This window comes from Qiania dongpingensis (genome assembly GCF_014337195.1).
GTDB classification, from domain to species: domain Bacteria; phylum Bacillota; class Clostridia; order Lachnospirales; family Lachnospiraceae; genus Lientehia; species Lientehia dongpingensis.
Genome location: NZ_CP060634.1, coordinates 1,557,134 through 1,787,819, shown reverse-complemented (window position 1 = coordinate 1,787,819; position 230,686 = coordinate 1,557,134). Strand labels below are relative to the sequence as shown.

Annotated in this window: 193 protein-coding genes, 2 tRNA genes, 2 pseudogenes, 3 riboswitches and 1 other annotated feature (2 of these 201 cut by a window edge); of the genes and pseudogenes, 144 read left to right on the top strand and 53 right to left on the bottom strand. The window is 49.6% G+C overall.

From position 1 onward, the window contains the following. The 6 genes from H9Q78_RS08290 to H9Q78_RS08265 all read left to right on the top strand — a co-directional run. On the top strand, positions 1-316 hold the 3' portion of the coding sequence (locus H9Q78_RS08290) for a YidC/Oxa1 family membrane protein insertase (RefSeq protein WP_249300907.1). The gene continues 908 nt to the left of window position 1, outside the view; only the last 316 of its 1,224 coding nucleotides appear in the window; its start codon lies off the left edge, out of view; its stop codon occupies positions 314-316. 14 nt (positions 317-330) lie between these two features. Beyond that, positions 331-1,041, top strand: a complete 711-nt coding sequence (gene jag, locus H9Q78_RS08285) for an RNA-binding cell elongation regulator Jag/EloR (RefSeq protein WP_249300905.1) — start codon at positions 331-333, stop codon at positions 1,039-1,041. Between the two features lie 89 nt (positions 1,042-1,130). Next, the gene (gene mnmE, locus H9Q78_RS08280) at positions 1,131-2,510 is read left to right on the top strand and encodes a tRNA uridine-5-carboxymethylaminomethyl(34) synthesis GTPase MnmE (RefSeq protein ID WP_249300903.1); all 1,380 of its coding nucleotides are present in this window, start codon (positions 1,131-1,133) and stop codon (positions 2,508-2,510) included. A gap of 58 nt (positions 2,511-2,568) precedes the next feature. After that, positions 2,569-4,470, top strand: a complete 1,902-nt coding sequence (gene mnmG, locus H9Q78_RS08275) for a tRNA uridine-5-carboxymethylaminomethyl(34) synthesis enzyme MnmG (RefSeq protein ID WP_249300902.1) — start codon at positions 2,569-2,571, stop codon at positions 4,468-4,470. Positions 4,471-4,485: 15 nt separating this feature from the next. Further along, a complete protein-coding gene (rsmG, locus tag H9Q78_RS08270) occupies positions 4,486-5,232 on the top strand; it encodes a 16S rRNA (guanine(527)-N(7))-methyltransferase RsmG (RefSeq protein ID WP_249300900.1) in 747 nt (248 codons plus the stop codon). 31 nt (positions 5,233-5,263) lie between these two features. Next, positions 5,264-5,455, top strand: a complete 192-nt coding sequence (locus H9Q78_RS08265) for a hypothetical protein (RefSeq protein WP_249300898.1) — start codon at positions 5,264-5,266, stop codon at positions 5,453-5,455. Positions 5,456-5,618: 163 nt separating this feature from the next. Here H9Q78_RS08265 and H9Q78_RS08260 read toward each other — a convergent pair whose 3' ends face one another. Beyond that, positions 5,619-6,578, bottom strand: coding sequence for an alpha/beta fold hydrolase (locus H9Q78_RS08260; protein WP_249300896.1), 960 nt, complete (start codon positions 6,576-6,578; stop codon positions 5,619-5,621). 411 nt (positions 6,579-6,989) lie between these two features. On the opposite strand from H9Q78_RS08260, the gene H9Q78_RS08255 reads away from it, so the two are divergent. The 3 genes from H9Q78_RS08255 (at position 6,990) to H9Q78_RS08245 (ending at position 9,407) form a co-directional block, all read left to right on the top strand. Continuing rightward, on the top strand, positions 6,990-7,763 hold the full coding sequence (locus tag H9Q78_RS08255) for a ParA family protein (RefSeq protein ID WP_249300894.1): 774 nt from the start codon (positions 6,990-6,992) through the stop codon (positions 7,761-7,763). Positions 7,764-7,888: 125 nt separating this feature from the next. Further along, positions 7,889-8,836, top strand: a complete 948-nt coding sequence (locus tag H9Q78_RS08250) for a ParB/RepB/Spo0J family partition protein (protein WP_249300892.1) — start codon at positions 7,889-7,891, stop codon at positions 8,834-8,836. Between the two features lie 55 nt (positions 8,837-8,891). Next, on the top strand, positions 8,892-9,407 hold the full coding sequence (locus H9Q78_RS08245; protein ID WP_249300890.1) for a DUF4446 family protein: 516 nt from the start codon (positions 8,892-8,894) through the stop codon (positions 9,405-9,407). Between the two features lie 112 nt (positions 9,408-9,519). Here H9Q78_RS08245 and H9Q78_RS08240 read toward each other — a convergent pair whose 3' ends face one another. Further along, positions 9,520-9,819: a hypothetical protein gene (locus H9Q78_RS08240; protein ID WP_249300888.1), complete on the bottom strand. Its 300-nt coding sequence runs from the start codon at positions 9,817-9,819 to the stop codon at positions 9,520-9,522. Positions 9,820-10,425: 606 nt separating this feature from the next. Between H9Q78_RS08240 and adhE the strand changes: the two are divergent. Then, positions 10,426-12,834 (top strand): annotated as a pseudogene (gene adhE, locus H9Q78_RS08235) (bifunctional acetaldehyde-CoA/alcohol dehydrogenase); the annotation flags it as partial. A gap of 181 nt (positions 12,835-13,015) precedes the next feature. Here the strand turns inward: adhE and H9Q78_RS08230 are convergent. Beyond that, positions 13,016-13,204, bottom strand: coding sequence for a hypothetical protein (locus H9Q78_RS08230; protein ID WP_249300885.1), 189 nt, complete (start codon positions 13,202-13,204; stop codon positions 13,016-13,018). A gap of 175 nt (positions 13,205-13,379) precedes the next feature. On the opposite strand from H9Q78_RS08230, the gene H9Q78_RS08225 reads away from it, so the two are divergent. From H9Q78_RS08225 to H9Q78_RS08190, 8 genes are all read left to right on the top strand, one after another. Beyond that, on the top strand, positions 13,380-14,753 hold the full coding sequence (locus tag H9Q78_RS08225) for a TrkH family potassium uptake protein (RefSeq protein ID WP_330595109.1): 1,374 nt from the start codon (positions 13,380-13,382) through the stop codon (positions 14,751-14,753). A 19-nt stretch (positions 14,754-14,772) separates the two neighbouring features. Next, positions 14,773-15,417 carry a potassium channel family protein gene (locus tag H9Q78_RS08220; protein WP_249300883.1) on the top strand — a complete coding sequence of 215 codons (645 nt, stop codon included), beginning with the start codon at positions 14,773-14,775 and terminating at the stop codon, positions 15,415-15,417. Between the two features lie 180 nt (positions 15,418-15,597). Beyond that, complete coding sequence (gene kdpA / locus H9Q78_RS08215; protein ID WP_330595108.1) at positions 15,598-17,409, top strand: potassium-transporting ATPase subunit KdpA; 1,812 nt, start codon at positions 15,598-15,600, stop codon at positions 17,407-17,409. Positions 17,410-17,453: 44 nt separating this feature from the next. Next, complete coding sequence (kdpB, locus tag H9Q78_RS08210) at positions 17,454-19,523, top strand: potassium-transporting ATPase subunit KdpB (protein ID WP_249300881.1); 2,070 nt, start codon at positions 17,454-17,456, stop codon at positions 19,521-19,523. Positions 19,524-19,541: 18 nt separating this feature from the next. Further along, complete coding sequence (kdpC, locus tag H9Q78_RS08205) at positions 19,542-20,147, top strand: K(+)-transporting ATPase subunit C (RefSeq protein ID WP_249300879.1); 606 nt, start codon at positions 19,542-19,544, stop codon at positions 20,145-20,147. A gap of 12 nt (positions 20,148-20,159) precedes the next feature. After that, positions 20,160-21,041, top strand: a complete 882-nt coding sequence (locus H9Q78_RS08200; RefSeq protein WP_249300875.1) for a hypothetical protein — start codon at positions 20,160-20,162, stop codon at positions 21,039-21,041. Between the two features lie 99 nt (positions 21,042-21,140). Beyond that, complete coding sequence (locus H9Q78_RS08195; RefSeq protein ID WP_249300873.1) at positions 21,141-23,852, top strand: sensor histidine kinase; 2,712 nt, start codon at positions 21,141-21,143, stop codon at positions 23,850-23,852. Next, the gene (locus H9Q78_RS08190) at positions 23,845-24,546 is read left to right on the top strand and encodes a response regulator (RefSeq protein WP_249300871.1); all 702 of its coding nucleotides are present in this window, start codon (positions 23,845-23,847) and stop codon (positions 24,544-24,546) included. The genes H9Q78_RS08195 and H9Q78_RS08190 overlap by 8 nt, the downstream gene beginning before the upstream one ends. Positions 24,547-24,652: 106 nt before the next feature. Here H9Q78_RS08190 and gdhA read toward each other — a convergent pair whose 3' ends face one another. Next, on the bottom strand, positions 24,653-25,987 hold the full coding sequence (gene gdhA, locus H9Q78_RS08185) for an NADP-specific glutamate dehydrogenase (protein WP_249300869.1): 1,335 nt from the start codon (positions 25,985-25,987) through the stop codon (positions 24,653-24,655). Between the two features lie 136 nt (positions 25,988-26,123). Next, positions 26,124-27,122 carry an asparaginase gene (locus tag H9Q78_RS08180; RefSeq protein ID WP_249300867.1) on the bottom strand — a complete coding sequence of 333 codons (999 nt, stop codon included), beginning with the start codon at positions 27,120-27,122 and terminating at the stop codon, positions 26,124-26,126. Positions 27,123-27,575: 453 nt separating this feature from the next. On the opposite strand from H9Q78_RS08180, the gene serS reads away from it, so the two are divergent. From serS to H9Q78_RS08140, 8 genes are all read left to right on the top strand, one after another. Then, on the top strand, positions 27,576-28,868 hold the full coding sequence (serS, locus tag H9Q78_RS08175) for a serine--tRNA ligase (protein WP_249300865.1): 1,293 nt from the start codon (positions 27,576-27,578) through the stop codon (positions 28,866-28,868). A 45-nt stretch (positions 28,869-28,913) separates the two neighbouring features. After that, positions 28,914-29,795, top strand: coding sequence for a DUF3881 family protein (locus H9Q78_RS08170; RefSeq protein ID WP_249300863.1), 882 nt, complete (start codon positions 28,914-28,916; stop codon positions 29,793-29,795). Positions 29,796-29,830: 35 nt separating this feature from the next. Continuing rightward, a tRNA-Arg gene (locus H9Q78_RS08165) sits at positions 29,831-29,907 on the top strand. A gap of 95 nt (positions 29,908-30,002) precedes the next feature. Further along, entirely contained in the window at positions 30,003-30,740 is a 738-nt protein-coding gene (locus H9Q78_RS08160; protein ID WP_249300860.1) for a LytR/AlgR family response regulator transcription factor, read from the top strand. 14 nt (positions 30,741-30,754) lie between these two features. After that, on the top strand, positions 30,755-32,044 hold the full coding sequence (locus tag H9Q78_RS08155; RefSeq protein ID WP_249300858.1) for a sensor histidine kinase: 1,290 nt from the start codon (positions 30,755-30,757) through the stop codon (positions 32,042-32,044). Between the two features lie 154 nt (positions 32,045-32,198). Beyond that, the gene (locus H9Q78_RS08150; protein ID WP_249300856.1) at positions 32,199-36,809 is read left to right on the top strand and encodes an MSCRAMM family protein; all 4,611 of its coding nucleotides are present in this window, start codon (positions 32,199-32,201) and stop codon (positions 36,807-36,809) included. 183 nt (positions 36,810-36,992) lie between these two features. Beyond that, entirely contained in the window at positions 36,993-37,205 is a 213-nt protein-coding gene (locus H9Q78_RS08145) for a helix-turn-helix transcriptional regulator (RefSeq protein WP_249300854.1), read from the top strand. Continuing rightward, positions 37,195-37,635 carry a hypothetical protein gene (locus H9Q78_RS08140; protein ID WP_249300852.1) on the top strand — a complete coding sequence of 147 codons (441 nt, stop codon included), beginning with the start codon at positions 37,195-37,197 and terminating at the stop codon, positions 37,633-37,635. The genes H9Q78_RS08145 and H9Q78_RS08140 overlap by 11 nt, the downstream gene beginning before the upstream one ends. Positions 37,636-37,660: 25 nt before the next feature. Here H9Q78_RS08140 and H9Q78_RS08135 read toward each other — a convergent pair whose 3' ends face one another. The 4 genes from H9Q78_RS08135 to H9Q78_RS08120 all read right to left on the bottom strand — a co-directional run bounded on the left by H9Q78_RS08135 (position 37,661) and on the right by H9Q78_RS08120 (position 40,888). After that, positions 37,661-38,212 carry a glutathione peroxidase gene (locus H9Q78_RS08135; RefSeq protein WP_249300850.1) on the bottom strand — a complete coding sequence of 184 codons (552 nt, stop codon included), beginning with the start codon at positions 38,210-38,212 and terminating at the stop codon, positions 37,661-37,663. A 159-nt stretch (positions 38,213-38,371) separates the two neighbouring features. Then, positions 38,372-38,632, bottom strand: coding sequence for a hypothetical protein (locus tag H9Q78_RS08130; protein ID WP_249300848.1), 261 nt, complete (start codon positions 38,630-38,632; stop codon positions 38,372-38,374). A 187-nt stretch (positions 38,633-38,819) separates the two neighbouring features. Continuing rightward, positions 38,820-39,413: a recombinase family protein gene (locus H9Q78_RS08125; RefSeq protein ID WP_249300846.1), complete on the bottom strand. Its 594-nt coding sequence runs from the start codon at positions 39,411-39,413 to the stop codon at positions 38,820-38,822. Between the two features lie 335 nt (positions 39,414-39,748). Then, complete coding sequence (locus tag H9Q78_RS08120) at positions 39,749-40,888, bottom strand: GGDEF domain-containing protein (RefSeq protein WP_249300844.1); 1,140 nt, start codon at positions 40,886-40,888, stop codon at positions 39,749-39,751. Between the two features lie 218 nt (positions 40,889-41,106). Here H9Q78_RS08120 and H9Q78_RS08115 point away from each other — a divergent pair, with 218 nt between their 5' ends. Further along, the gene (locus H9Q78_RS08115; protein ID WP_249304787.1) at positions 41,107-41,463 is read left to right on the top strand and encodes a metal-sensing transcriptional repressor; all 357 of its coding nucleotides are present in this window, start codon (positions 41,107-41,109) and stop codon (positions 41,461-41,463) included. Between the two features lie 364 nt (positions 41,464-41,827). Next, positions 41,828-42,868: a 3'-5' exonuclease gene (locus tag H9Q78_RS08110; RefSeq protein WP_249300842.1), complete on the top strand. Its 1,041-nt coding sequence runs from the start codon at positions 41,828-41,830 to the stop codon at positions 42,866-42,868. A 45-nt stretch (positions 42,869-42,913) separates the two neighbouring features. Here H9Q78_RS08110 and H9Q78_RS08105 read toward each other — a convergent pair whose 3' ends face one another. After that, the gene (locus H9Q78_RS08105) at positions 42,914-44,356 is read right to left on the bottom strand and encodes a D-alanyl-D-alanine carboxypeptidase family protein (protein ID WP_249300840.1); all 1,443 of its coding nucleotides are present in this window, start codon (positions 44,354-44,356) and stop codon (positions 42,914-42,916) included. A 156-nt stretch (positions 44,357-44,512) separates the two neighbouring features. Here H9Q78_RS08105 and trmB point away from each other — a divergent pair, with 156 nt between their 5' ends. The 7 genes from trmB (at position 44,513) to bioB (ending at position 52,787) form a co-directional block, all read left to right on the top strand. Continuing rightward, positions 44,513-45,241 carry a tRNA (guanosine(46)-N7)-methyltransferase TrmB gene (gene trmB, locus H9Q78_RS08100; protein ID WP_249300837.1) on the top strand — a complete coding sequence of 243 codons (729 nt, stop codon included), beginning with the start codon at positions 44,513-44,515 and terminating at the stop codon, positions 45,239-45,241. An 81-nt stretch (positions 45,242-45,322) separates the two neighbouring features. Then, a complete protein-coding gene (locus tag H9Q78_RS14490) occupies positions 45,323-45,457 on the top strand; it encodes a hypothetical protein (protein ID WP_269141943.1) in 135 nt (44 codons plus the stop codon). 31 nt (positions 45,458-45,488) lie between these two features. Beyond that, positions 45,489-45,803: a thioredoxin gene (gene trxA, locus H9Q78_RS08095; protein ID WP_249300835.1), complete on the top strand. Its 315-nt coding sequence runs from the start codon at positions 45,489-45,491 to the stop codon at positions 45,801-45,803. Between the two features lie 122 nt (positions 45,804-45,925). Beyond that, positions 45,926-45,998 (top strand) — tRNA-Lys (locus tag H9Q78_RS08090). Between the two features lie 186 nt (positions 45,999-46,184). Continuing rightward, entirely contained in the window at positions 46,185-47,405 is a 1,221-nt protein-coding gene (locus H9Q78_RS08085) for a dicarboxylate/amino acid:cation symporter (protein ID WP_249300833.1), read from the top strand. 144 nt (positions 47,406-47,549) lie between these two features. Continuing rightward, positions 47,550-51,596 (top strand): lectin like domain-containing protein, encoded by a 4,047-nt coding sequence (locus tag H9Q78_RS08080; RefSeq protein ID WP_249300831.1) that lies wholly within the window; start codon positions 47,550-47,552, stop codon positions 51,594-51,596. 222 nt (positions 51,597-51,818) lie between these two features. Further along, on the top strand, positions 51,819-52,787 hold the full coding sequence (bioB, locus tag H9Q78_RS08075; protein ID WP_249300829.1) for a biotin synthase BioB: 969 nt from the start codon (positions 51,819-51,821) through the stop codon (positions 52,785-52,787). Between the two features lie 4 nt (positions 52,788-52,791). Here bioB and H9Q78_RS08070 read toward each other — a convergent pair. Beyond that, positions 52,792-53,865: pseudogene (locus H9Q78_RS08070) on the bottom strand (PTS transporter subunit EIIC). Positions 53,866-54,360: 495 nt separating this feature from the next. Beyond that, positions 54,361-54,660: a hypothetical protein gene (locus tag H9Q78_RS08065; protein WP_249300827.1), complete on the bottom strand. Its 300-nt coding sequence runs from the start codon at positions 54,658-54,660 to the stop codon at positions 54,361-54,363. A 645-nt stretch (positions 54,661-55,305) separates the two neighbouring features. Here H9Q78_RS08065 and H9Q78_RS08060 point away from each other — a divergent pair. From H9Q78_RS08060 to H9Q78_RS08005, 12 genes are all read left to right on the top strand, one after another. Beyond that, positions 55,306-57,006, top strand: a complete 1,701-nt coding sequence (locus H9Q78_RS08060; protein ID WP_249300825.1) for a hypothetical protein — start codon at positions 55,306-55,308, stop codon at positions 57,004-57,006. A 288-nt stretch (positions 57,007-57,294) separates the two neighbouring features. After that, complete coding sequence (locus tag H9Q78_RS08055; RefSeq protein WP_249300822.1) at positions 57,295-59,178, top strand: recombinase family protein; 1,884 nt, start codon at positions 57,295-57,297, stop codon at positions 59,176-59,178. An 84-nt stretch (positions 59,179-59,262) separates the two neighbouring features. Further along, positions 59,263-59,856, top strand: coding sequence for a helix-turn-helix domain-containing protein (locus H9Q78_RS08050; protein ID WP_249300820.1), 594 nt, complete (start codon positions 59,263-59,265; stop codon positions 59,854-59,856). Further along, on the top strand, positions 59,849-60,505 hold the full coding sequence (locus H9Q78_RS08045; RefSeq protein ID WP_249300819.1) for a CatA-like O-acetyltransferase: 657 nt from the start codon (positions 59,849-59,851) through the stop codon (positions 60,503-60,505). Before H9Q78_RS08050 ends, H9Q78_RS08045 begins: the two co-directional genes overlap by 8 nt. Positions 60,506-61,038: 533 nt before the next feature. Next, positions 61,039-61,434 (top strand): RNA polymerase sigma factor, encoded by a 396-nt coding sequence (locus H9Q78_RS08040; RefSeq protein ID WP_249300818.1) that lies wholly within the window; start codon positions 61,039-61,041, stop codon positions 61,432-61,434. A gap of 118 nt (positions 61,435-61,552) precedes the next feature. After that, the gene (locus H9Q78_RS08035) at positions 61,553-62,020 is read left to right on the top strand and encodes a sigma factor-like helix-turn-helix DNA-binding protein (RefSeq protein ID WP_249300817.1); all 468 of its coding nucleotides are present in this window, start codon (positions 61,553-61,555) and stop codon (positions 62,018-62,020) included. Then, on the top strand, positions 62,017-62,289 hold the full coding sequence (locus tag H9Q78_RS08030) for a DUF3847 domain-containing protein (RefSeq protein WP_249300816.1): 273 nt from the start codon (positions 62,017-62,019) through the stop codon (positions 62,287-62,289). The genes H9Q78_RS08035 and H9Q78_RS08030 overlap by 4 nt, the downstream gene beginning before the upstream one ends. A 155-nt stretch (positions 62,290-62,444) precedes the next feature. Continuing rightward, the gene (gene mobQ / locus H9Q78_RS08025; RefSeq protein WP_283245044.1) at positions 62,445-63,917 is read left to right on the top strand and encodes a MobQ family relaxase; all 1,473 of its coding nucleotides are present in this window, start codon (positions 62,445-62,447) and stop codon (positions 63,915-63,917) included. Between the two features lie 186 nt (positions 63,918-64,103). Beyond that, on the top strand, positions 64,104-64,289 hold the full coding sequence (locus H9Q78_RS08020; RefSeq protein WP_249300814.1) for a hypothetical protein: 186 nt from the start codon (positions 64,104-64,106) through the stop codon (positions 64,287-64,289). After that, positions 64,282-65,025 (top strand): phage replisome organizer N-terminal domain-containing protein, encoded by a 744-nt coding sequence (locus H9Q78_RS08015; RefSeq protein ID WP_249300812.1) that lies wholly within the window; start codon positions 64,282-64,284, stop codon positions 65,023-65,025. Before H9Q78_RS08020 ends, H9Q78_RS08015 begins: the two co-directional genes overlap by 8 nt. Further along, positions 65,022-65,858 (top strand): ATP-binding protein, encoded by an 837-nt coding sequence (locus H9Q78_RS08010; protein WP_249300810.1) that lies wholly within the window; start codon positions 65,022-65,024, stop codon positions 65,856-65,858. The genes H9Q78_RS08015 and H9Q78_RS08010 overlap by 4 nt, the downstream gene beginning before the upstream one ends. Positions 65,859-65,916: 58 nt before the next feature. Continuing rightward, the gene (locus tag H9Q78_RS08005; RefSeq protein WP_249300809.1) at positions 65,917-66,117 is read left to right on the top strand and encodes a transposon-encoded TnpW family protein; all 201 of its coding nucleotides are present in this window, start codon (positions 65,917-65,919) and stop codon (positions 66,115-66,117) included. A 260-nt stretch (positions 66,118-66,377) separates the two neighbouring features. On the opposite strand, the gene H9Q78_RS08000 is transcribed toward H9Q78_RS08005, so the two are convergent. From H9Q78_RS08000 to H9Q78_RS07955, 10 genes are all read right to left on the bottom strand, one after another. Continuing rightward, complete coding sequence (locus tag H9Q78_RS08000) at positions 66,378-66,545, bottom strand: hypothetical protein (RefSeq protein WP_249300807.1); 168 nt, start codon at positions 66,543-66,545, stop codon at positions 66,378-66,380. 485 nt (positions 66,546-67,030) lie between these two features. Continuing rightward, the gene (locus H9Q78_RS07995) at positions 67,031-67,675 is read right to left on the bottom strand and encodes a V-type ATP synthase subunit D (RefSeq protein ID WP_249300805.1); all 645 of its coding nucleotides are present in this window, start codon (positions 67,673-67,675) and stop codon (positions 67,031-67,033) included. 4 nt (positions 67,676-67,679) lie between these two features. Continuing rightward, the gene (locus H9Q78_RS07990; RefSeq protein ID WP_249300803.1) at positions 67,680-69,068 is read right to left on the bottom strand and encodes a V-type ATP synthase subunit B; all 1,389 of its coding nucleotides are present in this window, start codon (positions 69,066-69,068) and stop codon (positions 67,680-67,682) included. Positions 69,069-69,081: 13 nt separating this feature from the next. Continuing rightward, on the bottom strand, positions 69,082-70,848 hold the full coding sequence (locus H9Q78_RS07985; RefSeq protein WP_249300801.1) for a V-type ATP synthase subunit A: 1,767 nt from the start codon (positions 70,846-70,848) through the stop codon (positions 69,082-69,084). Then, positions 70,841-71,428, bottom strand: coding sequence for a V-type ATP synthase subunit E (locus tag H9Q78_RS07980; protein ID WP_249300799.1), 588 nt, complete (start codon positions 71,426-71,428; stop codon positions 70,841-70,843). Before H9Q78_RS07980 ends, H9Q78_RS07985 begins: the two co-directional genes overlap by 8 nt. A gap of 15 nt (positions 71,429-71,443) precedes the next feature. Next, on the bottom strand, positions 71,444-71,752 hold the full coding sequence (locus tag H9Q78_RS07975) for a V-type ATP synthase subunit F (protein WP_147597569.1): 309 nt from the start codon (positions 71,750-71,752) through the stop codon (positions 71,444-71,446). Beyond that, complete coding sequence (locus tag H9Q78_RS07970; protein WP_249300797.1) at positions 71,752-72,198, bottom strand: ATP synthase subunit C; 447 nt, start codon at positions 72,196-72,198, stop codon at positions 71,752-71,754. Before H9Q78_RS07970 ends, H9Q78_RS07975 begins: the two co-directional genes overlap by 1 nt. A gap of 14 nt (positions 72,199-72,212) precedes the next feature. Beyond that, the gene (locus H9Q78_RS07965) at positions 72,213-74,159 is read right to left on the bottom strand and encodes a V-type ATP synthase subunit I (protein ID WP_249300796.1); all 1,947 of its coding nucleotides are present in this window, start codon (positions 74,157-74,159) and stop codon (positions 72,213-72,215) included. 16 nt (positions 74,160-74,175) lie between these two features. Further along, on the bottom strand, positions 74,176-75,222 hold the full coding sequence (locus H9Q78_RS07960; RefSeq protein ID WP_249300794.1) for a V0D/AC39 family V-type ATPase subunit: 1,047 nt from the start codon (positions 75,220-75,222) through the stop codon (positions 74,176-74,178). Positions 75,223-75,228: 6 nt separating this feature from the next. After that, a complete protein-coding gene (locus H9Q78_RS07955; RefSeq protein ID WP_249300792.1) occupies positions 75,229-75,540 on the bottom strand; it encodes a hypothetical protein in 312 nt (103 codons plus the stop codon). A gap of 226 nt (positions 75,541-75,766) precedes the next feature. Between H9Q78_RS07955 and H9Q78_RS07950 the strand changes: the two genes are divergently transcribed. The 5 genes from H9Q78_RS07950 (at position 75,767) to H9Q78_RS07930 (ending at position 83,771) form a co-directional block, all read left to right on the top strand. Beyond that, entirely contained in the window at positions 75,767-76,456 is a 690-nt protein-coding gene (locus H9Q78_RS07950; protein WP_249304783.1) for an HAD family hydrolase, read from the top strand. 138 nt (positions 76,457-76,594) lie between these two features. Next, a complete protein-coding gene (locus tag H9Q78_RS07945; protein ID WP_249300790.1) occupies positions 76,595-77,296 on the top strand; it encodes a response regulator transcription factor in 702 nt (233 codons plus the stop codon). Positions 77,297-77,325: 29 nt separating this feature from the next. Beyond that, positions 77,326-80,235, top strand: coding sequence for a sensor histidine kinase (locus tag H9Q78_RS07940; protein ID WP_249300788.1), 2,910 nt, complete (start codon positions 77,326-77,328; stop codon positions 80,233-80,235). 75 nt (positions 80,236-80,310) lie between these two features. Next, positions 80,311-82,602 (top strand): hydratase, encoded by a 2,292-nt coding sequence (locus H9Q78_RS07935; protein WP_249300786.1) that lies wholly within the window; start codon positions 80,311-80,313, stop codon positions 82,600-82,602. A 113-nt stretch (positions 82,603-82,715) separates the two neighbouring features. Then, positions 82,716-83,771: an NAD(P)-dependent alcohol dehydrogenase gene (locus H9Q78_RS07930; RefSeq protein WP_249300784.1), complete on the top strand. Its 1,056-nt coding sequence runs from the start codon at positions 82,716-82,718 to the stop codon at positions 83,769-83,771. Positions 83,772-83,797: 26 nt separating this feature from the next. On the opposite strand, the gene H9Q78_RS07925 is transcribed toward H9Q78_RS07930, so the two are convergent. After that, a complete protein-coding gene (locus H9Q78_RS07925) occupies positions 83,798-84,340 on the bottom strand; it encodes a methylated-DNA--[protein]-cysteine S-methyltransferase (RefSeq protein WP_249300782.1) in 543 nt (180 codons plus the stop codon). Positions 84,341-84,546: 206 nt separating this feature from the next. Here H9Q78_RS07925 and H9Q78_RS07920 point away from each other — a divergent pair, with 206 nt between their 5' ends. The 5 genes from H9Q78_RS07920 to H9Q78_RS07900 all read left to right on the top strand — a co-directional run bounded on the left by H9Q78_RS07920 (position 84,547) and on the right by H9Q78_RS07900 (position 91,987). Continuing rightward, positions 84,547-85,479, top strand: coding sequence for an AAA family ATPase (locus H9Q78_RS07920; RefSeq protein ID WP_249300780.1), 933 nt, complete (start codon positions 84,547-84,549; stop codon positions 85,477-85,479). A gap of 14 nt (positions 85,480-85,493) precedes the next feature. After that, on the top strand, positions 85,494-86,741 hold the full coding sequence (locus H9Q78_RS07915; protein WP_249300778.1) for a DUF58 domain-containing protein: 1,248 nt from the start codon (positions 85,494-85,496) through the stop codon (positions 86,739-86,741). Positions 86,742-86,759: 18 nt separating this feature from the next. Then, entirely contained in the window at positions 86,760-89,234 is a 2,475-nt protein-coding gene (locus tag H9Q78_RS07910; RefSeq protein WP_249300776.1) for a transglutaminase family protein, read from the top strand. Between the two features lie 90 nt (positions 89,235-89,324). After that, a complete protein-coding gene (locus H9Q78_RS07905; RefSeq protein WP_249300775.1) occupies positions 89,325-91,406 on the top strand; it encodes a carbohydrate-binding domain-containing protein in 2,082 nt (693 codons plus the stop codon). A gap of 20 nt (positions 91,407-91,426) precedes the next feature. Continuing rightward, the gene (locus tag H9Q78_RS07900) at positions 91,427-91,987 is read left to right on the top strand and encodes a M48 family metallopeptidase (protein WP_249300773.1); all 561 of its coding nucleotides are present in this window, start codon (positions 91,427-91,429) and stop codon (positions 91,985-91,987) included. A gap of 64 nt (positions 91,988-92,051) precedes the next feature. Here the strand turns inward: H9Q78_RS07900 and H9Q78_RS07895 are convergent, their stop codons facing one another. Then, positions 92,052-93,887, bottom strand: a complete 1,836-nt coding sequence (locus H9Q78_RS07895; RefSeq protein WP_249300770.1) for a DUF885 domain-containing protein — start codon at positions 93,885-93,887, stop codon at positions 92,052-92,054. 179 nt (positions 93,888-94,066) lie between these two features. Between H9Q78_RS07895 and metG the strand changes: the two genes are divergently transcribed. Beyond that, complete coding sequence (gene metG, locus H9Q78_RS07890) at positions 94,067-96,022, top strand: methionine--tRNA ligase (RefSeq protein WP_249300768.1); 1,956 nt, start codon at positions 94,067-94,069, stop codon at positions 96,020-96,022. Positions 96,023-96,068: 46 nt separating this feature from the next. On the opposite strand, the gene H9Q78_RS07885 is transcribed toward metG, so the two are convergent. After that, positions 96,069-96,368 (bottom strand): hypothetical protein, encoded by a 300-nt coding sequence (locus tag H9Q78_RS07885; protein WP_249300766.1) that lies wholly within the window; start codon positions 96,366-96,368, stop codon positions 96,069-96,071. A 428-nt stretch (positions 96,369-96,796) separates the two neighbouring features. Here H9Q78_RS07885 and H9Q78_RS07880 point away from each other — a divergent pair, with 428 nt between their 5' ends. The 17 genes from H9Q78_RS07880 (at position 96,797) to nagB (ending at position 118,170) form a co-directional block, all read left to right on the top strand. Continuing rightward, complete coding sequence (locus H9Q78_RS07880) at positions 96,797-97,411, top strand: DUF4867 family protein (protein ID WP_249300765.1); 615 nt, start codon at positions 96,797-96,799, stop codon at positions 97,409-97,411. A 29-nt stretch (positions 97,412-97,440) separates the two neighbouring features. Further along, positions 97,441-98,214 (top strand): TatD family hydrolase, encoded by a 774-nt coding sequence (locus H9Q78_RS07875; protein WP_249300762.1) that lies wholly within the window; start codon positions 97,441-97,443, stop codon positions 98,212-98,214. A 16-nt stretch (positions 98,215-98,230) separates the two neighbouring features. Next, positions 98,231-99,109 (top strand): 16S rRNA (adenine(1518)-N(6)/adenine(1519)-N(6))-dimethyltransferase RsmA, encoded by an 879-nt coding sequence (gene rsmA / locus H9Q78_RS07870; protein WP_249300760.1) that lies wholly within the window; start codon positions 98,231-98,233, stop codon positions 99,107-99,109. 118 nt (positions 99,110-99,227) lie between these two features. After that, positions 99,228-100,604, top strand: a complete 1,377-nt coding sequence (locus H9Q78_RS07865) for a hypothetical protein (protein WP_249300758.1) — start codon at positions 99,228-99,230, stop codon at positions 100,602-100,604. A 111-nt stretch (positions 100,605-100,715) separates the two neighbouring features. After that, positions 100,716-101,315, top strand: a complete 600-nt coding sequence (yyaC, locus tag H9Q78_RS07860) for a spore protease YyaC (protein WP_231063208.1) — start codon at positions 100,716-100,718, stop codon at positions 101,313-101,315. After that, complete coding sequence (locus H9Q78_RS07855; RefSeq protein ID WP_249300755.1) at positions 101,281-102,567, top strand: LysM peptidoglycan-binding domain-containing protein; 1,287 nt, start codon at positions 101,281-101,283, stop codon at positions 102,565-102,567. Before yyaC ends, H9Q78_RS07855 begins: the two co-directional genes overlap by 35 nt. A 103-nt stretch (positions 102,568-102,670) precedes the next feature. Continuing rightward, a complete protein-coding gene (locus H9Q78_RS07850; protein WP_249300753.1) occupies positions 102,671-103,897 on the top strand; it encodes a DUF5711 family protein in 1,227 nt (408 codons plus the stop codon). Positions 103,898-103,937: 40 nt separating this feature from the next. Beyond that, positions 103,938-104,855, top strand: a complete 918-nt coding sequence (locus H9Q78_RS07845) for a nucleotidyltransferase family protein (protein WP_249300751.1) — start codon at positions 103,938-103,940, stop codon at positions 104,853-104,855. A gap of 145 nt (positions 104,856-105,000) precedes the next feature. After that, positions 105,001-106,500, top strand: coding sequence for a sensor histidine kinase (locus tag H9Q78_RS07840; RefSeq protein WP_249300749.1), 1,500 nt, complete (start codon positions 105,001-105,003; stop codon positions 106,498-106,500). Next, positions 106,493-107,182, top strand: coding sequence for a response regulator transcription factor (locus tag H9Q78_RS07835; RefSeq protein WP_147597595.1), 690 nt, complete (start codon positions 106,493-106,495; stop codon positions 107,180-107,182). Before H9Q78_RS07840 ends, H9Q78_RS07835 begins: the two co-directional genes overlap by 8 nt. An 84-nt stretch (positions 107,183-107,266) precedes the next feature. Further along, positions 107,267-108,334 carry an AI-2E family transporter gene (locus tag H9Q78_RS07830; protein ID WP_249300747.1) on the top strand — a complete coding sequence of 356 codons (1,068 nt, stop codon included), beginning with the start codon at positions 107,267-107,269 and terminating at the stop codon, positions 108,332-108,334. Between the two features lie 137 nt (positions 108,335-108,471). After that, positions 108,472-110,214: a zinc-ribbon domain-containing protein gene (locus tag H9Q78_RS07825; RefSeq protein ID WP_249300745.1), complete on the top strand. Its 1,743-nt coding sequence runs from the start codon at positions 108,472-108,474 to the stop codon at positions 110,212-110,214. Positions 110,215-110,264: 50 nt separating this feature from the next. Then, positions 110,265-110,463, top strand: a binding site (T-box leader). A 69-nt stretch (positions 110,464-110,532) separates the two neighbouring features. After that, entirely contained in the window at positions 110,533-111,972 is a 1,440-nt protein-coding gene (gene proS, locus H9Q78_RS07820; RefSeq protein WP_249300743.1) for a proline--tRNA ligase, read from the top strand. Between the two features lie 373 nt (positions 111,973-112,345). Continuing rightward, a riboswitch (ZMP/ZTP riboswitch) is annotated at positions 112,346-112,429 on the top strand. Between the two features lie 101 nt (positions 112,430-112,530). Further along, complete coding sequence (locus H9Q78_RS07815; RefSeq protein WP_249300740.1) at positions 112,531-114,204, top strand: formate--tetrahydrofolate ligase; 1,674 nt, start codon at positions 112,531-112,533, stop codon at positions 114,202-114,204. 247 nt (positions 114,205-114,451) lie between these two features. After that, positions 114,452-115,816, top strand: a complete 1,365-nt coding sequence (locus H9Q78_RS07810; protein WP_249300737.1) for a CCA tRNA nucleotidyltransferase — start codon at positions 114,452-114,454, stop codon at positions 115,814-115,816. A gap of 130 nt (positions 115,817-115,946) precedes the next feature. Then, on the top strand, positions 115,947-117,377 hold the full coding sequence (glnA, locus tag H9Q78_RS07805; protein ID WP_249300735.1) for a type I glutamate--ammonia ligase: 1,431 nt from the start codon (positions 115,947-115,949) through the stop codon (positions 117,375-117,377). A gap of 55 nt (positions 117,378-117,432) precedes the next feature. Continuing rightward, complete coding sequence (gene nagB / locus H9Q78_RS07800; protein ID WP_249304781.1) at positions 117,433-118,170, top strand: glucosamine-6-phosphate deaminase; 738 nt, start codon at positions 117,433-117,435, stop codon at positions 118,168-118,170. A 69-nt stretch (positions 118,171-118,239) separates the two neighbouring features. On the opposite strand, the gene H9Q78_RS07795 is transcribed toward nagB, so the two are convergent. Continuing rightward, positions 118,240-119,193, bottom strand: coding sequence for a Gfo/Idh/MocA family protein (locus tag H9Q78_RS07795; protein WP_249300733.1), 954 nt, complete (start codon positions 119,191-119,193; stop codon positions 118,240-118,242). Between the two features lie 432 nt (positions 119,194-119,625). Between H9Q78_RS07795 and H9Q78_RS07790 the strand changes: the two genes are divergently transcribed. The 6 genes from H9Q78_RS07790 (at position 119,626) to H9Q78_RS07765 (ending at position 125,954) form a co-directional block, all read left to right on the top strand. Further along, positions 119,626-120,588, top strand: a complete 963-nt coding sequence (locus H9Q78_RS07790) for a carbohydrate kinase family protein (protein ID WP_249300731.1) — start codon at positions 119,626-119,628, stop codon at positions 120,586-120,588. 20 nt (positions 120,589-120,608) lie between these two features. Next, positions 120,609-121,457, top strand: coding sequence for a class II fructose-bisphosphate aldolase (locus H9Q78_RS07785; protein ID WP_249300729.1), 849 nt, complete (start codon positions 120,609-120,611; stop codon positions 121,455-121,457). A 33-nt stretch (positions 121,458-121,490) separates the two neighbouring features. Then, positions 121,491-122,273 (top strand): GntR family transcriptional regulator, encoded by a 783-nt coding sequence (locus H9Q78_RS07780; protein WP_249300727.1) that lies wholly within the window; start codon positions 121,491-121,493, stop codon positions 122,271-122,273. A 47-nt stretch (positions 122,274-122,320) separates the two neighbouring features. Continuing rightward, positions 122,321-123,829: a sugar ABC transporter ATP-binding protein gene (locus H9Q78_RS07775; protein ID WP_249300725.1), complete on the top strand. Its 1,509-nt coding sequence runs from the start codon at positions 122,321-122,323 to the stop codon at positions 123,827-123,829. 13 nt (positions 123,830-123,842) lie between these two features. After that, positions 123,843-124,817, top strand: coding sequence for an ABC transporter permease (locus H9Q78_RS07770; protein WP_249300723.1), 975 nt, complete (start codon positions 123,843-123,845; stop codon positions 124,815-124,817). A gap of 75 nt (positions 124,818-124,892) precedes the next feature. Beyond that, a complete protein-coding gene (locus H9Q78_RS07765; RefSeq protein ID WP_249300721.1) occupies positions 124,893-125,954 on the top strand; it encodes a substrate-binding domain-containing protein in 1,062 nt (353 codons plus the stop codon). 49 nt (positions 125,955-126,003) lie between these two features. On the opposite strand, the gene H9Q78_RS07760 is transcribed toward H9Q78_RS07765, so the two are convergent. Further along, entirely contained in the window at positions 126,004-126,765 is a 762-nt protein-coding gene (locus tag H9Q78_RS07760) for a GntR family transcriptional regulator (protein ID WP_249300719.1), read from the bottom strand. A 206-nt stretch (positions 126,766-126,971) separates the two neighbouring features. Between H9Q78_RS07760 and H9Q78_RS07755 the strand changes: the two genes are divergently transcribed. The 6 genes from H9Q78_RS07755 to H9Q78_RS07730 all read left to right on the top strand — a co-directional run bounded on the left by H9Q78_RS07755 (position 126,972) and on the right by H9Q78_RS07730 (position 133,826). Beyond that, a complete protein-coding gene (locus H9Q78_RS07755; protein WP_249300717.1) occupies positions 126,972-127,865 on the top strand; it encodes an aldo/keto reductase in 894 nt (297 codons plus the stop codon). A gap of 160 nt (positions 127,866-128,025) precedes the next feature. Continuing rightward, positions 128,026-129,183, top strand: a complete 1,158-nt coding sequence (locus H9Q78_RS07750) for a protein kinase family protein (protein ID WP_249300715.1) — start codon at positions 128,026-128,028, stop codon at positions 129,181-129,183. 129 nt (positions 129,184-129,312) lie between these two features. Further along, a complete protein-coding gene (locus tag H9Q78_RS07745; protein ID WP_249300713.1) occupies positions 129,313-131,046 on the top strand; it encodes a phospho-sugar mutase in 1,734 nt (577 codons plus the stop codon). Between the two features lie 140 nt (positions 131,047-131,186). Then, on the top strand, positions 131,187-131,621 hold the full coding sequence (locus H9Q78_RS07740; protein ID WP_249300711.1) for a protease complex subunit PrcB family protein: 435 nt from the start codon (positions 131,187-131,189) through the stop codon (positions 131,619-131,621). 9 nt (positions 131,622-131,630) lie between these two features. After that, positions 131,631-133,193: a DUF3794 and LysM peptidoglycan-binding domain-containing protein gene (locus H9Q78_RS07735; protein WP_249300710.1), complete on the top strand. Its 1,563-nt coding sequence runs from the start codon at positions 131,631-131,633 to the stop codon at positions 133,191-133,193. A gap of 372 nt (positions 133,194-133,565) precedes the next feature. Then, complete coding sequence (locus H9Q78_RS07730) at positions 133,566-133,826, top strand: GIY-YIG nuclease family protein (protein ID WP_147596338.1); 261 nt, start codon at positions 133,566-133,568, stop codon at positions 133,824-133,826. Here H9Q78_RS07730 and trhA read toward each other — a convergent pair. From trhA to H9Q78_RS07680, 10 genes are all read right to left on the bottom strand, one after another. Further along, on the bottom strand, positions 133,823-134,494 hold the full coding sequence (trhA, locus tag H9Q78_RS07725; protein WP_249300708.1) for a PAQR family membrane homeostasis protein TrhA: 672 nt from the start codon (positions 134,492-134,494) through the stop codon (positions 133,823-133,825). The two genes, H9Q78_RS07730 and trhA, sit on opposite strands and share 4 nt — an antisense overlap. A 100-nt stretch (positions 134,495-134,594) precedes the next feature. Then, the gene (locus H9Q78_RS07720) at positions 134,595-135,422 is read right to left on the bottom strand and encodes a Cof-type HAD-IIB family hydrolase (protein ID WP_249300706.1); all 828 of its coding nucleotides are present in this window, start codon (positions 135,420-135,422) and stop codon (positions 134,595-134,597) included. 96 nt (positions 135,423-135,518) lie between these two features. Further along, positions 135,519-136,175: a GyrI-like domain-containing protein gene (locus tag H9Q78_RS07715; RefSeq protein ID WP_249300704.1), complete on the bottom strand. Its 657-nt coding sequence runs from the start codon at positions 136,173-136,175 to the stop codon at positions 135,519-135,521. 106 nt (positions 136,176-136,281) lie between these two features. Beyond that, on the bottom strand, positions 136,282-136,494 hold the full coding sequence (locus H9Q78_RS07710; protein ID WP_249300702.1) for a hypothetical protein: 213 nt from the start codon (positions 136,492-136,494) through the stop codon (positions 136,282-136,284). A 478-nt stretch (positions 136,495-136,972) separates the two neighbouring features. Further along, positions 136,973-137,893 (bottom strand): helix-turn-helix transcriptional regulator, encoded by a 921-nt coding sequence (locus H9Q78_RS07705; RefSeq protein ID WP_249300700.1) that lies wholly within the window; start codon positions 137,891-137,893, stop codon positions 136,973-136,975. Positions 137,894-137,977: 84 nt separating this feature from the next. Further along, on the bottom strand, positions 137,978-138,496 hold the full coding sequence (locus tag H9Q78_RS07700) for a GNAT family N-acetyltransferase (RefSeq protein ID WP_249300698.1): 519 nt from the start codon (positions 138,494-138,496) through the stop codon (positions 137,978-137,980). A 119-nt stretch (positions 138,497-138,615) separates the two neighbouring features. Continuing rightward, positions 138,616-139,152, bottom strand: a complete 537-nt coding sequence (rbr, locus tag H9Q78_RS07695; protein WP_249300696.1) for a rubrerythrin — start codon at positions 139,150-139,152, stop codon at positions 138,616-138,618. 157 nt (positions 139,153-139,309) lie between these two features. Next, the gene (locus H9Q78_RS07690) at positions 139,310-139,714 is read right to left on the bottom strand and encodes an RbsD/FucU domain-containing protein (protein ID WP_231062205.1); all 405 of its coding nucleotides are present in this window, start codon (positions 139,712-139,714) and stop codon (positions 139,310-139,312) included. A 29-nt stretch (positions 139,715-139,743) separates the two neighbouring features. Further along, the gene (locus H9Q78_RS07685) at positions 139,744-140,355 is read right to left on the bottom strand and encodes an SIS domain-containing protein (protein ID WP_249300694.1); all 612 of its coding nucleotides are present in this window, start codon (positions 140,353-140,355) and stop codon (positions 139,744-139,746) included. A 29-nt stretch (positions 140,356-140,384) separates the two neighbouring features. After that, the gene (locus H9Q78_RS07680; protein WP_249300692.1) at positions 140,385-141,377 is read right to left on the bottom strand and encodes a ribokinase; all 993 of its coding nucleotides are present in this window, start codon (positions 141,375-141,377) and stop codon (positions 140,385-140,387) included. 118 nt (positions 141,378-141,495) lie between these two features. Here H9Q78_RS07680 and H9Q78_RS07675 point away from each other — a divergent pair, with 118 nt between their 5' ends. From H9Q78_RS07675 to H9Q78_RS07650, 6 genes are all read left to right on the top strand, one after another. Beyond that, entirely contained in the window at positions 141,496-142,521 is a 1,026-nt protein-coding gene (locus H9Q78_RS07675; protein WP_249300690.1) for a LacI family DNA-binding transcriptional regulator, read from the top strand. A 175-nt stretch (positions 142,522-142,696) separates the two neighbouring features. Beyond that, complete coding sequence (locus H9Q78_RS07670; protein WP_249300688.1) at positions 142,697-143,047, top strand: PadR family transcriptional regulator; 351 nt, start codon at positions 142,697-142,699, stop codon at positions 143,045-143,047. Beyond that, positions 143,028-144,125, top strand: a complete 1,098-nt coding sequence (locus H9Q78_RS07665) for a DUF2812 domain-containing protein (protein ID WP_249300686.1) — start codon at positions 143,028-143,030, stop codon at positions 144,123-144,125. The genes H9Q78_RS07670 and H9Q78_RS07665 overlap by 20 nt, the downstream gene beginning before the upstream one ends. A 50-nt stretch (positions 144,126-144,175) precedes the next feature. Then, on the top strand, positions 144,176-145,093 hold the full coding sequence (locus H9Q78_RS07660; RefSeq protein WP_249300684.1) for an ABC transporter ATP-binding protein: 918 nt from the start codon (positions 144,176-144,178) through the stop codon (positions 145,091-145,093). Continuing rightward, positions 145,090-146,382, top strand: a complete 1,293-nt coding sequence (locus tag H9Q78_RS07655) for an ABC transporter permease (protein WP_249300681.1) — start codon at positions 145,090-145,092, stop codon at positions 146,380-146,382. The genes H9Q78_RS07660 and H9Q78_RS07655 overlap by 4 nt, the downstream gene beginning before the upstream one ends. Before the next feature lie 16 nt (positions 146,383-146,398). Continuing rightward, complete coding sequence (locus H9Q78_RS07650) at positions 146,399-148,210, top strand: glycerophosphodiester phosphodiesterase (RefSeq protein WP_249300679.1); 1,812 nt, start codon at positions 146,399-146,401, stop codon at positions 148,208-148,210. 69 nt (positions 148,211-148,279) lie between these two features. Here H9Q78_RS07650 and H9Q78_RS07645 read toward each other — a convergent pair whose 3' ends face one another. Beyond that, complete coding sequence (locus H9Q78_RS07645) at positions 148,280-148,480, bottom strand: cold-shock protein (RefSeq protein WP_147596323.1); 201 nt, start codon at positions 148,478-148,480, stop codon at positions 148,280-148,282. A 321-nt stretch (positions 148,481-148,801) separates the two neighbouring features. Here H9Q78_RS07645 and tig point away from each other — a divergent pair, with 321 nt between their 5' ends. Further along, positions 148,802-150,004 carry a trigger factor gene (gene tig, locus H9Q78_RS07640; protein WP_249300677.1) on the top strand — a complete coding sequence of 401 codons (1,203 nt, stop codon included), beginning with the start codon at positions 148,802-148,804 and terminating at the stop codon, positions 150,002-150,004. A gap of 87 nt (positions 150,005-150,091) precedes the next feature. On the opposite strand, the gene H9Q78_RS07635 is transcribed toward tig, so the two are convergent. Further along, entirely contained in the window at positions 150,092-152,053 is a 1,962-nt protein-coding gene (locus tag H9Q78_RS07635) for an LTA synthase family protein (protein WP_249300675.1), read from the bottom strand. 341 nt (positions 152,054-152,394) lie between these two features. Continuing rightward, entirely contained in the window at positions 152,395-153,282 is an 888-nt protein-coding gene (locus H9Q78_RS14655) for a sporulation initiation factor Spo0A C-terminal domain-containing protein (RefSeq protein ID WP_249300673.1), read from the bottom strand. A 270-nt stretch (positions 153,283-153,552) separates the two neighbouring features. On the opposite strand from H9Q78_RS14655, the gene H9Q78_RS07625 reads away from it, so the two are divergent. The 4 genes from H9Q78_RS07625 to H9Q78_RS07610 all read left to right on the top strand — a co-directional run bounded on the left by H9Q78_RS07625 (position 153,553) and on the right by H9Q78_RS07610 (position 157,815). After that, positions 153,553-154,614 (top strand): LCP family protein, encoded by a 1,062-nt coding sequence (locus H9Q78_RS07625; RefSeq protein WP_249300671.1) that lies wholly within the window; start codon positions 153,553-153,555, stop codon positions 154,612-154,614. 261 nt (positions 154,615-154,875) lie between these two features. Continuing rightward, positions 154,876-155,781 (top strand): DUF2156 domain-containing protein, encoded by a 906-nt coding sequence (locus H9Q78_RS07620; protein WP_249300669.1) that lies wholly within the window; start codon positions 154,876-154,878, stop codon positions 155,779-155,781. A gap of 3 nt (positions 155,782-155,784) precedes the next feature. Further along, on the top strand, positions 155,785-157,020 hold the full coding sequence (locus H9Q78_RS07615) for a GNAT family N-acetyltransferase (protein WP_249300667.1): 1,236 nt from the start codon (positions 155,785-155,787) through the stop codon (positions 157,018-157,020). Positions 157,021-157,095: 75 nt separating this feature from the next. Then, on the top strand, positions 157,096-157,815 hold the full coding sequence (locus H9Q78_RS07610) for an NAD-dependent protein deacylase (protein ID WP_330595104.1): 720 nt from the start codon (positions 157,096-157,098) through the stop codon (positions 157,813-157,815). A 109-nt stretch (positions 157,816-157,924) separates the two neighbouring features. Here the strand turns inward: H9Q78_RS07610 and H9Q78_RS07605 are convergent, their stop codons facing one another. Continuing rightward, entirely contained in the window at positions 157,925-158,137 is a 213-nt protein-coding gene (locus H9Q78_RS07605; protein WP_249300663.1) for a hypothetical protein, read from the bottom strand. Between the two features lie 555 nt (positions 158,138-158,692). On the opposite strand from H9Q78_RS07605, the gene H9Q78_RS07600 reads away from it, so the two are divergent. From H9Q78_RS07600 to H9Q78_RS07510, 19 genes are all read left to right on the top strand, one after another. Further along, on the top strand, positions 158,693-158,884 hold the full coding sequence (locus H9Q78_RS07600) for a DUF951 domain-containing protein (protein ID WP_249300661.1): 192 nt from the start codon (positions 158,693-158,695) through the stop codon (positions 158,882-158,884). A gap of 125 nt (positions 158,885-159,009) precedes the next feature. Continuing rightward, positions 159,010-159,297 (top strand): 30S ribosomal protein S6, encoded by a 288-nt coding sequence (gene rpsF / locus H9Q78_RS07595; RefSeq protein WP_249300659.1) that lies wholly within the window; start codon positions 159,010-159,012, stop codon positions 159,295-159,297. A 21-nt stretch (positions 159,298-159,318) separates the two neighbouring features. Beyond that, positions 159,319-159,777 carry a single-stranded DNA-binding protein gene (locus tag H9Q78_RS07590; protein WP_249300657.1) on the top strand — a complete coding sequence of 153 codons (459 nt, stop codon included), beginning with the start codon at positions 159,319-159,321 and terminating at the stop codon, positions 159,775-159,777. Between the two features lie 29 nt (positions 159,778-159,806). Continuing rightward, entirely contained in the window at positions 159,807-160,070 is a 264-nt protein-coding gene (gene rpsR, locus H9Q78_RS07585; protein ID WP_147596295.1) for a 30S ribosomal protein S18, read from the top strand. A gap of 154 nt (positions 160,071-160,224) precedes the next feature. Further along, on the top strand, positions 160,225-161,040 hold the full coding sequence (locus H9Q78_RS07580; RefSeq protein WP_249300655.1) for a YwmB family TATA-box binding protein: 816 nt from the start codon (positions 160,225-160,227) through the stop codon (positions 161,038-161,040). A 95-nt stretch (positions 161,041-161,135) separates the two neighbouring features. Next, a complete protein-coding gene (locus H9Q78_RS07575; RefSeq protein ID WP_249300653.1) occupies positions 161,136-161,603 on the top strand; it encodes a hypothetical protein in 468 nt (155 codons plus the stop codon). Between the two features lie 191 nt (positions 161,604-161,794). Beyond that, positions 161,795-164,335: a cysteine peptidase family C39 domain-containing protein gene (locus tag H9Q78_RS07570; RefSeq protein ID WP_249300652.1), complete on the top strand. Its 2,541-nt coding sequence runs from the start codon at positions 161,795-161,797 to the stop codon at positions 164,333-164,335. A 177-nt stretch (positions 164,336-164,512) separates the two neighbouring features. After that, positions 164,513-165,802 carry a UDP-N-acetylglucosamine 1-carboxyvinyltransferase gene (locus H9Q78_RS07565; protein WP_330595103.1) on the top strand — a complete coding sequence of 430 codons (1,290 nt, stop codon included), beginning with the start codon at positions 164,513-164,515 and terminating at the stop codon, positions 165,800-165,802. Between the two features lie 122 nt (positions 165,803-165,924). Continuing rightward, a riboswitch (SAM riboswitch) is annotated at positions 165,925-166,028 on the top strand. 278 nt (positions 166,029-166,306) lie between these two features. After that, positions 166,307-167,500: a methionine adenosyltransferase gene (metK, locus tag H9Q78_RS07560; protein WP_249300650.1), complete on the top strand. Its 1,194-nt coding sequence runs from the start codon at positions 166,307-166,309 to the stop codon at positions 167,498-167,500. A 219-nt stretch (positions 167,501-167,719) separates the two neighbouring features. Further along, positions 167,720-168,685, top strand: a complete 966-nt coding sequence (locus tag H9Q78_RS07555) for an ROK family glucokinase (RefSeq protein WP_249300649.1) — start codon at positions 167,720-167,722, stop codon at positions 168,683-168,685. Continuing rightward, complete coding sequence (locus H9Q78_RS07550) at positions 168,682-170,424, top strand: ABC transporter ATP-binding protein (RefSeq protein ID WP_249300646.1); 1,743 nt, start codon at positions 168,682-168,684, stop codon at positions 170,422-170,424. The genes H9Q78_RS07555 and H9Q78_RS07550 overlap by 4 nt, the downstream gene beginning before the upstream one ends. 45 nt (positions 170,425-170,469) lie before the next feature. Further along, positions 170,470-170,664: riboswitch (cobalamin riboswitch) on the top strand. A gap of 367 nt (positions 170,665-171,031) precedes the next feature. After that, positions 171,032-176,122 (top strand): hypothetical protein, encoded by a 5,091-nt coding sequence (locus H9Q78_RS07545; RefSeq protein WP_249300644.1) that lies wholly within the window; start codon positions 171,032-171,034, stop codon positions 176,120-176,122. Then, a complete protein-coding gene (locus H9Q78_RS07540; RefSeq protein ID WP_249300642.1) occupies positions 176,122-177,375 on the top strand; it encodes an ABC transporter substrate-binding protein in 1,254 nt (417 codons plus the stop codon). The genes H9Q78_RS07545 and H9Q78_RS07540 overlap by 1 nt, the downstream gene beginning before the upstream one ends. Positions 177,376-177,406: 31 nt before the next feature. After that, positions 177,407-178,429 carry a FecCD family ABC transporter permease gene (locus tag H9Q78_RS07535; protein ID WP_249300640.1) on the top strand — a complete coding sequence of 341 codons (1,023 nt, stop codon included), beginning with the start codon at positions 177,407-177,409 and terminating at the stop codon, positions 178,427-178,429. Next, the gene (locus H9Q78_RS07530; protein ID WP_249300638.1) at positions 178,429-179,547 is read left to right on the top strand and encodes an ABC transporter ATP-binding protein; all 1,119 of its coding nucleotides are present in this window, start codon (positions 178,429-178,431) and stop codon (positions 179,545-179,547) included. The genes H9Q78_RS07535 and H9Q78_RS07530 overlap by 1 nt, the downstream gene beginning before the upstream one ends. Before the next feature lie 89 nt (positions 179,548-179,636). Further along, a complete protein-coding gene (locus H9Q78_RS07525; RefSeq protein ID WP_249300636.1) occupies positions 179,637-180,014 on the top strand; it encodes a hypothetical protein in 378 nt (125 codons plus the stop codon). Between the two features lie 267 nt (positions 180,015-180,281). Further along, positions 180,282-181,934: a putative manganese-dependent inorganic diphosphatase gene (locus H9Q78_RS07520; protein WP_249300634.1), complete on the top strand. Its 1,653-nt coding sequence runs from the start codon at positions 180,282-180,284 to the stop codon at positions 181,932-181,934. Positions 181,935-181,962: 28 nt separating this feature from the next. Next, a complete protein-coding gene (locus H9Q78_RS07515; RefSeq protein ID WP_249300633.1) occupies positions 181,963-182,475 on the top strand; it encodes a shikimate kinase in 513 nt (170 codons plus the stop codon). A 150-nt stretch (positions 182,476-182,625) separates the two neighbouring features. After that, positions 182,626-183,132 (top strand): QueT transporter family protein, encoded by a 507-nt coding sequence (locus H9Q78_RS07510; protein WP_249300631.1) that lies wholly within the window; start codon positions 182,626-182,628, stop codon positions 183,130-183,132. 252 nt (positions 183,133-183,384) lie between these two features. On the opposite strand, the gene H9Q78_RS07505 is transcribed toward H9Q78_RS07510, so the two are convergent. Then, positions 183,385-183,588, bottom strand: coding sequence for a hypothetical protein (locus H9Q78_RS07505; protein ID WP_249300629.1), 204 nt, complete (start codon positions 183,586-183,588; stop codon positions 183,385-183,387). Between the two features lie 462 nt (positions 183,589-184,050). Between H9Q78_RS07505 and murC the strand changes: the two genes are divergently transcribed. The 4 genes from murC (at position 184,051) to H9Q78_RS07485 (ending at position 189,067) form a co-directional block, all read left to right on the top strand. Further along, positions 184,051-185,433, top strand: a complete 1,383-nt coding sequence (gene murC, locus H9Q78_RS07500; RefSeq protein WP_249304777.1) for a UDP-N-acetylmuramate--L-alanine ligase — start codon at positions 184,051-184,053, stop codon at positions 185,431-185,433. 265 nt (positions 185,434-185,698) lie between these two features. Next, the gene (locus H9Q78_RS07495) at positions 185,699-186,757 is read left to right on the top strand and encodes a DnaD domain protein (RefSeq protein WP_249300627.1); all 1,059 of its coding nucleotides are present in this window, start codon (positions 185,699-185,701) and stop codon (positions 186,755-186,757) included. A 50-nt stretch (positions 186,758-186,807) separates the two neighbouring features. Continuing rightward, complete coding sequence (locus tag H9Q78_RS07490; RefSeq protein ID WP_249300625.1) at positions 186,808-187,806, top strand: ATP-binding protein; 999 nt, start codon at positions 186,808-186,810, stop codon at positions 187,804-187,806. 94 nt (positions 187,807-187,900) lie between these two features. Continuing rightward, positions 187,901-189,067, top strand: a complete 1,167-nt coding sequence (locus tag H9Q78_RS07485; RefSeq protein WP_249300623.1) for a ribose-phosphate pyrophosphokinase — start codon at positions 187,901-187,903, stop codon at positions 189,065-189,067. 62 nt (positions 189,068-189,129) lie between these two features. Here H9Q78_RS07485 and H9Q78_RS07480 read toward each other — a convergent pair whose 3' ends face one another. Further along, positions 189,130-191,010 (bottom strand): ATP-binding protein, encoded by a 1,881-nt coding sequence (locus tag H9Q78_RS07480; protein WP_249300621.1) that lies wholly within the window; start codon positions 191,008-191,010, stop codon positions 189,130-189,132. After that, positions 191,010-192,107: a metallophosphoesterase family protein gene (locus H9Q78_RS07475; RefSeq protein ID WP_249300619.1), complete on the bottom strand. Its 1,098-nt coding sequence runs from the start codon at positions 192,105-192,107 to the stop codon at positions 191,010-191,012. Before H9Q78_RS07475 ends, H9Q78_RS07480 begins: the two co-directional genes overlap by 1 nt. A 203-nt stretch (positions 192,108-192,310) precedes the next feature. On the opposite strand from H9Q78_RS07475, the gene H9Q78_RS07470 reads away from it, so the two are divergent. The 8 genes from H9Q78_RS07470 (at position 192,311) to H9Q78_RS07435 (ending at position 203,375) form a co-directional block, all read left to right on the top strand. Next, positions 192,311-193,585, top strand: a complete 1,275-nt coding sequence (locus tag H9Q78_RS07470; RefSeq protein WP_249300617.1) for a glucose-1-phosphate adenylyltransferase — start codon at positions 192,311-192,313, stop codon at positions 193,583-193,585. After that, positions 193,582-194,703, top strand: coding sequence for a glucose-1-phosphate adenylyltransferase subunit GlgD (glgD, locus tag H9Q78_RS07465; protein ID WP_249300615.1), 1,122 nt, complete (start codon positions 193,582-193,584; stop codon positions 194,701-194,703). Before H9Q78_RS07470 ends, glgD begins: the two co-directional genes overlap by 4 nt. A gap of 38 nt (positions 194,704-194,741) precedes the next feature. Next, positions 194,742-195,017, top strand: a complete 276-nt coding sequence (gene spoVG, locus H9Q78_RS07460) for a septation regulator SpoVG (protein WP_147596269.1) — start codon at positions 194,742-194,744, stop codon at positions 195,015-195,017. 184 nt (positions 195,018-195,201) lie between these two features. Further along, on the top strand, positions 195,202-196,560 hold the full coding sequence (gene trkA, locus H9Q78_RS07455; protein WP_249300614.1) for a Trk system potassium transporter TrkA: 1,359 nt from the start codon (positions 195,202-195,204) through the stop codon (positions 196,558-196,560). Positions 196,561-196,579: 19 nt separating this feature from the next. Further along, positions 196,580-198,034 (top strand): TrkH family potassium uptake protein, encoded by a 1,455-nt coding sequence (locus H9Q78_RS07450; RefSeq protein ID WP_249300613.1) that lies wholly within the window; start codon positions 196,580-196,582, stop codon positions 198,032-198,034. Between the two features lie 36 nt (positions 198,035-198,070). Beyond that, entirely contained in the window at positions 198,071-198,640 is a 570-nt protein-coding gene (gene pth, locus H9Q78_RS07445; protein WP_249300611.1) for an aminoacyl-tRNA hydrolase, read from the top strand. 39 nt (positions 198,641-198,679) lie between these two features. Continuing rightward, positions 198,680-202,198, top strand: coding sequence for a transcription-repair coupling factor (gene mfd, locus H9Q78_RS07440; protein WP_249300609.1), 3,519 nt, complete (start codon positions 198,680-198,682; stop codon positions 202,196-202,198). Between the two features lie 76 nt (positions 202,199-202,274). Further along, entirely contained in the window at positions 202,275-203,375 is a 1,101-nt protein-coding gene (locus H9Q78_RS07435) for a SurA N-terminal domain-containing protein (RefSeq protein WP_249300608.1), read from the top strand. 277 nt (positions 203,376-203,652) lie between these two features. On the opposite strand, the gene H9Q78_RS07430 is transcribed toward H9Q78_RS07435, so the two are convergent. Continuing rightward, positions 203,653-203,853: a hypothetical protein gene (locus H9Q78_RS07430; RefSeq protein ID WP_249300606.1), complete on the bottom strand. Its 201-nt coding sequence runs from the start codon at positions 203,851-203,853 to the stop codon at positions 203,653-203,655. Positions 203,854-204,390: 537 nt separating this feature from the next. Here H9Q78_RS07430 and H9Q78_RS07425 point away from each other — a divergent pair. From H9Q78_RS07425 to H9Q78_RS07390, 9 genes are all read left to right on the top strand, one after another. Next, the gene (locus H9Q78_RS07425) at positions 204,391-208,035 is read left to right on the top strand and encodes a PAS domain-containing protein (RefSeq protein ID WP_249300605.1); all 3,645 of its coding nucleotides are present in this window, start codon (positions 204,391-204,393) and stop codon (positions 208,033-208,035) included. A 113-nt stretch (positions 208,036-208,148) separates the two neighbouring features. Continuing rightward, on the top strand, positions 208,149-208,697 hold the full coding sequence (gene spoVT, locus H9Q78_RS07420; RefSeq protein ID WP_283245043.1) for a stage V sporulation protein T: 549 nt from the start codon (positions 208,149-208,151) through the stop codon (positions 208,695-208,697). Between the two features lie 77 nt (positions 208,698-208,774). Next, positions 208,775-209,185, top strand: coding sequence for a MazG family protein (locus tag H9Q78_RS07415; RefSeq protein WP_249300601.1), 411 nt, complete (start codon positions 208,775-208,777; stop codon positions 209,183-209,185). A 100-nt stretch (positions 209,186-209,285) separates the two neighbouring features. Then, the gene (locus H9Q78_RS07410; RefSeq protein WP_147596260.1) at positions 209,286-209,561 is read left to right on the top strand and encodes an HU family DNA-binding protein; all 276 of its coding nucleotides are present in this window, start codon (positions 209,286-209,288) and stop codon (positions 209,559-209,561) included. Between the two features lie 231 nt (positions 209,562-209,792). Next, entirely contained in the window at positions 209,793-210,032 is a 240-nt protein-coding gene (locus H9Q78_RS07405) for an RNA-binding S4 domain-containing protein (protein ID WP_147596259.1), read from the top strand. 61 nt (positions 210,033-210,093) lie between these two features. Then, on the top strand, positions 210,094-210,381 hold the full coding sequence (gene yabP, locus H9Q78_RS07400) for a sporulation protein YabP (RefSeq protein ID WP_147596258.1): 288 nt from the start codon (positions 210,094-210,096) through the stop codon (positions 210,379-210,381). Positions 210,382-210,384: 3 nt separating this feature from the next. After that, entirely contained in the window at positions 210,385-210,993 is a 609-nt protein-coding gene (yabQ, locus tag H9Q78_RS14625; RefSeq protein WP_408635147.1) for a spore cortex biosynthesis protein YabQ, read from the top strand. After that, positions 210,890-211,204: a septum formation initiator family protein gene (locus H9Q78_RS07395; protein WP_408635146.1), complete on the top strand. Its 315-nt coding sequence runs from the start codon at positions 210,890-210,892 to the stop codon at positions 211,202-211,204. The genes yabQ and H9Q78_RS07395 overlap by 104 nt, the downstream gene beginning before the upstream one ends. Before the next feature lie 128 nt (positions 211,205-211,332). Then, positions 211,333-212,997, top strand: coding sequence for a SpoIIE family protein phosphatase (locus H9Q78_RS07390; RefSeq protein ID WP_249300598.1), 1,665 nt, complete (start codon positions 211,333-211,335; stop codon positions 212,995-212,997). Between the two features lie 25 nt (positions 212,998-213,022). Here H9Q78_RS07390 and H9Q78_RS07385 read toward each other — a convergent pair whose 3' ends face one another. Further along, positions 213,023-213,322, bottom strand: a complete 300-nt coding sequence (locus tag H9Q78_RS07385) for a hypothetical protein (protein ID WP_249300596.1) — start codon at positions 213,320-213,322, stop codon at positions 213,023-213,025. A gap of 326 nt (positions 213,323-213,648) precedes the next feature. On the opposite strand from H9Q78_RS07385, the gene tilS reads away from it, so the two are divergent. From tilS to H9Q78_RS07365, 4 genes are all read left to right on the top strand, one after another. Next, complete coding sequence (gene tilS / locus H9Q78_RS07380; protein ID WP_249300593.1) at positions 213,649-215,130, top strand: tRNA lysidine(34) synthetase TilS; 1,482 nt, start codon at positions 213,649-213,651, stop codon at positions 215,128-215,130. Positions 215,131-215,157: 27 nt separating this feature from the next. After that, entirely contained in the window at positions 215,158-215,682 is a 525-nt protein-coding gene (hpt, locus tag H9Q78_RS07375) for a hypoxanthine phosphoribosyltransferase (RefSeq protein WP_249300591.1), read from the top strand. A gap of 15 nt (positions 215,683-215,697) precedes the next feature. Beyond that, positions 215,698-217,509 (top strand): ATP-dependent zinc metalloprotease FtsH, encoded by a 1,812-nt coding sequence (ftsH, locus tag H9Q78_RS07370; protein WP_249300589.1) that lies wholly within the window; start codon positions 215,698-215,700, stop codon positions 217,507-217,509. A gap of 429 nt (positions 217,510-217,938) precedes the next feature. Next, positions 217,939-220,002 (top strand): glycoside hydrolase family 13 protein, encoded by a 2,064-nt coding sequence (locus H9Q78_RS07365; RefSeq protein ID WP_249300588.1) that lies wholly within the window; start codon positions 217,939-217,941, stop codon positions 220,000-220,002. A 26-nt stretch (positions 220,003-220,028) separates the two neighbouring features. Here the strand turns inward: H9Q78_RS07365 and H9Q78_RS07360 are convergent, their stop codons facing one another. The 7 genes from H9Q78_RS07360 to H9Q78_RS07330 form a co-directional block, all read right to left on the bottom strand. After that, entirely contained in the window at positions 220,029-220,535 is a 507-nt protein-coding gene (locus H9Q78_RS07360) for a transcription repressor NadR (RefSeq protein WP_249300586.1), read from the bottom strand. 98 nt (positions 220,536-220,633) lie between these two features. After that, positions 220,634-222,673, bottom strand: a complete 2,040-nt coding sequence (locus H9Q78_RS07355) for a thioredoxin domain-containing protein (protein ID WP_249300585.1) — start codon at positions 222,671-222,673, stop codon at positions 220,634-220,636. Continuing rightward, positions 222,670-223,581 (bottom strand): hypothetical protein, encoded by a 912-nt coding sequence (locus H9Q78_RS07350; RefSeq protein WP_249300583.1) that lies wholly within the window; start codon positions 223,579-223,581, stop codon positions 222,670-222,672. The genes H9Q78_RS07355 and H9Q78_RS07350 overlap by 4 nt, the downstream gene beginning before the upstream one ends. Further along, entirely contained in the window at positions 223,574-225,013 is a 1,440-nt protein-coding gene (locus H9Q78_RS07345; protein WP_249300581.1) for an FAD-dependent oxidoreductase, read from the bottom strand. Before H9Q78_RS07345 ends, H9Q78_RS07350 begins: the two co-directional genes overlap by 8 nt. A 59-nt stretch (positions 225,014-225,072) precedes the next feature. Further along, positions 225,073-225,876 carry a class I SAM-dependent methyltransferase gene (locus H9Q78_RS07340; protein ID WP_249300578.1) on the bottom strand — a complete coding sequence of 268 codons (804 nt, stop codon included), beginning with the start codon at positions 225,874-225,876 and terminating at the stop codon, positions 225,073-225,075. Between the two features lie 77 nt (positions 225,877-225,953). Next, the gene (locus H9Q78_RS07335) at positions 225,954-226,682 is read right to left on the bottom strand and encodes a lysophospholipid acyltransferase family protein (RefSeq protein WP_249300577.1); all 729 of its coding nucleotides are present in this window, start codon (positions 226,680-226,682) and stop codon (positions 225,954-225,956) included. 21 nt (positions 226,683-226,703) lie between these two features. Beyond that, positions 226,704-228,176: a nicotinate phosphoribosyltransferase gene (locus tag H9Q78_RS07330; RefSeq protein ID WP_249300575.1), complete on the bottom strand. Its 1,473-nt coding sequence runs from the start codon at positions 228,174-228,176 to the stop codon at positions 226,704-226,706. A 275-nt stretch (positions 228,177-228,451) separates the two neighbouring features. Here H9Q78_RS07330 and leuB point away from each other — a divergent pair, with 275 nt between their 5' ends. Then, positions 228,452-229,540 carry a 3-isopropylmalate dehydrogenase gene (gene leuB / locus H9Q78_RS07325; RefSeq protein WP_249300574.1) on the top strand — a complete coding sequence of 363 codons (1,089 nt, stop codon included), beginning with the start codon at positions 228,452-228,454 and terminating at the stop codon, positions 229,538-229,540. Between the two features lie 43 nt (positions 229,541-229,583). After that, on the top strand, positions 229,584-230,686 hold the 5' portion of the coding sequence (gene ilvD / locus H9Q78_RS07320) for a dihydroxy-acid dehydratase (protein ID WP_249304776.1). 565 nt of this gene lie beyond the right edge of the window; only the first 1,103 of its 1,668 coding nucleotides appear in the window; its start codon is at positions 229,584-229,586; the stop codon falls past the right edge of the window.

Genomic DNA, 230,686 nt, shown 5'->3' with positions numbered 1-230,686 from the left:
TATGGTGATGCAGCTTGGTATCAATCAGTATATGAAAAAGATCAATGTTGACGACATGATAAAAGCCAATATTGAAAAGAAAAATAAAAAGCGCCAGAAGAAGGGGCTTCCTCCTATAAACGCCAACGCGACCATAAAGAGCGCCAATAAGGCTTCTGAAGTTGCAGCGAAGAAAAAGGAAATGGAAGAAGAACGCGCAAAGAAAGCCGCTGTAAATTCTACGGACTATTATAAGAATAAAAGTGAGAATCTCGGAACAATCGCTTCCAGGGCCCGTATGGTACAGAATTACAATGAGAAGAAGGGGAAGAAATAAAGGAGGTTGCTGCCATGAGCGAGTATATCGAAATATCAGCCAAAACAGTGGATGATGCGGTCACGAAAGCTTTGATTCAGTTGGAAACGACCAGTGATAAGCTGGAATATGTCGTAGTTGAAAAAGGCAGTACAGGAATCCTGGGAATCTTTAACAGCAAACCTGCTATCATAAAGGCGAGGAAGGTTTTAACCATATCTGATGTCGCTGAAGAATTTCTGCACAAGATATTTGCATCTATGAATATGGAAGTGAATATCACATCATCCATGGATGAGGAAGAAAAGTGCCTGAATATCGATCTGAGCGGAGAGGATATGGGGGTACTCATAGGAAAAAGAGGACAGACTCTGGATTCTCTTCAATATCTGGTAAGTCTGATCATCAATAAGAACAGTGATGAATATCTTCGGGTAAAGCTGGATACAGAAAATTACCGGGAAAGAAGAAAGGCCACATTAGAAAGCCTGGCTAAAAATATAGCAGCCAAGGTAAAAAGAACAAAGAGATCTGTATCTTTGGAGCCAATGAATCCTTATGAAAGAAGGATTATTCATTCCGTCCTTCAGAATGATAAATATGTGATAACAAGAAGTGATGGAGAAGAACCTTATCGTCATGTTATCGTTTCATTAAAGAGGGATAGCCGGAAGGATCGTTATGAAAAATACGACCGACAAGACAGAGGCCGCCAGGATAGAGAATATCAGGAGAGACATGTGTAAAAACCGGAAATAGATAAAGAGGGGTTGCCGCAATTATTTGTGTCAGCTCCTTTTTTGAAAGAAAGTTTAAAACAGAGGAATCATAGTAAATGAACGCAGCAAATACTATAGCAGCCATTGCCACGGCCATGAGCAGTTCCGGTATAGGAATTGTGCGGATCAGCGGAGATGAAGCACTGGAGATCCTGTCCAGGGTATTTTATCCCGCGAGAAAAGATTATAATGTAATGGAATTGAAAAGCCACACTGTGATATATGGGCATATTTATGATGGCGATACTTTGATAGACGAAGTGCTTGTGCTGTATATGAAGAGGCCTCACAGTTATACAGCGGAAGATACAGTAGAAATTGACTGCCACGGCGGTGTTCTTGTGGTCAAAAAAGTATTGGAGGCTGTACTTAAAAATGGTGCAAGGCCGGCGGAAGCCGGAGAATTTACCAAAAGAGCTTTTTTAAATGGAAGGATAGATCTGTCTCAGGCAGAGGCAGTCATGGAATTGATTGATTCTAAAAATGAATATGCGATGAAAAGTTCTCTTAAACAGCTGAAGGGTTCTTTATCAGAAAAGATAATTTCTTTAAGAGAAAGGATTTTATATGAGATCGCGTTTATTGAATCGGCGCTGGACGATCCGGAGAATATTTCGTTGGAGGGGTATGGGGAACGTCTGAAAGAAGCTGTAGATGCAATGAAAAAGGAAGTGGACGATCTAATTCAGTCAGCCGACAATGGAAGAATGGTATCAGAAGGAATTAAAACTGTCATACTGGGAAAGCCAAATGCCGGTAAATCTTCTGTACTGAATCTTCTGATAGGAGAAGACAGAGCGATTGTGACAGAAATAGCGGGAACAACCAGGGATACTCTTGAGGAACATATGATGTTAAACGGCATCAGCTTGAATATCATGGATACGGCCGGTATACGCAGTACAGATGATATAGTGGAAAAAATCGGTGTAAAACGTGCTATGGATCATGCAGAGGATGCGGATCTTATTTTATACGTGGTAGATTCTTCCGAGAGCCTGACAGAGGATGATGAACGGATAATTCAGATCATTCAGAACAAACATGCAATCGTATTGTTGAATAAGTCAGATTTGAATCCAATTCTTTTGAAGGAGGAAATGGAAAGAAAAACGGGAAAACAGGTGATTTTATTTTCTGCGAAAAAAGAAGAGGGACTCGATGAACTTTCTGAAGCGATAACAGATCTCTTTTTTTCAGGAAATCTGGATTTTAATGATGAGATTTATATTACCAGCGCCAGACAAAAGAATGCTCTTTTGAAAGCGTCTGAAAGCTTCAGTCAGGTGAATGAAAGTTTAGAAAATCATATGCCGGAGGATTTTTATTCGATAGATTTAATGGACGCATATGAGGCGTTGGGTATGATCATCGGTGAAGCAGTGGAAGACGATCTGGTCAATGAGATATTCAGTAGATTTTGTATGGGAAAATAGAAATAGAGATAAGAGAAGAATGACAGGATAAAGTTGGCATAGAGGTTTGGAGGCAGTCATGTCAGAAAAGAATAACGTGCTGAGAGAAAAATATGATGTGATAGTAATAGGGGCAGGACATGCAGGATGTGAAGCGGCATTGGCCGCCGCTAGGCTTGGGCAGGAAACAATTATGTTCACCGTAAGTGTGGACAGCATTGCCCTCATGCCCTGTAATCCCAATATAGGAGGAAGTTCAAAAGGCCATTTGGTCAGGGAACTGGATGCCTTAGGAGGGGAGATGGGAGTAAATATCGATAAGACCTTCATCCAGTCTAAAATGCTGAACAGATCAAAGGGGCCGGCTGTCCATTCTCTGCGGGCGCAGGCAGATAAGCAGGAATATACCAGGCAGATGAGAAGGACGCTGGAGAATACGGATCATTTGACAATACGTCAGGCAGAAGTCTCAGAGCTGATCGTGGAAAATAGAGTCCTTAAAGGAGTAAAGACGGTTTCTGGGGCAGAATATTATGGAAAAGCGGCGGTACTGGCGACAGGCGTTTATCTTCGGGCGCGTTGTATCTATGGAAATGTGAGTAATCCGACGGGACCGAATGGCCTTCAGGCAGCGACGCATTTGACGGATTCTCTTATAAAAAATGGAATTAAGATGTATCGTTTTAAGACGGGGACTCCTGCCAGAGTGGATAAGAGAAGCATTGATTTTTCAAAAATGGAAGAACAGCTTGGAGATGAAAAAATAATTCCATTTTCTTTTATGACAGATCCGGAATCCATACAAAGGGATCAGGTTTCCTGCTGGCTTACCTATACAAATGAGGAGACTCATAAAATCATACGTGATAATCTGGACCGATCTCCTCTTTTCTCTGGATTTATAGAAGGAACTGGTCCGCGCTATTGTCCGTCCATAGAAGATAAGGTAGTAAAATTCGCGGATAAAAACAGGCATCAGGTCTTCATAGAGCCTGAGGGTGAATATACAAATGAAATGTATTTAGGAGGAATGTCCAGTTCTCTGCCGGAGGATGTCCAGTATGCCATGTACAGGACTGTGCCTGGACTGGAAAAGGTAAAGATTGTCAGGAATGCCTATGCCATTGAATATGACTGCATTGATGCAAGACAATTATATCCCACATTGGAATTTCGGGAAATAGAGGGACTTTACAGCGGCGGCCAGTTTAACGGCAGTTCCGGTTATGAAGAAGCGGCGGCCCAGGGACTGATGGCCGGCATAAATGCGGCGAGAAAGGTCAAAGGACTGGAAGGCATTGTTTTGGATCGGTCACAGGCATATATAGGCGTCTTGATTGATGATCTGGTAACAAAAGAAAGTCATGAGCCGTATCGTATGATGACGTCGAGAGCAGAATACCGCTTGCTGCTTCGTCAGGATAATGCGGATTTGAGGCTGACAGAGATAGGTCATGAAATTGGATTGATTGGGAAAGAACGGTATCAGTCTGTACTCAAGAAAAAAGAGGAAATAGAAAAAGAAATATTTCGTTTGGAGCATACGACTGTAGGGGGGACGGAAAAAGTCCAGGCTTTTTTAGAAAGGCAAAACAGTACTTTACTGAAAAATGGAATTACAATGGCTGAGCTGATCAAGCGGCCTGAGCTTTCTTATGAGATCCTTGAAGAGATTGACCCCGGACGTCCGGTATTATCCGACGCGGTAAAAGAACAGGTGGATATTAACCTTAAATATGAAGGATATATCAAACGTCAAAAAAGCCAGGTCAGACAGTTTAAAAAACTGGAAGGTAAAAAACTGCCTTCCTTTATGAATTATTATGATATAAAGGGGCTTAGGAAGGAAGCGATGCAGAAGCTGGATCAATTAAAACCTGTCAACATAGGACAGGCGTCCCGCATATCAGGTGTATCGCCGGCGGATATTTCCGTATTGCTCGTATATTTGGAACAAATGAGAGGAATCAGGCGTTCTTAAGCCAGAAGGGATGTCATGATGAGTAAAGAGAAATTCATAAAAGAACGGTTTGATCAGGAAGGAATAAGTCTTACAGATGATCAGGTTTCACAGTTTGCTGTGTATTATGAGCTTTTAACAGAGACAAATAAAGTGATGAATTTGACAGCCATAACTCAGTTTGAAGAGGTAGTAGAGAAACATTTTTTAGACAGTGTGATGATTATTAAACAACATGATTTTTCATCAATTAAGAGTCTTATTGATGTGGGTACAGGCGCAGGATTTCCAGGCATGCCGATCAAGATACTTTATCCACAGATTTCCGTCACGCTTCTGGATTCTTTGAACAAAAGAATGGCTTTTTTACAAAAAGTTGTGGATAACTTAAACCTTGACCACATAGATCTGGTACACGGGAGGGCGGAAGATTTTGGGAGAGATCCGCTGTTCCGGGAAAAGTACGATTTATGTGTCTCCAGAGCAGTCGCTAATTTATCCACCTTATCGGAATACTGTACCCCATTTGTAAAAGTGGGTGGATTTTTTGTATCTTATAAATCTGGTAATATAGAAGAAGAATTGGAAAATGCAAAACCTGGTATTAAACGCTTAGGATGCAAAACAAAAAAGGTTGAGATATTTACGTTAAATTCTACTGAGGCCATGAAAAAAGTGGATGACGGATATAAAAGGAGCTTTATCTTCATAGAACGAATGGAGAAATTGGACAAAAGATATCCGAGGAAAGCGGGTATACCGGCTAAAATGCCATTGTCCTAACAGGCCGTAAAGTACAAAGGAGGCTGTACATATGAATAAGATGAAAACAGAGACATGGTTTAAAGTGGTAGTTGGAGTGATGATTCTTGCGGTTTGCCTGGTCTTGATCAATATGATTTTTTCTATTATCTCTGGTCTGATTATTCGAATTGCCGGAGTTGTTATGATGGTGGGAATCGTTGTGATTGTTTATCAAACAGTACGAAGGGCATTGAAGAGATAAAAGAACGTAGACTATAAAACAATAAAACGGCTGACATTCAGAAAACCAAAAGAAAATCGCTGTGATATGTCCTATTTATAGAACATATCATGGCGATCTTTTTATATAAAAATAGATTACAGTAAATAAAAGTAAAATGAATGAGACGTTTATACAGTACTAATTATTGTACATCAAGATAATCACATATTATGGAAGCAGTTGCTTCAGGACGTTCCATTTGAGGAAGATGTGCAGTCTCGTTTATAATCTCATATTCAATGGCCGGATTTATCAAACAGTAGTCTTCTATTGTTTCCTGAATCTGCTTTTCCCGTTCTCCGCCTATTATAAAAATACTGTTATTTATATTCTTTAATGAGTGATTTATGCTGAGACATGTATAATTACTTTTGATACTGGCATATAAAGCTTTTGCGGAAGAATCTCCCAAATGAGCCGATTCGTGATAGATGGAGATTGTCTCGGGTTCGATATCGTAGGAATTTGAATAATTGACCGTAAGAAATTTATCCGTTATGCTCTTTCTGCTGTTGGCAATATTATAAATTAGAGTCCCAATAATAGGCAGATCTATTAAAAATTTGTATCCCTTGCCATATTTGTTAGGGGTCTGGCCGCATCTTAAAACAGTATCAGGATTTATTAAAACAATTTTATCAAATAATTCTGAGTTATTATTGCAGGTCGTGACAACAAAGGAGCAGGAAGAACCGGTGGCAATCACATCTGCCCGATGTCCTATCACAGACTTTATAAAATCAGTAAGCAATTGGACATATAAAAAATTCGTATAAGTTAGATTTGGTTTATGGGAACGGCCGCAACCCAGCAGGTCAACGACATATACAGTATGAGATTTAGAAAGATATCTTATTACCTTATTCCATTCATAACCGGAAGAAGCAGTTTTTAGATCATGTATTAAAAGCAGCGGTTTTCCATGACCAACTTTAGTATAAAAAATATCACCAAATCGCCAAGAAAAAATATCTTTTTTTTCTTTTTCTAGTAAATTTTTCGCGGTGGATTTCATAAAAATAAATTTATTAATGGCAGTGATAATTCCAGCTGTCGCAGCTCCCAGAAGAACACCTTTTGCAAACTTACTTTTTTTACTCATATTAAGAATTCCTTTTCTCAAAATAAAGGGGAAATACCATTGTACGATCAGACTATGCATATCATATAAATAGAAAAAGCTTATCATCATTATAATACAATTTAAAAATATATACAAGAAAAGAATATCTTAAGTTAGTGGAACTGAAAGTATTAATAATAACTAGATGTTATTATAATAAAAATAAATCAGGACAAATGTTTCACGTGAAACATATTTACGTCAATATTTTTATATTAGCGAAGTAAGTATTTTTAATATATAGCAAAAGACAGGCAAGGATTTCATGTTTAAGATAAAACTTCTATTTATGTTTCACGTGAAACAAAATTATGAAATTATTAAGAATTAACAGTGGTAATGAATTCTAGATAATGCTATAATAAGTTTTGTATAGAAAGGACAGCGTAAATGGGAAGAATTATAGCGATTGCAAATCAAAAGGGCGGCGTGGGAAAAACCACAACGGCAATTAATCTTTCTGCATGCTTGGCTGAAGCCGGAAAGAAAATATTAACTATAGACTTGGATCCTCAGGGAAATACGACAAGTGGTTTAGGGGTAAATAAAAATGAGAAGAAGCATACGACTTATGAGCTTCTCATTGGTCAGTCCACCGTGGAAGAGTGTCTGCTGCAGGAAGTACTCCCTCTATTGGATGTATTGCCCTCTAATGTTAATTTATCTGGTGCAGAGATCGAATTAATTGGCATAAGTAAAAAAGAATTTGTTTTGAAGAGAGAAATCGACAAGATTCGAGATAATTATGATTTTATCATTATAGACTGTCCTCCTTCTCTAAATATGTTGACGGTAAATGCTATGACAACCGCTGATACTGTGCTTGTCCCTATTCAATGTGAATATTATGCTTTGGAAGGACTTTCACAGCTGATACATACGATAAATCTGGTCAAACAGCGGCTGAATCCTTCTCTTGAGCTGGAGGGTGTTGTTTTTACCATGTATGACGCGAGGACGAATTTATCCCTGCAGGTTGTGGAAAACGTAAAAAACAGTCTTAAGAACACCGTCTACAAAACAATCATCCCGCGTAATGTGCGTCTTGCAGAAGCGCCAAGTCATGGAATGCCGATTACGTTGTATGATACAAGATCTGCAGGAGCAGAAAGCTATCGTTTATTGGCAGAAGAAGTGATACAAAAAAATGAAATGGAAGAATGAAAGATAAGAATATATCTTATATAAGAGACGAGATATTATCAGATAACTTTCTAATAAAATAGAGAAAATAAAAGATAAGTAAATATTTGTATTATTGAAAATTTATCCTAGAAAGGAACAATGATATGGCACGAGCAAAAAGAAGCGGTCTCGGAAAGGGTCTGGATTCTTTGATTCCAATGGGAATGGAGCTGGAGGATATCCAGCGCCCGGCTCAGAAGAAAAATGTGCAGATGAGCGCAGGAAGCGAATCAGCCGCTCCTTCTGATTCCGAAAATGAAAGACCGCAGACTTTTTTAAAGATCAGTCAGATAGAGCCCAACCGTGAACAGCCAAGAAAGCAGTTTGATGAAGAATCACTTGCAGAGTTGGCAGAGTCCATAAAGCAATACGGTGTTCTTCAGCCTCTTCTTGTACAGAAAAGAGAGGACTATTATGAAATAATAGCAGGGGAACGGCGCTGGCGGGCTGCCAAGCTGGCTAAGGTGAAAGAAGTGCCGGTAATCATAAAAGAGTATACCCCCCAGGAAATCATGGAGATTTCACTGATCGAGAATATACAGAGAGAAGATTTGAACCCCATAGAGGAAGCGTCAGCGTACCAAAGGCTGATAGATGAATTTCATTTAAAACATGAAGAGATTGCCGTTCGGGTTTCCAAAAGCAGGACGGCGATAACCAATTCCATGCGTTTGTTGAAGCTGGATAAGAGGGTGCAGCTCATGTTAGTTGAAGGAGAAATATCCGGCGGTCATGCGAGAACGCTACTTTCGTTGGAAGACAAAGAGATACAGTATAAAGTAGCGGAGAGGATCATCGAACACAAGCTGAGTGTGAGAGAGACCGAAAAATTGGTAAAATCCCTTTTGAACCCGAAAAATCCAAAAAAAACGGAGGAAGCAGATTCCGGACAGGATTTTATTTACAAAAATATTGAGAGTAAAATAAGGGAAATTCTGGGAACGAAGGTAAACATCAATAGAAAAGACGCAAATAGAGGAAGAATAGAGATAGAGTATTATTCCATGGAAGAGCTGGAACGACTTATGGATTTGTTTGGAAGTATGAAATAATCAAAATCCATCAGGATTAAAAATATGGATGCGGCAGAAGCAGGAGGAAAGACGGATGGAAAACAGCATATTGAATGATTTGGGGTTTGACCCGATTTTTATAATCATCGGATTGGTGGTCCTAGTTGCAGTTCTGGCGGTTTTGGTGGTAATACAAATTGTAAAGACATCAAAGCTGGCTAAAAAATATGACAGATTCATGCGGGGACGGGACGCAGAGTCTCTGGAGGAAATATTTGCCCAGGCTTTTGATGATCTCCGTATGCTGCAGGCTGAAGACAGAGCAAATAAGGATGCTTTAAAGGTGATCAATAAGGTATTGGTCAAATCATTTCATAAGACTGGACTGGTAAAATATGATGCTTTTCCCGGAATGGGAGGAAAATCCAGCTTTGCGCTGGCTCTCATGTCCCAAAATAAAAGCGGATATATACTGAACGCTGTGCACAGCAGAGATTCATGCTATGTGTATGTGAAGGAGATCATAAAAGGTGAGACGGACGCGCCTCTTGGAAGAGAAGAAGAAAAAGCGGTCAGGATTGCATTGGGACTGGAAAGGCCGGAAAACTGACCGGGAAAGAAAATCGGCTGAAATATTAAAAAACAGAAAAAAGAAAAATAAGAAGAGGAACGCGGGGACGCGTTCCTCTTTGAATGATACAAAATACTTTTTGGAATCATTTTTAATTACTTCCGATTAAGCTCCAGTTAGTCACCGGCAGAAGTTTCGGACCGTCACGATTTCGGTTCGCTGGCGATGCAGGGACCGTTTTATCCCCGCTCCGGCAGTACCGCTCACATGTCGGCAGGAAATCTCTATGATTTCCTGTCTCCTGTTCGCTCAGAAACGGAATCGGTATTTCCGTTTCTGCCTCCCTCCGCCTGGGGAACACCGGCCGCTGCCCTGCGGCGCTCACCTTTAGGCCGGCCCGAAATCTTTCTACCGGCGCTCTGCCTGCCACACCACGTTGGATGAATTTCATTTCTTAGATTCCAGAAAAAGATTGAACATCCATACGCCCGCGCGCCTTATGGCAGCGGGCCGCGCGGACCGCCCAAATGACTTTCAAAACAAATGAGCGCTTATTTCAGTGCGGGAGGAAGAGCAAGAGGAAGGATTCGATTCCATCGTAAGGCGAGCGCCGCAGAGCCATTAGCAGGATCTTCCCGGCCGCAGGGAGGCAAAAATCGCATATCATGCGGATTTTTGTTGGAATCTGACATGGAAAAATATCGATTTATCCATGTCAGTTGGAAAGGACCGACTGGAGGCCGCAAAGATCCTGGTTACGGCTGCCAGCGAGCCGCCTGGATGGAAGCGGATTTCCTCTTGCCTTGTAAACCAGATTAAGAAAGCTAGTTTGAAAGGTATTTAAAGGTATACCCTTTTGTACAATATACATAAAAATTCCATATAAAATGTTCTAATTTTGTATAGCGAAAGAGAATAAAAATATCTGTATATGAATTGACAAAACATTAACAAGAAGATATAATAATAGCAGATTGTTAAGAACTTATCAAAAATAAAGGATAATGAGGAACAGAAAACGGAACTCTCAAAAGGATTATCAGGAGGTAGAAAGGGAATGGCAAAGACAGAGAAAGTAAAGCAGGACGCAGTGATCGACAATGTGGAGAAGCTTCTTGCGAAAATGGAAGAGATGAGGGAAGCTCAGAAGAAGTTTGCTGCGTTCACCCAGGAGCAGGTGGACAAAATCTTTTACGAAGCCGCGATGGCAGCAAACCATCAGAGACTTCCTCTCGCGAAGATGGCGGTGGAAGAGACCGGCATGGGCGTGGTAGAGGATAAGGTAATAAAGAACCATTATGCGGCGGAGTATATTTACAACAAATATAAAAATGAAAAGACCTGCGGCGTCATTGAAGAAGATGCGGCATTCGGATATAAGAGGATTGCAGAGCCGATCGGACTTATCGCAGCGGTAATTCCGACCACGAATCCCACCTCCACGGCTATCTTCAAGACGTTGATCGCGTTGAAGACAAGAAACGCCATTATCATTTCTCCTCATCCCCGTGCAAAGGCATGTACCATTGCCGCGGCAAAGGTGGTCCTGGAAGCGGCAGTCAAGGCCGGAGCGCCGGAAGGTATAATCTCCTGGGTTGATGTTCCCTCACTGGAGCTGACCAACGAGGTCATGAAGGGGGCGGATATCATATTGGCGACGGGAGGCCCCGGTATGGTGAAAGCGGCATATTCCTCCGGAAAGCCTGCTCTGGGTGTCGGTCCCGGCAACACACCAGCCATCATAGACGATACGGCGGATATCCGGATGGCGGTGAACTCTGTGATTCATTCCAAGACCTTTGACAACGGTATGATCTGTGCTTCAGAGCAGTCCGTGATCGTTCTGGAGAAAATTTACAGGGAGGTAAAGGCAGAATTTAAAAAGAGAAAATGTTATTTCCTGAATAAAGAGGAACTGGATAAGCTGCGCGGAATCATCCTTACGGAGGCCGGGACAGTGAATGCCAAGATCGTAGGGCAGCCGGCGCCGGTGATCGCACAGCTCGCCGGGATTGAAGTGCCCGCAGATTCCAAGATTCTAATCGGAGAAGTGGAGTCCGTTGATATCACCGAACCCTTCGCCCATGAGAAGCTGTCGCCTGTGCTGGCAATGTATAAGGCATCTAGCTTTGACGACGCCGTGGCTAAGGCGGAAAGGCTGGTGGCGGACGGCGGCTATGGCCATACGTCGGTCCTCTATGTAAATACGGCTACAGAAGACGGAAAGGAAAAGATAGCGAAGCATCAGGCGGCCATGAAGACCTGCCGTATCCTGATCAATACTCCTTCATCCCAGGGAGGTATCGGCGATCTTTACAACTTCAGGCTGACGCCTTCCCTGACTCTGGGATGCGGTTCCTGGGGAGGCAATTCCGTATCGGAAAACGTAGGAGTAAAGCACTTGATCAACATTAAGACCGTTGCCGAGAGGAGAGAGAATATGCTTTGGCTGAGGACACCGGAAAAGATATATTTCAAGAAGGGCTGCATGCCGGTCGCATTGGATGAACTCGGTACTGTCATGAATAAGAAGCGCGCATTTATTGTAACCGATACGTTCCTTTATAAAAACGGTTATACGAAGCCGATTACCGATAAGCTGGATGAAATGGGTATTGTGTACACATGCTTCTATGATGTGGAGCCTGATCCTAAGTTAAAGTGTGCGAAAGCCGGCGCCGAGATGATGAGGAGCTTCGAGCCGGATACCATTATTGCTCTGGGCGGCGGTTCTGCCATGGATGCGGCCAAGATCATGTGGGTAATGTATGAACATCCAGAAGTGGATTTCATGGATATGGCCATGGATTTTATGGATATCCGAAAGAGAGTATATACCTTCCCGAAAATGGGAGAGAAAGCATATTTCGTGGCGATTCCCACATCGGCCGGCACCGGCTCCGAGGTGACGCCGTTTGCGATCATTACTGATGAAAAAACGGGGAAGAAATGGCCGCTGGCAGATTATGAGCTGCTTCCCAACATGTCCATAGTGGATGCGGATAATATGATGAATATGCCAAAGGGATTGACCAGTTCTTCTGGTATTGATGTCATGACCCACGCGCTGGAGGCTTATGTATCGGTGATGGCTTCTGACTACACCGACGGTCTGGCCTTAAAGGCTATAAAAAATGTATTTGATTATCTGCCCCGTGCGTATGAACTTGGCGCCGCGGATGTGGAAGCCAGAGAAAAGATGGCGGATGCGTCCTGTATGGCAGGTTTGGCCTTTGCCAATGCCTTCCTTGGCGTGAACCATTCACTGGCCCATAAGCTGGGAGCGTTCCATCATATCCCTCACGGCATAGCCAACGCCCTGGTGCTGACGTATGTGATTCGCTTCAATGCGGAGGAGGCGCCTGTTAAGATGGGTACATTCCCTCAGTATAAGTATCCGCACGCATTTGACAGATACGTGGAGGCGGCCAGGTTTGCGGGAATCACAGGGAAAGACGATCATGAGTGAATTGAAAGAGATTTATCTGGACGCATATTATGGAAGATAAAAAAGTTCCCTTTCACAATGTGGCTTTTGCTGCAAGATAAATTGAAAAAGAAAGGAACCGGCAGTCAGCGGAGACGCAAGACTGCCGGTTCCTTTTTCCATGGTTTATATCAATGTTTCCAAAGTTTCTTAATGAATATCAGGATATTTTTTTTTCGTGGAGCTTTGTCTGTTTTTTTTTGATATCCTCATAATCCGGTTCACTTAAATCCAGCTCTTCTTTAAACGGAGAACAATTTTTCCTGATGAATTTATCAGCTCCGCCGGTGGCGAGGTATCCGACGACAAATACGAACAAAAACATTAAAATAACCGCAATAACTTGCATAGAGCCACCCCCTTGTTTATTTGAAAATATCATATTTAACATAAAGGTGGTATTATGGCTTGAAAAATCATGTAAAGATTATATTAAGATTTATCGGCCTTAATACAATCTTAATACTGCCGGAATTTATTTAATTCTTTCTTAAGCGTACTGCTTGTAGAATAGGCGGTAGACGATGGAAAGGGGCTTTACGATGGAAAAGGTGTGGAAGCGGGTTCACCGCGCTTCGCCGATGAAAATAATCATAGCGGGGTACTTTTTTATTATACTTCTGGGAGCCGGCCTTCTTTGCCTGCCAATTTCCATAAAGGCAGGAGAAAGTCTCACCTCCTTCTCCGACGCGTTATTTACTGCCACTTCGGCCACCTGTGTGACCGGGCTGGTGAGATTTGATACATATACCCACTGGTCTTTTTTCGGGCAGCTTGTCATTCTCCTTTTGATACAGGTAGGAGGAATCGGCTTTATGACCTTTGCCATATACGCCGTTTCTATGACAAAGAAAAAGATAGGACTTACTACCAGAGTTATCATGCAGAATGCCATATCTGCGCCGCAGGTCGGCGGAATCGTGCGGATGACCCGTTTTATCCTGTTTGGGACCTTTTTGATAGAAGGAACGGGCGCCGTACTTCTGAGCCTGTATTTCTGCCCGCGGCTGGGATTTTTCGAAGGCATATGGTATGGGATTTTTCACAGCATATCCGCTTTCTGCAATGCCGGATTTGACCTGATGGGCAGAAGAGAGCCGTTTTCTTCTTTGACGACGATTGGCGGAAACTGGTATGTAAACGGGATCATAATGCTCCTTATCATCATCGGCGGACTTGGTTTCTTTGTATGGAGGGATTTGGCGACCAACCATTTTTCTCTGAAGAAGCTCCGGCTTCACAGCAAGCTTGTGCTCGTGGTCACAGCCGGATTGATCTTTTTTGGAGCTTTGCTGCTGTTCATCTTTGAACAGGGCAATGCAGATTTTGTCCAGATGCCATTTTCCCAAAAGGGTCTTTCTGCCTTATTCCAATCCGTAACGGCGAGAACGGCAGGATTCAACAGCATGGATTTGGCTAAAATGACGCAGTCCAGCCAGTTTCTGCTCATCTGCCTGATGCTGATCGGAGGGTCCACCGGATCCACGGCGGGCGGTGTCAAGACTACTACTCTGGCGGTATTTATGATAAGTATTGTATCTACCATGCGTCAGAAGAAAAACATGGAAGTATTCGGAAGACGTCTGGATGATGGAGTTATCCGTTTGGCGACCTGCATTTTCAGCATGTATCTGATTCTTTCTCTGACGGTGGCAATGGCTGTGTCTTCGATAGAAGGAATGCCGCTTTTGACCGCTTTGTTTGAGAGCGCTTCTGCCGTGGGTACGGTAGGGCTGACATTGGGAGTGACAACTGGACTTGGCATGGTATCCAAATGCCTGATTATGTTCTTGATGTTTGTAGGCAGAGTGGGGTCCGTCACGATCCTCGTGGCGCTGGCGTCGGAGAAAAACCGCACGGTATCAAAGCTGCCTCTGGAAAAAATACAGGTTGGATAGATAAATAGGGGGAATTTTTATGAAAACAGTATTGGTCATCGGCTTGGGAAGGTTTGGCCGCCATATGGCACAGAAGCTTTTGGAGGAAGGAAATGATGTGCTGGCTGTGGAAAAAGATGAGGACAGGGCTGACAAGGCGGCGAGCATTCTGCGGGATATCCAGATAGGGGACGCGACGGATGAGCAGTTTATCTCATCCATAGGCATCAATCATTTCGATATGTGTGTGGTTGCAGTCGGGGATAACTTTCAGAGCGCCCTGGAGATCACAGTCCTTTTAAAGGATATGGGGGCGAAATTCATTTTGGCCCGCGCCAGCCGGGACGTACACAGAAAACTTCTTTTAAGGAACGGCGCAGATCATGTGGTATACGCGGAACGGGAAATGGCAGAACGTTTGGCCATTAAATACGGGGCAAAAAATATCTTTGATTACATAGAACTTACGGAAGAAATCGGGATATTTGAGATAGCCGTCCCGGTATCCTGGTATGGGAAAACCATCATAGAGAAATCGGTGCGTACCCGTTATCATATCAGTATCTTGGCGACAAAGAAGAAGGGAAAGATATACCCTCTGCCGCCTTCAGACCATCGTTTTTCCGGGGATGAAACCTTAATGGTGATGGGTTCTGAAAATGATCTGAGAGCTCTTATGAGATAGGGCAGAATAAATATATAGAAAATTAGAACTAGAAAGCATAAAGATTCCTTAATGGGATTTTTGTGCTTTCTTTATTTTTTTATAAAAGGTCCTAATCCTATTTTTATTTTGTCTGCGGTATGCTGTTTGCTGTAAAGCCGGATTTGCATAAGCAGACAGACATTAGGAGAGGTGAAAAAGATGATGCAGTTAATGTTGCAGTATGGATTTTATCTGATCGTTCTGGTAGCGCTGGCCATTCCCCTTGGCGGCTATATCGGAAAAATCATGAATGGAGAACACGTTTGGCTGTCTCGCATTCTGTCCCCCTGCGAGAGGGCGGTATACCGCGTAATGCGTGTTAAAGCAGATGAGGAGATGAACTGGAAGAAATATGCCGTATGTGCCTTTCTTTTCAGCGGAATCGGATTCCTGTTCGTGTTTCTGATCCAGATGCTCCAAGGCGTGCTGCCGGGAAATCCCCAGGGGATCCCCGGAATGTCCTGGCATCTGTCTTTCAATACGGCCGTCAGCTTTGTGACCAATACCAACTGGCAGGCCTACAGCGGTGAAGCACAGGCCAGTTACCTGATACAGGCATTGGGGCTGGCTGTACAGAACTTTGTATCGGCGGCGACTGGGATTGCCGTATTATTTGCCCTGATCCGTGGGTTCATAAGGGTAAAAACGAATGGGCTGGGAAGCTTCTGGGTGGATATGACGAGAACGGTCTTATATATCCTGATTCCTCTCAACCTGGTGATCTCCATATTTCTGGTGAGCCAGGGCGTGGTTCAAAATCTGAAGCCAGCCGAAACAGTCGAGCTTCTGGAGCCGGCAGCCGTGGATGCGGAGGGCAATGTTCTGGAAAACGCGGAAATAGATTTGAAGAACGGTGTGGTCACCGTGGATGGAACGGCAGTTCCGGACGCGGATATCATTACAAAGCAGATTGTCCCGCTGGGGCCGGCTGCCAGCCAGATCGCCATTAAGCAGACTGGGACGAACGGCGGCGGTTACTATGGCGTGAATTCAGCCCATCCGCTGGAAAATCCCACCTGGCTGTCCAATCTGGTCGAAATGATATCTCTTTTGCTGATACCGGCGGCCCTATGCTTTACCTTTGGCAGAAATGTGAAGAGTAAAAAACAGGGAAAAGCTATATTCGCGGCGATGTTCATCATGCTTGTCATCGCGCTTGCCTGCGTGGCGGCCAGTGAACAGTCGGCCACGCCGGGGCTGGCTCAGGAAGAGGCCGTGGACATCTCCATGGACAATCAGGCCGGGGGAAATATGGAAGGAAAAGAATCCAGGTTCGGCATCGCAGCGTCTTCTACCTGGGCGGCATATACGACTGCGGCATCCAACGGTTCCGTAAACTCCATGCATGACAGCTATACTCCGCTTGGCGGCATGGTGCCGATGATTTTAATGCAGCTTGGCGAAGTCATATTCGGAGGCGTCGGATGCGGACTGTATACCATGCTCGCCTTTGCGATACTTACTGTGTTCATAGCCGGCCTGATGGTGGGAAGGACTCCGGAGTATCTGTGCAAAAAAATAGAGCCGTATGAAATGAAATGGGCGGTGGTGGCCTGCCTGGCTACGCCGGTCGCGATCCTGATCGGGAGCGGCATCGCGGTCCTTGTGCCCAGCGTATCCGAATCCCTAAATAACAGCGGCGCTCATGGCTTTTCCGAGGTTTTATATGCGTTTACCTCTGCCGGGGGCAACAATGGATCTGCTTTTGCGGGGCTTAATGCCAATACGGTATTCTTAAATGTGAGCCTTGCTCTCTGCATGCTGGCGGCCAGATTTGCACCCATGGCAGCGATGCTTGCTGTTGCGGGAAGCCTGGCGAAAAAGAAGAAGATTGCCGTGACGGCGGGGACTTTGTCCACCAGTAATGGAATGTTTGTATTTCTGCTGATCTTTATCGTGCTGCTGGTAGGAGCGCTTAGCTTCTTCCCGGCACTGGCGCTTGGGCCGCTTGCGGAATTCTTCGCTTCATAAGCATGATGCCCTTGGTTTTTATGGCATAAGGAGGTATATAAGGAATGTCTGGAAAAAAGAAAAGCGCTCTGGCCGATAAGAAAATGGCGGCCCGGGCCATAAAGGATTCATTTATAAAATTGAAGCCCAGGACGCAGGTGAAAAACCCGGTCATGTTTTTGGTCTATCTGTCGGCCATATTGACTACGATCCTCTGGATCGTCTCACTGCTTGGGATAAAAGACGCCCCGTCGGGGTTCACCCTGGCCATCGCGGTCATCCTGTGGTTTACGGTATTGTTCGCCAACTTTGCCGAAGCAATTGCGGAAGGGCGGGGAAAAGCTCAGGCAGACGCCCTGCGGGCGGCAAAGAAGGATGTAGAGGCACATATGATTTCGTCTGCTGACAAAAAAGAAGAGGTGAGCAAAGTCTCCTCCGCATCCCTTAAAAAAGGAGATCTTGTCATTGTAAAAGCAGGAGAGCAAATCCCAGCCGACGGAGAAGTCATAGAAGGAGCGGCTTCCGTGGATGAGAGCGCGATCACAGGAGAATCCGCGCCCGTCATCCGGGAAAGCGGCGGCGACAGGAGCGCGGTGACCGGCGGCACAACAGTCCTTTCCGACTGGCTGGTGATTCAGGTTACCAGTGAAGCGGGAGAAAGTTTTCTGGATAAAATGATCGCCATGGTGGAAGGCGCGTCCAGGAAGAAAACGCCGAATGAGATCGCTCTTCAGATTTTCCTGATCGCGCTTACGGTTATATTTGTCCTGGTGACGGTTTCTCTTTACACCTATTCCATTTTTTCTGCCGATCAGGCAGGAATTCCGAATCCCACTTCTGTCACGACGCTGGCCGCGCTTTTAGTCTGCCTTGCGCCTACTACGATCGGAGCGCTGCTTTCCGCCATTGGGATTGCGGGCATGAGCCGTCTGAATCAGGCAAATGTGCTGGCCATGAGCGGCCGTGCCATTGAGGCCGCCGGTGATGTGGATATTTTGATGCTGGATAAGACCGGGACGATCACATTGGGAAACAGGCAGGCATCTGAATTGATTCCTGTGGACGGAACACTTCCGGAGGAGCTGGCCGACGCGGCCCAGCTCTCCTCCCTGGCTGATGAGACGCCGGAGGGAAGAAGCGTTGTGGTCCTGGCAAAGGAACAATTCGGAATCCGGGGCAGAAGCCTGGAAGATAAAAATATGGAATTCATTCCGTTCAGTGCGAAGACCAGGATGAGCGGTGTGAATTATGACGGAAATGAGATCAGGAAAGGCGCCGCTGATACGGTGAAGCAGTATGTGCTGGACAATGGAGGGAGCTATAGCTGGGAATGTGATGAAGCGGTAAAGAAAATATCCAAGCAGGGCGGCACGCCTCTTGTTGTGGCAAAGAATCACAAAATTCTGGGAGTTATCCACCTGAAAGATATCATTAAGCAGGGGGTTAAGGAAAAGTTTGCGGATCTCAGAAAAATGGGCATCAAAACCATTATGATCACCGGGGACAATCCGCTGACGGCGGCTGCCATAGCTGCGGAAGCCGGCGTCGACGATTTTCTGGCAGAAGCGACGCCGGAGGGAAAGCTCCAGATGATAAGAGATTTTCAGGCAAAAGGACATCTGGTGGCTATGACGGGTGACGGGACGAACGACGCTCCGGCCCTGGCTCAGGCGGACGTGGCGGTGGCGATGAATTCCGGAACCCAGGCGGCAAAGGAAGCAGGCAATATGGTGGATCTGGATTCCTCACCCACAAAGCTGATTGAGATCGTCCGGATAGGAAAGCAGCTTCTGATGACCAGAGGAAGCCTGACCACCTTCAGTATCGCGAATGATGTGGCAAAATATTTTGCCATCATACCGGCTCTCTTTATGGGACTTTACCCAGGTCTTTCTGCGCTGAATATAATGGGTCTTCACAGCCCGTACAGCGCGGTCTTGTCCGCGATAATCTATAACGCTCTGATAATCATTGCGCTGATACCTCTGGCCTTAAAGGGCGTGAAGTATCGGGAGGTTTCCGCGGGGAAGCTTCTGTCACGGAACCTGGTTGTGTACGGTATTGGAGGCGTCATAGCACCGTTTATCTTCATTAAACTGATTGATATGCTGCTGGCAGCGGCAGCGCTGGTTTAAGAAAGGCAGGTAATTGAGATGAAAGCAATAAAAACGATTTTGCCCAGGGCGGCCCTTTTGTTTCTGCTTTTTACGGTCATATGCGGAATTTTGTATCCCGGCGCCGTGACCGCGGTGGCTCAGACGGTATTTCCGGATAAGGCAAACGGGAGTATCATTGAGGTAAATGGTAAAAAGTATGGAAGCGCGCTTCTTGGGCAGCAGTATACAGACGTGACTCACATGTGGGGAAGGATCATGAATCTGAATACGAATACTTACAAAGATAAAGACGGGAATGCCGTGATGTACGCCTCTCCTTCCAATCTGAGCCCGGTCAGCGAAGAATATAAGGAACTGTTGGCGCAGAGAGTGGAAAAGATTCGGTCTGCCCATCCGGAAAAAGGAGATACGCCGATACCGGTAGATCTGGTAACCTGCTCAGGGAGCGGGCTGGACCCGGATATCTCCGCGGCGGCCGCGGAATATCAGGCAGAACGCCTGGCGAGGGAGAATGGCAGATCTGTGGAGGAAATCGAAGATATCATAGAAAAATGTACAACGCATAAGATTTTTGGGATTTTTGGAGAAGAGACGGTCAACGTATTGAAGGTGAATCTGATGCTGGACGGTATTTTGGAATAGGGAGGTCTGCAGATGTATAAAATGAAGACTGCGCGAAGGGAAGAGTTCAGGATAAGAGAGAAGATATCCGGCAACTGCGGAGAGGCGGGACTGATCTCTCTGGTCTATGGAATCAGCAATGAGCTGTCTTTGAATCCGGATATTTTCGAAAGAGAAGACGGAAGTATTTGGATTTATTATGAACATTCGGAATTTCCGTGCAGTCTTCTCCTTGACGAATATGGCGCGCTTATGGCGGCGCTCCATGAGGAATACCCCATCGTTATATGCGGAAACGCTGATGGAAAAGAAGCCGCCCAGCTGCAGGTGGTGAAAGAAGAATCAGAAGGAATCTGGTATTTTGAGAAGAGCAATTTATCAGGAGAGGATTTTGATGAACTGGAGAGTATCTGTATTGTAGTCAGCACGGAAAGAGGAGGAATAAGAAAGGAGCTGGCGGAGCTGCTCCGCGGCGTCCGCTGGGAATATGAGGCGCTGGCTGTGAGACGGAGCTGGTATATGGAAAAAGCGCTGTCAGGTCTGGAAGAAATGTGCCCGGGCGCTTACTTCCGGTATCTGCCTCTTACGGAAGACGCAGAAGAAACCGTCTGGATGGAATCGCTCACCGTAACACAGATGGCGGAACTCTGGAGCCTTCTCTTAGAGAACGGAGTCGGGGCGGCGGAATTTGAATATGCCCTGGAGGCCCTGGAACATAAAAACCTGAATTCGGTCTACTCCTGGGAGCTGTCCCTCCGAATGGCTCTTAATGACTGCGGGGTCACGGTACAGTACGAGGACCATGGATTTCGGATGGAACGGGCGGACGGGAGGAGGATGGTGTATGATTACGGGACCGGTACGGCGGCTGAGAAGATGCTTCTGAAGATCCTGTTTCCCGTTTCTCTTACGTGAGGCTCTTAATATAATCTTTATGGGAAATGGGGATTATCTCATAGGATTCTTATAAAATTTGTGTTAAGATGATAAAAAAGTACAGAGGTGAGAGCAGGTATGGAGCGGGCAAAGCCGGACGAGATATTAAGGCAGATGGAAAAAGAAGAGCAGAAGGAAAGCAGAGGACATCTGAAGATATTTTTCGGATACGCTGCAGGAGTGGGAAAGACTTATGCGATGCTGAAAGCCGCCCATGCCGCGAAAAGAAGAGGGATAGACGTGGTGGCCGGCTATATCGAGCCTCATACCAGGCCCCGCACGATGCAGCTTTTAAACGGCTTGGAGACAATCCCTCCGCTGGTCTTGTCTTATAAAGGGATTTCCGTAAAGGAATTTGACCTGGATGCCGCGATCGCCCGGCATCCGAAACTGATCCTGGTGGATGAGCTGGCGCATACAAACGCCCAGGGGAGCAGGCATGCGAAGCGGTACCAGGATATCGATGAGCTTCTCAATGCCGGGATAGATGTCTACACCACCGTGAATGTCCAGCATATAGAGAGTCTCAACGATATTGTGGCCTCCATAACCGGGATCATGGTGCAGGAGAGGATCCCAGATAAAATATTTGATGACGCCAGCCAGGTCGAGCTGGTGGATATCGAGCCGGAGGATCTGATCAACCGGCTGAAGGAAGGAGAGGTCTATCAGCCGACACAGGCAAAAAAGGCGCTGCACCATTTTTTCACGATTGAAAATCTGACGGCGCTCAGGGAAATCGCCCTTCGCCGGAGCGCCGACCGGGTGAATAAGCTCTCAGAACTGGCGAAGCAGTCGGGCGGAGGGGATTATTATACCGATGAACATATCCTGGTATGTCTCTCCGCGTCTCCTTCCAACACGAAGATTATCCGTACGGCTGCGAGGATGGCCAGGGCATTCAGGGGAAGCCTGACAGCGATTTTCGTGGAAACTCCCAGATTTCGGGGCGCATCCCCGGAGGATAAGAAAAGGCTCCGGGAGCATATCCACCTGGCAGAACAGCTGGGGGGAAAGGTAGAGACTGTATACGGAGAAGATGTGGCCCTCCAGATCGCGGAATACGCAAAGCTGTCCGGCGCATCCAAGATCGTGCTGGGACGGAGCAATACACAGAAGAGATTTCTGATATCCAGGCAGTCCTTCACGGAGAGGCTGACGGAACTCGCGCCAAATCTGGATATCTATATCATCCCCGATAAGGCGATGCCCAGCTACCGGAAGCTGGCGGTGAAAAAAACAAGGAACCATTTTTCCTTGGCGGATGTTACAAAGACGATCATCATACTTGTGCTGTCTTCCCTGGTGGGTATGGTCTTCCATCAGATAGGCTTTAATGATTCCAATATCATTATGGTTTATATTTTGGGAGTGCTGTTTGCGGCTATCGTGACCACCGGGCGCATATACAGTATCGTCCTGTCTCTGGTCAGCGTGCTGGTATTCAACTTCCTGTTCACTACGCCTAAATTCACCTTTCAGGCTTATGGCCCGGAATATCCCGTGACCTTTCTGGTGATGTTCCTCACGGCTTTTGTGACCAGTTCCCTGACGACGAAGATAAAGAGACAGGCGGTCCAGTCCGCAGGTATGGCCTACCGGACACAGATCCTTCTGGACACGAACCAGCTGCTTCAGCAGCAGAAGAATACGGACGGCATCATAGAGGTGACGGCCAGCCAGCTGACAAAGCTGCTCCATCGGGATATCGTCTTTTATCCGTCTGAAGAGGGCGATCTAAAGCAGCCGGTCTGGTATCTAAAGGATTCCGGCGTCTCCGGACAGGGGGCAGAAGATACGTCCAAAAAAGAATATCTTCTGGAGAATGAGCAGGCGGTCGCGGCGTGGGTGTTTAAAAACAACAAACGGGCGGGCGCCGGCACCGATACGCTGGGAAATGCCCGGTATATGTATCTTGCAGTCCGAAGCGCCAATGATGTGTACGGTGTGGTGGGCATCGATATGTATGGAGATCCGCTCAGCTCCTTTGAAAACAGCCTTCTGCTCTCTATATTGGGGGAGTGTGCCCTGGCCCTTGAGAAGGACTTATATGGGAGAAAACGGGAAGAAGCGGCGGCTCAGGCCAAAAATGAGCAGCTGCGCGCCAATCTCCTCCGTTCCATTTCCCACGATCTGCGGACGCCGCTGACCAGCATATCCGGAAATGCCGGCGTCCTGCTGGGAAACGGCGGCAGACTGGATGAAAGTAAGAAAAACCAGCTGTATACGGATATTTATGATGATTCCATGTGGCTGATCAATCTGGTGGAGAACCTGCTGTCCGTGACCAGGATTGAAGACGGCACCATGCATCTTAACCTGGAGACAGAGCTTTTGGAGGAGGTCATCACAGAGGCCAGGCGCCATGTCAACAGAAAGAGTGTGGAGCATGAGATCGAAGTAGTACAGAAGGACGAATTCATTCTGGCGAAAATGGATGCACGCCTGATCGTGCAGGTGATAATCAATCTCATCGACAATGCCATTAAATATACGCCGCCCGGTTCGAGGATCGTCATCACGGTGGCAAAGGCCGGAAGGATGGCAGTAGTGGAGGTGGCGGACAACGGTCCGGGAATTGCCGATGATTTGAAGGATAAGATATTTGAAATGTTCTATACGGCCAATAATGGGATCGCGGACAGCAGAAGGAGTCTGGGGCTTGGCCTGGCTCTGTGCAAATCCATTATAACGGCTCACGGAGGAACGATAACAGTGAGGGACAATGAGCCCCGCGGCACCATATTCCAGTTTACCCTGCCATCAGAGGAGGCAATGTTGCATGAATAAGCCATTGATACTAATTGTAGAAGACGATACGGCGGTAAAGAATCTGATATCCACTACGCTGGAAATGCAGAATTATAAATTTCATACGGCGGAGACGGGGCAGCAGGCTGTGATGGCGGCGGCATCCCAGAATCCGGATGTGATGCTCCTGGATCTTGGGCTCCCGGACATGGATGGAGTGGAGATCATCAAAAAGGTGAGAAGCTGGTCCAATATGCCGATCATAGTCATCAGCGCCCGGAGCGAGGACAGGGATAAGATCGATGCGCTGGATGCAGGGGCAGATGATTATCTGACAAAGCCGTTTTCTGTAGAGGAGCTTCTGGCCAGACTTCGGGTAACGCTCCGCCGCCTGAGCTATATGCAGTCCTCAAAGGCCGCCGACGAGGTGGTATTTGTCAACGGGGATCTGAGGATTGACTATTCCGCCGGATGCGCGTACATGGAGGAGAAGGAGCTGCACCTGACGCCCATTGAATATAAACTCCTGTGCCTGCTCGCAAAAAATGTGGGCAAGGTCCTGACCCATACGTATATAACCAGAGAGGTATGGGGAAGCGCCTGGGAGAATGACGTGGCGTCCCTGAGAGTGTTTATGGCCACACTGCGTAAGAAGATCGAGACAGATCCGGCCCAGCCGAAATATATCCAGACCCATGTTGGCGTGGGCTACCGGATGCTGAGAATAGAATAGTACAGAGAAATAAAACGGGCAGCCATATGGCCGCCTGTTTTATATAATAGGGGGTGTAATACAATACCCGGTTATGGGTATTATAAGCAAAATAGAAGAGGTACTGTTATACAATGCCCTGCGAATGCATGGCGTCGGCGATCTTCTTAAAAGCGGCGATGTTGGCGCCGATCACATAATTATCCTCGTAGCCGTAATCCTTTGCCGCGCCGCTGATCTGAGCATATATATTTACCATGATCTCTTTCAGCCTGGAATCTGTCTTTTCAAAGGACCAGTAAAGACGCTCGCTGTTCTGGGTCATCTCCAGGGCGGAAGTGGTGACGCCTCCCGCGTTGGATGCTTTGCCGGGCAGGAAAAACATTTCGCTTTCCATCACGTAATCGGTGGCTTCCTGGGTGACAGGCATATTAGCGCCTTCACAGATGGCAAAACAGCCGTTTTCCTTCAGAGCTTTGGCGTCTGAGAGGGTCAGCTCATTCTGCGTCGCGCAGGGAAGAGCGATATCACATGGAATGTTCCAGATTCCTCTGCCTTCCGTATACTTTGCAGAAGGGACCTCATCCACGTATTCTTTGATCCGTCCTCTGCGCTTTTCCTTGATATCCTTAACGATATCAATGCGGATGCCTTTGGGATCATAGACAAAGCCGCTGGAATCGCTCAGTGCGACCACCTTCGCCCCGAAGTGCTGAGCGCGCTCAGTCGCGTAAATGGCCACATTGCCGGAGCCGGATACTATGACGGTCTTCCCGCTCATGGTCATTTCATGATTCCGCAGCATCTCCTCGGTAATATACACGAGACCATAGCCTGTGGACTCTTTCCGGACCAGAGAACCGCCGAAGGTCAGTCCCTTTCCTGTGAGCACACCTTCATAACGCCCTGTAAGACGTTTGTACTGTCCGTACAAGTAGCCGACTTCTCTGCCTCCCACGCCGATATCTCCGGCGGGGACGTCCGTATTGGCTCCGATATGGCGGTAAAGCTCATTCATGAAGCTCTGGCAGAACGCCATTACCTCACGGTCAGATTTGCCCTTGGGGTCAAAGTCGGCCCCGCCTTTGCCGCCGCCGATGGGAAGATCGGTGAGTGCGTTTTTAAAGATTTGTTCAAAGCCCAGGAATTTTACAATGCCCTGGTTTACGGAAGGATGGAAACGAAGTCCACCTTTGTAAGGTCCGATGGCGCTGGAGAACTGGACACGATAGCCGCGGTTCACCTGTACCTGTCCCTTGTCGTCAACCCAGGGGACGCGGAATGACACAACACGCTCCGGCTCGATGAGACGCTCCAGAATAGCGTCTCTCCGGTACATTGCCTCGTTCTCATCGATTACCGGGCGAAGAGAATCGAGTACCTCGCGTACCGCCTGGTGGAATTCCGGTTCACCAGGGTTCTTGTCGATTGCACGGGAAATCATTTCATCTACATATGACATATTTTTCCTCCAGGACATAAACTAGAACGAAAAAGGAGTCAAAACAGACAAGCGTATGCTTGCTGTTATGACTCCTTTGTCCTTTTTTAATATAACACTCTGAGCTGTTTAAGTCAATTGGAACGGCGCCGGCGGATCAATTTTCAGCAAATTCGCCAAAAAAATCCTGGCTGAAGAGTTCTTTTATTTTATTTAAGTCAGCAGTCTGCCCTAATATCCACATCAGCTTGGCAAATGCGGCTTCGGTGGTCATGGTGCCGGCGGAGAGCACGCCTGCTTTGGAGGCCTCCACGCCCACGTCATATACAGTCAGATCACAGCCGTCATGGATGCATTGGGTGGTGACTGCCACTGGGATTTCCTTTTTGATCAGGGCTTTAATGGGTGGAAGCAGATTTCTGCGTGAGTTCGGTATCCCTCCCAAGCCGAAGGCTTCCAGCACCACGGCCCGGTATCCCAGCTGCGGTATGGCTTCCAGCAGTTCCGGCTTCATGCCGGGGACCAGCTTAAGGAGCAGGACATTGGGGTTGAAGTTATCGTTAAGTGTCAGGGATTTCCTGGAAAGGGGAGCCGGTTCCCTGTTTAAGATCACTTTGCCGTCTTTGACGGATCCCTCCGGCTCGCGGTTTATACTTTCAAAAGCGTGAAGCCCAAGGGAACTGGTCTTCCGGGCATGGCAGCCGTGGATGATGATGCCGTCAAAGACGAGGTACACTCCGGCAAGCCGTCCGTCCGCGGCTGCGTGGAACGCATCGAGGATATTGCGCTTTCCGTCTGTGTTCGGCTCTTCGATGGGTATTTGGGAGCCGGTAAGAATTACCGGTTTGTTGAGATTTTGCAGCATGAAGGACAGCGCGGCGGCAGTGTATGCCATGGTATCGGTACCGTGGGTAATGACTACGCCGTCAAAGATGGAAAGGCCTGCAAAGACGGCCTGTGCGATGGAAGCCCACTCTTCCGGCTGGATGTTGGTGCTGTCCAGACTCAGAAGTTCTTTATAGTGAATCTCACAAAGACCGTTCAGTTCCGGAATCAGACGTACCATGGACGCGCCGTCCATCTGAGGAGAGAGACCGTTTTCCGTCGGGGAAGAGGCGATGGTGCCGCCTGTGGAGAGGAGTAAGATCTTCTTCATGAAAACCCTTCTTTCTATTTATATTGAAAAAAGTATAACATAAATCAGCCGGCTTTGACAGGGGCGCATATTTATTTCATGGATTGTTCATAAGAAATTTATAATAGAGGTTAAATTCTTGCTGACAGGCGGTGAATACAAAAAGAAACCCTTGAAAAAAAAAAACTCCTGGTATATAATAAGGAGCAATGATGAAATATGAATAGAAAAACGCGGTGATGAGAGCTAAGGTATGTGATGTCCTTTCAGAGAGCTGGTGGTTGGTGCGAACCGGCAGGACTGCAGGCCTGTCCACTTTCGGAGCGGTTGGCGATGAGTCAAAAGGCCGGTGGCCTTTATACCACCAATAAGAGGCTGGCCGCGGAAGGCCGGCAAAATGGGTGGCAACGCGGAAACCTTTCGTCCCTGACATGGGATGAGAGGTTATTTTTTTATAAAAAAGGAGGAATTATCATGATAGACATTAAATTTTTGAGAGAGAATCCGGAAGCAGTAAAGGAAAACATCAAGAAGAAATTCCAGGACAGGAAGCTGCCGCTGGTGGACGAAGTGATCGCTTTAGATAAGGAAAACAGAGAAATCAAGCAGGAGGTTGAGAGCCTCCGCGCCAGCCGGAACCGTCTTTCCAAGGAGATCGGCGCGCTGATGAAGCAGGGAAAGAAGGAAGAAGCAGAAAAGATCAAGGCTCAGGTAAATGCCAACGCCGCCCGGGTTGAGGAGCTGTCGGCGAGGGAACGTGAAGTGGAGGAGGCCATTCAGAAGAATATGATGACCATCCCCAATATCATTGACCCGTCCGTGCCCATCGGAAAAGATGATACGGAAAATGTGGAAGTGACCAAGTACGGGGAACCGGTCGTGCCAGATTTTGAGATCCCTTACCATACAAAGATTATGGAAAGCTTTGGAGGGATCGATCTGGAAAGCGCGGGACGGGTGGCCGGAAACGGTTTTTATTATCTGATGGGCGATATCGCAAGGCTCCATTCTTCCATTTTGGCTTACGCGAGGGACTTCATGATTAACAGGGGATTTACGTACTGCATACCGCCGTTCATGATCAGGAGCAATGTGGTGACCGGCGTGATGAGCTTTGATGAAATGGATGCGATGATGTATAAGATCGAGGGAGAAGATCTGTATCTGATCGGCACCAGCGAACATTCCATGATCGGAAAGTTCATCGATACGGTATCTCCGGAAGAGAAGCTCCCCTATACACTGACCAGCTATTCTCCTTGCTTCCGCAAGGAAAAGGGCGCTCATGGAATCGAAGAAAGAGGCGTGTACCGTATCCATCAGTTTGAAAAACAGGAAATGATCGTTGTATGCAGGCCGGAGGAAAGCCCCATGTGGTTCGAGAAGCTGTGGCAGAATACGGTGGACCTGTTCCGTTCCATGGATATTCCTGTCCGCACCCTGGAATGCTGTTCCGGCGATCTGGCGGATCTGAAGGTGAAGTCCTACGATGTGGAGGCATGGTCTCCCAGGCAGCAGAAATATTTCGAAGTGGGAAGCTGCTCCAACTTAGGTGATGCACAGGCCCGCCGTCTCAAAATCCGTGTGAACGGAAAAGACGGGAAATATTTTGCCCACACATTGAATAATACAGTAGTAGCGCCGCCTCGTATGCTGATAGCATTTTTGGAGAATAATCTGAATGCGGACGGCACCGTGGACATTCCCGCGGTGATTCAGCCGTACATGGGCGGACAGACGAAGCTGGTGCCGAAGGAAGAAGGATGATAATGTCTTCTCTGGGAGCGTCAGTGCCAATAAAAAGGAGATATCATGCATAAATATCTGCGGGCGATAGGGTTCAGTGAGTATACGAAAAAGCAGGATATTGAAGAGCTTCTGGAGCAGACGGTCCAGTGCCCCGGGGAGACTCAGCTGGTTCAGCTGGATGACGGAGGGACAAGGGAACAGATCTATGCGGAGGTGGGAAACGGTATAGGCATCTCCGTCTGCGGGGAAATGAATGACCGGGATATATTGGAAAGGGAATACTATTTTCCCTATCTGCGGAGCACCTGCATCACCACACAGGCGCCCTGCCAGGTGCAGCGCCATGCGGAAAAGGAATCCTATGCCGGGATCTGTGAGGAATACCGGCTTGGTGTATCTTTGATCTTTTATCTCCAGAATGGAATGGAATATGTGAAGAGGCGTCAGGATAAGTTCCACAGCTCTCAGATATCGTCGGTCATGCTGTCGGCGCTTTCCATCTATGGAAGGATCCTGCTGCCGGTCCAGAAGACCGAAAAGCAGAAGGAAAAGATCAAGGTGGCGTCCGAGAACAGGAGCAGTCTTTTAGAAGCGGCGAGGAAAGGCGATTCGGAGGCCATGGATTCCCTGGCTTTGGAGGATATCGATCTTTATGCCGCTATCTCCGGCCGGGTCCGCAACGAGGATGTCTATTCCATAGTGGACTCCTGTTTTATGCCTTTCGGCGTGGAATGTGACCAATATTCGATCCTGGGAGAAATTTTAGAGGTGGAAATCGTCACAAATAGGTGGACAAATGAGGAAATTTATGTTTTAATGGTAGAGTGCAACGACATTATGTTCCAGGTGGGCATCAATAAGCAGGATTTGCTTGGCGAGCCGGTGGTGGGACGTAGGTTTAAGGGGCCTGTATGGCTTCAGGGTCAGGTGAATTTCCTGGATTGAGCCGCGTGTCACTGGTTGCACCGTTTTATTGCTAAGTCTCCGTAGCTCAGCAGGATAGAGCGACCGCCTCCTAAGCGGTAGGCCGGAGGTTCAAATCCTCTCGGGGACGCCAGAAATCCCGCCGAAAACTTTGAGAAAACAAAGTTTTCGGCGTTTTTTAATGAACGATGACCGGATGGGATCGTCGAATAATCGGAGTGATAAAATATGCTGAAGGTTGTGATCTGCGATGACAACATAAAGGATTTGATGAGCACAGAAAAAATGCTGATCAGGTTTCAAGAGTTTTATCAGCAAGAGCAGTGGGAATGGGAAAAGTTTACAGATTCCAATATGCTTTATAACAAGGTTGGGTCGGGAGATTTGGCCGATATCTATATTTTGGATATGCTCATGCCGGTTAAAAACGGCATTGAGATAGGCCGGAGGATTCGGGATATGGGCAGGGACCGGGTGATCATCTATACTACAACGTCGGATGACTTTGCTCTGGACGCATATGGGGTGCAGGCGGCAAGGTATCTGCTGAAGCCAATAAAAGAAGAAAATTTTTATGAGGCTATGGAATATGCGTTTGCGGCAGTGGATACAAAGGATGAACCGTTGTTTCCGCTGAAAACGCAGGAGGGAATCCTCTCTTTGCCCCATTCTAAAATAGTGTATGTGGAAAATAAGGACAGAACGCTCCATATACACCTGGCGGACGGCAGAGTCATGAAAAGCCTTTTCATCAGAACGAGCTTTGGAGATGAGATTGGGAACCTCTCGGAGAATCCTTCTTTTCTGCAAGTCCATAAATCTTTTGTTGTCAATCTGAGATATGCAGAAAAGCTGAAGCAGACCGGTTTGGAGATGAGGAATGAAGATACCGTGCCTGTGAGCAAAAAAAGATACGCGGCAGTGAAGAGAAAGTATCTGTCCTATATGGCTGACAGATATCGATAGAGGAGGAGTGCCGAATGAAGGCATATAGTTTGATTTCCTATATTATAAGTTATGGTTTTTTAATGGCGTATTTTCTTTTGTTCATTGGGCTGAAATATACGGAAAAAAAATCTCTGGCCATATGTGCTGTATCCGCCTCCGTCTCCTGTGCTATGGAATTTTTACTCCTATATGTGTTTTCCGGCAGCTCTTTTTTCTATGTAACAGTAACTTTGATCCAGATTTTTATCACGCAGTTTACCGCAGTATTTATTTCAAAGACGAGAGACAGCAAAGCGGTCTTTACCGGTTTGAGCGGATCCAATTACGTGATGGCGGGCGGAATCGTCGGGGCGATAGTAGAAATCTATACGGGAAGCGGAATTTTGGCCATATTTGCCAGTGGAATGGCGCATTTCCTGCTGCTTTTGATACTCGTCATCAAAATAAGAAAGATATATCTAAGCTTTTTCGAAAAAAGAGATATGGGGAAGTGGTGGGGCCTGTGCCTGATCCCTTCTCTTTTTTACAGCTGCTTTTGCTTTCTTGCTATATTCCCGAATTCTCTTCATGATAACCGTCAGAATATACTGGGGGTCATATTGCTTCTGATCACCATGTTCGTCTCTTATATCGTGATATTCCGCTACGTGGAGAATGAAACGAAAAGAAGTGAACTGTACTGGGAAAATGAGCTGTTTGAATCTTATATCCATGGACTGGAGTCCCAGTATAAGGCGGTGGAAAAAGCTGAGTACAATTTAAGGATTTTGCGCCATGACATGCGCCACTACATGGGAATCATCAATTCTCTGCTGGAACAGAAGGAATATGATGAGGTTAAGAAGATCATTAGGAATGTGTCAGAAGTGATCTCGGATAATAAGATCGGGAAGTACTGCGAAAATATGAAAGTGAACAGTATTGTTTCTAACCTGATGGAAAAAGCGGACGGGCTTGGCGCGTCTGTAAATATAAAAATGACGGTGCCGGAAAAGGTGCCGGTGGACGATTTGGAGCTGGCGTCGGTGATCGCGAATCTGCTGGAGAACGCGCTGGACTCTGTGGAAGAGCTGAATAAAGAAGAAAGGTCTGTTAGTCTGCTCGTATGGTGTGCGGACAGCCGCCTGATCATAGAAGCAGAGAACCGATGCAGTAAGGAAGTACAGATGAATCCAATCACAAAGCTTCCTGTGAGCCGGAAGGGGAAAGGACATGGGATAGGGCTGCAGAGCGTGTCGGCATTTGCGAATAAGCTCGACGCTGATTTTGACTGCTGCTGTGAGAGCGGGACGTTTACAGTCAGGCTGCTTGCGAATTTTTGACCGTTTTTTGCGAAGAACTGGCAGAAAACAGCGGATAATAATCTCCTGATAGATTTTATAATAGTACTTGAAATCTCAAAAGAAAAATCAGGGGAGTGAAGGACGATTGAAAAAATTTAAAAGAACGCATAAACTTATTTTAAGAGTAGTATCCTTGATACTATTCTTTATTTTAATGTACCCGGATATGGGAGCCTTGTCTGTCAAAGCAGAGACGCCGGGAACCGGGAGCGACAAATCAGCGCTTCTCAGTGAGCCGGCCGCCACGGTTTCACAGGATGGAAAGGAAATAAAAAACAGAGGAGAAATCGACCATAAAAAGGATATTAATATCTACATATCCTTTTCATTTCCAGTAGTCGGTGATCTTGAAATAAACCGGGACGAAACAGATACGTATATAAGCGGAGGAGACTTTGCGGTAATAGCGCTTCCGGAAGCGCTTGAGCTGGTGGAGCTTAAAGATGTCCCTTTGAGCTTTGGCGGTACGGTCGTGGGAAATCTCACAAAGGATGATACGACAGACAGTCCAAGGGCAAAGATCGTGTTTACAGAAGCCGTCAATGAGGAGAGCATTAACGGAGCCATGGCCGGCTTCAGCATGACGATGAGACTGGACGCTGTTAATGACGGCGACGATGAGATCGTGAAGGATATTGGCATCTATGATAAGACATTTACGGTCAGGATACCTCCTAGAGCGACCGTCATTACCGGAGAAAAATCAGGAGAGGCTGATGTATCAAATCAGGAAATTTCCTGGACGATCAAAGTGAATGCAGATAAAGAAGGCGGAGCTTCCGATACAGACGGAGATCTGGCCGGATATACGTTTATGGACGATTTGACCGGTGTAGGAGAATATGTGGCGGGATCTTTTCGGATAGGGGAAAAGGAAGACGGCGCCGATGCGGTGGAAAAGACGCCTGTTTATGGCGCCGATGGAGTGCTTTCTTACACGTTTGCGTCGGGCGAGCCAGAGGGGACATCTTATCAGGGAACGAGATATCTGTTTTTTAAGACTTTGATACCCGATGAAAAATACTATGCGAGCGGGCAGCAAAAAATAAAAAATACGGCAGAGATCAAGGATAAAAAGGATTCTGTATCAGCAGTTCTTGAGACGAACGTCCCTTTCACTGTGGAATGGATCAGCAAAGAAGGCGCAGTAGTCGGCGAGGGGATCGGCCCGGACGGAGCATATGATCCTTCGGAGCGCCACATAGAGTGGAAGATCTATATAAACGGAAAACTGAATCATGCGGTACTAGAGGATGATCTTCCGAAGGGGCTGGAATATGTGAGTGCTTCAGCCGCTGAGTATAATGCCGGGGAGCAGGGATATGGGCAGTCTGTCCAGATGGGGACGGATAAAGTGACTGTGACGGGGAATCCTGCCGAAGGGCAGAAGATATCCTGCTCAATGGGCGATATTTCCGGCAAGAAGATGGTGACGATACTCACGAAGGTGACAGACAGCGAGATCACAGGAAAAAAGAAGATCACTTTCGGCAATACGGCTCAAATACGCGGGACAGGCACGGACGGGATAAAAAGCAATCCTGCCAATGTGACAGTGGGAGTGGGTACGATAGAAAAATCGGCACAGAATTACGACCAGAAATCGCATTGTATGGATTGGAAGGTTGTGATAGATACGAAGAAGCAGATGCTGGGAGGTGGACTGCGTGTTCTGGATCTGCTGGTCTATGGGGACAAGGCGCTGGATTTTGGCGCCATAGACGGAATCCAGCGCGGATTCGGAGAGCAGGGCAGCCTGTCCTATGTTTCCGGAGATGAGATAAAAAAACTTACCCCTCAGTATAATCAGCGCATCCAGACGGATTCCTTTGCTTCATCCTCCGATCTGGCAGCCAGGGTATACACTTTGAGGATAGGAGGCGAGGCCGTTGCGGACCTAATGGTGGTGACAAGCGGAAACGGCGGAGAGATCGGCATTTCAGAAGCTTCGGAGTATACTTATTCTACGGTGGTATGCAATCCAAATTACTATGCGGGTAACGGAGAGTACCGGATTGATAATACTGCCTCGTTATTTTCCTATAACGCCGAAATAAACAACAGTACGGCGTCTAAGACCATAAACAGCAATATGCTGGGGAAGGATACACTTGACCGAGAAAGCGCATCTGTGATCAGCGCAGCGGATATGGAAGCCGGAAGTGCGGAGGCGGTCGCTGCGGTAAACAGCCCGGCATCCGGGAAAAAAAGCTGCTTTGACTATGTGGATAAGTCAGTCATCTACCGGCTCTATGTGAATGCAGATGAGCTTAAGGACGTCACAAATGACATCACAGCCATTGACGGGAAAGCTGTTGGAAATTATAAGCTGCAGGATACCCTGCCGCAGGGATGGGAATTTAAGAAAATAAAGGGAGAGGATTATTTCCTGGTCTATGAAGGCACCGGAAACGGCGGAAAGGTGAACGCGTCTTCCCTGGTATCTGACGGACAGGAACTCCAGTCTGTCCTGGATGTCACAGGGCCGGTTCAGTCGTCGGATGATAGCAGCGGCGAAATTATGACATTTGAATTCAAAAGCCTGAAGAAGGCCTATGTCATCCTGGTGAAGGCAGGGCCGAACGAGGAAACGGCAAAGGGGTATTTTTCTAAGAACGGGGATACTGCGGCGGTCAATCAGGTTAAGTTAGTAGATAATGAGAACATTACAGCCCCGACGGAAGCTTCGGCAGACGTAAAAATAAAGAGTTCGGCGATTTCCAAATCCATCAAGGAGGAATTTGAAGCAGATGAATATTTGAAATGGAGAATCGAGTATACACCATATGATCTGACTTATCAAAACGTCTATATCAAGGATGAACTGCCGCTTGGCCTGGACCTTAGGATTGACTCAAAAGGGAATCTGCTCATTGAGGAAGGCGGAAATATCAACATCAGGATTGCCGAAATGAGCCTTAGGAGCGACGGAACATATGAGGAAGGAAATGACATCCCTCTGCCTGACGCGGATGTTCTGACATACGACAATAACAGCCGGGCACTTACGTTTTTGCCTCCGGATGCAGGAAAGGCCTACTGCCTGGAATATGTTACGGATATAACCGGAGAAGGCGGGATGAATGTAAACAATACGGTCTTGCTGTATCTGAACGATATAACCGCCGAAAGTACCGGCCAGAAATACCCCATCAGCGATGTAGCTTACGGCGCGCTTTTCAGGAGGGCCGGTTGGTTTAAAATCAACAAGACAGACGGCGATACGGGAGATTTCATTAAGGGGGCAAAATTTACGCTGTATTCCCCTGAGGGGACGGTGATTCGGGAAGCCGTGACAAATGAAAAAGGAGTCCTGTATCTGAAAGCCCTTCCCGACGGCGATTATATACTTCGGGAGACAGGGACGCCCGCAGGATATGCTTCATCGGCTAAGGAGTATGCAGTCCATGTGGAGAAGGATGGAACGGGCGTGCCGCATACGAGTATTGACGGTGAGGACACAGAAGACATAAGTATACAAAATTTTAAAGAGGGGACAGTGGGGAGTCTGCTTATCACGAAAGCAGTAGCCGGCTCTGGAGGAGATGAAACTGCGGAGTTTGATTTTACGATAACGTTTAAAGACCAAAATGATGTGGAAATGACGGAATCTTTTTCTTATGTCATATCAGACGGAGACGGAAATACGCTGAAGAAGGGCAGTGTGACCGGCGGCGGTACTATCAGCCTCTCCCACAGGCAGAGCATAAAAATTTTTGATATTCCCAAGGAAACAAAATATGAAGTTACGGAAAGAGATTATACGGCAGAGGGCTATATTACTGCCATTACAGGAGATGCAGCCGGAACCATCATTGCAGATACTACAAAAACCGCATTATTTACAAATGTAAAGAACGTTGGAGGATTGACCATTAGCAAGGCTGTGACAGGAAACGGTGGAGACAAGGAAAAGGAATTTGAATTTACCGTACGTTTCGACGGACCGGGAAAAGAGAAAATGTATTCATATACCGGAGAGGGGACGGCAGATGGAATGGTCAAGAGCGGAGACACGGTCAAACTTAAGCACGGCGATTCCATAATGATTAAAGATATACCGGAAGGTACCGGATATGAGGTGCAGGAAACGGATTATTCCAGAGAGGGATATGTAACGGCACGGACGGGTGACACAGGTGTCATAAAGGATGGCATTACATCGCGAGCAGACTTTATCAACACAAGAAATACAGGTACTTTGGGGATATCTAAGACAGTGGAGGGTTCCGCTGGGGATAAAAGCAGACAGTTTGAGTTTACAGTTACATGGGATGGCCCGGATAAAGAGATCTCATTCAGTTACAGGGGTTACGGCGTGGATGGCGGAGTGATCAAGAGCGGTGATACCATAAAGCTTGCCCATAACCAGTCTATCGTGATAGAAGGGCTGACAGAAGGCACCGCATATCTGGTCAAAGAACGGGATTACAGCGAGGAAGGATACACCGCTGCAGCTTCGGGAGATGAGGGGAAAATTTCATCTAACACGGCAGTGGTGGCGCATTTCGTTAATACAAAACAAGAGACTGAAGAAGATCAAACGGCAGAAGGGAGCAAACCGGATAATACAGACAAAGGGCAGTCTCTAAAAAAACCGGCCTCTGTGCCGGAAAAGGGCGAAGGAAAAAATGCAGTGAATACAGGCGATATGACGCCGCTGCTGCCGTCGGCAGGCATCGTGATCGCCGCCGCAGGACTGCTGCTTATCATGGTATTCAGAAAAAAATGGAATAAGGGCTGAAAAAGCTTCCGTTATGGCCGGCTGGTGTGGAAACCAGCCGGCTGTTCTATGTTGTCATGTTTATCAAATTTAATGTCGTATATAATTGACATAAAGGAAAATATATAGTACTATACATTTAGCTGCATTTCGTTTTGCAATTGAGGGATTTTTATATGTTTCTAGATGACTGGAGGTATGGATGTGGCAAGAAATATTGCGATAAAGGTTGCCAGGGCTGAGAAGGATATGACTCAGACTGCGCTGGCCGCGGCGGTCGGCATTTCACGCCAGACGATGAATGCCATCGAGCAGGGAGAATATAATCCGACCATAAGGCTTTGCCGCGCAATCTGTAAAGTGCTAGGAAAAACGTTGGATGAATTGTTTGGGGAGGATGACCGGCATGAACAATAATTATGATGAAAAACAGCAGATGGATCGTGGAAAAGGTTTTCAATATGGTTTTATAGCTGCCATAGCCGTAGACGCGCTCATTTATTTGGCAGTGGGCGCCATGGGAATGAAAATAGATGGTTTTGCGTCTTTTCTGATTCAGGTCTGGACTCCTCTGACCGTGTGCATGCTGACCTTTATCGTTAAAGACGCCATGAACGGCATACGGGAACAGACGGGCAGGATATTAGCTGTTGGTTACGGATCCTGCGGATTTTTTATGCTGTGTCTGGTGGCGGCACATGTCATCGCCGGAAAAGAGACCTTTATCAGTAACGGAGTCATAACAGAAGAAGCAGGTCATTTATATATTGCAGTCTGCATGATCGCCGCCAGCGTCACATACTGGATTAGACAGAAGATGAACCAGAAGAAATATGACGGAGAATGAGAAGTCACAGGAATCTTAGGGAAGCTTAGCTTTTGAGCAGGGATTCTATTTCTTCTTTTATTACATGAATAGGCGCGGTAGGCTCGAATCGTGACCGGATTTCGCCGTCCCTTCCAATTAGAAACTTTGTGAAGTTCCATTTGATATCGCCGGTTTTCTTGTAATCAGGCGCCTCTTTCTCCAGTATTTCTTCCAAACGCCCGGAAAGCGGATGACTGTGGTCAAATCCCTTGAAATCTGTATGAGAAGTCAGATATCGGTAGAGACCGGAGGCATTTGGACCGTTCACATCGATTTTTGCCATGACCGGAAAGGTGACTCCATAGGTAAGGCTGCAGAAGGACTGTATACTGTCATCAGATCCGGGCTCCTGACCGTGGAACTGGTTGCAGGGAAATGCCAATATCTGGAGCCCCTGGTCTTTATAGGACTGGTATAGCCTCTCCAGTTCTTCGTATTGCGGAGTGAACCCGCATTTGCTGGCTGTATTCACAACGAGCAGAATCTGCCCCTCATAGCGGGAAAGAGGGACAGATTTTCCGCCAGCCGTCTTTACTGAAAAATCATAAATGTTCATGGTATCATCCTTTCCTAACAAAGAGAATAAACAAGATTTGTTTTAGTATTAGAAAAAACGGAGGAATTATGCGAAGGGCATGAGATTAAAAAAAGAAAAGAGCCTTTCTGCGGCCCTTTTAAGCGAGTTATGAAGATGGAAAATAAACGGCATGGTACTTTACAGGCTGCATGCCTCCAGCCTTTGAATCAGTAAATGCCGAATCTCCTCCGGGGAGGACAGGGGACAATCTTTTCCCGTCAGATAAATAAACGCGTCCCGCCAAACCTCGGCACTATATGTGTTTGATTCATAAGATTCCAATAAATGGATCAGCTTTTGCGTCTGAGTATAGATCATTTTGTTCAGATCCGATATGTACATGCAGTTCATGTTTGCTGCCAGTGATTCCAAAAGGCCTAATTTATTTTCTTTTTCCATCTGCAGTCAACCCCTATAATTTATAAAGTATTTCTAAGTACACCACAAAACACTTGTGATTCTATGAGAAAAAAGGTATAATTTATATTGATTTCCACCATATAATGACAAAAAATAGTAGTCTTTATAAGTGTACTTTCACGTATACAAAGGTGTAATTTTACAAACTTTTATAACATATTGCAAGTCAGAGTTTCAAAACCTTGATATATTTAAAAAAACTGCTTCTGCTGATGTGCAGATGCGCCAGAGCTTCCGCTTCTGTCAGCTCTTTCCGTTTCCATTTTCGGACAGTCTGAGTGAAGTCGTCCGGCAGCGACAGGGGGAGCTTTCCGAACCGGACACCACGGGCTTTCGCGGCACGGATTCCTTCCATCTGTCGTTGATGGATGTTCTCACGTTCCGAATGGGCGCAGAAACTGAGCACCTGAAGTACCAGGTCCGCGATAAAAGTGCCCAGGATATCTTTGCTCCGAGTAGTATCCAGCAGCGGCATATCGATGATTTTGATGTCGGTTCCCTTTTCCTTGGTTATCAGATGCCATTGTTCGATGATCTCATCATAATTGCGCCCAAGACGGTCTATGGATTTAATGATCAGCAGATCGTCTTTTTTTATGCGCCTTAGAAGTTTTTTGTAAGCCGGACGGTTGAAATCCTTGCCGCTTTGTTTATCAATGTAAAGATTTCGCTTTGGAATTTGATATTTGGATAAGGCGATCAGCTGCCGGTCCGTATGCTGATCCTTGGTGGACACACGTACATAGCCATATGTATTCATGCAGAATTCTCCTGTATCTGAAATTACCGAACAGAAGGCCACAGAAAAACGGCGCTGGAAGCCTGCACGCCGCTTTCGGACATTTTTTCCATTTTATCATAAAATTTTGCCTAAACTAGTTGGAAAATAATGGTAATTCCTGGAAACGGGTTAATACGGATAAGAAAATCTGTGTTGTTTTGCCATGAAGATGGTATAATGATGGGATCAAGAAAAGGTCTTGCCCGGATGGGCCGTGAAAGGAGTAACCGTATGGGTGAATTATCGAAGCTTCCCAATAAAAAACCAGCTTCAGGAAGACATGAAGCTGGAATTGAGAGACTTTTATCGAGGGATCAATGATTAGATACGGAGACGTCTTCATAGATACAGATGGAATTCTTTTGCTTTTTGGCCTGATATAAGGCTGTATCCGCGTTTTTGATTAACTGGGTGGCGGATGTCCCCGGTATGCAGTGGGTGAGACCGAAACTGACAGACAGCGGCGGAATTTCCGTAACGTTTTTTGCAGAAGCCAGACGGTCCTGAATTTTGGAGCAGACATCGAGGGCGGTTTCCATGGTGTGATTTTTGAACAAAAGGCTGAATTCATCTCCGCCGTACCGGTAGGAGGTCACATCGGGAGAACATTGGTCCAGCATGGTTCCGAGAAACTTAAGACATTTGTCTCCCACAACGTGACCCATGGTATCATTGACAGTTTTGAAGTCATCCAGGTCTGCCATTGCAAAAATATAGGCGCTGCCTGAAATATCACTGACCGCGGTGCAGAGCGAATTCTGAAGCGCAGTACGGTTGTACAGGCCGGTCATATGATCACGGAGAAGCTTTTGCTGCAGTTCAAACCGTTCCAGCTCCTTGTTGATGCTGACGGTGTTCTTTTCCTTCAGAAACCGGATGATGATCAGGGAGACAAGGTAGAAGCACAGCAGCACGTACAGAGAAAGAACAAAGTTGGCCAGCAAGAGCTCGTCATGAAAAATGGTTATTTTGTCAGGATCCCATGAAATAAAGCATTCGGAAATTATTTCTGCAGCCAGAGAAAAAGCTGCGGTGACAGAGGTCAGCCGGTAGCTGGCATAAATCAAGGTCAATAAAATAGGAATAGCGAAGATTAGATAAAGGGATGTAAAAATATTATGTATGGAAAATACGATAAAGCAGTTCACGACAAAGGTAAGTGACAGTATGTATTGTCTGGAAGAGACGGACAGCCGGCGCAGGCGGAGGGCCGTAAGTCCAGAGATGATGCAGAGGACGTTCAGCGTCACAGGAATCAGAATATATTTCAGCACATAAACAGAGGCGCTGGCACTGATTTGTTCCATGGAACTTAAAATAAAGAACATGACGATCTCCATGATAACGGAAAAGGACGCCAGCCCTACAATGATCTTGAAATGCAGATGAAGCCATTTTTCATTAATCTTCCGGTATTCTTCTCGTATGGCTTGAATGTTACTGTCAGCGGACATGCCGGAACTCTCCTTTATATGAAAAACTTTTGTATCTTATAGTATACTACAACAAAGCGGAATAAGCAAAGAAAAAAAGTCAGAGAAAAGATTGCTTCCGTCATGGCGAAAAGTATTCAGGAACCCGGCGGGGGGCTTGTGACAGCTTTCAATCTATGATAGAATAAATCGTAATGCTGGAAGATAAACGGAGATAGGAGGGAAGTGCGGTGGAGGAGATGCATACGCATACCCATATTCATATAGGGGAAGACGGACAAGTCATTGAGCATACTCATGGAGAGGGAGAGTGCGGCCATCCTAATCATGGGCACACCCATACAAACACAAAGGCGGTACTTAATCGCCTGAGCCGTGCCATCGGCCATCTGGAATCCATAAAACGGATGGTGGAGGAAGGAAGAGACTGCAGCGAGGTGCTGATACAGCTGTCTGCAGTTAAATCAGCTATCAATAATACCGGAAAAGTGATCTTGCAGGATCATATCGAGCATTGTATTGTGGATGCGGTAGAATCAGGGGACCACGAAGCCCTGGAAGAGCTCAGCAAAGCCATTGACCGTTTTGTGAAATAAGGACGGAAGAACGTTCAAAAAGCCCGGATGGGTGCCTTGTGACAGGCATCCATCCGATTTTTTTCGGAAAATGGACGGCAAAAGAATCTTTTCAGCCTGGAGGATCTTGTAATACTGTTCTTCAGGCCATTTGGAGTATCGATGTACATGATTCTGCCTGCCATGTTTCGCTGAAAGTGTCTGGTGAGATGAGGAAAGGCGGAGCCTGTCGTAAATCTTATGGACAGTGAAGTCAGGAGCCATGGGGAAAATATAAAAATTGCGTAAGCTCATGGGATATGATAGAATGGGAGGAGTGATGTGCCGGCCGAGACAGGAGGCCGGGAAATTTAAGAGATAAGGCATGGAAAGGCGGTGAAACGGTTTGCATTATATTGTTCTCGACCTGGAATGGAATCAGAGTCCAAGGGGAAAAGCGGGAAAACGGACAGGGATGCCCTTTGAGATCATTGAAATAGGAGCGGTGAAACTGGACGGGGAGATGCGTACCGTAGAGGTGTTTAACGAAGTGATCAAGCCGGCCGTGTACCGCCAGCTTCACTATAAAACAAAGGAAATCCTCCATATGGACATACAGGAATTGGAAAAGGCCAGAAAATTCCAGGATGTCATCGGAGATTTTTTTAAATGGTGCGGAGATGACTATATTATGTGCACCTGGGGTTCCATGGATCTGACGGAGCTTCAGAGGAATCTTGCGTTTTTTAAGGTGGAAAATCCGATGGGGAAGCCGCTTCTTTATTACGATGTGCAGAAGCTGTTCAGCCTTCTGTACGAAGACGGAAAAAGCCGCCGTTCCTTGAAGGATGCGGTAGAGTATCTGGAGATTGAAGAGGATATTCCCTTTCATCGCGCTTTTGATGATACGCTGTATACGGTCAAGATCATGCAGAGAATGGATCTGGATGCCGTGCGGAAGTATGTATCTGTGGATTATTTCAGACTTCCGGATAAAAAGGAAGAGGAGATCTATATCGTATTTGGCCGATATGCAAAATATGTTTCCAGGGTATTTGCGACCAGGGAAAAGGCGATGGCCGATAAGGGGGCTGTTTCCACAAAATGTTATCGCTGCGGCAAAGCTCTGAGGAAACGGATTCGCTGGTTCCCGGTCAACGCAAAGACGTATCTTTGCCTGGCATATTGCCCGGAGCACGGTTATATGAAGGGAAAGCTCAGGCTTAAGAAAGCAGAAGCCGGAGGGGTCTTTGTGGTAAAAACGCTGAAGCTGATCTCAGAATCAGACGCCGAGGCCGTTCAGATGAAAAAGCTGGAGATGTCAAAGAAGAGGAAAGAGAGCAAAGCGAGCAGTCCCGCCTCAGACTCTCCTGAGCCTCAATTTTTGAAAGCTTCCTCACCTTTGCGCGCTGATGCACAGCTGCAGAGCAGCCTTCCTCTAAAATAAAAACAAGCCGTGTGGTCTGCACGGCTTGTTGTATTTCCAGAATCTTTAACGGCGGTTCAGATTCTTATTTCTGCTGCGAAGGACATTCTGCCGCCTCCGGTGCCCCCGCATGGAAGCTTTTCTGGAGTTACGGACCTTGATCACACTCCGTTTCATCGCTCTCTGTCTCCGTATGAACAGGACCAGGAAATAGATTACGGCTCCGCATAGGATCACGGCCAGCAGAATCCAGACATTGATGAACAGCGTACTGTTTTGGGAGGGCTTTTCTTTGGCAGAAGAAGAGCTCTGGGCCGTTTCGTGTTCTTTAAAATCAAAATGCTTATCGGCGCTGTCGATGAGCAGAAGTGAGCCGGATCCGAGGCGGACGCCCTGATAAGAATAGGTGATATCTGCCAGTACATTGGAGGCAGAGGCGGTGCTGAGAGTCAGACTGCTCTCCACGTCGTTCAGGCTCATATTATTGGGCAGGATGATCCAGCTGTCGCTGCTCAGTTCTAAGGATGCGGAGGAGGTGTCGAAAACTCCTTGGGATGAAGAGAGAAAATCGCTGCTGCTGCCGGAGGTCTCTTTAGCTTCAGCCATATTGTATGCTGTAAAGTTATTAAAGCCAAAATCAAACATGGCTATCGTATCATCGTAATGGGTCCAATTGGTCTTCATGGAGACGGCAATCAGCTCCATATCTCCGCGGACAGCATAGGTGACGAGAGTATTGCCGGCCTCCGGGGTATAACCGGTTTTTCCGGCTACGGTCCCTTCATAGGCATATTCGGAATCACAGAGCATTTTATGCTTCTGTACCAGATACCGGGATTCGGGCTGTTTGTTTGTCGGCTCAATCGTGTATTTGGCGGCCGCACAGATTCGGATAAAGGTATCGTTGTGCACAAGAGCCTTCATAATGAGCGCCATATCATGACAGGTGGTATAATGATTTTCGTTGTGAAGCCCATGGGCATTTACAAAATGCGTGTTGGTGCAGCCCAGCTGAGCAGCTCGGTTGTTCATCATTTCTGCGAAGGCGTCCATACCTCCGGCCACATGCTCGGCCAGGCCGTTGGCCACTTCATTGGCAGATTGGAGCAGGAGCGCGTACATGCACTGTTCTACAGTCAGCTGTTCTCCTTCCGTGACGGCGATGTTGCTGGAGTCGGCTTCAATGCTGAAAACGGCTTCTCTGGAAAAGGTGACGACATCGGACAGAGAGGCGTTTTCCAGGGTCAAAAGTGCGGTCATGAGTTTTGTGATGCTGGCGGGATAAAGCGCTTCATCTGCATTTTTGGCAAAGAGCACCGTTCCGGTGCGGGCATCAATCAGAATGCCTGCTTCCCCCAGAAGCTCCGGACCCTGAGGCCAGGTAGAAATGGTGCTGGGACCGGCTTCCTGTTGGGAAGCATCTGCTGCCAGACTTGTCCATTCCATATTAGAAAAGCATAGGAAGAAAGCAGCAAAAATCAGGCATAGTGCCCGGTACAATTTTTTCATTTATAGACGACTCCTTATAAAAATGTTAATATATAATTAATAATTATAGAATAAAATAGAGCCGGTGGCAAGAGAATCCCGTGATATTCCGGGAATTATCCCCCAAAGTGGGGAAAGATATTGAAAAATCGTTGTGAAATGTGAGGGAAATGGCATATGAGGCTGAGAAATGTGAAGGGCGCAAGAGACGTGCTGACAGAAAATCCGTATGTGGTGAATGATCCGGAGCGAAATAAGGGAAGCTGGGGAGCCGTCTTCGGGAATCAGAATCCAATCTATATAGAAATCGGCATGGGGAAGGGCAGGTTTCTTTTGAAGCAGGCGGAGCTTCATCCCGAAATTAATTTTGTCGGCATAGAGATGTATGCCAGTGTACTGGTGCGGGCGGTTCAAAAAGCGGTAGGGAGCAGCCTGGAGGACGGAGTGTCAGCGGTATCACGCGGAGGACTGACTGAGGAGACACAGAACGCCGGAATGGGCTCCGCGGAAAAAATCGCAAATCTTCGATTTCTAAACGTGCAGGCAGAGTATCTGGAAAACATATTTTCCCCTGAAGAAGTATCCCATATCTATCTTAATTTCTCGGACCCGTGGCCAAAGGCGCGTCACGCGAAACGAAGGCTGACTTCTCCTGCGTTCTTGTCCAGATATGAAAAGATATTAAAAGAAAACGGATGTGTGGAATTTAAAACTGACAACCGGGAATTGTTCGAATTCTCTTTGGAATCGGTGGAGGAATCCGGCTGGAGGCTCTTGATAAACACCTTTGATCTACATAAAGATGCAAAATTGTCCGCTGGAAATGTGATGACAGAATATGAACAGAAGTTCTCTGAAAAGGGACATCCTATTTGCAAGCTGGTTGCACAACGGAAGAGTTCGTGATAAAATAAAGGTGAATCGGCTGCATAGGCCATGCAGTTAGGTCATATAATAGTAGGAAAAGAACAGTAGGAGGAAAACGCCTTGAAACGGAGGCTGAGTTTCCAGGAAAAGCTGTCCAGGGCATTCTGTGATAAACAGGATCTGAACAGAAAGGCGCTTAAGATTAAGAGGTCCCTTGGGGAAATCAATGAACTTCTGGGGAAGATGTCAAAGTAAAGCGCCTGTACAGTATACAGGAGGGAAAAATATGGCAAAAATATTTCAGCAGGACAATTTTGAAGAAGAGGTATTGAAATCTGATATTCCCGTATTAGTGGATTTTTATGCGGAGTGGTGCGGACCTTGCAAAATGCTTGGCCCGGTGATCGAGGATCTGGCAGTGGAGTATGAAGGAAAGGTAAAGATTGGCAAGGTCAATGTGGATCTGGCAGAAGAACTGGCCATGCGTTATCAGGTACAGTCTGTGCCCACCTTGATTCTTTTTAAGAATGGACAGGTTGTCAAGAGGCTGTCAGGCGCCCTTCCAAAAGCCCGGCTGATTTCAGAGTTTTCCTTGGCGTAACAGTATTGGAAAACAATGAAAAAAATCGAAATAATTTGAAAAAAGTACTTGCATTTATAAAAACATTGAGATATAATAATGTCCGTGCCCCTGAGACAAGCTCACGGGGCACGGATTGGTAAGCGCTTCTAGCTCAGTTGGTAGAGCACCTGACTCTTAATCAGGGTGTCCAGGGTTCGAGCCCCTGGAGGCGCACTCAAAGCACTGTTTTCGATGACGAAAGAGCACCGGGGACGGTGTTTTTTTTGTTTAAAACTTTCAGGGTTGTTTTTCATGGAGACATTCTGTATAATGGGGATGCTGTGCCGTGGACTTTCGTACGTCATGGAAGGACACGCAGCAGATCGGTGCAGAAAGAAATAGAGAAATGGAGAAAACATTATGAAAAAACGCAAGCTGGGACTTTTGGTAAAGCTCCTGCTGGGTATTCTTACGGGTACTCTGCTGGGCTCGCTCGGGCATCTCCTGAACATCCAGGATTCCATGGCATTTGAAGGTTTCGTCAGTTTGTATGTGACCTTTACGTCATTATTCAGTACCTTCTTAAGCTTTATCATCCCTCTGCTGATCGTATCGTTTGTGGCCGCGGGCCTGGCAGACCTTGGGAAAAAAGCCAATAAGCTGTTTGGCGTCACCTTGCTTTTAGCTTATGCATCCACTGTCATCGCGGGGTTCGCTTCTTTTTTGGCGGGCAAAGCTCTCCTTCCTTCTCTTATAAGAGAAATCACCGGAGTAGAAGCAGCTTCAAAGACCTTTGAAGCATTATTTACCATAGAAGCCGAACCGGTATTTGGCGTTATGACCGCGCTGATCCTCGCTTTTCTCCTGGGACTGGGTATGGCGAACAGTAAAGGAACGACACTATTGAAGGTCATAAAAGACCTTCAGGAGATTATAAGCAAGACCTTAAATAAAGTGATCATACCATTGATTCCCGTATATGTAGCCGGCCTGTTCTGCAAGATTGCCGCAGAAGGAAAGCTGATCCAGACGATACAGATGTTCGTAAAGCTGTTTATTATGATCCTGGTATTCCAGTGGCTGTATATCGGGCTTCAGTTTCTGATATCCTCTCTGGTCTGTAAAGAAAATAAATTTAAAAATCTGAAAAATGCGGCGCCGGCTTATTTTACGGCGCTGGGAACTCAGTCCTCTGCTTCAACAATTCCTGTGAATCTGGAGAGCGCCAAGAAAAATGGCGTGGCCGGCGACATTGCAGATTTTGTCATTCCTCTTTGCGCGACGATTCATCTGGCAGGAGATACGATTTGCCTGGTCCTCGGCGCCATGGGCATTATGATCGCCAATGGAATGAATCCTACCCTTGGCATGTTCACTCCCTTTATATTGATGCTGGGAATCACTATGGTGGCGGCGCCCGGAGTCCCCGGAGGCGGAGTGATGGCGGCTCTCGGCCTTATCACCTCTATGCTCGGTTTTACGGAGCCCATGTCTCAGCTGATCATATCCCTGCATTTTTCCCAGGACAGCTTCGGGACCGCCTGTAATATTACGGGAGATCAGGCTATCGCTTTCATAGTGGACAAGGTGGACAGGAGAAGCAATTCGCAGATACCGGAAAACAGAGCGCAGATAAGATAGCGGTATCAGTCATTTTCCGGCTGCTTTATCTAAAAATGATTTTGGCTTACGAAAAGGGGAAATTTGCATATTACCCGCAATTCCGATATAATGATTGAAAAGGAACAGCATTTTGGAAGCGGTAGGGGATTAAAGGAGAGAGCTATGAAAAGGAAAGAGTTGATGAAACGGATCGCCGCTCTTGGGATGGCGGCCGCCCTCGTTGTATCGGGACCTGTTATGAGCGTATCAGCGGCGCCGGGAGAGAGTTCCGGGGGAAAAGCCCTTGTAGGTCCGGCAGAGCTGCTGGATGTGGATCAAGGCAATGCTTCCGGAGGAATCACTCCTACCGTTTTTCATGGATCTTATAGAAGTGTGGGAAGCAGGCAGATACGCGGGAGAAGTGCCCTGCCTGTTTCATATAATCTGAGCGAGCTAGGCAAAGCCACGACTGTTAAGGACCAGAATCCTTGGGGGTCCTGCTGGGCCTTTGGGGCTCTGTCTTCATTGGAGAGCGGTCAGCTTAATGGGAGTTCAGGCAGTTCGGAAGCGTTATCCCCTGACTATTCCGAGCGCCAGCTTGCATGGTTTGCCTATGAAACTCAGACCATGGACAGTATTAAGGTCAGCGCGGCGGATTCTGATCAGGAGGGAGAGGGAATTGCCTATTCAGAGTCAGGACGCCTGGACAGAGGCGGCAACATGCCTCAGGCAGTTTCTCTTTTAGCAACCTGGCAGGGAGCGGCGAGAGAAGAAGATATTCCATACCAGAATGAAGAGGGAAATATCAGTGACACGGGCACATGGAAGGTGGCGGCAGACAAAAGAAACCTCTCTGCCATACATCTTCAAAACGCGGATTTTCTGGGAAGTCCCGCGGCCTTTGATAAATATGATAATAGCGGACTTCCGGCAGCCGATGCTGTTTACACCTACAACTCAGCCGCTGCAGCAGATATAAAGACGGCCCTGATGAATTCCGGAGCGGTGGCCATTGCCTATTACGCGGACCAGTCAACTCCTGGCGGTGATCAGAACGGAGAGTATTTCAATTATACGAATTATTGTCAGTATGTTGATGTACTGAACTCCTCTACGCTCCAAAACCATAGCGTCAGCATTGTGGGATGGGACGACAACTATGCAAGTACGAACTTTAAAGCGGACAGACAGCCGGAAGGAAACGGCGCCTGGCTTGTGAAGAACAGTTGGGGCAGCGGCTGGGGACTTAACGGATATTTCTGGCTTTCTTACTACGACAGGACCATTGATCAGGTCACAAGTTATCATGGAGAGGGAACGGATAATTACGACAATAATTATCAATATGATTATCTGGGCCTTGCGAGTGCTATGCAGTTCCAGCCCCGTGACGAGGAGATGGGAATCGCCAATGTATTTACCGCTAAGGGCAGCGAGGAGATCCAGGCGGTGTCTGCGGTCACGCTGGTGCCGGGCTCTGTGGTTTCCGTAAAGATTTATAAGGTCCCGGCAGGTATGGACGGACCAGTGCCCTCCGGCGCTGAACTGATAGCGGAAAAGACGGAAACGATTGCATACAGCGGGTATCATACCATAAAGCTGGACGCTCCGGCCTCTATTGGAACAGGTGAAAAGTTTTCTGTGGTAGAAATGATTAAGGGCAGTGACGGAAAATGGTACACTCCTGTGGAAATAGGCGCGGATTCACTGAATCAGACGGCTGTGTGCAATGAGGGAGAGAGCTTTTTTGTTTCTGGCAGCGACTTTATGGATATAACAGAACAGTCACAGACTGGAATAACCTTCGGGAACGCCATGATCAAGGCATTTACCAATGATGCGGCGCCTGAATCAGCGGCGCCGGATCTTTTGACCTTTGATTATGAGGCCTTTGACAATACGGATCTGAGTATAAAAGCGGATACGATTACGGTAAGTGGAACGGGAATGATTGTAGATCTTCCGGCGGGGACTTCTTATATTAAGATTACCAATCCTGCGCTTTCTGACGGAGCGGACGTGACGGCACAGATGTCAGCGAAGGTAAATGGCATTGAATATACGCTGGGCGGCCGGATCGTGCGAGCAGACCTTGTTAAGAACAGCGGTGAAACCTCGGTGGTCATGACCACCAAGTCCGCTCCGGCCGGAACCAACACAAAAGAATACGAATTCAGCTTTACTGTTGATCCGCTGGAGCTGACGGCTGACAGTGACCGGGTCACAGTAACGGACGAGAATAGTTATCTGCCGGCCAACGCGGCCCTGGGAGCAATCAGAATCGGCTCCGGCGCCGTATATGATGCGGTCAGGACAGCCCTGGGACCTGTTGGAGGAGCAGACGCCTTTTATGTGTATGAGCTGCAGCTGACGCCGGGACTCAAAGCCGGGGAGACCGTGGACCTTGGAATTTTGGTGGATGATGGATATCCACGTTCTGACAAGACGGTACTGTATTATTTTGATGAAAGCACCGGCACCCTTTCCGAGACGGCGAATGACGGCATGGGTACAGGAGTCCTTCGTGCAGATGTCGGCAGGATGGGGTATTACGTGGTGTCTCAGGTGAAAGAGAAACCGCCGGTGCCGGAACTGGAGGCCGTCACCTACAGCCCCGTGAAGACGTTAGCTGATGTGGCGCTGCCCAATGTGGGCGGAGGGACCTGGAGCTGGGACGATAACGGAATCGTTCCAAATGTGAAGACAGGGGCTTATAAAGCGACCTTTACACCGGAAGCCGGAAGTCCATATTATACATATAAAGCGGATATCTCCCTGACTGTAAACAAAGCGGACCCGGTACAAAGCGGCGGAGGCAGTGGTTCTCAGATTATTTATGGCCAGACGTTGGGGGATTCCCTTATTAATGAAACATTCGAATTAGACGGTATGGAGATAGACGGGACGATCGACTGGAGGCAGGGCAGCCTCCGTCCTGAAGTGAAAGACGGCAATGTGACAGAATATGATATTATATTTACACCTGGACCGGCGGAAATTGAAAATTATAATACCGCGGAGGGCAGTCTGAAGGTAGCGTCAGTTTTGAAAAAGCAAGTGTCTGTGAATATTAAGGATACGGCTAAGGTTTATGGTGATAAAAATCCGGCGTTTTCGCTGGAGATACCAGATGGAGCCTTGGTGGGCGACGACACCGCGGCCGATCTTGCAGTAGCGTTTCATTGCCCGGCAGACAGGTTTACCGCGGCCGGAAGCAGCGTAGCTGTTACCGGGACATCCAGCTCCGCAAATTATAATGTCAGTGTAATCAGTGGATTGCTGTCCGTTAAGAAACGGGCAGTTGATATCAAAGCAAAGAACGTAACAATAAAATATGGAGAAGAGCTTCCGCCGTCATACGAAATTGAAGTATATAACCTCCCGGAAGGAGTGGAGCAGAGCGCGCTGGGCGTAACCGCGGAAGTTGGACCGCTTGATATGTCAAACGGCAATCTGGCCGGGACCTATACCTTAAGGGTAAAGACGGCGGTCATTGCAGATGGGAATTATGAGAAGGGCAGATTGCTCAACGGAAGACTCACTATTGAGGAAGGAACTGTAAAGAAAGTGGAGAACAGCTCCGCTATACCGGATTCCGCTGCCATGAATTTTGAAGCATCCGGCAATCTCAAGGGTACGGAAATTATAAAGATTATGGATCTTAAGGATGAGGCTGTGCGGAAAGCGTTCCAGGAAAAACTGGAGAGCGGCCAGCTTCTGGGACCGGCCTTTGATGTTACTCTGGTAAATGAGGATGGCGCGGAAACTGAAATAAAGGGAGCCTTGACAGTGACCATCCCAGTGGGCACGGAGTATAATGGGGAACAGATCGCTGTCTTACATTATGTGAAGGCAGGAAACCGAAATAACGAAGATATTGTATCAGATACAGATACGATCGACATGTATAAAGACCTGACGGTAGTGGAAGGCAAGGTCCAGGTAAAGGTATATTCTTTGTCGCCGTTTGCATTGGTTTTTGCAAAGGATGCAGATACGCCGGAAGAAACGGATACGCCTTCAGCGGAAGAAAATACCAGGCCGTCTGGAAAGACGGATATACCTTCTGCGGATAACCACAGCAAACCGAAGCCGGTAAACCCCACTGTAAATAATGTTAAGACAGGAGATTCGGCCCCGGTGACCGGGCTGGTAATTTCTGTTATAGCGGCGGCGGTGATTCTGCTTGTACTGGCTGTCGTCATGGTCAGGAAACGAAAGAAACAATAAAACCATAATACAAATATGGAGAAGAGAAGCTGTGCAGGAGGAATGCTTAACTGCACAGCTTCTTTATTTCATAGGAAAGTGCGGACTGTGAAATAAAAAAACCTCTGGTCAGGATGCACATGACACCTTGGTAAACTAAAAAAATAATTGGTTGACAATTTGCTCGCTGAACTTTAGTATTAGGAAGGAGAGTATTCAGATGTAATGAAAGGAATATGAAAAATGGATATACAGACGATTAAAAATCGGGTTTTAAGGAAGGAATGGATAGGCAAAGCGGAGGCAATTTGGCTTGCGGAACAGGAGTTGGAAGAGCTTTGTGAAGCGGCGGATGAGATCAGGAACTTTTTCTGCGGGAACAGTTTTGATATCTGTGCCATAATAAACGGAAAAAGCGGGAGGTGCACGGAGGACTGTAAATACTGTGCCCAGTCCGCTTTTTATCATACGTGGGCGGATGAATATTCTCTTCTGAGCACAGAGGAGATTGCGTCCCAGGCGGAATACAATGCACAAAAAGGAGTTCTGCGGTATTCCATTGTGACTTCAGGGAGATGCTTGTCTGATAAAGAAGTGGACAGAATGTGTGAGAGCATAAGAGAGATAAAGAGAAGGACAGGATTATCGGTCTGCGTTTCCTTCGGGCTTTTAAATGAAAGCCAGTACCGGAAGCTCAAAGAAGCGGGGGCAGAAAGGGTGCACAATAATTTAGAGAGCTCCAGGGCTTATTTTCCGGAGGTCTGTACGACCCATACATATGATGACAAGATCGACGCCATCCGGGCGGCTCAGGCGGCGGGACTGAGTGTGTGCAGCGGGGGCATAATGGGTTTGGGGGAGTCAATGGAGGACAGGATAGATATGGTGCTGACGATCAGAAAATTGGGGGTGCACTCCATACCTCTGAATATACTGAATCCCATACCGGGTACGCCTTATGAACAAAATCAGAGACTGACAGAAGAGGAAGTGAGAAAAATCACAGCAATATTCCGTTTTTTGGCGCCGGACGCGTCAATCCGGCTGGCGGGAGGCAGGGGACTTTTGGAGGATAAGGGAAGAAGCTGCTTCCAGTCCGGAGCCAACGCGGCGATATCGGGGGACATGCTGACTACAGTGGGGATCACAATCAGCCAGGACCTGCAGATGATAAGAGAGCTGGGATATGTGCCCCGCCTGTGGAACAGATGATCCCCTAAATGGATATGCTGCTGTGGAGAGGCTTATCATCAAATCCGATGAGCCAGGTGAGTACAAAGGTGGTCGCAAAGGTCACTGCGACGGTCAAAAGCGCGTACATAAAGGTGCCGCTCAAGAATATGGGCAGGGTGATCAGGCAGGGAGACGCATAGGCTACAGATTTCACGTCGGTGATGCCTGCGAAAGCGCCTCCGGCGGCAGCTCCTATGATGCTTGCTATGTACGGCCGCTTCAAGGGGAGAAGGACCCCGTAAATAGACGGTTCTGTTATCCCCATATAAGCGACGATCGAAGTCTGAAGGGAAAGACTCTTATTTTCACGGACCTTTGATTTTACAAATACAGCGAGGGCTGCAGAAGCCATGGCGACATTGGCTGCGAGGAAGGCCGGACGGCTGAACGGGTCAAAGCCTGTCGCCGTAATGGAGGAGAGGGCCAGCGGAAGGAAACAGAGTCCAAAGCCCGCCGTGACCAGGAACGGCGTCATGGCCGCCAGCAGAGCTACTGCCGGCCAGCCAATTTTTTCATGGATGAAGTTCAGGCCGTTGCTCAGGCCATCCCCGATGAACATTCCGGCAGGACCCAGCACGATCAGGATGAGCGGAGCCATGAGGAGTGTGGTCAGCAGCGGCACAGCAAAAAAGGCAATGATGCCGGGAACCCATCTGCGTAAAAGCTTTTCCACAGAAGCCACGGACTATCCGATTACAATAGCGGGGACCACAGTCGAGCTGTAGGACATCATTGTAATGGGGAGTGAAAGAAAGGTCAGAGAACCGCCTTCTTTAAAAACGGAGATAAAATCCGGATGCAGAAGGATTGCGGTCAGGAACAGCGCCAGATACGGATCGCCGCCGAAACGCTTAGCCGTGGAGTGAGCTAAGAGCAGAGGGAGAAAATAAAATCCGGCGCTGGATACAAAGGACAAGATATAATAAGTATTGCTCTCCGCGTTTAAAAGGTTTAAAGCAGAAAGCAGCAGCATCAGCGCTTTCAGGATACCGGCCGCTGTGATGACCGGAAGCGTGGGGACAAAAATGCCAGAGATCGTGTCCACAATCCGGTCCATCCTGGTTTTCTTTACGGCGCTTCTGGTATCCGTTTTTCCACTGCCTTCGCTTTTCTTCATTGCTGCCTGGTCTTGCTGTTCCATGATGTTGCCCCCTAATGTATGAGAATAGTCATAATGTATAAAATGTAAAAAGCGGCGCGGCAGGCTTGGCCTGCGGGCCGCTATTATTATAAGTCCATAAGGGGGAAAAAGAAAGAGGATAAGAAGAGGTTCTTTAAAAATCATTTTAATATTTGAAATATGGTATTGGAAAGGGGGAAGAATAATCTTTATCAGTTGATTTATATTTAATTGGAGCTAATTCTGCGCTTGTTGAATGGCAGAAGGATTTGTTTTCGAAGCCATACCCAAGGGCACCCCTTAATTCATGCCCTCCGGGCAGGCGCACTCCGTGCGGCAAGGTATACCCAAGGGCACCCCTTAATACATGCCCTACGGGCGAGCGCACTCCGTGCGGCAAGGTATGATACCAAATACTTTTTGGAATCATTTTTAATTAGTTCCGATTAAGCTCCAGTTAGTCACCGGCAGAAGTTCCGGACCGTCACGATTTCGGCTCGCTGGCGATGCAGGGACCGCCTTATCCCCACTCCGGGAGTACCGCTCACATGTCGACGGGAAATCTTTATGATTTCCCATCTCCGGTTCGCTCAGAAATGGAATAGGTATTTCCGTTTCTGCCTCCCTCCGCCTGGGGAACACCGGCCGCTGCCCTGCAGCGCTCACCTTTAGGCCGGCCCAGAATCTTTCTGCCGGTGCTCTGCCTGCCGCATCACGTTGGATGAATTTCATTTCTTAGATTCCAGAAAAAGATTGGATATCCACACGCCCGCGCGCCTAATGGCAGCGGACTGCGGTGGACCGTCTCAATGATTTTCAAAACAAATGAGCGCTTATTTCGTTGCGGAAGAAAGAGCGAGAGGAAGGATCCGATTCCATCGTAAGGTGAGCGCCGCAGGGCGTTAGCAGGATCCTCCCGGCCGCAGGGAGGTAAAAACTGAATCTCATACAGGTTTTTATTGAAATCTGACATGGAAAAATATTGATTTATCCATGTCAGTTGGAAAGGACCGACTGGAGGCCGCAAAGATCCTGGTTATGGCTGCCAGCGAGCCGCCTAGATGGAATCGGATTTCCTCTTGTCTTATAAACCAGATTAAGAAAGTTTGTTTGAAAGATATTGAAAGGTATAACTTTCAAAATTATAATCTGATGTTGTAAGTAGCTTAGACATTCTATCATTCCCTTACATATTTTAACATTATATTCCCTTGTGCTCATCAACAACAGTATAAAATTAATTATATAGTTTTGACTCTTCTGGACAGTCAGAATAAAAACTGTGTTAAGAAATTTTTAAGTTTACAAACCATGTGGAATGTGTTATAAATCAGGCTATACAGCATACGTTATTAGTAAGATTACCAGGAGATGGATATGGAATTAACCTTTGGTGAACAGATTAAGATCATACTGAAAAGAAAAAATATGACTATCCGGCAACTGGCGGAGACGATTGAAGAACAGACCGGCCGGCCCATGTCCAGACAGAACCTGACACAGAAACTGAACCGGGACAATTTCCAAGAGCAGGATATGAGAGAAATCGCTCAGGCTCTGGGATGCGTAATTCAGATTTCCGTGATAGATCCGATGGAGGCAACAGTTGCTTCGCTGCAGTCCATGATGCAGCCAGCAAACGCCCGGGACATGTTTCAAGAAGGAAGGGCCGGAGCAGGGGAGGCGCTGTCACATGAGAAAACGGTTCAGAGGGACGAGCAGGGGGAAATCGCTGAGGGAGTCAGCGAGGAGGCATTTCCTGAAATGCCCGCTCTTTTGAAAGCAGGAGATGGCGATGAGTCCGCCGGAGCAGAAAGCGTATCTGCCGTGGGAGAGAATGCGGAGGAAGGGGCAGTTGATCCGGATGTACTCAGAGAGATTGAAATGGCATTGATGGAGTCCATTCAAAAAGAGCTTTATCCATTAAAAGATGGAGAGACCACCAGGGTAAATCAGGAATGGCAGGAGCAGGCCAATTCTCATTGGAGCAGAAAACAAAAGGAGCTCGAGGAACAAACTTCCCTGGATAAGGAGGAAAATGAACAGACGGAACAGGTAAGGAACGTTCCGGAAGAGATAGACACATCCGCGGTTTCCGACGTATCACCGGAGCCGGAGATGCAGACGGATGGAACAGCCGCCGAAGGAAAGGAGATTCCGGAAGAGCCGGTTGTCCAGGAAAATGACATGGATGAGGAAGATGCTCTTGCATGGGCGCAGAAAAGGCCCGCAAAGTGGCCCCGGCTGATCGTGCCGGGAGAGTCAGGGGAGGGGCATCAGCAGCCAGAAGCATCAGCCTATGAAGAGGATGAACCGGAGTTTGTGGAAACAGAGGACGATCTGGACGGGCTGGAATTCATTGAGATGGAAGAATTGGATGGCGGCGATATATCGGCAGTAACCGGTCCTTATACCCTGAAAAGAGAGCAGGAGCCTGAGGCAGAAGATCAGCGAGATAGTGCGGCACAGGAGGAACTGCTGACGGAGGGAACGGCATATGGGCCGCTGGCAGGTGCGCCTGGAACCGATGTTTCTTATGTCTCTGCGCCGTATGTTATACCGAGAGCGCCGGAATCAGAAGAATCTGTTTCGGACAATGGAGACGGAGAGAACAGCATGTACTTTGAGATTCCCTTGGAGGAGATACCGGAACCGTCCATTGATGACAGAGAGGAGACGGTACAAGATTACGGCGGCCAGCCGGAAGAACCAGATCTGGAAGAAAAGATCGCGTCCTGGGATGCCGCCGTGAAGCGGAGGCTGGAGAGGCCGATACTCATGTCGGCGGAAGAAAGGCGGGCCAGGAAAGCGGCAAGGGAAGCTAAATCGGCCGGGGCGGAGAACGCTGTGCCGGAGGGGGCCTCGAAGCCGAGAGTTCCCGATATCAATCCAGCCACTGGAAAAGAATATGAGACGAACACGGTAAAACATCACCCGACCAAACCGGATATGCTCCTTGTGTATGATAAGGATGAACATATGTGGATAGAGCAGGCAGAGCATGCGTTTACTAATTTCCAGATCAGAAAGCGCGCGATGTTGGGACGAGATTATGAGCCGCCGCTTTATCTGGATTAATGGAATGAATATTTGACTTATAAAGTGAATTTAAAAGCTGCTGTACCAAATTATTGGTGCAGCAGCTTTTTCGCTCTCCGCGGTTGAATCCGTTCCATTGCCTGACCCACCCTTCCGGATGGCTTCCATTTCTTAAATGTATACCTTGACGCACGGAGTGCGCTCGCCCGTAGGACATGTATTAAGGGGTGCCCTTGGTGTTATATGCTCTAAGTGACTTCTTAATCATGGTTTTTCTCATGGTTAGTGAAGCACTTAGAGCATTTTTCATACAAGGAGGGCACAAGCATGAGAAACACCAAAATAACACCGCTGTACGAGCGTTTGAGCCGCGACGACGAACTTTCCGGGGACAGCAACAGCATTATCCACCAGAAGCAGATGTTAGAGGAATACGCCAAGCGGAACGGCCTACCCAACCCGACCCACTTCACTGACGACGGTATTTCTGGAACCCGCTTTGATAGGCCCGGTTTTACCGCCATGATGGAGGAAGTCGAGGCGGGGCGCGTGGAGGCTATTGTCGTTAAGGACATGAGCCGGATAGGGCGCGATTATCTCAAAGTCGGCCAGATTATGGAGATTCTACGGCAAAAGGGTGTCCGGCTAATCGCCATCAACGACGGCGTGGACAGCGACAAGGGCGACGACGATTTTACCCCGTTCCGCAACATCATGAACGAGTTTTACGCGAGAGATACCAGCCGGAAAATCAAGTCCGTTTTCAAGGCAAAGGGCATGGCCGGAAAGCACATGACAGGGCAAGTCCCTTACGGCTATCTATGGGCCGATGAAAAGCGGGAGCAATGGGTAATCGACGAGGAAGCCGCCGACGTGGTTCGGCAAATCTTCCGGCTGACAATGGAGGGCTTTGGCCCCTATCAAATCTCCGAACTGCTCACACAGCAAGAAATCGAAATCCCCGCCGTTCATATGGCGCGATACGGCGAGGGCGTGAACAAAAACAAGACGTTCAAAGGCCCCTGTCAGTGGTGTTCGTCCTCTATCGTCCAAATCCTAAGAAAGCATGAATACTTAGGCCATACAGTGAATTTCAAGACCCGCAAGCACTTCAAGGACAAGAAAAGCCATTACGTCGATGAAAGCGAATGGACAATCTTTGAGGACACCCACGAGGCCATTATCGACCAAGAAACCTTTGACAACGTGCAACGAATCCGCGCCAATGTTCGCCGCTACCCGGACGGCTGGGGCGAGATTCACCCCTTGACCGGCCTCATGTACTGCGCCGATTGCGGCGGCAAGATGTACGTCCATCGCACCTACAACGGCAATCGTATCCCACAATATACTTGCGGCCAATACGGGAAAGTCCCCTGCGGGACGCTCTGCACCACACAGCACCGTATCAACGCCGAAGTGGTGACAACCCTCATTTCCGATATGCTTAAAGCTATCGCGGAGTACGCCAAGACCGACCGGGCCGAGTTTATCAAGACCGTACAGGAGGCGCAGACCACCCAACAAACCGCCGACGTTACCAAGAAAAAGAAACGGCTGGCGGCGGCACAGAAGCGGGCCGGGGAGCTTGAAAAGCTGATTTGTAAAATCTATGAGGACAACGCCCTCGGCAAGCTACCAGACGCGAGATATGCGGCCCTTGACGCGCAGTATGCCAAGGAGCAGGACGAGCTTACCGGCGAGATTGACGGGCTGGAAAAGGCCATCAGCGGCTATGAGGAAAGCCGGAAGTCAGCGGAGAAGTTTATTGCCCTTGTTGACAAATATGTGAGTTTTGACACCATGACAACGGCCATGCTCAATGAGTTTGTCGAGAAAATCCTTGTGCATGAGCGCGACCGCAAGGGCAGCATTGAAACCACGCAGGAAGTGGAAATATACTTCAACTTTGTGGGCCGCTATATCCCGCCCCACTTCGGAGAGGTCAACCTAACCCCGGAGGAACAGGAGGCCCTGCGCCAGAAAGAGGAACGCAAGGACAAGCTGCACCAGAACTATTTACGGCGCAAGGCAAATGGCAAGCAGCGGGAATATGAGGAACGGACAAAGACCGAGAAGCGGAAGAAAATGGAGGAAAAAAGAGCAGCCTTACGCGCCGAAGATATAGTAAAAGGCGTGTATACTACTATTGGGAGCTTGCCGAGACAAGAGCCGCAAAAAGGAACACTATCGGCCCGCGCTGCCATTTGATTCTGCAACTACCCGGAAACTCTACGGAGCGTTTGTTGCAATTATTTCAATTCGCATATATGATTAAATTTGGAGGTGGTGAAGATGGATTGTAGCAAAGTTGGTAAGTTAATTCTTACCTTGCGCCAAGAAAAGGGTATGACACAAAAGGCCCTTGCTAATGAAATGAATATTAGCGACAGGACTATATCAAAATGGGAACGTGGTATCGGCTGTCCCGATGTATCATTACTTCGTGAACTGTCTGCTATTTTGGAAGTCAATATTGAAAAAATACTGTTAGGTGATTTAGAGCCTAATGATATGGATAGAGGGAATATGAAAAAAATTAAGTTTTATGTATGCCCGGATTGTGGGAATGTTTTGTTCTGCACAGGAGAAAATGAGATTTCCTGTTGCGGCAGGAAATTAAGCCCTTTAACTGCGGGGCAGGAAGATTTACAACATAAAATTTGTGTGGAAGAAATTGAAAATGATTTCTATATCACATTACCGCACGAAATGAGCAAGCAACATTATATTACCTTTGTTGCTTACGTCACTTGCGATAGAGTGCTTTTAATAAAGCTCTATCCTGAACAGTCCGCAGAAGTCCGTTTCCCCAAAATGTACGGGGGAGAATTGTATGTTTGTTGCAGCAAGCACGGGCTTATAAGAAAGGGAAAAAACAATGTGTAATTTCCAGCCAATAGATATACAAACATGGCCTATGGCACAGACTTTTCACTACTACACACAGATGGCCCCAACCAGTTATACAGTTAATGTCAATATGGACGTGACGATTCTTAGAAAAGAGTTAAAAGCATATGGATATAAATTTTTCCCTGCATATCTCTATTTAGTGTCAAGGGCTATCGCAAAGCAACAAGAGTTGCGGATTGCCGTGAAAGACGGCATTTTGGGATATTGGGATTGTTTGACCCCGGCCTATCCACAATTTCACGAAGATGATAAGACGACTTCCCTGTTGTGGACGGAATACAATGATGATTTCAAAGAATTTCACAAACAGTATCTTGCCGATAAAAAGCTACACGGGCAAAGTCATGGAATACTTTCTTCCAAGGGATTGCCGTTGCCAAATGCTTATATCATATCTTGTATTCCGTGGTTTACGTTTAATAGCTTTTCACTTCATAATCATGGAATAAAAGATTATTATGTTCCAAGTATTGAGGCCGGAGGTTTTACAGAAACCAACACCGGAAAAATCATCATGCCACTATCCATTACCGTTCATCATGCTACGACAGACGGCTACCACCTAAAAGTGTTTTTCGAGGAACTACAACGGACAATGGATTGTCCGAGAGAATGGCTATAAACTTATATTGATTTTGTAAATCTGCCGCACGACGGCAAAAGAAAAAAAGCCGTCGTACAGCAGTAGATTTTACGCGCTTTTTTAGGCGGCTTTGAGAAATCAAGGCCGCTATTTCTATGCGGCCACAGGAGGGCCGCATATGAGTAAACACCCCTTTTGCCCTACCCCCTAACTGGGGGACAAGCCACAACAGAATAGCGAAAACGTCCAGCGGGGCGCAAGTGAAAGAACAGTCACTTGCGCCCCTTTTTCATGCGACAAAACCAGAGCTATTCCGTTGTGGTTCGCCTGCGATTGCAGACGAACGCCGGGGATATTTGACGAGCTATCGCGCCCCTATTTTCAGCAAGGCGCGTATACATAAAAATTTAAGAAAATCCGGCACAGGAGGGCCGGAAACCTCTCTTTTCCAGCGGGTCATCATCGGGCCAAGTTGGCCCGAACCTCCCGCCCATCGGGAGCGCCCCCGGTGCCGCTCCCCGCCTACCCCGTTTCGATTCGCACCAAACCCAATCGAAACGGAGGAAAGGCAGATGGAAGTCACCATCAAAATAAACGGACAAGCCCTGTCCGTGGAGGTTAGCGTCGAGGTCTACGAATACCTTGACAGCGCCAAGCACAAGAATGAAAACCTGTCCCATGAGAAGCGGCGGCATTGGGATTGTCGGGAGTTTGACGAGTACATAGCCGCCACCGAGGGCCGCTTGCCCTACCGGGAAACGCCGGAGGAACAGGTCTGCCGCATGGAAACGCGGGACGAGCTGTTTTCCGTGTTGGAGAGCTGCACCGAGGCGCAGCGGCGGCGGTTCCTACTCTACGCGCTGGACGGTTTGACGTTTGAGCAAATCGCCCGGTTGTCCGGCTGTTCCAAAGCCGCCGTACAGGACAGTATCGAGGCGGTACGAAAGAAATTTAAAAAACTTTTCTAAACCTACCCTACGAAACGCCGTTTTCGGGCTAACCAAGTGAGGGGTATCACACCCCATCACCGAGAGGGACAAGCAGTATCGCGCTGCTTGTCCCTCTCGCACTTTAGGAGGTTAGCCCATGATTATCAATCTACGCAAGTATTACTATCCCCTCTACAAGACGGACGTGCTTGTGGAGGTGCCGGACGAGGTGGCCGAAGCCCTTTTGCTCCTGCACCGGGAGAACAACAACCGTGAGAAAAAGATTTGGTATCACAAGGCGTATTTCTCCCTTGACTGCGAGGACGGTATCGAAAACGCCGCTATCGGTTGGGCGCAGCCGTCGCCGGAGGACTACATGGTTCAAGCCGAGGAAGAAGCGGCGCACGAATTATTGTTGGAGCATTTGCAGGAGGCCCTTGCCACTCTCACGCCGACGCAGGCCCGCCGCCTCCATATGCGCTATATGCTCGGCATGAAGTACCGGGAGATTGCCGCCGCCGAGGGTGTAGGCACGTCCCATGTCAGCCAATCCGTCCGGGCCGCCGTGAAGAAGCTACGAAACTATTTCAAAAAGCAAAAATGGACGAGGGAGGACAATTATTGAGGCCATTAGACGAGGAACAAAACCGGCTGGAAAAGGAAATCCGGCAGCTTGAAAACCGGCAGAAGATTTTACTGAACAAGAAAACCAACGCCGAACGCAAGGAGCGGACGCACCGCCTAATCGAGCGCGGGGCCATTCTGGAAAGTGTCTTTCCTGCCACTGTCCCCATGACCGGCGAGGAAGTCAAGGCGTTTCTGCTTGCCCTCTCCCACTTGCCAGAGGCGCGGGAGTTGCCGCCAAAGCCGCCGAACGCCGAGGGTACGCGATAGCTCCCTTGGTACAAGGGCGCACTTATACACCCTTGCGGGTGTCGTGCGCTCTGCGAGGCTTGTTGCGTCCTACGGACGCGATGGGGCGCTACTCGCCCCAAACCCCCAGTGAGCCACAGGTCACGGAACACCCGCTGCGGCGGCTATTCCGTTTCATGCGGCCTAATAGCCCCGCCCGAAAGGAGGTGGCAACCATAGCCATTTATCATTGCACCATCAAGATTATCAAGCGCAGCGAGGGCCGTTCAGCCGTCGCCGCAGCCGCCTACCGAAGCGGTCAGAAACTAACCAATGAATGGGACGGACATACCCACGACTACACCCGCAAGGGCGGTATCGTCCATTCTGAAATCATACTGCCCGCCCATGCGCCGCCCACCTTTTCCGACCGCTCCACCCTCTGGAACAGCGTGGAGGCAATCGAGAAATCCGGCAAGTCACAGCTTGCCCGCGAGCTTGAAATCGCCCTGCCCGCCGAGCTTGACCGTGAGGCGCAGCTTGCCCTTGTCCGCACCTACGTCCGGAACAATTTTGTGTCAGCCGGTATGTGCGCCGACTTTGCGCTTCACGACAAGGGCGATGGAAACCCTCACGCCCACATCATGCTCACCATGCGGCCCCTCACACCGGGCGGCGAGTGGGGCGCGAAATGCCGTAAGGAATACGACCTTGACGAGCGCGGCCAGCGAATCCCGGACGGCAAAGGCGGCTGGAAGAACCACCGCGCCGACACCACCGATTGGAACGACAGGGACAAGGCCGAACAATGGCGGGCGGCATGGGCCGAGTACGCCAACCGAGCATTAGAGCAAGCGAACCGCCCGGAGCGGATAGACCACCGCAGCTACAAACGGCAAGGCGTGGAGCAGCTACCCACCGTCCACATGGGAGTAGCGGCTACCCGCATGGAGCGGCGCGGCATTGTCACCGACAAGGGGAACATCAATCGGCAGATTGCCGCCGACAACAAACTCTTGAAAGAAATCAAGGCCCGCATGACCCGACTTTACAACTGGACGAAAGAAGAAGCCTCCAAGCCCCAAGGCCGGGAAAGCGTCATGGCCCAGCTCTGGCAAGCGCGGCAGGAAATGAGCAAACCGGCGACCCGCACCGGCAAGGTGAAAGCCCTCCAAGAGAGCGCCGCCCTGTTCAATTTTCTGCAAGGGAACGGTATCACGTCCATGCAAGAGCTGCACGAAAAGATAGCCGCTATGAACAGCGCCTACTACAACCAGCGCGGCGAAATCGTCAGCGCCGAGCGCCGGATTGCCGCCCTCACGGAACGGCTGGAAATGTGGGCGCAGTACGAGAAATACAAGCACATTCGCCGCCAGCTTGACAGTTTGAAGCCCAGCAAGCAAGAGAAATTTGCGGCCCAACACGGCCCGGAATTGGCTCTGTTTGACACCGCAGCCCGACAGTTAAAAGACCTTACCGCCACCGGCGAGGCCGTCACCCCGAAGCAATGGCGGGCCGAGGCCGACACCCTCACCGCCAAAAAGGACGTGCTGTATCAAGAAATGCGAGCCATGCGGGAGGAAATCAAGGCCGTCGAGGGCCTACGCAAAGCCGCCGAGCAGTTAGCCAAGACCGAAGCACCCCGAAAGGAGCGAGAAAATGACCGATAGAATCAGCCCCGAAACGATACCCAACCACAGCATTTTGATACGGATAGGCGTTACCCCTACCGACATACCCCCATGCTTTTTAGAGGGGCCTACGGGCGCTCAAATCCCCCAAAATGACACCGAAACGCTACGCAAAATCCGTGTGTCCGTCCGCGTCGAGGTTTTGCCGGAAAGGAGCGTCGCACCATGCCGAGAATGAGCAAAAAGCGCAAGCAGGAATGGGGATTTTTCCTCAATGACCGTAACCGCATGACTTACAATCCGCTGTGCCGCAAGTGCCGCCGCGACTGCAAGCAGAGTTTCCGCGCCGTTGTCGTGGATTGCCCGCACTACTTTTCCAAGCGGGGAAAGGAACGTAAAAGCGATGACTGAAAACAGACGATATTACTATCTCAAGCTCAAGGAGAGCTTTTACAACAGCGAAACAATGGTAATTCTGGAAAGTATGCAGGACGGGCTTCTCTACTCCAATCTGCTGCTGAAGATGTACTTAATGGCGCTCAAAAGCAACGGCGTTCTCATGCTGAACGAGCGTTTACCCCACACGCCGCAGACCATAGCCACTTTCACCCGCCATCAGGTGGGGACAGTGGAACGGGCGCTCAAGGTGTTTATCGAGTTTGGCCTTGTGGAAGTGCTGACGGACGGGGCTTTCTATATGGCCGATATGCAACTTTTAATCGGCCAATCCTCCACCGAGGGGGAGCGGAAAAAGAAAGAGCGTTCACGGCTGGAACGGAAAAAACTGCTTCCGGGCGGGGCGGTGGACATTTGTCCACCCAATGGCGAGGTGGACAAATGTCCGTCTATATTAGAGTATAGAGATAAAGAGATTAGAGATAAGAGTACAGAGAATAGAGAGGGAGAACGCGCCCGCGCCTTTGGCCGCTATGAGAATGTCAGATTGACCGATATCGAGCTTGCCGAGCTGCAAGCGGAGTTTCCCACCGTCTGGGAAAGCTACGTCGAAAAGCTGTCGGCCTACATGGAATCCACCGGCAAGACCTACAAGAGCCATGCCGCCACTATCCGGCGTTGGGCCGCAGAGGACGGCAAAAAGGGCGGCGGCTTGCCCGCCTACACCTACAAGGAGGGCGAGAGCTTATGAGGGATGAGCTGGAAAGAATGATTGACAACATACCGTCAGCCACGCGGGAGCCGGAGGACACCACCGACCCGGCCACCGGCCTGTTAATCTGCGGCAAGTGCCACACACCCAAGCAATGCCGCGTGACGCTTTTCGGGACGGAGCGGCTTTTGCCCTGCCTCTGTCAGTGTGAGCAGGAACGCCTAAAGGCACAGGAGGCCGCAAGGCAGGAGCAGGAACGGCTTGCCAAAATCCACCGGCTGAAAGCCAACGGCCTACAAGACAAGGCGCTTTTCGCCTATACCTTTGACCGGGACGACGGCCAGAACCCGGCCATGAAGTACGCCCGCCGCTATGTGGAGCATTGGCCGGAAATGAAAGAGCGCGGGCAGGGGCTTCTCTTGTGGGGCGGCGTGGGAACCGGCAAGACCTTTGCCGCCGCCTGTATCGCCCATGCCCTCACCGAGCAGAGTGTCCCCGTCCTTATGACGAACTTCTCAAAAATCCTTAACAGCTTATCGGGCATGTTCAGCGAGGACAGGAACAAATACCTTGCCAGCTTCAACCATTTCAGCCTGCTTATCATCGACGATTTAGGCATTGAGCGCAATTCAGAATACGCGCTGGAACAGGTTTACAACGTCGTTTACAGCCGGTATTTGAGCCGTCTCCCGCTCATCATCACCACCAATTTACCGCTTGCAGAGCTGCAAGCACCGGGGGACTTAGCCCATGCCCGAATCTATGACCGCGTTCTGGAACGCTGTACGCCGGTCTGCTTTTCCGGCAAGAACTACCGCAAGGACAACGCCGCCGCCAACAAGACCGAGGCCGCGAGGCTTCTCAACGAATAATTTTGACCCACCGACACGGCCCGCTACTGGCGGAGCCGCTTTCGAGAAAGGAGCGCCTATGAGCAACGAACAGACCAACATCACCACCGCAACCGAGAGCGCGGCCCCCATCACCGCGCCGGAGGCTGAACCGTTTGCGCTTGTGAAGAAAATCGGCAAGACCACCTACAAGGTGAGAATCCATTTCAGCACCACCAGCCACGAAACCATGAGCGACAAAATCAAGCGTATGCTCAAAAATGAGATTCAGCAAATGTGAGCGCCAGAGGGCCGGGAACCTGTTTCAGTTTCCCGGCCCTCTTACTGCCCCAATGTATGAACGATTTGTAAACATGATGAAAAAGTCCTTGACAAGTCGTTTCTGGGTATACAGCCAAATACTTTTTGGAATCATTCCTTAAGGGTCTTTACCAAGACACCGGCAGAAGTTTCGGACCGTCACGATTTCGGCTCGCTGGCGATGCAGGGGCCGCTTTATCCCCTCTCCGGGAGTACCGCTCACATGTCGGCAGGAAATCTTTATGATTTCCTGTCTCCTGTTCGCTCAGAAACGGAATCGGTATTTTTCGTTTCTGCCTCCCTCCGCCTGGGGAACTCCGGCCTCTGCCCTGCAGCGCTCACCTTTAGGCCGGCCCGAAATTTTTCTGCCGGCGCCCTGCCTGCCGCACCACATTGGATGAATTTCATTCCTTAGATTCCAGAAAAAGATTGGATATCCACACGCCCGCGCGCCTAATGGCAGCGGGCTGCGGTGGACCGCCCCGATGACTTTCAAAACAAATGAACGCTTATTTCGGTGCGGAAGAAAGAGCGAGAGGAAGGATCCGATTTCATCGTAAGGCGAGTGCCGCAAAGGCGTTAGCAGGATCTTCCCGGCCGCAGGGAGGTAAAAACCGAATTTCATGCAGGTTTTTATTGGAATCTGACATGGAAAAATATCAATTTATCCATGTCAATTGGAAAGGACCGACTGGAGGCCGTAAAGATCCTGGTTACGGCTGCCAGCGAGCCGCCTGGATGGAATCGGATTTCCTCTTGCCTTGTAAGCCAGATTAAGAAAACTTGTTTGAAAGGTATTTAAAGGTATGATTGCAAAGACTTTGGCTTTTGTGTGGATTGTCCTGATGGGATGATGACTGTATAAATAAGCACAAAATGAATCATTTATTAAGTTAAGCGCCGCTTGACGCGGAGCTTTTCTTTTTATCCGCCTGACGTTTGATCACCTTCAGACGGGTGAACTCTTCACGCTCTTTTTCCTCCAGAGCATTCTGGATGTTGTGGACCAGAGCCTCATATTTGGGTATGGTGATATTTTTCAGGGCATTTGCCCGTTTCTGGGTCTTTTTAATGTTAAAGGATAGCCGGTATGCGGAGTTTTCTACAGTGGTCAGGCGGAGGGTCAGCTCCTTCACTTTTTCAAACTGCATCCTGGCATCGTCCAGGAACTGGTTGGTGCTGTGGAAGGAATAAGCGAGGGAAGGTGACCGTTTTTCGAATTCTACAAGAGGAATCTCCGTACCCATGATGCTCCGGGTCTTCACCCGGACAGAGTTCTCCAGGGGAATCGCGGCGCTGGCTTCCCGGACCCGGTTCATACCCATTTCCAGGATGGCGCGCTGCAGAGAAGCATAGGCCTCCGTAAAGGTCTTATCTATCTCGCTTTGAATGGAACTGGCTTTTTCAATGAGCTGCATCAGTTCACGGATCAAAATATTTCTTTTTTTGTCCATCAGCTCATAGCCCTGCTTGGACAGGGCCAGAGAATTCTTTATGATGATCAGGTTGCCTTTTGTTGCACATGTATTCAGATCCATAAAATCACCTGCCGTCTTGATGAAGATCGTAATACTTATCCAGGAGCTTGGTATCTACGCGGTCCAGCTCCGCCTTCGGTAAGATGCGGAGAAGCTCCCACCCCAGATCTAAAGTTTCCTCAATGGTCCGGTTCTCTTCTTCTCCCTGTCCTACAAACTGCCCTTCAAACTGACGCCCGAATTCCAGATACTTTTTATCAATAGGTGATAATTCGTCCTCGCCGATCACGGACGCCAGAGCCCTGGCGTCAGATACCTTGGCGTAAGCAGAAAAAAGCTGGTTGGCAAGATCCTGATGGTCCTCGCGAGTGTAGCCTGCGCCGATTCCATCCTTCATCAGACGGGACAGGGACGGAAGCACACTGATGGGAGGATAGACCGACTGCCCATGGAGATAACGGTCCAATACGATCTGCCCCTCAGTGATGTATCCGGTCAAGTCGGGAATCGGATGGGTGATATCGTCGTTCGGCATCGTAAGAATCGGAATTTGGGTGACGGAGCCGTCCACGCCGGCCACAATTCCGGCTCTTTCATAAATGGATGCCAGATCGCTGTACAGATATCCAGGAAATCCCTTTCTGGAAGGAATCTCACCCTTGGATGAGGAGACCTCCCGGAGCGCTTCCGCATAGGAAGTCATATCCGTGAGAATGACCAGGATGTGCATATTCAGTTCAAATGCTAAGTATTCCGCAGTGGTAAGGGCCACCTTGGGAGTGATGAGACGCTCTACTACTGGATCATTCGCCAGATTTAGGAACGTTACCACATGATCTGAAACGCCGCTCTCCTCAAAGGTCCTGGTGAAGAACTGGGACACGTCATGAGTGACGCCCATGGCTGCGAAGACAATGGCAAAGTTTTCGTCAGAGCCTTCACCCAGGGAAGCCTGCCTTACAATCTGAGCCGCCAGCCTGTCGTGAGGGAGGCCGTTTCCTGAAAATATAGGCAGCTTCTGGCCGCGGATCAAGGTAGTCAGGCAGTCAATTGCCGAAATACCAGTCCGGATATAGTTCCTGGGGTATTCACGGGTGACAGGATTCAGAGGAAGACCGTTCACATTTCTTCTCAGATCGCTGTGGATTTCTTCCAGCCCGTCCACGGGTTTTCCAATCCCATTAAAGGTACGGCCGAGCATCTTAGGGGAGAGTCCGATTTCCATGGGATGGCCGGTCAGCATCGTGTGAGTATTGTTCAGGGATACGTTTTCCATGCCTTCAAAAACCTGGATGATGGCCTTGTCTCCGTAAAGTTCGATGATACGTCCGATCTTCTTATCCTTTCCGTTTACGGTAATCTCTACGATCTCTTCAAAGGAAGCGTCTTCTACGCCCTCCAGAACGACCAGGGGGCCATTGATCTCACTTAAACCTAAATATTCAATTGACATATCCTCTGCCTCCTTATGCGTTCTTTTCCATGATACGGTCATAGAACTGGTCGATGGCTTTCTTGTAATCATCGAACAGATCAAGCTTGTCGTTGGGCACATCATATTTGATGGCAATTATTTTTTCAAAGATGTCTTCGGTTTTCAGAATGGAAACCGGCATGTTCATGGAAATCAGAGATTTGCACCGGGAATACAGGTACAAAATGGTTTCCATCATTTTAAACTGCTTTTGCAGAGGGACACATGTGTCCTCTTGGTGGAACGCGTTCTGCTGGAGAAATCCAAGACGGATGACCCGCGAGATCTCCATGACCAGCTTCTGATCGTCTGGAAGAACGTCGCTTCCGATCAGCTTAACGATTTCCATAAGACTGCTTTCCTGGTTTAAAAGGGAAACAATCTGATTTCGGTAATTAATAAAGTTTTTGTCCACGTTCTTGGTGTACCAGGCGCTCAGGTCGGACATATACTCACTGTAGCTGGTCAGCCAGTGGATGGCAGGAAAATGTCTCGCGTAAGCAAGTGATTTATCCAGACCCCAGAAGCAGCGGACGAACCGCTTGGTATTCTGCGTGACAGGCTCGGAGAAATCGCCGCCCTGGGGAGAGACAGCGCCTATGATGGAAACGGACCCCTCATTTCCATTCAGAGTCTGCATGATGCCGGCCCGTTCATAAAAGGCAGACAGCCGGGAAGCCAGGTAAGCCGGAAAACCTTCCTCAGCCGGCATTTCCTCCAATCGGCCGGACAGCTCTCGGAGAGCCTCCGCCCAGCGGGAAGTGGAATCGGCCATGATGGCCACATGATATCCCATATCCCGGTAGTATTCTGCCAATGTCACACCAGTATAGATGCTTGCTTCACGGGCGGCAACAGGCATGTTGGAAGTGTTGGCGATCAAGGCGGTCCTGGCCATCAGGGGCTGGCCCGTCTTGGGGTCTGTCAGCTTTGAAAAATCTTCCAGGACCTGGGTCATCTCATTTCCACGTTCCCCGCATCCAATGTAGATGATGATATTTGCGTCAGACCATTTCGCGATCTGGTGCTGGGTCATGGTCTTTCCGGTACCGAAGCCTCCAGGTATTGCTGCCGTACCGCCCTTGGCGATGGGAAACAGAGTGTCCAGGATCCTCTGGCCTGTTACAAGCGGCATGGTACAAGGATAGCGCTTCGCCGTAGGGCGGGGGACCCGGATGGGCCATTTCTGGGTCATGGTCAGCTTCTTCTGAGTGCCGTCAGGGCAGTTAAGAGTAACCAGGACATCATTGATCGTATAACGTCCGTCCGGCGCTGCGGAGATGACCTGGCCGGAAACATCCGGAGGCACCATGACCTTGTGGACGATGGAAGGGGTTTCCGGTACCTCGGCGATTATGGTGCCGCCGTATACCTGTTCTCCCTCCTTTACTGTGATGTGAGCATCCCAGAGCTTTTCTGTGTCCAGGGCGTCTACGCTGACGCCGCGGCCGATATAAGCGCCGGAGCGTTTGGCGATCTGGCCGAGAGGCCGTTCGATGCCGTCAAAGATGTTGTTCAGGATTCCGGGTGCCAGGGTGACGGACAAAGAAGCGCCGGAGCCTTCCACCAGTTCGCCGGGACGCAGACCAGTGGTCTCCTCAAAGACCTGGATGGTCGTGGTGTCGGAAGTGAGACGTATGACTTCACCCACCAGACGTTCTTTCCCCACATATACCATCTCAGACATGGCAAATCCGGGGCTGCCCTTCAGATAAATAACCGGGCCGTTAATTCCATGGATGGTGCCGGTCTTATTCATGGCTTATCCCTCCTTCAAATGAGAAATTCTCCTTTTCTTTTTCCAATAAGGTCTTGAAGGAGTAATCAAGCAGTATACGGCGATCCGGCAGGACTGCGCGGATTCCGCCCCCAAAGAGCTCCTGGCTCATGGTCAGATGCACGCCGGTGGCGGCCTCCAGGGCGCGGCTCCTATGGGAATCGGCCGGATCGATATAGACGATCAGATTCTGGTCACCGGCATATTTTTTGGCGCGGTTTATCCTCCGGATCAGGAAATCTTCGTATTCTTTGGTATCCATAAATCGTTCCAGCGCTCCGGAAACCTCCGAGAAGAGCTGGGCCCTCAGGTCGGCCTCCACCTGGCTCAGTTCCCTCTTGATATCCATCTGTGCCTGGAACAATTGTTTGTTGGCTTCCCGTTTGAGCTGTTCCGTCTCCGTCCTGATCTGGGCTTCCGTCTGGACGCCTACGTCTGCAACGTGCTCTTCATATATTTTGTCTAAAGCATCCGCGTAATCATGGAAAATGGCGTTCCCGCGGGCACGGGCATCCTCCATGGAGCGGTTTCTGAACTGTTGTAGCTTTTCTTCCGTCGTCAAGTCGTTCACCCCTCTTTATAGCTTTAATCCGATGGCTTCATTTACATAGGAAGTGATAAAATCAGGACTTCGCCCGGTGCCGTGGCGGTCGGGAATCTCCTCAAAGAGAGGGATTTTAGCCGACAGCTTCAGATCGTCTACGATCTCCGGAAACCTTCTGCCGAAATATTCGGTCAGCAGGACAATCCCTATATCCTTATCGGCCCTGACTTTATCAAGGGCATCCTTAAATTCCTGTTTTTCATGGACAACGACGCCCTCGATTCCGGCCAGCCTCATGCCGGTCAGAGTGTCAATGTTGTCACTGATCAAAAATAGTTTCATCAGCCTAATTTACCAAGGATCATGATGGATACGATCAGGCCGTACAGAGCAACACCTTCTGCCAGTGCGACGAAGATGAGGGATTTGCCGAGGACGGAGGAATCTTCGCTGATAGCTCCAAGAGCCGCGCTGGCAGCGGATGCTACAGCGATGCCGGCGCCGATACAGGAAAGGCCGGTGGAAAGGGCGGCGGCTACGTAACCGAGGCCCGCGGCGGAGCTGGAAGCGGCGGCGGCTGTCTCGGAAGCGGCGCCGGCTGCCTCTGCGCTGCCGCCAAACAGCATGATATCAGCGATCACCAGGGTGCCGAAGAAGAAAAATACGTTGAAAGCCAGAGATTTCTTGAAACGTCCCTTTCTTTTTTCACCCATGAGATATACGCCGAAGGGAAGAATGATGCTGAGCACAAGTGCTGCGATCAAAAGAATTTTTGTAATCATAGTCATGACAAAGGTCCTCCTTATTTGTTGGTAATCGTCTTAAAAGGTTTAAATTCCCGGCCGGAGCCTGAGAAATATCTGCTGAACATTTCATAATACTCCAGACGGAGTACGTGGATGCCTACGATCAGGCCTTCCATGCCGGCCACGAAAATATTGCCGATGACGACCACAGGCCAGTTGGGGCTTCCGCCGTTTTCTGCGCCTGCCAGCATCAGCACTACCTGCATCATCCCCGCGTGGCTCAGGGCAAACGCTCCGATACGTACAAAGGAAATAGTGTTGGTGAGATAACTTAACACTACTTCAAATAGTTCAAATATGGACTGCACCAGGTACATGACCGGGCCTCCGGGAAGCGTTTCCTTTTTCCGCTCCAGGAGATTTATGATGGGCTCCTTGAACAAAAGAAGGATAAGCGGAACAATGAAGGCGATCATCAGGATGATGGTCGCGGGCAGCGCATGGCCGCTCATGTAAAGGACAATGGTCGCTACGGCGGAGCCGTAGAAAATGATCCCCAGAACGCCGTTGGTGTCAAAGACGATCTTACCAATGTCGCGGGATTTGATGCCATTATAGATGTTGAACAGCATGGAGACCAGGATGAGGCCCATGCCCAGCGCGACGCTGACCACAAGGACTACATTCAGGTTCCCCACCACAGGGAGAGTCATGGTAGCTTTCATGGGTGTCAGCCAAAGAGGCTTTATGACATTTTCAAATCCAAAGAAGCTGCCGTACAGGACACCGAATATGGTGGAAAAGATACCGGCTATTGAAATGACGGCGGCCAGGTTGGACTTTTTAAAGCGGTAGATCAGGAAGCCGCCGATAATCAGGCAGAGACCCTGGCCCGCATCTCCGAACATGGCCCCGAATATGAACGCATAGGTCAGAGCCACAAAGACGGTGGGGTCAAATTCATTGTAGGCAGGCATGCCGTACATCCGGATAAACATCTCAAAGGGACGGAACAGTTTTGGATTCTTAAGCTTCGTGGGAGGAGTTCGGAAATGCTCACTCTCCTTAGGCTGTTCATCCTCCAGGACACAGTAGAGATCCGGATCATGCTCCCGGACTTCCTTCAGAAAAGCCAGAGCGTCTTTATTCGTCATCCATCCGCAGAGGATGAAGAACATGTTGTGGCCGGCCCTGGTACATGCCGCCATCTTCCGAATATCAAAGGTGGAGATCAGGGAATCCATTTTTTCCTTTGCGGAGATCAGCTCTTGGCGATGAGAATCCAGGAGAGCGGCCAATTCCTTTTTGCAGGCGGCCACCTTCTCTTCATTTTCTTTTATCAGGCGTTCATAGTCCGAACAGATCTCCTGAGGAGTACCGGTGTATTTTTCGGACAGGAAGGTGCTTTCAAAATGGAGAGAAGAATAAATGGTGTCGATCTTGTCGAATTCTGACTGAGGTACAAAGAAAATACCCCATACATACGCGCTGTCGCTGTAGCAGGGATAGAAAATCGTATCCAGGTCGTCGTAGACAAACTGCTTGAACGTGCGGTAATCGGCCATTGCAAACCGGCCGAAGCGGAACTTGGTGAAGCTGAACTTTAAGATGTCCTCGATATTGAAATCCAATCCGCGGAAAGGAAGGACCGTTTCGTATTGGGCTCTCAGGTCCTTTCCCTCATTTTCCAGCTGGATCTTCCGGTCCCGGATGGAAGAAGCCTCTGCATCCAGATTCTCAATGATGCAGACAGCCTTTTCCCTGGACAGGGAGACTGTAGCAGCGGTTTCTTTTCCCGGAATCTCCAGGAGCAGGGCGTGCGCCTTGTCGCGCAGGCTCTTGTAAGGATTGGGTTCAATGAAAGGAGTCAGCTCTTTTACCGTTTTCAGCTCCGAGAGGGCGTTTTCCAGGTGCATTTCATATTTTGACAGATACTGTTCTGTCACCCGGTCAATCTGCTCTTTCGGGCCGGTGATACTCAGAAATTTCATTTTTTCTATCATTTCTGTGTGCCCCTCCTTAAAGTTGATTGATTTGCTGTAGTATGATATCAGGATCCAGATGATACCGGATGCCTTCAATGGCGGTAGTTATGTTCTCCACTTCCTGTTCCTTATTATAGAGATAAGCGTTTAAAGTGGCAATGGAATAAGGATCCTTCTGGCTCTGGCGTTTGTAGATTTTGTCCAGGATCAGACGGAAGCTGTCTTCCAATGATATGTTGTCCCGGGCCCAATATTCTTCCATGGTCTTATATCTTGTTTCCCGGAGGGCCGAAAAGAACAGATCCAAACTCTCCGCGTCCACAAGCGCTTTCAGCTGTTCTGTCCTCAGCTTGTAGGTGATGGGAATCAGAAGCCCATAGACCTCTGCGCTGCTCAAACTGTAATATTTCTTGGAGCGGTAGATCCATTGGATATTCAGCATATCCAGGCGGCTGCCGAAGGAGAGCAGCACTTCTTTCTGCTCATCGGATTTCAGGTATTTCTTAAGGTTGCTCCAGGACTTGCGGAAATAGTATAAATCCAGATGATTCTCATAGTCGAACAGAGTTGCGTTCCCTGTGCGTTCCACTTCCGAAAATACCTTGTAATATTCGGAATCCTTCAGGCAGGAAAGAAAATCAGCCATGGAATTGGCGTGGGCGGCCGCTTCGATGTCGAACTTGGAATGTTTGTCAAAGAAGGGCTTGAACAGAGATACGTCGTAGAATAAATGTGTGTCGGAGATTACGGACCGGAGACAGGTCTTCAGCGCGGAGATTTCATAATTCAGGAAGTACAGGTCCAGAAACTTCCTCTGCCTCAGGTTGGAGAAGCCATAGAGTTTTCCATAATCCTCATACAGAGAATAACGGAGAAGTCCTTCCAGCTCTGTCCGGTGCAGGTCCTCGGTACCCACGCTGATGAACAGTTTTTCATAGGTGGGACACCGGCGCAGATAGGCGTCGGCCTCATAAACGCTCCGGAGGCTGCATAGATCCTGATAATCTTCCTTTTTCAGAAGTCTGCTTTGCATGGCCCGTATCTTGGTGGTGATGCCGCTGTAGGCAAATAGGTTTCCCATGCAAAATCACTCCTTGATCATATTGGTGATGATTTGTCTTACATAAGCTTCGTGATGCTCCCGGTAGGATTCACGGAGATTTGTAATATGTTTTTTAGTCTGCTCTTCCAGGGCCCTTACGTCAGCCTCTGTCTGGGCATTAAATTCCGCCCGCTTTTTCTCCAGGATATCTTTGGTACGGATGTCTGTATTCCGGTCAAATTCATCGGCCTTCTGCTTCATCGTTCCTGCGTAAGCCGCCTTTTTTTTAGCGGCTTCTTCCAATATGGCGGAGGCTGCCGCTTCGATATCCGCGATTTTGGTTAATATTGGATTCATAGTTTCCCTCCTTTGCTGCATGGAGAATCAGTTTGCATCTATTATGGCACCGGGCACTGAAAAATACCATAGTAATATCGGCGAAAAATGCATTGCAGGCGGGACGCAATTTTGTATAATCACACAAGAGCCCCGTAGAAATCTCGGTAGTGAAAGAAAACAGAATATGCTATAATATTCTGGAAGACTGAGACATGCTGCAGAGGAAAGGCATAAGGTGGAAGAAATGGGACAAAATGGGAGATACTATAAAGGGGTCATTTTTGATCTGGACGGGACCCTTATCAATACGTTAGACGATTTGGCGGACAGTGTCAATGAGGCGCTTGCCGGGATGGGATACCCTGTCTGGCCGGCAGAGGCTTACCGCCTGAAGGTGGGAAGGGGCTTTCGGAATCTGATGGAGAACAGCGTGCCGGAAGAGGTGAGGGCAGAGGACGCCGTCATCGATGAGATGCTGAGCAGATTTCTGGAAGCGTATGACAGAAAGTATCTGGAAAAGAGCAGGCCTTACGAAGGGATCGACAGGCTTCTTGACTGTCTGGTATCGGAGGGCGTTCAGGTGGCGGTCAACTCCAATAAACGTACCGATTATACGGAAAAGCTCATTCAGAAGTTTTTTGCGCGGATTCCTTTTGCCGGTGTTTTTGGAGAACGGAAGGGTGTGCCGAAGAAGCCGGACCCGGCTTCGGCCCTGGAACTCTGCGGGATCATGGGACTGGCTCCCGGTGACGTACTCTATATAGGGGACTCGAAAACGGATATCCAGACAGGAAAGAATGCGTCCATGGATACCGTCGGAGTGACCTGGGGATTTCGCGGATATGAAGAACTTCATGAGAACGGAGCCGTTTATATTGCCCGGACAGCAGAGGACATCCACAAAGCCGTACAAGGATTATTTAGGAAAAATTAAGAAAATCTCCTGCGGATATTTGGATTATCCTGCTATGATGATTAAGATATGGAGTTTTATGGCGCGGGGTTTTACGGATATCCGGCGGAAACAGACAGATAAAGAAAAAGACGGATAAAAAAACAGGAGGAGTATGAAATGGATGAAACGACTGTATTGGTGTGCGATGACGACAGGGAAATAGTGGAAGCGATAGATATTTATCTGAGACAAGAAGGGTACCGGGTGCTGAAAGCCTATGACGGTGAGGAAGCTATACGCCTGCTGTCCGAAAATAAAGTCGAGCTGCTTTTGATCGACGTGATGATGCCGAAGCTGGACGGTATCCGGGCGACGCTTAAGGTCCGGGAGACAAGCAGCGTGCCGATCATCATCCTGTCGGCGAAATCGGAGGATGTGGATAAGATCCTGGGCCTTAATATCGGCGCCGACGATTATATCACAAAGCCGTTCAATCCCCTGGAGCTGGTGGCCAGGGTGAAGTCCCATATCCGGCGTTATACAAAGCTGGGGACTATGGTCATGGAGGCCGGGGATACCATCCATAAGACGGGCGGACTCTGCATCAACGATGATACAAAGGAAGTGACATTGGACGGAGAGCCGGTGAAACTCACCCCGATGGAATATAATATCCTCCGCTTTTTGGTTATGAATGCCGGAAAGGTGTTCTCCATAGAGCAGATTTATGAGAATATCTGGAACGAGGAGGCCATCGGTGTGGACAATACTGTGGCCGTGCATATCAGGCATATCAGGGAGAAAATAGAGATCAATCCGAAGAACCCTACCTATTTAAAGGTAGTATGGGGAGTAGGATATAAAGTAGAAAAGCTATAACAGACGGGAAATTCAGGAGGAGGTCCGCCGTGAAGATCAGGAAATATACGCGGAAAAAGAAAGTGTGGGCATTGTTTTTGTTTATCTTATTCATAAGCATTACGCTGGCCGGCGGCCTGGGCCTTTACTATGTGAATAACTTCGGGAATTTTCTATACAGCAAAACAGAGCTTTTGAAAAACGGCAGGTTCGAAGACACAGAAACCCTGGAGCGGAAGATTCTGGACGATACGGAAGCCATTTTTCAATATGTGGTTCTGGCGCGCCTGTTTGGAGATGAGGATGAGCTCAACCGGACGGCGCCTCTTTACGTGGTCAGCATTAATGGCACCCAGTATAATCTGTGCCTGGAGGATCTGGACAGGATCAACCGGGTTTTGGAAGGGAACGGCGCCAGCGCCACTGAATCGGTGAAGATACGTTCCTATTCCGTGGGTGAGGAAGGTTCGGAAACAACTGACGGATACCAGAACCTGGAGGAGAATACCTGGTCTGGCGCAGAGCGGTCCGATTATCTGAACCAGTTCGCAGAGCTTTATGGGACGACCTATGAAACGGATCCCGGAGACTGGTTTGATATTTCCGATGAAGGAAAAGAAGCCATTATCAAAGAAAATAACTGGGAAGATAAATATAAACAAAGTACGTGGCCGGTTCGGGTAGAGCTGGTGAGCTCTGCGGAGATTCTGATCTATGAGGGGCAGAGGTGCGAACTGGTTCATGACTATATGCAGCAGAAGGAGGTAAATGAAACCGTGGACCTGCAGTCCCTGTATGACAGGGGCGAGCAGCTTCTGGGCAATTATTATGATCTGAAAAACCGCCTGGATGGAGAAGAGACCAACCTCCGCTATATCGTATATGAAACGAGTTCCGGCCTTATGGAGACAAATGATTCCTCCATGAGGGAAGAGACCATCCGAGGACTGGAAAAGTATATTTCCTATGATAACAGCACTCACAGAATCCGGAGTAATTTTACCAAAACGGATATTAAATATTGGAATCTGGATGATATGGCGTCGACTCTGGTAGGGGTGGATTCCGGCGCATCCTTTACCGTAGGGCTGGATACCCGGTATCTTGTACAGGATGAATATAAACAGATATCCGATGGATTCCGCCAGTGCCGCCCTATCCTGATGGCGTCTCTGCCGGCGATCGTCATAGGTATGCTGGGAAGCATACTGGCGTTTATTTATCTGCTGGCGTCGGTGGGCCACAGAGAGGACTATGATGAGATCTGGTTGGATAAGTTTGACCGGTGGGCCACGGAACCGGCCGCGGTCACGATCTTGGGCGGAATACTTGTCTTTATTGTCCTTTGTGCGTTTCTGGCGGACTTTTTTGCCAAAAATTTCTTTACCTCCAGCCTGATCTATACGGTCATGCAGGTGATTTCTGTCATTGTCTCCGCCATCATTGCGCTGATAGGCTTTTTCAGCCTGGTAAAGAGGCTGAAAGCGGGAGTGCTGTGGAAAAACAGCCTGCTCCGGAAATTGTTCGTGAAACTGGGAAGCTGGATTATGGCCATGGTGAGGAACTGGCCGACCAGCGGGAAAGCGGCGGCGGTCATATTTGTATACTGGGTTGTAACGATTCCGCTGTGCATGTTCATTACGATCAACCGGTTCTGGGGCTCCTTGTTTTTGTATATGCTGGGAATCATCGTGTTCGTGGGAGTACAGCTGACGGCAGCCGGCATTATCCTCTGGGCGGTGATAAAGAGAAAGAAGATTCTGGAAGGCGTGGAGATGATTTCCGCCGGGGATCTGGAATACGTCATTGATGATGATGGAATGTTCGCAGACGACAAGAAGCTGGTGAACTGTATCAATCATATCGGGGCGGGACTTCAGGACGCGGTGAGCACTGCGGTTCAGAGCGAGCGCATGAAGGCGGATCTGATCACGAATGTGTCCCATGACATTAAGACGCCACTGACCTCCATAATCAATTATGTGGATCTGATGAAACGGGAGAACATCGAGAATGAGACGGTGAAACGGTACCTGGAAGTGCTGGAGCAGAAATCCCAGAGACTTAAGAACCTCACGGAGGATTTGGTGGAAGCGTCCAGGGCCAGCTCCGGAAATATCAGCCTGCAGATGGAGAGAATCAACTTCGTGGAGCTGGTAAAGCAGGCCTGCGGAGAGTTTTCCGAGAAGTTTGAAGAGAGAGAGCTGATTCCTGTTGTCATGCTTCCAGAGCATTCTGTCCATGTGATTGCCGATGGGCGGAGACTGTGGAGGATTTTAGAGAATCTGTTTCAGAATACAAAGAAGTATGCGATGCCCCATACCAGAGTATATGTGAGCGTTGAGGAGCAGGATGGTTTTGCCTGCTTTACGATAAAGAACATTTCGGAGTCGCCGCTGAACATCACTGCGGAGGAGCTCACGGAACGTTTTACAAGAGGGGACGCGTCCCGGACCACGGAAGGCAGCGGTTTAGGTCTTTCCATTGCCAAAAGCCTCACAGAGGTTCAGGGAGGTATCTTTGAGATTTACCTGAACGGGGATCTGTTCCAGGCGACGGTGCAGTTTGAGATTTCAGAAGAGGAGCCGGAGGAAGAGGTTCTGGCTGAAGAAGATGGGGAAGAGGATCAGCTTCCGGCAGCAGGCGATGAATGTGGGGCGGACGGAGAGGCCGCCGGAGGAGCTCGTTCGGAAGTAAAGGCGGGAAAGCTAAGGCTTAAAAGAAAGATTCGCGGAAGGAGCCAGAAACAGGCAGAGAACCTTCCGGAAGAAGAAACAGAGGAAAATGAACAGATTAAGGACACGCCGTCCCAGGAGACGGGGACGGCTGAAATCCCGGAGGAAATGATAGGAAAAAGTTCGGAAGCTGAAAAGGAGGCGGAAGAGGCGCTGGTAAAGGAAGCGTTGGAGGAACTGCGAAAGAGCGGCCTTTTAAAAGAAGAGGAATTCACCAGGCACTGAAGACGATTACACTTGACTTGAAGTGGAAATTCCGTGATAATGGGGGAGAAAGACAGCGAGTAAGGAGGATGAACCATGGTTACTTTATGGAAACACGGCGCCTACCTCATTGACGGTACGGAGCTGATTGAAGATGATATAAACTGTGCGGCACGGCTGAGCGCCCGCCTGGGGAAATGCCCCGATAAAAAGGAGGCGGTCCGGAATACAATGGCATATGGGATTCTGGAAGCGCATAATACCTCCGGCAGTATGGAGAAATTAAAGATAAAATTTGATAAGCTGACATCCCACGACATCACATTTGTAGGGATCATCCAGACGGCGCGGGCCAGCGGTCTGGAAAAATTTCCGGTGCCGTATGTACTTACCAACTGCCACAACAGCCTGTGCGCTGTGGGCGGGACCATCAATGAAGACGATCACATGTTTGGCCTGACCTGCGCGAAAAAATATGGCGGGGTATATGTGCCTCCCCATCAGGCGGTCATCCATCAATTTGCAAGAGAGATGCTCGCTGGCTGCGGCAGGATGATACTGGGCTCCGACAGCCATACCCGATATGGGGCGCTGGGAACCATGGCCATGGGGGAGGGCGGTCCGGAGCTGGTGAAACAGCTTTTGGATAAAACGTATGATATCAATATGCCCGGTGTGATCGGCATTTATCTGGAAGGAAAGCCGGAAAAGGGAGTGGGCCCTCAGGATGTGGCGTTGGCCATCATCGGGGCAGTATTCGCCAACGGATATGTCAACAATAAAGTAATGGAATTTATAGGACCCGGAGTTGCGGGACTGAGCGCTGATTTCCGTATCGGCGTGGATGTCATGACCACTGAGACCACATGCCTTTCCTCCATTTGGACAACGGATGATAAGATCAAGGAGTTTTATGAGATCCACGGACGTTCTGAGGAGTTTAAGGAACTTGCGCCTGGGAAAGTGGCCTACTATGACGGGATCGTCAAGGTGGACCTCAGTTCGGTGAAGCCGATGATAGCCATGCCGTTCCATCCCAGCAATACGTATACCATTGAAGAGGTAAACGCCGATCTGACTGACGTTCTGGCGGATGTGGAAGAGAGGGCCAGGGTGAGCCTGGGAGGCGCCGTGGACTTCACGCTTAAGGATAAGGTAAAGAACGGGAAGTTTTATGTGGATCAGGGGATCATCGCCGGATGTGCCGGCGGAGGATTTGAGAATATCTGCGACGCGGCGGACATTTTGGACGGTGCGAGCATTGGAAATGACGCATTTACGCTGAGCGTATATCCGGCCAGTATGCCGATCTATATGGAACTGATCAAAAACGGCGCGGCAGCCAGACTCCTTCAGACAGGCGCTGTCATGAAGACGGCATTCTGCGGACCCTGCTTCGGAGCAGGTGATACTCCGGCCAATCAAGCCTTCAGTATCCGCCACTCCACCAGGAATTTCCCCAACCGCGAGGGCTCCAAGCTACAGAGCGGACAGATTGCGTCGGTGGCATTGATGGACGCGCGTTCCATCGCGGCAACGGCCGTCAATAAGGGCCGTCTGACGCCTGCGACTGACATGGATGTAAACTATTCAAAACCCAAATACTTTTTTGATAAAGAAATCTATGAGAACCGGGTATTTGACAGCAAAGGAATCGCGGACCCCTCTGTAGAGATCCAGTTTGGGCCGAATATCAAAGACTGGCCCGCCATGGCGGCTCTGACGGATAATCTCCTGCTGAAGGTAGTGTCGGAGATTCATGATCCGGTCACGACCACCGATGAACTGATTCCTTCCGGGGAGACATCTTCTTATCGTTCCAATCCCCTGGGACTGGCGGAGTTCACATTATCCAGGAAGGATCCGGAGTATGTGGGCAGAGCTAAGGCGGTACAGGCGGCGGAAAAGGCCAGGATGAATGGTGCGGATCCCTGTGAAGCGTCAGCGGAGGTTAAAGAGGCCATGAAAGCGGTCCGGTCTGAATTTAAGGAAGCGGATCAGAATAATACAGGAATCGGCAGCACGATCTTTGCGGTAAAGCCGGGGGACGGATCCGCCAGAGAACAGGCGGCGTCCTGCCAGAAGGTGCTGGGGGGCTGGGCGAATATTGCCAACGGGTACGCGACAAAGCGGTATCGCTCCAATCTGATCAACTGGGGGATGCTTCCGTTCTTAATAGAGGGAGAGGGACTGCCTTTCCAAAACGGAGACTGGATCTTTGTGCCGGGCATCCGGGAAGCGGTGCTGCAGAAAAAAGACCGCGTCACGGCTTATATAACAGGCAGAGGCATGAAAGAATTTGAACTGAAGCTTGGCGAGCTGACTGACGACGAACGCCAGATCATCCTGGACGGATGTCTGATCAATTATTACAGAGCATCGAAATAAAGGATAACAAAATGGAGGATACGGGCAATACCCGTATCCTTTTTTGTATGATTTGTTCTTTTCCGGTCAAACTATTTAAGAGTAATAAACAGAATCTGGAAAGGAGCATGTAAATGAAAGGTTATGCAATGCTGGGAATAGGGATGACGGGATGGATAACAAAGAATGTGCCGGAATGCGGGCCGCTGGATGCCATCGTAAAGCCTATCGCTCTTTCTCCGTGTACTTCCGATATACACACAGTCTGGGAAGGCGCGATTGGGGAGCGGACAGATATGATACTGGGCCATGAAGCCGTGGGAGAGGTCGTGGAGACCGGCGGGATGGTAAAGGACTTTAAAGCGGGAGATAAGGTGATCGTGCCGGCCATTACGCCGGATTGGGGCTCTCTGGAAGCTCAGGCCGGATTTTCCATGCATTCGGGAGGAATGCTGGCTGGCTGGAAGTTTTCAAATTTTAAGGACGGCGTCTTCGCGGAATATTTTCATGTGAATGAGGCGGATGCGAATTTGGCTCGCCTTCCGGAAGGAGTAAAGGCGGAGGATGCAGTAATGCTCTGTGACATGGTGCCCACCGGATTTCACGGCGTGGAGCTGGCAGATGTTCAGTATGGAGACACGGTCTGTGTGATTGGCATCGGGCCTGTGGGCCTCATGGCGGTAGCCGGCGCTTCTTTAAGAGGAGCTTCTCATCTTCTCGCTGTAGGCTCCAGGAAAAACTGCATTCAGGCGGCGAAGGAATACGGCGCGACGGATATCATCAATTACAGAGAAGGCGACATCGTGAAACAGATTATGGAAAAGACCAACGGAAAAGGGGTGGATAAGGTTGTGATCGCCGGAGGGGATGTGGACACCTTTGCCCAGGCGGTCGCTATCCTTAAGCCGGGCGGACGGATCGGAAACGTCAACTATCTTGGAGACGGGGCATATGTGAAGATCCCGAGAGTAGAATGGGGAGTGGGCATGGGCCATAAGACCATCGCAGGCGGGCTGATGCCGGGAGGCCGTCTCAGAATGGAGAAACTGGCGTCTCTTCTGGAAACGGGACGCCTGGATACCAGCCGGCTGCTCACCCATCATTTCCAAGGTTTTGAACATTTGGAGGAAGCCTTGCTTTTAATGAAGGACAAACCGGCAGATTTAATCAAACCGGTGGTATTGATATAGATATAGAAACGTAAGGAACCGCTTTTCTATAAAGCGGTTCCTTTTTTGGGCACAAACAGGCGGGAGGTATCTGCTCCTTCCAGCTGGAGCAGCTTTATTTTCGTCTGGATGCCGCCGGCGTATCCGGTCAGGCTTCCGTTTGAACCAACGACCCGGTGGCAGGGAATGATGATTGAGATTGGATTATGTCCGACCGCGCCGCCTACCGCCTGTCCGGACATCCTTTTTTTGCCCATTTTTTCTGCCGTCTTTCTTGCGATTTCCCCATAGGAGACCACTTCTCCATACGGAATTTCACATAAAATATTCCATACGACCTGGCGGAATTCACTGCCGACGGGGGCCAGCGGCAATTCAGAAATAACCGGTTCTTCGCCGGCAAAGTATCGGTCCAGCCATCTTTTGGCTGATTCAAAGACCGGCATGCCGTCCCCTTCCTCCATGGCTTGGATGGCGCCTCCGTGATATTTTTGGCCCTCTATCCACAAACCGGCCAAGTGGCTTCCATCATTGTCACATGCCAGAGTGATCACTCCCACCGGAGACGGATACGTTGTCGAATAGTACATAATACCCTCCTTATGACACAGTCCCATTTTTTGTAGTATAGCCCCGGCGGGGACGAAACACAAGCTTTTTTCCGGGAACGCAGAGATATTCAGAAAGGATTAAGAATTTTTGGAGTCATATCCCTTGACTGGAGCCGGCTCCAGTACGATATAATGGAAACCATGAACAGAAATTACAGGTATGTACGGTGCGAGGAGAATAGACCATGTATCAGAAAGCGGCGGCGATCATAAATGAGGTAAAGAAAGCGGTGATTGGCAAGGATGTGGTGATCGGAAAGGTATTGATGGCAGTCCTGTCGGGAGGTCATATTCTGCTGGAGGACAGACCCGGAGTCGGCAAAACGACCATGGCTCTGGCTTTTTCCAGGGCCATGGATCTGGAGTATAAAAGGATTCAGTTTACACCGGAGGTGATGCCCGCGGACGTAGTGGGTTTTACGATTTACAACCAGGCGGCGGGACGGCTGGAATATCAGCCGGGGCCGGCCCTCTGCAATCTATTTCTGGCGGATGAGATAAACCGCACCAGCTCCAAGGCACAGAGCGCTCTTCTTGAGGCGATGGAGGAAGGAAAGGTCACGGTAGACGGCGTGACCCATGAAATACCGAAGCCATACACGGTGATCGCCACACAGAACCCGGCTGGCTCGGCAGGGACGCAGCTGCTTCCTGAATCACAGATGGACCGGTTTTTGGTGAGGCTTTCCATGGGATATCCGACGCTGGAAGAGGAGGTCACTATTTTAAAGACCAAACAGGGGCGAAATCCGCTGGAGGAGGTCTGTCAGGTTGTGACCGGAACAGAGATACTCCGGATGCAGGCGCAGGCGGAGAGTGTCTATATCGCGGATGAGATCTATCTATATATTGCCAGGCTGACTGGGGCGACCAGGAGCCACGTCATGGTCAGGACGGGCATCAGCCCCAGAGGGACCATCGCTTTGGCTAAAATGAGCCGGGCGTCGGCGTGGATATCCGGGCGTGATTACGTGGTGCCGGCGGATGTCCGCTCCGTATTCTTCGATGTGCTGGAGCACCGCCTTGTTACGGGGCCCCAGGCCAGGCTGAACAACGCCACGGCTCATGGGATTCTGGGACAGATTCTTAAGACAGTGCCTGCTCCGAGACTGATCTAGGATTAGGAGGACCTATGGCCGTTAAGCGTTTGGAATATGGTTTAATCTTGGTTGGTTTGCTGGCCTTTCATATCTTCTTTGTGGATTATCTCTCCTTTTATCTTCTATTATTTTTTTGTTTTCTGCCTGTTTTATCGCTTGTACTGACCCTCCTTTCTGGGCTCAGGGTGCAAGTGAGACTGGAAGCGGGGGCAGAAGGAGGGAGCGGAAACTATGCGGTGAAAAAGCGGGAGCTCTTCGCTGTCCGGATGTATTTCACCGGAAATTCACGGCTGGGAGGAAAACGCATCCGGGTCAGGATGTCGGTGAAAAATGAGCTGCTGCGGACGGAGGAAACAAAAACATTGGCTTTTGCCATGGAAAAAAAGAAACAGCTCGTTTCTTTTCCGGTCTCTTCGGAATACTGCGGAAATCTGACCTGCAGAATCCGGCAGGTAAAGCTATACGATTATCTCTGGCTGTTTGCGTTTCCGATAAAGGAAGCCGCGGAGATATGCGCAGCGGTTTCGGTGAAGCCTGATATCCGGCCCTATCAGATGAATTTGCGGGATCAGCCGGCCTGGGATTGGGAGAGTGACGAATATTCAGCGGAAAAGCCGGGAGACGATTCGTCTGAGCTTTTTGATATCCGGGAGTATCGGGAAGGAGACCGGATTTCCAGGATTCACTGGAAGCTTTCCAGCAAACGAGATGAGCTGATGATGAAAGAAGGGAGTCTGCCGGTGAGCAGCCGGATACTGCTGGCGCTCGACCTAGCCGGGACGGCAGATGGGGGAGGCCTGGCGGACAGCCTGGTGGAGACGGCTGCTTCTGTATCCTGGTTCCTGATGGAAAAGGGAATCTGCCACAGAGTGGGATGGTGGCAGGAAGCAGAGACAGGAGGACAATTCCTGGTGCGTAAAATAGAGGATGAAGAAGCGTTTCACCAGATGCTGCATGAAATCCTCTCATCGGGGAGAGGCGCTGAAAGCATGAATGTGATAGCCGGCTGTCTGGAAGAGGAACATATATCCAGGATCCTTTATTTCTGTACAGGGCTTACGGAAAAAGAGGCTGTTTTTTTATGCGGAGAAAAAGAAGCTGCTTCCATCAGCATCTTTCAGATGAAAAAAACGGGGGATACCGACAGAATATCTGGAAGAGGGGAAAAAGGCCAAGAACCGGGAGAAGCGGGCAGAGCCGCGGCGGAGAGCCTGGGGGCGGAATGGAGAGTTCTGAAAGAGGGACGGCAGGCAGAGGGGATGAAGGGCTTTGAGATCTGATTTACAGGAGGACCGCTTGTGAGGAACAGGAAAAAGAAACAGAAGGCCGCGGGGCTTACCATAGGAGAGGCCAGGATCGTTTCGGGAAAACGGGCGCAGATCGTCCGTTATTTTTCCTGCTTATTTTTAGTGATGCTGGGAAGCCTGGGGGCTTTCGGCAGCTTTTATACTGGATTTTCTTTATCCTTTCCGCCGGCATGCGTAACAGGCACTGTGACGGCAGTGTCAGTAATTTTTACCTTTTTCTTTTTTGCCAGGAAAAACCGGCTGGCCTGCTTGGCCGCCGTATTGGTTGTATTTGTGTGGACAGGATATCTTCTGAGGGACAGCTTGCGGCAGGGAATCCTCTTTATTTTCAATGATATCATACAGGTATATGTGGATAATTCCAACTTTGACATGATGCCGGTCATGACCGGCCTGGCCTCAGAAGTGGAAACTGCCCGGATATGCGCCATAGCGGCATCCTATGTCATGGCGGTGCTCGCCTTTCTTCTGGTGGTCTTCCTTACGGCCAGAAGGAAACGTTACCTTCTCTGCATCACCGCGACGATTCCTTTTTTCGGGGCGTCTCTGGTGGTCGGCAAGATACCGGATTATAGATGGATGGCTCTGCTTTTCATATTCTGGGCGCTGCTGGTCTGCGACGGAGTATCCCTCAGAGGGACCGCGGCCGCCGTGCTGACGGCGGTGTTTGCCGTAACGCTTTTATGCATCGGCCTCGTATTTCCGGAGAAAAACTATGAGCGCTCTGGGATGGTTGAAAATCTGAGGCTGGGAATATTGGACGGAGCCGATATCTCAGCCATATTCAGAGGCGGGGGTATCGCCGGGATGACAAGCAGAGTGAATCTGCAGTCGTCGGGAGATTTGAGCTTTACGGGAAAGACCATGCTTAAGGTGAAAACGGCGAAGAAGGACATTGATTATCTAAAAGGATTTGTCGGCAGCGTCTATACCGGACAAACATGGGAGGAGCTTCCTGCTGAGAAATACGAGGAGCTGGAAGAGATAATGGGGGATAAAAAGGTCCAGAATCTCCCCTATTGGTTCAGCCGGTTATTGGACTGCGGGGAGGATTATGAGGTATATGCGTACGACCTGACGGTGCATAACGTGGGGACGAATCCCCGGTGTATCTATGTCCCATACGGACTTATAAACCTGCCGGAGGAGCTTTCCCCGATGGAGTTTATCGGAGACATGGGACTGCGCTCAGGAAATTCTCTCTTTGGCACGCAGTATTACAGGATACAGGCTCAGACCTTCAGCGGACAGCATTTATATATGAGCCTGTATAACAGAATTCTAAGCCGGTATCTTCAGACGGAAATGAGAAACGGGGTAGAATTTAACGATCTGGGTCTTGGAATCATGCAGGAGAGCCTGGAAGAGGGAGGCGAGAGCTGGCCTTTGGAGAAATGGAACGTCACGGAGCCAATCCTTTCCATAATGACGCCGGAACAGCAGGGATTCGTATGGTCTGCCCAGAAATACAGAGATTTTGTCTATGACACTTATACAGAGGTACCGGAGGGACTGGAGGCTTTCCTGGATGAATATCGGGAAGCCAATGGCCTGACGGCTGAGAATTATCCCTATCCAAGAGCTTTTGCAGATGCGGTTGTATATCAGGTGCAGAGTGTGAACACGTATACGCTGACCCCGGGGCTCACCCCAGAGGGGAAGGACTTTGTGCAGTATTTTCTGACAGAAAACCATCAGGGCTACTGCAGACATTTCGCCTCCGCGGCAGCTCTTCTTCTGCGCTCGGCGGGAGTGCCGGCCAGATATGTGGAGGGTTATGCAGTATCGCCGGAGGCGGAAACAGATGAGGACGGCTGGATTCGGCTCCCCGATTCCAGCGCCCATGCCTGGGTGGAAATCTATGTGAGCGGTATGGGCTGGATACCGGTGGAGACTACTGGGGCGGTGAGAGAAGATATCCGGTTTCTGGCAGGGATCGAGGATGTGCCGGAGGAGACCGAGCCAGGGACGGAGACGCCGGAGGAGACTGAGATACCGGAAGATACCACATCTGCTCAGGACGGCCGGGACCGGCAGACAGAGAATGAGAAGGACAAGGATAATCCGTCCGGAGTCGGAGGAGCCAGGCTGGCAGTTATGGCCGCGGCGGGGATAGCCTTTGCGGCAACAGCGGCTGCGGCCGGTCTTGAGCTGAACCGCAGGCTTCGTCTCCGCATGCGGATGAAACGTTTTCGCCAGAAAAACCGCAGCAGGGCAGCGCTGTCCGTATATGCTTATATCATGGGACTGGTCTCGACGGGCGGCGGGTCCGGGAAGGAAGAACCGCTTTCCATACCGGATGAGATTCACGGACTGGCGGCGAAAGCACGGTTCAGCCAGCACAGGATAACAGAAGAAGAGCTGCAGGAGCTGCTCAAGTACGCGGAGACTCTGAGGACAGAATCGGAAGAGCGGCTGTCCGGTATAAGGCGTATCCACGCGAAATTTATCCGCGGTCTGTTTTGATTTAAGCTGGATTTAAGGTTATCATATTATAATCCTCCCAAGAAAGAAGTAATAGCAGCGGCCGTTTTGGAACGGAAAAGGAGGATTTAGATGATTGACGGATATAGACGTGAAGGGAAAAGGAAGGGGAGACTGGCCGTATTTTTGATCCTTTTGTTTTTGACAGTGATTCTCTCCGGATGCGGGCAGACCGCAGGCACTTCCGGCGGAGATGTAACTGCTGACAGCGCGCAGGGAGGAGACGGAAGCGGTTCAGAGGCAGCGGCGGCGGATGAAGATGCTATACGCGCCGCCATGGCGGAAGCTTATGATGACGAGGACCTGGATCTTTCCTGGAGTGATGAGGACCTGACAGCGGCGGTCATCCTAAACGGGAATAGCGCGGATGTGGACGGCGAGGGAGTTCAGGTGGACGGAAGTACGGTGACGATTGTAAAGGGCGGAATCTATCTGATAAGCGGAACCTTAGACGACGGCCAGCTGGCGGTGGATACGGACAAAAAAACGGATGTGCGGATCATACTTAACGGTGTGGAAATCACCTGCGGAGACAGTGCGCCGTTCAATGGCAGACTGGCAGGGAAGATTACCATTACCCTTGCCGAAGGCACGGAGAATATTCTCACCGACGGAAGCTCCTATACATATGACGATCAGGAGAAGGAGGAGCCGAACGCGGCGCTCTTTTGTAAGAATGACCTGGTCATCAATGGAGCTGGGAGCCTCACAGTAAATGCAAATTTTAATCATGGCATAAACAGCAAGGGCAGTCTTGTTCTGGTCAATGGGACCTATGTGATCAACAGCGCCAATGACGCCATACGGGGAAAGGATTCTCTGACCGTCATCGGAGGCACTTATACGGTCAGCTCTTCAGCCGATGGTTTTAAGTCCAGTAACGACACAGACAGCGACAGCGGATGGATTTATATAATAGACGGAGAATTTCATATCACCGTAGAGGAGGATGGTTTCCAGGCGGAAACAATGCTTGTGGCGGACGGAGGTGCGTATCAGATCAAATGTGGGGGCGGAAGTGAAAATGGGGCTGTCCACACAAGCAACGGAGATATCGGCGGCCAGATAGGGCCCGGAGGGCAGATGCCGGGCGGCTCAGGCGACAAGAGGCCGGAGGACGGTGACATGACTTTCCCGGAAGGGGAAAGCATGGAGCTTCCCGACGGAGAAAAGATGCCGGGACCGGGCGGGGAGACGGAGGCGGCAGAGGACCAACCCGCCGATACGTCTGTCTCGGACAGTGCCAAGGGCCTGAAAGCCGGAAGCAGCCTGGAGATCAACGGAGGAAGCTACATCATTGACAGTGCCGATGACGCTTTTCATTCCAATAGGGATCTGACAGTCGCCGGCGGGACTGTTACGATTGCCACAGGAGACGACGGAATGCACGCCGACGGGACGCTTACGGTCAGCGGAGGTGATATCGTGATTACAGAGTGCTATGAGGGACTGGAAGGAGTGACCGTCATAGTCAGCGGAGGGAATATTGAGCTGACCGCCAGTGATGACGGAGTAAATGCCGCTGGAGGGAATGACAGCTCCGGAACGACTGCAGGAGGTTTTGGACAGGACAGTTTTAAAAGCGGAAGTAGTTATCTGATATCTATCACCGGAGGAATACTGAAAGTCAATGCCAGTGGAGACGGCCTGGATTCCAACGGATCCATAGAGATGAGCGGCGGTGAAGTATATGTCAGCGGGCCGGTCAGCAATGGAGACGGCGCGCTGGATTATGATTCTGACTTCCTGATCAGCGGAGGCAGGCTGGTCTTAGCCGGCAGTACCGGCATGTTCCAGACTCCGGGGGCAGAGTCTTCTCAGAATACGATCGTGGTGATCTATTCAGAAACTCAGGCAGCTGGAACACGGGCCGCGCTGGCAAACAGTGCAGGAGATGTCCTGGCGGAGTTTGAACCGGATAAGGATTACGCAAGTATCCAGTTCAGCACAGAATCCATCGCCGAGGGGGAGACGTATACTTTGTACAGCGGGGATACAAAGCTTTGCGATCTTACAGTAAACGGTTCTGTTACCACGGTGGATGACAGCGGAGCTTTAGTAAACGCCGAAGTTTTGGGAGGCATGGGAGGACGCGGAAACGGAGGCGTCATGAGAGGCGGAGGGAACGAAAGGCAGCAGAGCACAGAGGAATAGTCTTAGACGGAGGGACTTTTATGGAGGCGCCATTTCCTTATAAAGTGATATACAGCAAAAGAAACACGGTTTCACTTCAGGTTACTGCGGATGGAAATGTGATACTTCGGGCGCCTGAAGGCTGCCCGGAGAGCTTCCTGGAGAGCTTTCTGCAAAAGAAATCCGGGTGGGTCCTGAATAAACTGGAGGAAAGGGAACGATACAGAAGATCAGACGACGAACAGGTCCGGAGATTCTCGGACGATGAGAAACAAGCCATCCGGGAGAAGGCAGAGCTTTATTTCCGCAAAAGGACAGAGGAATATGCGGAAATCATGCAGGTCACCTATGGGAGGATCACCATCCGGGAGCAGAAGACGCGGTGGGGAAGCTGCAGTTTGGCAGGAAACCTGAATTTTAACTGGAGACTTATGCTGGCGCCGGAGTTCATACGGGAGTATGTCATTGTCCATGAATTGGCCCACAGAAAGGAAATGAATCATTCAAGCCGGTTTTATCATGAGGTTTCCAGGATTTTTCCGGATTATAAAATAGCCGTAGGATGGCTGAAGAAACATGGACCGGAGCTTTGGATCAGGTGAAAGGAAATAAACAATCCCCGCGGGTTCTGCAGGAAGCAGACTCCGCGGGGATTTTATGTCAGGTTCAGGATGCCAGCTGATCCTCCATCCACTTTTCCATATAATCGTCTATGGTAGTGAAGGAGCAGGGGCCGATATCCAGCAGGAATTTGTGAAATTCCTTGAGGTTAAACTGACTTTCCAGACGAGCCTCCGCTTTTTCTCTCAGGAGCAGGATCTCCAGATATCCCACATAGTATTTCAGATAATAAGCGGGCTCGCTCACAATGGTGTTATAGATGGTTTCCAAGGTACTGGAATCCTGTTTTCCAAAATAGGTCTCGATAAATTCCCCGGCCTGCTCCTGATTCCAGCCTTCATAGTTGATCTTCAGATCCAGCATCGCGTGGACGCCCAGGGAAACGGAAGAGTTAAGGGAATACAGGGTGGCCAGGTCTTCGGATTCGGAAGTCAGCGCATCATTCAGGGCATAGGATTCATGCTCCACATAAAGGCCCCATCCTTCGGAATATCCCTGGTAATTCAGGATGTGCCTGAGCGGATCGGTCAATACAGTGGAAGCGTATACAGTCTGGTACAGATGGCCGGGATACCCTTCATGGGCCAGAGTGGAGAAAAGGGAGCCGCCGTTTGTGCTGCTTTTATTGATATAGATGGTGTTTTCCTTCAGGTCATCGATGGGCGGTATCATATAAAATGCCGGACTCAAACTCGCTTCCATGGATTTGTGGACATATTTGATCTGATATTGTACATCTGCCGGCAGGGCGGGATAATCTTCGGAGATTTTTTCCTTTAGAGTATCCAGGATTTCTTCCGGTGTTCTGTTTTCCTCCGTATAATTTCCGAAGCTCTCCGACAGTTCAGGTGACTTGGACAGGAGGAGAAACATGGTGGTCATCTGAGTATCCAGACGTTCTTCTATTAGGGACACCAGCTCCTCCGGCGTATGGCCCGAGCCCACAAGACTCTTTAGGAGATAGCTGTAATATTTCTTGCCTTCAGGATAGTAGCAGATCCCCTGCAGATTACTTCCGGTGCCTTTTATTTCTTTCAGGCAGAGGATGATCTTTTCGTAGGCGGGAAATATCTGGGAGCTGACTGTAGCCGCGTTCTGTTCTTTATATTTCGTTTTCTGTGAATCTGACAGACCTTCAAATGAATCGATACGGTCATTGAAGGTAGAGATCATCACATTGTCCTCTGTGCTGCCGATAAAATCCTGGCATGCACTTACGACTTCATCAATGGAGGAGGCAGGCATGACCATGCCTTTTTTAGCTCTTGTCTTTTCGTAGGAGATGACTTCATCCAAATAAGGAGGAATCAGCTCCAGAAGCTTCAGGTAATCCTCAATATCCCGCTCTGTACGGAAGGTATATTCTGCCATGACGGTGGGAAGGTTGCCGTGCAGTCCCATGATCGGCGTCAGATAATCTTCATAATAGGGAAAATTCTTTCCCTCTATGGAGGTCTTCAGGTAATCCTTCAGCACATCGTAGGTGAGCTGGTCTTCTGCAGGAAGCGCTGCGTAATTGAAGGATGTAAGCTCCGACAGGACAGCCTGCATATCCTGATAGTTTTTTTCAATGGATTCTTTATTCAGAGAACCGAGTGAGACTTCATAGTCTGTAATCCCGTAAGCTTTCGGATCCGCCAGGGTATAGTGCAGGTTTACCGTGTCGGAAGCGACGGAATCCAGGAACTGCCGTTTGGTGAAATCCAGGAATTTTTTATGCTCCGACTCGTCATATGCTTGGGAACCGGAAGGGTCGCTGTTTTCAGATGTATTTTCAGAACTGCTTTGAGTGGTATTTTTTTCTGCCCCGGATGCGCAGCTGCTCAGCATCAGGACGACAGCCAGCAAAAGGGCAAGCAGGCGGGTAAGCCGTTTCTTCATATATTACCTCCCCACGGATGTGGTATCTTCTTTAAGATATTCATCTGGTGTCCAAATTAGTATTGTACTTTCTAGTATATAGGCTGTGCAGGGAAATGTCCAATTATTCCCTTTACTTTGGGATTTAAATATACTATAATCGAATTTTAGAACAGTTTTATTTTGATGGAGGGACAAAGATGGCAAAAACACCTTATTATATGACTACGGCCATTGCCTATACCTCGGGCAAGCCGCATATCGGCAATACCTATGAGATCGTTCTGGCGGACAGTATCGCCCGCTATAAAAGAGAACAGGGATACGACGTGTTCTTCCAGACCGGGACGGACGAGCATGGGCAGAAAATTGAGCTGAAAGCCCAGGAAGCCGGCATCACCCCGAAGGAATTTGTGGACAATGTGGCGGGGGAGATAAAGAGGATCTGGGATCTGATGGATACCTCCTATGATAAATTCATCCGTACCACAGACGCGGACCATGAGGCGCAGGTACAGAAAATATTCAGGAAATTATATGAGCAGGGCGATATTTATAAGGGATATTATGAGGGGTTATACTGCACTCCCTGCGAGTCCTTCTTTACGGAATCTCAGCTGGTGGACGGGAAATGTCCCGACTGCGGGAGAGAGGTGCAGCCGGCCAAGGAAGAGGCATACTTTTTCAAAATGAGCAAGTATGCTCCCAGGCTGATCGAGTATATCAACGAGCATCCGGAGTTCATTCAGCCGGTCTCCAGGAAAAATGAGATGATGAACAACTTTTTGCTTCCGGGTCTCCAGGATCTGTGCGTTTCCAGGACCTCCTTTAAATGGGGCATCCCGGTCGACTTTGACCCGAAGCATGTGATTTACGTATGGCTGGATGCGCTGACCAACTATATCACAGGAATCGGCTACGAGTGCGACGGGAAAAGCAGCGGACAGTTTGACAAGTGCTGGCCCGCGGATCTGCATCTTATCGGCAAGGATATCATCCGGTTCCATACCATCTACTGGCCCATATTCCTGATGGCTTTGGACCTGCCGCTTCCTAAGCAGATATTTGGTCATCCCTGGCTGCTCCAGGGTGACGGGAAGATGAGCAAGTCAAAAGGCAACGTACTCTATGCCGATGACCTGGTGGATTATTTCGGGGTGGACGCGGTGCGCTATTTCGTGCTTCATGAGATGCCCTTTGACAACGACGGCGTGATTTCCTGGGAGCTGATGGTCGAGCGGCTGAATTCTGATCTGGCCAATACGCTGGGCAACCTGGTGAACAGGACGATTTCCATGTCCAATAAATATTTCGGCGGAGGGGTAAGGGATTCCGGGACCTCTGAGCCGGTGGATGAAGAATTAAAAGCGGTAGTTCTGGAAACGGCGGGAAAAGTAGACGCGAAGATGAACGAACTGCGGGTGGCAGATGCGATCAGCGAGATTTTTTCCATGTTCAAACGCTGTAATAAATATATAGATGAGACCATGCCTTGGGCTTTGGCCAAGGATGAGTCCAAGAAGTCCAGGCTGGAGACGGTACTTTATAATCTGGTGGAGAGCATCTGCATCGGAGCCAGCCTTTTGGAATCCTTCATGCCTTCCACCTCGAAGAAGATTCTGGAGCAAGTAAACGGAAGCAAACGCAGCCTGGAGGATATGAAGAGATTCGGCCAGTATCCTTCCGGAAATAAAGTGGTGGAGAAGCCGGAGATACTCTTTGCCCGTCTGGATGTGAATGAGGTACTGGCAGATGTGGCTGAGAGGTTTGGAAAAACTGCCGGTAAGGAAGAGAAAGTCGAAGAGACCGGTATAGATATGGAAGCTAAGCCGGAGGTGACCATTGATGATTTCGGAAAGCTTCAGTTCCAGGTGGGAGAGATCATTGCCTGTGAGGCGGTGAAAAAGTCCAAAAAGCTCCTCTGCTCCCAGGTGAAGGTCGGCAGCCAGGTGCGTCAGATCGTGTCCGGCATAAAGGGCTCTTATACGCCGGAAGAGATGGTGGGCAAAAAAGTCATGGTGGTGACTAACCTGAAGCCGGCAAAGCTGGCCGGCATCCTTTCGGAAGGGATGCTGCTCTGCGCGGAGGATGCGGAAGGCAATCTGGCGCTGATGAGACCGGAGAAAGACATGCCCTCCGGAGCAGAAATCTGCTAGAGTGGAATGCCATTAGGTATGATATGAAATACTTTTTGGAATCATTTTAATTAGCTCCGATAAAGTTCCCGTTTAGCGCCGGCAGAAGTTCCGGGCCGTCACGATTTCGGTTCGCTGGCGATGCAGGGGCCGCTTTATCCCCGCTCCGGGAGTACCGCTCACATGTCGGCAGAAAATCTTTATGATTTCCTGTCTCCGGTTCGCTCAGAAACGGAATCGGTATTTCCGTTTCTGCCTCCTTCCGCCTGGGGAACACCGGTCTCTGCCCTGCAGCGCTCACCTTTAGGCCGGCCCGAAATCTTTCTGCCGGCGCCCTGCCCGCCGCACCACGTTGGATGAATTTCATTTCTTAGATTCCAGAAAAGGATCGGATATCTACACGCCCGCGCGCCTAATGGCAGCGGGCTGCGGTGGACCGCCCCAATGATTTTCAAAACAAATGAGCGCTTATTTCGGTGCGGAAGAAAGAGCGAGCCGCCTGGATGGAATCGGATTTCCTCTTGCCTTGCAAATCAGACAAATAACTTGTTTGAAAGGTATTCAAAGGTATACCCAAGGGCACCCCTTAATACATGCCCTACGGGCGAGCGCACTCCGTGCGTCAAGGTATACTTCGCGCGTCAAGGTATATGAATGCCGGGCATCGCTGGAAAGAAGGGTGTCCGGTGTTTTCCGTCCTGGCGGTGGAAGAAAGTTGGGGAAAAACGCGCAGGCGTTTCAGGAAGGCGGTAGGATTCCTTCCGGGATAAAAAATGAGAAAAAGGAGAGGGTAATATGGAAATCAAAAAAGTAACTGACAAGGAATTTAAAAAGTATGGCGCGATAGTGGAAGGGATGGATTTTTCTGGATTGGTGGATTGGGCGAAAACGACGCCGGCCCCTGATGAGGTAATCTATGAGCCTTCTGTGAAAGAGGCCGAGGAAATGGAGATTTGTGAGGCCATCAGCCGTCAGATCTATGGAGAGATGCCGATTCAGATTGGTTACTGCAATGGAAAGAATCATAAAGCGGATACGATGGAATATCACAGAGGCGAAGAGCTGGATATTGCGGTGACGGATATGATCGTAGTCGTGGGAAGCCGCGGAGATATGGACACCATGACAACGTTTGACCTGTCCAATGCGGAAGCATTTTTGGTGCCTGCCGGAACCGCCGTCCTTCTTTACAGCAGTACGCTCCATTATGCGCCCTGCAGCGCCGGAGACGGCGTATTCCAGTGCATCATTGTGCTGCCGGAGGGGACCAACGTGCCCAGTGAAAAGAAAAACCAGATGCAGACAGAAGAGGATAAGCTGCTCTGCATGAAAAATAAATGGGTCCTGACCCATCCGGACAGCGGAGAAGATTTTTATCCGGGCTTAAAGGGAGATATCATCCGGGTATGACGAGGGAAGCCGGGGAAATGGAGTAAACCATGATTTTTGACAGCCATGCTCATTACGATGACGAGGCTTTTGACGAAGACCGGGATGAGATACTTTCTTCCCTGAGAGCAGGGGGGATTGGCCGGGTGGTCAATATAGGGGCGAGCTTGGAAACGACGAGGAAGGCCATAGCGCTTGCGGAGCAGTATCCATTTCTTTTTGCCGCGGCCGGCGTTCATCCCAGCGATACCGGCGAACTGACAGAGGACAACTTTTCCTATATTGAGGAAGCGCTTCAGATGCCGAAGGTAGTGGCATTGGGAGAGATTGGGCTGGATTACCATTGGGACGAGCCGGGGCGGCCGGTACAGAAAAAGTGGTTTGAACGCCAGCTTTTTCTTGCCGGAGAAAAGAAGATGCCGATAGTCATCCACAGCAGGGAAGCGGCTCAGGATACCTATGATATCATGAGGGCAACTGGGGCGGCGCAGATGCGGGGGGTGATCCACTGCTTTTCCTATGGGCCGGAAATGGCCGGAAAATTTCTGGATTGGGGCTATTATTTGGGGATCGGCGGCGTGATCACCTTTTCCAACGGAAAAAAACTGAAAGAGGTGGTGAAGTATATGCCTCTGGACCAGATGCTTTTGGAAACAGACTGCCCGTATCTTTCGCCGGTACCGAACCGGGGGAAGCGGAATAGCTCGCTGAATCTTCACTATGTGGTAAAGGCAGTCGCGGAGCTTAAGGGGATTTCGGAAGAGACTGTGGAAAGAGTCACCTATGAGAATGCCTGCCGGTTTTACCGCCTGGACACTGAATGAGAAAGGAAAAAATCCCATGGCGAATCTGGGGAATCCCAAGAATACCATAGAAATCATCCAGAAATACGAGTTTGTCTTTCAGAAAAGGTTTGGACAAAATTTTCTTATAGATACCCATGTGCTGGATAAGATCATCCGGGCCGCAGGGGTCACGAAAGAGGATTTTGTGCTGGAGATCGGGCCGGGAATCGGTACCATGACTCAGTATCTGGCAGAGGCGGCGAGGGCTGTCTGCGCGGTGGAGATAGACCGGAATCTGATTCCTATCCTGGAAGAGACTCTGTCCGGCTATGAAAATGTGACGGTCATCAATGAGGATATCCTGAAGGTGGATGTGGCAAAGCTGGCAGAGGAAGAGAACGGAGGGCGGCCCATCAAGGTGGTGGCCAATCTGCCCTATTATATCACGACGCCGATCATCATGGGACTGTTCGAGAGCCATGTGCCGGTCGACAACATCACGATCATGGTGCAGAAAGAGGTTGCCGATCGGATGCAGACGGGGCCGGGAAGCAAGGATTACGGCGCGTTGTCCTTGGCTGTCCAGTATTACGCGGAGCCGTACATTGTGGCCAACGTACCGCCAAACTGCTTTTTGCCCAGGCCAAAGGTGGGGTCGGCGGTCATCCGCTTGACACGCCACCGGGAGCCGGCTGTGCAGGTAAAGGATGAGAAGCTGTTGTTCCGGCTGATCCGCGCTTCCTTTAACCAGAGGAGAAAGACTCTTCAGAATGGATGGAGCAATTCATCGGAGCTTTCCTTTTCGAAGGAAGAGATCGCGGGCGCCATAAGGGCCATGGGCCTTTCTCCCACAGTGAGGGGAGAGGCGCTCACGCTGGAGCAGTTTGCAGGACTCAGCAACCTTTTATCGGAGCTTGGCGGGGGGAGAAACTGAATAAACAGGAATATGAAGAGCCGTATCGGGGAGAAACCGGTACGGTTTTTAAATTTTTTCTTAAAATAGTCATATCTTCCGGATTCCCCGCATAAAATAGAGAGGAAGGAGTGGTAGTGTGGCAGAATATAGACGTTTTATCTCATATATATATGCCTATGAAGGCGATATGAAGACAAAAAATGTGGGCTTTGCTAAAATTGAGGCAAGGGGCGGACAATGCAGAATCAGCGTCAGTATTAAAGGAGCTTATGAATGCAGCGGCCGGGAATTGAATCTGTATGGTTATGGGAATCTCTCCGATAGCTTTTTGCTGGTGCCTTTGGGACGGATTCCGGTGAGAAACGGAGTGGGAGAGGCCGTATTCGGGAAGCAGGAAGACGATCTGAGCGGAAGTGGTTTCGGACTTGATTTTGTCAGAGGCCTGTATCTGCGGAGCCAGGCCAGCGCAAGGAAATCCTATCTGACCACTTGGGATGACGCCATTATACATATATCCAGCCTGCGGGAAGCGCCTGTGGCGGGAGAAGATTGGAGAGGCGGACAAGGACTGCTACTGAAAGCCGCGGAAGCTGCGGGAAGGCAGCCGGATGATCAGATAGATGATCATGGGCTGGATGAGATGGAGCTTTTGGAAGCAGGGCCTGAGAGAGAAGAACCGGAGGAGACAGGAGCGGAAGAAGCGGAATCGGAAGAACTGAGACCAGAAGAGCCGAAATTGGAAGAGCCGAGATTGGAAGAGGCGGAATCGGAAGAGCCGAGATTGGAAGAGGCGGAATCGGAAGAGCCGAGATTGGAAGAGGCGGAATCGGAAGAGCCAGAGCTGGGAGAAACGGAGCTGGAGGAAATGAAGCCGGAGACAGCAGATTCCACAGAACAAGAGCCGGAAGAAGCACAGCCGGAACCGGAAGAAGATATGGTAGCAGGAATGGAAGAGCCGGAAGATGAGGTAGAAATGACCGCAGTGGAGGAAGCCGAGACAGAAGCGGCTGTCTCGGCGGAAGTATCCGAGCTGTTGGAGACGTATACGGAAAATGAGCCGAAGGCTCCGAATCAGGATGAGGAACAGAGCGATACGTTCAGCGGACGGATGCCGGATGATTTCTACTACAGGGAAGGCTTTATGGAGCTGCCTCTGTGGGACTGCCTGAAAAAGGTGCTTCCGAGAAAACGGATTCTGGCAGAAGAGGGCTGGGAAGTGCTCCAGATTCATCTTCAGGATATCGGCAGGCTGCCGAAGGAAAACTGGCCCTACGGCAACAATAGCTTTGTCCTACACGGGTATTACCAGTATCGGTATCTGATCCTGGCCAGAAGAAAACGTGTGAAACGGGAAAAATTCCAGACCGAATATCAGTATATTCTGGGAGTACCTGGGATCTTCAAGCCCCAGGAAAAGTTCATGGCATCCATGTTCGGGCTTCCGGACTTTAAAAAGGCCACAGGCCGCCGGGAAGAAAACTTCGGCTTCTGGTGCGGTTCCATACAGTTATAATATCGGCCGGTTTATATTTAGTTAAATATCTGGTTTATATTCCAGAAATTGGGCAATAATCCAGACAAAACTAAAAGTCCCTTCCGAAGGGATAAAAGAAACGGTGATATTATGAACAGACAAATTTATTACCATAAAGCCGGAAAGTGGTTTTCTCCGGACTTATTTGGAGGTCAGTTACAAAAATTAGTGTCAGAAGTAAAGAAAAATACGAAAAAAGAAAATATTTTGTTTCTTTGTATAGGGAGCGACCGCTCTACAGGAGACAGCCTTGGGCCTTTGGTGGGTTACAAGCTGAAAAAGACGAAGGGAGAAGAATACCGGGTATTTGGAACGTTGACACAGCCCATCCACGCGATCAATTTGAGTGAGACCATGGAGATGATACGGCAGTATTATCAGGATTCCATCATTGTGGCGGTGGATGCCTCGGTAGGAAAATATGAACATGTGGGATATATTACGCTGGGGCGCGGCGCCATTCGGCCGGGGCTGGGGGTGAGTAAGAACCTGATGTCCGTTGGTGATATTTTCATCACGGGAATCGTGGGATATGGCGGAAATTTTGAACCGCTTCTGCAAAACACCCGTCTTTCTATAGTAATGGAGCTGGCAGACTGCATTTGTGCAGGGATCGGATGCGCCGGGCCCACGGATACAGAAAGGGACATGGAATATGGAAATACCCAGAAATATCAGGCAAATTGGTGATATAGAGCATGACCTCCATCTATATATGGAAGATTATGTGGCGACCTTTATTGAAAAGATGAAAAAGCGGAACGACACCTGTATCGGCGTTTTTTTGGGACAGCAGGCAAAGGAGCAGGACATCCCCTGCCTGTTTGTCCGGGGAGCCGTATTGGTGAAGGACTATGAAATAGAGGATGACCGGATCGTCATGACTGCTTCGGCATGGAATGGAGTATATGAGCAGGCCGATACCTGTTTTAAAGACGTGGAGATCTGCGGCTGGTTTTTATGCAGCGGAGACAGTGGCCTGACAGATCTTTATAATCTGCAGAAAAGCCACAATGAGAACTTCAAAAGCCAGAATCAGGTACTTTTCCTTTATGACGGAAGCCGGGAGGAAGAAGCTGTCTACCGGTTTGATTTTCACGGAGCGCACCGCCTGAAGGGCTACTACATATATTACGAGCGCAACGAACAGATGCAGGAATATATGATTTCTTTGGAACCGTCCAGAAAGACGGAATTCGCGCTGGCGCCGGCGTCCAGAGGAGTTTCTGATCAGGCGGCCAGACAGTTCCGTACGATTATGGAGACCAAGCAGGGAAAAGAGGGACAAGCAGTTAAAATGGCCGCAGGGTCCCAGGAAAAAGAAACCGCCGGTCAGAATAAGAATAAGAAACAGGCGCCGGGGACGGGGGCTTCCCGGTTTTTAAGGACGGTCAGTGTGGCGGCCCTTTTGTGCGGCGCCGGATTTGGCATGGCCGCCTGGTATAAGTATGATAAAATGCAGGGTGTGAAAGATGTCCTGGCTGTGTTCGCCGGAAAAGACAGCATCATGGAGGAGACGACTTCGGCTGCCGGGTCTGCGAAAGGAAAAGAAGAAAGTGGACAGGCAGTGGTGAGTGAAGTGCCGGGCAACGTATACCCCTCTGACGCGACATCCGGCAGTGAGACTGTTCCATCATCTTCCGCAGCCGGGGCAGATGGACAGACCTCCCAGACTCCTGCTGAGTCCGGAAGCGCGGAAACGACTGCGGAGGAAACGACGGCCGCAGAGACGACGTCTGCCGAGTCGGAAGGACAAGCGGCGGAGGCGCCAGTTTACCGGGAATATGTGGTAAAGAGCGGGGATACCCTGAACAAGATCTGTGTGGAAATCTATGGAGATACCAGCGCGTCTCTCGTTTCGGAGATTTGTTCAATCAACGGTATGGACAATGCGGATTTTATTTTCGAAGGACAAACGCTCAAGCTTCCCGAAAAAGAATAGAGGGATATAAAATGAAAAATACCAGGAATCTGATTTTAAGTAGTGCTATTATGGCTTGTTTATTGTATAATTAGAATCTAGAAAACAGGTAAGGAAGCTTGGAATGGAAAACAAAAGAGACAGAGAAAACAGAAAACGGCAGCTTCGTGAAGGTATCATTGACAGCGAGAACCTGGAAGTGGACGAGGATTTCCAGAAAGATATAAAAAAACATAGGCAATTCCGGGTAGTGATCACGGTTTTATTGATTGTCGTGATCGCAGCCGGACTTTTTGGGTATCACTATTACCAGACGCATCACCAATACCAGAAATTCAGCGCCAAGTGGGAAAAGGAGCTGAGTGAAGGGAGTTTTTCCGGTTATGAGGCGTATGGGGAAAATGTGGTGAAGTATACCCGGGATGGAGCCTCTTATATCGACCGGCGGGGAGAAGAGCTGTGGAATCAGGCATTTGAAATGAAATCTCCGTTTGCACGCACCAGCGGAGATTATGTGGCGATTGCGGATAAGAATGGATATTCCATATACATCTGTGATAAAAGCGGGTGCCAGGGAGTGGTGACGACTACGCTGCCCATTTCCAAAGTGGCGGTTTCTTCCACCGGCGTGACCGTGGCAATTCTGGAAGACAGCAAAAGCAACTTTATTGCGTTTTATGATAAGTCAGGCACGAAGCTGAAAATAGAAGTGCAGACGACGCTGGCAGGGAATGGATATCCCATCGATCTGAGCATTTCGCCTAATGGGATGCTTTTGATGGTCTCTTACGTCTACCTGGATCAGGGAATCATGCAGAATCAGGTGGTATTTTATAATTTTGACGAGGAAGGTCAGAATGTAAAAGACCGTTTGGTGGGAGGCTTTAAGGAATATGGAGCGAATATGGTAGCGAAAGTACAGTTTCTGGACGACCGGTATGCCTGTGCGTTTGCCCAGGACCGTCTGTGCTTCTACTCCCTTGAAAACACGGTAAAGCCGGAGCTTTTGCAGCAGGTTGATGTGGAAGGCGAGATCTCCAGTATCTTTTATTCGGACAAGTATGCCGGAATGATCGTAAAAAATGAAAATGGGGATAAGGAGCTGATGGTCTATGGGAGTTCGGGCAAGCTGGCATTCCGGAAGGCCTTTGATATGGAATATGACACCGCGGAAATTTCCGGAAACCATGTGCTTTTATACCGGGAAGCGGAGTGCTCGGTCTATAATATGTCGGGAATTTTAAAATATCACGGGACGTTGGACGGCAGTATTGAGAAACTCATCTGTCTCGGAGATAATAAATATATCCAGATTGGCCCCCGGTTCATGAAAGAGCTGGAGCTGCAGTAAAAACGGCGAACAGCCGATGCGAAAGAGGGAAAATATGACAATGAAGAAACCAGTACTTGTGATCATGGCCGCGGGCATGGGCAGCCGTTACGGCGGGCTGAAGCAGATCGATCCGGTGGACGAGTATGGAAATATCATCATGGATTTTTCTATATATGATGCCAAGCAGGCCGGATTCGAAAAAGTGGTATTTATCATAAAAAAGGAGAACGAGGCGGACTTCCGGGCGGCGGTGGGGAACAGGATCGGAAGCCAGATGGAGACCGCTTACGTCTATCAGGATCTATACGACATTCCCGCAGGATTTGAAGTGCCGGCCGGCCGGGTGAAGCCCTGGGGGACCGGCCACGCGATTTTGAGCTGCAGAAATGAAGTGGACGGCCCTTTTGCAGTGATCAACGCGGATGACTACTATGGGAGAGAAGCGTTCCAGGTGATCTACGATTATCTGGTAACTTATGAGGACGATTCCAGATACCGTTTTGCCATGGTGGGATACCAGGTGGAAAATACGCTTACGGATCATGGCAGCGTGGCGAGAGGCGTCTGTGAGACGGACGGGGCAGGCATGCTCACGGCCATAACGGAGAGGACGCACATCGAACGGAGAGGCACTGATATTGTTTTTGCGGAGGATAACGGAGGAACCGTGAAGATTCCGGAGGGGACTCTGGTGTCCATGAATCTGTGGGGGTTCAGCAAAAGTATTTTAAAAGAGCTGGAGCTTCGCTTTCCTGCGTTCCTTAACCGGACGTTACGGGAGAACCCCATGAAGGGCGAGTTTTTCATTCCCACAGTGGTGGGCGGTCTGATCGAGGAGGGAAGGGCTTCTGTCCAGGTACTCCATTCCCATGACAGGTGGTTTGGAGTCACCTATAAGGAAGACAAGGAAGCGGTGGTAAGAGCGGTCCGGGAGCTGAAGGAAAAGGGCCTTTATCCGGAACGTCTCTGGAGCTGAAAACTGCGTAAACAGGCTGTTTTATGAAAAATTAAGAATGTTTATATTAGTTTATGAGCGCCGGGAGGCAGAATGTGTTATGATGTACCATAGGCGGAGAGGGTATGCCTGACTGCCATTTGGATAAAAGGGAGATGCAGGATACGTGAAGCTGAGAACAAAATTGATGATCACCTTTTTTACTATCGTTCTCGTACCCATTGCGATGGTATATGTTTGTATTTTTGCGCTGGGGAGCTTTCAGGCGCGCACCTTGAAATCGGATTATGATATCACCGGAGTCGGAGACATGTATTCCGGAGCTTCTGTTCAGGTGTTTAATTCTCTGACCATGAATGTACAGCATGATATCTATGAGATTGCCGGCAAAGATCCGGATCGGTTTGAAGATTCCGAGTTCCAGCAGGAGCTGAACCAGAGGCTCGCCGGCAAATATTCCTTTCTGGTCATCCGAAAGGGTGAGGAAATCATTTTCAGCGGGAACGCAGGCGGAGACGAAGAAGAACTAAAAACAGAGCTGCCCGATTACAGGAGCAGCGATGAGAGGAATGACAACAAGTCCGGAAGCGTGTTCAGCAGTGACAGCAAAAGGCTGATCAAGCAGCAGGACCTGACCTTTTCGGACGGAACCCGCGGAAGCGTGTTCATCGTGACCTCCGTTGGAGAACTGATTCCTCAGATCAAGAGCATGTTCCGGGATATGACGCTGGCAGTGCTCATTCTGCTGATCATGATTTCGGCGCTTCTTACCATGTGGGTCTACCGGGCGATTCTCCGGCCTCTCGGAGAGCTTAAAAAAGCCACGAAGGAGATTAAGGAAGGCAACTTGGATTACGAGCTGAAGATCAAGGAGAAGGATGAGATCGGACAGCTCTGCCTTGACTTTGAGGAAATGCGCCAGAGACTCAAAGACAACGCGGAGGAGAAGCTGGAGTACGATAAGGAAAATAAAGAACTTATCAGCAATATTTCCCATGACCTTAAGACCCCTATCACAGCGATCAAGGGATATGTGGAGGGCATCATGGACGGTGTGGCATCCTCCCCGGAGAAGCTGGATAAATATATCCGCACCATATATAACAAGGCCAACGATATGGATAAGCTGATCGATGAGCTCACGTTTTACTCCAAAATTGATACCAATAAGATTCCGTACACTTTTTCCAAGATTGATGTAAACGCTTATTTTGAGGACTGCGTGGAAGAGATAGGGCTGGAGCTGGAATCCAGGAACATTGACCTGGGGTTCTTTGACTATACAGAGGGGCCGGTGATGATCATTGCCGACGCGGAGCAGTTAAAACGTGTCATCAACAATATTGTCAGCAATTCCGTAAAATATCTGGATAAAAAGAAAGGCATCATCAATATCCGTCTTAAGGATGACGGAGATTTTATACAAATAGAGATTGAAGATAACGGCAAGGGTATCGCAGCCAGGGATCTCCCTAATATTTTTGACCGGTTTTACCGGACGGATTCTTCCAGGAACTCTTCCAAGGGAGGAAGCGGCATCGGGCTGTCCATTGTGAGGAAGATCATAGAGGATCATGGCGGGCGCATTTGGGCCACCAGCAAGGAGTCCATAGGAACTGTGATGCACATTGTGCTGAGAAAATACCAGGAGGTAGTGCATGAGTAGGATTTTGATCGTAGAAGATGAAGAGAGCATCGCGGAGCTGGAAAAAGATTACCTGGAGCTCAGCGGTTTTGACGTGGACATAGAGACTGACGGCAGCCAGGGACTCGACCGCGCCCTGAAAGAGGATTTTGATCTGCTGATATTGGATCTGATGCTTCCCGGGACGGATGGATTCGAGATCTGCAAACAGGTAAGGGCGGTGAAGAACACTCCCATACTCATGGTCTCTGCCAAAAAGGATGATATCGATAAGATCCGGGGACTCGGTCTCGGCGCGGATGACTATATCACAAAGCCCTTCAGCCCCAGTGAGATGGTGGCCAGGGTGAAGGCGCATCTGGCCAGATATGAAAGGCTTATCGGGAGCGGGATGCCTGAAAATGAGATTGTGGAGATCCGCGGCCTTAAGATAGACAAGACTGCGAGACGAGTATATATAAATGGAGAAGAAAAGAATTTTACCACAAAGGAATTTGACCTGCTCACTTTCCTTGCGCAGAATCCGAACCATGTGTTCACCAAGGAGGAGCTGTTCCGGGAGATCTGGGATATGGAGTCCGTGGGAGATATCGCGACTGTGACGGTGCATATTAAGAAGATCCGTGAGAAGATTGAGTTCAATACGGCCAAGCCTCAGTATATCGAGACCATATGGGGCGTGGGTTACCGGTTTAAAATGTAATACGACGTATAAATCCTTTGCTTCTGCCTATACTAAGCCCAGTATAATAAATGCCCGCGGGCATCGAAAAGGGCGGAAATTTGGATGGGACAGGACGGCAGAGGGCGGAAATTAAGTGAAAAACAGAAAAAGGCCCTGTTGGTAACAGGAATCACTGCGGCAGTATATATATCTTTCAAATATCTACTGCCTCTTGTGATTCCTTTTTTAACGGCGTACTGGGTCGCGCTTTTGGTGCGGCCGGGCTCCAGATGGCTCCATAAAAAACTGCGTTTGAAAGAAGGGATATGGGCGTCTCTCCTGGTGACCGTATTTTCAGCGCTGCTTCTGGCGGCCGTGTATTTTCTGGGGCGTCTTTTTCTGGAACAGCTATTTATGGCGGTCAGGAGGCTTCCGGTCTATACCAGATACCTCTGCGGGTGGCTGGACGATCTGTGCTGCCGCTGCGACGATTCCCTGGGATTTGCGAAAGGAACCTCTCTGGAGTTTATATATACCCAGTGTGAAAATATCATGAACCGCATGGGCGATATGGCCGGCGTGTATGTGATGGATAATTCCATGGCGGTTCTGAAATGGGTAATAAAAGGAGGAGCGTTCCTGGCGATCGTGTCCATTGGGAGCGTGCTCATGGTATCCTCCATGGACAGAATCCGCAGGTATCGGAACATTTCTGTCTTCCGGCAGGAGATCACGACCGTCACCGGATGCCTCAGCCGGGTGGGCAAGGCGTTTTTCCGCACCCAGATACTTATCATGGGTCTGACCTGCCTGGTGTGCGGCACGGGACTTTATCTGCTGGGAAACAATTATGCGGTGCTGCTTGGAGTACTGATCGGGCTTTTAGATGCGCTGCCGGTATTTGGCACCGGCACAGTCCTGATTCCGTGGGCTATCTTTTCTGTCCTGCTCGGCAACTGGGCTTATGCCGTCGGACTGACGGCAATCTACGCCATCTGCTATTTTCTGAGGGAAGTGATGGAGGCGAAGATGATGGGAGGACATATGGGAATCCCCCCGCTGGAAATGCTCATGAGCATGTATATCGGCTTAATGCTGTTTGGAGTAGCCGGGTTCATATTGGGACCGTTTGGTTTCATGGTCATAAAAGAACTGACGGAGATGTATGGGGGAAAGGGCATAAAGGCATGACAGCATCCTGTACATTGATGAAAACGCCCTGAAAACAAACGGACCTGTAATTTGTTTGACAGTCTGAAGGCGGCTAAGGTATAATAACTGTGAATCGTTTCCAATTTTGCGGCGCGAAGGCGCGGAAAGGAGACCATATGTTTTGCAGTAACTGCGGACAGAAGTTAAATGAGAATGATAGATTCTGTGAGAATTGCGGAAGCCCTGTGTATCAAGAGCCGGAACCGGTATTAAGTCCGGAGCCGGTACTAAGTCCGGAGCCGCCGCAGGAATCGGAGAAGCCTGGCGAGGCGGAAGAAATGACGGATGCGGAAGCGGCGGGAGCGCAAGAGGCGCAGGATTCGGGCAGCAGCGCGGAGCCTGAGGACTCGATTCCCAATCTGGAAAAGAAGATCATGAAAAATATGGAGGATGAGCTGATCTTTGAAATGCCGGCGGGAGCTAAACCCCATCAGGAGAATTATCATCGCGAAGGACCGCATACCGGCGGTACATATGATTATAACGGGGGGCGGAACCAGGAGCCTCCGGCTTATGGATCGATGCCGGGCGCTCATAAAAAGCAGCCGGAGAAAAAGAAATCCAGACTGTGGATCATCATTCTGGCGGCTGTGGCGGCGGTTCTGCTGATTGGAGCGGCGGTTCTGGCTTTTATGGTCTCCAGTCCAGTGAGTAAACTGAAGTCCAGCGTGAAGGACAGGGACTGGACGAGGGCAGAAGCTCTGTATGAAAAGAATTTTGCAGGAAAAGACAGACGTGAGCAGCAGGCGGCCGGCATTTTAGGGGACGCGGTTCAGGAAATCCAGTCTGAATTTATATCGGAATCCATGGACTATCAAACGGCGAAACGGCATCTGAAAGCCATATCGGAATTCTGGGATGATAAAAGTGTGGAGAAAGCGCTGGAGAGCGCCAGGGAGCTGAATGATTCAAGGACGGCTTTTAAAGAAGCCGAAGCCTGTATGGAGGATGGAGATTACGCCGAGGCTATCCAGAAGTTTTCGGAAGTGATAAAGACGGATGGGAAATATGAGGAAGCCAGAGCTCGTCTGGAAACGGCAAAATCCAAATATAAAGATAAAGTTCTCAATGAGTCTCAGGCTCAGGCGGAGCTGAAGGACTATGATACTGCCATTGCCCAGGTGAAGGAAGCTTTGAAAATACTTTCAGGTGACCGGGACCTGCAGGAGAAGCTGGAAGAGCTGGAGGACGGCCGGGAAAAATATGCCATCCAGTCAGTCCTCGATCAGGCGGACAGCTATGCGGCAAAGGGGAATTATTACAGCGCGCTGGATCTGCTGCGGAATACGTTAAAGGAGAATCCGGGAAATGAGAAGCTGTCCCGGGCGCTGGAAAATTATCGGCAGAAATACCAGGAGGATATTCTGGGCAAAGCGCAGGCCGCTTTGGGAAGTGACGAGAACTATGACGCGGCAGTCGTTGTCCTGGACGGCGCCCTCCATACATTGGACGGGGATTATCCGGAGATTGAACAGATCCTCCGAGAGAAGAGAGAGGAATATATCCAGGCACAGCTTGCGAAGAGCCAGCAGGATAATTCGGTTTCTTCGGCGGTGGGGAACTGGAACGTGACCACGGTGACCACTGGAGCATATGAGATGACGGTCAGCGATTTCCTGATGTACGGAGGAATGCCGGGTGCGCAGATGCATCTGGAGATCTATGAAACAGGCAGGTTTTACCTTGACATTTTGGGAGAAGCAGGAGAAGGGACCTGGGCTGCGGATGACCAGGAGAGCGGGCGCTATATCCTGTCCATAGATGGAGATACGCAGGCTGTGACCATAGACGCTGCGGGGAAGCTCAACATGGATCTGGAAGGAGTGCTTCTCAAATTTGAAAAAGAAACATCGGCTTGACAAATACTTTCAAGTATCCTAGAATAATTTTATATTTGCGGAATATGAGAAACATGGCGTTGAAGAGGGCTAGTAAATAGCGGAATGTCAGTCCAGAGAGAGGACCGGAGCTGGGAGGTCTTTCTGACAGAGCTGTTGAACCTGCCTTGGAGCCCCATATGAAAATATGGCGCAGTCCCGGCGATATCGGGAGGAGAGATAGCCGGTCCCGGCTAATGAGGGTGGTACCGCCGAACTTTGGCCCCTTGTTCCATATGGAATAAGGGGCTTTTTATTCTATAGGAAAGTCCAACGGACTTATTTTAAGGAGAATGAGATATGGCAAAGGAAAAGAAATTAGTGGAATCCATTACCTCCATGAGTGAAGATTTTGCTCAGTGGTATACGGATGTGGTGAAAAAAGCAGAATTGGTAGAATACTCCAATGTCAGGGGATGTATGATCATCCGGCCCAATGGTTATGCCATCTGGGAAAATATACAGAAAGAGCTGGACAGGCGCTTCAAGGAGACCGGCGTGGAGAATGTCTATATGCCCATGTTTATCCCGGAGAGCCTGCTGCAGAAGGAAAAGGACCATGTGGAGGGCTTTGCCCCGGAAGTTGCCTGGGTGACCCAGGGAGGTCTAGAAACCTTGCCGGAGAGACTTTGTGTGCGTCCGACCTCCGAGACTCTGTTCTGCGATTTTTATTCCAGGATCATCCAGTCCCACAGAGACCTGCCGAAGCTTTATAACCAGTGGTGTTCTGTAGTCCGCTGGGAAAAGACGACGCGTCCGTTCCTGCGTTCCGCCGAATTTTTATGGCAGGAAGGTCATACCGCCCATGCTACAGAGGAAGAAGCGGAAGCTCGGACCATTCAGATGTTGAATGTTTATGCGGATTTCTGTGAAGAGGAATTGGCCATACCGGTGATAAAAGGACGCAAGACAGATAAAGAAAAGTTTGCCGGCGCTCATTCCACCTACACCATTGAAGCGCTTATGCACGACGGCAAGGCGCTTCAGTCCGGGACCAGCCATAATTTCGGCGACGGATTCGCAAAGGCCTTTGATATTCAGTATTCTGACAGCCAGAATCAGCTTCAGTACGTGCACCAGACGTCATGGGGCATGTCTACCCGTATCATCGGCGCGCTCATTATGGTGCATGGAGACGACAGCGGCCTGAAGCTTCCTCCGAGGATCGCGCCGGTGCAGGCAATGGTGATTCCGATTTCTCAGAGAAAAGAAGGCGTGATGGAAAAGGCCGCTTCTCTCCGTGACGTACTGAAAGAAGCCGGTATCCGCGTGAAGCTGGATGATTCCGACAAGAGTCCGGGCTGGAAATTCAGTGAACAGGAAATGAGAGGAATCCCTATCCGCGTGGAAATTGGTCCGAAGGATATGGAACAGAACCAGGCGGTGATCGTCCGCCGCGATACCCGTGAAAAGCTTGTGGTATCACTGGATGAGCTGGCAGAAAAGGCAAAAGAGATCCTGGATTGTATCCAGAAGGATATGCTGGCTCGGGCAAAGGAGCATTTGAAGGAGCACACCTATGTGGCCAGGGACTATGAAGAATTCAAGAAGATCGTGGCAGAGAAGCCGGGATTTGTAAAGATGATGTGGTGCGGCGACGAGGCATGTGAGCTCAAGATCAAAGAGGATACAACGGCGACCTCACGCTGCATGCCGTTTGAGCAGGAACAGATCACGGATGTGTGCCCGGTATGCGGAAAGCCTGCAAAGACGATGGTATATTGGGGCAAAGCATATTAAAGATAAGTGAAATCATTTTTAATTAGCTCCTATCAAGCTCCAGCTAAACACCGGCAGAAGTTCCGGACCGTCACGATTTCGGTTCGCTGACGATGCAGGGGGCGTTTTATCTCCGCTCCAGGAGTACCACTCACATGTCGACGGAAAATCCTGATGATTTTCCTGTCTCCGTTTCTGCTTTCCTCCGCCTGGGGAACACCGGCCGCTGCTCTGCGGCGCCCGCCTTTAGGCCGGCCCGGAATCGGATTTCCTCTTGCCTTGTCAATCAGGCAGAGAAAACCTGTTTCGGGCATTTCCTGCTCAGGGGATGTATGAGAATCAAAATAGGTGCTTGACAAATGCTTAACAACGTGTTAGTATACAAATATCAAAACGAAGTTCCGATTACTGACGGATAATTGTGGAGTACCACAGTGGAATCGGAGCCATATAAGAGCCGACCGTCTGGGCAACATTTGTTTCTGAATGTTGTCCTTTTTTGTTCTCAAAAGCTGGAGGGTTAGCCGGCCGGGAGCAAAAAGGGCAGAAATATTTATATACATATAGGAGGGTATTATTATGGGATTCAAAAGTGACATTGAGATCGCACAGGAGTGCACAATGGCTCCGGTAACGGAGATCGCGGCAAAGGCAGGGATCGAGGAGAAGTACCTGGAGCAGTACGGAAAGTACAAAGCAAAGATCGATTACAACCTGTTGAAAGAGTCAGACAAGAAGGACGGAAAGCTGGTGCTGGTCACCGCCATCAACCCCACACCCGCAGGGGAAGGGAAGACGACGACGACGGTCGGCCTGGCAGACGGCCTCCAGAAGATCGGAAAGAACGTCATGGTAGCCCTGCGTGAGCCTTCCCTTGGGCCGGTGTTCGGCGTGAAGGGCGGAGCGGCAGGCGGCGGATACGCCCAGGTAGTGCCCATGGAGGACATCAACCTCCATTTCACCGGTGACTTCCACGCCATCGGAGCGGCGAACAACCTGCTGGCAGCCATGCTCGATAACCATATCTATCAGGGCAACGCCCTGAACATCGACCCCAGGAGGATCACCTGGAGGAGATGCGTGGACATGAACGACAGACAGCTGCGTTTTGTGGTGGACGGACTGGGCGGAAGGACGAACGGGATGCCCCGCGAGGACGGCTATGACATCACCGTGGCATCGGAGATCATGGCGGTGCTGTGCCTGGCATCCGACATCACGGATCTGAAGGCCCGTCTCTCCAGAGTCATCGTAGGATATACCTACGATCAGAAGCCTGTGACAGCAGGGGATCTGAACGCACAGGGAGCGATGACAGCCCTGTTAAAGGATGCGCTGAAGCCGAACCTGGTGCAGACACTGGAGCATGTGCCGGCCATCGTACACGGCGGCCCCTTCGCGAACATCGCCCATGGATGCAACTCGGTGATCGCGACAAAGATGGCGATGAAGCTGGGCGACTATGCGATCACAGAAGCTGGCTTCGGAGCAGACCTGGGAGCAGAGAAGTTCCTGGACATCAAGTGCCGGATGGCAGGGCTCAGGCCGTCGGCAGTAGTAGTGGTGGCGACGGTGAGAGCGCTGAAGCACCACGGAGGAGTGGCCAAGGCAGACCTCAACAATGAGAACCTGGAAGCATTGGAGAAGGGGCTCCCGAACCTGCTACAGCATGTGGACAATATGAAGAACGTATATAAGCTGCCCTGCGTAGTGGCGATCAACGCGTTCCCGACGGATACCAAGGCGGAGCTGGATCTTGTGGAAGCGAAGTGCCGTGAGCTGGGAGTGAACGTGGCGCTGTCCGAGGTATGGGCAAAAGGCGGAGAAGGCGGAGTGAAGCTGGCAGAGGAAGTAGTGCGCCTCTGTGAGGAGCCGAACGATTTCAGCTTTTCCTATGAGCTTGACGGCAGCATCGAAGAGAAGCTGGATACCATCGTGAAGAGAGTATACCATGGCAAGGGAGTGGTGCTGACGGCGGCAGCGAAGAAGCAGGCGAAGCAGCTGGAGGAGCTGGGCTATGGAGACTGCCCGATCTGTATGGCGAAGACGCAGTACAGCTTTTCGGATGACCAGAAGTTACTGGGAGCGCCGAAGGACTTCGAGGTGACGGTAAGGAACCTGAAGATATCGGCAGGAGCAGGATTCATCGTGGCATTGACAGGAGAGATCATGACGATGCCGGGACTGCCGAAGGTACCGGCTGCAGAGAAGATCGATGTGGATGAGAGCGGCAAGATCACTGGCCTGTTCTAATCCGGCATAACATTACTGATTATTTCTTTTTCATAGATTTGCGCCCGTTGTCTGACGGGCGGAGTTACAAGGGAGAGGGTTTTAAGCAATAGGGAAAGGCCATGTACAGTGGGGTGCATGGCCTTTTTTCTTGCCCTCTGAGTTTAAAATGTGGTATGATATATCCACGACTTGTCATAGCATGATATGACAGAGATCCGTGCCGCGGACGTTTCAGCTGCGGCGGAGGAAAGAGAGGGGCCTTGTTATGAAGATTGAGATTCCGCCTCATGTGGCTTCTATTATCGGTATCCTGGAGGAGGCTGGATATGAGGCCTATGCTGTGGGAGGCTGCGTCAGGGACACGCTTCTGGGGCGGGTGCCGGAGGACTGGGATATTACCACGTCGGCCAGGCCGGAGCAGGTGAAACGGCTCTTTCGGAGAACTGTGGATACTGGCATCCAGCATGGAACTGTCACGGTTCTCATGGGGAAATGCGGATATGAGGTGACCACATACCGTCTGGATGGAGAATACGAGGATGGGAGACATCCGAAGGACGTCACTTTTACGGCGAGCCTTAAAGAGGATCTCAGGCGGCGGGATTTTACCATCAATGCCATGGCTTACAGCGATAAATCCGGAATTATTGATGAATTCCATGGAATGGATGATCTGAAATCCGGAATCATTCGCTGTGTGGGAAGCGCAGGAGAGAGGTTTACGGAAGACGCGCTGCGTATCCTGAGGGCGGTACGGTTTTCTGCCCAGCTGGGATTTTCCATAGAAGAGGAAACGAAAAAGGCGATACAGAGGATGGCCCCCCGCCTGGAGCTGATCAGCCGGGAGAGAATACAAGTGGAGCTGGATAAACTCCTGTGTTCACCGCATCCGGAATATTTCCGCCAGGCGTACGAGCTGGGAATCACCGCCGTGGTGATTCCGGAATTTGACCGGGCCATGGAGACGCCTCAGAGAAACCTTTATCACCGGCTGTCGGTGGGTGAGCATACGCTGAGGACGCTGGAAAACATAAGGGCGGACCATATCCTGCGCTGGACGATGCTCCTTCATGACCTGGGAAAGCCTCAGGTGAAGTCGGAGGATGAACAGGGTAATATCCATTTTTATGATCATGCGGAGGCTGGCGCGGAAATAGCGAGGAAGATCATCCGGGGCCTTAAGTTTGACAACGCTACTTTGGAGGCGGTGACTACCCTAGTCACATATCATGACTTTCCGTTTCCCATTTCTAAAGAAGGAGTGAGGAAAGCGCTGAACCGTGTGGGAAGGGATCTGTTTCCTCTGCTGATGGAGGTATGTACCGCTGACAGTATGGGAAAGAACGAATACGCAAGGGAGACATATCTGCCAAAGCTCCTGCAGGTACAGGAATATTACAAGGAAATCCTCGAGTCCGGAGATTGTGTGTCTCTCAGTGAACTTGCCATAAAAGGCGGAGATTTGATTGGCGCAGGCATGAAACCGGGAAAGAAGCTGGGTGAATGTCTTCAGAGATGTCTGGAAGCGGTGCTGGAATGTCCTGAACGGAACACGAAGGGGTATTTACTGGACTTTGCCGCGCAGATATGGAAGGAAGAAAGGACGCCGGAACCAGAATTTCACGAATAAAGAAATTAATTAAATTACTTATGATTATTCGGAATAATGCTTCTCTTATTGTCATTTATTTGGAACATGTTATACTCAAAACATACTATACAGGCTGTGAATGACGCATGGCTGGAACGGAGGGTTTTTCATGAAGACGAGCGCGGATATCCAAAGGATGTGCGAGGAATTTCAAATTCAGATGATTGATTTTAAGATGACGGATATTGACGGCAGATGGCGCCATATCACCATTCCCAGAGAGAGATTTGACGACGATATATTCAGATACGGCGTTGGCTTTGACGGATCCAATTATGGATATGCGCCGATTGAGAAAAGTGATATGGTGTTCATTCCGGATCCTGACAGCGCAGCCGTCGATCCGTTTGCCGGAGTCCCCACGCTTACCATGTGCGGCAATGTATGCACCATAGGGGAAAAGGAAAATATACCCTTTGACCAGTATCCGAAAAATGTCAGTCTGAGAGCGCTGGAATATATGAAAGAGACCGGGATTGCGGATCGGATGGTCATCGGGCCGGAATTTGAATTTTATGTACTGGATAAAGTGCGCTATCAGATATCGCCGGAATTCAGCGGCTATCAGGTGGATACCCGCCAGGCAGAATGGAACTGCAGCTTGTCTGTTCCCGGGAATAATGGCTATGAAGTGACTTATAAGGGCGGCTATCACGCTTCTGCACCCCAGGATGTGGGATACGATCTGAGGAGCAGGATGTGTCTCGCCATGGAAGACTGGGGAATCAAGGTCAAATACCATCATCACGAGGTGGGCGGTCCGGGTCAGATGGAAATCGAAGTGGAGCTGGGCGATATGGCAGAGATGGCCGACAACACCATGATCATAAAGTATATCATCAAAAACATGGCCGCAGCCGAAGGAAAGACCGCGACTTTTATGCCTAAGCCCATTTATAAAGAGGCAGGGAACGGCCTTCATGTTCACATGCTGCTTTTCAAGGACGGAAAACCGGTGTTCTATGACGAGAATGGCTATTCCGGACTCAGCCGGGAAGCCCATTACTTTATCGGCGGACTTTTAAAGCATATCGCTTCTCTTTGCGCCTTTACCAATCCGTCCACCAATTCCTTTAAAAGGCTGGTGCCTGGCTATGAGGCTCCTGTCACCATTGGATATGCCACCTCCAACCGAAGCGCGGTCATCCGGATTCCTGCCTATGCCAAGGCTCCGGAGACGAAACGGTTTGAACTGCGAAACCCTGACGCCACGGCGAATCCCTATTATGCGTATGCGGCGATCCTGATGGCGGGCCTGGACGGCATCCGGAATAAAATAGACCCGGAGGCCAATGGATGGGGGCCTTATGATTTCAACCTGTATCATCTTTCTGCCGAGGAGCAGAAAAAGATCAAGGGGCTTCCCAGATCCCTGGGTGAGGCATTGGACGCTCTTTTGGCGGACCATGATTATCTGACTGCCGGCGGAGTGTTTCCGGAGCGGCTGATAGAGATATGGCTGGAGAAAAAACGGGCGGAGTTAAAGGAGATTGAGCAGATTCCCAGCCCGGCAGAATTTAAGTATTATTATGATTTATGATGATCCGTATTGATGGAATTGTCGATATGTTTTTTCAAATGGAAAGGGAGAAATGATGAAGGTTATTCAGGCAGATAATTACGAAGATCTGGGAAAAATCGCAGGAGAAATGATATTTCGGCAGATGGAAGCAAAGGACGACAGTGTCCTAGGCCTGGCGACAGGAGAGACCCCTGTGGGAATTTACCAGTATCTTGCGGAAGGATATCAGGACAGGAATCTGAGCTTTTCAAAGGTGCGTACAGTAAATCTGGACGAATATATTGGCATGGACGGGAGCAATGAGCAGTCCTACCGCTATTTTATGAATAAACATCTTTTTAATAAGGTGGATATTCGAAAAGAGTTTACAGAAGTTCCCAATGGCAAATGTGAAGACGTAGAACAGGAATGTCTTCGGTATGAGAAGCGTATAGAGGAATTTGGAGGTATCGATATACAGATTCTCGGAATGGGAGAAAACGGACATATTGGGTTTAATGAACCTGGAAACGAATTTATTTGCGATACCCATGTGGTACAATTGACTGAGGATACGAGAAAAGTGAACGCGCGGTTTTTTGACTCCGCGGACAGCGTACCGGAGCAGGCGATTACCATGGGGATCCGTACCATTCTGAAAGCCAGGAAGATTATTCTGGCTGTATATGGTGTAAAAAAAGCGGAGGCTCTTGCAGGTGTGCTTAAGGATCGGGTGACGCCCTGGCTACCGGCTTCGGTCCTGCAGTTCCATCCGGATGTGACTGTGATCGCGGACGCGGGGGCACTGTCGAAATGCACCGGTCTTTATTGAGCGGAAACAGAAAAGAAGAGCATCCAAAAGGAGACCTGCCGGTATACGGCATGTCTCCTTTTTTGATGCCTATAGATCTTCTGCTTTCAGCAGACGGTCCATCAGCTCCACCACCTTCATGGTACAGTCCATAAACGCGTAAGAATAATCACCGGTGGACAGCGCCTCCTCGATATCCTGTATTTCGTACTGCAGGGCCTTTGAGGTTTCTCCAATTTTCAAAAGCTCTTCAGAACCGTCCGGATAAACCAGAGCCGCCTTGTCGGCGCGCACGTAGTTCATGACGGTTATGTAGGCTTTTTCACCGGCAATGATTCCCCGCTTGGGCAGCTTCGCCCGGAAGGTCAGGTTGACACTGCCGATTTCCTGGGCGCTGGTTTTCAGAGAAATGCTCCACATTTCATCTACGCCGGTGGGATAACGGCCCATTAAATGAGTGAGCTCTGTCAATTCTCCGGACAGAAAATAAGTCACAAAAGAGAGGCCATATGTTCCGATATCCAGCATGGCGCCTCCGCCCAGCTTCGGATTAAAGAAGCGGTTGGAGGGGTCGTCTTCCTTCAGGCTTCCCAGCTCTGCCTCCACAAATTTGATCTTGCCCAATTTACCGGACGCTATCATGCTCTTGATTTCTTTGAAGATAGGCATGTGATAGATGGTCATGGCCTCGCAGAGCAAAAGCCCTTTCTCCTGGGCCATATCGTAAGCGGCCTTCATTTCCTCATAATCTCCCCAGATAGCCTTTTCGCAGAGGACATGCTTGCCATGCTCCAGACACGCCAGGATGCATTTGTAGTGCTGGCTGTTGACGGTAGCTATGTAAACGATATCCACGAGAGGGTCGTTCAGAAGCTCCTCGTAAGAACCGTATGCCCGGGCGGCCCCATACTTTTTCTGGAAGTCCATCGCGGTCTCCAGGGACCTGGATGCCACAGCATAAATCGGGTGAAGCTTTGTCATATTGTCCGCAAATTCATGAGCGATGTTGCCCAGACCTAAAATCCCCCAGTTGAACTGTTTCATTGTCTATCCCCACCTTTCCTAATGGCTGATGATTTTATCACTCTTATTAAAAACTCCACTTTATAGGATACTGCAGTTTTTCCATAAATTCCATAACTATTGGTGCCATGATATGCTGATTTATGGAAAACAGAGTGTACGTACAACAAGACATATATAAAACAAACATAAGGGGAGCAGAGGCGGCGTTATAAAATGAGACTATGTCAAATCGTAAATATAGTGGAAAATGGTCATTTAAATTCATAATAAGCGATAAAAATAAAAATGTCAAAGATTTTTTTTGGGAATTACTTAAAAATTTTTTCACAAAATATAGTTTGAATTGTAGTTGACAGAGAAAAACAAATATGATAAATTAAATTACGTAACAACGTAGATATGTACGTACAAACATATCCATATGGAGAGAACGTGGAAAAAGGAAAAGTCATGAAGGTATTAACGGTTGGGATGATGGTATGTGACATACCTCTGGCTCCGGTGCCAAGGTCTATCTTCCGAATGGAAAAGGCAGAGATTGAAGAGCCTCAGGCGACGACAGGGGGAGACGCCCTGAACGTGGCTGTCACACTGGCTAAGCTGGGTGTAGAGGTTTCGATCGCCGGACGTCTGGGGATGGATTGGAATGGACGGGAGGTCATGAGGCAGGCAGAGGGGCATGGAGTGGATACCGCCTGCATCATCTGGGACACCGGCCATAAAACTGCGGTATCGTATTTGCTGCTGGATGAGGGGGGAGAAAAGCATGCCCTTTCCAATACCCGGATCTACCATGCGCTCAGTGCGGCGGATGTGCCGGAAAAAGCCATTCAGGAGGCAGATATTGTATACTTCGGGAGCGCATTCCAGATGAAGCAGATGGATGACGGCGGGATTCTGGAGCTATTCCAGAGGGCGCACCGCCACGGAAAGATCACCGCCATGGATACGGCTATGAACGATGATATGGAAAACAGGGAAATACTGCTGGAGAAGCTGCGCCCTGTTTTTAAAGAGACGGACTTGTTTTTACCCAGCCGCAAGGAAGCGTCTTTTCTTTCGGAGCATAGGGTGCCGTATAAAATGGCAAAATTTTTTAAAGATTTTGGAGTAAAAATCTGCGGAATCAAGCTGGGCAGCAAGGGCTGCTATGTGACAGATTTTTGCCGGGAATATGAGATACCATGCTTTTCCGGTTTCCAGGTGGTGGATACCACCGGAGCAGGGGACTCCTTTGTGGGAGGCTTCTTGTGCGGATATCTCCGGGGATGGGATATAGAGGAATGTGCCATATTTGCGTCGGCGGTCGCCGCTCACAATGTCGCGGCAAAAGGCGCTACGGGCGGCGTCCCGGATTTCCGGACTGTAATGGAGTATCTGCAGAAACAGGGCAAGAAAATAAAAGACAACTAAAAAGAATGGGAGGAAGAAAGATGGAATTTGTACCTATGAAAGAGATTCTTGAGCTGGCACAGGAAAAGAAGGTGGCTTACGGAGGATATGTATTCTGGTCCTATGAAGTGGCAAAAGCGGCTTCTGAGGCGGCCTCTGCGCTAAATGTGCCCTTGATCCTCATGTGCGGACAGGGAGAAATCGACATGATGGGAGGCTTTGAGGGAACTGTGGCGACCGCGAAAGCCGCGTGCAGGGACGCTTCCGTGCCGGTCGCCCTTCATCTGGACCATGCGCTGAGCTTTGAGGCCTGCAACAGGGCCATCAATGCGGGATTTTCTTCTGTCATGATAGACAAATCCGCGCTGCCATTTGAAGAAAATATAAAAGAGACCAAAAAGGTTGTGGAAAGGGCTCATGCGGCCGGCGTGACTGTGGAAGGAGAGCTGGGACGTCTGGCAGGAGAAGAAGGGGACGTGGCTGTGAAGGGGCCGGAGGCCGCTCAGACAGATCCGGCGGAGGCGAAAGAGTTTGTAGAGCGGACAGGAATCGATGTGCTGGCAGTCAGCATAGGGACCCAGCATGGGCAGTACCGGTTTGAACCGAAGTTAAACATAGAGCGGCTGAAAAAGATCGAAGAGACAGTAGAGGTCCCCCTCGTACTGCACGGAGGTTCCGGCACGCCCATGGAACAGGTTCAGGAAGCCATCCGAAATGGGATTCGAAAGATTAACATCTGTACGGACATTGTGATTGTCATGGGACAGCAGTACATAAAAACTCAGTCGGAGGAGGGGTTCCGATATTCCACCGCCAATCTGTTCCTTCCGGTCTATCAGGCTGTTAAGGATGAGATCGCAGGCAAGATGAAAGCCTTTTTGCTGCAGTAATGACTGCGCGTGCGAGTGGAAGGACGGGATACCATGAGAGAGACAATGGCGGCGGGGCTAGACAGGAGCATTCCGATCCCTCTGTATTTCCAGCTGGAGAACTGGCTGCTCAGCGAAATAAAAAAAGGGACTTATTCCGTTGGGCAAAGCATTCCGCCGGAGAACCAGCTTAAGGAAATGTTTCAGGTGAGCAGGACCACCGTGCGCCAGGCGGTGAATAAACTGGTACAGGCGGGATGGCTCACCCGAAACGGGACGCGGGGGACTGTCGTCACCGTACCAAAACAAAGGAGCGCCAGCGTCCGTTCCATGGAGCCCTTCAACAGGCAGATCATCCGGGCGGGCCAGGTGCCCAGAACGGAAGTGCTGGAGCTTCAGATCGTCCCCGCAGATGAAGAACTGGCAGGATATTTCGGAGTCCGGCGGGGAGACAAAATGATATCCATGTTCCGCAGGAGATTTGCCGATGAAGTGGCCGTGATGACCATACGGAGTTATCTGGTTTATGAGACATGCGGCTTTATCCTGGACCATGATTTTTCGGAAGAGTCTCTGTATGAGGTGCTTTCGGGCCGGGAAGAGACAAAGACCTTTGGAGTGCGCCAGGTGGTGGAAGCGCAGGTGCCTTCGCCAGAAGATATGAAGCTTTTTCATATGGACAGCATGAAACCGATCTTAAGCTTCCGGTGCTTTGACCGGAACAGCACGGGAAAGGTGGTATCCTACAACCTGATCCGTTACCGGGGAGATTTCATGAGATTTGAGGTGGATGTCGTGGAAGGCACCTCGAATCCGAACTTCTGCCCGCCGGATTGAATATTGCTGTCACGGACGCAGGCGAAAGAAAGTATTGAGGTGAGAGTTTGGAAAGCAATTACATATTAGAATGTGTTGGGGTTTCAAAGGCGTTTGGAGGCACGCAGGCCCTTTCTGATGTACAGCTTCATATCCGAAAGGGTGAAGTCCATGCGCTTCTGGGGGAAAACGGCGCTGGGAAATCCACCTTGATGAAGATCATCATCGGCCTTTATAAGGCAGACAGCGGACAGATAACGTTTGAAGGTAAGCCCTATTCCGTCCATGGACCGGCAGAAGCCATAGCGGCCGGCATATCCATGATCCACCAGGAGCTGAATCCGGAGCCGTATCTGACGATCGCAGAAAGCATTTTTTTAAACAGAGAGGATACGAGGAAAGGGCTTCCTCTGCTGGATAAAAAGAAGACCAACAAAAAGGCGGAAGACATCCTGGCGCAGTTTGGGTTTCCGAAGGGCGCCAAGACCATGATGGAGGATCTGACCCTTGCACAGGTGCAGATGGTGGAGATCATCAAAGCGGTTTCCTGCGATGCACGGGTCATCATCATGGACGAGCCGACTTCTTCATTGGACAGCGAGGAGACGGAACACTTATTCCGCACGATTCGAGAGCTGAAGCAAAAGGGCGTTGCTGTCATTTACATATCTCACCGGATGGAAGAGATCTTTCAGATTTGTGACGAGGTATCGGTGTTTCGGGACGGCCAGTTCGTGGGAAGCCGCTCCATGGAAGGGGTGACTGCCAAGGAGCTGATATCTATGATGGTGGGCAGGACGGTGGAAAATATATTTCCAAAGACGGCATGCCCCATCGGAGATGTTGTATTCCAGGCGGAGGGATTATCGGGCAGGGGATTCCGGGATATTTCTTTTGAGGTAAGAGCAGGAGAGATCCTGGGAATCTCCGGCCTGGTCGGATCGGGACGGAGCGAGACCATGCGGGCTATATTCGGATTGGACCCTTTGACAGAGGGCAGGATTTATCTGGAGGGGAAAGAGATTGCCATTAAGGGCCCGAAAGATGCCATTGCGAAGGGCATAGTCATGGTAAACGAGGACAGGAAGACCTATGGACTCTGCCTGTTCCGCTCTTTGAGAGAGAACATCTCTCTTCCCAATCTCCCGAAACGTCAGAAAAGGCTTTTCATCAATCAGAAAAGGGAGAAGAAGGAGTGCAGGGAGGTGTCAAAGCAGCTGACGGTGAAGACTTCGGGGATTGAGGCGGACGCTTACTCTTTGTCCGGAGGAAATCAGCAGAAGGTAGTCTTATCCAAATGGCTCATGGCTGATCCTAAGGTACTGATACTGGACGAACCCACCCGGGGCGTGGATGTGGGAGCAAAATCGGAGATTCATACCCTGATGTGCCGGTTTGCCGCCCAGGGCCTTGCGATTATCATGATCTCCTCCGAGCTTCCGGAGGTAATGGGCATGAGCGACCGGATACTGATCTATCACGAAGGAAGGCTGAATGGCGAGGTATCCAGGGAAGAGATCCTGGGAGGCGGCATCACTCAGGAGGTGATCTTGGCAAAGGAGTTCGGCGGAAAGTAGAGGAGGATTTCAAGTGGCGGACAAAAAAGAAAAAAAGATATTGGGGATGACTCAGGACGAGTTCAGCTTATTCAGGAAGCGTTATGGAATAGCGGCGATCATGATAGTTATGATCATTCTTCTGGCAATCGTTTCACCTACGTTCCGAACGGCGGGGAATGTGGTGAGTATCGCGCTCCAAGTATCCATAAACGGTATCCTTGCGCTGGGGATGGTATTTGTGATCACCGCCGGAGGCATCGACCTTTCCATTGGCGCCATGCTGGCCCTGACCAGTGTGATCGTCGGAATTGTGCTGAATTCTACGGGGAGTATTTTTCTTGCGTGTGTGATCTCTGTAATCGTGACTACGGCCCTCGGGTTTGTAAACGGGGCGTTGATCGCGAAATTCAATATGTTCCCTTTTGTGGTGACTTTGGCCATGCAGCTGGTGATCCGCGGGGCGGGCTATGTACTCTCGGGAGGTTATTCGGCTTCCCTGGCAAATGCAGATTTCAAACTGATCGGGGCGGGAAAGCTGGCCGGCATTCCTTATCCGGTATTCATCTGGCTGGCGGTTGCCGTTCTGGCTTACCTTCTGATGCACTGGACGAAATTCGGCCGGTACATCTATGCGGTGGGCGGAAATATCAACGCGGCGCAGGCGTCAGGCGTAGATGTATTCTGGACAAGGACAAAATCCTTTGTCATCAGCGGCTTCTGCAGCGGCGTGGCCGGGATCATCATGACAAGCCGGATCTCGGCGGCGCAGCCCAACATCGGCGTGGGATATGAGACAGATGCCATAGCTGCCTGTGTGATCGGCGGCACTTCATTTTCCGGGGGGATCGCCACCATACCCGGAACCATGATCGGCATCATCATAATCGGTCTTATATATAACGGTATGAATCTTCTGGGCATAAATTCTTATTGGCAGACGATTACGAAGGGGCTTCTGATCATCGGAGCTGTGATGCTAGATATGTTCACCAATAAGCGGGGGTAAAAACCTTTATGGGGATGAAGGAAACCTGGCCGGTCGAGGCCGGTATAAAACAATATAAAAAGGAGGAAATGGAACATGAAGAAATGGATGGCTTTCGTTTTGGCAACGGTTATGGTTCTCAGCCTTGCGGCCTGCGGCAGCAAGAAAGTGGATGAGACAACAAAGGCGCCGGAGACAAAGGGAACGGAGAAGGAAGAGACAAAGGCCGCGGATACAACTGCGGCGAAGGAGGAGACGAAAGCGGGAAGCGCCGGGGACGTCAACGGAGACGGAAAGATCATCGTAGGTTATATTGCCAAGAATACGGTGGACGCATTCCACGCTACGCTGAATAAGACCGCGGAATCAAAGTTGGACGCTCTGGTGAATGAGGGGACCATCGATGAATGGAAGATGCTGGACGGCCAGTCTGATCCCATTATCCAGTGCAATCTGCTGGAGGATGCACTCAATATGGGCGCGGACCTGATCATTCTGCTCCCCGCCGAGGCGGCCGGTTCCGCACCGATTCTGGAACGCTGCAAGGAAGAGGGAGTCCCCTGTCTGGTGGTGAATTCCATGACAGACAATACAGAGGAGCTGGCAACGGCGTTTGTAGGGTCTGACGACGTGCAGGCGGGCGAAATGATGGCGGAATTCGTACAGTCGGTCTATCCCGAAGGAGGGAAATATGGGCATGTGCAGGGCGTGATCGGAAATTCTGCTCAGATACAAAGAAGTGAAGGTATTCATAATATTCTGGATGCGGACAGTAAATGGGAAATGCTGGATGAGCAGTCCGGGGAGTGGCAGGCTGAAAAAGCCGTGAAATTTGCAGAGGACTGGCTGGGACGCTGGGGCGACGACCTGACCTGTATCATTTGTGAGGACGACGGCTCCTCCGCAGCCGTGCAGACATCCATGAACTCAAAGGGAAGGACCGACATGGTCTGCATCGGAGTAAATGGAGAGGCGGCAGCCCTGGATATGATACAAAAGGGCGAGATGCAGGCGACGATCTATCAGGACGGCGCAGGCCAGGTGGGAAAGGCCATTGAGCTGATCCCGGATATCCTTTCTGGAAAATCTGTGGAAAAGAGTTACATGATTGATTTTGTGCTGATCACAAAGGATAACGTGGAAAATTACATTCAGTAACAGGAGAGGCCGCCGCTTTACATACGGCGGCCTGCCTATGTGCCGGAATTCAGAGGGGCTCCTGGCGGACCTCGACTTCATATTTATTCAGCCCTCCATGATAACGGGAAAAGGCGTAGTCAATCAACACGTCGCCCTGTGTACGGGAAATAGTACAGAAACCGAGGACGGGGCTCCCGCAGGCGAGGTTCAGGAGTTTCTCATCTTCGGGGGTGGCTTTATCCGCAGAAATGATGTTCCGCACAAGATAAGGGGTGGTCTCGGGCTTTTGGGAGAGAATCTCATATAGAGATTCTTTCTCAAAGTCATGGCTGAGTATGAATCCGCACAGGGAATACGGCATGTAATTTTGGATGGTGACCAGCGGGGTCGTATCTGCAAAACGGCGGCGGGACAGATAGATCAGCTTTTCACCAGGCTCCAGGTCAAGCCATGCGGCCTGTTCCTCGGTGGAGGCTATGATCTTCAGGTCCAGAAGCTCTGTCCTTGCGGTTTTGCCGGTCTTTTTCACCTGCTGGTAGAAGGGTTCAAAGGATCTGATGTAGCCGGGAATCTGTTTTCCCCGGGGATTTGTGACAAAGGTCCCCTTGCTGGTCCGACGCTCCAGCCAGCCCTCCTGTACTAGCTCGGTGATGGCCTGGCGTATGGTGGTGCGGCTGATATGAAAGCGGTCCCGCAGCTCCAATTCCGTGGGGATACAGCTGCCCACGGGATAGGTTCCGTTTTGTATTTCCTGGAGAAGGAAGCCCTTCAGCTGGTAATACAGAGGGATTGGAGTGGAACGGTCCAGATTATAATTTGCAAAAATCATGATAATCTCCTTTGATATGTTGTACGTACATTATTTATTTTTCGTATTCATTATATATTGTAACCCCCATAAAAACAACTGAAATCGATATGGTTTCTTTGCCTTTGAAGAATAAAGCAGTATTTGACTCTTTTTATAACTACGTAGGAACAAAGATACAAGTCCACCTAAATGAGCTTAAATGAGATGAATGGAAAGGAGACAATATGGACTATATTAAATTAAATGAAACGATGGAGTTTTCCCGTATTATACAGGGATTCTGGAGGCTGACTGACTGGGAGTTTACCACAGACCGGCTGATCGCCTTTATGGAGGGCTGTCTGGAGAGAGGGGTTACAACCTTTGACACGGCCGAGGTCTATGGTGATACGGAATGTGAAAGTCAATTGGGGAAAGCCTTCCAAAAGCGGCCGGATATCCGGGAAAGGATTCAGCTGGTATCCAAGACCGGGATTTATAAGGCGCGGATTGGAGACAAGACCTTCGGATATTACAATACAACCTATGACCGGTTGATGCAGTCCTGTAAAGAAGCGCTTCAGAGGCTGCACTGTGAGTATCTGGATCTGTATCTGATCCACAGGGAGGATCCCTGCCTGAATCCCTATGAGACTGCAAGGGCTCTGAAGGACATGAAGAAACAGGGACTTATAAAGGAAGCCGGGGTTTCCAACTTTGATCCGTTTAAATTTGAGGCGCTGAATCATGCCATGGACGGTACTCTGCTCACAAACCAGATTGAATGGAATCCGGTCTGCTTTGAGCATTTCAATTCTGGGATGATGGATATGCTGACGAAAGAGAAGATCCATCCGATGATTTGGTCTCCATTGGCGGGAGGCCGCCTGTTCACCTCCAAGGAACCGGTATATGTAAAGGCCCTTTCAAAGATTCGTGAAATTGCGGTCCGCCATGGCGTGGAACCGGAGACCATCGTATATGCCTGGATTCTGTACCATCCGGCTGGAGCGCTTCCCATCAGCGGGAGCAATAAGCCGAAACGCTTGGACCGGGCTGTGAAAGCCCTGGATGTACGGCTAGAGCATCATGAGTGGTATGAGATCTATGCTGCGAGCGGGCAGCAGACGATCCGATAGATCAATTTTCTTTTATACCCCCTCCTGTCATGTTTCCGAGGTCGGATTCATAGGATAGAAGTAGCCAATTTTCAAGAGATTCTTATCAGGATACTTTTTTTATCAGGATGCTTTTAAGATTCCCATAGATTGATTTCAGAGAGATTTTGGAGGGGTGGACGTGAATGAACGAGGAACCGGCGTTTTAGAACAGTACGGGCTGGATGTGCAAAGGACCTGCCGCACAAGAGGAGCGGTGCTGTGTGAGACCAGCCAGGGCCTTAAGCTCCTGAAGGAGTGGACGGGGTCGGACAAACGGATTCAGCTGGAATATGAAGTGCTGTCGGCGCTGGGGGAGGAGACCGGCCTCCAGGTGGACTGTTGTATGAAAAACCTGGAAGGAAATCTGGTTTCCGTGGATGAGGACCAGTCCAGATACGTACTTCGAAACTGGTATGAGGGACGGGAATGCAACACCAGAGAAGTGGGTGAGATCCTGACCGCGGCGGAACTTCTGGCAAGGCTGCACAGGGGCTTAAGAAAGCTGGAGCTGGAGCATGTCCTGGACAGGAAAAGAGAAGAGTCACTTCTGGAGGAGAGGGAAAAAAGGAAAAGGCTGGCCAACAGGATGCGGGAAGAGGCCGAAGCAGCGGAGGCTGAAGCAGGCATTGAAGCGGGAGCTGAAGCGAAGGCCGCCAGTCTTTATGAATTTTCTGGGGAGCCAGAGGAGGCTGAACTGCCGTCTGATACACCGTGTCAGTCGCCTGAGTGTCTGTCGGAGCTGTTGGGAAGACATAATCGGGAGCTGCGCCGGACCAGAGCGTATGTGAAGGGCAGAAAAAGAAAAACAGATTTTGAACTGGTCGTCATAGGCGGGTTCGAAAAGTTTTACCGCCAGGCAGAAGAAGCGGCGGCGCTTTCCGATAAGCTGGAGGCCATGCCGGATTTTTGGTGGTGTCATGGGGAATACAGCCATCACCACGTGCTTCTGGGAGGAAGGACCCGGGCGGTCACGGATTTTTCCAGGATGCGCAGGGATATTCAGGTTTCAGACCTTTACTATTTTACCAGGAAGATATTAGAGAAGCACAGGTGGAATCTGAATCTGGGGCGTCAGATACTTGACGTTTATGCCGCCAGCCTGCCTTTGAGCCATGAGGAATGGCAGTATCTCTACATCTTGTTCCTGTATCCGGAAAAATATTGGAAGCAGATCAACTATTATGTGAACTCCAATAAAGCATGGATACCGGCCAGAAACGTCGATAAACTGAAGGTTTTGGAGAATCAGTTTGAACCGAGGGAACAGTTTCTGGAGGAACTTAAAGAACGGCTTTGAATCAGGCAGGAAGCGCGGAGTTTTCTTGTATTTTACGGGGGGATATATTATAATAAATACAGACATGGCGGAATTTGGAAATCCGGCTCTTTATGAGCCGGGAAATATCCGTCCCAGGGAGGAAAATGCATGGACTACCGCAAAACGTACGAGGAATGGCTGAACAACCCTTACATTGACGACAAGACGAAAGCAGAATTACAGACGATAAAAGACGACGAGAACGAAATCAGGGAACGCTTTTATACGGAGCTTTCTTTTGGAACTGCTGGGCTTCGGGGTATTATCGGCGCCGGTATCAACCGTATGAATATCTATACGGTGAGAAAAGCTACGCAGGGGCTGGCGAATTATATCAAAAAAGCCGGCGGAGAAAAAAGAGGCGTGGCTATTGCTTATGATTCCAGGAGGATGTCCCCGGAGTTTGCGGATGAGGCTGCGCTCTGCCTGGCAGCCAATGGTATTAAAGCATACGTATTTGAGTCTCTCCGGCCCACTCCTGAACTGTCCTATGCGGTACGGACGCTTGGCTGCATTGCCGGGATCAATATTACGGCGAGCCACAATCCGCCGGAGTACAATGGATATAAGGTATACTGGGAGGACGGCGCGCAGATCACGCCTCCGCATGATACCGGTATTATGACGGAAGTAAAAGCGGTGACGGATTTTGCCGCGATGAAGACCATGGAAAAGGACAAGGCAGCAGAAGCCGGCCTTTATGAGACGATCGGACAAGCGATTGACGACGCCTATATAGCAGAACTTAAAAAGCAGGTCAAGCATTGGGACAGCATAGCCGCGGAAGGGAAGAATCTGAAGATAGTCTACACTCCTCTCCACGGCACCGGAAATATTCCGGCCCGCCGTGTGCTCAAAGAGCTGGGGTTTGAAAATGTTTTTGTGGTGCCGGAGCAGGAGCTTCCCGACGGGGAATTCCCCACTGTGAGCTATCCGAACCCGGAGGCCGCGGAAGCGTTTGAGCTGGCTCTCAAGCTTGCAAAGGAAAAGGATGCGGATCTTGTCCTGGCTACTGATCCGGATGCGGACAGGCTTGGAGTGTATGTGAAGGACAGCAAGTCCGGCGAATATATTACTTTGACAGGAAATATGTCCGGCTGCCTTTTGGCAGATTATGAGATCGGCCAGATGAAGGAGCTGGAAGGGCTTCCGGAGGACGGAACTCTGATCAAGACGATCGTCACTTCCAATCTTGCGGATGCCATTGCGAAGTATTACGGTGTGAGACTGATCGAGGTGCTCACCGGATTCAAATATATCGGACAGCAGATTTTGGGATTTGAGAAGTCCGGCAAGGGAACGTATCTGTTCGGCTTCGAGGAGAGCTATGGATGTCTGATCGGAACCCACGCAAGGGACAAGGATGCAATCGTAGCCACGATGGCGCTCTGCGAGGCGGCGGCTTATTATAAGACGAAGGGAAAGACGCTGTGGGATGCCATGATCGATATGTATGAGCGGTACGGCTATTACAGAGACGACGTTCAGTCGATTACTCTGGCCGGCATGGAAGGGCTGGCGAAGATCAAGGAGATCCTGGAAACGCTTCGGAACAACACGCCGGAGGAAGTGGCCGGACACAGAGTACTTTCTGCCAGAGACTACCAGAAGGACACGGTGGTGGATCTGGCTACCGGAACGGTGGGGTCCACTGGGCTGCCGTCTTCCAATGTGCTTTATTATGATCTGAGCGATGACGCCTGGCTGTGTGTGAGGCCTTCTGGTACAGAGCCGAAGGTAAAGTTCTATTATGGCGTGAAAGGGAGCTCATTTGACGAAGCAAAAGAGGAATCGGAAAAGTTTGGCAAGGAAGTGCTGGAGATGATTCACAGGATGCTTTAAAGAAATCAGACAAAAATTCCACAGCCCCGGAAGCTGGACCGCGAGGTCCCGGCTTCCGGGGCTGTTTAGTTTGTTGCTCTTCTAAAAGAGGTTTTTTCCGCATACATTAGAAAGAGAATTGCCAAGGAGGACAACGTGCGATGAAGAAATATCCAATGAAGCGGAAGGGGACGCGATGGCCGGAGGTGCTGCTTTTCTGCCTTCTTTTTGTTTTTCTTCTGGCTGGCTGCGGGAAGGGAAACGGAAGTGCCGATAAGGAAAAGCTGGATTTTACAGTGGTAGAAGAAGCGGAGATACCGGAGGAACTGAAATCCATCATTGAAGAAAAAAAAGAAGCGGAATTCAAACTGACCTATACTTGTGACGGCGCTCTGTACCTGGTGGTCGGTATTGGTAAGCAGGCGACGGGAGGATACAGCATATCCGTGAAGGACCTGTATCTGCAGGATGGATCAGTCTGCCTGGAGACAGAATCCATGGGACCGTCTCAGGGTGAGGATGTCTCAAAAACGCCGTCTTTTCCGTACATCGTTCTGAAACTTCAGTACCGGGAAGAACCGGTGGTATTTTTGTAGGAGGAAATCATGGAACTGAAAAAGAAAAGCATTCGTATGTGCAGACTGAAGAAAAAGACAGTGTCCCAGATTACCATGGATGATGACTTTATTGTACCGGATGTGAAACCGGATATTGAAAAGATCATTCTGGATGATGGGGACGTGGAGATTGAAGAGATAAAACGGCTTACGGAGAAGGTAGAGCTTCGGGGAAAGCTGTCTTACCGGCTTCTGTACCATCCGGGAGAGGGTGGGCAGATCCAGGCGATGAAAGGGACCATACCTTTTGACGAATACGTGAACATACCAGAACTGGAGGACAAAGACTATCTTCAGGCAGACGCGGAAATAGAAGATCTGACCATAGAGCTCATTCATTCCCGGAAAATCAATGTGAAGGCCATTGTCACCTTCCGGTTGACCGTAGAAGGCCTAGACGAACAGATGGCCGTAACGGAGGTAGAGGATGAGGAGCCTGTAGAGATGCTGATGCGGGCCATCAGAGCCGCTCAGGCCGCTGTCTGCCAGAAGGATACATATCGGGTAAAGGAAGAGCTGGAGATCGGAAGCAGTCAGCCGGATATTGAAGAGCTGCTGTGGAGCCAGTGCCGGATTCGGAACGTACAGACGAAGCCGCTGGACGGCAAGCTCAGTATTCAAGGCACTTTGGCTGTTTTCTGCGTGTACCGCGGGCCAGAGGCACATATTCCGCCCCAATGGGTGGAACGGGAGCTGCCCTTTGCGGGCACCATGGATATCCCGGATGCCACTGAGGATATGTATCCGGAAATATCAGTGCGGCTGGCCCATTGCCAGCTGGAGGAGCAGCCGGATTTTGACGGGGAAAACCGGAGCATTGCCCTGGACGCAGTTTTGGAACTGGATATCAAGCTCTACGAGGAGGAAAGCATCCAGATAGTCACGGATGTATATTCACCGGCGAAGGAGCTTGAACCGGAGTACCTGCCCGCGGAGGTAGAGGAAATTCTGGTGAAGAACAGCTCTAAGACTCGTCTGTCGGATAAGGTCAAGAGCAGGACCGGCGACAATATCCTCCAGATCTGCCATGTGGACGGCTCCATAAAATTGGATGATATGAGAGTGGTGGAAGGCGGCCTGCAATTGGAAGGCGCACTCTGTCTGAAGATACTCTATATGACTGACAGCGACAGCTATCCTCTTCAGTCTATGAAGGGAGTAGTGCCTTTCCAGTATAAGGTGGAGGCAAAAGGCATAAATGAGCAGTGCATTTATCAGCTGAACACCGGATTGGAACAGCTGAGCGCAGTTATGATGGGCGGCGGAGAAATCGAAGTAAAGGCTGTGATCTTATTTGACCTGCTGGTCAGAAAGAAAATGAATGAGCAGATGATAACCGGGATTTCGGAACAGCCTGTGGATCTGGAGACTGTGCAGAAGCTGCCGGGGATCGTGGTTTATGTGGTGCAGCCGGAGGACACCTTGTGGAAAATTGCTAAAAGATTCCATGCCACGGTGGATTCCCTCCGCTCTGCCAATAACCTGAATGAGGAACCGCTGGCTCCGGGTAAGCGCCTTATGGTAATCAAACAGGTGGAAGAGATCTTTTAAAAGAAGAAGTGCCTGAAAGCCGGGACACCGTATAGGTGTCCCCTTCTGCTTTCAGAAAAATGGACATCGAAAGAGCAGAAAAAGATATAGACAAAAAAGCAGACAGTGCATATGATAAATTATAGCTGGAAAATGTGAAGAGCTGGAATCCATGTAGAAAATTGGATGTATCAAAGACAGCCATACGGGAAACTATGATGTGTATGAAATACTGGCGTCAGACACAGATTTACCGAGGTACAATGCAACAATGCTGTATGGCTTTTAAGAATACCGGCTGCCGGCATGTCCGGCGGCATTGTCTGATGCTTCATATAAATAGACAGCGTGCGGATTCCGCACGCTTACATAGCAGTACATATGGAGAAGAAAATGAGTGAAAATTATACGTATATCCTGAAATGCGGAGACGGGAGTCTTTACACAGGATGGACAAACCATCTGGAAGAGCGCGTCGCCGCCCATCAGTCCGGCCATGGCGCCAAGTATACCAGAGGCCGCGGGCCTGTGGAGCTGGTATACTATGAGACCTTCGGGACGAAGGAAGAAGCCATGGGCCGTGAATACGCCATCAAGCGGATGAGCCGCAAGGACAAGCTCCGCCTGATAGCGTCAGGTAAGGGGCTGTCTTAAGGAAGCAGCGGCATGGAAGCTACAAACTGATACATGAGGATAAAATGGCAGAGACTGCCGCCCATAACGAACAAGTGAAAGATTTCATGAGAGCCGAAGCTTTTATGCCTGGAGTTGAAAATAGGAAGCTTCAGGGCATAAATGATGCCTCCTATGGTGTAGATGATGCCGCCGGCCAGAAGCCATCCAAACGCGGCGTGAGGCAGATTGTTTAAAATCTGGGTAAAAGCCAGAACACATACCCAGCCCATGCCGATATAAAGGACGGAAGAGAACCATTTGGGGCAGGTGATCCAAAATGCTTTGATCAGGATGCCGGCCAGGGCAATGGACCAGATGAGAGCCAGAAGGAACATGCCGAGACTCCCGCCTACGACGATGACGCAGATCGGCGTATAAGTTCCGGCTATCAGGATAAAAATCATCATGTGGTCAAACTTCCGAAGCACCTTATTTACTTTCGGAGATATATCCAAAGTGTGGTATATGGTACTGGCTCCATAGAGCAGTATCATGCTGACGACATAGACGGACAGGCATAAAATATGGACTCTGTCAGGGGCCTGGGCGGCCCGGATCAAAAGGGGCAGAGCGGCAAATACAGCCATAAGCCAGCCGATAAAATGGGTTATGGCGCTTCCCGGGTCTTTTGGTCTTAAATTCTTCATGAAAAACACCTCCTGATGCAACAAGTAGTTTTCGATACTACATAAAGTATATGTCGATAATACAACATATATGCAAAGGAGTCAATAGGTTTTAAAAAATTCAATGGATGATCGGAAAGATTTTTTTCAGACTGTGATAAATTCCGTCGTGGTCATTGTCCAGAGTGACGCGGTCAGCTGCTGATTTGATCAGCTCTGAGGCATTGCCCATGGCAATACTGAGTCCCACGGTCCGGAACATTTCCATATCCCGGGAATTATAGCCGAAGGCTATGGTTTCCGACGGGTCAATGCCATATAGGCCGCATACCAGACGGATAGCGTTGGAGGCGCTGGCTTCCGGGGACATGATCTCCAGATAGTGTTTTTTCGTTTTAAAGATCAGAAGTTCCGGAAAACAGACGCGCAGGTCGTCCTCCAAAACATCAAGAAGAGAAAGCTCTCCCATACAGAGGAGCTTGTGAACATGCTGTCCCTTCTGAAGATAGTAGGACAGAGGCTTTATAATAGGAGGTACCTGAATGATGTCGGCTTCCTGGCGGATCCATTCGTCATTCGGGTCGTCTGTGATCCATGCGTCGTAGCTGCATGCGAAGCAGCTGATATCGGGAAAACAGCGTTTGATATAATTTTTAATGGAAATGGCTCTTTTCGGCAGAAATCCAAAGCTTTTGAGGACACGCTTATTCTGGTCCAGGATAAGCGCGCCATTATAGCAGATATATGGCGCAGTAAGACCGATGGAGGCATCCACGCTTTCCAGTGTCCGGGGAGAACGTCCGGATACAAAAATAAAAGGGACGCCATGCAGCTGAAGCTGGATAATGGCCTCCCTTGTCAAGGAGCCTACCTTATGAGAGGAGGACAGAAGAGCGCCGTCCACCTCGCTGAATATTGCCTTATAGATGGGAGCTGTTAAAGCCGCCATATAAATCACTTCCTTCTTATCCTGTTCCCGATTATACAACAAGAAGAAAAAAACCGCAAGGCAGATTACAGGAGAGGGGACGGTACAAATGAAAGGTCAGAGCGCATCAGACTGTTTGGATGCTTCCCTTACCGGCAGCCGCAGCACGGTCTTCATTCGTTCCGGCGCCGCCCTCCGAGGATCAGAAAGATAAAGCTCGTGATGTCTCCGCTTGCTGCTTATGTCAGACAGCAGGCCGCTGCTGTTTAAGAAATCGTAGATTTTCTGCAGCGTAGCAGGTTCGTCGTCATACGGGCCGAGGTGCATACACTGTACGCAGAGTCCTTCTTCCCAGGTACAGAGCCGGGCTTTTGAAGTATCCAGCCCTTTTTTGGACTGGACGGCACTGCAGGCCTGGGAGAATACAGATGGGGTGACAAAATCCGGCTGGCGCATCATGGAAGTCCACATGAATTCCGACTTGTCCCCGGAGAAGGCTTCTTTTGTGCCGCGAAAACTCCATAAGCCTTCCAGCGGAGGAATGACATATTCGAAGTAGCCTTCTGGAACATGGTCCCCTGTTTTGTTCATCTTGATGGCGTAGGACAAGGCATACAGGAGAGACACTGCCTGGGCATACTCCCCATCTGCGTCGTTGGGATTTCCCTGACCGTCTATCATAATAAAGGGGATGGGCGGTACATTCACCAGGACTGGAGAACGTCCCGGCAAATACAGTTCCATGTAAATTTTTTTGTAATCAGTTTTATCCATATTGAATCCTTTCCGGCAGAAGCATATCTGCCAGTGCAGAGTGGTGGTGGCGCCTGTAAGCTAATGATACATAATACTTTTGGAATCATCTGGCTCATATTGTGTTTCAGTTTAACACCGGCAGAAGTTCTGGACCGCCTCGATTTCGGTTCGCTGGCGATGCAGGGGCCGCTTTATCCCCGCTCCGGGAGTACCGCTCACATGTCGACGGGAAATCTTTATGATTTCCTGTCTCCGGTTCGCTCAGAAACGGAATCGGTATCTCCGTTTCTGCCTCCCTCCGCCTGGGGAACACCGGCCGCTGCCCTGCGGCGCTCACCTTTAGGCCGGTTCAGAATCTTTCTGCCGGTGCCCTGCCTGCCGCACTATACTGGACACATTTTATTTCTTAGATTCCAGAAAAGGATCGGATATCCACACGGCCCGCGCGCCTTATGGCAGCGGGCCGCGGTGGCCGCCCCAATAGCTTTCGGGACAAACGGAAGATACTTTGCTGCGGGAGAAGGAGCAGGAGGAACGATCCAATTCCATCGTAAGGCGAGCGCCGCAAAGCCGTTAGCAGAATCTTCCCGGCCGCAGGGAGGTAAAAACCGAATCTCATGCAGGTTTTTATTGGAATCTGACATGGAAAAATATCGATTTATCCATGTCAGTTGGAAAGGACCGACCGGAGGCCGCAAAGATCCTGGTTATGGTTGCCAGCGAGCCGCCTGGATGGAATCGGATTTCCTCCTGCCTTTAAATCATACAAAGAATATTATTTAAAAGGTATTCAAAGGTATACCCAGGGGTATCCTTTAATACACGTCCTGATCAGTATATTTAGCACAGATATTCTCGAAAAGTGTCTTGATTTTTCTCCGGATGCCGGCCGGCTTTACCAGCTCCGCTTTATCGCTGAAAGAGAGTATCCAGCTGACCGCCGCTTCCTCGCCGGGAAAATCAAACTGGAACAAAAGCTTTCCATCGGGACGGAGGGTAAAGCTCTCTGCACCGAAATCTTCCATCAGGCGCCATTTCATCTCAGGCTCGATTATGGCTGATACGGGAATCTCCCCATGCGGGACAGGCGTGGACAAGGAATGGACAGGAGGAGTCTTTCTCGGAACAAAAGGTTCGTTCAGCATGTGAAGGCCGGAGAGGCGGTTTAGCTTGAACATACGGAAATCCTTTTTATCCCTGCAGTATCCCCAAACGTACCAGGAGGCCCACTGAAACATCAGAAGATAGGGTTCGATCCGGCGGGAGCTGTCACCGGCAGGCGCGAAGTATTCAAATGCTATGGGGCAGTGTCTGTCAATGGCATCCTGAATCAATTGAATCTTAGAACCCAGAGCGGAGCTGCCGGAGGAGGATAGGTCGATCAAAATGTGATTGGTATCTGCCAGTAAAGAACTGTCTTTAAGGGACAGCTTCTCAATCAGCTGCCGGTACTGGTCCGTACCCGCGGCATTATCCAGGCCGCGAAGCCCTGCAAAGATGGCCTGCAGTTCTCTGGAGGTGAGATAAGTCCTGTCTATGGAGTAGCCATCCATAATGAAGATGCCCCCGGCCCGTCCTTGGGCCGTGGAGAGAGGGATGCCCGCTTGGCAAAGGGTTTCGATATCCCGGCTGATGGTCCTTCGGGAAACCTCGAATCGTTCCGCCAGTTCCGGGGCGGTCATCTGGCCTTTTTGCAGGAGCAGAGTGATGATGCCGATCAGTCGGTCTATTTTCATGGGAATCCTCCGTTTATTGACACTATTATGATAAAACACAAACCATGACAACTCTATGTCTGGTTTAAAATAAAAATATATTTGTCACAATTTCCACCAGATTGTTTCTCCTCGTTTTACTTCCTTAAAACCACATCTTTGCAGAATCCGCTGTGAAGCAAAACCGTCCAGGTCTGTTTCGGCGGTCACATGTGATACTCCCTTCTGCTTCAGCGCCCAGTCACACATTGCCTGTACGGCTTCTGTCATATATCCGTAATGTTCAAATGCCTTTCCCAGGCCGTAGCCGATTTCCACTTCTTTATTTTCATTGGGAATATCCTTGAAATCAGCGGCCCCGACAACGGTTCTGCTGGTCTTTCGGATCAGAAGCCAGAAGCTGTGCCATAAATAATTGTCCGGATCATTTTGTGTGATTTCTAACTGTACCTTTACGATATCCAGGAAGAATCCCTCCATCGGCTCCGCTTCATAGGAACAATTAAGTTCAGCTTCAAGCCCAGAAAGATCTTCCACCCACAGTTTTAACAGAGGCGCCGTTAAAGGGATGAGCTCCAAACGTTCTGTTTCAATATAAGTATCCATCATAAAATACCAGGACATAAATATACCTCTTTCTTTTAACAAAAAAATAAATCCGGCCCGGGGAACAATAATACAGCGCTGAACATCAGATGACGGTTCAGCGCTGTATGAAAGCTTGCCGGCGGAGCCGGCCTCCATTAATAGTTTTCTACTTTTCGTTCAAAATAAGCCTTGGGATGCGCGCAGGCAGGGCATACGTCGGGAGCTTCCTCACCGTAATGGATATACCCGCAGTTGCGGCACTTCCAGCCCTTAGGAGCATCACCCTTAAAGGTCTTGTCAGCTTTCAGGCTTTCCAAAAGCTTGTTATAGCGCGCTTCATGGGCAGCTTCAACGCTGGCGATCTTGTCAAACTTGAAAGCCAGTTCTTCAAAGCCTTCTTCTCTTGCTTCCTTTGCCATGCGTTTATACATGTCGGTCCACTCGTCATGCTCACCGGCGGCGGCGTCTGCCAGGTTTTCTTCGGGATTTCCGATTCCGTGGAATTCCTTAAACCAGATTTTAGCGTGTTCTTTTTCCTGGTCTGCGGTTTCCTGGAACAGAGCGGCCATCTGCTCATAACCGGCTTTTTTAGCAGCGGATGCGTAAAATGTATATTTATTTCTGGCCTGAGATTCTCCTGCAAAAGCTTCTATCAAGTTTTTCTCTGTTTTTGTTCCTGCGTACTTGGACATGTAACTACCTCCTCTAAAGTTTGAATTTACAATAATAGTAATTATTACTGGATTTAATATACCATACCGTATTGTGGTTGTCAACTAAATATTGGAAAAAAACGGCATACTTTTTGCCGGTTGACAGAAAAGTATGCCGAATGAATAAAATAGCAGATCAAGCGCAGCCGATGGTCAGCAGGATGTTGGCAAATACCCTTTTTTCTCCTGTGGAGATTGCCAATACCACATCAGGCTCGCAGCAGACATCATAGAATTCAAAACGCCCTACGCCGCTCAGCTCGAGGCCCAGCTCCTGTTTGAATTCGTCAAAGATTTCGGGGACAGTGCCGTCTCCGGGAACCATCACCTCTGCTTTTTCAATTTCTACGACGGAGTGGACAGCCTTCAGTACATCGGTCACAGTAGGGAGCCCAGGGGTCAGGCCCAGATAAATCTTTTCCGCGTTCCCGCTTTTTTCAGCCAGGGGATAATTGCCGTCGGCGATGAGCACCTTGCTTCCATGGCCGCACAGCGACAGCGCCTTCATGATGCCGGGGTGAATACATTTTGTTGTAAGCATAAAAACCCTCCTCTTTTTATAAATTAAACTTATTTTTCATCGTCCCGAAGCTTGCCCAGCGCGCCGCCGGGATGCCACTTCACGTACTGTTGGGGAGCCACGTCCTTTTGAGCCTGGAGCACTACACTCAGCGCCTGGAGCACGAGAGTTTCCGCCAGGATGGACATACGGGGAGCGCGTCCCATCGGACCGCCTTCTTTTTTGACGCCGGCAAACAGATGGACGGCGCTTTCTCTGGCGAGCCAGGATTCAGAATTGCCGCTGACGCCTATGACCTTGCAGCCATTATTTTTAACTGCCAGGACAGTGGAGCGCATTTCTGCGGTCTCGCCGCTGTTGGAAATAAAGATCACCACATCGCCGGGCACCAGCTGACCGCAGGAGCCATGGACGGCCTCGGTGCCGTGCAGAAAGTAGGTGGGGTTTCCGGTAGAGGACATCAGGGATGCGATATATCCGGAAATATGCCCGGGCTTGCCGATACCGGAGACATGGACCCTGTTGCCGTTTTTCTGAGCTTCAACGATCAGTTCAGCGGCGGATTCGATCTCTGAGTAATCCATATGGTCAATAAAGTCGCTCAGATCCGTTTTTACAGTATCCAGGAAAAAGTCATAAGATTCTTTGCATTTTGCTTCCATATATAATTCCTCCTGTCATATGGGATGATCTATTTCAATACGGATGTATCCGGGGCAGAACCGGCTTTTTCACGCATGAAGTTTTCTACCTTGTCCAGTGTGGGCAGAGAAGGCATCGCGCCCATGCCCGATACGGTGAGAGCCGCCGTGTGGTTGGCAAATTTAAGTGTCTCTTCATAGCCCCAGCCGCAGCAGAGCCCAACGGACAGCGCGCCTACAAAGGAATCGCCGGCAGCGGTGGGATCCACTGCCATAATGCCGGATACACAGGGGCTGTAGAAGAACCCGTCTTTTTCAGTGTCAAGCACGGCTCCCGATTCTCCGAGGGTGATCAGCACATTTTTCACACCCTTGGCTTTCAGAGCGGCAGTAGCAGCTTTGGCTTCTTCCATGTTTACGTCTTTGCCGGAGTGGCTGATCTGAATGCCGACCATATCGCAGGCCTCATGCTCATTGGGTGAGATATAGGTCAAATGAGAAAATAGCTCATCGGATAAAGGCGCGCTGGGAGCGGAATTCAGCATGACAGGCACTCCCTTTGCGTAGGCATAAGAGGCTACCAGCTCATTGATCTCCATGGGAATCTCCAGCTGAAGGACCACCAGGTCATATTCTGCGATCTGTTCCTTTAAGAACGCGATGTCATCGGGAGTGATGCTCATGTTGGAGCCCGACAGAACGATGATTCGGTTCACGGTCTGCTTTCCAGGGGCCTCCTCCAGGATGATGACACTGCAGCCAGAGGGCAGCTTGTCATCATACAGGATATATTCCGTATGAATGCCGGCCTCTTTACAGGTTTTTACCATGTCCTCGCCGTTGCTGTCACGGCCCAGCTTTCCGACCATTGTGACGTCGGCGCCCAGGCGGGCCATCTGGACGGCCTGATTTGCACCCTTGCCGCCGGGGGCTTTGGAAAAGGTACCGCCTAAAACGGTCTGTCCTTCTCTGGGGAACACTTCGGTTGTGGCGATCTGATCCATGACGAAACTGCCTACCACAAGAATTTTAGGTTTTGCCATTGTAAAATACTCCTTCCCATATTATAATAAATTAAAAATAAAAACGTTTTTATTTTTCTGCATTAATTTTATCACAGATTGAAAAAATGGTCAATCGTTATGAGAGATGAGGTATAAAATGGACAGGGACAGAGGCAGCAAAGATGTGACGATCAAGGATGTGGCGAAGCGGGCCGGAGTCGCGATCTCGACGGTGTCCAGGGTGTTGAATGGTCTGGACAAGGTCAGCCCCAAGACAGAAAAGAAAGTAAAGGAAGCAGTGGAAGAGCTGGGATATGTCCAGAACGGCCTGGCAGTTTCCATGGTCACCGGACAGACCAGGACCATCATGATGGTAGTTCCGGATTTCACCAATGATTTTAATGGGGCGGTCATCCAGGGGGCGGAAGAATATCTGAAGGAACAGGGGTATACGATGCTGATATTTTCCACAAAGGACTTCAAAGAGGAAGACTTTGAGAATCTGTACCGCCGTTTCTCCAAGCTGGTAGACGGCGTCCTGGTGGTACCGGCAAATCCCGATGATATGGATTACGGACGGTGGGAAAAACCGCTGGTCCTGATAGACTGCTATCGTCCGGGGCAGGATTATTATACCGTTGAGATCGATAATGCGAAGGGAGGATATCTTCTGGCCAGAGAGCTTCTTTTAAATGGACATACGCGCATCGGCCTGGTCGGGGGGATTCCTGGAGCGTCCCTTGGAGGCCAGCGCATTGCAGGCTTTGAGAGAGCTATGAAGGAGTATGGCGTCCCGGTCGATAAACGTCTCATGATGAGAGGGCAGCATTTTGAGGATACAGGCTACAGAGGGATGAAAAAGCTTTGGGATCTGCCGGACAGACTGCGGCCTACCGGGGTCGTTGCGGTCAATAATCTCACCTGTATTGGCTGTATGGAAGCGCTGTCGGAGCAGGGAGCCGTCATTGGGGAGGATATTTCTCTTGTGGGGTTTGACGACCATCTTCTGGCCAGATATTCTGTGCCTGGGATCACGGTCATCGTCAGGCCGACCATTGAAATGGGAAGAGAGGGGGCAAAGCTTTTGGTACGGCAGCTGAGAAAGGAAGAGATCGGGCAGAAACGTGTGGTGATGGAGATCAAACTGAAACGGAGGAATTCTGTAAAAAGGCTTTTGGTCTGAGCCGGCTGTGCTGTCTTTTGCATATTGGCGTAATGGATAATTGAGGAAGCTCTTGACAGGGCTTCTTTTGTTGTGCTATTATGTGCATAGAAAATATGTCGATGGTCGACATGTTGGATAACGACATGTCGAAGCGCGATAGGATACCGAGACTCTGAAAGGAGGAGGAGCATTGGTGACAGAGGCACTATTAAAAAAATACAGGCCGATGACAGAGACTACCTATTACACGCTCCTGGCTGTTACTGAGCCCAGACACGGCTATGCCATCATGCAGTTTGTCAGCCGCCTTACGGAGGGACGGATACGGCTGGGAACGGGGACCCTCTATACGATGACCGGACGTTTGATGGAAGACGGGCTTATCGATATTGTTTCACAGCAGAATGGGAAAAAGACATATCAGATCACCGAGACGGGAAGAGAAGTGCTGAGGCTGGAGACAGAACGTCTGGAATACCAGCTGGGCAATGGCCTGGAGATTCTGGGAAAGGGGGAGCCTAAGGATGGGTCAGGACAAGAATGACACAAAAAAGGTTTTTAAGTGGTATATCAGCCTCATGAAAGAGCGCCTCTGGCTGGAAGAACAGTCCAAAAAAGGATGGCTGCTCAGAGATGTCACGATGGGGGTATTCTATACATTTGATAAAAGCGAGCCTGTCCATATGGTTTATGATGTGGAACGGTTTGACTTATCAAAGAACCCGACGAAGAGAGAAATCGAAGAAAAGACCGATTTGATGGACATGGCCGCAGAGATGGGATGGAAGACCGTATGCCACGACGAGGGACAGAATTACTACCTGGCGAAGCCGTATGCAGAAGGGGAGGTCAATGAGCTCTATGACAGTCCGGACGACAGAGCCAGGAGGGCGGAACGGTACAGAAGCTTTTTCATGATGAAGGTCCAATTGTTCATCTGGATCGATATCTTGATCCTGCTCGTGGGCATTTGTTTTTACTACAGCCCGGGGACAGAGGAGGTTGCCTGGTTTTCGGCATTTTCTATGATATATGTGGCAGTCTGCCTGATACTATGTATTATTTTCCTGAGATGGGGAAATCTGTATGCAAAAGAGCTCCGGCTGTCTCTGGAAGAATGGACCGCATTGTATGGAAGAAACGATATGGTGACAGTCAGAAAAGTGGTTCTGACGATCGGCGGTCTGGAGCGGTTCCTGGAGAAAAAAGCACAGGAAGGATATCATGTCAAGGATATGAGGATATTCCGCTATTTCTTTTCCAAAGGCGAGCCGGGCCGGTATTCTTATATGATGGATACCAGATATCTGACTAATAAACGGAGGAAGAAGGCAGGAGCGGGAGTATTCAAGGATGGAAAGGATTGGGAGGGCTGTAACAATGACTGGCAGGTCCAGAGTCTCCGGGAGGCTGAGGCCGCGGGATGGGAATTTGTCGGCGCTGTGGAAAGCCGGAATATCCTGTATCGCGCGGAAGTTGGATCAGGAGCGGTCCCGCTCAATGATGAACGGTATAAAAAAGGAATCCGCATTACCTCTGCGTTTGGAGGCATGGCGGTGTTCATGGTGGTATGCGGGCTGGTCGGCGCTGTCATTGGAGGCATCGTAGGCGCCCTTATGTAATAGAGCTGAGACAGAAAAATCTGACAAATCAGTAAGAAAGGAATATTGAGATGAAACTGGAAGTGAGAGAGATTAGGAAAAGCTTCGGTGATAAAGAGATTCTCCATGGCATTTCCTTTGAAGTGGAGAATGGAAAAGCGCTGGGGCTTCTCGGAAGGAACGGAGCTGGAAAGACGACGACGATCCGCGTCTTAATGGATGTGTTCCGGGCGAATTCCGGAGAGATTCTTATGGATGGGCGCAAGTTTATCCCAAGAGAGTATAAGATTGGCTATCTTCCTGAGGAGCGCGGCCTGTATCCGAAGAAAAAAGTTTTAGAGCAGATGGTCTATCTTGCCAATCTGAGGGGGATGGGTCAGAGAGAAGCAAAAGAGAGCGGAAAAGCGTGGCTGGAACGTCTGGGCATCGGCGAGTACGCAGACCGGAAGCTGGAGACGCTTTCCAAAGGCAATCAGCAGAAGGTACAGCTGGCGCAGACCTTGATATGTAATCCGGATATCATTATCCTGGATGAACCGTTTTCCGGCCTTGATCCGGTGAACTCACAAATACTTAAGGACGTAGTCAAGGAACAGATCGCACTGGACAGACTGGTGATTTTTTCCAGCCATCAGATGAACTATGTGGAGGAGTTCTGCGAGGAGATCGCCATTATCAATCATGGACAGATTGTTCTGAACGGGAACCTGAGGGAGATCAAGCGGTCCTATGGAGAAAACAGGCTGACGATTTCTGCGTCTAATTATCGGCCGGATGCTCTGGAAGAGAAGCTTGAAAAGGAATTCAGCGATGTGGTGAAGGTGGTAAAGAAGAAAAAGGACTATCTCATATTGGAAGGGGTCTGCAAAGGGGCTAAGAAGAAGCTGCTGGAAATGCTGGCCGCGTCCGATATTGATCTGGAACAGACGGGAAATTATGAGCCGTCCCTTAATGATATTTTTGTAATGAAAGCAGGTGACGAGGCATGAAACAGTTTGGGATTGTATGGAGACATGAGCTTCAGGGATATGTGAAGAGTAAATCTTATATCGGGATAACGGTCGGCTTCGCGCTGCTGTTTGCGATTCTGCTGAGCCTTCCTTCGTTTATGGACTTATCGGGAATCATCCCGGGTCTTAAAGGAAATGAGGGGAGCAGCGCCAAGACAGAATCAGAGACGGCCCTCAGCGAATATGGCGGTACCATATATCTGTACGACAAGGGCGGACAGATGGAGGAGCTGCTAGCACAGCTGTTCCCTTCTGCCAGGGTCGAAAAAGCCGATTCGGAAGAGGCGGTCAAGGGGCTCGTGGAAAATGGTGAGCAGTCAGAAGATTCCGAGAACGCGGACGGAAAACGGTGCGGATTCGTGGTGGAGTCTTCGACGGATTACCGTTATTATGTAAAAAACAGGAGCTTCAGCGATTCCGTGAGTGAGGTATTTGATTACGCCATGGGCGTGATGTACCGTCAGGGCCGGCTGCAGGAGATCGGAGCCGATACGGCTGAGATTGAGGAAATCTACAATACTCCCATGACTTCAGAGACCATTGTACTGGGAAAAGACAGCGTAAGAAATTATTTATATACCTATTTGCTGATTTTTGTGGTATATTTTATGGTGTTGATATATGGAAATTCCGTAGCTACGTCAGTTGCCCAGGAAAAGAGCAACCGGGCCATGGAGGTATTGGTGACCAGTACCAGCAGCAACAGCCTGATCTTTGGCAAGGTGCTGGCAGGTACGGTGGCCAGCTTCCTGCAGGTGGGCGTGATCATCGGCGCGGCGCTGGCATCCTATGGAGCCAGCAGAGAAGCCTGGAACGGCATGCTGGATTTTGTGTTCCAGATTCCGGCTCAGGTGCTCCTGGCCTTTGCGGTATTCGGCATCCTGGGGTATGTGCTTTATGCGTTCTGTTATGGGGTGCTGGGAGCTCTGGTGTCCAAGACCGAGGATGTGAGCCGGACGGCCGGACCGCTGATGTTTGTGTTTATCATGAGCTTTTTGCTGACAATCTTTAACCTCCCGAACAGTGACGGCACTTTGATGAAGATTCTTTCCTTCATTCCGTTCACTTCGCCGAACGCCATGTTCGCGAGGGTAGCCATGGGCAATGTCGCCGTGTGGGAGATAGCCGTTTCACTGGTCCTTCTGCTGGGCGCGATCGCTGTGGCCGCCATTGGAGGCGCGAAGATATACCGCATGGGTACACTGATGTACGGAAATCCCATTAAATTAAGCCGCGCTCTGAAAATGAGCCGGGAAAAAGACCAGTGATCTGGAGTGGATGGGAATGCGCAGAATGATACATGATATGAGGGGGATGCTCCGGACAAACCGGGGCAGTATCCTCATATTTGAAATTTTATACCGGATCTTCACGGCGTTTGTCCTCATTGAGGCGGCCAGCCGCGGAATTTCCTTTGCTCTTAAAAAAGCAGGGTTCAGTTATCTGACAGCCAGAAACGCCCTGAAATTTTTCTGTTCGCCGGTAACCCTTTTGGTACTGGCGGGCTTTTTGCTGCTCTGCCTGTTTTTTGTGTGCCTGGAAATGTGCGTCCTGTATACGGCGTTTCAGGCGGGAGTAGTAAAAGAAGAAATGAGCCCCATAAAGATGCTGATTTTTGGCATGAAGAATGTGGTAGAACTGTTCCAGACGAAAAATGCCAGAATCCTGCTCGTCAACGCAAATTTCTATCTGCTGACCGGCAGCTGGATCCTGCTGCGCCTTGTAAAGCATATAAGGCCGCTCAGCTATATTGTCACGGAGCTGGCCGGCTTCCGGCTGGTGAAGATATTGGCGTGGATCTTGCTGGCAGTCATGGCCTGTATCAGTCTGATGTATGTGTATGTGCCGGCCATTTCCATTCTGCGTGACGTGCGGTTTCGGGAATCATCAGAAAAGAGCAGAAAGATATTCCGGAGGCATTGGCTGCCTACGATCGGGCTGCTGGCCGGCTCTAATCTTTTTGCTTATCTCCTCTATTACTTGGGGCAGTTTATCCTGAAGGTTCTGGCGGCCCTGGCAGTGGTCCTCTTTGCGGACAGGTCCACAGAGCTGGCGCTGATCCTGACCATCAGCAATGACATAGACATCGCAGCTCTGATTCTGGCATCTATTGCAGGCCTGTACCTGAACCTTGGCAGCCTGACTTTTTTGCTGTACCGTTATCAGAATAAAAAATACGAATGGGAGATTCCTCCCTATCATTATCATCTGTCTTCGGGGATACGCCGGGTATTCACCGTGATCGTGATCTCCTGCCTGGCTGCGGCCGGAGCCCTGTATGCGTATGACAGTGTATATACGGGTACCGTAAAAGCCAGCGCGATCATTTCTGAGGCGAAGATCACTTCCCACAGGGGGAATTCTTTCGAAGCTCCTGAAAATACCCTTCCAGCCATTGAAGGGGCCATTGACACCATGTCGGACTATGTGGAGATTGACGTACAGGAGACAAAGGATGGGATTATCGTGGTCCATCACGATGCCAGCCTGAAGCGGACGACGGGGACAGAAGGGAGGCTTTGGGATTATACGTATGGAGATCTGCTGCTTTTGGATTTTGGATCGTGGTTTTCCGACGAGTTTACAGGGACTCAGATTCCGACTCTGGAGCAGGCCCTGGAGGCGTGTAAAGGGCGTATCAATATGAATATCGAGCTGAAGGCCAACCGGCTGAGCGACACGCTTGCGGAAAAAACCCTGCAGCTTATTGAAGACCATGGTATGGAAGCGCAGGTGGTGCTCAGTTCTACGAGCTATCGGTATCTCAAGGAGGTAAAGGAACAGAATCCGGATATCCGCACAGGGTACATTCTGACGGCGGCATATGGAAATTACTTTGAGGACGAGAATATAGACTTTTTCAGCATCCGTTCCAGCTTTGTGACTTCCAGCCTGGTAAAGAGCGCCCACGACTTTGGTAAAGAGGTCCACGCCTGGACGGTCAATACGAAATCGGAGCTCAGCCGAATGAAGCGCCTCCAGGTGGATAACATCATTACAGACAGGCCAGTGCTGGCCAGAGAGATCCTGTACCGGGAATCGGATACAGAGAGCATATTTGAGTTTTTGAAGCTGGCTCTAAAAGTGGGCAGATAGGCGGCGTTTGACATTCGGACCAAAACAAAAAAAGAGAGCGTATCACGCTCTCTTTTCTGATTGGTTTAATTACATCTTAGCTACGTTGGCAGCCTGTTTGCCGCGGGGGCCTTCAACAATGTCAAAAGTCACAGACTGACCTTCGTCCAGAGTTTTGAAACCGTCGCCTGTGATGGCAGAGAAATGTACGAATACATCTTCGCCGCTCTCAGCAGTGATGAAGCCATAGCCTTTTTCAGAGTTAAACCACTTTACTGTACCGTTATTCATTTAAGGTACCTCCATTATATTATATAGATTTCTAGAGCTACAACGTTTCCACAAAAAAAATTCACATATTATTACAGATCACCTAGTAAACATAATCTCTAATAATATGTGAATACTTTAAATCTGTGAATACAATTACATTATAGCAGGCTTTCCAGGAATTTCAAGTATTTTTTTATAAACATTCAGATATTTTTTACCGCATTTTTATATGAAAAAAGTATGAACTGGTACAAAGTTCTTTATTTTTACAGTCGGTTATGGTATAACGGGAGAGTGGATGTAAAATGGACAACAAGGAAAAGGAGAAAGGAATCAAACATGAAAAAAGGTATTGCAGTGCTGCTTTGCGCAGCCATGGTTTTATCAGTGGCCGCCTGCGGCAATAAAAAGTCGGAAGAAAAAACGACTGCGGCAGGTGAAGAGACCACTGCGGGTGAAAATTCCGGAGGTTCCGAGGAAACTACGGCTGCTACGGCAGAAATGCCGGAATATGTCAGCGCTTTTGATCTCGGGGATATTTCTGAATACGTGGAACTTGGCGAATACAAAGGAATCGAAGTGGCGGCTCAGAACACAGAGGTGACGGATGAAGAGGTAGAAGCGGAGCTTCAGTCTCAGGTGGAGAACGCAACGCCGCTCTATGAAGAAATCAAAGAAGGTACCGTGAAGGACGGCGATGTGGTGAACATTGACTTCGTAGGAAAGATTGACGGTGTGGCTTTCGACGGCGGCAGCGGTACGGGAACTAACCTTACCATCGGATCTGGCCAGTTCATCGAAGGTTTTGAGTCCGGCCTGGTGGGAAAGAATATTGGAGAGACCGTCGATTTGAATCTGACTTTTCCTGAGGATTACAAGCAGAACACGGACCTGAGCGGTAAAGCTGTCGTTTTCACTGTAACGATCAATTATGTTCAGGGAGAGGAAATCCCTCAGGAACTGAATGATGAATTTGTTCAGAGAATTTCTGACGAATATAAAACAGTCGATGAATACCGGGCCTATGTGAGATCTGATCTGGAAAGCAACAGAAAAACAGAAGCGAGAAACAATAAGATCAATGAGGCTTGGGAAAAGGTCATGAACAATGCCACGTTCAAAAAGGACGCGGAAGAACTCATTACTTACATCCACGACAGTCAGCTGGCCCAGTTTAAGAACAGCCTGGCCATGTACGGAATGGAACTGGAAACATATCTGAGCAGCATGGAAAAGACGGAAGAAGAGTTTATGACCGAACTTCAGGAAGCTGCCAAGAGCAGCGCGAAATCACAGATTTTGGTCCGCGCGGTAGTGGAAAAGGAGAATATGGAGCTCACCGATGAGGAATATCAGGAAGGCTGTAAGAAGCTTGCAGAAGAGAATGGGTATACTCTTGAAACCCTCCAGTCCAGCTATTCGGAAAAGCTTTTGATGGATATCCTTCTGGAGAGCAGGATCCAGGATTTCCTGGAGCAGAATGTGGTAGAGGTTGAAAATACCGGTTCCACTGAAGAAACGACTTCCACGGCCGCAGAATGACCCGTTATTGGCTGTCAATAGGTTAATGGTTTATATTTGAAACATAAGAGCCTGTGTATCCTATTATAAGATGCACAGGCTCTTTTCTTAATCGGGCAGGTAGCTGCTGTTATTTCGGTTCTTGCTGTCAAACAGATGGTTGTACTGGATGATCTCATACCCATTCAGCAATTCATCCAGCCGGTCGAATTCACCGGCGCTGTAGAAATTTCCGTCTTTATCGATACAAAAGTTAGCTGTGATCACGGGAAGCTCTTTTTGAAGAACGCTCAGATACTTTTGATAAGCGGTCTTTTCCAGGCCCGCCGCGTCCATGAGCAGGCTGCTCAGGTAATTGACGCTGATTTCCAACCCCTCTTCTTCTTCAATATCGTAGTTGGCCCAAAGTATGAAAGGAGTTTGATAGCGGAGGGCAAGCTCTTCCTCTGTCATTTCCTCATAGCTTTTTCCATACAGGTTTTCCAGAAAGCTGGTCTCAACATTGGGCTGGTGGTCCCCGAACATGAGAATGATGGTTTCTTCGCTGCAGTTTTCAAAATAGGAAATGAGATCCTTAAAAGCATCATCCGTTTTTTTGATCAGAGACAAGTAGGCATTTATTCGGGATAAATCTGAGTCCTCTGTTCCTTCTGCTGTGATATTCCGTTCGAAGTCCTCCCAATCCTGGGCATAGCCTCCATGATTCTGCATTGTCACAGTAAAAGAAAAAAACGGAGAGTCCTTTTCTTTAGTTTCGTACTCCTGGATAATCTGTTTAAAAGCGGAGTCGTCTGTTACATAATCCCGGAGCCGTTCTTTATATAGAAAGTCCGAGGAGAAAAGACTGCTTTCAAAACCAAGTAAGGGATAGACCTGATTCCTGCGCCATCCGCTGGAAAGGTAAGGGTGGAGAGCAATCGTCTGGTATCCATAGCTTTGCAGGATCGAGGGCAGAGCCGGCAGCTCACCGGAAATGAACTGCTGATAGGGGATGCTCCCTGTGGGCAGAAACGCCATGGTATCGCCGGTGAGGAATTCAAATTCCGTATTAGCGGTATTTCCGCCCAGGACCGAGACATACACGCTGCCGGAAATCGTATTTTCAGTCCCATAAAGGGAACGGAAAAAGGGCATATAGTCCTCTGACACTTGAAAATCTTCGATTACGGACAAGTCTGAAAATGCTTCGTTCATGATGACAATGATATTGGGATGCCCCTGGTTCTCATCGACGGATTTTTCATCAGAGGAAACGGGATCTTCAGGGAAATAAATACCCCCCCCCGTATATCCGGATGGGGAGGACTGGTTTAAGCTCCCGGAAAAGTTCTGCGCGGACCGGCTGGCTGTGTGCTCAGAGGAAGCCTGTTCCAGCAGCTCGTCTGCCGTCTCTGGAGAGTAACCGCTTGGTTCATGGACCTTAAGGTATTTTGTGTTTACCAGAAAGCTCACGAAAAATCCATTCTGTTCATACGCATAGTCCTGGGTGAAAGGCATTTCATAGATGTTCAGGGCGTTCATCAGAGCATCGTTTTGAAGGCAGAGAACATAGAGGGCCGACATGGCCGCGGCAGCTCCGGTTCCGATCAATCGCTTCCTCCATCCGCCGGCCAGACGGATACGTATTTTAAGGCAGAACAGGATAAGCAGGATGTAGGCCAGAAGGATTGCAGTCAGGCGGGGAGTAAAGGAAAAAGAAAAATGGTCCGCCACGGACAAGGCAGTTCCGGCAGAGGCAATATCCCAGGGGAGAATAGGTGATTCACGAAAAGAAAGCACGAAATAGTTCGCAGTCCCCAATATAGCCATAAATATTTGAGGCAGTACGAGAGCGACGTTCATCCTGCCGGAAAGAAAGAACAGCAGGCCGCTCAATAAATAGGAAAAAATCCATCCGAGCAGCTGAAACTGAATCGGTATTTCAAGTGGATTGTGAGTGATCAGTTCCATCAGATAATAGGACAGAACAGGCGCAAGGGCTGCGGTCAGCCATCTTGGGTAAGAAAAGTGCCGAACTCTCTGTACCAGAGTTTTCTTATGTATATGATCAAATGATAAGGGGTGTTTCAAATTTTTTACCTCACTTATGGATAAAATTCAATAGATCTTTAGATACAGCTCTATTTTAAGACAAATATCCAAAATTTCAATAGGATAAATCATGAAATATATGTGAAGCGAAGACAGAATGTGATGTGAGATATAAAAAGGTAACAGTTGGGGACTATTTGGTTTGTTTTTATAATTGGTTATATTCTGGTAATTGCAGTATTTATATATTGGTATATTTAATAGTCTGATAGATGTGCTAGAAGAGGGGGATTATGAGATTTACATAATTTGTTCATATAATATAGAGAGCTTCAAGAAAATAATTACAATTTTTATCTAACTAGTGCCTGGCATGTTTTTTACTCTTTTCCTATCTCCTCTGCCATCTTCTCCAATCTTTTAGCCTCTTCTCTTATGTCGACTACTCTTATAAGCTTTCTTTTCCGGCAGCTGTCTAAAATGCCATAGATTAATCTGCCGAGCAGTTGGTTGTTGCTGAAATAAATTGCATAACATTCGGCCAAGGATTCTTTAGTAGGAGGAGGGTCCATCAAATCCATCTCCAAGAACCAGCGATAGGCTACGTTGACCTCTAATTCCTGGAGCAGATGCCGAATATGTCTTATTTTCTGATAAGAGCACAATAAAAGCAGACGGAGAAAATGAATCGGTGAAAAGTAATCGGAATCTGATTTTGGAGCGACAGAACATGATTCCGAAAATACTGCGTTGACCCTGCTCCAGATGGCCATCCCGTCCATAAGCCTTACCGGATGATTTTCCGGCACAAGCTGTTCAATACAGACCGTATAGGTCTGACGCCGTTTGTTCGGGGCGTTGGCCATTACTTCTTCGATATCGGTGAGTGCGGCTTCTTGCCATGAGGAATTTAATAAATGATGGTAGCGAAAGATATGTTTAGGCTCCTGCTTTACCAGGTAATCTGCCATAAAAGAAATCATTTCCGCAGGAGAGGGCTTTTCCAGGACACGACAGCCAGCCACCTGGTTTAGAAACCGGTGGTTGCCATAATCCCAGCATTCACAGACGGCCCGGGAGATTCCGCGGGAAACACTGAGTGGAGTTTTGCCGAGAAGTGCTGCGATATCCGTATAAAGGCGCTTGCTCATATGGCGCATGTATGAGGGATCCTGAATGACAAGGCAAGTAGCGAGTGCAAGATATGTCGCGCGTTCATTCGTTATTTTGACACCTAATTGTTTGGTGAGTTCGTAGACTTTTTGCATAAGTAACACTCCCGAATCAGATTGCTGCAATTATCATATGGCAGAAAAAACGGGATGAGTGGGCGCGGACATATTAAGACAGAAAAGAAATAAAAAAAGGATACCCGACTGTCGGTACACATGTACCAACAGCCAGAATATCCTCATCTCATCCGGTGTTATGTAATTGAACCTATTTTACTTTATACCCCAGATTATTTCAAGAGACTGACAGAATAAGACATAGAAGGGGACAGCTTTTTTTAAAAAAGCAGAAAAGGAGGAACAATAATGAAGAAGAAAAAAGCCATTTTGATAACCCTTGCGGTCGTGCTGGCCGTGGTGCTTATCGGGGTTATCACAGTGTATGCGTTATTCAAACATTATTATGGAATGATGAACCACGAAACTCTTACCGAAACGCCGGAGATACAAGAAAGTATACCGGAGGATGAGACAGAGGAGGGAACGGATTCCCCTGAAGAGGAGGTCAAGAATCTGGAAGAGCAGCTGAAAGAAAACCTAGCAGCCGGCAGTCAGGAACTGGAGTACGACCATGATGTCTATAACGTACTTCTTTTCGGGACCGATTCAAGAGATGATAATGCGAAGGGACGTTCAGACTCCATGATTCTGATCTCCATTAACCGTAAGGAAAACAGGATAACCATGACATCCTTAATGAGAGACATTTATGTATCCATACCAGGAGTGGGAAACAATCGTTTAAATGCATCCTACGCATTTGGAGGCCCTTCTCTGCTTCTGCAGACCATCGAGGAAAATCTGGGTGTCCACATTGACCGTTATGTACAGGTGAACTTCTTTGCCTTTATGGATGTGATAGACATACTGGGCGGCATAGATTTGGATATCAGCGCAGATGAGATTACCATCATGAACGGATATATTGAAGAGCTGAACAGGATCACGGGTAAAGACCGGGATGCGGAGAAGCTGGATATCTCCGACGCGGGAACACGGCACCTGACTGGTAAGCAGGCCTTGGCTTATTGCAGGATCCGATATCTGAAGGGCGGAGAATATGAGCGGACGAGACGTCAAAGAGATGTGCTCGGGATTGTTTTTCAAAAGGCGAAATCCTGCAGCCTGTCAGAGCTCAATGACCTTTTGAACGCGCTGCTCCCGGACCTAACGACTAACATTCCGGAAGGAGAGATGATTTCCCTTGTGCTGGAGTCCTCTAAGCTCCTTAAGTATGATCTGGAATCCGACAGGATTCCGGTGGAAGGGACATATAAAGATATGAGGATTGATAAGAGAGCGGTGATCGGGATTGATTTCCCGGCAAACCGTCAGGCGCTTCAGGATATTATGTACGGTACAAGATAGTCTGAGCCTGCCTTGACAGAAATTTTTACCCGTAATATAATGGAGACAAGCAGCAGAAGCCCACACAGGCGCAGATTCTGCCTTTTAATTGAATGGAAGAGGCACTTTTTGTAATGACCGTGTTATTGCGAAAGTGCCTTTTGTATATGGAAGTATACCCAAGGGCATCCCTTAATCCATGCCCTCTGGGCAGGCGCACTTCGTGCAACAAGGTATACAACCAAAGGAAAATTTATAAAACAGGAAAGGTAATAAGATACCATGAGATGGGAGTTTAAACAGATAACAGCGGAGGATGTGGAGATTCTGCCGCGGTTTTTTAATCTAAGGTCCAATAAGACGTGCGACAGTGTATTTCTGGACAGTTTTTTATGGAAGGATTACTATCATGTGGAATACTGTGTATGCGACGATAAGGCTGTTGAGTGGAAGATGACCGTGAAGAATGAGCAGTTTGCGGCGATTCCCCTCTGTAAAGAGGAAGACCTGCCCTATTACTTTTTTGACACGAAAAAGTATTTCAATGAGGTCTTGGGGCAAAAATTGGCCATCTACCTGGCGGATGAAGAGGCCGTCCGGATCCTGGATCTGGATCCTTCGGAGTTTTCGGTAACGGAACAGGTGGATGCCGCCGATTATCTCTATGATGGGGAATCGATGCGGACTCTTGCCGGAAAAAAGTACCATAAGAAGAAAAATCATGTGAACGGATTCCGAAAAGAGTATGAAGGCAGATATGAATACCGCACACTCTGCTGCTCAGACAGGAATGATATGTGGAAGTTCCTGGACCGGTGGAGGAGCATGAAAGGCACCCAGCTGGAGGGCACACTGGATCCGGAGGTGGAGGGGATCCACAGTATCCTGAATCACTGCAGCGATCTGGGAGTCCGCATGGGCGGCGTCTATGTGGATGGACAGATGGAAGCCTTTACAATGGGAAGCTATAACCAGGTGGAAGATATGGCCATCATTCATATAGAAAAAGCGAACCCGGATATCCGAGGGCTGTACGCGTTCATCAACCAGCAGTTCCTGGTACATGAGTTCCCGGATGTGACGCTGGTCAACCGAGAGGATGATGTGGGCCTGCCCGGGCTGCGGAAGGCCAAGCAGTCTTATAATCCGATTGGTTTTGTAAAGAAATTTCAGATCAGGGAGCTGTGATCCGTGGAAGAAAAATGGGAAGTCTGCATACTGGGGGAGCAGGATCGGAGAGCCTGCAGAAAGCTTTGGGAAACTGTTTTTATAGAGGATTCCGCAGGATTTCTTGACTATTATGATGCGTATAAGGCGTTGGGAAACGAGTGCTATGGAATATACGACCGGGAGGGAGAGCTGGCCTCCATGCTGCAGCTGAATCCGTACAGGATGTATGTGAATGGATTTACTGCCATGAGCCGCTATGTGATAGCGGTGGCGACCAGGCCGGAGTACCGTCATAAAGGCCTGATGAGACGTCTTCTCGTGAAAAGCCTGAAGGACATGTATGATAAGGGGCTTCCCTTTGCTTTTTTGATGCCTGCCAGTGAGGCGATTTACCGCCCTTTTGATTTCCGGTACTTTTATAGGACGAATTCGGGCAGAATTTGGGGAAAAGGCAGCGGAAAAGGCGCGGACGTTCTCTCCGTCCGAAAGGCGGACAAAAGAGACATCCCGTCAATGGCCGATTTTTCCTCTGGGATTCTGGCGGAGGGCTTTGATTGCTATCCGGAGCGGGACAATACGTATTATCAAACGCTGCTCGCAGAGACGGAGAGCGAAGGAGGCGGTATCTTATTATTGGAGGAAAAGACCGGGGAAATGAAAGCCTGTGTTCCTTTCTGGGGGAAGGAGCCTGTGGAGATTCGGGAAATTCTTTGCCGTCAGGAAGACGGTTCCCTCGTTTTGGAAGCTCTGCGCGGATATTTTGACGGAGAGGTCACGGTGAACGGCTCCTCGTTTACTATGAATGAGCAAAGGCCGGTCATCATGGGCCGGATCACAAATGTGGAGAGCTTTTTGAAGCTTTTTACATCAGAGTATCCGGTGGAACTGCATATGCTGGTCACGGATCCTTTGATCTCTGTGAATGAAGGGTATTATATATGGAAGCTTTCACCGGGCGGAAGCCAGGTTCGGCGAACTAAGAAACCGGATCTGAGTGTTGGAAGACGATGGATGCGATGCGGGACCCAGGGGCTTTTTGAATGGCTGACAGGAGGCAGGGGATTGACGGAGCTTCTTGCAGAACAGGCCATACGATTTGGAGGGCTTCCTGAGAAGGAGGAAGGAGAGCTTCAGGCGGCGGAGGTTGTATGGAGCAGCGGTGAGACAGCAGGGGCAAAGACCGAAGTGGAAAAATGGAAGGCGGATCTATTAGCCGTCCGTGTCTGCCGGTCGCCGTTTATCAATGAAATTGTCTGAAAGGCAGTCGGCGGCGCGGCGGGTTTGAAGCCAATATCGCCGCTTTCGGCCATGGTTGGATGAAGGAGGATGAATATGGAAGAGAGGGAGCAGCTTCGGGAGTGGGTTGTAAACAGTGATAACATTGTGTTTTTCGGCGGAGCAGGCGTATCTACAGAGAGTAATATTCCGGACTTCAGAAGTGTGGACGGATTATATAATCAGGAATATGACTATCCTCCTGAGACCATTTTAAGCCACAGCTTTTATAAAAAGAACACAAAGGAATTCTACCGGTTTTATAAAAAGAAAATGATCTTCAAGGAGGCAAAGCCGAACCCGGCTCATCTGGCGCTGGCAAAGCTGGAACAAGAGGGGAAGCTGAAAGCGGTCGTCACCCAGAACATAGACGGCCTGCATCAGATGGCCGGGAGCAAAGAGGTGCTGGAGCTTCACGGTTCTGTGCACCGGAATTTCTGTACCAGATGCGGGAGATTCTACGATGCGGATTATATTTTGGAAGCGAAGGAGATTCCGCTTTGCGAATGCGGGGGCATCATCAAGCCGGACGTGGTGCTGTATGAGGAGGGGCTGGATTATGGGATCATGCAAAAAGCCATCTCTTACATAGCGGCTGCGGATGTGCTGATCATCGGAGGCACATCTCTGACCGTATATCCTGCAGCCGGCCTCATTGATTATTACCGCGGCAAGAAGCTCGTTCTCATCAACAAGGGGATCACGCCCATGGACAGAAGGGCGGACCTGGTGATCGCAGCGCCGATAGGGGAAGTATTGGGAATGTTCCTGGAGTGATACCTTGCCGCGCGAAGCGCGCCTGCCCGTAAGGCGCGAATTAGGGGATGCCCTTGGGTATGATACAAAAGACTTTTTGAAATCATCTTTAGTAAGCTCTTGGTAAATTTCAGTTAAACACCGGCATAAGTTCCGGACCGCCGCGATTTCGGCTCGCTGGCGATGCAGGGTCCGTTTTATCCCCGCTCCAGGAGTACCGCTCACATGTCGACGGGAAATCTTTATGATTTCTCGCCTCCCGTTCGCTCAGAAACGGAATCGGTATTTCCGTTTCTGCCTCCCTCCGCCTGGGGAACACCGGCCTCTGCCCTGCGGCGCTCACCTTTAGGCCGGCCCGGAATCATTCTGCCGGTTCCATTTCTGCCGCACCGTTTCGGATGACTTCCATTCCTTTGATTTTATAAAGGTGTCAGGTATCCGCACGGCCCGCGCGCCTTATGGCAGCGGGCTGAGGTGGCCGCCCCAATGGCTTTCGAGGCAAATGAGCGCTTATTTCGGTGCGGAAGAAAGAGTAAGAGGAAGGATCCGATTCCATCGTAAGGCGAGCGCCGCAAAGGCGTTAGCAGAATCTTCCCGGCCGCAGGGAGGTAAAAACCGAATTTCATGCAGGTTTTTATTGGAATCTGACATGGATAAATATCGATTTATCCATGTCAGTTGGAAAGGACCGACTGGAGGCCGCAAAGATGCTGGTTACGGCTGCCAGCGAGCCGCCTGGATGGAAGCGGATTTCCTCTTGCCTTGTAGATTAGACAAAGAAAGCTTGCTTGAAAGGTATGAAAAGGTATACCTTGCTGCACGAAGTGCGCCCGCCCGTAGGGCATGTATTAAGGGGTGCCCTTGGGTATGATTAAATGAATCCCAAAAGGAGGACGCGATGGAATTTCAGATTGGCGATATTGTTAAACTTAAAAAGCCTCATCCCTGTGGAAGCAGTGAGTGGGAGATCACACGTGTGGGGATGGACTTTAAATTAAAGTGCATGGGCTGCGGGCATTTGATCATGGTGCCGCGCAAATTAGTGGAAAAGAACTGCCGGGGACTCCGCAGACCGGAAGGTAAGGACTGATATCAAAAACCCCTTGCCAACCTTGTCAAAACATGGTAGAATCTTTATTTGTGACAGTAGTTATACATTTCCTTGCTCCCCGATGAAATAAGCAGGGGGCCAGAGACCAAAAGGAGGTAAACAGCATGAACAAATACGAATTGGCGCTTGTGCTGAGTGCAAAGCTGGAAGAGGAAGAGAAGGCGGCCGCTTTAGAGAAAGTGCAGTCTTACATCACCCGTTTCGGCGGTACCATCACAAATGTGGATGAATGGGGCAAGAAAAGACTTGCTTACGAGATCCAGAAGATGAAAGAGGGATTTTATTATTTCATCCAGTTCGAATCTGATTCTAATTGCCCGAACGAAGTGGAAAGCCACGTTCGCATCATGGAGCCTGTAATCAGATATTTATGCGTAAGACAGGACGCGTAAGAGGAGAAAAGAGGAGATTGCATGAATAAAGTAATACTCATGGGAAGATTGACCAGAGACCCCGATATTCGTTATTCGCAGGGTGAAAAGGCCATGGCTATTGCACGGTATACGCTTGCAGTTGACAGAAGGTTCAGCCGCAGCGGCGGCGACGGCAATGACCAGACGGCGGATTTTATATCCTGTGTTGCTTTTGGAAGAAGCGCGGAATTCGCGGAAAAATATCTGCATCAGGGTACCAGGATCGTGGTGACCGGCAGGATTCAGACTGGAAGTTATACGAACCGGGACGGTCAGAAGGTGTATACCACGGATGTAGTGGTGGAGGACCAGGAGTTCGCGGAGAGCAAAAGTGCATCCGCTCAGAATGCCGGCAGTTCTTTCCGCCAAGAAGCCAGACCTCAGCCCAGCAGCGCGGTGGATGATGGTTTCATGAATATTCCCGATGGAGTAGAAGATGAGGGTCTCCCGTTTAATTAGATCATATTCGGAATAAGGAGGTTTTAACCATGGCTTACACAAGAGGTGATAGAGCGGATTCTCCGATGAAGAGAAGAGGCGGACGCAGAAGGAAAAAGGTTTGCGTGTTCTGCGGTGATAAAAACGGCGTTATTGATTATAAGGACGTTGCAAAGTTAAAGAGATACGTATCTGAGAGAGGAAAAATCCTTCCCAGAAGAATCACCGGAAACTGCGCGAAGCATCAGCGTGCGCTGACCGTTGCTATCAAGAGAGCAAGACATATTGCTTTAATGCCCTATACAATGGAGTAATGATTTTTAAGAGGCGCCGTATGGCGTCTCTTTTTTATACCTTGCCGCACTTCGTGCGGCAAGGTATGGCAGAAAGCCCTTTTTCTGTATAATATTCCCTGCATCTGGAAATTCTTATAGTAATAGAAGAATGAGAAAGGAAGGGGATCGCAGTATGGGAAAAGGATTTTGGAAGGCGGCCGGGAAATGGAGGCTGTGTCTTTTGGGAGTACTTCTGTTTGCTGTGGCGGCCCTGGTGTTCAGGGGGCCGGACGCTGATGTGAGGGAAACGGTACTGACAGCTTTTGAAAAAGCAAATTTTTCTGACAGCAGCTGTCATATCTATCGTGAAGGCTATTTGGATGACGCATACTATTTAATTGAAGAAAAAAAGACCTTTTTGGAAAATCTGACGGACAAATTAGCTGCGGACAGTACAGATGACAAAGCCGGAGGAACGGAGAGCGGACGCATCAGCCAGGAGCATCTGGAAGATGGAAACAGCATTACCCTGGAGCAGGCAGCAGGCGATGGAAGCTCTGTCCTGAGGCTCTCTTTCCTGACAAGGGAAGAAAAGATAAGCCCTTATGAGCTCCGGCAGGAAAATTATCTGCGGGCGGATATCCATCTGCAGGGGCAGATCAGCGCGGAAAAGGCTTTGAAGGAGCAGAAACGCCTGGATGAAGCGACCGCAGGCTGCGGGCTGGAAGAACAGGTCTATGTCGAAATGGAAGGGAGCTATGAGGGCCGCCTTTCAAGAGAAGAGCAGGAGATCATCGTGGAGTCCCTCCTGGATGAAATGGACGCGGTGCAGGTCGAAGAAATGAACGAAGAGGAGCTGTACACGGTATATGCGTATGCCAGAGGCGCCGGAGAAGCAAAAAGCATTGCGGGAAGGAATGTGAACCTGAATTTGGCTGTATCCTATGACGAGCAGGAGAACAAGACCATATTTCATCTGGGATGTCCCATAATACGTGCAGATTATTGATGAATACCAGCGGCGGCCAAACATTTTTTGTGAGTAACAAATCCGAAAGGGACTGCATATGCTGTATTATATTATGGATATAAGGTGGCAGCTAGATGGCAGAACGATACAGTGATTTTATTTGGGACTATTATGGAGGCCGGCCATTCCGGCGGACATATCCCGGCGGTCTGATGCGTCCGGTTTCCTGGATGAGGGCCGCGGACCTGGAGTATGGGAACAGCCAGACCGCTCAGATGAACGGCAGTATGGCCGATGGCCAGGATATCGGACGGGACATGGAATATTTCCAGGCGATGTATCCTGAGAAGATGAAAAAAATCCAGGGAAGCATTAATGATCTGTGCGATACCATTGATTATGAAGGCAGTATCCTATATGATGAATACCCGGATCGGGTAGGGCTTCGCAGGCTCTGCGATGAGGTCTATCAGAAAGAGCTTCCGGAGGAAGCCAGTGACGTCGAGGCAGAATGGCTGAAAGATGCCATAGAGGTCCTTTTATATCACGAAGTGTGCAGAAGAAGGATCCGCAGGAGCAGCAGCAGGAAAAAATACTGGTAGGAATACTAAGAAAAAGTTAATAAAAAAGCGGTTGAGGTTTCTTTTGTTTGACCTTACAATATAGTCATGGTAAAATTGCCATGGCTATATTTATCCTGCGAAAGAAGGCTGCTTTATAGCTCAAGTCAGAGCGCGAAGTGCGGCAGGTGATGAATTGGTCTTAGGATATGGATAAATGAGGGAGTGCACCCATGAAGAAAATATTAAAGCGTCTGCTCGTCCTGGTCATAGTATTTGTGGCCGCAGTGGCGGCAGTTCTGTTTTTTACAAGAAAAAAGAAACAGGAGGTAGTATATGCGGTCATGGACAGCGCAAGCCTTCCTGTAGTGACCATGGAGTTTGAAGGAAGCGCGGTCAACACTCTTCATGGCTATGCCGGCGCCATGGAGGCTTCGTATATGAGGGACACCATAACTCCCATACCGCAGGACAGGAAGCTGTCATTTCAGGTCGATACGTATGGAAACACCGTAAAGGGAATTGAATTTGAGATACGCAGCCTGGACGGAGCGAATTTAATAGAGACAAAGTCCTGTGATTCGTATTCGGGAGACAGCGAAACAGTGCGCGGTGAGATTGTTCTTCAGGACCTGCTGAATGCGGAGACAGAATATATTCTGATATTAAAATTAAAGACTGATAAATGGGACAGTGCATATTATTATACACGGATCCGTTACTACGGGGATACTCACATCGGAGAACAGATTGCGTTTGCCCAGAACTTCAGTGAACTGGCGTTTTCGAAAAATACTTCGGAAGAACTGACGGTTCAGCTGGAGAGCAGCAGCGACGCGGACAACAGCTCTCTGGGCTATGCAGATATCAAGTCCAGCTACCGCCATGTGACCTGGGGAGATCTGTCGCCTCAGCGTTCAGGAGAAATCAGAATCGATATTAAAGAGATGAATAAGATGGTGGGATCCATTCAGCTTTCATATGGCGTTACGGCTGAAGGAGATTCGGGTAAGGTAGAATCTTATAATGTGAAAGAATTTTTCAGCGTTCGTTATGTGGATGGGAAACTGTGGCTGATCGCTTATGAACGCACCATGGATCAGGCCTTTGAAGCGTCCGATATTACCATTCAGAATGGAAAGATAGAGCTCGGTATCGTGAGCCCTGGGAATCTTCCCATCGAGACGGCCAGCGCCGGGGACCATACGGCATTTGTAGCGGACGGAGAGCTTTGGAGCTATAATAAAAAAGAAAATGAGGCGTCTAAGCTCTTTTCCTTTAAAGAAAAAAATGATGACGGAGTCCGGACTCTTTATGACCAGCATAAATTCCGGATAATCAGCGTGGGTGAAGAGGGCGACGTAGCCTTTACCGTTTATGGGTATATGAACCGGGGAAGCCACGAAGGTGAGTGCGGACTGGTATTTTATCAGTACAGCCGGGCGGAGAATGCCATTCACGAGGTGTTTTTTATTCCGTCCGCCAAGCCGTTTCAGATTCTGAAAGAGGAGATCGGCACACTTTCTTATGTAGGAAACAATCAGCTTTTTTATCTTATGTTTGGAAACAGCATTTATGCCATTGATTTTTCCGGTGAAGAGTACGTGGAGATCATCAGCGGCATGGAAGAGGACTCTTTTGTCATCAGCGAAGACTCCAGCGCTGTGGCGTGGCAGGAGGAGGAAGACATCTACGGAGGAAAGAACATCCAGGTATTTTATATGGATGACGGGACGAATTTTACGATCCATGCTTCCGAGGGAGAGACGATCCGTGCGCTGGGATTCATTGACGGAGATTTTATTTACGGCAGGGCGAGAGAATCCGATATAGAAAAGGGGAGTCTGATCGTCAATTATCCGATGTATGCGCTGGAGATAATTGACCGGAAGCAGCAAATTCAGACCACCTATCAAAGGGACGGGATTTATATAAGCGATATTCAGGTAGAAGAGGGAAAGATACAGATAACCAGAGAGACGAAAGGCGCGGATGGCGCGTGGGCCCCGGCTCCCGGCGACGCTCTGATCCAGAATCAGGCCGGTGAGGAAGAAAAATCTGTTGTTTCCAGCCGGATCTCAGATATTAAAAAAACGACGTATTCGTTAAATCTGTCTTCCTCGGACAATAAAGAAAAGGTATTGAGCATTACCACCCCGAAGGAAGAGGCAAGCGCAGATACGAGAGAGCTGAGCCTGATATCTACGGCAGACCTGGGGAAGACGGATAAGAGGTATTATGCCTACGCCAGCGGAAGACTCCGGGGAATCTGTTATTCTGTGCGTGAGGCCATTGGCCTTGTGTACGATAAAATGGGTGTTGTGGTGGACAGCGGCGGAAACTATATCTGGACCAGGGCCAACAGAGCTTCAGAGGCCTTGATCGATGTAAACAGTGTGGCGGCGTCTGCGGAAAATGAACGGCTGGCGGCCTGTCTCTCCATTATGCTGAAGCAGGAAAATATCACAATGGATGTGGCCGGAGAGCTGGCTTCCGGGAGAACGGCCTATGAGATACTAAATGAGGCGTTTTCCGGCAGGGCCCTGGACCTTCACGGATGTATACTGAACCAGGTGCTTTATTATGTGGACTGCGGATACCCGGTATTGGCTCTGACGGAAAACGATAAGGCGGAGCTGATCATCGGCTACGATGTATATAAAAATCTGATCATTTATGATTCCCTGACGGGAGGAACTTATAAAATTTCCCAGGACGATGCGGAAGCTTACTATGCATCCTATGGATATCCGTTTGTCAGCTGGATAAAGTAAGAAACCGTTTAATTCTTAAGGAAATCTTACAAAAAATAAAAAAGATTTTACAAAATAGAAAGAGATTGTTATAATAGACCAATAGACAGTGGTACAAACTAAGGATACACAGACAGCACAGGATAAAGAACATCCGTTGTTCTAAATAAAAATGAAGAATGTAGATGAGGTGTCATCATGCAATATGTGATTAAAGGCGGGAACCCTCTTGTGGGCGACGTCGTGATTGGGGGCGCGAAAAACGCGGCTCTGGGTATTTTAGCGGCTGCAATCATGTCTGATGAAGATGTAATCATAGAAAACCTTCCTGATGTGCGGGACATCAATGTACTTTTAGAGGCAGTTGAAGGAATTGGCGCAAAAGTATTTCATATGGATGCCCACACGGTCCGTATCAATGGTTCTTCCATCAATACGATTCGGGTAAATGATGATTTTATAAAGCGGATTCGCGCGTCGTATTATCTTTTAGGGGCGCTTCTTGGGAAATACAAGAGGGCTGAGGTGTCACTGCCCGGCGGCTGCAACATTGGCAGCCGTCCCATAGACCAGCATCTGAAGGGCTTCCGCGGTCTGGGAGCCAGGGCTGAGGTGGATCACGGCATGGTGGTGGCTGACGCGGCTCATTTGAGCGGCGGCCATATATACCTGGATGTGGTTTCCGTGGGGGCTACAATTAATATTATGCTGGCAGCGGCGCTGGCAGAAGGAAACACGATTCTGGAAAATGCGGCAAAAGAACCTCATATCGTGGATGTGGCAAATATGCTGAACAGCATGGGGGCCAACATTAAAGGCGCCGGAACGGATATCATCCGGATCAAAGGAGTGCCGAAGCTCCATGGTACCACATATTCCATCATTCCTGATCAGATAGAGGCGGGCACATTTATGTTCGCGGCTGCAGTGACTAAGGGTGACGTGACGGTAAAAAATGTGATTCCTAAGCATCTGGAAGCGATTTCCGCAAAGCTCATTGAAATGGGCTGCGAGATCAGCGAGTTTGATGATGCTGTGAGAGTAGTCTGTAAATCCAGACTGAAATATACACATGTGAAAACCCTGCCATATCCGGGATTCCCGACTGATATGCAGCCGCAGATTTCCGTGGCGCTGTCTTTGGCAGAAGGGACCAGCATGGTGACGGAGAGTATCTTTGAAAACCGTTTTAAATATGTGGATGAGCTGGCCAGAATGGGGGCCAATATAAAAGTAGAGAGCAATGTGGCTGTGATCAACGGCGTGGACTGCCTGAGCGGAGCGGATGTGAGCGCTCCGGATTTAAGGGCGGGAGCGGCGCTGGTGCTGGCCGGATTGGCGGCGGAAGGCCATACGGTCGTGGATGAGACGAAGTATATCCTCCGCGGATACGAGCGTTTTGATGAAAAGCTCCGTTCCCTGGGAGCTTTGATCGAGCAGGCAGAGGATGATAAGGATGTGGCGAGGTTAAAACTGGAAGCAGTGTGATTTTATAAACTGCTTGACACAGTATGGAAACTGCGCTATTTTATACAAGTAGGTATTCGTGCGAGAGCACTTGGCCGCGGCGATTTGCCGTAGTCTACAATTTCATATGAAGTCCCGCAATTCCCTTATTCAGAGTGGTGGAGGTACAGAGGACCTGTGAAGCCACGGCAACCCCCGGAGTGGAAGGTGCCAACCTGAGCGAGTTAGATTCATCGAACAATAAGAGGATTTGATACTGCTAATATCGAGTCCGCTTATGCGGGCTCATTTTACGTTAAACAACGAGCCCTGCACCGTCATATTCGGGGAAACAACGTGTTTACACGGTTGTGGCCCTGGATGTGACGGTATTGGGCGACTGTCCGCGAATGACAGGACCTAAGGTCCTGGAATAAGCGGCAGGCGCGGCAGGGCGAGAAAAACAGCGGAGAGCCGGAGAATGACAGGACCTAAGGTCCTGGAATAAGCGACAGGCGCGGTTGGGCGAAAGAGAAAGGAGAAACAATGGAAAAATACTTATTTACATCGGAATCCGTAACGGAAGGCCATCCGGATAAAATGTGCGACGCGATTTCCGACGCGATTCTGGATTCACTGCTGGAGCAAGATCCCATGAGCCGTGTGGCATGTGAGACATGCTGCAACACAGGGTTTGTCATGGTCATGGGAGAGATCACCACCAATGCCTATGCGGATATCCAGAAGATCGTACGGGACACGGTGCTGGAGATTGGCTATAATAAGTCAGAATACGGTTTCGACGGAAACACCTGTGCTGTGATGGTAGCGCTGGATGAACAGTCGCCGGATATAGCGATGGGAGTGGACAAGGCCCTGGAGGCCAGAGAGCATTTAATGTCCGATGAAGAGATTGAAGCCATCGGAGCCGGCGATCAGGGGATGATGTTCGGATACGCTACGAATGAAACTGAGGAATACATGCCTTACCCCATCGCGCTGGCACATAAGCTCGTAAGGCAGCTGGCAAAGGTAAGAAAGGACGGCACGCTTCCCTATCTTCGGCCCGACGGAAAGAGCCAGGTGACTGTGGAATATGATGAAAACGGGAGGCCGATCCATCTGGACGCGGTGGTCTTGTCCACACAGCATAATCCGGATGTGAGCCAGGAGCAGATACACGAAGATATTAAAAAATATGTTTTTGCACCGGTCCTGCCGGAGAAGCTGGTGGATGACGAGACGAAATATTATATCAATCCCACGGGGCGTTTCGTGATCGGCGGGCCTCATGGAGACAGCGGCCTGACCGGAAGGAAGATAATCGTGGACACCTATGGCGGCTATGCAAGGCATGGCGGCGGAGCGTTTTCCGGCAAGGACTGCACAAAGGTGGACCGTTCTGCCGCGTATGCGGCCCGCTATGCGGCCAAGAATCTGGTTGCGGCCGGTCTGGCAGATAAGTGCGAGATCCAGCTGTCCTATGCCATTGGAGTGGCGCAGCCTACTTCTGTCATGGTAGATACCTTCGGCACTGGAAAACTGCCGGACGAGCGTCTCATGGAGATTGTCCGTGAGAACTTCGACCTCCGTCCTGCCGGCATCATTAAAATGCTGGATCTGCGTAAGCCGATCTATAAACAAACGGCGGCTTACGGTCATTTTGGGCGTGACGATCTGGATCTGTCCTGGGAACGCCTGGATAAAGTGGATGAACTGAAGCGTTACCTGCAGGGATGACCTGACATACTGCCGGGAAGAGATTCAATGGATATTTTCGCATGACCGGGCCCGGCCGATGAAATCGTGGCCCGGTCATTATTATATACTTGACTGATAAATTCTTGCAAAACTGCGATTATCGGGTAAAATAAGAAATAAGAATTTAAAACTTTCCGGGTCATGGGCTGTGCAGGAGCATGGTCCGGCAGACGTCGGAGGCACAGGACGGAGGCAATTATGGGCAATATATATGCAGGTGTAGATCTGGGAGGCACGACGGTGAAGCTGGGCCTTTTGACGGATGAAGCATCTTTGATACGGAAATGGGAGATACCCACGAGAAAAGACGACGGGGGAAAGCAGGTCATACCGGATATCGCCGCCTCTATTAAAAAGAACATGGAGGAAGAGGGAATCCGTTTTTCAGAGCTTGCCGGCGCGGGACTGGGAGTGCCGGGACCTATCCGCCAGGACGGATACCTGGAGGTCTGCGTGAATATCGGCCCAGGAATGCGGGATATGAATCCGGTGAAGGATTTGAGCGGTCTTTTGGGCGGCATTCCGGTAAAAGGGGGAAATGACGCAAATGTGGCGGCCCTGGGTGAAATGTGGCAGGGCGGCGGGAAAGGCTACAGAGATGTGGTGGCAGTGACACTGGGGACCGGCGTGGGCGGAGGAGTCATCCTGGACGGGCATATTGTGGCAGGGAGCAAAGGAATGGGCGGAGAGATCGGCCACATGGTCATGGACTGGGACTGGAAGGAAGCGGAGGTTTGCAACTGCGGGAACCGCGGCTGCCTGGAGCAGATCGCATCGGCTACCGGCATAGCCCGCCATGCCAGGATTTTTATGAGAGAAAGCGACAGGCCCTCTGTGCTCCGAGACCTGCAGCGGGTGACCGCCAGAGATGTGTTTGACGCGGCCAAGGCCGGCGACGGGCTAGCGGAGGATGTGGCGGACTACTGCATGATGTATTTGGCCAGAGCCATGGCTTACGTATCGCAGGTGGTAGATCCGGAGATCTTCGTGATCGGCGGCGGCGTATCCAGAGCGGGACAGTATCTTTTGGATTTGATAAAGGAACATTATGATCCCCTGATCAAGCTGACCCGCGGGAAAGCGAAGCTTGCTCTGGCCAGGCTGGGGAATGACGCCGGAATCTACGGGGCGGCCAAAATGGTGATTGACGAGAGAGAAAAATGAAAAAGAAAAGTTTTATGTCTTATTATAAGCCGTATCTGGGATTGTTTCTCAGCGATATGTTTTTTGCGTGTCTTGGCGCGGCGATAACTTTGGTGATTCCGCTCATTATCCGGTATATTACCGGAACCGTGATCGGATTTGAAACGGATGCAGCGGTATCCATGATTTTCAGATTGGCAGCCCTGATGCTGGTTATGGTCGCCATAGAGTTTTTCTGCAATTTTTATATAGGGTATTTTGGCCATATGATGGGAGCAAAAATGGAACGGGACATGCGCCATGAGCTGTTCGGGCATTATCAGAAGCTGTCCTTTACCTTTTATGATGACCAGAAAGTGGGACAGCTGATGTCTAGGGTGACCAATGACCTGTTTGATATCAGTGAGCTGTGCCATCACGGACCGGAAGATCTGGTGATCTCTGTTATCCGGATAATCGGCTCTTTGATAATCCTGCTGTTTATCAACGTGCCGCTGGCTCTTTCTGCCGCAGCGCTGCTTCCGTTCATGCTGTTTTATGCGGTCGTCCTGAATAAGAAGATGAAGCGGGCGTATAAAAGAAACCGAGAGAAAATCGCGGATGTCAACGCTCAGATTGAGGATAGCCTTTCCGGTATCCGCGTTGTCAAGTCCTTTGGGAATGAGGACACGGAAATGTGCAAATTTGACGAGGGCAACCAGCGGTTCCTGGAGAGTAAACGGGACAGCTACCGGTATATGGGAGTTTATAATGCCGGATTGGGGGCGTTTACCACTTTGATGACAATCGTGGTGATATCTGTCGGAGCCGTGCTGCTGGCTAAGGATAGGCTGGATGCGTCGGATTTGGTGGCATTTCTTCTGATGGCGGCTAACTTCACCGACCCGATCAAACGGCTTGTCAGCTTTACAGAACAGTTCCAGAATGGAATGTCCGGCTATGGACGGTTCCGCGAAATACTGAGCATACAGCCGGATATTGAAGATGAACCGGATGCGGCGGATATTGAAGAAGTTAAGGGAGAGATCTGCTTTGAGGATGTGAGCTTCCGCTACGCATCTTCCAAAGACGATGTCCTCCATAATCTGAATATGACGGTGAAGCCTGGAGAGTATATCGCGCTGGTCGGCTCCTCGGGTGTGGGGAAATCCACGCTCTGCAGTCTGATTCCACGCTTTTATGAGGTCAGCGGGGGAAGAGTGACTCTGGACGGAAGGGATATCCGGGATATAAAGCTTAAAAGTCTTAGAAAGAATATAGGAATCGTCCAGCAGGATGTTTATCTGTTTGCAGGGACGGTATATGAGAATATCTGTTATGGAAAACAGAATGCCGGGAGAGAAGAGGTCATAGAAGCCGCCAAAGCTGCCAATGCCCATGAATTCATCATGGAACTTCCGGACGGATATGATACAGATATCGGACAGCGGGGGGTGAAGCTGTCAGGGGGCCAGAAGCAGAGACTGTCTCTGGCAAGAGTGTTCCTCAAGAACCCGCCGGTCCTGATTTTTGACGAAGCCACTTCTGCTTTGGATAATGAAAGTGAGCGGGTTGTACAGGAAGCTCTGGAGAAACTGGCCAGAGGAAGGACCACGTTTGTGATCGCTCACAGGCTGTCGACGATTCGGAACGCTGAAAAAATACTGGTGTTGACCGATGACGGGATTTCTGAACAGGGAAATCATCAGGAATTGATGGAATTAGACGGGGTCTATGCGAAATTTTACAGGATGCAGTTCTTGGCAGGCCGGGATTCTTGACTCTTTCCACTTGTCAAAGAACAAACAATCTGTTATAATCAGGAAAATAAACATGGGATTTTCAGTGCCCTGTGCCGTCAGGCACAGGGGTAAAAGGGAACCGGGTGCAAGTCCCGGACGGTCCGGCCACTGTGAACAGGGAGCGAAACCGCAAAAAGCCATTGTACCGCAAGGTATTGAGAAGGCGCGGAAGAACAATGATCTGTAAGTCAGGAAAACTGCTGAAAATGTTGGTGAATTGCTTCCGAAGAAAGCATGATATTCATCCAGAAATGGACTTATTTTAGTGTCTGCACTTCGGAGAAGGGCGGGCTTTTTTTATTCTAGGGAGTCTGAGATGGGCTTGCTCACTCCATTTTTTCACAGAAAGGTGTGTCCTTTGAAACGTGTAGATACGTGTTCATCTTGATAATATCCGTATGATGGACCGCCGACAGGCAAAAGGCCGCCTCCCTGGGCCGGAACCGTGCGATAAGCACAAAGACAGGAGGAATGGATTGCCGGATTAGAGAGAGGAAGCGCTGGATAAAGAAGACAGAGGCGTCCGATCAAATTGGGCGGCCTGCAAAGAAAGAATAACGCAGCACGCGGAAAGGGGATTATTAAGATGAAACGAAAAAGCATGAGCCTGCTGGCTTTACTGCTGGTTTTCTCAATGCTGTTATCTCCATTGTCAAGTATCAATGCAGACGCGGCAGCGTCTGAGCTGGCGGAGGAGAGTAGCGCAGCATTATCGGAGGAGAAGAAAGAGCCGGCGGCGGAAGAGAGCAGCGCGGCTTCAGAAGAGAAAAAAGAACCGGCGGCGAAGGAAAGCAGTACGGCTCCAGAAGACAAGAAAGAGCCGGAGGCAGCAGAAAGTACGGAGGCCGGAAAGGAAAGCAAGGCGGAGAGTACCAAAACGGAGTCCTCGACGGAGACCGGCGGGACTAAGGAAGCTGCCGGGACTGCCAGTGCGGAGGAGAGCAGTGCAGCGGCAAAGGAAAGCAGCGCGGCGGAGACACAGCCCGCGGCCGAGAGCGGTGCGGAGCCCACGTCTGCGGCTGACGCCGGTGAAAAGAATATTGATACGGTCCAGACGGTTTTATTGGCAGCCGGTGGAGATGAGCAGCCGGTGAAGCCGACGGCCGCCATAAGCGGCGTGACGGTAGTAAAAAACGACGGCGGCACATATGGAATGTTTCCAATCACAAATCCAACTTGCACTGTAAAAGGAAACATGATAGAGATTTCCTTCCAGACCGGCGCTAAAAAGACATTTGACTGGCTCTATCTGGGGTATCAGTCCGACGGGAGCAAACCGGGATATTTTACCGGGGTCAAGACTGGAGAGACCTGTGAGTTTACCATCCAGGTTCCCCTGTCTTCCGGAAACAGCTGGATTCCAGTTTCTGTAGGCCGTTCCGATCAGGGAACCTGGTCGGAAAATTACCTGTGGATGAGTATTCCCAAGGTCCTGGTGATCACAAAACAGCCGGAAGCGGTCAGCAAAAAGGCCGGGGAGACGGTGACTCTTAAAGCGGAGGCTGACGGGGAAGGAGTGACATATCAGTGGCAGTACAGCTCCGATGGGAGCGGATGGACAGACTGTGCGGGAGACAGCGCACAGGCTGCTGCTTACAGCTTCATCATGGAGGCGGCATTGGCAGGACAGTACCGCTGTATGGTAAAAGACAGCGCGGGAGCCGAAGCTGTTACAGATGCGGTGAAGGTCAGTGCGGCCAGCGAGCAGGAAGGATATCTGGCCAATGACGGGATTACCGCCGTTTATGGCAGCGACGATGCTAAAAAGCCCGGACAGGCCTATACCATGTTTAAGATCGCGGCGTCAAAGGCCGTGGTCAAGGGTGACGGAATTGACGTCACGATTTGGGTGAGTCCGGCCTCCAGCGGGAAATTTTCTTATGACGCGATCTATATCGGAATGAAAGACGACGATCCCAAAGAACCGGTCGTTCTTGGAGAAACGGATACAGATAAGAATCTTCAGAAATTCCAATTTACCGTTCCATCCAGTATGATGGGCGGAGAGGTTCACTTTGTGCCGAGGAGCGCTTCCAAAGGAACGTGGAGCACCAGCAGCTCTCTGGCATTTCAGATTCCTGCGGCGGACAGCTTTAAGAAGCCCTCGGAGATCACCATTACCAGCCAGCCCGCGGGCGAAACTGTGACGGGCGCAGGAGCCGAGGTCATCCTTTCGGTGGAGGCGTCAGGCGAAGCAGGAGCAGTCCTGTCTTACCAGTGGCAGTACAGCGCGGACGGAAACGAATGGACAGATTGTACCGGCGACAGCGCCAAAACTTTTGAATACCGTTTTACTATGTCGGAAGATCTGGCGGGGCAGTACCGCTGTGTGGTCACCGACGGGAACGGCACAACGGCCATATCTTCCACAGCTGCTGTCAGAGTGCCGTCGGCCCCTGTGGTCACAGGGAGTACGGTAAAAGTCGTAAAGGACAATGGAGCCGAATTTGCCATGTTTAAGGTCGGCGAATCCACCGTAACAGCTGAGGGTGAAGAGCTGGAGATTACAATCTCCACAGCAAACACATCTTTTGACAAAATCTATTTAGGTTTTAAGGATGATGCCTCCAAGACGCCGGTGATCGCAGGAACGAAGCTTGCTTCCGGCGGCTGGACCTTTACCTTCCGTGTCCCGGCGGCCGATAAGGGCAAGGTGCTCCCGGTCTCTCTGGGATATCCGGAAGGCAGCGCCAAGGACTGGTATACGAATCAATACCTCTGGATCTACATTCCGGATGAAGGGATTGAGGAGTTTCCCACAGAGACCGATACGATCAAGGCTATTGCGGGCGGCACCGGAGCTTCTTACAATAATTTTGCAGTTGTTTCCTCCAAGGCGGTGCTGAAGGGGGATACGGTGGTCCTCACTCTGTATGTAAAAGGAAATACATGGACGAAGCTGTATCAGGGCGTTCAGTCTGATACCAATAAAACAGTGACCTGCACAGGCTCCTATGACGGAGATAACGACAGGACGGCCTTCACCTTCCAGGTCCCGGCAAAGAAGCAGGGGATGAATATTCCCATTACCCCCGGAAATGACGGCGGTTGGTTCAGCTATGCCAGGGATCTGTTCATCCATGTGCCGAATCTGGCGGGGAACGCAAATACGACGGCGGACGGCACTTATGACTTATATGGCTCTGCCTATCCGGTATCCAATTATACTAGCCTCAGCTTTGAGCGGGGGAGCAGCCTTACGATCAACGGCAGTGCAGCCACGGTGACTTTGGTCACCCAGGCGAGGGATTATGATAAGCTTTATATCGGCCTGGCCAGTGACGCGGATTCCGTGAAGGATGCAAAAGCCGTGGATGCGGTTCCCAGGACGGATATCGGCGATACCTATAAGAGCTTTACCTTTACCATTCCAACCGCCGATCTGGGAAAAGAGATCAGTTATGTGGTTCATGTGGAAAAAAGCAGCTCCTGGTCAGAAAAGTCGGGAAGTTTCTTTATAAATGGCATTTTGGATAGAACGGGTGATCTGCCGGATCCGGACCCGGAACCCGTAGATCCCACCGTTCCGTCTGACGGAACTTACAAAGTGACTGTGGATTCCAGCGCGGCCATGTTCCGGGTGGTGGACTGCGTCCTGACCGTAAAGAACGGAAAGATGAGCGCGGTGCTCACCCTGAGCGGGACCGGCTACGATTATCTGTATGTGGGGACCGCGGCTGACGCAGAAAAGGCGGATAAGTCCTCCTGGGCTCCTTTTGTGAAGGATGCCAATGGCAAGTATACCTATACGATTCCTGTGGAGGCTTTGGACAAGGGAATCGCGGTCGCGGCACATTCCATTAAGAATGACAAATGGTATGACAGGACTTTGAATTTCCGGTCCGAAGGCATGGAAGCGGTCACGCCGGCCATAGCAGACGGCGTCTATACCATCGAAGCAGATTCCAGCGCGGCCATGTTCCGGGTGGTGGAATGCGTTCTGACTGTAAAGAACGGAAAGATGAACGCGGTGCTCACCCTGAGCGGGACTGGCTACGATTATCTGTATGTGGGGACCGCGGCTGACGCAGAAAAGGCGGATAAGTCCTCCTGGGCTCCTTTTGTGAAGGATGCCAATGGCAAGTATACCTATACGATTCCTGTGGAGGCCTTGGACAAGGGAATCGCGGTCGCGGCACATTCCATCAAGAATGACAAGTGGTATGACAGGACCTTGACTTTCCGGTCAGAGACGATGAAGAAGATCGGCGATATCTCCGGCGGAGGAGATGAGCCGGTAACGCCTGTAGATCCCGATAACGGCAAAGACGACGGTAACCAGCCGGATGTGATCCCTGACAATGACGGAAAGGCCGATAATGAGTCTAAGTATGAGTCTGATACCGGCGGTTCCACCGGACGGGTGGACAGTGCGACGACTCTGGCGGACGGCGTCTATAAGCCGGATAAATTTTCCTGGTCCGGCGGTACGGGCAGAGTAAAAATAACCTGCAACAAGATCACCGTAAAGAACGGGCAGGCCTATGCGACATTGGTATTCAGCAGTGACTCTTATCAATATGTGAAAGCCAACGGAAACACTTACTATACCACTAAGAGCGGCGGCACGGCCACTGTTGTCATCCCTGTAGCACTGAACAAAAATAATAAGATTTTTGGAATGACGACGAAAATGTCGGCGACCCACGAGATTGAATATACCATTTTCATTTATCTGGCGGCGGCAGCAAATGGAGAAGCAGCCGGGGAGAACAGCAATGAGAAGCTGGATGAGACGGCTCCCCAGATTATCGGGCTGGAGTATCAGTCTGAGACAAAGCTGGATTACGCGGAATATTTCAAGATTTATCACTATGATCAGGACATTGTCCTTTTGGAAATTGATTTGACGAAGGATACGGCGAGGGACCCGGAAAAGCTGGCGGAAGAAGAGGACGGCAGTCAGGCAGAGTCTGCGGAGAGTGACGGTCAGGAAAAAACAAAAGCATCTGCCGAAACGGAGATCATCACGGAGGATGGGGAGGAACTTGTCCCCAGCGAAGGTGAGATCGCCGCAGAGCTTTACAAAGGAAATGTCGTGAAATATCTCCTTGTCCCGGAGGACACCGAGATTCCGGTCGGCCTGGAGCAGGATATGATCATCGTGAGGATGCCTGCGGACAAAGCCTATGCCGCCTCCGATGAGATTCTGGAGATGATGGAGACACTGGATATCCTCGACAATCTGGCAGCGGTGGGCTGTGAGCAGAAGGACTGTGGTATTGATTCTGTCGCGGAAAGAATGACCGTGAAGGATGGAGAAGAGGAAGCTGAGGTAATTTTCGGCGGACAGTATGACCTGCCCGATTATAAGGCTCTGATCAAAAAGGAGACCAATCTGGCTGTTCTGCCCGGTGAACTGCTTCCCAGGGAAAAAGAAGATGAAGAAACAGACGGCCAGAAAAAGGCCGCGGAGAAAAACAGCGAAGCTGTTATGAACGGAGCAGAGGCCGAAGAGCTTACGGCCAAAGAGCAGACGGAACGCTTCGAGGAGCTTACCGGGAACCTTGCCATGTTTAATATCCCGGTGATCATCGACCGGTCTGCCGATGAAGAGACTGAGCTGGCCAAATACGAGTGGATCAAAGTATACGGCGTACTTTTCAGCTGTGAGGAAAAAGCGGACCAGCTTTTTGAGGCGGCTGTGAAAAAAGCAGCGCAGCAGGAGAACAGATGATGAAGAAGAAGTTATATCAGGTTACGGCGCTGATACTGGCTGCAGTCCTCCTTTTGGGGGGCTGCGGACAGAAAGCGGAAAAGGAAACAGAAAAGCAGACGGACCCGGAGACACAGGAAACCGCTGCGGAGACGAAGACAGAGGCCGGGACGGAAAGCAGTCAGGGAGAGACACAGGTGACGACAGCGGCCAGAGAGAGCGGCGACGCGCCGGAAATTGCAGGACTTACCTATGAGTCAACCATGGAGCTCACCTATGCGGAGTGCTTTGATGTGTATTATTATGAAGGCGGCTACGGACTGATCGATGTCCATGACAGCGCCAGATATCTGGTGATCCCGGAAGACAAGCCGGTTCCGGATGGCCTGGACGAGGACATCATTGTTCTGCAGCAGCCGTTGGATCAGATTTATCTGGCGGCGACCTCAGCCATGGCCCTTTTTGCTTCCATGAATGCGCTGGATGCTATCCGTTTGAGTGGTACCCAGGCCTCTGGCTGGTACATAGACGACGCTGTGAAGGCCATGGAAAGTGGAGACGTCCTCTTTGCCGGAAAATACAGCGAACCGGATTATGAGCTTCTGGTGAATGAACAGTGCGATTTGGCCATTGAGTCGACTATGATTCTTCATTCCCCGAAGGTGCAGGAGATGATCGAAATGCTGGATATCCCGGTGTTCATCGACCGCTCCAGCTACGAGAGCCATCCGCTGGGAAGAACGGAGTGGATCAAGGCATACAGTGTTATGGTAGATAAGGAAGACGAAGCGAAAGCATTTTTTGACCAGCAGGCCAAGGTGATCAGCGATCTGAAAGATTTTAAAAACACGGAAAAGACTGTGGCGTATTTCTACGTCAGCACAGACGGTTCTGTTGTGGTAAGGAAGCCCACAGATTATATTCCGAAGATGATTGAGATCGGAGGAGGGCGCTATGCGTTTTCCAACCTTCAGGATGAGTCTGGAAAGACATCGATCCCTCTGACCATGGAGGAATTTTACGCGACTGCCGTGGATGCGGACTATCTGGTCTATAACGCGTCCATCGACGCGCCTCTGGCCGGTGTGGAGGATTTGCTGGCCAAAAGCGAGATGTTTTCGGACTTCAAAGCGGTGAAGGAGGGAAACGTCTGGACCACAGGAAAGTCGCTGTACCAGGCAACGGACATAGTCGGGGAGCTGATTCGCGATCTGAATCTTATGCTGACCGGCGGTGACGCGTCTCAGATGACGTTTTTAACAAAAGTGGAGTAGACGAGGACAGGATATGCAGCAGGACTTTCATATGGAAAATTTTAAACGGCGTTCCAGGTATATCCTGGTATTTGCCGTTCTACTGGCGGCCTTCCTGGCCATCACCGTTTTGAATATCAACACCGGGAACGTGGATATTTCTGTCCCGGAGATCCTGCGTATTCTATTTCGCGGGACAGGGGGCGCGACCGAGTACAATATTATCTGGAAAATCCGTCTGCCGAGGATCCTGATGGCAGCAATCCTGGGAGGGGCTTTGTCCCTCTCAGGTTTTCTGCTGCAGACCTTTTTTGAGAACCCCATCGCAGGACCGTTTGTGCTGGGGATATCCTCCGGCGCGAAAATGGTGGTCGCCCTGACGATGATCTATTTCCTAGGGAGATCCCGGTCCGTTTCTTCATATACTCTTATCGTGGCCGCCTTTCTGGGGTCTTTGCTCACCATTGGGTTCATCCTGTTGTTTTCCAGGCGCCTTCATCATATGGCGACGCTTTTAGTCGCCGGAATCATGGTAGGCTATATCTGTTCAGCAGTGACGGACTTTGTTATCACTTTTGCCGAGGATTCTGACATCGTCAATCTCCATGGCTGGTCCCAGGGAAGCTTTTCCGGCATGAGCTGGAGTAATGTGGCGGTGGCGTCCGTGGTGGTGGCGGTCACTCTTTTGATCACTTTTTTTCTTTCAAAGCCCATCGGGGCCTATCAGCTGGGAGAGGCCTATGCCCAGAGCATGGGGGTGAACATCAAGGCTTTCCGAGTGGCTTTGATCTTGCTTTCCAGCATTCTCTCCGCCTGCGTGACAGCCTTTGCGGGGCCTATCTCCTTTGTGGGGATCGCGGTTCCCTATCTGATCAAAAGGTGCCTGAATACATCGCGGCCGCTGGTGGTGATCCCAGGAACCTTCCTGGGCGGAGGAGTATTCTGCATGCTGTGCGACTTGATCGCAAGAACGGCCTTTGCGCCGCTGGAACTGAACATCAGTACGGTAACGTCCATCTTTGGAGCGCCCATAGTCATTTTTATGATGCTGAAGCGGCAGAAGGGGAGGCAGTGATGGCAGACTATCATCTGAAAATGAACAACCTTTCCGTCGGCTACAATGGAAAACCGCTGATTCGGGATATCAATATTGGGGTTTCCAAGGGGGAGATTGTAACTCTGATCGGACCGAATGGATCCGGAAAATCCACCATTTTGAAAAGTATCACAAGACAGCTGAAGCTGATTGCCGGAACGGTGGTCTTTGACAGGGAAAGCATCGGAGAGATGTCCTTTAAAGCTTTGTCCACCAGGATGTCTGTGGTGTTGACAGAACGCATGAAGCCAGAGCTCATGACCTGCCACGATATTGTAGCGACAGGACGCTATCCCTACACAGGGCGTCTCGGGATCCTGAACCGTGAGGACGAGGAAAAGGTAGAGGAGGCCATGCGCGCCGTTCATGCGGAGGACCTGGGCGCCAGAGATTTTAATAACATCAGCGATGGACAGCGCCAGCGGGTGCTTCTGGCCCGCGCAATCTGTCAGGACCCGGAGATCATCATACTGGATGAACCCACCTCATTTCTGGATATCCGTCATAAACTGGAGCTTTTGTCCATTTTGAGAAACATGGCGAAGCGGAAGCGGATCACGGTGATCATGTCTCTCCACGAGATTGATTTGGCCCAAAAGATCTCCGACAAGATTCTTTGCGTCAAGGGAGAATGGATTTCTCATTTTGGCAGGCCGGACGAAATTTTTAAGGAGGAGACCATACGGGAGCTTTACGATATCGACAACGGGTATTTTGATCCCTGCTTTGGCAGCATTGAGCTTCCTGGGCCGGGAGGGATGCCAAGGGTACTGGTGCTCTCGGCCTGCGGAACGGGAATTCCTGTTTACAGACGCCTGCAGAAGGAGCAGATTCCATTTGCGGCGGCTATCCTCTATAAAAACGATATCGATTACAGGCTTGCAAGGCTCCTGGCTTCAGAGGTGGTTGCGGAGGAGCCTTTCCGGGAGATTGGAGACGAGGCGTTTTCCAGGGCGTTATCTTTGATGGAATCCTGTGAGACGGTGATCGATGCCGGAGTAGAGATCGGCCCCTGCAACCGACGGTTTTCAGAACTTTTTTCAGAGGCGCAGCGGCAGGGAAAACTGCGGAAACTCAGGCATGAAGTTCTTGAATAATCCCCGGATTTATGATATGATGACGAAGGACTGGCTGACCGGGGAACAGAGCGGTGAGCCGGATAGATGCGGAGAAAGGAACTGTTGTTATGAGTCAGGAAAAAGTAGATAAGTATAAAGAGCAGAAAGCAAAAAGGAAAGAGCTGGTCGAAAAGGAACGGAAGCATCGCAAGCTCATGAAGGTTGTGTCCATCCTGGTCCTGGTCTTGGTTCTGGCGGGCGTCGGCACGGGCGTTGGGATCACCATCCGAAATCAGTACGTCAAGGCGCAGAAATCGAAGCCTGATTATTCCAGCAGTTCTATGATCGTACAGGATATGGCCGGTATTTTGACGGAAGAGACAACGGAGGCCGGGGAAGGGTCAGACGATGAGACGACTGCTCAGGAGACTGGCGCATCAGAAGAGACGGAAGCTGGAACGACTGAGGCCGCGACGACAGCGGCTGAAACGACGGCTCAGAATTGAGGAATGAAAACAGAGGGTGTAGAGATGCACCCTCTTTTGTTCTTTCATAATATTAAAAAAGCCTCTGAAACGAGGAGTTCCCGGAGCATAAGCTCCGGGATAATTATGAAAAATCTATATGCATTTTGACGAAAAACCTTGTTTAAATCCTTGATTTTTATACAAATAGCATAACAATAAAGTGTGAACAAAATATGAATGAAATATAAATAAAGCGTTAATATTAGGAAATCCATATTTGCTGATATGAAGGAGGGAGACAGTTTTATGATACAAGAGGCAGGAAGAAAGGTCATTGTCATCGGACACAGAAATCCGGATACGGATTCCATCTGTTCGGCCATAGCCTATGCAAGGCTTAAACAGGCATTGACGGGAGAAGAGCACATACCCTGCAGGGCGGGGATGATAAACCCGGAGACCCAATATGTCCTGGAGAAATTCAATATCCCGGTGCCGGAGCTGAGAGAAGATGTCCGGACACAGATAAAAGACATTGAGATAAGGAAGACCAAAGGGGTACGCTCTAATATATCTCTGAAAAAGGCATGGTCTCTGATGAAGGATCTGGGTGTCGTTACACTTCCCATAACAAGAGACAACCACCTGGAGGGGCTCATAACTATCGGTGACATTGCCAATTCCTATATGAATGTATATGACAGCGCGATCCTTTCTGCGGCCTGCACCCAATATGTGAATATAAAAGAGACCTTGGAGGGGATCGTGGTCGTCGGTGATGAACAGGATTATTTTGACAAAGGCAAGGTGCTGGTGGCGGCGGCCAATCCTGACCTGATGGAATCCTATATCGAGGAGCACGATCTGGTAATCTTGGGAAACCGTTATGAGTCCCAGTTCTGCGCCATTGAGATGAACGCGGGCTGCATCGTCGTCTGTGACGGAGCCCCGGTCTCTATGACCATTCGAAAGCTGGCAGAAGAGAGACAATGTACAGTGATCTCCACCCCCTTTGACACGTTTACGGCCTCCAGGCTCATAAACCAGAGTATGCCAATCGGATATTTTATGAAGACGAATCATATCATCAGCTTTGATATTGAGGATTATACAGATGATATCAAAGACATTATGGCGAGCAAGCGCCATAGGGATTTCCCGATCTTAGATAAGGACGGTCACTATAAAGGCATGATTTCCAGGAGGAACCTGCTGGGGATGAAGCGCAAGCAGGTGATCTTAGTGGATCACAACGAAAGATCCCAGGCGGTAGAGGGCATAGAGGGCGCCGATATCCTGGAGATCATCGACCATCACAGACTCGGAAGCCTGGAGACTATCTCGCCGGTATTCTTTCGGAACCAGCCTTTGGGCTGCACGGCTACGATCATATACCAGATGTATAAAGAGGCGGGGGCTGAGATCTGTCCGGAGGTGGCGGGCCTGCTGTGCAGCGCGATTGTATCCGACACGCTTTTGTACCGTTCCCCCACCTGCACGGAAATTGACCGGCAGGCCGCGGAGATTCTGGCAGGCATAGCGGGCGTTGATACGAAAAAGCTGGCGCGGGAAATGTTCGCCGCGGGCAGCGACCTCAGGCAGAAATCTGAGAAAGAAATTTTTTATCAGGATTATAAAGTTTTTAACATGGAGGGGACGACGGTTGGAATCGCCCAGATCAGTTCCATGGACGAAGAGGAGCTCCAGAACCTGAAGGAGAGGATGGTTCCGTTTCTGGAGAAAATGAAGAACAAGCACAACGTGGATATGCTGTTCTTCATGCTGACCAGTATTCTGGATGAGTCCACCGAGGTGCTCTGCGACAGCTTCAACGGGGAGCAGCTTTTGGAGCAGGCCTTTCCCGGCTGCAGGCCTCAGAACCAGGCGGTAATCCTGCCGGGAGTGGTTTCCAGAAAAAAACAGTTTGTCCCGGCCATGATGCTGGTCCTGCAGGGATAAGACAGATTGCAGAGAAAGGAGAGGAAAGATGAGATATAATTGGAAAAATATCACGCTGGTAGGGATGCCGGCTTCTGGAAAGAGTACGATAGGGGTTCTTTTGGCCAAACGGTTGGGTTATAAGTTCATCGATTCGGATCTGCTGATCCAGGAGCAGGAGGAAAGGCTCTTAAAAGAGATCATAGAAGAGGAAGGACTGGACGGGTTTCTGGCCATTGAAAACCAGGTGAACCGGGATATCGCTGCGGATAAGGCGGTGATCGCCCCGGGCGGAAGCGTGATTTACGGAGAGGAGGCCATGGAGCATCTGAAGGAGATCGGAACGGTGGTCTATCTGAAGATCAGCTATGAGGACCTGGAGAAAAGGCTGGGGAACCTCCACGACAGAGGGGTGGCGCTCAAGGACGGAATGACACTCTTCGATCTGTATCAAGAGCGTGTGCCCTTATATGAAAGGTATGCGGATGTGACTATTGACGAAACAGAGAAGACCAGCGGTCAGATCGTGGATGAGCTGAGAATGCTGGTGGAGTGGAACTGATGGGAGCCAGCCGCTTTGCCGCTTGCAATTCCTGTTTATTTATGCTATAGTATGGAAGCTGATTTCCCCTGCAGACGGGAAAAGGCAGAACTATACTGGTGAGTTCGAGACCTTCCTCACCTAAAACAAAACTAAAGGAGAAAACAGAATATGAAAAAGAAAAGAATGTCATCCAAGGCGGCTTTATTCACGGTACAGGGAGCGCTGATCGCGGCGATCTATGTGGTGCTGACTCTGGCGTTTGCGCCGGTGGCCTTCGGGCCGATTCAGTTCCGGATCTCAGAAGCGCTGGTGATTCTTCCTTATTTTACTCCGGCGGCAGTGCCCGGCGTTTTTGTGGGCTGTCTGCTGTCAAACATACTGGGAAGCGGCATGATGCTGGATATCGTCTTCGGAAGCCTTGCTACCTTGATAGGCGCGGTGCTTTCCTATCTTCTGAGGAGACATAAGTTTTTGGTGTGCGTCCCGCCCATATTATCCAATGTGCTGATTATTCCGTGGGTGCTGCGGTATGCCTATGGCGCTCCGGAGATGATTCCTTATCTGATGTTTACGGTAGGCATTGGTGAGGTGCTTGCCATCGGAGGGCTGGGGAACATACTTCTTTTGGCTCTGGAGAAATACAGGGGCGTGATTTTTCGGACGAATGCCGCATGACGAATGAGAAACACGATGCCGGCGTCCGCAATATGGCGTGCGTATTGGCGGAGCAGGAAAAAGACAGTATTGGAAGGTACTGTCTTTTGTGCTATAATACAAAATACATTTTGGAATCATTTTTAGTTAGCTCCGCTTAAGCTTAAGTTTAATACCGGCAGAAGTTCCGGTCCGTCACGATTTTGGCTTGCTGGCGATGCGGGGGCCGTTTTATCCCCGCTCCGGGAGTACCGCTCACATGTCGGCGGAAAATCAGGATGATTTTCCGTCTCCGGTTCGCTCAGAAACGGAATCGGTATTTTTCGTTTCTGCCTCCCTCCGCCTGGGGAACACCGGCCGCCGCCCTGCGGCGCTCACCTTTAGGCCGGCCCGGAATCCTTCTGCCGGTATCTTTTCTGCCGCACCATTTCGGACGATTTTTGTTCCTTTGATTCCAGAAAAGGATTGGATATCCACACGGCCCGCGCGCCTTACGGCAGCGGGCCGCGGTGGACCGCCCCAATAGCTTTTAAAACGAGTGAGAGCTTATTTCGGTGCGGGAAGAAGAGCAAGAGGAAGGATCCGATTCCATCGTAAGGTGAGCGCCGCAGGGCGTTAGCAGGATCTTCCCGGCCGCAGGGAGGTAAAAACCGAATCTCATGCAGGTTTTTATTGGAATCTGACATGGAAAAATATCGATTTATCCATGTCAGTTGGAAAGGACCGACCGGAGGCCATAAAGATGCTGGTTACGGCTGCCAGCGAGCCGCCTGGATGGAATCGGATTTCCTCTTGCCTTGTAAATCTGACAAAGAAAACTTGTTTAAACGGTATTCAAAGGAATAGTGAATCATATATGTCTGATGAGACGGAGCCGGAAAGCGCCGGCGATCATATGGATGAGAGATGAAATTGAGGGAAATAGAGAAAGGAAACAGTATGTATCAGATAGATTTTCAGAAACCCATTGCTGTGCATTTCATAGGCATAGGCGGGATCAGCATGAGCGGTCTGGCGGAAGTTCTGCTGGCCAGGGGATTTAAGGTGAGCGGATCGGATTCTGCGGTGACGCCGCTGACGGAACATCTGGAGCAGAACGGGGCGGCAGTCTGCCGGGGGCAGAGGGCGTCTAATATTACGGATGATATTGACCTGGTAGTCTATACGGCGGCAGTGCATCCGGATAATCCGGAGTATGCGGAGGCGGTGAGGCGGGGGCTGCCTATTCTTTCAAGAGCAGAGCTTCTCGGACAGATGATGAAGAATTATCAGGACGCCGTCGCCATTTCCGGCACCCATGGCAAGACCACCACCACTTCCATGGTGACGGAGATTCTGCTGGCGGCCGACGCGGATCCGACTATTTCCGTGGGAGGCATCCTACACAGCATAGGCGGGAATATACGCATCGGAAATTCCGGGTGTTTTGTGACGGAGGCCTGCGAGTATACCAACAGCTTTCATTCCTTTTTTCCTACCATAGAAGTGATTCTGAATATCCGGGAGGATCATCTGGATTTCTTCAAGGATCTGGATGAGATCCGGGAGTCTTTTCATACCTTTGCGAAGTTGCTGCCGGAGGACGGCATGCTGATCATCAACGGGGATATCCCGGATTATCAGAAGCTGACGGGCGGCCTGTCCTGTCCTGTGGTGACCTTCGCTTTGGAGAATGGAGAAGCAGATTACAGGGCAGCAGACATTAGTTATGATGAAGCGGGCCATGCGTCTTTTGACGTACTTTTCCGCGGGACGAAGATTGCCCATATCGCGCTGGAGGTGCCGGGAGAGCACAACGTGGCGAACGCTCTGGCCGCAGTTGCCGTGGCGAAAGCCCTGCATGTGCCGGACGAGGCGATTGAAAGAGGGCTGGACGGATACACAGGGACAGAACGCCGGTTTGAGACCAAAGGAGTCCTGGGAGGTGTGACGGTAGTAGATGACTATGCTCATCATCCCGATGAAATCCGAGCGACCCTTCTTACGGCCAAAAAGCTAAAGAAGAAAAAAATATGGTGTGTGTTCCAGCCCCACACTTATACCAGGACAAAAGCGCTGCTTTCGCAATTCGCTGATGCGCTTTCTCTGGCAGATGAAGTAGTGCTGGCGAAAATTTATCCGGCCAGAGAGACAGATACACTCGGGATCAGTTCTGCGGATCTCGCTGTCGAATTGGAGAAACTGGGAAAAAAAGCCCACTATTTTGAATCCTTTGATGAAATAGAAAATTTTCTGCTGGAAAATTGTGTCCCCGGAGAATTGTTGATAACTATGGGGGCCGGAGACGTTGTAAAGATTGGGGAAAACCTGTTAGGGCTATAGTTATCCACAATATCCACATGCTTATCAACAATTTGGGGTTGGACAGCATGTGGATTTTTTTGTCCAATGGTGGGATTGATATATTTGTAACTATCCCGTATATTCGACATTTTTGAGGAATAAGAGGAAAAAATATCGAAGTTGGGGGACGGTTATCCACAATATACACAGTATCCACAATGTGGATATATTAGAACGTGGGGCCGCTTCTGCGGGGGAAAAACGGGTTCTCTTTTTGCCGGGCCTGTGTTATAATGGGAGGCGGATGAGAGAGGTGAGGAGCATGGCAGGGCTATTTGTGACAAACCGGCAGAAGCATGGTGTGACGGTGGTATCAAACCAGTTCATCGACCGGTTCCTTCCGGAGGCAAGCGGTGAGTTTGTGAAGGTTTATCTGCTGCTTTTGCGGCGGGTCTCCGAGGGAGGAGAGCTTTCTATTTCCCACATGGCTGACGGACTTGATAATACGGAAAAGGATGTACTGCGCGCGCTGAAATATTGGGAGAGAATGAATCTCCTGAAATTAGAATACGGAGAAGATAAAAAGCTGCAGGGCATTGTCCTGCTGGAAGAGGACTGTGCGGAATCGGCTGTTACGGCGGAGGAAGCCGTAACGGCCGGAAAAAAAACGGAAGCCGCACGGGAATCTGAGAGAAAGCCTGCGGATCTGCAGGCGCTTCAGACAGACGAGGAATTCTGCCAGCTTCTTTATCTTGCGGGAAGGTATACGGCCAAGACGCTGACGCCCAGGGATTGTGATGTGCTGGCGAACTTATATGGTTCTGTCGGCATGTCGGCGGAGCTTTTGGAATATTTGATTGAATACTGCGTTTCCGGCGGACATAAAAGCATGAGATACATAGAGACGGTTGCCCTCAACTGGCATGAGCGCGGGATCAGGACGGTGGAGCAGGCCAAAGGGGAAGCGGTGATGGGAGGCCGGAACACCTATGCGGTGCTGAAAGCTTTCGGCTTGGGCGGCCGGAATCCCGCCGCCGGTGAACGGGCGATGATTGATCAGTGGTTCCGGGATTACGGATTTCCGGTAGAAGTGGTGGTGGAAGCCTGCGACAGGACGATGCGGGCGATTCACCAGCCAAGCTTCGAGTATGCGGACAGAATCCTGAGGGACTGGAAGGAAAAGGGAATACGGGAACGGGACGATATTGCCAGGCTGGATGAGAAGCCGGCTGCGAAAAGCGGCGGCAGCAGGAAGGCCGCCGGAAAAAAAGAGGACTTGAAAAAATCCAATAAGTTTCATAATTTCACAGAAAGAGATTATGACTGCGATGAACTGATGAAGAAGATCAACGGGCTGATGTAGGACCGGCTGCACTGCAGGGACAAGCCGGAGGGAAAGCAGGGAGGATGGATGTGGCACTGAATAATTCCCAGTATGACGCGCTGATGCGGGTATATCAGAAGAAACAGCTGGACAGTAAACGAAGGCAGGATGAGCGGATCGACGAGGTGTACCGCGCGCTGCCCCAGATGGAAGAATTCGACAGGGAGATCAGCGCCATATCCGTGGAGCAGGCCAGACGGCTGCTGGACGGGGAGGAGGGGGCGCTTGAGCGCCTCAGATTCAAGCTGAAGGAGCTGCGGGAGAGCAAAGAAACTTTGCTCGCCATGGGAGGGTTTGCTCCCGATTATATGGAACCGGTATATACATGTTCGGAGTGCAGGGACACCGGCTATGTGGGCGGCAGGAAATGTAAATGTCTGAAGCAGGCCGAAATCGCGCTTTTATACGGGCAGTCTAATCTGGAGCGGGTTCTGCAGGCTGAGAATTTTGACTGTCTCAGTTTTGAATATTATGATAAGACTCTTATTGTGAATGAAGAGAAAGGAATCAGCCAGCATGAGTATATGAGGGCTGTGGTGGAGGAATGCCGGAATTATGCGGCGGGATTTCATGAGCGCGGGGGGAATCTCCTGTTCACCGGTCCGGCCGGCACTGGAAAGACATTCCTCACCAACTGCATTGCCAAGGCGCTTTTAGACCGGGCTGAGGCGGTGCTGTATCTTACTTCTTCCGATCTGTTCCAGCTGATTTCCGACAAGAGGTTTGACCATGGCGGTGAAGAGCGGGAAGAAAAATATAAGGGCATCCTGGAATGCAGCCTGCTGATCATTGACGATCTGGGGACAGAGCTCACCAACAGCTTTACCAATTCAGAGCTTTTTTACTGCATCAACACAAGGCAGCTGAGGGGGAGGGCGACGATCATCTCCACGAACCTGACCATGAATGAGCTGCGGGATATTTATTCTGAGAGAATTTTTTCCAGGATCATCAGCAGCTACCGCGTGATTCCGCTGTTTGGAGCGGATATCCGGATAAAAAAAAGATTGAGCGGGAAAACATCTTGACTTTCCGCGGTGTCGATGATACCCTCTAAAAGTACGAAAGAGTAAAACTAAGCTGTACCGAGAGTATGCAGACGAACACAGGAGGGATAAAAGAATGCAGGACGAGCATGATTTGAATACCATACCGGTGGGTCCTCTGGGACTGATACCGATCGATGGCTGTCAGGAGCTGGGCCGGAAGGTGGACGCCTATTTGGTGGAATGGAGAAAAGAACGCCAGAATGAGCATAAGACTTCCGTCGTCTTTTCAGAATATGAAAAGGACAGTTATATCATTGAGAGCCACGTCCCCCGCTTTGGAACCGGAGAGGCAAAAGGGGTGATCGATAAATCGGTCAGAGGCGACGACCTGTTTATCATGGTAGATGTCTGCAACTATAGTCTGACCTATTCCCTTTGCGGGCGTGTGAACCATATGTCTCCCGACGATCACTTTCAGAATCTGAAGCGTATCATCGCCGCTGTAGGCGGGAAAGCCAGGCGCATCACGGTCGTGATGCCGTTTCTGTATGAGAGCAGGCAGCATAAACGCAACGGGAGAGAATCCCTGGACTGCGCGCTGGCCCTTCAGGAGCTGGTGCACATGGGAGTGGATCACATCATCACCTTTGACGCCCATGATTCGCGGGTGCAGAACGCGATCCCGCTGAAGGGATTTGAAACGGTACAGCCTATTTATCAGTTTATCAAGCATCTCCTGAAACATGAGAGAGAGCTTAAGATCGACAGCGAGCATATGATGGTGATCAGTCCGGATGAAGGCGGTATGGGCCGCGCCATTTACTTTGCCAATGTGCTGGGGCTGGATGTGGGAATGTTCTATAAACGCCGGGACTATACAAAGGTGGTAAACGGGAGAAACCCCATAGTGGCCCATGAGTTCCTGGGCGCTTCTGTGGAGGGCAAGGACGTGATCATCATTGATGATATGATCTCCTCCGGGGAGAGCATGCTGGATGTGGCGAAGGAGCTTAAGCGCAGGAAAGCCAGAAAGGTGTTCATCTGTGCGACCTTCGGTCTGTTCACAGGCGGCCTGCAGAAGTTCGATGAATATTTCGAAAATGGTCTCATAGACCGGATGCTGACGACAAATCTGATTTATCAGACGCCGGAGCTTCTGGCGAAGCCGTATTATATCGATGTGGATATGAGCAAGTATATCGCTATGCTGGTCGATTATATGAATCACGATGTCTCCATCAACCAGCTTCTGAATCCCACCTCCAGGATCAACAGCCTGCTGGAAAGGTACAGAGGCTGAAAGGATCTTACTGAAGAAAAAGGATGTCACAGACGAGACTGTCTGGACATCCTTTTATTGTTTCAGCTTAAGGCCAGCAGATGGTACGGGACATTCAGCCTGGATAAATAGGCAGCCTCCCGTTTGTGGCAGGTAAAAAGAAGTACCTGTCCGGGATAATTTTCCGCCAGCCATTTAAGAGTATTGTGCAGGCGGGAGTCATCATAATAGGCGAAGGTATCGTCCAGGAGAATCGGCAGGGAAAGATCCGGATACAGGATCTCTACGGCGCTGATCCGCAAAGCCAGATAGACCTGTTCTATGGTCCCGCGGCTTAAGGATTCCAGCGGGATGGTCCGGCCGCCGCTCCGAAGAGTTACGGACAAGTTTTCGTCGATATAGAGCCGTTCATAGACGCCGTCTGTAATGGCGCAGAGGATTTCTGAAACCTTTGAGTTCAGAACGGGACTGAAGGATTCATGGATTTTCGAAGAAAGAGAGGAGATGGTTTCTTCGGCAAGACCAATGGCTTCTATCTTTTCCTGGATCTCTTTATTCTTCTGAATGGTTTTTTCGAGGGCGCTCTTCTGTTCCTCCAGTTCGGTCAGATGCTTGCAGGCTTGTTCAAATTCCCAGGCCTCCTTCTGACACCGGGCCATTTCGCCGTGAGCGTTTTGAAGCTTTTCCTGTAAGGCGACTGTGGCCTTGAGAGATTCCTCAGACTGAACATATTCCTCGGAAAGTGCTTTCTGGATTGCAGTGTATTCCGCCATTTTTTCTTCCATGGCTTTCATGTTCTCTTCCGAGATTTCGGAAGTATGAAGATGCGCGGTAAATTCATTCCGCAGGAACTGTTCCGTTTCCGCCGCCATGGCCTCTGAGTCCGAATCATCTTTTTTAGATCGGACGAATAGGATGATGGTAAGCAGGAAAGAAATACCTGTAGCGGCAAAAAACAAGATCAGGAAAGGCAGCTTGGGGAACGGGAATGGAGTTCCCGTGAAGGGAAGATCCTCATAAAACAAGGTGCCAAGGCCAAGGAGCAGGAAGATGAAGAAGGAAATCGTGCCGGAGATGATATCCCGAAGACGCAGGGCGCGTCTGGCATGCTTTGCTGTTTCTTCTGCGGCCAGCCGGTATGCGGTAAAGGCATCCTGGATCCGTTCCTGATAGATATCGGGATCCTTTATATGGGCGAGGCTGTGGGATTCCACCGCATTTCGCTTTTCTTCCATACTTTTGTTGAGCTCCGCCTGCCGTTGCTTTTCTTCGGCGAGCTTTGCTTCCAGGTCCTTTATCTGATTCTCCAGCTCCTCCGGCTGACCGTCCATGGCCTTTAACTTATCTTCGGCTTCGCAGATCTCCTGGAAAAGAGCTTGATAATGAGAAGAGGCGCTTGGATCGAGCTGCTGCTTCAGAATCCGCTTCTTCTCCTTGAGGGAAGCCAGAGTCTTGGTCACGTCCAGAGTAGAGGTGCCGGACAGAGCGATGCTGGACAAGTGGTTTTTAAGCTGGGCGCTGAGGGTTCCGTCGGTGGCGGCTCTCAGCTGTTCAATACTGATGGTGTTCCGGTAGGTCTCTTCGGTGATGTGCCCCAATAAAGCGTCGACATCGGACTGTTCGGTACCGATGACACGGCCGCTGTCCTGATATTTTAAGGACAAGGAGCGGTTCTTGGTATCCAGGCACCGCTCAATGAGGTACTCGCCGTCCCCGGCGGAAAAGCTCAGAGAGCCGCCATACGAAGCCTGGCTGTTCCAGGGATAGTAATGGGAATAGGCATCGTTCCACGCGGCCTTGCCACGGCCCCGCTCCATGCCGAAGAGCATGCTCTTCAAATAAGCGTGGAGAGTAGACTTGCCAGATTCGTTGTCGCCGTATATAACATTGATGCCTTCATCGAAGGACATGTCCTGGTGGGTGTACTTTCCGAAGCTGGAAATATGGATATCCTTTAATATCATTATGGTTCTCCTGTTTCTGAATCAAAGTTGGCCAGAAGCGCATCCAGGCCATAATAAAAAGCCTGGCTTTTTACCGGGTCCGTGAGAGAAGCTTCGGTACCGTCCGTGAGGAAAGCGCCGATATAATCTCCGATCAGGTCGTGCCGGTGGTTTTCCATAAGCGCATGGATGTCATAGGAAGGAATCGTGTCATCCCGATAGGAGACAACCCTTCCCGCTGTCCGCAGGTAGGCTTCGTCAAAGACGATGTCCGGATCCCGTTTTCCGGTCAGGGCCAGCTTGTATATATTGGAAGGCCCGTACTGTTCCATGAATCTGGTTATGGTCTGATAAAGCGACTGATTGGTCGTTTTGGAGCTTACTTTCACCCGGCATGGGATATAGGAGCGTGATGACAGAGGGATGAACTGCAGCTTCAGATTTCCGGAGTCTTTTCCCGGAAGCAGCTCACCCTGGATATATCCGTGATGCCCGGTCTCGGTCAGCTCGATGGGAGAGAGGGATCCGGCAAAGGCCAAACGATTTTCAGCATCAATTTCCGGTTTGTGTATATGACCGAGGGCGATGTAAGAAAAGCCAGAAGCGGCCAGCTTTTTCCTGTCCAGGGGAATGTGGTCCGCGTCTCCTCCATGAGCCAGGAGAATATGGAGATTTCCATCCTCCGGGGCCTTCAGATCATCATACAGAGCTTCCTTGATCTCCCTGGTGTGATAGCTGAATCCATGGACGACGGTTCCCAGATTGGGAAAGGAAACCTGTGAAAACCCGCTTCCGGACAAGAAGGTCACATTGGGAGACCAGGAAAACTCCGACAGGGCGGAGCCCGGACGGACACAGTCGTGGTTTCCGGCGATCATGACCACCGGAATCTCGGGTATGTTGGCAAAGAGGGCGTCTGCCTCCTTGAGTTCGGCCAGCGCAGGCTGGCGGTGAAATAAATCCCCTGCGATGAGCAGGAGGTCCGGGCGCTCCTTCCGGCAGGCGGAGATCAGATCCCGGAAAGCGGTCAGGATATCGAATGAACGCTCTCTGGACCAGGGAAATCCCCGGTCGGGCTGACAGCCCAGATGGATGTCTGCGGTATGAATGAATTTCATAAGAAGCAGCTCCTTTCTATTCGTCATCTTGTCAAAAATAATCTGCTTAACGTGTACATTATATCATATAAAAAAGGGAGATTCAAAAAAATGTATCTCATAAATTGCATAAAATTTAGGCTATTTTCTAAAAATAATTGTTCACTTATTCCAAAAAATGTGTTACACTAGTGGTACAAAATATAACAGCAAGAGGTGATAGCGTGGTTAAAAAAGAAATGATTGCGATGCTTCTGGCAGGAGGCCAGGGCAGCAGGCTGGGCGTATTGACGTCAAAGGTGGCCAAGCCGGCGACAGCGTTTGGCGGTAAATACCGGATAATTGATTTTCCGCTGAGCAATTGTATCAATTCAGGCATAGATACGGTGGGTGTCCTGACTCAGTATCAGCCGCTTCGGCTGAACGCGCACATCGGAATCGGCATCCCGTGGGATCTGGACCGCAATGTGGGCGGGGTGACGGTGCTGCCGCCTTACGAAAAGAGTACAAACAGTGAGTGGTACACCGGCACTGCCAATGCTATTTATCAAAATCTGGAATATATGGAGGCGTATAATCCGGAATACGTTCTGATCTTATCCGGAGACCATATCTATAAGATGGATTATGAAGTGATGCTCGATTATCACAAGGCGAATAACGCAGATATCACCATCGCGGCGCTGCCTGTGCCCATCGAGGAAGCAAGCCGTTTCGGTGTGCTCATCACGGATGAAAATAACCGGATAACGGAGTTTGAGGAAAAACCGGCCAAGCCCAGAAGCAATCTGGCTTCCATGGGCATCTATATCTTCAGCTGGAAAGTATTAAAAGAGGCCCTTATCACAATGTCCGATGAGCCTGGCTGTGATTTCGGCAAGCATGTGATTCCGTACTGCCACAGCCGCGGGGACCGGATTTTTGCTTATGAGTACAACGGCTACTGGAAGGACGTTGGGACGTTGGGATCCTACTGGGAAGCGAACATGGAGCTGGTTGATATCATTCCTGTGTTCAATCTCTACGAAGAGTTCTGGAAAATTTATACAAAGAGCGATATTCTTCCGCCTCAATACATATCTTCGGATTCTGTCATTGAGCGGAGCATCGTCGCAGAGGGGGCGGAAGTATACGGGGAGGTATATAACTCGGTAATAGGCGCCGGCGTGAAGATTGGAAAAGGAGCTGTGATACGGGATTCGATCCTGATGCAGGATGTGGTGGTCGGCGACGGCACGGTTGTTGACAAGGCGATCATAGCGGACAACACGGAGGTGGGAGCCAATGTACGGCTGGGTACAGGAGACTTTGCTCCCAGCAAGCTTGACCCCAGAGTATATGCGTTTGACCTGGTGACCGTGGGAGAGGATTCCTATATCCCTGACGGTGTGACGGTGGGAAGGAATACGGCCATTTCCGGTGTGACAGCCGCATCGGATTACCCTGACGGAGAGCTGGGCAGCGGAGACTTTATTATAAAGGCAGGTGAGGCACAATGAGAGCGATAGGGATCATTCTGGCAGGCGGAAATAACAAGAGGATGAGGGAATTGTCAGAGAAACGCGCAGTTGCCGCAATGCCCGTTGCGGGCAGCTATCGGGCCATAGATTTCTCATTGAGCAACATGTCCAATTCCCATATTAAAAAGGTGGCGGTGTTCACCCAGTATAATTCCACATCGTTAAATGAGCATTTGAGTTCATCAAAATGGTGGGATTTCGGAAGAAAGCAGGGAGGGCTTTTTGTATTCACCCCCACCCTTACGACGGTCAACAGCAACTGGTACAGAGGGACGGCTGACGCTCTCTGGCAGAACATAAACTACTTGAAGAGCAGCCATGAACCTTATGTGGTGCTTGCTTCCGGAGATGGTATCTATAAGCTTGACTATAATAAGGTACTGGAGTATCATATCTCCAAACAGGCCGATATTACCGTGGTATGCAAGGATATGCCGGCCGAAGCAGATGTGAGCCGTTTTGGACTGGTGAAGACGAATTCGGACGGCCGCATCATTGAATTCGAGGAAAAGCCCATGGTAGCTACCTCCCATACCGTATCCTGCGGCATCTATGTGATCCGGCGGCGCCAGCTGATTGAGCTGATCGAAAAATGCGCAGAAGAAGACCGCTACGATTTTGTACAGGATATCCTGATCCGGTACAAAAATATGAAGCGGATCTACGCTTACAAGCTGGAATCTTACTGGAACAATATTTCATGCGTGGATGCGTATTATAAGACGAATATGGAGTTCCTGAAACCGGAAGTGAGGAATTATTTCTTCAATACGTATCCGGATGTTTATTCGAAGGTGGACGACAATCCGCCGGCCAAGTACAATATAGGGGCCAAAGTGAGAAACAGTCTGATTTCCAGCGGGTGTATCATCAATGGGGAAGTGGAAAATTCAGTTTTGTTTAAAAAGGCATATATTGGAAACAACTGTGTGATCAAGAATTCCATTATTCTCAATGATGTCTATATTGGGGACAATACCAGGATCGAGAACTGCATCGTGGAGAGCAGAGATACGATTCGGGCCAATATGACGTACATTGGAGAACCGGATAATATCAAGATCGTCATCGAAAAGAACGAGAGATTCGTACTTTAATATACTAGTAAGAGATGAAGGAAGGGGACTATATAAAAATGCAGATTACAGATGTGAGGGTTAGGAAGGTATCAAAAGAGGGGAAAATGAAAGCAATTGTGTCTATTACTCTGGACAACGAATTCGTGGTTCATGATATTAAAGTGATCGAGGGCGAAAAGGGAATGTTCATTGCCATGCCCAGCCGGAAAGCCACCGACGGCGAATACCGGGATATCGCGCATCCGATCAATTCAGAGACCAGGGACAAAATTCAGGGTATCATCCTTGCAAAGTATGAGTCGACTCTGCTGGAAGCGGAAGAAGAGGAATAAACAGTCGTTGAGTAAACCAGGCAGGTGCCGAAGGGCGCCTGCCTTTTTCTCGCTTTAAAGGAAATAAATGGTCTAAAGATGTTGTAAAAGAACTTGAAAACAGGTTGCTTATTCCTTATATCACTTATATAATAAAACTATCTATGGGCATTGCCCATACACAGATGATGGAGAAGGATAGGACATGAAGATTATAATTGTAGGAATCGGTAAAGTCGGATACACATTGGCGAAGCATCTGTCTGCCGAGGGAAATGATGTAGCCGTGATAGACAAGTCTCAGGAGGCCGCGGACAAGGGCGGGGACAGCCTCGATATTATGTGTCTGAGGGGAAGCGGTTTGAGCACCCGAGCCCTTCTTGACGCAGGAGTGAGGGAGACGGACCTAATCATTGCCACCACGCCCAGCGACGAGATCAACATGCTGTGCTGTCTGACAGCAAAGCGGCTCGGAGCTAAACATACGGTGGCCAGGATCCGTGACCCGGAATACGCCCACGAAGTGTCTGTTCTGAAGCAGGAGCTGGGGCTCAATATGATTATCAATCCGGAGCTGGAGGCGGCCAATGAGATTGGAAGAGTCCTCCGTTTTCCGACGGCCATTAACGTGGAGACGTTTGCCGCGAGAAAGGTGGAGCTTGTCGCTTTCCGCGTAGTAAAAGGTGATAAAATCGTCGGGAAAAATCTGGCCGGTATCATGAACGATATTAAATTTCCGATTCTGTTCTGTACGGCCGTACGGGGAGATGAAGTGATCATACCGGACGGAAACTTCGTCCCCGCGGAAGGAGACCTGATGTACATAGCGGGCAAGCCCTCCGCCATAACGGACTTTTTTAAATATGAGGGCAAATACCAAAAACAGGTAAAGACCGCGGTTATAGTAGGAGGGGGCCGCATTGCTTATTATCTGGGACTTGGGATGAGCCGCCTCGGTATGAAGATAAAGATCATTGAGCAAAATAAGAAGCGGTGCCAGGAACTGGATGAGCTGCTCCCGGACTGCATCATCATTCATGGAGACGGGACGGATGAGCAGATCCTGGAGGAAGAGCATTTGGAAGCGGCGGGAGCTGTCGTGACGCTTACGGGAAGGGATGAAGAGAACCTGCTCACAGCCTTGTATGCGAGCCGGCTTCGTGTCCCCAAGGTGATCGCCAAGATCAACCGGGGGAATTATGAAGGCATCATCAAGGAGATGGGAGTGGATTCCATTATAAGTCCGAAAAACATTACGGCGGCACAGATCATCCGATATGTGAGGGCGCTCAGGAATACCATTGGGAGCAACGTTGAGACTTTACATAAGATTGCCGACGGCAGGGCGGAAGCTTTGGAGTTTGTCGCCGGGGAGAGCACCTGGAATCTGGGGGTACCTTTTAAAGATATCAGATTCAAGAAGAATTTTCTGGTGGCGGCGATAGTCCGGAATGGAAATATCATCATTCCTACCGGAAACGATTGTATCATGGCCAAAGACAATGTCATTGTCATTTCCAGGTCCTCCAATGTGAACGACCTGAATGATGTATTTGAAGTGTAGGAGTCGGGAGGCATAGAGCGTGAATATTACACTTGTTTTATACGTGGTCGGACATGTGCTGTGCTATGAGGCGGTCCTGATGCTTCTGCCCATCGGCGTAGCCCTTTTGACCGGGGTGAATGATTGGATATACTTTGTTTATACGATCGTCCCGCTTTTGCTCACCGGACTTCTGCTTCGCAGCAGGAAGCCGAAGGTGACAAAGATGCAGACAAGGGACGGGCTGGCCGCGGTTGCATTTGCGTGGATATTTCTGGCGGCCTTTGGAGCGCTGCCCTTTTATTTCAGCGGATATTTTAACGGATATGTGGACTGCTTTTTTGAGACAGTGTCCGGCTTTACCACCACAGGGGCGACGATCCTTACGGATATAGAGGGACTTCACAACGGGGGCCTCATGTTCTGGAGGAGCTTTACCCACTGGATAGGCGGCATGGGGATTCTTGTATTTGTCCTCGCGTTCCTTCCGAATATGGACGGATCCAATGTTCAGCTTTTAAAAGCGGAGAGCCCCGGCCCGACGCCGGGTAAAATGGTCCCGCGGCTGAAGGAGACGGCGCGGATCCTGTATCTGATCTATTTTGGACTGACGATTGCCCATATCCTCTGCCTGGTGGCGGCGAAAATGCCGCTTTATGATTCTGTGATCCATGCCATGGGAAGTGCCGGTACAGGTGGATTTTCCAATATGAACGCCAGTGTCGGCGCGTATCATAATCCGGCGGCCGAATGGATAATCGCCATATTTATGATGCTGTTCGGCGTTAACTTCAGCGTCTATTACCTGTTGCTAAAAAAGCAGGTGAGAGATGTGTTCAAAAATGGGGAGCTCAGGCTCTACCTGGGTATCATCGTAGGCTCTGTGGTATTTATAACCCTGAACATCGCCCAGAAATATTATGACGGTTCGTGGAGTGATGCCATACGTTCTGCTTTTTTCCAGGTGTCCTCCATTATGACCACCACGGGTTACAGCACTACGGACTTTAATCTCTGGCCGACACTGAGCAAGATGATCATCGTGACCCTGATGATAGTCGGGGCATGTGCGGGGTCCACCGGAGGCGGTGTAAAGGTGAGCCGGGTCTTAGTTCTGTTTAAGTCCATTAAGCAGGAAATTCGCCATCTCATCCACCCCAGGATGATCAGCTCGCCGAGAATGGACGGAAAGGTGATTGAAAAGGGCATCATCAAAGGAATCTTGATTTTTTTCTTTACCTATATTATGATTGCCATAGTGGCCATGCTTGTGATATCGGTGGATGGATATGACATTGAAACGACCATCACCGCGGTGCTTTCTGCGCTGGGGAATATCGGGCCGGGCCTGGGGGCGGTGGGCCCCATGGGGAATTTCGCCGGATTTTCGCAGCTCAGCAAGGTCGTATTGTCCTTCTGCATGCTGGCGGGAAGACTGGAACTGTTTCCCATGTTGATCTTATTCGTGCCATCCGCCTGGAAGAAGTCATGCTAGATTTGGACAGCCATATGTCGGGAATGAGGAGCAGATATGTTTGTGATCGCAGGTCTTGGGAATCCGGGTCTTGCCTATGCCGGGACCAGGCATAACGTGGGATTCGGCGCCATCGATGAGCTGGCGGATTCTTACCGTATCGGAGTGGATACGAAAAAGCACAAGGGACTCATTGGAAAGGGAAATATTGGGGGACAGAAGGTTATCCTGCTGAAGCCCCAGACATATATGAACTTAAGCGGAGAAAGTATCAGAGAGGTGCTGGATTATTATAAGCTGACACCGGAAGAGCTTTTGGTGATCTATGATGATATCAATCTCGATCCGGGACAGCTCCGTATCCGGGAAAAGGGGAGCGCCGGCGGACATAACGGGATGAAGAACATCATTTCCCACCTGGGGACCGATGTTTTTTCCAGGATTCGTGTGGGGGTAGGAAGCAAACCGCCCCGAATGGATCTGGCGGACTATGTGCTGGGACATTTTTCGGCGGAAGAACTGCCGGAAGTTCGGGAAAGTCTCGTGCACGCGGCCGAAGCGGCAGCTATGATCGCGGCGGGCGATATGGCGGCGGCCATGAATAAGTTCAATGGAAAAAAGAAATGATAGGATTTAGAACCACCAATAACAGACAGAGGTGATTGAATGGCAGGCTCTTTTCGCAGTCCGCTGCCTGAACTGAAAGAATATTTAGATACAAAAGAGGACCTTTGCAGAGGCAGAGGTCCTGTTTCTGTCAGTGGCGGCACCGATTCTCAAAAGGTTCACCAGATGGCGGAGCTGGGACGGATGTTCCCACTGAAGTTAGTTGTGACTTACAACGATGCAAGGGCAAAAGACATATATGAAGATTACAGGAATTTTGACAGGAATGTTTTTTTATATCCGGCCAGGGATCTGCTGTTTTATAATGCGGATATACAGGGCAGCCTGCTCGCCCGGAAGCGCCTGATGGTACTGAAGCAGCTTCTGGAGGAAGGAGAGGGGACGATCATCACCACAGTGGACGGGTGCATGGATCATCTGATGCCTCTGTCCGCATTTGCGGAGAGTGTAATCTTGCTGGAGGAGGGACAGGAGCTTGACCTGGAGGAGCTCCGCAGGCGCCTTATATACATGGGATATGACAGATGCGCCCAAGTGGAGCAGGGCGGCCAGTTTTGTGTCCGCGGCGGTATCCTGGATATTTTTCCCCTTACAGAAGAAAATCCGGTCCGTGTGGAACTGTGGGGAGATGAGATTGACTCCATCCGTTCCTTTGATGTGGAAAGCCAGCGCTCCATTGAACGTCTGGAGCAGGTCCGCCTGTACCCGGCGAGGGAGCTGGTCCTTGACAAAGACAGACTGGAAGAAGGAACAGAACGTCTGATAAAGGAAAAAGAAACATATAGAAAGCAGCTGAAGGAACAGAAACGGATTGAGGAGGCTCACCGGATTGATACCATAGTGGGAGAAATGGTGGAAGAGCTTCGGGAGGGGTGTTTTTTGGGAGCCCTGGAAGGATGTGTCCGGTACTTCTGCCCGGAGACTGTATCCTTCCTGGAGTATTTTAAAGAGGGGATTCCGTTTTTTCTGGATGAACCGGCCAGGATCATTGAACGGGCCAATGTGGTAGAGGCCGAATTCCGGGAGAGCATGACGCAGAGGCTGGAAAAGGGCTATCTGCTCCCCGGCCAGACGGATATCCTTTATTCCGTGAGAGAAGTGTCGGCGGCACTGGCGAGAGAGCGCAGTGTTCTTTTTTCTGCCCTTGAGCAGAAGACGATACCGGTCAAGAAGCGGTACAGCATGACGGTCAAAAACGGGAATTCCTACCATAACGGCTTTGAGCTTCTGGTAAGCGATTTAAAGAAATGGAAAAAAGAAGGCTGGAGAGTGGCGCTTTTATGCGCTTCCCGAACGAGAGGAGCCAGGCTGGCAAAGGATCTGCAGGAACAGTATGATCTGAGGGCCTATTATTCCGAGGAGGAAGACAAAGAGATTCTTCCCGGCGAGATCTGTGTGCTGTACGGGAGCCTTCACAGGGGATTTGAGTACCCGATGATAAAATTCGTAGTGATCCCGGAAAGCGACATGTTCGGAACGGAAAAGAAGAAGCGCAGAAAACGGACTGCCTACGAGGGCAAGAAGATCCAGAGCTTTTCGGAACTGTCGGCCGGCGATTACGTGGTACACGAAAATCATGGACTCGGTATTTACCGGGGAATTGAGAAAATTGAAGTAGACAAGATAATAAAGGATTATATAAAGATTGAGTATGCCGGAAACGGAAGCTTGTATCTGCCGGTGACCCAGCTGGATATGATCCAGAAATATGCTGGGGCGGGCGCGAAAAAGCCCAAGCTCAATAAGCTGGGAGGACAGGAATGGGGCAGGACGAAGTCCCGGGTAAAGGGGGCCGTAAAGGAAATCGCCAGGGATCTTGTGCAGCTATACGCAGCAAGACAGCATACGGATGGATTTCAGTACGGACCGGATACCGTTTGGCAGAAGGAGTTTGAAGAGCTGTTTCCTTATGAGGCGACGGAGGATCAAGAGCTGGCCATTGAGGCGACCAAACGGGACATGGAGAGCAAAAAGATCATGGACCGGCTCATATGCGGGGATGTGGGCTATGGAAAGACAGAAATCGCCATCCGCGCTGCCTTTAAAGCGGTCCAGGAGGGAAAACAGGTCGTATACCTGGTGCCTACGACCATTTTGGCGCAGCAGCATTATAATACATTTGTCCAGAGAATGATGGATTTCCCGGTCCGTGTGGATATGCTGTCCCGCTTCAGGAGCGCCGCAGAGCAGAAAAAGACCTTGGCGGATCTGAAAAAGGGGCTGGTGGATATTTTGATCGGCACCCACCGTGTGCTTTCTGACGACGTGGTGTTCAAGGATCTGGGACTTTTGATCATTGATGAAGAACAGCGGTTTGGAGTAGCTCACAAGGAAAAGATCAAAAAGATGAGAGAAAATGTGGATGTTCTGACGCTGACAGCCACTCCGATCCCCAGGACGCTTCATATGAGCCTGGTCGGCATCCGGGATATGAGTGTCCTGGAAGAACCGCCCATGGACAGAGTCCCCATTCAGACTTATGTCATGGAATATAATGAAGAAATGGTACGGGAAGCCATTGAGAGGGAACGGGCCAGAGGAGGGCAGGTCTATTATGTGTATAACAGGGTTCAGGATATAGAGGATATCACATCTAAGATCGCGGAACTGGTTCCGGACGCCGTAGTAGTCTACGCCCATGGGCAGATGAGGGAGAGGCAGCTGGAAAAGATCATGCTGGATTTCATTAATGGGGAGATTGATGTGCTTGTCTCTACCACGATCATTGAAACTGGTCTGGATATCTCCAATGTAAACACCATGATCATCCATGACGCGGACCGGTTTGGGCTGTCCCAGCTTTACCAGCTTCGGGGGAGAGTCGGGCGTTCCAACCGCACCGCGTACGCATTCCTTATGTACAGGAGGAACAAGCTCCTGAAAGAAGAGGCGGAAAAACGTCTGGCCGCTATCCGGGAGTTCACGGAACTTGGTTCCGGCATCAAGATCGCCATGAGAGACCTGGAGATCCGCGGGGCCGGAAACCTCCTCGGCGCAGAGCAGCACGGCCACATGGAGGCCATCGGCTATGACCTTTACTGCAAGCTTTTGAACGAAGCAGTTAAGGCTTTAAAAGGAGAGGGAGAAGAAGAATCCTTTGAGACGGCTGTCGATTTCAACATCGACGCTTATATTCCTCCTTCTTATATCAAGAATGAGGTCCAAAAGCTTGAGATATACAAGCGGATTTCTGGAATTGAGGATGAAGAGGAAGCCATGGATATGCGGGATGAACTCACCGACCGGTTCGGCGATCTGCCTCGTTCCGTGGAGAATCTGCTTGAGATTTCCCTTCTGAAAGCCATGGCTCATAAGGTGTTTGTAACGGAGATAACCGGAAACCGCCAGGAGGTGCGGCTTGTGATGTATGAGAAGGCGCCGTTCCATGTGGAGAAGATCCCGGAGCTGGTGAAGCAGTATGGAGGAACTCTTCGGTTCACGGCGGCGGAGCAGCCATACTTCACTTATATGGACCGGAAACGGGAAAACAGGGACGGAAAACAGATGCTGGAAAAGGTGAAAATCCTGTTAAATGCCATAAAAGAGTTGCTAGTTTGACCGTTTGGTACTATAATAACAAGTGCCTGTGTGTACAGGATCTAAGAGGAAACAATCTAGGGAGGATACCGTTACTATGAACAAATTTACGAGAAAGCTGGTACTTCTGCTGGCGGTCTTGCTCACAGCCGGTACATTGGCAGGCTGCGGACGCACTAAGGTGACTTTGGAAAATTACCCCACTACGGTGGTCGCGACGCTGGGTGATACTAAGATCTATCTGGATGAAGCCAACTATCAGGCCAGGTATAATCAATATACGAGTGAATTGTATTATAACATGTATGGATATGATCTGTCGGATATGTGGGATACGGACATCGGGACCGGCAGCACGCTGGAAGAGTATACAAAAAAGAATGTGATGTCTGCCATTTATCAGACCTATGTTCTGAAAGCAAAAGCGGAAGAGCTGGGGCTTGTGCTGGATGAAAAGGAGACCGCAAAGGTAGCGGAGACCGTGAAGAGCACCATGGAGAATATGGATGAAGCGCTTAAAGAAGCCACAGCCATCACAGAAGAGCGGCTTACTGAGATTCTGACCAATAACGCACTTGCTATGAAAGCATATGAATATGCGGTGAAGGATGTGGATACAGAAGTCAGCGATGAAGAAGCGGCTCAGCGTAAGATCAGCTACATTCTGGTGAAGGACGGGGACGACGCGGCGGCAGCGGAGACACTTGCCGAAGAACTGAAAGGCAAGGCAGAAGCGGGAGAGGATATGTCCGCTCTGGCTGATGAGCATGATAACTGCACGTATTCCCAAGCTACGTACGGAGCTGGGGATTATGACAATACCCTCGGTAATTTTGGCCGTACTTTGGCGACCGGAGAGTTTGGAAGCGTATATGACGAGGGCTATGGTTGGTATGTAGTATATTGCGATTCTGATTTTGATCAGGAAGCGACCGAGAAAGAAAAGCCTGTCATTGTAGAGCAGAGAAAAGGGGAACTTTTCCAGAGCGCCTATGCGGAATGGCTGAAGGACATGCCCAAATTCAAGGTTGACGAGGACGTATGGTCAGCGATTACCTTTGATAAAACTCTTTTTGTAGTACCGGAGACGACGTCCGGGGAGGAAGAGACCACCTCAGCCGCTGGTGAAGAGACGACTTCGGCAGAGACGTCAGAATCCACGACGGCTCAGGAGGAGACTACGACAGCGGCTGAATAGAATCAGATGGATATAAGAATCCGGCGGAGAAAGAACTCCGCCGGATTTTTGTTATATACCTCGCCGCACGAAGTGCGCCCGTCCGGAGGGCATGAATTAAGGGATGCCCTTGGGTATGATACAAAATACTTTTTGGAATCATTTCTAGTAAATTTCCCTTAAGCTCCAGTTAAGCCCCGGCAGAAATTCCGGACCGTCACGATTTCGGTTCGCTGGCGATGCAGGGGCCGCTTTATCCTCGCTCCGGGAGTACCGCTCACATGTCGACGGGAAATCTTTATGATTTCCCGTCTCCTGTTCGCTCAGAAACGAAATCGGTATTTTTCGTTTCTGCCTCCCTCCGTTTGGGGAACACCGGCCCCTGCCCTGCGGCGCTCACCTTTAGGCCGGCCCGGAATCTTTCTGCCGGTATCCTGACTGCCGCACCTTTTCGGATGCTTTCCGTTCCTTTGATTCCAGAAAAGGAGTGGATATCCACACGGCCCGCGCGCGTACCGCAGCGGGCTGCAGTGTCCGCTCCAATGGTTTTCAAAACAAGCGGAAGTATATCTCGGTGCGGCAGGAAGAGCAGGAGGAACAATCCGATTCCATCGTAAGGCGAGCGCCGCAAAGGCGTTAGCAGAATTTTCCCGGACGCAGGGAGGCAAAAATCGCATATCATGCGGATTTTTGTTGGAATCTGACATGGAAAAATATCGATTTATCCATGTCAGTTGGAAAGGACCGACTGGAGGCCGTAAAAATTCTGGTTACGGCTACCAGCGAACCGCCTGGATGGAATCGGATTTCCTCTTGCCTTGTAAATCTGACAAAGAAAACTTGTTTAAACGGTATTCAAAGGAATACCTTGCCGCACGGAGTGTGCCTGCCTGGAACTTCTGCCGACGCTGTTCCTCTTGTTCTTTTCTGTGCAAAGTCGGACACTTTCGCTGCCTTGTTCTTCTCTTGTATCCGGCGGAAAAGAGTGTTACACTGAAGTCAGGAAAAGCAGCGCCCAAGAAGAAGGGATATTAATATGGGAATGGAAGGAAATCATATGACCAGTAAAGGAAAAGAGGCGTATTCTCTCCGGTTTGCGAAAAAAAGCAGCGGGGAATTGTCTGAAAGGTCCAGAAGTAATTTAGTGGAGCTTTTGAACCGGAATATTCCGGGCGGCATCATGGGCGGATATCTGGAAAAGGATTTTCCTCTGTATTGTGTCAATGATTATATGCTGGAGCATCTTGGCTATACTTATGAGGACTTCTGCCGCGATATAGATGGACTCGTGATCAATTGCATGCATCCCGATGACCGGGAACGAGTGGAAAGGCAGGTTGAGGATGCCTTTTCAAAAGACTGTGATTATGAGATTCGTTATCGGATGAAAAAGAAGAATGGAAGCTATATATGGGTAAACGATATCGGGCGGAAAACTGTGGATGAGGACGGCCGTAAAATCTGTATCAGTACGATTCGGGATGTCACGAAGGATATGGAGACCAGACGCCAGGAGAAGAAATATGACGCGTTATTTGAAAGCGTGGTCTGCGGGATTGTCCAATATCGGCTCTTTTCTGACGGCAGGGTCGAATATAAAAATGCCAATCAGGAGGCTATCCGTATTTTCGGATATACTCCGGACGAATTTTGGAGGAAGGATGACTGGCGTCTGCCGGAGCTGATCGCAGAAGAGGACCGGGACCGCGTTCTGGCGGAGGCATACGGCATTTCAGAAGTAGGACAGAAGGGAGAATTCGAATACCGGCTCCGGAGAAAGGACGGTTCTTCCTGTTGGATCATTGGAACGGCGGAGATGATCATCGATGATGACGGCGAGATACTGATACAAAGTGCTTTTATGGATATCAGCCTGCGGAAGAAAATGCAGCATGAGAATCTGGAACTGCAGAAGGAGAACAAGGCCAGCAGTGAGCTGCTGAGAATGGCATTGGAAGGCACGACGATCTGTGAGTTTTTTTATTATCCGAAGGAGCAGACGGCGGTGATGCCGGAACGTACCTGCGGTGTGCTGCAATGCAGACCATCGTATGAGAATATGCCTTTCAGTTTTGCAGAAGAGCGGGTTGCGGAAGAGACTAAAGGGGTTTATTTGGAGATGTTCCGGCGTATCCAATCCGGGGAGAGAACGGCTTCTTCTGAGATATGTGAACTGGACGGCTGCTGGAAACGAATTTCCATGTCTAACGTAGATTATGATGAGAATGGAGAGCCTGTGCGGGCCGTGGGACTTGTGCAGGATATCACACGGCAGAAACAGACGGAGACAGAAAATACCAGGATTTCTGCCTTGAACCAGGAGATCATGACCTCTCTTAATAACTTATTTTTTGGAGTCTACCGCCTGAATCTGGACACAGGGACGGTACATGTTATCCGCCGTCCGGAGGAGAGCCGGGATTTCAGTGAAAATGAGCTGGAACTAGATTCCTGGGTGGATGCTCTTTCTGTCTATTATCATCCTGGTGACAGAGAACGGCTCAAAAGAGGGCTTTCTTTGGAAAACCTCCGCAGGGTAAAAGCGGAAGGAGTCCATTCCTTCGAGGGAGAATACCGGCGTATTCGGAATGGGGAGTACTACTGGGTAGCCAATACCGTTTACTTAAATGATGAAAATTTCATGGGCGATACTGCGATCTTGGCGCAGACGGATATATCGGACAGAAAGCAGCAGGCCGACATCATCCATGCCCTGGGACAGGAGTATTATGCGCTGTATTACATTAACTTGGAGCAGGATACCCTAAAAGCCCTGAGGATGGACGAAAAGGAGAAGAATGCAATTGGGATCATACCTGCCGACGGGTTTCGGAAATCCATAGACCGGTATGTGGAGAGGTGCGTTCATCCGGACGAGCAAATGGAAATGCAGAAGTTCTTTTCACAGGGGAATTTACAGGAGTGTTTGACAGAGAAGAACCGTGAGATTTCCATGACTTACCGGAAAAGGACAGACAATCGCTATGAGTGGATGCAGGCTAAACTTATCTTAGGCGAGAGGAAGGAGGGGAAACCCTATCAGGTGGCTCTGGCTGTCCGGAATGTGGACGAGAGTATTCAGCAGGAGCTGGAAAGAAAAAGACTTCTGGAAGATGCGCTGCGGCATGCGGAAAGTGCCAATGCGGCGAAAAGCGATTTCCTTTCCAGGATGTCCCATGACATCCGGACGCCCATGAATGGCATCATGGGCATGGTGATTTTGGCAGAAACTTATATGGGGAATGAAGAAAAGGTGCGGGACTGTCTGGCAAAAATCGAGGTATCCGGCCGTCATCTTTTGGGGCTCCTCAATGAAGTGCTGGATATGAGCAAGATTGAAAGCGGAAAATTGGAGCTTGATTCGAATGCCTTCAGCCTGCCTGATTTTCTTCAGGATGCGCTGACCATGCTCCGGCCTTCTGTTGATGAAAAAAAACAGATACTCCGGGTTTTGATAAAAAATGTAACCCATGAAAAAGTCATTGGAGACAAGCTGAGACTGCAGCAGGTCATCGGGAATATATTGTCCAATGCCAGTAAATATACGCCGGAGGGCGGTGAGATCCGAGTCGCTTTGGAAGAGCTGGACTGTCAGACTTTGCAGTGCGGCCGGTATCGGTTTGTCATTGAGGACAATGGAATCGGCATGTCGGAGTCGTTTATGAAACGTATCTTTGAACCCTTCAGCAGGGCTGACGATTCCCGGACCAGCAATATTCAGGGGACCGGGCTGGGGATGGCCATCGCCCAGAATATCGTCCATATGATGGGCGGGGAGATCCGTGTGAACAGCCGGGAGGGAGAAGGCTCCTGCTTCACGGTGCTTTTGAATCTTCCGCTGCAGGAAGCGGGAGAAGAAAAAGCGGAGGATCTAAGAGGATTATCCATTTTATGTGTAGGAGGTCCGGGTTCAGCGGGAGATACAATCTGTCAAATGGCGAGGAGCCTGGGCATGAGGGGGGAACAGGCACTTTCCTTCGGAGAGGCGGTAAAAAAGACAAAGCTGGCACGTGAGGCTGGGAACAGTTATTTTGCGGTTTTGGTGGACTGGGATGTGGAAAATCTCCCTTGGGAGCTGGTGATCCGTGAGCTGTCCAAATCTCGGCTCGAGAGCAGACCGCACATGGTGCTGGCCGCATATAGCTGGTCCGAGGAGGAAGAAAAAAAGGCTAAAGAGGCCGGCGCGGATGCCTTTATAGGCAAGCCTCTGTTCCCTTCCAAGCTTCTGAAGCTGTTCCGCGGCTTCCTGAATCCGGAGAATGAAAATTCGGGGACAGGTTCGGTCTGGAGGGGAAAGCTCGCGGGAAGACGAATACTCCTGGTAGAGGATAATGAACTAAATGCGGAGATTGCGGGAGAATTCCTGAGCCTGGCGGGAGCGGAAGTGGATAAGGCGGAGAATGGCGAGGCGGGGGTCCGGTGTTTTGCTTCTCATCCGGAAGGATATTATGACGCCGTCCTCATGGACATCCAGATGCCCGTGATGAACGGATATGAGGCCGCGGCAAAGATTCGCGGTATGGAGCGCCGGGATTCCGAAAGCGTGGTCATCCTCGCGATGACGGCGGACGCGTTTTCCGAAGATGTCCAGCGGGCCAAAGAGGCCGGGATGGATGGCCATTTGGCAAAACCTTTTGATGTGAATCAATTGATGGAAATGCTTGATAAGCATCTGAAATAAAAACAAAAGGATATTTCTTACAATGTCCGCATAAATTCCTTCATTTTACAGACAATACATTTAGATGTAATCCAGCAGATAAATGTAAAAAGAGTAAGATGGAGGAATTCTTTATGAAAGCAACGGGCATTGTAAGAAGAATCGACGATTTGGGACGTGTGGTAATACCGAAAGAGATCCGGCGTACCCTGCGTCTTAGAGAGGGAACTCCCCTGGAAATCTTCACCGACAGAGAAGGTGAGATCATCCTGAAGAAATATTCACCCATGGCAGAATTGGGAAGCTTTGCTAAGCAGTATGCAGAGGCCTTGGCACAGGCGACAGGGCTGGCCGTCTGTGTTACCGACAGAGATCAAGTGATCGCGGTGGCAGGGACCGTCAAAAAGGAACTCTTGCAGAAGAGTATCAGCAAGCCCCTGGAACAGATGATCCTGAACAGGACCAACGTGATCGCGGGTAAGGATGACGGCCAGTTCATTCCCGTTACGGCTGAGGACACGGAGGAATACTCCGGCGAGGTGACGGCAGTGATTCTCTGTGAAGGAGATGCAATTGGATCCGTGATCATTCTGAGCAAAGACCCGAAGTATAAGATGGGTACCCTGGAGCAGAAGCTCGCACTGACTGCGGCAGGTTTTCTTGGAAGACAGATGGAAAGTTGACTCTGAATGTGATATGCTTAATACAGCAGATACCATCCGGTGCCTGCCTGTCGTCTGCATAACAGGAGGAGATTACAATGGAAAAAAAGGAACGGTATACATTTGGAGAATTGAAGGAAATCATTGCAGAGCTCCGCTCAGAGGATGGATGTCCCTGGGATAGGGCACAGACTCACGAAAGTATGAAAAAATGCCTCCAGGATGAATGTGAGGAGGTACTTCAGGCCATAGAGAATAAGGATACGGATAATTTATGTGAAGAGCTGGGCGATATCCTTTTTCAAGTGATGCTTCACAGCCAGATTGCAGAGGAGGATGGAGATTTTACCGTTGAGGACGTGATCTCGATGCTCTGCCGGAAAATGATACGGCGGCATCCTCATGTTTTTGGCAGCGGAAAGGACGGAGCGCCTGAGGAAAGCAAGGCCAGCTGGGACGAGATTAAAAATATGGAAAAAGAAGCCAGGAGAAAAGGGATAAAATTGTAGGAATCTAGGAAATTTCTTGACAAATCCATTATATCAGTTTATAAATAATGAAGAAGAGCATCGATTTCTACGAAACAAAACCTTAGGAGGAACTATTATTATGAACAAAACAGAGTTAATTGCAGCGGTTGCTGAGAAGACAGAGCTGTCTAAAAAAGATGCAGAGAAGGTTATCAAGGCTTTTACAGATGTTATTGCTGATGAAATGGCCAATGGCGGAAAAGTACAGTTGGTAGGATTCGGTACCTTTGAAGTATCCGAAAGAGCAGCCAGAGAGGGAAGAAATCCCAAGAGCGGCGAGACGATGACAATCCCGGCTTCTAAGGTTCCGAAGTTCAAAGCTGGTAAAGCATTGAAGGATATGGTAAACGCATAATTACTCTTAACAGTGATTCAGAACTGCCGCAGGGACTGCGGCAGTTTCTTTATTTCATAGGAAAGTGCGTCCTATGAAATAAAAAGCCCTCGGGGCAGAATGTACACGATGTACAGAGGAAGGCTGCTTTGCAGCCGCACATCGGGGCGCAAAGTTGACAAGCCCTTCAAAGATTGAAGGGAAGGGGAGTTTGAAGTGGGTTTACCCACTTTGTTCTAATAGGAGGATCTCATGAGATTAGATAAGTTTCTGAAGGTATCCCGCATCATCAAACGGCGTACCGTGGCCAATGAGGCCTGTGACGGCGGCCGTGTACTGGTCAATGACAGGCCGGCCAAAGCGTCTCTGAACGTGAAGGAAGGAGATATCATAGAAGTACAGTTTGGAAACCGCTCTGTAAAAGCGGAGGTTCTTAAGGTCCAGGAGAGCACAAAAAAAGAGGACGCGGGGGAAATGTACCGCTACCTGTAGTCATAGGGGCTTATCCTTCTGCATAGAATCCCAATAGGACAATGCAGAAGGGAGAGATTGGATGGAGGAACAGAGGCAGAGGGCGAAGCCCCATAAGGTGATGCTTGATAAACGAGCCCACGCAATGATAAGCGGTGTCCAGGAAGTGGTATCCTTTGATGAGAAGGAAGTGATCCTGGAGACAGAACAGGGGACTTTGACCATAAAGGGAGAAGATCTGAAGGTGAGCCGTCTTACCGTAGAGCAGGGTGAGGTGGATATCGGAGGCCGGATGGACAGCTTTGTTTATTCCGAGAGCCGCGGAAGAAAGGCGCAGGGAGAGTCCTTCCTAGGGCGTCTGTTTAAATAGCCTATGAGCGGGATGATTCGGGAAGAAGCGGACTTCCTTCTGGTGTCGGTTCTTTGGGGGGCCGGCCTTACGGTTGCGTATGACTGCTTTCGCATCGCAAGAACGGCGGTGAGACATGCTTCCTGGGCGGTTGCCATTGAAGATTTTATTTACTGGGTTTTTGCAGGCTTTGCACTGTTCTATCTTCTGTTTACCATGAACGACGGAAATGTCCGGTGGTATGCGCTGGCGGGCGCGGCATCCGGCATGTGGCTGTATCATATAACCCTGAGCCCGATTTTAGTGAAGATATTTGGAACAATATTCCAGTATATCCTGAAAGGGCTGGCCTTTCCGGCAAAAACTGCGGGGCGGCTATTGAAAAAGTGGACGAAATGCCTTACAATAAAAATAAGTGCAGCTTGGAAAAAGCGAGAGCAAAGACTGCAGGAGAAGAAAGCCCGGAGAGAACAGGCGCAGAAGAAAAAGGAAGACAGCGCTTTAAATGAGAAGGACCGCGGTGAAAAGCATGGAAGGAAGCAGAAGGAAAAAGCGTTACAAAAGACAGAGCAAAAAGGTCATTCTGGGGATTCTCCTGGTGGTGGCTCTATTAGGCGGCGCGGTGATGTATAAGACAAGGACATTGCAGGCCAAGGATGACCGGTATGCGGCCAGGGAAGAGAATATAAAGAGCCAGATCGAAAGCGAGGAGCAGAAAGCCTCGGAGCTGGAAGAACAGGAAATTTACGTAAAGACGAAGAAATACATAGAGGAGATCGCAAAGACAAAACTGGGACTGGTGATGCCCGGAGAGACGCTTTTAAAGCCGAAAAATAACGATTAATGATAGACCCTGGGCCATGGAAGGAGCCGGGGTCTTTTTCTGTCGAAAACTTTTATGCAGGGGCTGTCCCCTTTCGACAGCCTTCCCACGGACAAAACGTTATAATATTCTCTCAGGGAGGTATTGTAATGAAAAAGGAGACTTTTGTGCGGGCGGTCCTGGCTTTGGCCTTTGGCTTTATGCTGACAGCGTTTCTGGCCCAGGGGAAGACACTGGCCTCGATCGTGAGGACCGGAATGTATTTCAGTGTATTGTTTGTCGGATATAAATTTGGAGCAGGAATCGGCGCGGTAGCGGGGACAGGCTGTGGAATCATAGAAACCATCTGGCAGGGAGATTTGTCAGTGATGGGAATGCTTTGTCTGACGGGCGTGCTGGCGGGAGTTTTCCGAAGTCTCGGCCGTGCCGGCAGTACCTTGGGATTCCTGGCGGGGGCGGCGGCGGCAGGAATCGTCTATCTTCCCCAGGAGATCGATCAGGGAATCGTGGAGTTTTTTATTGCGGCTGCGGTCTTTCTGCTGATACCGAGGAGCCTGTGCCGGAAGACAGAAGTAAGGCAGGCGGCAGTTAGGCCATTTCCATTTTATATGCCGGGAAGGGAACGGACGGCGGCACAGCGGGTGCAGTCTGTATCGGATTCCATGGAAAAACTGGCGAGTACATTTTCCCAGTGCGGCGGGACAAGCTTTTCGAGGGAGCCGGATGAGTTTGTAGTCGAGGAAGGAATTCCGTCGGTATCGGGAGGAGAGATAGCCCTGCCGTTAGAGAATCTGGTCTGGAAGGGCCGTTATGAGGAATGCCGGGAAGCCGTGGCGGAAGGCTTTAAAGAGATGGAGCGGATCCTTTCTGAGCTTTCTGAGGACATCGAAGCGACAGAGGATATCTCAGATCAATATAAGGACAAGATTCGCAGAGAGCTGAGGCTCAGACGGATAAAGGTAGAGAATATCATGATCCTGGAAAAGGAGAATGAGAAGCGGGAAGCGTTTCTCACCGTCCAGGCATCGGGAAACCGCTGTATGACAGTGAGGGAACTGGCGGAGACCGTCAGCCGGACTGTGGAGGAAAAATTTCTTCCGTCCTTGGACAGCAGAAGGATCGTGACAAAAGAGCCCTGTACGGTAAGGCTGATAAAAGCGCCGGGCTACATGATGCTCCATGGCATAGCCAGGGCGTCCAGAGAAGGAGAAGAGCTGTCAGGGGATAACTTCACCTTCTGTTCCATTCCGGACGGACGTCTTCTGTTCGGTGTCGCCGATGGCATGGGATCCGGCAGGAGGGCGTTTCGGGACAGCGAAGTGGTGATGGAGCTTGCTGAACAGCTTTTATCCAGCGGCTTCAGCCTGGAAAGAGCCATCCGTCTGATGAATGCTGTTCTGCTGCTCAAGGATCAGGAACAGCGTCCCATCACCGTTGATCTGGCGGTGGCAGATCTGTATTCTGGAGTCTGTGAATTTGTAAAAGCCGGGGGAGTGACGACTTTTTTAAAACGGGGAAGGGAAATTGAGACCATAAAAGCGGACGGACTGCCGGCGGGAGTCATCAGCCGGGCCGAACCGGAAAGGCTGGAAAAACAGCTGCGTGACGGAGATAAGATCGTCATGGTGACGGACGGCGTTCTGGACGCTCTGGAGGGAGAGGATAAAGAGGAAACCATGAGAGAGGTCCTGTCCTGTACATCCGGGGAAAATCTTCAGGATGTGGCAGATGAGATTCTTCATTATGCCATGGTCTCCGGCACAGACTGTCGGGATGATATGACGGTGCTTACGATCGGGATCTGGAAAGCATGATACAAAATACTTTTTGGAATCATTTTTAATTAGTTCCGATTAAGCTCCAGTTAGTCACCGGCAGAAGTTCCGGACCGTCACGATTTCGGTTCGCTGGCGATGCAGGGACCGTCTTATCCCCGCTCCAGGAGTACCGCTCACATGTCGACAGGAAATCTTTATGATTTCCTGTCTCCTGTTCGCTCAGAAGCGGAATCGGTATTTCCGTTTCTGCCTCCCTCCGCCTGGGGAACACCGGTTTCTGCCCTGCAGCGCTCACCTTTATGCCGGCCCGAAATCTTTCTGTCGGCGCCCTGCCTGCCGCACCACGTTGGATGAATTTCATTTCTTAGATTCCAGAAAAGGATTAAATATCCACACGCCCGCGCGCCTAATGGCAGCGGGCTGCGGTGGATCGCCCCAATGATTTTCAAAACAAATGAGCTCTTATTTTGGTGCGGAAGAAAGAGCGAGAGGAAGGATCCGATTTCCTCTTGCTTTATAAACCAGATTAAGAAAGTTTGTTTGAAAGGTATTTAAAGGTATAGGCATACACTTGATTTCGCCTCCGAATTCAAGTATAGTATTAATTAACAGGAATTGGGAAACGGATCGTTTGGAGCCGGATACGAGGGAACGTGGTTCCGATGGTATGGATTATGAGGACTTAAGATGCTTCAGGAAGTATTGGACGTCATAAAAACGGAAGATTTGATGCGGGCAGGTGAGCTGGTCGTGGCCGGTGTTTCCGGCGGGGCAGACTCCATCTGCCTTCTTTCTGTGCTTTCGGAGCTTAAAGAACAACTGGGCATCCGGCTGTCAGCCGTCCACGTACATCATGGGATTCGTGGAGAAGAGGCGGAAAGAGATGCGGATTATGTCCGCCTTTTCTGCAGAGAAAGAGAGATTCCGTGCAGGGTCTTTTACCGGGATGTGCCGGCAGCTGCCAGAGAGAAAGGGCTTTCGCTGGAAGAGGCCGGCAGGCTGATCCGATATGAATGTTTTGCGGAGGCGCTTAAGGAATGGAACGGGGACCGGATGGCTGTGGCCCATAACAGGAACGACAATGCAGAGACTATCCTGTTCCATCTGTTCCGCGGGAGCGGTCTCAAAGGCCTGGCCGGAGTGGCTGTCAAAGGGCCGATGCCAGGAGGCCGTGTGGGAGGCCGGGAGGTGCTGGTGCGCCCGCTTCTTTTTGTTTCACGTAGGGAAATAGAGAGATATCTGGAAACGAAACAGATTGCGTACTGCCAGGACAGCACCAACATGTCGGAGGATTACAGCAGGAACCGAATTCGGCGCCAGATTCTCCCTCAGGCGGAATTGGTAAATCAGGAAGCCGTACTCCATATTGTCCAGGCGGCCGGCATGATAGGGGAGCTGGATAAATGGATGACAAAAACAGCCGGAGAATGGATTCAAAATTACTGCCGGTATGATTTTGATATGGGATGGGCAGGAAATGGAGCATTTATTCGGATACCCTCCGTGGAGCTTAAAGAGCTGGAGCCTGTCCAGGCCGGTTATGTGCTGAGACAGGTCATGGAGAGCCTGGCAGGAAGCCTTAAAGATATCACGAAGCGGCATACGGACAGCATACTGGAGCTGCTGGAGAAACAGTCCGGACGGTATGTGCATCTGCCGGGAGGCTTTACGGCGGAGAAAAGGTACGATGAATTATGGATAGGACGCCGGAGCAGACAGGAAATGGCGGGAGAGAATGCGGGCGGGCCGGAGGGGAGTTCCGGACGGGGATTTCTTTTAATGCCGGCTGAAAAAGAGCAGTCCCGTGAATTGTTTGGAGTCCGCGTACATTATCGGAAATTTCCCCGGGAGGGGGACGAAAAAATTCCGGAAAACAGGTATACGAAATGGTTTGATTATGATAAAATAAAAGACAGTCTTTGTCTGAGAGGCAGATGTCCGGGAGACTATTTTCAGGCTTTTCCGGATGGCAGAAGACAGACAGTAAAGGCGTATATGATAAATGAAAAGATCCCTTCCGGCAAACGGGGGAGGATTCCGATTCTGGCGGATGGAAGCCACGTGCTCTGGATCATAGGCGGGCGCATCAGCGAGGCTTATAAAGTGACAGAGGAGACAAAACAGATACTTGTGGTGACCGTCAGAAAAATAAGGAAAGAAATGGATTAAAATTCGAAAGAAAAGAGGATACTCGATATGGAAGATAAAATCAGGGTATTGATTCCTGAACAGGAAGTGGATGAGAAGGTAAAGGAGATCGGAAAAAGGATCAGCGAAGACTATGCGGGAAAATCTGTTCACCTCATATGTGTGCTGAAGGGCGGGGTGTTTTTCACATGTGAGCTGGCCAAACGGATCTCAGTTCCGGTATCTCTCGATTTTATGTCGGTTTCCAGCTATGGCTCAGGTACCGAATCCAGCGGCGTGGTGAAGATCGTCAAGGATCTGGATGAGCCCCTGGCCGGGAAACATGTACTGATCGTGGAGGATATCATTGATTCCGGCAGGACGCTCAGCTATCTGATCGAGATACTGAAGCAGAGGAACCCTGCGGATATCAGGATTTGTACCCTTCTTGACAAGCCTTCCAGGCGGGTGAAGAAGGAGGTCCAGGTAGACTATACCTGTTTCAGTATCCCCGACGAATTTGTAGTCGGATATGGGCTGGATTATGACCAGAAATACAGGAATCTGCCATACATTGGCGTGGTAGAGTTATAAAAGGAGGCTTTTGGATTGCAGAAGCAGAAAAGCGGGCTGGGATTCTATCTGGCGGTAGTGGCCGTGATTATCCTGGCATTTATGTGGATTCGTAAAGATTTACTCAAGGGGGACGTGTGGTCCTACCAGGAGTTTGTAGAGCAGGTAGAGCTTGGAAATGTGACCAAGGCGGAGATTTATCCCAACAAAGAAGTACCCACGGGATCGGTCAAGCTGTTCTTTAATAACGGCGGATCGCCGAGGACCTGGAATGTGGAGGATATCAAAGAGGTCAAGGAGCTTCTCCTGGACAGTGATATCGAGGTCCTGATGGACAGCATGCCGGAGGAAGATACCTTTTTCACAATCGTACTTCCGATCATCATCGGGATGCTGATCGTAGCGATGCTGGTCATGATGATCCTGAACCGCTCCATGTCCGGAGGCAGCAATCAGAAGATGATGAATTTTGGCAAGAGCCGGGCGAAGGTGGCCAGGGACGGCCAGGGTATCAATTTTAAAAAGGTGGCCGGCCTTGATGAAGAAAAAGAGGATCTGGCGGAAATTGTGGATTTTCTGAAAAGCCCTGGAAAATATATGAAGGTAGGCGCCAGAATCCCGAAGGGCGTGATCTTGGTGGGCCCCCCCGGAACCGGAAAGACTCTGCTGGCGAAGGCGGTGGCAGGAGAGGCGGGCGTACCATTCTTTAGTATTTCTGGTTCTGATTTCGTGGAAATGTTTGTGGGCGTCGGCGCTTCCCGTGTCCGCGATCTGTTTGAGGACGCGAAGAGAAGCGCTCCCTGTATCGTATTTATCGATGAGATCGATGCGGTAGCCAGACGGAGAGGCACCGGCATGGGCGGCGGCCATGATGAGAGAGAGCAGACTCTGAATCAGCTGCTCGTGGAGATGGACGGCTTCGGCGTCAACGAAGGGATCATCGTGATGGCAGCTACCAACCGGGTGGACATCCTGGATCCCGCTATCCTGCGTCCCGGCCGTTTTGACAGAAAGGTTGCGGTGGGAAGGCCCGATGTGAAAGGCCGTGAAGAGATCCTGCAGGTCCATGCCAAAGAAAAGCCATTATCGGAAGATGTGGACCTTAAGAAGGTCGCTCAGACTACGGCTGGATTTACCGGAGCGGATCTGGAAAATCTGATGAACGAGGCTGCTATACTGGCTGCGAAGGAAAACAGAGAGTATCTGAGCCAGAGGGATATCGAACGTTCCTTTGTTAAAGTTGGGATTGGAGCAGAGAAAAAGAGCAAGGTGATATCCGAGAAGGACAGAAGGATCACGGCCTACCACGAGAGCGGCCATGCTATTTTGTTCCATCTGCTTCCGGATGTGGGGCCTGTTCATACGGTATCCATCATCCCTACCGGCGTCGGCGCGGCCGGTTATACGATGCCTCTTCCGGAGCAGGATGAGATGTTCAATACCAGAGGCAGGATGTTCCAGGAGATTGAAGTCAGCCTGGGAGGCAGGATTGCTGAGGAATTGATTTTCGATGATATCACCACCGGCGCTTCCCAGGATATCAAGCGGGCTACGGAGATCGCTCGGGATATGGTCACAAAATATGGTATGTCTGAGCGAATCGGCATGATTTGTTATGGAAGCGATGATGACCAGGTATTTATTGGACGGGATCTGGCCCACACGAGGAGCTACGGAGAAGAGATTGCTTCCACGATCGATGAGGAAGTGAAACGGATCATAGATCATTCCTATGCCAGAGCGAGGAGCCTTTTGAAAGAGCATGAGGATATCCTTCATAAGAGCGCGGAGCTTTTGCTGACCAAGGAAAAGATCGGGCGTGAAGAGTTTGAGGCGTTGTTTGCATAGAAAATCAGGGATGTGAAATCGGTATCATAAAAAATGAGGGAAAAATCGCGAGGCTTTTATGAAATTTGATAGCAGACGGCGAAAGACTAAAATCATACGCCGTTAAAATTGCTAAAACTATTTTTCAAATCATGGAAACTTTGTGCACACTTAATCGTTGCACAATGCTATAATAAAAAACGTAAAAACCCCCCCCCAATACATTTTTATATAGTTTTGCTACACCCCATAAGAAAGAAATACCTTCTCCTAAAAAGGACAGCACATAAAAAGGCTGTCCTTTTTACTGTCTACTGGAAATTTGTGGAGAATGGCCGGTTTATCGGAAATGTCAGGTTGTGTAAAAAGGTATTTTGGTATAGAATGATACTGAGGTGGACTTTTATCCACCTGTTTGCATTTGAAATCAGGGAGATAAGGAGTGTTTGTATGCACCGTACTGATGGGATAAACAAACAGGCTCTTTTTAGTGATGAAACGGCGGGATACCGATGTCCGATGGAACCAGAGGCCGGAGACGAAGTGCTGATACGGTTCAGGACGGCGGCAGGGGATGTAGATTCTGTCTGTCTGCTGGAAGCAGAGAGCCTGAATGAGATCAAACTGATTCTTGCTGAGAGAGATGAAGTATTTGACTATTATGAAACACGGATACAATTGTCAGAAGCTCGTTTTGCATACTGCTTCCGTGTTGTAAAGGATACAGAAACCTGCTGGTATAATAAAACCGGAGTATCGGATGCGCCGGGGTGGGAATTTGCGTTCCGGATCGCCCCGGGCTTTTCCACTCCCGACTGGGCCAAGGGAGCCATTATGTATCAGATATTCGTGGACAGGTTCCGGAATGGCAGCAGCAAGAATGATACCAGGGACGGGGAGTATGTTTATGTGAATGACCAGCCGGTCCATCATGTGGAGAACTGGTACCAGTATCCGGAGTCTTTGGATGTGAATAACTTTTATGGAGGAGATCTGCAGGGCGTCCTGGAGAAGCTGGATTATATTAAGGGGCTTGGAGTAGAGGCGATATACTTTAATCCCTTGTTTGTGTCGCCCTCAAATCATAAATATGACATACAGGATTACGATTATATAGACCCTCATTTTGGAATGATCGTAAACGATACGGATAAGTCCGTAAGCGCCGGCGGAGAGAACAGAGAAGCAGGGCGGTATATTACCAGGGTGACGGATAAAGTGAACCTGGAAGCGAGCAATGCGTTCTTTGCGGAGTTTGTAGAAGCGGCCCACGAGAAGGGAATAAAGGTCATCCTGGACGGCGTGTTCAATCACTGCGGCTCTTATAATAAGTGGATGGACAGGGAACGGATTTATGAAAACCAGGAAGGTTATCAAAAGGGAGCTTATATCTCTTATGACAGCCCATATCGGGAGTTCTTTAAGTTCACCGGCGGACAGTGGCCGTATAACAACCACTATGACGGCTGGTGGGGATATGAAACACTTCCTAAGCTTAACTATGAAGAGTCCAGGGAATTGTATGAATATATTATGGAGATTGGACGAAAGTGGGTCTCACCTCCGTACAACGTGGACGGCTGGCGGCTGGATGTGGCGGCCGACCTGGGCCACAGTGAAGTGTTCAACCATCAGTTCTGGAGAGATTTCAGGAAAGCGGTCAAGGAGGCGAAGCCAGATGCGCTTATCCTGGCGGAGCATTATGGAGATCCCAGTAGCTGGCTGGACGGAGATCAGTGGGATACGGTGATGAATTATGATGCGTTTATGGAGCCTTTGACCTGGTTTCTGACCGGAATGGAAAAGCATAGTGACGAGCGACACGATGAGTATTATGGAGATGGAGAGCTCTTTTTTCAGATCATGTTCCGCCAGATGAGCCGTTTCCACGTACAGTCTCTGCAGGTGGCGATGAATGAGCTTTCCAACCACGACCACTCTCGTTTTCTGACGAGGACCAACCGAACGGCAGGCCGTACAGGGACACTGGGGCCGGAGGCGGCGGAAGCGGGCATAAAAAAAGGCGTCCTCCGAATGGCCGTGGTGGTTCAGATGACCTGGCCTGGCGCTCCTACGATTTATTATGGGGATGAAGCTGGGTTATGCGGATGGACCGACCCGGATAACCGACGGGGCTATCCCTGGGGCCGGGAAGATCTGGAGCTGATTGAATTTCACAAATACCTGACAAGGATACGAAAGAGTAACCCGGCGCTTAAGACGGGTTCCATAAAGCCGCTCCTGGCCGGCAGGAACCTGATTTGCTACGGGCGGTTTGAGGGAGATAACCGGCTGGTGATCGTGCTGAACAATAGTGATAAAGAACAGCAGGTACAGATTCCGGTCTGGGAGATCGGCGCAGCTGCAGAAACATTCATGGTCAGAATCATGCAGACCGCCTACAATAACTACAACAGCGGACGGCTGGCCATACCGGTGAAAGATGGAATGCTTACGGTGGATATGCCGCCGGAGAGCTCTATGATATTCAGGGAGATGGAAAACGTTGTCTGAAAGAGAAGGGCCGGTTCAGGTCAGAGTCATGTTTTCAGAAATCCATGCTTATGTAACTCCGCTTCTATCTCATTTAAGGTTAATTCAGAATCTGCTTTGACCGTGTGGTAGTGGTCGCCGCAGGTAATGGTCATCAGGGGACTTGAATTACCGCTGTTTATATTGCCTACAAATTCCAGGGCCTCTCTCCTGGTATGTATATCCAGTGGAGCACGGAGCTCTCCGTAGGGCTCGTGCTCCACAAATACATCTACGATGGTTGCGCCGAAATCCACGATGATGTTCAGCTCTTCCAGGATATCCTCGTTTTTATGGTTTACATGGAAGACTCTGCTGCATTCTGTGAGACTGGTGCAGAGATATCCGCGGTTTGTGGCCAGGATATCGTAATCAGCTGCCCGGAGGAGGGCGATGTCCTGGACGATTACCTGTCTGCTGACGCCGAGGGCTTTCGCCAGCTTTTCTCCGGAAACGGGCCCGTTACTATTTTTCATCCATTTCAGAATTTCCTGTCTTCGCTGTTTTCCATCCATCCTATTATTCCTTTCTACCCTTTTTCAGCATACTGCCTTGTCACCTGTATATACTGCCTATTATACAATTCTTTTCGCCCTGTTTACAAGATATTTCCTTAATAATTCCTGCTTTCCGTTTCTTCCAGAGAATAAACGGGCGCCGAACAAGCGCCATTCCGACAGATATAGTACAAGGTTCCCGACGGCGGAAGCGGGTATTCGGAAGTGAAGGGGGCAGCCTCTGCCAGTTTCGCTGCATTTTCAGGTGTTTTGAGGAGCATATGGATACTCTGCTCCGGATGCCGGCTGCTGTAATCATGGAGTTCTGCTGCTGCCTGTTTGGTATCTGTGTCGGCTGTGACGCATATCACATCCATAACAGGCGCTTCTTCTGCCAGCTGGGCGAGCAAAAACATACTGTGTCCGGAAGGACGTTCTTTCGCCCGAGATCTCATGAAGAGCATTTGTTTTTCTGCCAAAGCCCTGAAGGCCTCCTTTCCGCTTAAGTGAGCCAGCTTCTGAAGAGCGATCGCAGCCATGGAATTTCCAGAGGGCAGAGCGCCGTCGTAAGTTTCCTTGGGACGGAGAATAAGTGTCTCGCTGTCCTGCCCATACAGATAATAGCCGCCTTCCCGGGTATCTTCGAAGAGTTTCTGCATGATTTGTGCCAATTCCTCGGCGCGCAGAAGAAGCTCTGCTTCGAAGGACGCTTCATATAAGCTCAGCAGACCGCATAGATAACACGCGTAATCTCCCAGCTGCCCGGGAACGGAGGCTGTCCCATTTCTCCAGGAGAGAAAGAGACCTCCGGAGCGGCTGGTCATATTGTCTTCTATAAAATTTTTTGCTTGTATGGCTGCCCGCAGATAGGAGAGGTCCCCTAGAACGGAGTAGCCTTTTGCCAACGCCAGGATCATGAGGCCATTCCAGGCAGTGAGTACCTTGTCATCGAGATGGAGGCGGCAGCGGGTCCTCCGGTATTGATACAAGGATTCTTTTTCTTCGGCGTCTTGAGAGAACTGTGTTTCCCAATTGGAATTTCCTGTAAGATTGGGAATGTTTTTTCCTTCAAAATTTCCTGAGACCGATATATGGTACTTATGACAAAAGTCTTCTCCGCTTTTTGTCCCAAGTACCTTTTTAATTTCTTCAGGAGTAAAAACATAGTATTTTCCTTCTACTCCGTCACTGTCCGCGTCTTGTCCGCAGAAAAATTCCCCCTGACTGCCGGTGAGCTCGCGGAAAATATAATGGAAGGTCCTGCGGGCGGCCGTTTTGTATTCCGTTTTTTGAGTGATGGAATAAGCTTCCAAAAAGCTGAGGGCTAAAAGAGCGTTGTCATACAGCATTTTTTCAAAATGGGGGACCAGCCACTGCCTGTCTGTGGAGTAACGGGAGAAGCCTCCTCCGATATGGTCAAAGAGTCCGCCCTGAACCATTTTGACGAGCGTGTTCTCTGCCATTTCCATAAACCAGTCATTTTTCACCCGTTTGGAATAACGCATCAGAAACAAAAGATTGTGGGGGATGGGAAACTTGGGCGCGTTCCCAAATCCGCCCCATTTTGAATCATAGGCTGTATGAAGCTCCGCCGCGGCCTGGGCGGTAAGCCTTTCTGAGTGACTGGCAGCAGGCGAGGCCTCCCCGAATTTGCTTTCGGAGTTATCTTTTAAATATCTGGTGATCTGGTCTCCGGCATCCAGAAGGCGGGATCTGTCATTTTTCCATCTGTTTTCCACAGCTTCTAAAAGTGCTAAGAGCCCCATTTTTCCATAATGAGAATTCTTTGGCAGATAGGTATCCACATAAAAGGGCTGCTGGTCCGGCGACATTATAACGGTGAGCGGCCAGCCGCCGGAGCCGGTCAGGGCCTGGCAGAATTCCATATAAACGGCGTCCACGTCCGGTCTTTCCTCGCGGTCCACTTTTATGGAGATAAAGGAACGGTTCAGGACTGCGGCTACTTCTTCATCTTCAAAGGATTCATGTGCCATCACATGACACCAATGGCAGGTGGAATATCCAATGCTGAGGAAGATGGGCTTTTTTTCTTCGGAGGCTTTTTGAAATGCTTCTTTTCCCCAGGGATACCAATCCACGGGATTTTCGGCATGCTGCAGCAGATAAGGTGAGTTTTCTGTTTTCAGGTGGTTCATTCCGCCTCCTTTTCTTCACAGGCGCCGTCCCATGTGCTTTCAAATCCGGCTTTTTGTGAAACGAGAGAAAATAAAGGATCCCCGCTTTTGGACAGCCGATATTCCACCGGACAAGATGGGGATTCTATTATGATACGGTCCATATTTCCGGCTTTTGGCGCGTAAAGCGGCTGACCAGATGAGCTTTTTCCCAAATAACGGACTTCCAGCAGAAATCCATTTTGCTCCACGGCCGCGTAATCCTGATCCACATAAATGACTCGCGCTCCCAAATACGTAGCGAGCCGGTATTCCTTTCCTTTATAAAATATGATTCCAATACATCCGGGCATCTGCTTTGTGAGAATGGGGATTTCGGCCACTGACAGCATGATGCTGAAATTTCTTCCCGAGCATTGTGTCCACAGATATTGATTTGGAAACGAGCGTCCCCGATCGCCTTCCATGTATCCGAAACTGTTCTGGAATACAAACGGCGTTCCGTTTACATGGAGACAGCCGTCTACCCGGTGGGACAGACTGAATACGCTGTGACGGCAGGGAAGAAAAGGTACTGCGTTGAAGGGGCCCATTACATCATAATCCGGGGGAGCAAGAGGTCCATAATGCAGCTCTCCTTTGATTTCCAGATGTTTTCCGCGAAAATCCAGAGAACATCCGGATTCGGAAAAGCGGCTGTTTCCCAGGTATAGGGAAAAAGGGTTCTCAAATACCCGGAATTCTTCGGCTGGATATTCGATGAGCTCGGTCTCTTTATCTGTGACCGCCTGAAGAGTAGCAAAACGTTTTCCTTTTTTGTCCGCATGGTAAGCGGGGATCATGGCGAGGGTGCCGTTTTTTCCTTGCTGTTTAAAGTACCAGCCCTCAAAGTAGGACCTTTTTTTCTTTTCACCGTGAAATTTAAACATGCTTCAGTCCTTCCTGGGCGGGATTGTCGATCAAATGCCCTTCATAGTCGAAACGGGAGCCATGGCAGGGGCAGTCCCAGCTTTTTTCATCGGGATTCCATTCCAGCTGACAGCCAAGATGAGGACACTTGGGAGACACCACATGAAGTTCTCCGTTTTCATCTTTGTATACGCCGGCTTTTTTCCCGTCATATTCCACGATCCCGCCATGCCCTTTAGGCAGAGCGTCTGTTTTATCTCTGGGAGGCGAAAAAAGCTGACGGGACAGATCCCGGACTGCATGAAGGCCGTCGTCCAGAAAGGTCCGCGCCGACGCGGAGGGAGTAAACCTCTGCGGAGAGAAAAGATCGGAAGCAGGATTCCGGCGGCCGAGGATTTTATCCCGTATGATCATCGCGGAAACCATGGAGAAGGTCATGCCCCATTTGCCGAAACCGGTGGCTGCATACCAGTTCGGCGTTTCGGATGAAAAGGTGCCGATATAGGGAAGCCCGTCCAGAGTCATGCAGTCCTGAGCGGACCAATGGGCCTTTTCCCTGCATTCCGGCCAGAACGTTCTGGCCTGTTTGCGGAGCAGATCGTACTGTTTCCCCTTCCGGTTCTCCCCGGTACGGTGTCCCGCTCCGCCGAACAAAAGGAGCTCCTCTTCACTTCTAAAAGAGAGCCCGTTTTTATCTATTCCCAAATACATCCCCTCGGGAAGCGAAGCGCCTTCCAGCGCCAGGACATAGCTTCGTTCCTGATGCATTCGCATGAAATAATACCCTGGTACGTTTAAGAATGGGTAATGAGTCGCAAATATGATATTTTCTGCAGTGACAGAACCATTTGCCGTCCGAACCTGGTGCTTGTCCACGTCAAACACCCGGCTGTTTTCAAAGACAGTCAGCTCCTCGGCAGCCGCCCCCAGGAATTCCAGTGGATGAAACTTCGCCTGATTTTTAAAACACACGGCTCCTTCTACTTTAAAGGGCAGCTCCGTTTCAGTTGTAAAGCAGGCGTCTATTCCGGCTTGTTTGGCGGCCTCGGCTTCCTTTTTAAGTGGCTCCGCTTCTTTTAAAGAATATAGATAAGCAGAAGTATCCTTGAAATGACAGGATATATTTTTGTATGAAATGATCCGCCTGTATTCACGGATGGCTTTTTCATTGGCCTGGGCGTATTGAGATGCCTTTTCATCTCCAAAGGAAGTGAGAAGCTTATCATAGATCAGTCCGTGCTGAGACGTGATCTTTGCCGTTGTATTTTTGGTCTGGCCGCTTCCGATTCTGGAGGCCTCCAGAACTACAGTCCGGATTCCGGACTCCTCTAAAAGATAGGCGGTCAGGATACCAGCCATGCCGCCGCCTATAACGGCCGCGTCTGTTTTTAAATCCTCCGTAAGCGTTTGGCGTTTCGGAAGCTCTTTTGTTTTTGTCCAGATTGAGTCCATAGTAATCACCCCGGTATTAGGGTGCTCCAAACATTGGAGAAGTAAACATAAAATGCATATTAAAAAGAAGATGTTTTTTTGGATTTCAGGACCGCTGCAGCCGCATAATGCAGGACAGAAAAGTTCTCTGGCGCTATTTTATTGAGGAGGGCCAGGTGTTCCTTTTCAAAGTCAGCCGTTTTTTCCGGGCTGAGAGAAGCGCCGATCCCACGGCAGGCTTTCATTCTTCCGTTCCAGCTCTCTTTCGTAAAAGGAATACGCAGGTCAAAAACCTCGCTGGATTCCAGTTGGAAATAGGCAGAGTAGACGTCTGGAATCTCAATGGGATGACGGTATTCTCCGCAGCCGGACCAGGAGGGGTTATAGCGCAGCACCAGCTTCTCGCTGGCGCCGGCGATTGCATCTTCTCCGGGAAGCCATGCCAGATACATCACCGCCATAAGGCCGCCGGGTTTTATCATGTGATAAAGCTTCGGAGCCAGGGTCTCATGGTTAAAATAGAAGAAACACTGACAGGCAGTTACAGCGTCGAAACTGTCGTCGGGAAACGGAAGCTCTTCGGCAGGGCAGCATAGGAAGGGAATATCCATGTCAGCTTCCGCACAGAGCTGCCTGGCCTGACCGATCTGTTCCTCTGAAATATCGGCGCCGGTGAAAAGCGCGCCGCAGCCATACAAGTTACGGGGAAGGACGCCGGTTCCGGTTCCGAGATCCAGGACCTTCTGCCCTTTCATACATATGCCGGCGTCCAATAGCTTCTGGTAAAATTCTGGCGGATAGATGTCCCGGAACCTGGCATAGTCCTCAGAAGCCTTCCCCCAGTCAAAGCCTTTACCGCCGTCGATCTTATCATCATGAATCATGTCGTGCCGCCTCCTTTTTATATTTTATAGAAAAACAAGAACCGGGGACATGAAATGTCCGAACGGTCCTTGTCTCACTATTCTTTATAATCGTCCGGGAGCATGCTCAGGATTATCTGTCTGGTATAGGCTCCCAGGAATTTCTTCTGTTCTTTTTCAAGATTTTTGATTTCTATGGGCTCACCGAAGGTGACGGTCACATGAGACTTTTTTACCCAGGGGAAATGATTTTCAAAGATTTCTGCCGTACCGGTCATGGCGACCGGTATGATCGGGCATCCGGCCTTTTCAGCGATTTTCATGCTGCCTTCTTTGAATTCCAGCACGCCCTTTCCCTTGTTCCGGGTGCCCTCCGGAAAGATCCAGATGCTGATTCCTTTTTTCACATAGTCGATGCCGGTGAGAATGGTCTTCAGACCTTCTTTGATGTTATCCCGGTCTAAGAACAGGCAGTGAAGATTTTTCATCCAGTTGGAAAGAAACCAGATTTTTTCCATTTCTTTTTTTGCGACAAAGCCTGCTTCTCCCTTGATCAGTCGGTAGCCGATGACGATATCAAAGAAGCTTCTGTGGTTGCCGACATACAGCACCGGCCTGTCGTCGGGAATGTTTTCCCTGCCGATGACTTCAATCCTGGTGCCGGCCAGCCAGAGAATGGCGCCAAACGCGCGCTGCACCAGCCAAAGCGAGCTCTTGGACTTTTTCTTCGGGTCAAATTTCCCGATGATCCATTCCACTACGAGGGCGGGACTGAACAGGACCAGGAAAAAAAACAGGAAAATACCGATCAAAACTATACGTATCATAGATGTCTCCTTATGTGTCCGTTATCTGCCCTGATGGTGAGTCATATTGTCCACGGATTCCAGAAGGCTGTTTTTCATGGCATGTAGCTTGGCGGAAAGATCGATATGTGCCCGATGGGGGTTGATCAGACGCTTGGCTTCATCCCACAGGGTGCCCAGCTCCTGCATGCAGTAGGAACGGATATCCATGACAGAAGGAGATTCATAAACACATTTGCCCTGCTTGAAGATTTGGGCGGGCAGTTCACGGATGGTATAAGTACCCGGGGCCAGATGCGTCTTTTTCCAAGTATCGATGGGATCGAATAAAAGAAGCGGCTGGTCGGAGGAGTAGGACTCGTCCACCAGAGCGATCAGGTCCGCGATCATCTTGCCGGTATCCGCGCCGTAGATTCGGTATACGGTCTTATTGCCCGGGTTGGTCACCTTTTCGGTGTTTTCAGACAGCTTGATCTTTGGGATAAATTCTCCGCTGTCCTTATCCTTTAATGCTACCAGCTTGTACACGCCTCCGAAGGCGGGGCAGCCGCTGCTGGTGATCATATTTGTGCCGACGCCCCAGGAATTGATGGCGGCGCCCTGCGTCTTCAGGCTGTTGATCAGATCCTCGTCCAGGTCGCTGGAAGCGGAAATGACAGCGTCGCTGAACCCGGCCTCGTCCAGCATTTCTTTTGCTTTTTTGGACAGATACGCCAGATCGCCGCTGTCCAGGCGGATTCCGTAACCATTTAAGGGGATCCCGGCCGCTTTCATTTCATTGAACACGGTAATGGCATTGGGGACGCCGGAGCGGAGAGTATCATAAGTATCCACCAGAAGGATACAGGCGGTGGGATACAGTTTTGCATAGGTGCGGAATGCGGTCAGTTCATCGGGAAAGCTCATGATCCAGCTGTGGGCGTGAGTGCCCTTGACCGGAACGTCAAACATCTGACCGGCTAAGACGTTGGAGGTGCCGATACATCCGCCGATCATGGCGGCGCGGGCGCCGTATATACCGGCATCGGGACCCTGGGCGCGGCGGAGGCCGAATTCCATGATGCCGTCTCCTCTGGCGGCATGAACCACTCTGGCTGTCTTAGTCGCGATCAGGCATTGGTGGTTGATGATATTTAATATAGAAGTTTCGACCAGCTGTGCCTCCATGATAGGGGCGACCACCTTTACAAGGGGTTCCCTGGGGAAGATCACAGTGCCTTCCGGAATGGCGAAAATATCTCCGGTGAACCGAAAATCCCTCAGATAGCCGAGGAAGTCTTCCTCAAACAATCCGGTGCTTCTCAGATAGTCGATTTCCTTCTCTCCAAAGTGCAGGTTTTTGATATAGTCGATAACCTGTTCCAGACCGGCCATGACGGCGTAGCCGTTGCCGCAGGGATTGGTCCGGTAAAAGACGTCAAAGACTGCCGTCTGGTTGGTCTTCTCCTTGAAATACCCCTGCATCATAGTCAGTTCATATAGGTCTGTCATCAGCGTCAGGTTTCGATCGCTCATAGTGTCTCCTTTCGATCGGGCCGCAAAGTCTGTTAAAAGCCCATTAGCTACATTATAACATGAAAAAAAGATTCCACAAGCGGCACATATAAGTTTACAGGTGACATGACTATAATTTGTATGAATCAAAAAAAACAATTCTATAACGGAATGTTATGCCTGAAATTCCATTCTCGTATGGGTGAATCCCTGGAAAATCTTTTGTACTGCTTGAAAAACAAGGGGAAATAGGATACTATAAAGGATAACTGAATATAGAAGGAGAGGAATATAACATGAATTTTCGGATCGCAGTGATACCCGGCGACGGCATCGGGCCGGAGATCGTTACCGAGGCCATGAAGGTTCTGGACAGGGTGGGAGCCGTATATGGCCATACATTTACATATAAAAAGCTTTTGATGGGAGGGGCGTCCATTGACGTCCACGGCGTACCCCTTACAGAGGAGACTCTGGCAGAGGCGAAGAACAGTGATTCCGTTCTTTTGGGAGCGGTGGGAGGAAATGTAGGCAATTCCAGATGGTACGACGGAGCACCAGAGACAAGGCCTGAGGCGGGCTTGCTGGGTATCCGCAAGGGCCTTGAATTATTTGCGAATATCCGTCCCGCATGGCTTTATAAGGAGCTGGCGGACGCCTGCCCCCTTAAAAAGGAGATTGTGGGAGACGGCTTTGATATGGTAATTATGCGTGAGCTGACCGGAGGACTGTACTTTGGAGAGCGTCACACGAGAGTGGAAAACGGGGTCCGAAGGGCGACGGATACATTGGTCTATGACGAAAATGAGATACGCAGGATCGCGGTAAAAGCGTTTGAGATTGCAGGGAAGCGTTCCGGAAAACTGATCAGTGTTGACAAGGCGAACGTACTGGATTCCTCCAGGCTTTGGAGAGCCGTTGTAGATGAAACGGCAAAGGAGTACCCGGACGTGGCGGTCAGCCACATGCTGGTGGACAACTGTGCCATGCAGCTGGTGCTGAACCCCGGGCAGTTTGACGTGGTGCTGACGGAGAATATGTTTGGCGATATCCTGTCGGATGAAGCCAGCGAGATCACGGGATCCATCGGCATGCTGCCTTCTGCCAGCCTGGGTGAGACAAAACTGGGACTCTACGAGCCCAGTCATGGGTCTGCGCCGGATATTGCGGGCAAAGATATCGCAAATCCCATCGCGACCATACTGTCGGCGGCCATGATGCTCCGGTATTCGTTCGATCTGGATGAAGAGGCGGATGCGGTAGAAGCCGCGGTCCAGATGGTGCTGACAGAAGGATTCCGTACAGGAGATATTTATTCGGAAGGATGCAGGAAGGTAGGGACCAGAGAAATGGGCGGCCTGATCGCGGACAGAATTCATAGATAGAGACGAAACCGGTTTGATATTCAGAAAGGATATGGTGAAACAGATGAGAAGTGATGCAGTTAAAAAGGGAATGCAGCAGGCGCCCCACAGATCGTTGTTCAATGCATTGGGTTATACAGAAGAAGAGCTTGAAAGGCCGCTGGTCGGCATAGTCAGTTCCCACAACGAGATTGTTCCCGGACATATGAATCTGGATAAGATTGTGGAAGCAGTGAAAATGGGTGTCGCCATGGCGGGGGGGACCCCTATCGTATTTCCCGCGATCGCGGTGTGCGACGGAATCGCCATGGGACATGTGGGGATGAAATATTCTCTGGTGACCAGGGATCTCATCGCAGATTCTACGGAATGTATGGCGCTGGCCCATCAGTTTGACGCGCTGGTAATGGTGCCTAACTGTGATAAAAATGTTCCGGGGCTTTTAATGGCCGCGGCCAGACTGAACATCCCAACTATTTTTGTGAGCGGCGGCCCTATGATGGCCGGGCGGGTACATGGAAAGAAGAGAAGCCTTTCCAGCATGTTTGAAGCGGTCGGTTCTTACAGCGCCGGCACCATGTCAGAAGATGAGGTGAGAGAGTACGAACGAAGAGTGTGCCCCACCTGCGGTTCCTGCTCCGGCATGTATACGGCCAACAGCATGAACTGTCTGACCGAGGCGCTGGGCATGGGGCTTCCCGGAAACGGTACGATCCCCGCCGTTTATTCTGACAGGATCAAGCTGGCAAAGCACGCAGGCATGCAGGTCATGGAGCTCTTAAGGAGAGATATCAAACCTCAGGATATCATGACGGAAAAGGCGTTCCTCAATGCCCTCACGATCGACATGGCGCTGGGATGCAGCACCAACAGCATGCTCCATCTTCCGGCCATTGCCCATGAGGCAGGCGTGGACTTGAATGTGGATATTGCCAATGAGGTCAGCGCGCGGACCCCGAACCTGTGCCATCTGGCGCCGGCCGGCCCCACTTATATGGAAGATCTGAACGAAGCCGGCGGCGTATATGCCGTGATGAATGAGCTGACAAAGAAAAATCTTCTGTATACGGATCTGATCACGGTCACAGGAAAGACCGTAGGAGAGAATATCTCCGGTTGTGAGATCCGGGATAAGGAAGTGATTCGTCCTCTTGACAATCCCTACAG

Bases quoted from the DNA above. Each gene is read 5' to 3' on its own strand.
- jag (WP_249300905.1), top strand. From the start codon at position 331: ATGAGCGAGTATATCGAAATATCAGCCAAAACAGTGGATGATGCGGTC.
- mnmE (WP_249300903.1), top strand. From the start codon at position 1,131: ATGAACGCAGCAAATACTATAGCAGCCATTGCCACGGCCATGAGCAGT.
- mnmG (WP_249300902.1), top strand. From the start codon at position 2,569: ATGTCAGAAAAGAATAACGTGCTGAGAGAAAAATATGATGTGATAGTA.
- rsmG (WP_249300900.1), top strand. From the start codon at position 4,486: ATGATGAGTAAAGAGAAATTCATAAAAGAACGGTTTGATCAGGAAGGA.
- H9Q78_RS08265 (WP_249300898.1), top strand. From the start codon at position 5,264: ATGAATAAGATGAAAACAGAGACATGGTTTAAAGTGGTAGTTGGAGTG.
- H9Q78_RS08260 (WP_249300896.1), bottom strand. From the start codon at position 6,578: ATGAGTAAAAAAAGTAAGTTTGCAAAAGGTGTTCTTCTGGGAGCTGCG.
- H9Q78_RS08255 (WP_249300894.1), top strand. From the start codon at position 6,990: ATGGGAAGAATTATAGCGATTGCAAATCAAAAGGGCGGCGTGGGAAAA.
- H9Q78_RS08250 (WP_249300892.1), top strand. From the start codon at position 7,889: ATGGCACGAGCAAAAAGAAGCGGTCTCGGAAAGGGTCTGGATTCTTTG.
- H9Q78_RS08245 (WP_249300890.1), top strand. From the start codon at position 8,892: ATGGAAAACAGCATATTGAATGATTTGGGGTTTGACCCGATTTTTATA.
- H9Q78_RS08240 (WP_249300888.1), bottom strand. From the start codon at position 9,819: ATGAAATTCATCCAACGTGGTGTGGCAGGCAGAGCGCCGGTAGAAAGA.
- H9Q78_RS08230 (WP_249300885.1), bottom strand. From the start codon at position 13,204: ATGCAAGTTATTGCGGTTATTTTAATGTTTTTGTTCGTATTTGTCGTC.
- H9Q78_RS08225 (WP_330595109.1), top strand. From the start codon at position 13,380: ATGGAAAGGGGCTTTACGATGGAAAAGGTGTGGAAGCGGGTTCACCGC.
- H9Q78_RS08220 (WP_249300883.1), top strand. From the start codon at position 14,773: ATGAAAACAGTATTGGTCATCGGCTTGGGAAGGTTTGGCCGCCATATG.
- kdpA (WP_330595108.1), top strand. From the start codon at position 15,598: ATGATGCAGTTAATGTTGCAGTATGGATTTTATCTGATCGTTCTGGTA.
- kdpB (WP_249300881.1), top strand. From the start codon at position 17,454: ATGTCTGGAAAAAAGAAAAGCGCTCTGGCCGATAAGAAAATGGCGGCC.
- kdpC (WP_249300879.1), top strand. From the start codon at position 19,542: ATGAAAGCAATAAAAACGATTTTGCCCAGGGCGGCCCTTTTGTTTCTG.
- H9Q78_RS08200 (WP_249300875.1), top strand. From the start codon at position 20,160: ATGTATAAAATGAAGACTGCGCGAAGGGAAGAGTTCAGGATAAGAGAG.
- H9Q78_RS08195 (WP_249300873.1), top strand. From the start codon at position 21,141: ATGGAGCGGGCAAAGCCGGACGAGATATTAAGGCAGATGGAAAAAGAA.
- H9Q78_RS08190 (WP_249300871.1), top strand. From the start codon at position 23,845: ATGAATAAGCCATTGATACTAATTGTAGAAGACGATACGGCGGTAAAG.
- gdhA (WP_249300869.1), bottom strand. From the start codon at position 25,987: ATGTCATATGTAGATGAAATGATTTCCCGTGCAATCGACAAGAACCCT.
- H9Q78_RS08180 (WP_249300867.1), bottom strand. From the start codon at position 27,122: ATGAAGAAGATCTTACTCCTCTCCACAGGCGGCACCATCGCCTCTTCC.
- serS (WP_249300865.1), top strand. From the start codon at position 27,576: ATGATAGACATTAAATTTTTGAGAGAGAATCCGGAAGCAGTAAAGGAA.
- H9Q78_RS08170 (WP_249300863.1), top strand. From the start codon at position 28,914: ATGCATAAATATCTGCGGGCGATAGGGTTCAGTGAGTATACGAAAAAG.
- H9Q78_RS08160 (WP_249300860.1), top strand. From the start codon at position 30,003: ATGCTGAAGGTTGTGATCTGCGATGACAACATAAAGGATTTGATGAGC.
- H9Q78_RS08155 (WP_249300858.1), top strand. From the start codon at position 30,755: ATGAAGGCATATAGTTTGATTTCCTATATTATAAGTTATGGTTTTTTA.
- H9Q78_RS08140 (WP_249300852.1), top strand. From the start codon at position 37,195: ATGAACAATAATTATGATGAAAAACAGCAGATGGATCGTGGAAAAGGT.
- H9Q78_RS08135 (WP_249300850.1), bottom strand. From the start codon at position 38,212: ATGAACATTTATGATTTTTCAGTAAAGACGGCTGGCGGAAAATCTGTC.
- H9Q78_RS08130 (WP_249300848.1), bottom strand. From the start codon at position 38,632: ATGGAAAAAGAAAATAAATTAGGCCTTTTGGAATCACTGGCAGCAAAC.
- H9Q78_RS08125 (WP_249300846.1), bottom strand. From the start codon at position 39,413: ATGAATACATATGGCTATGTACGTGTGTCCACCAAGGATCAGCATACG.
- H9Q78_RS08120 (WP_249300844.1), bottom strand. From the start codon at position 40,888: ATGTCCGCTGACAGTAACATTCAAGCCATACGAGAAGAATACCGGAAG.
- H9Q78_RS08115 (WP_249304787.1), top strand. From the start codon at position 41,107: ATGCATACGCATACCCATATTCATATAGGGGAAGACGGACAAGTCATT.
- H9Q78_RS08105 (WP_249300840.1), bottom strand. From the start codon at position 44,356: ATGAAAAAATTGTACCGGGCACTATGCCTGATTTTTGCTGCTTTCTTC.
- trmB (WP_249300837.1), top strand. From the start codon at position 44,513: ATGAGGCTGAGAAATGTGAAGGGCGCAAGAGACGTGCTGACAGAAAAT.
- trxA (WP_249300835.1), top strand. From the start codon at position 45,489: ATGGCAAAAATATTTCAGCAGGACAATTTTGAAGAAGAGGTATTGAAA.
- H9Q78_RS08085 (WP_249300833.1), top strand. From the start codon at position 46,185: ATGAAAAAACGCAAGCTGGGACTTTTGGTAAAGCTCCTGCTGGGTATT.
- H9Q78_RS08080 (WP_249300831.1), top strand. From the start codon at position 47,550: ATGAAAAGGAAAGAGTTGATGAAACGGATCGCCGCTCTTGGGATGGCG.
- bioB (WP_249300829.1), top strand. From the start codon at position 51,819: ATGGATATACAGACGATTAAAAATCGGGTTTTAAGGAAGGAATGGATA.
- H9Q78_RS08065 (WP_249300827.1), bottom strand. From the start codon at position 54,660: ATGAAATTCATCCAACGTGATGCGGCAGGCAGAGCACCGGCAGAAAGA.
- H9Q78_RS08060 (WP_249300825.1), top strand. From the start codon at position 55,306: ATGGAATTAACCTTTGGTGAACAGATTAAGATCATACTGAAAAGAAAA.
- H9Q78_RS08055 (WP_249300822.1), top strand. From the start codon at position 57,295: ATGAGAAACACCAAAATAACACCGCTGTACGAGCGTTTGAGCCGCGAC.
- H9Q78_RS08050 (WP_249300820.1), top strand. From the start codon at position 59,263: ATGGATTGTAGCAAAGTTGGTAAGTTAATTCTTACCTTGCGCCAAGAA.
- H9Q78_RS08045 (WP_249300819.1), top strand. From the start codon at position 59,849: ATGTGTAATTTCCAGCCAATAGATATACAAACATGGCCTATGGCACAG.
- H9Q78_RS08040 (WP_249300818.1), top strand. From the start codon at position 61,039: ATGGAAGTCACCATCAAAATAAACGGACAAGCCCTGTCCGTGGAGGTT.
- H9Q78_RS08035 (WP_249300817.1), top strand. From the start codon at position 61,553: ATGATTATCAATCTACGCAAGTATTACTATCCCCTCTACAAGACGGAC.
- mobQ (WP_283245044.1), top strand. From the start codon at position 62,445: ATGCGGCCTAATAGCCCCGCCCGAAAGGAGGTGGCAACCATAGCCATT.
- H9Q78_RS08020 (WP_249300814.1), top strand. From the start codon at position 64,104: ATGCCGAGAATGAGCAAAAAGCGCAAGCAGGAATGGGGATTTTTCCTC.
- H9Q78_RS08015 (WP_249300812.1), top strand. From the start codon at position 64,282: ATGACTGAAAACAGACGATATTACTATCTCAAGCTCAAGGAGAGCTTT.
- H9Q78_RS08010 (WP_249300810.1), top strand. From the start codon at position 65,022: ATGAGGGATGAGCTGGAAAGAATGATTGACAACATACCGTCAGCCACG.
- H9Q78_RS08005 (WP_249300809.1), top strand. From the start codon at position 65,917: ATGAGCAACGAACAGACCAACATCACCACCGCAACCGAGAGCGCGGCC.
- H9Q78_RS08000 (WP_249300807.1), bottom strand. From the start codon at position 66,545: ATGAAATTCATCCAATGTGGTGCGGCAGGCAGGGCGCCGGCAGAAAAA.
- H9Q78_RS07995 (WP_249300805.1), bottom strand. From the start codon at position 67,675: ATGGATCTGAATACATGTGCAACAAAAGGCAACCTGATCATCATAAAG.
- H9Q78_RS07990 (WP_249300803.1), bottom strand. From the start codon at position 69,068: ATGTCAATTGAATATTTAGGTTTAAGTGAGATCAATGGCCCCCTGGTC.
- H9Q78_RS07985 (WP_249300801.1), bottom strand. From the start codon at position 70,848: ATGAATAAGACCGGCACCATCCATGGAATTAACGGCCCGGTTATTTAT.
- H9Q78_RS07975 (WP_147597569.1), bottom strand. From the start codon at position 71,752: ATGAAACTATTTTTGATCAGTGACAACATTGACACTCTGACCGGCATG.
- H9Q78_RS07970 (WP_249300797.1), bottom strand. From the start codon at position 72,198: ATGACTATGATTACAAAAATTCTTTTGATCGCAGCACTTGTGCTCAGC.
- H9Q78_RS07965 (WP_249300796.1), bottom strand. From the start codon at position 74,159: ATGATAGAAAAAATGAAATTTCTGAGTATCACCGGCCCGAAAGAGCAG.
- H9Q78_RS07960 (WP_249300794.1), bottom strand. From the start codon at position 75,222: ATGGGAAACCTATTTGCCTACAGCGGCATCACCACCAAGATACGGGCC.
- H9Q78_RS07955 (WP_249300792.1), bottom strand. From the start codon at position 75,540: ATGAATCCAATATTAACCAAAATCGCGGATATCGAAGCGGCAGCCTCC.
- H9Q78_RS07950 (WP_249304783.1), top strand. From the start codon at position 75,767: ATGGGACAAAATGGGAGATACTATAAAGGGGTCATTTTTGATCTGGAC.
- H9Q78_RS07945 (WP_249300790.1), top strand. From the start codon at position 76,595: ATGGATGAAACGACTGTATTGGTGTGCGATGACGACAGGGAAATAGTG.
- H9Q78_RS07935 (WP_249300786.1), top strand. From the start codon at position 80,311: ATGGTTACTTTATGGAAACACGGCGCCTACCTCATTGACGGTACGGAG.
- H9Q78_RS07930 (WP_249300784.1), top strand. From the start codon at position 82,716: ATGAAAGGTTATGCAATGCTGGGAATAGGGATGACGGGATGGATAACA.
- H9Q78_RS07925 (WP_249300782.1), bottom strand. From the start codon at position 84,340: ATGTACTATTCGACAACGTATCCGTCTCCGGTGGGAGTGATCACTCTG.
- H9Q78_RS07920 (WP_249300780.1), top strand. From the start codon at position 84,547: ATGTATCAGAAAGCGGCGGCGATCATAAATGAGGTAAAGAAAGCGGTG.
- H9Q78_RS07915 (WP_249300778.1), top strand. From the start codon at position 85,494: ATGGCCGTTAAGCGTTTGGAATATGGTTTAATCTTGGTTGGTTTGCTG.
- H9Q78_RS07905 (WP_249300775.1), top strand. From the start codon at position 89,325: ATGATTGACGGATATAGACGTGAAGGGAAAAGGAAGGGGAGACTGGCC.
- H9Q78_RS07900 (WP_249300773.1), top strand. From the start codon at position 91,427: ATGGAGGCGCCATTTCCTTATAAAGTGATATACAGCAAAAGAAACACG.
- H9Q78_RS07895 (WP_249300770.1), bottom strand. From the start codon at position 93,887: ATGAAGAAACGGCTTACCCGCCTGCTTGCCCTTTTGCTGGCTGTCGTC.
- metG (WP_249300768.1), top strand. From the start codon at position 94,067: ATGGCAAAAACACCTTATTATATGACTACGGCCATTGCCTATACCTCG.
- H9Q78_RS07885 (WP_249300766.1), bottom strand. From the start codon at position 96,368: ATGAAATTCATCCAACGTGGTGCGGCGGGCAGGGCGCCGGCAGAAAGA.
- H9Q78_RS07880 (WP_249300765.1), top strand. From the start codon at position 96,797: ATGGAAATCAAAAAAGTAACTGACAAGGAATTTAAAAAGTATGGCGCG.
- H9Q78_RS07875 (WP_249300762.1), top strand. From the start codon at position 97,441: ATGATTTTTGACAGCCATGCTCATTACGATGACGAGGCTTTTGACGAA.
- rsmA (WP_249300760.1), top strand. From the start codon at position 98,231: ATGGCGAATCTGGGGAATCCCAAGAATACCATAGAAATCATCCAGAAA.
- yyaC (WP_231063208.1), top strand. From the start codon at position 100,716: ATGAACAGACAAATTTATTACCATAAAGCCGGAAAGTGGTTTTCTCCG.
- H9Q78_RS07855 (WP_249300755.1), top strand. From the start codon at position 101,281: ATGGAAATACCCAGAAATATCAGGCAAATTGGTGATATAGAGCATGAC.
- H9Q78_RS07850 (WP_249300753.1), top strand. From the start codon at position 102,671: ATGGAAAACAAAAGAGACAGAGAAAACAGAAAACGGCAGCTTCGTGAA.
- H9Q78_RS07845 (WP_249300751.1), top strand. From the start codon at position 103,938: ATGAAGAAACCAGTACTTGTGATCATGGCCGCGGGCATGGGCAGCCGT.
- H9Q78_RS07835 (WP_147597595.1), top strand. From the start codon at position 106,493: ATGAGTAGGATTTTGATCGTAGAAGATGAAGAGAGCATCGCGGAGCTG.
- H9Q78_RS07830 (WP_249300747.1), top strand. From the start codon at position 107,267: ATGGGACAGGACGGCAGAGGGCGGAAATTAAGTGAAAAACAGAAAAAG.
- H9Q78_RS07825 (WP_249300745.1), top strand. From the start codon at position 108,472: ATGTTTTGCAGTAACTGCGGACAGAAGTTAAATGAGAATGATAGATTC.
- proS (WP_249300743.1), top strand. From the start codon at position 110,533: ATGGCAAAGGAAAAGAAATTAGTGGAATCCATTACCTCCATGAGTGAA.
- H9Q78_RS07815 (WP_249300740.1), top strand. From the start codon at position 112,531: ATGGGATTCAAAAGTGACATTGAGATCGCACAGGAGTGCACAATGGCT.
- H9Q78_RS07810 (WP_249300737.1), top strand. From the start codon at position 114,452: ATGAAGATTGAGATTCCGCCTCATGTGGCTTCTATTATCGGTATCCTG.
- glnA (WP_249300735.1), top strand. From the start codon at position 115,947: ATGAAGACGAGCGCGGATATCCAAAGGATGTGCGAGGAATTTCAAATT.
- nagB (WP_249304781.1), top strand. From the start codon at position 117,433: ATGAAGGTTATTCAGGCAGATAATTACGAAGATCTGGGAAAAATCGCA.
- H9Q78_RS07795 (WP_249300733.1), bottom strand. From the start codon at position 119,193: ATGAAACAGTTCAACTGGGGGATTTTAGGTCTGGGCAACATCGCTCAT.
- H9Q78_RS07790 (WP_249300731.1), top strand. From the start codon at position 119,626: ATGAAGGTATTAACGGTTGGGATGATGGTATGTGACATACCTCTGGCT.
- H9Q78_RS07785 (WP_249300729.1), top strand. From the start codon at position 120,609: ATGGAATTTGTACCTATGAAAGAGATTCTTGAGCTGGCACAGGAAAAG.
- H9Q78_RS07780 (WP_249300727.1), top strand. From the start codon at position 121,491: ATGAGAGAGACAATGGCGGCGGGGCTAGACAGGAGCATTCCGATCCCT.
- H9Q78_RS07765 (WP_249300721.1), top strand. From the start codon at position 124,893: ATGAAGAAATGGATGGCTTTCGTTTTGGCAACGGTTATGGTTCTCAGC.
- H9Q78_RS07760 (WP_249300719.1), bottom strand. From the start codon at position 126,765: ATGATTTTTGCAAATTATAATCTGGACCGTTCCACTCCAATCCCTCTG.
- H9Q78_RS07755 (WP_249300717.1), top strand. From the start codon at position 126,972: ATGGACTATATTAAATTAAATGAAACGATGGAGTTTTCCCGTATTATA.
- H9Q78_RS07745 (WP_249300713.1), top strand. From the start codon at position 129,313: ATGGACTACCGCAAAACGTACGAGGAATGGCTGAACAACCCTTACATT.
- H9Q78_RS07740 (WP_249300711.1), top strand. From the start codon at position 131,187: ATGAAGAAATATCCAATGAAGCGGAAGGGGACGCGATGGCCGGAGGTG.
- H9Q78_RS07735 (WP_249300710.1), top strand. From the start codon at position 131,631: ATGGAACTGAAAAAGAAAAGCATTCGTATGTGCAGACTGAAGAAAAAG.
- H9Q78_RS07730 (WP_147596338.1), top strand. From the start codon at position 133,566: ATGAGTGAAAATTATACGTATATCCTGAAATGCGGAGACGGGAGTCTT.
- trhA (WP_249300708.1), bottom strand. From the start codon at position 134,494: ATGAAGAATTTAAGACCAAAAGACCCGGGAAGCGCCATAACCCATTTT.
- H9Q78_RS07720 (WP_249300706.1), bottom strand. From the start codon at position 135,422: ATGGCGGCTTTAACAGCTCCCATCTATAAGGCAATATTCAGCGAGGTG.
- H9Q78_RS07715 (WP_249300704.1), bottom strand. From the start codon at position 136,175: ATGGATAAAACTGATTACAAAAAAATTTACATGGAACTGTATTTGCCG.
- H9Q78_RS07705 (WP_249300700.1), bottom strand. From the start codon at position 137,893: ATGAAAATAGACCGACTGATCGGCATCATCACTCTGCTCCTGCAAAAA.
- H9Q78_RS07700 (WP_249300698.1), bottom strand. From the start codon at position 138,496: ATGTCCTGGTATTTTATGATGGATACTTATATTGAAACAGAACGTTTG.
- rbr (WP_249300696.1), bottom strand. From the start codon at position 139,152: ATGTCCAAGTACGCAGGAACAAAAACAGAGAAAAACTTGATAGAAGCT.
- H9Q78_RS07690 (WP_231062205.1), bottom strand. From the start codon at position 139,714: ATGCTTACAACAAAATGTATTCACCCCGGCATCATGAAGGCGCTGTCG.
- H9Q78_RS07685 (WP_249300694.1), bottom strand. From the start codon at position 140,355: ATGGAAGCAAAATGCAAAGAATCTTATGACTTTTTCCTGGATACTGTA.
- H9Q78_RS07680 (WP_249300692.1), bottom strand. From the start codon at position 141,377: ATGGCAAAACCTAAAATTCTTGTGGTAGGCAGTTTCGTCATGGATCAG.
- H9Q78_RS07675 (WP_249300690.1), top strand. From the start codon at position 141,496: ATGGACAGGGACAGAGGCAGCAAAGATGTGACGATCAAGGATGTGGCG.
- H9Q78_RS07665 (WP_249300686.1), top strand. From the start codon at position 143,028: ATGGGTCAGGACAAGAATGACACAAAAAAGGTTTTTAAGTGGTATATC.
- H9Q78_RS07660 (WP_249300684.1), top strand. From the start codon at position 144,176: ATGAAACTGGAAGTGAGAGAGATTAGGAAAAGCTTCGGTGATAAAGAG.
- H9Q78_RS07655 (WP_249300681.1), top strand. From the start codon at position 145,090: ATGAAACAGTTTGGGATTGTATGGAGACATGAGCTTCAGGGATATGTG.
- H9Q78_RS07650 (WP_249300679.1), top strand. From the start codon at position 146,399: ATGCGCAGAATGATACATGATATGAGGGGGATGCTCCGGACAAACCGG.
- H9Q78_RS07645 (WP_147596323.1), bottom strand. From the start codon at position 148,480: ATGAATAACGGTACAGTAAAGTGGTTTAACTCTGAAAAAGGCTATGGC.
- tig (WP_249300677.1), top strand. From the start codon at position 148,802: ATGAAAAAAGGTATTGCAGTGCTGCTTTGCGCAGCCATGGTTTTATCA.
- H9Q78_RS14655 (WP_249300673.1), bottom strand. From the start codon at position 153,282: ATGCAAAAAGTCTACGAACTCACCAAACAATTAGGTGTCAAAATAACG.
- H9Q78_RS07625 (WP_249300671.1), top strand. From the start codon at position 153,553: ATGAAGAAGAAAAAAGCCATTTTGATAACCCTTGCGGTCGTGCTGGCC.
- H9Q78_RS07620 (WP_249300669.1), top strand. From the start codon at position 154,876: ATGAGATGGGAGTTTAAACAGATAACAGCGGAGGATGTGGAGATTCTG.
- H9Q78_RS07610 (WP_330595104.1), top strand. From the start codon at position 157,096: ATGGAAGAGAGGGAGCAGCTTCGGGAGTGGGTTGTAAACAGTGATAAC.
- H9Q78_RS07600 (WP_249300661.1), top strand. From the start codon at position 158,693: ATGGAATTTCAGATTGGCGATATTGTTAAACTTAAAAAGCCTCATCCC.
- rpsF (WP_249300659.1), top strand. From the start codon at position 159,010: ATGAACAAATACGAATTGGCGCTTGTGCTGAGTGCAAAGCTGGAAGAG.
- H9Q78_RS07590 (WP_249300657.1), top strand. From the start codon at position 159,319: ATGAATAAAGTAATACTCATGGGAAGATTGACCAGAGACCCCGATATT.
- rpsR (WP_147596295.1), top strand. From the start codon at position 159,807: ATGGCTTACACAAGAGGTGATAGAGCGGATTCTCCGATGAAGAGAAGA.
- H9Q78_RS07580 (WP_249300655.1), top strand. From the start codon at position 160,225: ATGGGAAAAGGATTTTGGAAGGCGGCCGGGAAATGGAGGCTGTGTCTT.
- H9Q78_RS07575 (WP_249300653.1), top strand. From the start codon at position 161,136: ATGGCAGAACGATACAGTGATTTTATTTGGGACTATTATGGAGGCCGG.
- H9Q78_RS07570 (WP_249300652.1), top strand. From the start codon at position 161,795: ATGAAGAAAATATTAAAGCGTCTGCTCGTCCTGGTCATAGTATTTGTG.
- H9Q78_RS07565 (WP_330595103.1), top strand. From the start codon at position 164,513: ATGCAATATGTGATTAAAGGCGGGAACCCTCTTGTGGGCGACGTCGTG.
- metK (WP_249300650.1), top strand. From the start codon at position 166,307: ATGGAAAAATACTTATTTACATCGGAATCCGTAACGGAAGGCCATCCG.
- H9Q78_RS07555 (WP_249300649.1), top strand. From the start codon at position 167,720: ATGGGCAATATATATGCAGGTGTAGATCTGGGAGGCACGACGGTGAAG.
- H9Q78_RS07550 (WP_249300646.1), top strand. From the start codon at position 168,682: ATGAAAAAGAAAAGTTTTATGTCTTATTATAAGCCGTATCTGGGATTG.
- H9Q78_RS07545 (WP_249300644.1), top strand. From the start codon at position 171,032: ATGAAACGAAAAAGCATGAGCCTGCTGGCTTTACTGCTGGTTTTCTCA.
- H9Q78_RS07540 (WP_249300642.1), top strand. From the start codon at position 176,122: ATGAAGAAGAAGTTATATCAGGTTACGGCGCTGATACTGGCTGCAGTC.
- H9Q78_RS07535 (WP_249300640.1), top strand. From the start codon at position 177,407: ATGGAAAATTTTAAACGGCGTTCCAGGTATATCCTGGTATTTGCCGTT.
- H9Q78_RS07530 (WP_249300638.1), top strand. From the start codon at position 178,429: ATGGCAGACTATCATCTGAAAATGAACAACCTTTCCGTCGGCTACAAT.
- H9Q78_RS07525 (WP_249300636.1), top strand. From the start codon at position 179,637: ATGAGTCAGGAAAAAGTAGATAAGTATAAAGAGCAGAAAGCAAAAAGG.
- H9Q78_RS07520 (WP_249300634.1), top strand. From the start codon at position 180,282: ATGATACAAGAGGCAGGAAGAAAGGTCATTGTCATCGGACACAGAAAT.
- H9Q78_RS07515 (WP_249300633.1), top strand. From the start codon at position 181,963: ATGAGATATAATTGGAAAAATATCACGCTGGTAGGGATGCCGGCTTCT.
- H9Q78_RS07510 (WP_249300631.1), top strand. From the start codon at position 182,626: ATGAAAAAGAAAAGAATGTCATCCAAGGCGGCTTTATTCACGGTACAG.
- murC (WP_249304777.1), top strand. From the start codon at position 184,051: ATGTATCAGATAGATTTTCAGAAACCCATTGCTGTGCATTTCATAGGC.
- H9Q78_RS07495 (WP_249300627.1), top strand. From the start codon at position 185,699: ATGAGAGAGGTGAGGAGCATGGCAGGGCTATTTGTGACAAACCGGCAG.
- H9Q78_RS07485 (WP_249300623.1), top strand. From the start codon at position 187,901: ATGCAGGACGAGCATGATTTGAATACCATACCGGTGGGTCCTCTGGGA.
- H9Q78_RS07480 (WP_249300621.1), bottom strand. From the start codon at position 191,010: ATGATATTAAAGGATATCCATATTTCCAGCTTCGGAAAGTACACCCAC.
- H9Q78_RS07475 (WP_249300619.1), bottom strand. From the start codon at position 192,107: ATGAAATTCATTCATACCGCAGACATCCATCTGGGCTGTCAGCCCGAC.
- glgD (WP_249300615.1), top strand. From the start codon at position 193,582: ATGAGAGCGATAGGGATCATTCTGGCAGGCGGAAATAACAAGAGGATG.
- spoVG (WP_147596269.1), top strand. From the start codon at position 194,742: ATGCAGATTACAGATGTGAGGGTTAGGAAGGTATCAAAAGAGGGGAAA.
- trkA (WP_249300614.1), top strand. From the start codon at position 195,202: ATGAAGATTATAATTGTAGGAATCGGTAAAGTCGGATACACATTGGCG.
- pth (WP_249300611.1), top strand. From the start codon at position 198,071: ATGTTTGTGATCGCAGGTCTTGGGAATCCGGGTCTTGCCTATGCCGGG.
- mfd (WP_249300609.1), top strand. From the start codon at position 198,680: ATGGCAGGCTCTTTTCGCAGTCCGCTGCCTGAACTGAAAGAATATTTA.
- H9Q78_RS07435 (WP_249300608.1), top strand. From the start codon at position 202,275: ATGAACAAATTTACGAGAAAGCTGGTACTTCTGCTGGCGGTCTTGCTC.
- H9Q78_RS07425 (WP_249300605.1), top strand. From the start codon at position 204,391: ATGGGAATGGAAGGAAATCATATGACCAGTAAAGGAAAAGAGGCGTAT.
- spoVT (WP_283245043.1), top strand. From the start codon at position 208,149: ATGAAAGCAACGGGCATTGTAAGAAGAATCGACGATTTGGGACGTGTG.
- H9Q78_RS07415 (WP_249300601.1), top strand. From the start codon at position 208,775: ATGGAAAAAAAGGAACGGTATACATTTGGAGAATTGAAGGAAATCATT.
- H9Q78_RS07410 (WP_147596260.1), top strand. From the start codon at position 209,286: ATGAACAAAACAGAGTTAATTGCAGCGGTTGCTGAGAAGACAGAGCTG.
- H9Q78_RS07405 (WP_147596259.1), top strand. From the start codon at position 209,793: ATGAGATTAGATAAGTTTCTGAAGGTATCCCGCATCATCAAACGGCGT.
- yabP (WP_147596258.1), top strand. From the start codon at position 210,094: ATGGAGGAACAGAGGCAGAGGGCGAAGCCCCATAAGGTGATGCTTGAT.
- yabQ (WP_408635147.1), top strand. From the start codon at position 210,385: ATGAGCGGGATGATTCGGGAAGAAGCGGACTTCCTTCTGGTGTCGGTT.
- H9Q78_RS07395 (WP_408635146.1), top strand. From the start codon at position 210,890: ATGGAAGGAAGCAGAAGGAAAAAGCGTTACAAAAGACAGAGCAAAAAG.
- H9Q78_RS07390 (WP_249300598.1), top strand. From the start codon at position 211,333: ATGAAAAAGGAGACTTTTGTGCGGGCGGTCCTGGCTTTGGCCTTTGGC.
- H9Q78_RS07385 (WP_249300596.1), bottom strand. From the start codon at position 213,322: ATGAAATTCATCCAACGTGGTGCGGCAGGCAGGGCGCCGACAGAAAGA.
- tilS (WP_249300593.1), top strand. From the start codon at position 213,649: ATGCTTCAGGAAGTATTGGACGTCATAAAAACGGAAGATTTGATGCGG.
- hpt (WP_249300591.1), top strand. From the start codon at position 215,158: ATGGAAGATAAAATCAGGGTATTGATTCCTGAACAGGAAGTGGATGAG.
- H9Q78_RS07365 (WP_249300588.1), top strand. From the start codon at position 217,939: ATGCACCGTACTGATGGGATAAACAAACAGGCTCTTTTTAGTGATGAA.
- H9Q78_RS07360 (WP_249300586.1), bottom strand. From the start codon at position 220,535: ATGGATGGAAAACAGCGAAGACAGGAAATTCTGAAATGGATGAAAAAT.
- H9Q78_RS07355 (WP_249300585.1), bottom strand. From the start codon at position 222,673: ATGAACCACCTGAAAACAGAAAACTCACCTTATCTGCTGCAGCATGCC.
- H9Q78_RS07350 (WP_249300583.1), bottom strand. From the start codon at position 223,581: ATGTTTAAATTTCACGGTGAAAAGAAAAAAAGGTCCTACTTTGAGGGC.
- H9Q78_RS07345 (WP_249300581.1), bottom strand. From the start codon at position 225,013: ATGGACTCAATCTGGACAAAAACAAAAGAGCTTCCGAAACGCCAAACG.
- H9Q78_RS07340 (WP_249300578.1), bottom strand. From the start codon at position 225,876: ATGATTCATGATGATAAGATCGACGGCGGTAAAGGCTTTGACTGGGGG.
- H9Q78_RS07335 (WP_249300577.1), bottom strand. From the start codon at position 226,682: ATGATACGTATAGTTTTGATCGGTATTTTCCTGTTTTTTTTCCTGGTC.
- H9Q78_RS07330 (WP_249300575.1), bottom strand. From the start codon at position 228,176: ATGAGCGATCGAAACCTGACGCTGATGACAGACCTATATGAACTGACT.
- leuB (WP_249300574.1), top strand. From the start codon at position 228,452: ATGAATTTTCGGATCGCAGTGATACCCGGCGACGGCATCGGGCCGGAG.